Source organism: Lyngbya confervoides BDU141951 (assembly GCF_000817775.3).
GTDB classification, from domain to species: domain Bacteria; phylum Cyanobacteriota; class Cyanobacteriia; order Thermosynechococcales; family Thermosynechococcaceae; genus Lyngbya; species Lyngbya confervoides.
Window position 1 is genome coordinate 57,672 of the sequence record NZ_JTHE03000044.1, and the last position, 213,691, is coordinate 271,362.

Sequence of the window (213,691 nt, forward strand, 5' to 3'; positions counted from 1 at the left end):
TTGATCTGATCGTAGATGTTGGCATCCTCTACAATCGTGCGCACCCCCAGGGCCTGTCTGGCTTCTGTTTTGGTGCTGAACTCCCCGCGCAGCCAGCGAATGGCATGGGACTTTAGTCCATCGTCTCCGGTATCGTGCCCCCGCCAGTAGGCTTCAACCACCTGAGCAAAGTCGTATCCCCCCACCCACTCAGAAAGGTAGGCTAAGCGATCCTGAATGATGGCTGCAGGAGTGGTTTCCTGGGCTTTCGCTTCGGTCATTGCCGAAGTGACAAATCGCTCAACCACGCTGGCGATCGCCCCGCCCTCGGGTTTTGCCCGCGTGGAAAGATTACGCATCAGTTCGCAATAGAGCGATCGCGCCTGTCCGCCACTGGCCTGGAGGCGACGCTCCGGGGTGAGATCGCCATGGGCCGTCACCATTTTTTTCTGGAGTGCAATGGCGCGAATCAGGGTCAAAAAGAAGGTCTTTCCCGATCCATATTCTCCAATGATGAAGCGCATGCTGGATCCGCCTGCTTCAATCCGCTCCAGGTCCGTTAGCAGGGCTTCAATCTCCCGCGATCGCCCCACCTGGATATGCTGGAGTCCCATCCGGGGAACAACCCCAGCCCGCAACGACTGGAGAATGGCATCTCGCTCCTTTGGTTTAATGGGGGGGGCGTTGGCCATACCGCGCACTCCGGTAAAATTGATCGGTTTAAAATTAAGCGTTTTTAAGTGTAGCGTGATTTACCGCCTCCCTTGCCGGCGCGAGGCCGGGACCCCCACTCTTTGCCCCGGCCCGATCTGGACCTCCCTCTTGAACCCAGGGTCCCTGGCGGACAACCTAGGCAGCCTGCAAGGATTGATAGACCCAGTCGTTCACCGCAATGGGATCTTCTCCTTCGGTGAGGGGTTCATCGCAGTGATCAAAGGCCACATCATTGAGGTTTTCCAGCGCTCCATCCAGCATCAATCCCTGCTCCGCCGCAAGGGCTTCTAGCTCCGATCGTTGCCACAGAATCTGCTGCCCCATGGACTGCAGCAGTTGATGATGGAAGACGTCCAGGCCAAGGGCGCTGTTGATCTGGGGGAGGGCGCCCAAGGAAGAACCATCCCCTGGGGATTCCGTGTCCTCGGTGAAAATCTCTGCCAGTAGTTGGGCCGCTCCATGGGAGTCCTGGTGACGGGCCTGGAGAAGCCTGGCATCTAAGGCCAGGGCTGGGGAACTGGCTGGGGGCAAGTCGATTCCTGGCGGCGCGTCAGGGGTCGAGTCCGTCTTCGCGCTGAGATCAGCGAGATCTGGGGCAGGTGCGGTGGGCTCAGCAGTTGCCAGACCAAGCCGGATCTGGTGCTGCAGATCCTCCCATCTTGCTGCCTGGGGCGGGGGAGTTGGCAATTGATCCAGCAGGGAAATTAACCGCTGCTGCTCGTCCAGGGTCAGCTTTTTGAGTTTGGCAATGGCCCGACGCCAGGGGAGGGCACGATGCTGCCGGGCAATCCAGAGTGCCTCTAGCCGGACTTTCTCCTCAGATCGCAGCTTGAGGGTCTGAAACAGGGGCAAATTCTCCCCCAGGGGCTTGGAGGTCTCGGTCTGGGGCCGCTGCATCTCCAGGGCCGCCAGGAACTCCACCGCCGCGATCGCCACGTCCCAATCCGCTGAGGGGGCGGAAGAGTGGCTGACCTGGGAATCCAGCCTGAACAGGACCACCGTATGCCGGGCCTGAAACACCGTTCCGGTGGAGGCCAGATCTGGCTCAAACCCCACCCCAAAACCTGCCAGCAGTTGACGGAGCAGATCCGCCTCCTTTTTTTTCAGTTTGTCCACCCCGGCTCCGGCCCAGGGATGGATCAACTCCCGACCGGGCACCAGGGCCCAGGGCTGTTCTGCCAACCGCTGCTGAAGCCAGGTCTGCAGCGTCCGCACGGTCTCGTTCCCAAAGGCGGTCATAATTTCGGGGGGAAGCCAGGCCACCGCCGCCGGTGACCCGCGCCGGTCAGGGTTGCGGCCCAGGAATCGGCTGTAGGGATCTAGGGCATGGGTGACCCTCTCTAGCCAGGGCTGGAGAGGATCCCAGGTCTTGAGTAGGATCTCTACCTCCAGGGTGCGAACCACCTCCAGGGCAGGCGGCGGGGTCCATGGTTCAGATCTCGACGGTCCCAGAGAGTAGGGACTGCGATAGGTCAAAATCAAGGGGGGCAGCACCGGGCGGTCCGGGGGAAGGCGAAAGGAGGCCGGCGCGTGGATCATCAGCAGGGCTTCAAATTCTTGAGGGCACCGTTTGGCCGGCGTCCTGAGACTCGTGGTGGCGCCGCTGCTGCCATACCAGGCCCACAGTAAGCACAGGGGCAAGGTCTGATTTTGCTGGACCCGCAAGCCCAGAGCAACCCGCAGGGCCAGGGGCAACTCGTTTTGGGGCAACAGCGCCACCAGCGTCTCTGGTTGACAGGAACGCGCCAGCTGTACCTGACACAGTTCAAGGAGCTGATGGCACCAGGTGCTAACGGCTTCTATCCCTAAGTAGCAATGGTAGAGGCGCTCCAGTTCCAAAAGGAGGGTTAGCAGTTCCTCCACCGGATTGGACAGATCCGGGGGCTGGGCGAGCAGATGGAGAATCCGCGTCTCTAGACCGGCGATAAACGTCAAAATATAGCCCACGGGAATATGGGGGGCCTGTCGGCCCTGGGCCAGCCACTCTAGAAAACATCGTCGCTGCTGCGGGGAAAGGTCCGCATAGGCTTGGGGGGCCGCCGTCGAGAGCGGGACGGGACCCTCAATGGCAGCAGCCAGGGGAAGGCTGGGGTCAAGAAGAAAGGGGGAGCAGGCCGATCTAGATCTAGGGGCAAGTCCCTGGTAAATCAAGCCATCGGCCAGGGAGATTCCCTGCACCTGGCAAGCCTCTCCTGCCCGATACCAGCGGGCCGTCGGGGCCTTTTCCTCCGGCGGGGCGGCAGCGGTCAAGGGAGCAATCTCCCGAGGATCTATCTCGGCCAGAGGGGGGCGAGAGGGACGGGGGCGGTAGGTTTGGTCAAGCGTCCATAACCATTGCAGCCCTCGAATCAGTTGCAGCAGTCGATGCCAAAAACCTTTCAAAACGTTCATGAACCAGGGTTTTTACGGTTTCGTCCCTGCATTAAACCACGCTTATTGAGCTTCCGCGACCTTGCAGGCAGGGGAGGGAAATGAACCTTGGAAAAATCCAGGACTTCTATGGGCTGTAAAGGCGATCCGGCAAGCAGGCCAGCGATCGCCAGGCTTCCCTTCTCATTGCGATATTCTCAGTCCGGCTGCGTTTAGAAGGCTGCTTCTGCCGCAGCGGTTCAGAAGGTCCTCTTGCTGGATTGATTTGCTAGATTTTAGAGCGCAGATCGTTTAACGTCGGATTAATCACTGTCCCGCTTTGCTGTTCCTTCGTCGGTTCATCCGGTAACAAAATTGTGAATCCTACCGATACGACCCCCCAGCATCACTATCGTCATCTGCTGATTATTGACGATCTAGATGGGAGACGCACCATCATTTTAGATGCGGCGACCTATTCCATTGGTCGAGACAAGACCAACTCCATCGTGCTGAATTCAAAGATGGTGTCGCGACAGCATGCGATTCTTCTGCGGGTGACCTCCCCAGAAAACTCCACCCACTTTTTTCGACTCATTGACGGTGATCTTCAGGGAAAACGCAGCACCAACGGGCTATTGGTCAACGGTCGCAAGCTCTTTTCCCACGATCTCAAGCATGGTGACACCATTTTGTTTGGGAATGATGTTAAGGCAAAGTATTTCCTCACAAACGTCACAGATTCTGATTTTGAGCAGTTTTCCGAAGATCCCAACTGGTCCACCTTTCTGTCGGCCTCCCAAAGTCCCTTCGAAACCTTAATTCCCAGCAGTGACGAGCAAATGGAGGTGGCGAGTGAAGCCTCCATGGTCCGTCTGGCGTCCTTTCCCGAGCTAACGCCCAATCCAATCATGGAAATTGACCTCTCGGGCATGGTGACCTATCTCAATCCAGCGGCGGTGATGCAGTTTCCGCAAATCTCCAAGGAGGGGACCGATCACCCCATTCTGTCCGATCTGCTGCCGGCCACCCTCGAAACAGCGGGGCGCTCCACCCACTCTAATTTTTTTGTTCGTGAGGTGGCCATTGGCGACAAGGTGTTTGAGCAGTCGGTCCACTACATTGCCGAAAGCGATTTAATTCGGAGCTATGTGTCCGATATTACAGAGCGCAAGCGAGCCGAGGAGCAGCTCAGGCATCAGGCTCAGCGCGAAGCCATCATCAACCGCATTGTGCAGGCCATGCGCGGCACCATGGTGACCGCCGAGGTGCTGCATATTACGGTGGGGCTGCTTTTGGAGGCGCTAGATGCCAGCCACTGCATGATTGTGCAAACGGACTTAGAGGGAGGCCTGGGCAATCACTTCGTCAGCGTCACAGCAGAGCATCGAGAAGATTTAGTTCTGGCCAACGATTTATTTCTCCAGCACTTTCAGGATCGGCTGCAGGCTGGACAGCAGATCATGCTCACGCACTCGGAAGCTTCCCTGGGCTTAGAGCTGATCGCCGTCACACAACAGTGCCACATTCAGCTCATGCTGATTACGCCCCTGCTCTACCTGGGGCAGTATCTGGGCTCCATTAGTCTGCTGCAGTGCTCCGATACGCCCCATCCCACGGATCTCATCCAAAAGCGCTGGAATGCTGACGACCTAGGATTGGTTAAAACCATCGCGGATCAGTGCGCAATTGCCATTCACCAGGCGCAACTCTATCAGCAGGTGCAAGATCTCAATACCGATCTTGAGCAGCAGGTGCAAGATCGCACCGCTCAGCTCGAGCAAAAAATGCTGGAGCTAGAGCGGCTCAATACCCTCAAAGATGACTTTCTCAGTACGGTATCCCACGAATTGCGCACGCCGATGTCCAACATCAAAATGTGCATTCACATGCTGAATCAATTTCCTCTGGAGGACCGTCAGAAGCGCTATCTCGGCATTCTTGAGCAGGAATGTCAGCGAGAAACAGAACTCATCAACGATTTGCTGGATCTCCAGCGCCTGGAGGCTGGGGCTAATCCAGCCGCCATGGAGCCGATTGATATCACCCAGTGGTTGCCGAAGGTTCTGGAACCCTTTAAATCCCGCACCAGGGAACGACAGCAGATTTTGCGGGTTGACTGTGCGCCGGAACTGTCGGGGTTTCAAAGCGATCGCGTGGGACTGGAGCGCATTCTCGCGGAGCTGCTGAACAATGCCTGCAAATATACCCCTCAAGATCACGAAATTTGCTTAAAAATAGACTGTCTGGATATGGAAACGGCCACCATCCGGTTTCAGGTCACCAACGAGGCTGAAATCCCGCCCGCCGAGCTGCCGCGCGTCTTTGATAAGTTTTACCGGGTGCCCAATGCCGATCCCTGGAAGCAGGGGGGCACTGGCTTAGGCTTGGCACTGGTCAAGCGGTTGGTGGAGCAGCTTGAGGGCACCATTGCGGTGGATAGCCAAAGCGGTCTGACCACCTTTACGGTGGAACTGCCCTGTCAACCCGTGATGAAGGCCTCCTGAGGTCTCCCTACCGTTCCATAAACATGAGCCTGGATCAATTTTTATCCCCCCACTCCCAAGCCCGGCAGGGGTTATCCCGTCTTGACCAGCGCCTGCAGGCCTGGCGATCCCAGGGAACCCTGTTTCCCAATCCTCCCGCTGTGGTCCAAACCTGCCCCACCAACCTGGGCCGCCCCGATCTCGATGGCGTCATTTGTGGCGGCACCCTCGGGATTTTACTGGGGGCGGCCCTGGCGAAACGGGGATGGCGTATAGCGGTGGTGGAGCGGGGCATCCTCCAAGGCCGCGCCCAGGAGTGGAATATCTCTCGCCGCGAACTACAGGTTCTGCTCCATCTGGATCTCCTGAGCGAGGCGGATCTGGAGGCGGCGATCGCCACCGAGTTTAACCCCAACCGTATCCAGTTCCTCGGCGGCGATCCCCTTTGGGTGCGAGATATTCTCAATGTGGGCCTCAGCCCTCGTCGGCTTCTTGATCAAATCAAACAAACCTTTCTAGCCGCTGGGGGGCAGATCTACGAGCACCATACCCTCACGGGGGTACGCCTCCACCCCGATGGCGTCACCGCCCAAACCTCAACCCCCAACGGGGACCAGACCTTGACCACTCGCTGTTTGATGGATGCCATGGGACATTTTTCGCCCCTGGTGCCCCAGGCTCGGGCTCAGCAGTGCCCTGATGGTCTGTGTCTGGTGGTGGGAAGCTGTGCTCGGGGACTGCCCCCGATTGATTCCGGCGATCTCATGGTGTCCTTCACGCCGATTCAAAATCACTGTCAATATTTCTGGGAGGCCTTTCCAGCCCAGGAAGGGCGCACCACCTACCTGTTTACCTACGCCGACCTTCACCCCCAGCGCCCCAGCCTACAGCAGCTCTTTGAGGACTATTTTCGGCTCCTGCCCACCTACCAGGACTGTGATTTAACCCAATTTCAGCTGGTTCGGCCCATGTTTGGCGTCTTTCCCAGCTACCGAGATAGTCCACTCCAGCTTCCTTGGTCGCGCTTACTGGCTGTGGGTGATAGCAGTGGGCAGCAGTCCCCCCTAAGCTTTGGTGGGTTTGGGGCGATGCTGCGCCACCTCCAGCGATTGACCCAGGGAATTCACGAAGCTCTGGCGGCGGATGCGCTCCAGGCGGAAGATTTAAGGTTGCTCCAACCCTATCAGCCCAACCTGTCTGCCGCCTGGATGTTCCAGCAATCCATGAGTCCCCCGGTGAACCAGAATGTGCCCCCCCAGCAGATTAACCAGCTTCTGAACCAAGTCTTTCAAACCATGACGCAGCTTGGAGACCCGGTTTTAGAGCCATTTTTGCAGGACGTGGTTCAGTTTGGGGGATTGACCCAGACGCTGCTGACCTTAACGGCGCGATCGCCCCTGGCGGTGCCTCCAATTCTGCATCAGGTGGGACTGGCGAATTTACTGGCCTGGCTCCCCCACTACGGCCGGCTGGGGGGCTACAGTCTCCTGGCCCAATGGGCGCCAGCCGTGCAAGCCTGGAGTCGTCGTCTGCCGCCAACTGCTCGCTACCGCTGGCATCGTCGGGCAGAGGCGTGGGTTTACGGGGCAGGGCTAGAGGGGGATCTTGGCAGCCCAGAAGAGGCTTCCCAGTCCCAAAGCGGGGAACATTAAGCTAAGGTAGAGTCCACGGGAAATTCACTGGAAAGAACAGAATTTATAGCGTCGGCAGTGGTTTTCCCTCCCCCCGAGGCTGCTTCTAGGCCGAGGATTAGATGTTCTGGAATTGGAGTGTTCGCGATTGTGGTTGCTTTTGCGCTGTTGTCAAGGTTTCAATCCCCGCTACCGACCAGGATGACCCTCAACTTTGCCCTGGGCGGTTCGGTGCTCCTCTCCCTCCTGGCCCCTGCCTTTACCCGAGCAGCCGTGGCCCAGACTCCCCTGAACCCGACCCTGAAGATCGGTGTGGTGCAGCGGTTTGGAGAGAAGAAAACAGATAAGCTCATGATTCAAGCCATGCCAGGGGATCAACTCACCCTTGAGTTTCCCTCCCAGGGCAAGGCCCAAACCATTACGGCAAACCAGGTGGAATTTGATATTCAAATGAAGCCGTTTTCGGAGCCCCAGACGACTCGTCAGGTGGTGATTAGTACCCATCGCAGTTTTGAAAGTGCCGAAGCTAAGGGGAATGAACTGCGGACCCTGGGACTTCAGGTTGAATTGGCCCAGCCTGACCAATGGCAGGTGTGGGGCAAGCGCAGCTTTTACGTCACGGAGCAAAATCAGCTGTGGCTCCTCAATCAGGTGAAGGCTAGGGGGTTTCCCAATGCCTTTATTGCCCAAAAAACACGCACAGAGAAACCCCAGCTCAGCTGGACGAGCAACGGCTTTCGCTATCACCGTGATGCCGTCAAAATTAAATCCGGTACGGGCCAGTTTAAGGTCAACAGCGATCGCTTTGCGGGGACACTGAACTTCCAGAAAAATGCCTATGGCACCTATACCCTGGTGAATCAGGTGCCCATTGAAACCTACCTGCGCGGGGTGGTGCCCTACGAGATTGGTCCCCAGGCTCCCGACGCGGCCATTCAGGCCCAGTCCATCATTGCCCGCACCTACGCCCTCCGCAACCTGCGCCGCTTTAAGATTGATGACTACGAGCTCTGCGCCACGACCCAATGCCAGGTGTATAAGGGGTTAGACGCCGCCACCCCCCGAGTTGACCGGGCGATCGCCGCCACCCAGGGTCAGGTGCTCACCTATAACAATGAACTGGTGGATGCCCTTTACTCCTCCACCACCGGGGGGGTCACGGCCCGCTTTGAGGACGTATGGGAAGGGCAAACGCGTCCCTATCTTCAGGCCAAAATTGACGCAGTTCCCAATCAAGTTTGGGATTTAACCACCCGGCCGCTCTCCGAAGAAGCCAATTTTCGCAGTTTCATCAATCTTAAAAAGGGCTTTAACGAGGAAACCTGGAACCACTTTCGCTGGAGCCGCGACAGTTCGCTGGCACAGGTCAACCAAGAGCTCAAGCAATTCCTCACCTCCGAAAAACATCCCCTGGCCAACTTCAATCAGGTGAGCGATATCCAGGTCACCCAGCGATCGCCGGGGGGGCGAGTGCAGCAGTTGAGCGTTACCACGGACTTGGGAACGGTGCAGTTGACTAAGGATGAAATCCTGCGGGCGTTGGAGGGGCCGAACAGCTTACTGTTTTATGTGCAGCGGCAAACGGAGCCCGCTGCCCCCCCGGAAGCCGCTGCCGATCCACGCGAAACAGGGGATTTGCCCCCTACCTTAAAGGGGTTCACCTTTATCGGAGGCGGGCTGGGACATGCGGTGGGCCTCAGCCAGACGGGATCCTACCGTCTGAGCGATCTGGGATATTCCGCTGAACAAATCCTCAAGTTTTACTATCCGGGCACCCAGGTTCAGCCCTTGACCACCTCCGTGGTTTACTGGAGAGATCCCCTGCCTAGCGCGGCCATTGCGGCGCAGCCGCCTGCAGCCGATCCGATCCCGGCCCAGCCGATTCCCACGGCCCCCGTTGCCTCACCGGCGTCGAAGCCCGCCAGTACTCCCGAAAAGCCCGCGGAAAAGCCTGCGGCGGAGTTTTTAGGCATTAAGCTTCCCACGCTGGACTTTAGTGTGCTTTGGGAGTGGATTCCATTTTTTTAACCGCTGTAAGGCTGCCCCAGAGTGGTAACGTAGAGAACCGCTTCCTCTACGGGAATGCCCAGTAAATCGTTGACTTGATCATCGAAAAATCCCCCGATGCCGCTGACCCCCAGCTGGAGCTGCGTCGCAGCCAGGTTTAGTCGCTGGCCCAGGTGACCGGCATCTAAATGCAGGTAGCGGTAGGCGCGATCGCCATAGGCAGCAATGGCCGCGTGCAAATCAGCGGTGTGAAACACCACCACGGCTGCATCGCGTCCTAGTTCCTGCTGTAGACAGAGATAGTGCAGTTCCTGGCGAAAGTTTTTGAAGCGAATTTGCCGCAGCTCTTGGGCCTGGACAGCATAGTAATAGCAGCCAGACTCTAGGCCGCGCACATCGATGACCGCCAAAAAGGTTTCCACCAGACTGAGATCAAAGTAGTCTGGGGACTCCTCTAAAAGCTGATCTCGATAGTCTTCCGGATGGTAGGTAAAGTTGAGGAGGGCCGCTAACTCATCCAGGTGAATGGAGGCGCCTGAATAGCGGCGGGTTGAGCGCCGCCGTAGCAGGGTTTGGGTCAGATCCCTTAAGCCTTCCCCCCAGTCCAGGGGTGGGGAGGCCACCGATATTTTCAAGCCAAAGGGGAAGTTGTATTTATCCCCCCAGGCTGAGGGATTGCGCTCGGGTTGGGCCGGGTTGGCGTAGGTGACCTCCCTGGACCGGATGGCCGTGGCCCGATGACAGTAGCGCAACAGTTCTCCATCCGGGATGTCTGGATAGTCATAAAAACTCAGGGAGGGGAGCGCTGTTGGGGCCAGGGCCAGGTTTTGTTGAATGTCGAGCAGATCAGCCAGAGCTGCTACGGTAACGGCACCCTCCTGGGCTTCATCTAAATAAAGCAGATCATTGAGACGTTCATCCTCGAAGCCCCCAATTAAATGCACCCGATAGTCCTGGAGATTGGCAGCTAGTTCCAGATTTCCCAACAGATGACCACTGTCCAGGAAAATTCTGCGGTAGGCGCGATCGCGGTAGCGCCAAGCGGAACGTTCAAAGACAGCGGTGATGACCAGGGCCAGGCCACAATGGGGGAGAACCGGATGCCAGAGGCAGGCGGCTTCTAGATCCGACCAAAGGTAGCTATCCCAAAACCGACACAGACCGTGATCTTGGACTTGATAGTTGTACAGTCCCGCCGGTAAAAAGTCATGATTGCGCACCAGCAGATAGATCTCCGCCGGATACAGTCCCCCCGCTGAAGGAGCCGATCGCAGGTAGAAGGGATTATCGGGAAAAGGCACCACGCCGGTGATCCCGTAGCTGAGATAGAGCAGTCGCGAAAGCCGATACAGCTGAGCCTGTTGGGGATCCTCGGGCGCCTCCATGGATTCCAGGTAGGGGCGCAGGTCAACTTGGACGCCAATGGGGTAGTGCTTAGCAGGCGTTGGCTGCTGACTAAAGTCTAGGGGATGGGAAGCCTTGGCGAGGGTGTCAGGATGGTACTTGGTGCGCTGGTGATAGTGCTGACTGATGGACTGAGAATGGGAGGTGGGCTGTTGGGGCATCAGGGTCGACGAAGAAACTCAACACGGTCGCGCTTTAAAATCACATCATACTGCTGGAGGAAATCCTGACCCAAGAGCCCCATTCTTAACTCTTGACCGGCAATGGCCACCGGAACCTGGCGCAGGACCAGGCCCCCCACATCTACGGATTGGAGATAAACAATCGGTAGCCTTGTGTAGCCGTTGGCAGTGGAGAATGTGGCCGTTTGCACCACATTTTCGGCCCGAATCCCTAGATCGCGAGCCATATCTTGAGTAATTACCGTGACGCTGGCCCCCGAATCTAGCAGCATGTCGTAGGACTGTCGACCATTAAAGGTGGCATCAATCACAATCACTCCATTCTCCCGGCGTTTAATGGGCACCTGTCCATGGGGACGATTCACCCTGGCCTGGGGAGAGGGGGGGCTATCCACTTGCTCAAGCCTCTGCAGCCGGGATCGGTAGTCCTCCAGCGCAGTGCGCTGCTGGGGGACTCGGGGGATTAGCTGGTCAATGATGCCGAGGGCGCCAGACCAATTTTCCGCCGCCACAGCCTCCTGTAACTGCTGGTTGAGGGCTGCGATGGAGGGTTGCCCCCAGGCCTTGGGCGTCAGGATCAGGCCCCAAAGCCCCAGTACAATAGCAAACTTCCCCAGCGCTGGGTGCCAACGCGACGAGGGGGCTGATCCCTGAACTTGATCCATGGTCTAACGGGAGGTTGGCGGAAATACACACGATTAAACGGCAAGCCCTTTGGGACCCACTTCTCCTCAACATTATAGGAATCTGGTCCAGGACTGCGCTGCGTGAAAGTACCAGATTGAGGGGAAATACCCCTACCGAAGGGGGGAAGTCCGACCTCGGTGGACGGACCGTCAATTCTTACAATAAGAATGTCGAGTAGCTGGGCTGCAGATGAATCCCCCAGGAGGACGACAACGATGCAACCATCCAATCCCAATCAGTTTACCGAGCGAGCCTGGGAAGCGATCGCTAAAACTCCCGACCTTGTTAAGCAAGCTCACCAGCAGAATCTGGAAAGCGAGCATTTACTCCAGGCACTCCTCGATCAAGACGGTTTAGCCACCAGTATCTTTAACAAGGCCGAGGTGAATGTGCAGCGAGTGCGGGAGCGCATCGCTGAATTTATCAATCGTCAGGGCAAATTAGCGCAGCCCACGGATTCGGTGTACCTGGGCAAAAGCCTCGATCAGCTCTTAGATCGCGCCGAGGAGTTTCGCAAAGAGTTTGGAGATGAATATATCTCCATTGAGCATTTAATCTTAAGCTATGCCAGGGATGAGCGCTTTGGTAAGGCCCTGTTTACCGAACTAGGGCTGCAAGAATCTACCCTCAAGGCTGTCATTGAACAAATTCGTGGAAGTCAAAAAGTGACCGATCAAAATCCTGAAGGCAAGTATGAATCCTTAGAGAAATATGGACGGGACCTGACCCAGCTTGCTCGCGAAGGCAAGCTTGACCCGGTGATTGGTCGGGACGACGAAATTCGCCGCACAATTCAGATTCTCTCCCGGCGCACAAAGAACAATCCGGTGCTCATTGGTGAGCCGGGGGTGGGAAAAACCGCCATTGCCGAGGGGCTTGCCCAGCGAATTCTGGCCCGCGATGTACCTGAGTCCCTGCGCGATCGCCGCCTGATCACCCTGGATATGGGTGCCCTGATCGCCGGTGCGAAATATCGCGGTGAGTTTGAAGAGCGCCTTAAAGCGGTGCTTAAGGAGGTCACAGACTCCCAGGGGCAGATCATCCTATTTATTGATGAAATTCACACGGTGGTGGGGGCTGGGGCCTCCCAAGGATCCATGGACGCAGGGAATTTGCTCAAGCCGATGCTGGCGCGCGGCGAATTGCGCTGCATTGGGGCCACCACCCTGGATGAGTATCGCAAGTACATTGAAAAAGACGCCGCCTTAGAGCGCCGTTTCCAGCAGGTCTACGTGGACCAGCCCAATATTGCCGATACCATCTCCATTTTACGCGGGCTCAAGGAGCGTTACGAAGTTCACCACGGGGTCAAAATTGCCGATAATGCCCTGGTAGCCGCCGCCACCTTGTCCACCCGCTATATTAGCGATCGCTTCTTGCCGGACAAGGCCATTGATCTGGTGGATGAGGCCGCCGCCAAGCTCAAGATGGAGATCACCTCCAAGCCGGAGGAACTCGATGAAGTGGATCGTAAAATTCTGCAGCTTGAGATGGAGCGTCTGTCCTTAGAGAAGGAAAGCGATCGCGCCTCCCTTGAGCGCCTTGAGCGCCTTGAGCGTGAGCTAGCCGATCTCAAGGAACAGCAGTCTTCCCTCAACGCTCAGTGGCAGGCTGAAAAGTCTAGCATTGACAAAATTCAGCGTGTTAAAGAGGCCATCGAGCAGGTGAATTTTGAAATTCAAGAGGCCGAGCGTAACTATGATTACAATAAAGCCGCAGAGCTCAAGTATGACAAGCTGACCCAGCTGCAGCGAGAATTGACCCAGTTAGAAGACCATTTAGCCCAGGCGCAAACTAGCGGCGTCACCATGCTGCGCGAAGAGGTGACCGAGGCAGACATTGCTGAGATCATTTCCAAATGGACTGGCATTCCGGTCAGTAAGCTGGTGGAATCCGAGATGGAGAAGCTGCTGCATTTAGAGGATGAGCTGCATAAGCGCGTGGTGGGTCAGGACGAGGCCGTCACCGCCGTGGCCGATTCCATTCAGCGATCGCGGGCCGGCTTAGCCGATCCGAACCGCCCCATTGCCAGCTTTATCTTTTTGGGGCCCACGGGGGTGGGGAAAACCGAGCTCGCCAAAACCCTGGCCATGTATCTCTTTGATACAGAGGAGGCCATGGTGCGCATTGACATGTCCGAGTACATGGAAAAGCACACAGTATCTCGTCTGATTGGCGCTCCGCCGGGATACGTGGGCTACGACGAAGGCGGACAGCTCACGGAGGCCATTCGCCGTCGCCCCTTTGCCGTGATCCTCTTTGACGAAATTGAAAAAGCCCATCCGGATGTGTTCAATGTTCTGCTCCAAATTCTCGATGATGGTCGCGTTACCGATTCCCAGGGGCGAACCGTGGACTTTAAGAACACCATCATCATTATGACGAGCAATATCGGATCTCAGTACATTCTTGATCTGGCGGGCGATGACGATCGCTATCAGGAAATGCAGAGTCGGGTGATGGAGGCGATGCGTCAGCACTTTAGACCAGAGTTCCTGAACCGAATTGACGAGCTGATTATCTTCCATAGCCTGCGGCCAGAGCAGCTCCGGGTGATTGTGAAGCTTCAGGTGCAGCGGCTACAAAAGCGGCTGGAGGATCGCAAGATGACCCTGAAGCTCTCTGATACCGCCTTGGACTTCCTGGCGGAGGTGGGCTTTGACCCAGTCTATGGGGCGCGGCCCCTGAAGCGGGCCATTCAGCGGGAGCTGGAAACCCAGATTGCGAAGTCCATCTTGCGGGGAGAATTTGGAGAAAATGACACCATTTTCGTGGACATTGAAAACGAGCGTCTCCGCTTTAATCGCCTCACGGAAGACATGGTGAGCGTCAGTTAGATGCCAGGTGTTAATTGCGGCAGTCTAGGGGCTGCCCTCTCCTCTGATCCCAGGATTGGTTTAGATCCCCCCTGCGATCACCGCCCTCTCTGCCCCCCGCGCCCCGAAATCTGGGTGAGGGGGGCATTAGTCAGCCTGTCTGGGGAAGTTAACGCCTGGGACCATTTTTTTAAGGAATTTGGTTAAAGAATTTGATTGAGGAACTGCTGCGATCGCGCTTCCTGTGGATGGGTAAAAAACTGGTCGGGGCGGGCAACTTCGATCACTTGCCCTGCATCCATGAACACCACCCGATCCGCCACTTCCCGCGCAAATCCCACCTCATGGGTCACCACCACCATGGTCATTCCCGACTCTGCCAGGCTGCGCATCACGTCTAGAACCTCTTTAATCATTTCCGGATCCAGGGCCGAGGTGGGTTCATCAAAGAGCATGATCTTAGGCTGCATAGCCAGAGCGCGGGCGATGGCCACTCGCTGCTGCTGCCCGCCGGATAGCTGAGCGGGATACTTTTGAGCCTGCTCTAAAATTCCAACCCGCTCCAGAAGCTGGTAGGCCACCTCTTCAGCCTTCTGCTTTGGCCATTTACGCACCCACATGGGCGCCAGGGTAATATTTTTGAGCACCGACAGATGGGGAAACAAATTAAATTGCTGAAACACCATTCCCATCTCGCGACGAATGGCATCCACATTGCGCGTGTTTCGGTCTAGGGTGATACCATCTACCACAATTTGCCCTTGCTGATAATCTTCCAGGGCATTGAGGGTACGGATAAAGGTGGACTTTCCTGACCCGGAGGGCCCCATCAGCACCACCACTTCCTGAGGGAAAACCTCCAGGTTAATTCCCTGGAGTACGTGAAATGCATCAAACCACTTGTGGATGTCGGTGGCCTGAATAATTGGCGGTCGCGATTCCATATCCCTCTCAAGTTGAGTCTAGCTTCCCGCAGCAATTGGCTCTGGCTCGGTAGCCTCTTCCACCGCTGATGGCGCCAGTCGTTTAAAGACAAGGCCGTGGTCGGTGCAGGCTACCTGGATCGTATCGCCTTCTTGAAAGGCATCTTCTAGAATTTTAATGGCCAGCGGATTTTCCACTTCGCGCTGGATGGCTCGCTTGAGCGGCCGCGCCCCATAGACCGGGTCGTATCCCGCTTCAACAATATGGTCCAGGGCAGCCTCTGAAAACTGAATTCCAATCTTTTGGTCCGCTAGCAATCGGGCCACCCGCTTCAGCTGAATCGTAACAATATCGCGCAGCTGGCTTCGCTGTAAGGGATGGAACAAAATTAAATCGTCCACCCGGTTGAGAAACTCCGGTTTAAAGTGCGATCGCAACGCCTTCAACACGCGATCGCGCATTTCATCGTAGCGGGACTCATCCGCCGCCACATCCAGAATGTGATCGCTACCAATATTGCTCGTCATCACAATGACCGTATTGCGAAAATCCACCAGCCGCCCCTGGGAATCGGTGACGCGACCATCGTCTAAAACCTGCAGCAGGACATTGAATACATCGGCATGGGCCTTCTCTACCTCATCTAAAAGCACCACCGAATAGGGCTTGCGCCGGATCACCTCCGTGAGTTGCCCCCCCTCTTCATAACCCACGTATCCCGGCGGAGCACCCACCAGTCGCGCCACATTGTGCTTCTCCATATACTCGGACATATCAATGCGCACCAGAGCATCCTCCGAGTCAAACAGCAGTTTAGCCAGAGCCCTGGCCAGCTCAGTTTTCCCCACCCCCGTGGGTCCCATAAACAAAAATGAGCCAATGGGACGCGCGGGATCCTTCATGCCAGCGCGGGCCCGTCGAATCGCCGCTGATACGGCTGACACGGCCTCCTGTTGTCCAATCACCTGTTGATGCAGATGCGTTTCGAGCTGTAACAGCTTTTCCCGTTCCGATTCTAAGAGGCGCGTCACGGGAATTCCCGTCCATTTGGCTACAATTTCCGCAATATCCGATTCCGTCACCTGGTCGCGCAGCAGGGCAAACCCATCACTGTGCATCTCTAGCAGCAGGGCCTCTTGGGTTTCGAGCTCTCGGTGCAGCTGGGTCAGCTTGTCATACTTGAGCATGGAGGCCTTGGTGAGGTCAATATCCCGTTCGGCTTGGGCAATTTGGCGATCCACCTCCGCCTTTTCCTCATTGAGATGATTGATTCGCTCTAGAATCTGTTTTTCTGAGCGCCATTGCCCCTCCAAGGCTTCTTTCTTAGGCGTCAGCTCCTTAATCTCCTGCAAGACGCGATTGAGGCGATCCTTAGACTGGTAGACTCCGCCAAGGCGAGGCTCCTCCTGCTCCAGGGAGAGCTTTTCCATCTCTAGCTGCATCAGGCGACGCTCCACCGCCTCCAGTTCGCTGGGCTTGGAGGTGATCTCCATCTTGAGCTTCGCCGCGGCCTCATCCACCAGATCAATGGCCTTATCGGGTAAAAAGCGATCGCTAATGTAGCGATCCGAGAGCACCGCCGCCGCCACCAGCGCTGAATCTGTGATCTTGACATTGTGGTGAATTTCGTAGCGATCCTTAAGCCCACGCAAAATGGAAATGGTGTTATCCACGGAGGGCTGCTCCACCAGAACCTGCTGAAAACGGCGCTCCAGGGCGGCATCTTTTTCAATGTGCTTGCGATACTCATCCAGGGTGGTCGCCCCAATGCAGCGCAATTCGCCGCGCGCCAGCATTGGCTTGAGCAAATTTCCCGCATCCATGGTGCCTTGGCTGGTGCCAGCCCCCACCACGGTGTGCAGCTCATCGATAAACAGCACTACCTGTCCTTCGGAATGGGTCACCTCTCGCAGCACACTTTTGAGCCGCTCCTCGAATTCCCCCCGGTATTTGGCTCCTGCCACCAGACTGCCCATATCCAGGGTAATGAGCTGGCGATTTTTGAGGGACTCAGGCACATCCCCATTGATAATGCGTTGGGCTAACCCCTCGGCAATGGCGGTTTTCCCCACCCCCGGCTCGCCAATGAGCACTGGATTATTCTTCATGCGCCGGGAGAGTACCTGAATGACCCGACGAATTTCCTCATCCCGACCAATCACCGGGTCAAGCTTCCCGGCTTTAGCTTGGGCCGTTAAATCTCGACCAAATTTCTCCAGGGCAGATTGCGGAGCCTCTGGCTCGGACTTTTGCGTCTCAATCGCCTGCTGTTGGGCTTTCATGTGGGATTGCTGAATAGCTGCTTCTAGATCTTCAATCGCTACGCCCTGCTCTTGCAGCAGCGTCTGGCCAATGCGCTCATCGGTGGCAAAGGCTAGCAAAAAATGCTCCGCAGAAATCAGGGCCGCCCCTCGATCGGATCGGAGGCTTTCAGCCCCATCCATGAGCCGATCTAGCCCTCGCCCCCAAAACAGCTGGGATCCTGGCGGAGCCTCCGGCTGCTGATTGGCAAAGTCGCTCAAATCCTTGGCGAGCCGATCCACATCCAGCTTACTGCGGGTCAGAATTTTTACCGTCTGGGGATCTTCTTCGATCAAGGTGATGATGAGATGCTCCACCTCCAAGTGTTGATTACGATGGCCACGGGCAACATCTTGAGATTTAACAATCGCATCCCATGCGGAATCGGTAAATTGGCCGGGGTCGGTCGGCTGCATCGGAAATTTCTGAGTAGGGTAAAGCTCAACGGTACTATTAGGACTCAGTATAGTCTGCCCTCTCCACGGCAAACCAGAGAAGCCCGATGATTCTTAGGACAGGCAACGATTAGAAAACTGAATCAATCCCCCTGGAATTGATTGGGATTCATGGAGCTCCATGATTTACTAGGTGGAACATAAAGACTTTGTTAAAATAAATACCAAATCCAGGGATCTTCCGCGCGATCGCGGACTGGACCTGCCGCACTAGAGAGTTGAAATCATGACCCTACGAACCTCGCCGAAATCTACGGTGATCTCGCCGTCTATCCTATCCGCGGACTTCAGCCGACTTGGTGACGAAGTGCGAGCCGTGGATGAAGCAGGTGCCGACTGGATCCATGTTGATGTCATGGATGGTCGCTTTGTCCCTAACATTACCATTGGCCCACTGATCGTCGATGCCCTACGTCCTGTGACGCAAAAGCCCTTAGATGTTCATCTGATGATCGTCGAACCAGAGCGATATGTAGCTGATTTTGCTAAGGCGGGCGCAGACATTATTTCAGTCCATGCGGAAGCCACGGCCACCACGCACCTCCATCGTACCCTGGGACAGATTAAGGAACTAGACAAATTGGCCGGGGTTGTACTCAATCCCGGCAGCTCCCTGGATCAAATTGAATATGTTCTGGATCTGTGCGATTTAATTTTAATCATGAGTGTCAACCCCGGTTTCGGGGGGCAAAGCTTTATCCCTGAGGTACTGCCCAAGATTCGTAAGCTGCGTCAGATGTGCAACGAGCGTGGTCTCGATCCCTGGATTGAAGTCGATGGCGGTCTCAAGGCCAACAACACCTGGCAGGTACTGGAAGCCGGTGCCAATGCCATTGTGGCTGGATCTGCTGTCTTTAATGCCGAGGACTACGCACAGGCCATTGACGGCATTCGCAACAGCAAAAAGCCGGAACCTGAACTGGCCTCTGTCTGAGGATTGCGGCGCTACTTTTGATCCTCCCGATCCGCGCCTGTCCTCCTACCGCGCCCTATCTCCACCCGTTGGACTGCAGATGAGCGGTACGTCCCTTGGGGCGTGCCGCTTATCTGCTGCAATCCCTACCCTACAACCTTTGTCCGTTGACTTGAGTACCATGGCCTCCGATCGCCCCGCTGCCCAAAGCCAGTCCACCCTTGCCGAGATTCGTGCGGCTCGTCTGGAGAAAATCGAGCAAATTAAGGACCTCGGTCTAACCCCCTACGCCTACCGCTGGGAATCTACCCACCGTGCCCAGGAGCTTCAAGAGACATACGCCACCCTAGAGAAGGGCGCAGAGGTGGAGGTGCAAGTGGCGATCGCCGGACGCATTCTGGCCCGGCGCGTATTTGGCAAGCTAGCCTTCTTCAGCCTTCAAGACGAAACCGGGACCATTCAGCTTTACCTGGATAAAAAGCACCTCAGCACTGCCATGGGTGATGGCGATCCCCAGACGTTTAACCACCTCAAGCAGCTTACCGACGTCGGAGATTTTATCGGCGTTCGCGGCACCCTCAAACGCACTGAAAAAGGGGAGCTATCGGTGCTTGTACAGGATTATCAATTTTTGACCAAGTCCTTGTTGCCCCTGCCTGATAAATGGCATGGCCTAACGGATGTTGAAAAGCGATATCGCCAGCGATACCTGGACCTCATTGTGAATCCCCAGGCGCGTGACACCTTTCGCAAGCGAGCGAAGGTGACTGCTGCCATTCGGCAGTATCTGGACCGCCAGGGCTTTATTGAAATTGAAACCCCTGTCCTGCAGAGTGAAGCGGGCGGCGCAGAGGCACGCCCCTTCATCACCTACCACAACACGCTGGATCGCGAGCTTTATCTGCGCATTGCCACAGAACTCCATCTGAAGCGGCTGATTGTGGGGGGATTTGAAAAGGTCTTTGAACTGGGGCGAATTTTTCGAAATGAGGGAATCTCCACCCGCCATAACCCGGAATTTACCACCATTGAAATTTACCAGGCCTATGCGGACTACTACGACATGATGGACTTGACCGAAGCGCTGGTGGTGGAATCGGCCAACTCGGTTCTGGAGAGTCTTGTGGTGCCTTATCAGGGAGAGACCATTGATCTGACACCGCCCTGGCGTCGCGTCACCATGCACGATCTGGTCCAGGAAAAAACCGGACTAGACTTCCAACGCTTTACCCATCTCCAAGAGGCGATCGCGGCCGCAGAGTCGGCGGGGATCACCGAGATTGCCGATTGTCAAAGCATTGGCCAGCTATTGAATGAGGTCTTTGAGCAAAAGGTCGAAGCCACCTTGATCCAGCCTACCTTTGTGATGGACTACCCCGTGGAAATCTCGCCCTTGGCGAAACCCCATCGGGATCAACCCTCGCTAGTCGAGCGTTTTGAGCTGTTTATTGTGGGCCGCGAAACCGCCAATAGTTTTTCAGAGCTGACCGATCCCCTCGACCAGCGTCAACGACTGGAAGCACAGGCGGCCAAAAAGGTAGCCGGCGACCTAGAAGCCCATGGCGTTGACGAAGACTTTCTCACCGCGCTGGAATATGGTATGCCCCCCACCGGTGGATTAGGGATCGGCATCGATCGCCTGGTTATGTTGTTAACCGATGCCCCCAGTATTCGAGATGTAATTGCCTTTCCCCTCCTCAAAACCGTGACTCACGAGGGGAAAGACCCTCCCCTTCTCTAGGGCGAAAAACCTCATTCCAGACCTTTTTCCCGCCACGCCAGCAAGAATTTTGACAAGAAATTCTTTAGGGTAGTTACGAAATCAGATTCATGGACTATAATCTCGTGCATGAGAATGCGAACCTATGATTGCGATTTATCCAGGAAGCTTCGATCCCATTACCCTGGGACACCTCGATATTATTGAACGAGGCTGTCAGCTTTTTGAGCACGTTATCGTGGCAATTTCCCGCAATCCTAGCAAACAGCCGTTATTCTCGGTTCCACAGCGTATCGCCCAAATTAAGGCCTGTACGCAGCATCTGAATAACGTTGAAATCGATCATTTCGAGTCTTTGACCGTAACCTATGCCCAGCGAAAGCAGGCAAAGGTTCTACTGCGGGGCCTCCGAGTTCTTTCAGATTTCGAATATGAACTACAAATGGCCCACACCAATAAGAGCTTAGCCGACTCCATTGAAACTGTCTTTTTGGCCACCTCCAATGAGCACAGTTTTCTGAGCAGTAGCCTTGTCAAAGAAATTGCCAAGTTTGGCGGTTCAATTTCTCATCTAGTTCCCAGTAACGTTGCCACTGAGTTAGAAAAATGTTACGACAAGACTCCTCCACCACCAGCGTGCCCAAGAAATCTTCTGTGAAAGGTAAAACTCAAACGACTCACCAACAAGGCTTGGAGTTACAGCAGCAGCTACAGCGGCTTGAGGAGATTATTGTCCTCGAGGGATTCAAGCTGCCGATGACCAGTCGCACCATCATTGATGATGACCAGCTACTGACTCAGTTGTTGACCATTGAACGCAGCATTCCAGACTGCATTAAGGATGCCGAGACCCTACTGGAGCGGCGCGAGGATATTCTCAATGATGCCCGGCAAAAGGCCCAGGAGATTATTCAGCAGGCAGAACGCCGGGCTGCCCAGATTGCCGATGAGCTGACCATCATTAAACAGGCAGAAATTGAGGCGCAGGAGCTTCGGAAACAGGTCCAGGACGAGGTTGATCAGATCCGTCGTCAGAACTTCTCGGAAATTGAGAGAGTGCGCCGCCAAACTCAGCAGGAAGTCGACTCACTCCGCAAATCGGCCCGGATGGAATGTGAGCAAATTCACCGCGAGTCCGATCGCTATGCCGATAGTGTCCTGGGCGAACTTGAGCACAACCTGAGCGCCATGATTAAGGTGATCCAAAATGGTCGCCGCCATATTAACACCCATTCGGCGGCCGCAGTTCCCCAGCAAAATCTCTCTGAGGGGCAGGTAGTTTCCGCGAAGGGGCGCCCCCAGGGATCCTAGGAGTCACAAAGTCGATGTCAGAGGGTGAATACATTCAATCGATTCAGTTGCCCCCTTGCCAATCTCCGCAGCAGGAGTCAGCTTGGCTTTGTCAACAGTTAAGGGAGTGGCTGGATCAAGAATATTTGCCGGAGCCCGTCAATGCAACGATTGCACAGCGAGCCGCGCAGGTTTATTTTCGCCAGCGCCTAGAGGGAGAAAATGATATTGGCTCTTTGGTGATCGCCATTGTGAGCGAAATGCAGGCGTTTGACTTCTCTAAAAGCTTTTACAGCGAGTTTGCGGTCGCCAATGCCGTTAGCGATCTTTTGCTCTCTAGCCTGGGCATTGATACCTGCTGCGGAATGGGCTAGGAACCCTACGAACCCGGCACGGATCCTCAGGGTATAGATTCTCAGGATCAGTTGGGCAAGTCCTCGCTGGAGGGCTTGCCCAACATTGCATTTTTGCAATTCTCCGCTGGGCAATTACCCGATGAGCAATTACCAGCTGGATTTGGTGACGCCAGGAAGCAGACCCTCATGGGCCATTTCTCGCAGCACATGTCGCGACAGACCAAAGTCTCGAAAATAGCCGCGAGATCGACCTGTAACCCAGCAGCGATTGCGAAGACGAGTCGGGGCACTGTTGCGGGGGAGCTGTTGCAACTTTCGATGTAGCTCCATTTTTTCCTGTTGAGAGGTGGCCTGAGCAATTTGTTGTTTAATTGCCTGACGTTTCTCAGCGTATTTCTCCACAAGCTTTTCTCGCTTGCGTTCACGCTGAATCATGCTAACCTTAGCCATGGATGGGATAAAAAGCCTAATTTGACAGCATTCCCTATCCTACTAAACTTTTGCTGATTTCGGTGACTTTTTTCTGGGACGCTGGCGCCCGGTCACTGCCGTTGACACCACTTTTCCCGCCGACGCACAGACATCAGCCAAGCAACAGCTTTCACAGCGGGGACGACGGGCTGGACAAACTGCGCGGCCGTGATAAATAAGGCGAATAGACCAATTTTCCCACTCTGGTTGTGGAAGCAAAGGCATTAAGTCTTGCTCCACCTTGACTGGATCCTCATGCCGGGTCAGCCCCAAGCGCTTGGATAAGCGTTTGACATGGGTGTCAACGGTAACGCCCCTGTTGATCCCGAAGGCATTAGCCAGCACCACATTGGCAGTCTTTCTGGCAACGCCTGGCAGTGTCAATAAGGCGTCCATGGTGTGGGGCACCTGGCCCCCAAAATCCTGCACAATTTTTTGACAAGCGCCCTGGATATGCTTGGCCTTATTTCTGTAGAAGCCCGTTGACTGAATTAAGCGCTCAATTTCCTCCCGTTCAGCGGCGGCTAAGGAGGGGGCGTCCGGGAAGCGGGAAAACAGGGGCGGCGTCACCAGATTCACGCGATCATCGGTGCATTGGGCAGACAAAATCGTGGCCACCAGCAACTGTACTGGAGTCTCGTAATTCAGAGTACAAGTTGCATCGGGGTAAGCGATGTGCAGCCGCCGTAAGATTTCTAAGGCACGTTTCCGCTGGGGAGCCAGGCGTGTTTGGGACATGGTCAACTACCGCGCTCCTTTGAGGCGCTACTGCATGAGCTGTTGGACCCAACTCAAGTTAGCAGTATCGCGCACAATTAAAAGTACCCCCAGCCCCATAATTAAAAATAGACCCGTTTGCATGACCCCTTGTTGGAACTGCACCGGCAGCGGTTTGCCGCGAATGCCTTCGAAGGCTAGAAAGAGAAGTTGCCCTCCGTCCAGGGCTGGGAGGGGCAAGATGTTGATAAAGGCCAGATTAATGCTGATCAGTGCGGCAAATTGTAAGAGATTCCCGGCGTTTGATTTGGCAATGTCGGCACCCATGGCCACAATCGCCACGGGTCCCGAAAGCTGTGAGGCAGCCTCTTGAAAGTTTGAAATGAGATGGGCAAACCCAAGAACCGTCAGCCGAGAAATCCGCTCAAATTCTTGATTGGACTGATTGATGAGCTGAGTGAGATGGGTAGCCTTGTGAAAGATAAACTGTCCATTGGGGGCAAGCTGCACCCCAATTCTGGGAATGCCGTCTTCATCGATCTGGGGTGCAACGCTGAATTCAAGCTGTTCTTGATCTCTGAGGACCAAAAGCTCCAGGCGACTCCCCTGACTGCTAAGGATGGCCTCTTGCATCCGGTCAATTCCCACCGATCCAGGGGGCAAAGGTTGACCATTCACCTGGATAACAACATCCATCGCCTGCAGACCGGCCTCCCCGGCCGCGGAACTCATGGTACTGACTAGCTGGGGAATTTGGACGCCAGGCTGAGGTTGAAACTCAGGGATGCCCACTGTTCCCAACTGGGTCATCAGCAGTAAATAGGCAAAAATTAAGTTGGCGAGCACTCCAGCCACCATGACGATGGCTCGATCTAAAATGGGGCGATTCTTTAACAGGCCTGGATCACTGGAGTTTAGATCTTCCTCTAGTTCATCGTCTGGAAACGCCACGTAGCCACCCAGAGGAATTGCGCGGAGGGAATATTCAGTCACCCTTCCCTGGTAGCGCCAGAGAACGGGGCCAAATCCAATTGCAAATCGGGTGACGATAATACCTTGAAGACGAGCTGCCAGGAAATGCCCTAGTTCATGGACAACAATGAGAATACCAACCACAGCGATCGCAGCAAGAACAGGCATAGGGGTTCTGAGGACTCTTCCAGTTACAGTTTGCATATCATGCCATCCCTGACAAAGCAGGAATTGGGGCTTGATGTATCTTAATCGTAACGGACGACGGGATAGGGCTGACCAGGGAACCCGGCTTAGAGGGTTCGGATAAAACCCTATTCAAACGCCCGTCCGAGTCGCTAAGGTTTGATTAGACCTGCACACTTCAAGAATTCCAATGCGTTTCCTGCCGATCCAAAACGCATTTACGACCTGTGAACCTGGCTTAGCAGGAACCTCCTACCGGAGTCGTGAAGAAGCCCACCGTGCCTGGCGCTGTGCCATCGCAGCCATGGGACGATTCCTGTCCCCTTGGCTGCACGATTACGCCTCGGCGCGGGCAAGTGAGGTTTCTAGCTCGGTGGATAATTTCCGCGGACTGGTTTTGTCCGGCCCTACGCCGGTTTTGCACCACCCAGCCATTCTTGCCCACGTTCAAACCTGTCTATGGCTGCCCAAACAGTGGTCATTGCACCGTCCCTTGCTGCCCACAAGCACCCTGGAGATGCCAGTGGATGCGGCCCTGGATTACACTGTGCCCCTGGACAGTGGGGACCGGTTGCTTTTAGAACAGTTTTGCATGGTTCTTACGGCGGATTTTGTTTGGACCGCCACCCTTAGCCCTAGCCCGGACGGTAGAACTTATTTTTGTGCTTTTTCCTTTGCACCGGAAACGGCCCATCAAGTTCTGGCGGTGTTGCTCAGCCGGGTCAGTGCCCATCGCCCCAATTTGCTGCACCCGTTACAGCAGTGGTTGGAACGGTTTCCCCCCCAGGCGCCCGACTACCGCATTCCCATGCAATTTAGCCAATGGATTTTAAAGCAGGCAACGCTCACTCAAGAGCCTTCGATGGTGGTTGATCTAGAGGGGCGCGCCGCTGTTTTACCCCTGAGGCGGCAGGGGCGGGGCGGGGAGATGGACCCCGCGCGCGCGAGGAGTCCCAAGGACCTTGCCTCTGGATCGGTTGCCCCCGGCCAGTGGCCTGGAAGAACGGGATCGCAGAGATCTTTGCCCAAATCCCCAGGCGATCCCGGATCGGTGGATTTGGAGCTCTTGCAGGCGATCGCCCATGAAGTGCGCACGCCTCTGGCCACCATTCAGACCCTGACTCGGTTGCTGCTGCGCCGCAAAGATTTGCCCCCGGAGGTGATCAAGCGCTTGGAAGCCATTCGGCGCGAATGCGTCGATCAAATTGATCGCTTTAGCCTGTTTTTTCGGGCGATTGAGTTAACCACTTCACCGGCCGCCTCCCTGGATACCTCCCTTACCTCCATCTCTTTGCAGCAGATCCTGGAGGAAAAAATAGATCGCTGGAAAACACTGTTAGAAAATCGATCCCTAAATTTTCAAGTGGATATTCCAGAGGACCTACCTGCCATTGCCATTCGAGATCCCAATATGCTGGATCAGGTCTTAACGGGCTTGATTGAGCGTCTTAGCCATACCTTACCCCTGGGGAGCCAAATTTATCTGCTCGTGAGCTTGGCGGGGGATCAGCTTAAATTACAGCTGCGGTCCTGTTTACCCCCTGACGCTTCCCCCTGTGGTTCAGCGCATCAAGGCAAGTCTCTGCTCAAGGCCGTGGGGCAACTTTTGATGTTTCAGCCTGAGACGGGGGGGTTGAGTCTGAGTCTTCCGGCCACAAAGCAAATTTTTAATTTTCTGGGGGGTAAGCTGACCGTCCGCCAATCCTTACCCCAGGGAGAAATTATGACGATGTTTCTGCCGTTGGATCCCTGGGAAAGCCAGGTAGCCTCGTCAATTTAAGCTGGGGGGCAATCCCCGTTACATTGGAAGGGATGGATCCAGCGCTATTGGAAGGTGGCATAAGCTCAATGACCGTTTCTCTGCAAGACCTCGCCTATCTCCCTTACATTGATGATCAGGGTTACTTGCCCCAGGCCCTGGATCAAAAAATTGGAGCCTATGTCATTTTTGACCAGCATCAATCCCCTCAGCATCTGGGCTATTCTCGCAATGTACGGGTCAGTCTGAAACAACATTTAGTCCGTCAGCCACTGGCCTGCCACTGGGTGAAGGCAACAATGATTGATCGTCCTAGCAAGCGGGATCTAGAGGCTCAAGTCCAAGCCTGGTTGGAGGAGATAGGGCGATCGCCCTATTCCCAGAGCAATCCCCAATCTGGTTGGATTGAGGCCATTCAGGTGAAGGAACGCCTGACCTCTGCAGAGCAGGCAATCCTGGAGGTGTCGCATTTGGACGAGCGCGGCAAGATAAGAGCGACTAAGCAGATTGCTCGCCGCATTGAGGCTGACATTTTAGGGCAGCTGAGCGATCGCGGCCTCCGGGAGAAACTTCGGTTCAATCCTAAGCTCAAGGAGTTGGGCATCCTTGATATTCAGTAAATTAAAGCAAGCAGCCCGCCTGATTGAGTCATAATCAGGCCCCAGCGATCGCCCCTGTTTACGTCAGCGTTTTTATCATCCATGTCCCAAGACCAACAAATTGACCTGTTCAATCTGCAGGGGGTCACCCAGGCTCCTGCCCCCGAGGTCAAGATCAATCGGGATCTGATTCCCGTGAGTGCTTCTACCCCTATCCCTGTGGGAACCTATGCGTCCCTGGCAGACATGGCCGTGCACTGTAACCAGTGTCAGCGCTGCGATCTGGCGGCAACGCGCACCAACGTGGTGATTAGCCGCGGCAATCCCCAGGCTCCAATTATGATTATTGGGGAAGGTCCGGGTCAAACTGAGGACGAAACTGGACTTCCCTTTGTGGGGCGAGCGGGGCAACTGCTAGAGAAAATTCTGGCCGCGGTCCATTTAGAGGCAGAGCGAGATGTCTACATTTGCAACATTGTGAAGTGCCGTCCCCCCGGAAACCGAACGCCTACCCCGGACGAAAGCGCCGCCTGTCGACCCTACGTGCTGGAGCAAATTCGCTTGGTCAGCCCCAAGATTATTCTCCTGACGGGAGCCACGGCCGTGCGCGGCATTACAGGAATCAAGAAGGGCATCACAAAAATCCGGGGGGAATGGCTAACCTGGGAAGGCTACCTTTGCATGCCTATTCTGCATCCCGCCTATCTACTGCGCAATCCGTCCAAGGCAGTGGGAAGTCCCAAATGGCAGATGTGGCAAGATATTCAGCAGGTCCGGCAAAAGCTAGAGGAACTGCAGGCGGCAGAGGGGTCCTAGTCTTGATTGCGCGGCGGGATGCGCCGACCCTGGAAGAACTTCGACTCTAGCGCAGTTAATCCCCCAGCCATCGCGCCCAGGAAGATCGTGCTCAGGGTTATACATGAGCCCGAAAGTACCGTCAACTGTCCTGTTGCCGCGATTAGTGGTGTCAGGGCCAAACTGATCAATCCCGCAGCTAAGGCAACCTGCTTGAGGGTCCGAATCCGCCCCAGAGCTGTTCGACAGCTTGCGCAGTGTTCTGTGTGAGAGTGGTAGCGGTCCAGCAGCTGCTCCTGCGACTGCACAGGCGGCAAACTCTGACCTGGAAAGGGATCGGCGGCAAAGCCATCGACCCATTGGTGCAGAGCCAGGACAAACCGATCTGCCTTTGTTGGCAGGAAAAAGGCCTTTGCCGCATGCTTTCCACCCCCACCCACGGCCTCCAGATAGCGTTCTTGGTAATGCAGAAAGAGTTGATCGTCTTCCAGCACCGCATTTTGGCCCAGATGGGAGTACCAGCGGGGCGTTACCCTCAGGAAGAAGCGAGGCAGTTTTGCCTTAAATCGGAAGGGAAAGCGAGCAAATAAGCGACATTCACCCTTGCGTATGGGCGTGGCATAGACCACCGTCATGGTGCGGCCAAATTGTTCTGAGGTCAGATCATGCCACATCAGGTTCGGCGCGATAAACCGGGTATCCTGCTGTCCCAGCTTGCCCCGGCGCGGTCCTTCCTTCCAGGTTCCCGTAAATCCCTGGCGGTCGGCCTGCAGCAGCTCGAGTTCCACCGGCCCAGCGTTGCTGCGATTGCCCACGGACCGATGATGGGTGAACGGCACGTGGCTGGCATCTAATACATTCTCCAAGAGGGTGAGAGCATCGTAGGGCAGATCTCGAAAGGTATTGAGGCAGACCCAGTCCTCTGAATCGGCCGCAAGGGGTTCAACCGTAGGCACCGCAACTTGAGGGGCATGCTCTGGGGATCCGGGGTAAACAAATAACAGGCCCTGCGCCACGGACACCGGTAGCGATCGCACACAGGCTCGGGGAGAATCCGCCCCCCGTTGCCCTTCCGTTTGCTGGGGAATTTGCTCGCAGTGGCCAGATCCATTAAAGGCCCAACCGTGGTAGGGACATTCCAAATGCCCCGACTCATTGACTCGTCCCTGGGACAGCGGTGCTAGCCGATGGGGGCATTGATCTCGAAAGACTCGCCACTGACCCCCATGGGTGTCCCACCAAATCACCAAATCCTCTTCCAAAAGCGTGAAGGACGTCAGTTGGGAGGAATCTAAATCTTCGATGTAGGCGACGGGATACCAGACCTCCTTCCAGTCAAACCGGGCTGGATCCGCGCCCCCGGCTGGCACCTCACGGGTTGTTCGATCCAGGGTTGAGGTGGATGGCCCGATTGAGGATGGCTCGATTGAGACAGAAGCAGCTGAAACCATAACAGTGAAACGTCTAGGGGGACTGAAACGATCAAAATGATCAGCGAAAAATCAGCGGATTCAAAGTCAACGAATTTAAACCGTGACAGTAGTAGATTTGTAAATATTTATAACAATTCTACCGTGCTTTTCCTGAGAAGGTGGTTTGCTGAGACGACCTCAATGTGAGTTCAGTGCGTCAGTTGTGCCTTCTCTAGTGATCGATCGCCATGGATGACTCTACTCCTTCAGCGCTGGTGCGTCAGCCCCTGATTGAACTCAAAGGAATTCGTAAAGCCTTTGGCGAAAATGTGGTCCTAGATGGGATAGACCTAGCCATCTATCAGGGGGAATCGCTCATTATTTTGGGGCCATCCGGCACTGGAAAATCGACTATTCTGCGCATTATTGCAGGGCTACTCAAGCCCGATGATGGCGAAATTTGGATTCGGGGAGATCGCTGGGAAGGTGCGGAAGATGAAGTCACTCGCCCTATCCGAATGAGTATGGTTTTTCAACAGGCAGCGCTGTTCGACTCCCTAACCGTGGCTGAGAATGTTGGTTTTTTTCTACTTCAGCACTCCCGGCTCTCCCGGAAAAGAATCTATGAACTGGTGGAAGAAAAACTAGACTTGGTTGGACTGCCTGGCATTGGTCATCTTTATCCCGATGCCCTCTCGGGGGGAATGCGCAAGCGGGTTAGCTTTGCACGAGCCATCCTTGATGATCCTGAGGATGCCGATGATGATCCCCAAATTCTGCTCTACGATGAGCCCACCGCCGGCTTAGACCCCGTGGCATCCACGGTTATCGAAGATTTGATTGTTGAACTACAAAAGTCCTCTGGCTGCGAAACCTATGCCATTGTGACCCATCAGCACAGCACTATCCGGCGAACGGGTCAGCGGCTGGTGCTGTTTTACCAGGGGAAGGTTCATTGGCGCGGTACCGTGGCGGACTTAGAAACTACCGATAATCCCTACGTGGTGCAATTTCTACAAGGGGCTATCCAGGGACCGATGGAAGCATTGGGCAAACACCAGTAGGCCAGCCAGGGCTGTCAGTCTGCTCCTAAACCGTAGATGCACGGATTCCGGTGGCCCAAGGACCCCATCCCCTGTCACGGTGCCAACCCTTGGAGGCAAAATCTTCCCTTCATCCCCTGGAAAATCATATCAGTTCCTCCTAAAGTCATAATTTTTTCTAATCTATACAGTTCTCTCTCCTTGGTGCTTGAGCGAACAACTGGACTGGAATTTATTTTTTTTGCTCAAAAATTATTTTTCTTAAAAACTGGGATCCAGTTAGGAAAAGGGGATCCACTAGGTAGAAATACTGTGCTGTCCACAGGGAGAGCGTGATAGTTTGTTGAAGATTTGAAACCAGGGTGTTGTCAGCTTCATTTCCATCTGGTGAGGATGTGTCCTGAAATCTTGAAATTTTTGATCGTCGCGTTCAAAGCGATTTTTTTATGAACAAAATTGTTTTGCCTAGCCTAGCCAGTGCCCTGATCGTGTCTGTCATTGGAGGGTTGTCCGTCGGTCATACCGCTCCTGAGTCGATCTCCCCCGCTGAAGCCCGAAGCCAAGCAGAGGCATTATTCAGCCCTTCAAAGGATGCCAGTGCGCAACCGGCTGTCACCAAGGTGGGCAGAATCCGGTCTGAGGACAATCCTGCGGCGGCAGTCGAGGCTGCTGCCGCGATCCAGCTCAATCCCGTGGCCACCGTATTTGCCCATGAACTAGAGGGGAAGGCTGCGGTTACGGTGTATGTCTCTAAGATTCCGGTCGCCACCTTCCTCGGTCAAGGTGGGTCAAAGGCCAGCCAGTCAACCAATGACGCCGACGCGCCCATGGCCCGGGCCACTCAGTTTGCGAACTTGGTGAACCAAATGAGCCAATCGGAGTTTGATGCGGGTCAAATTGGGGTTAAGTGGGATAAAGATCAGCAAACCTACGTGATTCACGCCCAGAATCAGCCGATTCTAGCCCTGTCGGATCAAGTGACTCTGCCTAAGGCTACTGGAGATCGGGGTGAAGATGCGCTTCAGATGACCAACTTGCTCCGTCGTCAGCTGGGAGAGGCTTCCCCCTTGCGTGAGATTACGGGTCGTCCTGTGCCCCCTAAACCAGCGGCTGTGCAAGCGGTCAATGCCGCTCAATATCAAAGTGGCTGGGCCTCGTGGTATGGTCCTGGATTCCACGGCAATCTCACGGCCAGCGGAGCGCGGTTCAACCAGTATGCTCTAACGGCAGCTCACCGAACATTGCCGTTTGGGACCCAGGTGCGCGTGACCAATCTCAACAACGGTCGAGCAGTCACCGTGACGGTTAACGATCGAGGCCCCTTTATTCATGACCGCGTGATTGATTTATCCATGGGAGCGGCTCAGGCCCTTGGCGTTGTCAGCAGTGGTGTAGCACCAGTGCGGCTTGACATTGTTCGTTAGTGGGGCATCCGTTCAGCCGGAGCCGATGGGCCCATCAAACCGCTGATTTAGCGCCAAAAGGCTCAATGCAATCGGCTAAATCAGCGGTAATTCATGCCCTATGGGAGCTGATAATATTGGTGTCTACCGAGATATCAAGGACTCAATGAATCAATGGGGGCAACACTGGAGCAGATTGCGACCTACTTGGATCACCGCCAGCTCTCCTACGATCTGCGTCCTGAACGCTTTCTGGTTGTCGTTCGCGTTCCCACCGACGATCCGCAACCCTTGACCGTAGTGGTCAAGCTAGAGGAAGAGGGACAATTTTTTAAGGTCTTTGTGCCCCAGGTGGTGGGGGGAGTTCAAACCCATCCCCATAAGATGGCCATCTTACAAACGATGCTGATCATCTCCTGGGAAACCAAAATGCTGCAGTGGGAATACGATCCGTCCGATGGCGAAATCCGGGCCATTATCGAATTTCCCCTGGAGGATTCAACCCTCACGGAGCAGCAGTTTGATCGCTGTTTTGATGGCCTAGTGGAGATGGTGGCTGACTGGGCCTTGCCTCGGCTACAAGAAGTCATGGCCACGGGGTACGATCCGGGAGATGCAGATCTGCTCCTGGGAGAACAGCTCTTGCTCACCATCCAAGAGGAGTCGCCAGGGATGTTAACCCTCTTGGAGCGAGCCATGGAGGCCCGCAAGCATCGCGGCAATTTTCATTCAAAGCGAGACTGATCAGCTTCAGGAAACGAGTCGAATCAAGGGAATATATTCTCGGACAAAAATGCACTCAATCTATCCCGGATTTAGAGTGGGGCCGCGGCAACATGGGGGTAACACATGCCGATTATCCTAGGCCACAATGGGAGGGTTTTACCGCGAGGTTCAAAGCCGCATGAATGTTCTCATTGTGGGGGGGACCAGCGGAATTGGTCTGGGCTTTGTCCACCACTGCCTCTCCCATCCCCAAGTCAAAACTCTCTATGCCACCTATCGCCATCTAGACACGGCCCAGGACTTATTACAGCTGCAAGCGATACATCCTGCACGCCTGCAAGTGTTGCCTCTAGATGTGCTTGAGGAATCTTCCCTGGGGCAGGCACTCGGCACAATCCAGGCCCAAACCCCCCATCTACACCTAATTCTTTACTGTGTGGGCATTTTGCATGGCCCTCACCTCTCCCCCGAAAAAAGCCTTCAGCAGGTTAATGCACAGGCGTTACAGGCTTATTTTCAGATCAACAGCATTGGCGGCATCCTCCTGGCAAAATACGCGCTGCCGTTACTCCGTCACCGCGATCGCAGCATTCTCGGCTTTATTTCTGCGCGGGTCGGCAGCATAGAAGATAACCATCTGGGAGGGTGGTATGGCTATCGAGCCTCCAAGGCCGCCCTAAATATGTTCGTGCGCAGCGCCGCCATTGAATATGGGCGCAAAAGTCCCCAAACCATTGTGGTCAGCCTGCACCCAGGCACCACCGACACCAAACTCTCCCAACCGTTTCAGCGCAATGTCCCCCCGGAAAAACTCTTCAGCGTTGATCGCACCGTCCGTCAGCTTTGGCAGGTATTGGAGCGATTAGATGGAACCCATAGCGGTCAGTTCTTTGCTTGGGACGGCAGTCCGATTCCCTGGTAGCAAGAGCAGAGGGCCAGGGCCCTGTTGGACCGCGATTGCCAGGGCAATCTGTGTTTTAATAAACATCGCGATTGAATTTAGCTCTCTATACTATTGGGGGCTAAGATTCTCTGATTTATGCTGCTCTACCTTCCTTGCGCGAGACGGGTATAGTTCCGACGCTGCCCACCGCGGGGATTCAACGCCCTCGAGTGATCATGCCCCCTTTTTCTGCCGTCCTGCAAAACCAAACGAGTCGGGTCCTGGTCGTGGATGATCTGCCAGATAACTCCTTCCTCATTCAGGCCATTTTGATTGACGAGGGATACGAAATCCAAGTGGAGGACAATGGGTTTACTGCCTTGGAGCAGATCAAGCAAAATCCGCCAGACTTGCTGATTTTGGACGTGATGATGCCCCATATGGATGGCTACGAAATCACCCAGAAAATTCGCCAAGATTCTGAATTGCCCATTTTCCCCATTCTGTTGATCACGGCCCATGACACGCCAAGCGCTGTGATGGGCTTAGATGTGGGAGCTGACGATTTTATTCGAAAGCCTGTGGAGGTGGCAGAACTTCTCGCTCGGGTCCGCTCGCTCCTGCGGCTTAAACACACCATGGATGAGCGCGATCGCATTGCTCGCCAGCGGGAAGACTTTGTCTCCCGTCTCACCCACGATCTGCGCACACCGCTAGTGGCAGCCGATCGCATGCTGGAGCTGATCCTGGAGGAGGGGTTTGGTCCCCTATCCCCCGATTTACAAGAAATTCTGGCCACCATGGCTTCAAGCAACCAAAATCTGCTTGATCTGGTGAATAATCTGCTCCAGGTGTATCGGTTTGAATCCGGACTGTATCCCCTGGAGTTTACCTCTCTCGATCTGGGGCAGGTGATCCGCGGCGTCATGCAAGAACTGACGCCGCTATGTGAACGCAAGGGCTTGGAAATTTCCTGCAGCATACAGTCCGAACCCCTTAAATTGACTGGCGATCGCTTAGAAATCCGGCGATTGCTTACCAACTTACTGGGCAATGCCATTAAGTTCACCTCTCAGGGAGAGATTAGGGTTCAGGTGCTGCGGCATCCCCAAGGGGCCCAATATCCTGATGCTCCAGCGGTTGAAATTCAGGTGGCGGATACCGGCATTGGAATTCCTCAGCCAATCCAGGCAGACCTATTTGAGCGCTTTAAAACTGGAGGACACAGTGCCTGTGGGAGTGGCCTAGGCCTCCATGTCTCCAGGTATATTGTGGAGGCCCATCAGGGTACCATTCAGGTGATCTCCACCCCCGGAGTCGGCAGCACCTTCACCGTGATGCTCCCTCAGGTTCAGCAGTCCCTTGCTCTCCCGTAACCTATCCCTGCCCTACAGCCAGCGAGACGGGGGCCCTAGGACTTCTTCGGAGAGAGAAACATAATCATATTTCTGCCCTCCCGCTTGGGAGCCTGCTGGATCTCTGCATACTCATCTAGATCCTCGGCCATGCGCCGGAGGAGCTTCTCGGCTAGGTGAGAGTGCTGTATTTCTCGGCCTCGAAAGTTAACTGTTGCCTTGACCTTGTCGCCTGATTTTAGAAATCGGGCGGCGTGATTGACGCGCACATTGTAGTCGTGATCGTCAATCTTGTAGCGCATCTTTACTTCTTTGACGTCAGCGGTATGCTGCTTTTTCTTGGCCTCGCGGGCCTTTTTTTCCTGTTCAAACTTATACTTGCCGTAGTCCATCACGCGACAGACCGGTGGATCGGCTTTATCGCTCACTAGAACCAAGTCCAGCCCCTTGTCCTCGGCAATTCCCCTTGCTTCCTGGGGAGACATAATGCCTAACTGGGTTCCATCCGCATCAATCACTCGAACTTTGGGAAAGCGAATCCGCTCATTGATATTCGGTAGATCTTGTTTATACTTTTTATTTGGAGCCACAGACCTTTTATTCAGTTGATGTTGAGAATCTATATGCTAGCGCAATAGATTCTACCCCGGAATTTCGGTTCAAACTGCATCCTCACAACATATTTTTATTAAGTCTCTGCAGGTAAAGTCATGGGTTTACCCATTGTTGCGATTGTCGGCCGTCCCAATGTCGGCAAGTCCACCCTTGTGAATCGCTTAACGGGACTCACCGATGCCATTGTGCATGATGCGCCTGGGGTTACCCGCGATCGCACCTATCGACCGGCTTTTTGGGAAGATCGCGAGTTCTTGGTCGTGGATACGGGAGGGCTAGTATTTGACGATGATTCTGAATTTCTGCCCCACATTCGTCAGCAGGTAATGTCGGCTTTATCCGAGGCTAGCCTGGCCATTCTGGTGGTGGACGGCCAAACAGGCCCTACCCCCGCAGATCGAGAGGTGGCCCAGTGGTTGCGCAAAAACGAAACCCCCATCTTGCTGGCGGTGAATAAATGCGAATCTCCAGAGCAGGGGCTGACTCTCTCCACCCAATTTTGGGAGTTGGGAATGGGGCAACCCTACCCCGTATCTGGCATTCACGGTTCAGGCACCGGAGAACTCCTCGATGAGGTGATCACCTATCTCCCGCCAGCCGATGACCACGAGCCGGATCAGGAAACACGAGTTGCCATTGTGGGTCGCCCAAACGTGGGGAAATCTAGCTTGCTCAATGCGTTTGTAGGAAGCGATCGCTCCATTGTGAGTCCCATCTCTGGCACCACCCGCGATTCCATTGATATGGTGGTGACGCGCAATGGCAATCGCTACCGCTTAATTGACACTGCTGGAATCCGCAAGAAAAAGCATGTGGACTACGGCCCGGAATTTTTTGGAATTAACCGCGCGTTCAAGGCCATTCGCCGTGCCGACGTGGTGCTTTTGGTCGTGGACGTTTGCGACGGGGTAACGGAGCAAGATCAAAAGCTGGCGGGGCGCATTGCCGAGGAAGGTCGCGCCTGCGTGGTGGTGGCCAACAAATGGGACGCGATCGAAAAAGATAACTACACCATCTATGAGGTGGAGCAGGAGCTGATGGCGCGCCTGCAGTTCATTGACTGGGCACAAATTATTTTTACGAGCGCCAAAACGGGTCAGCGGGTTCAAAAAATCATTGATTTAGTGGATATGGCAGTCACCCAGCATCAGCGGCGCGTGTCCACCTCCGTCATCAACGAAGTGCTAGAAGATGCCGTCAGTTGGCACACACCGCCCACCACCCGCCAGGGACGCCAGGGCAAAATTTACTACGGGACGCAAGTGAGCAGCCAGCCCCCGTCGATTGCCCTATTTGTCAACGACCCAGCCTTGTTTAAGGACAACTATCGTCGCTACATTGAGCGTCAGTTTCGCAAGTCCCTAGGTTTTATCGGCACTCCCCTACGATTCTTTTGGCGAGGCAAGCGAGCCAGGGACGTGGAGCGCCAAAGCACCAATCGCGCCACCCGCTAAGGATCCGCGGGAGTTCGGGATCTAGCAGTTCCCTGTTCTGTGGGTGCCACAGTTCCCTGCGTCTCCCTATCCTCGGAGAACGGGGCGGGCTGACCAGAGTGGCAACCCGGAGTCCAGGGATCAGCAGCGCTGTCCCTGGGGCCACTGTGGTAGGCGTAAACCTGCAGCGCTAGAGCATTTGAGAAGCCGGTCAGGTCGAATCCGTGCAAGTCAACCTGGCCCATCGACTTTTAGTAAAGCCGTCCTGTAAAGTGATTGCTATGTATGATGAAGACGAATTAAGTTTACTCGATTCAGACGAGGCGCTCGAAAGCCCGTTGGACAAGCTGCCTCCGGTCACGGACCCCCCTGAGGAAGAGGCCGGACCGGATGTCGAGGAGCTATTAGGGTTGCTGGCGTCATCCGATAAAACCCAGCGGATGATTGCAATCCGCGCTTTTTGTGAGGTCAAGGACCCCCGCGCCACGGCGCCCTTGATTGAGCTCTTGAGCAACGAATGTCCTCTTGTGCGGGTTAGTGCAGCCTATGCCCTGGGTCGGAACCCTGGCCCAAGGGCGGTGCAACCCTTGATTGATCAACTGAACCAGGACTGGAATGGCTACGTGCGCAAGGGAGTGGTGTGGGCTTTGGGGAACTGTAGCGATCCCCAGGCAATTCGGCCCCTGATTGCAGCACTGATGACTGATATTACAGCCGTGAGGTTGTGGGCGGCCAGTTCCCTGGGACAGGTGGGGTTGGTGGAAGCAGAAGCTTATTCCTGCGTCACTGTTCCAGCTCTGGCCAGTTCCCTGGAGCAAGACCCCATGGCTGCTGTCCGGAGCAATTGCGCCTGGTCCTTAGGGCAGCTTTGCCAGGCCATTCCTGTCAGTGACACCTACCAGCTAGGTTTGAAAGTCCTCATTGCAGCCCTCAAGGATCGAGATCTGGGGGTGCAAGAAGATGCTAAGGCAGCCCTGCTTAAACTAGGAGATCCTCGCGGCCTGCAAGCCCTTGAAGATCTAGAGCCAGAAAGCTCTTTGTGATCTACACGCTGGCCCGCTTTCCGAGCTTGTTTCCGCAGGGTATAAAACCTGATAGTCCGGCCCAAACTGCAAAACCGCTGCCTTTTTAAGGCAGCGGCAAATGGGCTGTTATGGCGCTATGGATGCAACCAGAAGAGGAACAGCAGGGGGCAGCGGCGGCTATGCCGGGACATAAACCCGCTCGATTTTCGCCCCCAATCCCCGCAGCTTGGCCTCAATGTTGGCATACCCCCGATCCAAATGGTGAAGACCCTGGACCACGGTTTTACCCTCTGCCGCCAGGGCAGCCACAACCATGGCCGCACTAGCGCGCAAATCGGTGCCCGTGACGGGTGCTGCTGAGAGAAAGGGGACGCCCTGAATGGCGGCATGGTTGCCCTTGACCTTAATGTTGGCGCCCATTCGCACCAACTCCGGCACATGGCCCAGGCGGTTTTCATAGACTGTTTCTGTCACCAGGCTGCTGCCCTCGCAAAGGGTCAACAGGGCCATAAATAGTGCCTGCATATCAGTGGGGAAGCCTGGGTGGGGGAGGGTTTCAATCTCAGTGCCGCGATGGATCATTCCCGGAATCAGTCGCAGGCGATCGGGAGCATCTTGAACCACTTGAGCCCCGATATCGCGCAGCTTGGCAATCACCGCAGTCATATCGTCCGGAACCACAGGAAAGACCGAGAGTTCCGAATGGGTAATCGCTCCAGCCACCAGAAAAGTTCCTGCCTCAATGCGATCTGGAACAATGGAATAGTCGGTTCCATGGAGAGATTGAACCCCCTGAATGATAATCTTATTGGTGCCTGCGCCAGAAATGCGGGCGCCCATGGATCGACAGAAATTGGCCAGATCCACCACCTCCGGCTCCTGAGCGGCATTTTCCAGGATCGTCTCGCCTTCGGCAAGGGTTGCCGCCATCATCAAGGTTTCCGTAGCGCCCACGCTCGGATAGTCCAGATAAATCTTAGCCCCCTTTAACTGGCGTGCATAGGCGTTAACGACGCCATGCTCAATCAGAATATCAGCTCCCATCTGCTGAAGACCCCGAACATGTAGGTCCACTGGTCTTGCCCCAATGGCACACCCCCCCGGTAGCGGCATTTTAGCCACCCCGGTACGAGCTAACAGGGGACCGAGTGCAAAAAAGCTGGCGCGCAGTTGGCTCACCAGCTCATAGGGGGCTTCTGTTTCCGTAATGTGGGTGGCATCAATTTCCAATGACTCTCCCTGAATTTTGAGCTTGACTCCCAAGGCCTCCAAAATCTGTCCCATGGCCTCAATGTCAGCCAGTTCTGGAACATTGGTTAACCGACAGGTATCTGCGGCTAACAGGGCTCCCGTCATGAGGACAAGGGCGGAATTCTTGGCGCCGCTCACCTTAACTTGCCCCTCCAAGGAGGCACGCCCCCAAATGTGGAGAACAGGCTTTTTTTGGGCATTCTGAAAGGATTTTGAGAGCTTTTCAGGAGAAAGTTGGGTAGTCATGGAAGTTTTCGGGGGCTCCTACACTTTAGCGTCCACACAAAAAATATTCTGTCAGATTGTACCTGAAATCTGTTAGATGACAAGTTCTCGGGGTTGATCTGGGAATGTTTCCTGCTTGTTAGCCTATCTACAGCTTAAGATGCACAAAAACTGCCAATCGGGTTAATTTTGAGGCTAAACAAAATATTTTTTTGCTATCCGTTAATAATCGTAAAGCTTATCATAGGCGGGTTAATTCCCTGGTGATCCCGGCCTCTCACTGCGATCAGGTTCGATCACCGGGGTTGGATTCTCCTAGCGCTGCAATCTGGCGGTCCCTGCTGCCATGAACTGTACTCAAGGTCTCGAGGGGGCAAGGGCAGGAGTACCCATGGGGAGTTTTTGATGGAATAATCAGGGAGTTTAGATTGCCCTGGATGCCTGATCACAGCCCCCATGACCTCTTCCTCTTTGCCCAGCGTTCGTGTTTTCAAGTTCTGGCAGCGGTCCAGTTTGTCGTTGAGACTGACCTTCATTGGTTTAGTGATTACGCTGTTTTATATCGCGATCGCCTGTCTTGCTCCGCTTTTTGCCCAGTGGGGGTGGTTGCAAGATCCCCAAAATGCGAGCCTGCGCCTTGACAATCCCCTGAGCACTCCGCCCTCGTGGGAGCATTGGTTTGGCACCGACGATGAAGGCTACGACGTCCTCAGCCGCACGGTTTTTGGCACCCAGGTTGCTCTCCAGGTGGTGGTGATTGCCACGCTGTTCAGCCTGTTGATTGGGGTGCCCTTGGGAATGCTGAGTGGCTATTTTGGGGGACCCACCGATCGGGTGTTGCTGTTCGTCATGGACACCACCTACACGCTGCCGGGCCTGCTGCTGGCCATTGCAATTGCCTATATTCTCAAGGGACAAACCCTCTCAGGCCTGAGCTTGATCATCAGCGATCCTGGCATTCTCAACGCCGCAATTGCCTTGAGCGTGGCCTATATTCCCCAGTATTACCGCGTCGTGCGCAATCACACCGTCAGTGTCAAAACCGAAGTGTTTATTGAAGCGGCCCAGGCCCTGGGGGCATCCCCCTGGCGAGTGTTAACTCGCTACTTATTCGGAAATGTGGTGCAGAGCGTTCCGGTGCTGTTTACCTTAAATGCAGCCGATGCAATCTTGACCCTGGCCGGACTCGGCTTTTTGGGACTTGGCTTGCCCCAGGAAGTTCCGGAATGGGGCTTTGACCTGAGTGAGGCCCTCAAGGAGCTACCCACGGGCATCTGGTGGACCGCTTTTTTCCCTGGAATGGCCATGACCCTTATGGTTGTGGGGCTTTCCTTACTGGGCGAAGGTCTCAATGAATTTGTAAATCCCCTACTGAAAAAGGGCGAACTGCCAGACAACTAGCCGACTGCACTGGCCTCCTGTTGGGGCTTGGCCACGGAGGGCTTGATCTCCCTGCATTGGAGGCCGCAGACAATATTCTGGGAGCCACTTGCAGGATTCGGATTCCCCCTCCTCTTCCTGGCGCTACTGCGGAGCTGCCGTCGGATCTAGCCGCTGGGCGTGTCCCCAGAAAGCCTCTAAGTTATAAAACTCACGCTGTTCAGGAAGCATAATATGGGCAATGACATCGCCGTAATCCAGCACAATCCAGCTTCCGTCCGTCTCTCCTTCCTTCCGAAGCGGTCGCACATTCAGCCGACCTAAGACATGGGCCTCCATGGCATCGGCAATTGCCTTGACCTGAGTGCGGGAGAACCCGGTCACAATCACAAAATAGTCTGTAATGTAGGTGACCTCTCCCATTTTGAACAGCACAATATCCGCTGCTTTACGGTCATCAGCGGCTTCAGCTAATGCATAGGCTAGGGCTTGAGTCGTATCCGTCTCTGGTTCAATCAATTGCATTCCACAGTCAGGTTTAGCGTGGTTCATCAGGACCTAGGCTCCACCTCTGGCAAGCGAGACAGGCGCAAGAGCGCGCACCCCTCCTGACCTCTCGTTTCAGGGTCACCCTAGAGTCGATCCAGTGACTCTAGCTTATCGTCTTTTTTTAGCTTTGCCTGAGCCATGGCCCAGTTCCGCGTCTCTAGCATCTGCGGATGAATCATTTGACCTGCCTTAAGGAGCTGCTTAAGGGTATGGTCGCAGGTTTTCCAAACCGCTTTATGCCAGTTTTGCTGACTCCAGGCCCGGATCTGATTCAGCTTGGCCCCCTCTCCACGACCAGGCTCGAGGGCATCTGCCAGAAAAATGATGCCACTGAGGGCATCCATCCCTGGACAGCCTAGGGTGTGATTACGAATGGCGGCCAGAATCTCGGGACTCTCAACCCCGAAAAGTCGGTTGGCCTCCACCGCACTCACCCAGGCATGGAGCAGATGGGGATGGGCCTGCTCTACTGGATGGATTCGATGACCCTGTTGGCGGGCCGTGGACAGAAGTGTATCCGGCGGATAGAATTTAGCCAAATCGTGGAGTAAGCCAGCTTGTCGAGATTTTTCGGGGTCAACACCATGGACAAGGGCAAGATCCTCCGCCACTTGTTCAACCCGCAGAATATGATCAACGCGCCGCTGGGGCAGATGGTCGTAGAGCCAGGTCAAAACGCGATCGCGGTCTAGAAAATTCATTGCTTAAATAAATTTAAGTGTTTACACAGTGATAGCCTCGCTGAAAAAACGTCAATCCTAAGGAGTATCAGGGATCTTCCCACGCTATTTCCGTTCATGCTGATGTCCATGGATGAAGCATTGTTTGATCATGACTGGCACCCTATCTATCCGGTCTGGGATTTCCCCCCACTGGTTTGCTCCTGACGTCTGGATCAGTCGCATGGGAACTCCAAAATATCCGGTGAAATAGCTTTTTCCTTAGTTATTTCTGGCAAATGACCTACAGCTTAACTCCGCATTTCTGGCAAATGACTTACACCTTGAACCCAACTGCCGCCCAATCTGCTTCATCCCCCATTGCCTCGCCTGCGAAGGTCATTAAGAAAGTTACCGATGAGCAGCGTTCTGGCCGAGTGACGGTCATCGATCCCAGTGATCCGTCCATTGGATGGCGCGTTTATTTTGGAAATGGCCAAGTCCATTTTGCCCAGAGCATTGAGGGTCAGATGGAGCGGTTGAACTATCTGATTGGTCAGCATTTTCCCCAGCTGAATCAGCTCAAAAGCCCTCACATTGACTCTGACTACGATTGGATCTGCGAATGCTGGCAAAGCCATCGTCTACCTTTAAATCTGGTCCGCCAGGTCTTGAGCGTTTTGACCTCAGAAGCACTGGTTCATTTGCTGGCCATGCCCCAAGCTCAGGTGGACTATTCCTCTTCCATCGGCCTTGATCCCCTGCTGCTTTCTGTTCCCTTTCGACAACTCATTTTACCCCTGCGGGAAGATATCAATCAGTGGGTGGTGCTGCAAACCTCAGTCAAGTCGCCTTTTCAGCGCTACACTATCCGTCAACCGGAGGACTTTCAGAGCTGGGTCCAGCGCACGGCTCCAGATCATTTTTCTCCCCAAGTTTTGGTCCCCCTGCTGGAGCAGGAGCAATGCCTGTACGAAATGGCGATGCAGTTGAACCTGCGCATTGAGGACCTAGCCAAGGCCCTAGAGACGTTGCTGAGCAATGGCATCGTGGGAGCGCTTCCCTATCGGGCCATTCAACCCACTCTCAAGCCCGTCATTGCTTGCGTTGACGACAGTCGCACCATTCAACAATTTGTGAAGCTGGCTCTGGAGCCGTCGGGCTATGAGGTGGTTTCCCTCCTCGACCCCAGCGAAGCGCTCCAAGAGTTGGTGAACCACCAGCCGGAACTGATTTTAATGGACATCGAAATGCCCAAAATTGACGGATACGAGCTGTGTAAAATGGTGCGACAGATCGAGTCGCTCCGTAAGACTCCGGTGGTGATGCTAACTGGCCGGGAAGGTCTGTTTGATCGGGTGCGGGCTAAAATGCTGGGCTGCTCAGCTTACCTGACAAAGCCCTTTAATCCCGCTGAAATGGTAGCGCTGGTTCAGAAATTGACCCATACCGCTCCCACCCAGGCTTAGAATCCAGCCTTAAAGATTTAGCGCTAAACCCCAAAATCCCCATAGAATGATCTTGTCTCTGCCTGGTCTTTCTATGCACTCGACCCTGACTCTCTCCCCCTCTCAATCACAGCCCTTATCTCTCGCGGTTGTTTTGTTCCAGCACCGCCTTGTGGATATTGAAGAACTCCTGGATGAGGTGCTGCTGCAAGAATGTGGTCAGCAGCTGGTGGATCTGCTGCGTCAGCTCCGAGAGATGTGTTCCGCCGAGGGGAAGGTGGCTTCGATTCCCAAACGGGATGTGATCAAAGTGGTTGAGGGCTTAAACTTTGAGGATTCAATTCGGGCTACCCGCGCCTTTGCGCTTTATTTTCAGCTCATCAATATCGTAGAGCAGCACTACGAACAAAAGACAAGCTTAGTGCGCACCCACGGGAGCCTGGAGGAGGGCGAAGAGGCTTTTAATCAGAGCACGCTCGGGGTGCTGTTTCCCACCCTCAAACAGCTCAATGTGCCGCCGCGCCATATTCAAGAACTCATTGACGCCCTCGATATCAAGCTGGTGTTTACCGCACACCCTACGGAAATTGTGCGCCAGACCATTCGCGATCGCCAGCGACGGATTGCCGGGATTCTGGATGCGCTCGATCAGTTTGATCCGCAAATTACCCCCTCCAATCAGTCCCTTTTGGAATTTGAATCGCTACGGTCCCATCTAACGGAGGAAATTCGCTTCTGGTGGCACACCGACGAACTGCACCAGCTCAATCCTACGGTTATGGATGAGGTGGAATATAGCCTGCACTACTTTAAGGCGGTTCTGTTTGAAACTATTCCCGATCTGCACCTGCGGTTTCGTCAATGCTTGCAGCAAAGCTTCCCCCATTTGCGTCCGCCCCGGTTTGACTTTTGCAAATTTGGATCTTGGGTGGGGTCAGACCGTGATGGTAATCCTTCCGTCACGCCAGAGATTACCTGGAAGACAGCCTGCTATCAGCGCAACCTCGTACTCGAGAAATACATTGACTCCATTGAGCAGTTAATCCGTCTTTTGAGCCTCTCTATGCACTGGGGTGAAGTTCCCATGGGGCTACTCGATTCCCTTGAGGTTGACCAGCAGCGGATGCCGGAACTATACGAGGTTCTGGCCATTCGCTACCGCCAGGAACCCTATCGATTAAAGCTCTCCTATATTCTTCAACGCCTCCAAAACACCCGCGATCGCAATCAACAGCTCACCACGGCCCTGGATCAGACCCAGAAAGATAGCTTTGACAAGGTGAATTTGTATCTTTCCCGTGAGGGACTCTTGGAGGATTTGCGAATTATTCAGTCCGCCCTCAAGGAAAACAAGCTGGAATGTCGCCTGCTAGATCGGCTCATCTGTCAGGTTTCTGTTTTTGGATTTAATCTTGCCCAACTGGACATTCGCCAGGAGAGTTCCTGCCACTCCGATGCCCTTCACGAAATCATCCAACATTTAGATTTGCTGCCAGAGGCCTACAATGGCCTGAGCGAAGCCGACAAAACGGCCTGGCTCCTGGCTGAGCTTAAGACAAAGCGGCCCTTGATCCCCGCGGAGCTGCCCTTTAGCCCGAAGACCTGCGAACTGATTGAAACCTTTCGGGTGGTCCGTCGCCTCCATGAGGAGTTTGGCCCCGAAATTTGCAGCACGTACATTATCAGCATGAGTCACCACGCCAGCGACTTGCTAGAGGTCTTGCTGTTTGCCAAGGAAGCTGGACTGTACGATCCGGCCACCGGGCGCGGGAAGCTGCATGTGGTTCCGCTCTTTGAAACCGTTGAGGATCTCAAGCGGGCACCGGAGGTGATGCAGGGGCTGTTTGAGTTGGAGATGTATCGAGACTACCTGCAGGTGGTGTGGCAAGAGCGGGATGATTGTCAAGCTTCTTCGGCAAGCCAATTTCCGCCTGTGCAAGCTCTCCAGGAGGTGATGCTGGGTTATTCCGATAGCAATAAAGATTCCGGATTTCTCAGCAGCAATTGGGAAATTTACAAGGCCCAGCAGGCGCTGCAGTCGGTGGCTGAGCAATACAATATCTCGCTGCGGATTTTCCACGGTCGGGGCGGGTCGGTCGGTCGAGGCGGTGGCCCTGCCTATGAGGCCATTCTGGCCCAGCCGGGGGACACGGTCAATGGCCGCATTAAGATTACGGAGCAGGGAGAGGTGGTGGCCTCTAAATATTCTTTGCCTGACTTGGCCTCATATAACCTGGAAACAATTACCACCGCTGTGATCCAGGCCAGTTTGCTGCGATCCACCATGGATAACATTGAGGCCTGGCATGAGGTGATGGAGGATCTCTCCCAGCGATCGCGGCGTCAGTACCGCGCCCTCATCTATGAGCAGCCAGACTTTATTGATTTTTACAATGAGGTCACTCCCATTGCCGAAATTGGCAAGCTCCAGATTACCTCCCGTCCCACCCGTCGCAAGGGGGACAAAACCACCCTGGACGGTTTGCGGGCGATTCCCTGGGTCTTTAGCTGGACCCAAAGCCGCTTTTTGCTTCCCGCCTGGTATGGGGTGGGGACAGCCCTGAAGGCCTATCTAGAGGAGCACACAGAGGAGCATCTCTCTCTACTCCAGTTTCTCTACCGCCGTTGGCCCTTTTTTAAGATGGTGATTGCCAAGGTGGAAATGACCCTGGCCAAGGCTGATTTACAGATTTCCCATCACTACGTTCAGGAGCTTTCGCCAGAGGCTGATCGAGATCGCTTTGAGCGACTCTTTGAGCAGATCCGCCAGGAATATGAACTCACTCAAGAAATGGTGCTGCGCATCACGGAACATGAGCGTCTCCTCGATGACGATCGCGATCTGCAGCGGTCCGTGACCCTGCGCAGTGGCAGCATTGTTCCCCTCGGTTTTCTCCAGGTGTCGCTGCTGAAGCGGTTACGTCAGCACCAGCAGCAGATGGAAGCCAGTGAGCTGATTCACTCTGGCTATAGTAAAAGTGAACTCCTGCGTGGAGCACTCCTGACCATTAACGGCATTGCGGCTGGCATGAGAAATACCGGCTGATGCGCTAAGGGCGAAGGGGCAGAGGCGAGGAGACCAGAGGCGAGGGGACCAGAGGATGTCAGCCCCTCCGCGAAAAAGCTTGGGTCCCTTCGCCCCCTCCTGGAGCCTCATGTTTGCTCGGCAGGGTTGCTTCCTTCTCCCAGGATCACTACTGTCCTTGATACCAGTAGTAGGTCACCATGGGAATCACCGTGGCCAAAATCAGCAATACCACCACAATTAGGGTGGCACTTTTGGTGTCAGTTTCTTCAGCGGATTTGAACGTGCTTTCCACCTCAGCCACTTCAATCACCGGAGGACCGGGATCGGGCTCTCCCGACAGCACGGCACCCAGGCGATCGCCAGCATCCAATAGGCCCTGGTTATAGCTCCCCTTGCGAATGGGAATTAAGGCCGTTTCTTGGGCAATGCTCTGGGCGGTGGCCTCGGGGAGGGCCGGTGTCACATCCTCCGCGGCAACCAGGGCGATGGTGTTGGTTTTAGTATCGAGCACCATGACGGCCTGCTGGGATTTATCTGCCTCGGTGGGATACCACTGATCGAACAGCTTGTGAGCAAATTCGTCAATGGTGACTCCGTAGTCCAGCCAGCGAATGGTCACAAAGCGAGTCTCAATCCCCGTTGACTGGGCGAGATTTTCCAGCTTGCGGTTGAGGGACCCTTGGGTGGAACGGCTGAGAACCTCCCCTTGATCAATGACCCAGGGGGCTTGGCCAGAGGTCACCGGGGGAATTTCGTACACTCCGGTGGCCAGCGCCTCCTGCCCCCAGGACACCAGGGTGATCAACACCAGGGCCATTGCCAAACAGCCGGATTGCAGGGAGCGAATCCACGGATGCCCGTTGAGTGGTGGTCTATTCATGCAATTTCCTAAATCAAATCCTACAGACTTGTTCTTTTCATGTTCTCAAGTTCTGACCAGAAAAACTAGCGGGATCCTCGGGAAGACACCGGGGCACGATCCCGGGAGCAAAGACACAATCCCTAATATTCGTAGGGGTTTTTAGGTTCTGGAATGGGGGTGATATTCTGCGCCTGAACCACCAGCGATCGCTGATTATTAAGCATTTCGGTTTGCATCTTGCCCTGAACGCGGAACCACTGATCCTGGGGATAGCGTTGACGACTCTCAGAGAGCTTAACCGGTAGTCCAATGGGATACACATCCGCAGCACAGCAGGTAATCACAAAGCGCGTTAGGGTCAGGTATTGATCTTGCAAGTTCTCTGGATGCACCGCAAAGCCTTCAATATTCACAGGCTGCCCCTGATAGGCCTCCGGTTCTGGATAAACATCCACGGTACGGATCCAGTCAATCAGGGACCGGTCCTGGGGCGGCTTGCCGGCACTGAAGGATTGGGGCTTAACCCGCGTCACAATGCTAGCGTCCTGCAAGCCTCGCTGAATGGCCGTTTCACTAGCAAAGGGGCGAGGGGTGATGCCCAAACCCACAAGCGCGGAAACAATCAAGACAATGGCCATCATTCGGGGGGGGAATAGGGTGATATGGCGCACCGTGGGGCCCGGCTTGCCCCGCAGCAGCCGCCAGCTATTGAGCCCGGCAATCCCTAACAACACCACCCCAGCGGCAATGCTCAGGCCAAAATAATTAGGATGGATTAACAGCCCCAGCCTTCCCGAGATCCAATAGCGCAGAAACAAAATCCCCCAGGCCGTAAAGGCGATCGTATCCAACCAGTCTGGCCACTGCTGTCGAAAGAGAGTTCGCAGAGATTTCATCACAGAATTTAGAAGGAACAACAGGTACGGAGTGCTAGCTCACCCAGAGATTAATCACCAGGGTAAAAAAGAGCGTCAATAGCATGACTAATCCAAAGATATAGGCTACAGCTCGCGCTTTGAAGACCGTGAGCATCAGGCCCATACTTTTGAGATCAAACATGGGACCAAAGACGAGAAAGGCCAGAATAGCCCCGGTGGTGAAGGTGGAGGCAAAGGAAAGGGCGAAGAAGGAATCTACGGTGGAGCAAATCGAAATGACGCCGCCCAGGGTCATCATCGCGACGACGGAGCTAATGGGACCCTGACCTAAGCCTAAAATAATTTCTCGAGGGACCGCCACCTGAATGACGGTGGCAATCAGGCTTCCCAGCACGAGCACCCCCCCGAGTTCCCGCAGTTCCTGGAGCGTATTATCCAGCAGCAACTGCAGCCGATTCATAACTCCTTGGGGCTTGGACTGGGGTGGATTCAGAACCGACTGAAAATTATTGGCATCTAGGCGTACCGGCTTGCCCGGCTGGTCTAGCAAGAAAGATCCCGACTGCAATAGGGTGGGTCGCTCTACCGCTTGATCCGACGTGGATCTAGCCTCGGGCACCATCATCGCAATTGCCGGTTGTAGGAAAGGCTTGAGATCGCTCTGGACGCTGAAGATCCAGCCAATCAAGGTGGCAATGACCAGAGAAAAAACCATGCGCAGCACCACAATCTCTGGCTGATCTCGAAACGCGGTCCAGGTGGCCCAAACCACTACCGGGTTAATGGTGGGAGCGGCTAACAAAAAGCCGATGGCCACTGGAGTGGAAACCCCCTTACTGAGGAGTCGCCGAGCCACGGGAACGTTACCACATTCACAGACCGGAAACAAAAATCCAATCAAGCTCCCTGCTAGGGCACCCAGAAAGGGATGCTGGGGCAAGAGGTTAATCAGTTTTTGCTCATCCACGAAGAAAAGCAATAACCCGGAGACCAGTACCCCAAGGATCAAAAAAGGAATCGCTTCAACGAGTAGGCCTAAGAACAGCGTTAAGCTGCTGCGAAATGTTTCCATTATGTTGACATTGCTGGGAACAGCCCTACAAAACCACAAGCAGGAACTGCAAATAACCCATGAAATTTGTAGAACTTCACTATCATAGGCGGTAACACAAGTTACAGGAGCGAAACTCGTGATGAATTGGAGCGCGGCTGTTCCCACCTTTATGATCACGTTGCGCGAGGGATTAGAAGCCGCGCTCGTGGTGGGCATTGTGTTGTCTTTGCTCCAGCAAACCCAGCAGTCAGCCCTGAGGCGCTGGGTGTTTGCTGGGGTTGGCCTTGGAATTTTAAGCAGTCTTTTACTGGGACTGGGATTTCGAGCGGTGTTCCTGGGGCTGGCCCAGAGCGATCGCCCCCTGGCTCAACTGTTAGAGCCGAGTCTGCTTCTGGGCTTTACTCTCACGGCGATCGCCCTGTTAAGCTGGATGCTGGTGTGGATGACCCAGCAGGCCCGATCTCTCAAGGGAAACCTCCAGGGGAATGTTCAGACCCTTTTGGCCCAGGGAGACCGGGCCGGATGGGGGCTTTTAGGCCTGGTTTTCATTGCTGTAGCCCGTGAAGGCTTTGAAACGGTGGTTTTTCTGATATCTCAGCTGCAATCGGGCTGGCCAGGAGTGATGGGTGCCATGGCAGGTGGATGCGGGGCTATCCTTCTGGGCTGGATGCTGTTCGCCCTGGGCCTGAATCTCAATCTCAGGCTGTTTTTCCAGGTCATGGGAGGCTGCTTAATTTTAATTATTTCGGGGCTGGTTCTATCTGCTGGCAAGGGCCTAGATACCGTTGTCCTGCGCCTTGAAGCATTGACCCACGGGGCCATCACCCTGTGCCTATTTTCGCCTGGTCCCCAGCAATCCTGCATGCTTGGCCCGTTGGTGTGGGATAGTCATCAAATTCTCTCAGACCAAGCCTTTCCAGGAGTTTTTCTCAAAGCCCTTTTGGGCTATCGGGACCACATTTTCCTGATCCAGGGCTGTGCCTATCTGGTGTTTTTGGTCTCCCTAATCTGGGCCTACTCCAGAAGCTTACCCCCCGCCTCTGCCAAAGCCAGCACAACGACAGAAAAACCCCTGGCCTAATGCCAGGGGCAAGTGTGGCTTATCAACACCCTAAGGATTCCCGGACACAGAAATATTTTGCCAAAAAATAAAATTTCCCTCAGGCTCTCAAAGGCGGTGGGGCCTTGAATCCATCGAAGAGATTCTGACCGGTGCTGCAATCTGGGATAAGTTTTTACCCTTACGCCTCATCCAGGGCGGCAATACCTGGTAAAACTTTGCCCTCGAGCAGTTCCAGGCTAGCACCGCCGCCAGTGGAGATGTGGCTCATTTGATTGGCAACGCCAACTTTTTCCACCGCCGCCACGGAATCACCCCCGCCAATGATGGTGCAGGCACCTTTCCCCGTGAGATCGGCTAGACTCCGGGCGATCGCCTCTGTGCCCACCGCAAACTTATCAAACTCAAAGACCCCCATGGGTCCATTCCAAATCACGGTCTTACAGGACGAGAGCGCTTCTTGAAACACCTTGACTGAATCTGGACCAATGTCTAAGCCCATCCAGCCGTCAGGAATATTTTCAATGCTCACGGTTTGCGCATTTGCATCGGGGGCAAAGTTATCGGCAACCACCACATCCGTAGGCAGCAGCAGATCCACTCCCTTCTCCTTAGCTTTTACCTCCAAGCTCTTGGCCAATTCCAGCTTGTCCTCTTCAACCAGCGACTTGCCCACGTTCAAGCCACGGGCCTTATAGAAGGTAAAAATCATGCCGCCGCCAATGAGCAGCTTATCCACCCTATCGAGAAGGGTTTCGATCACGCCAATTTTGCTAGAGACCTTAGACCCCCCCACAATGGCAGCGAGGGGACGATCGGGGTTTTCTACCGCGTTTTGGAGATACTTCAGTTCTTTGTCGATCAAAAAACCAGCCACCGAGGGGCGCAGGTATCGAGTCACCCCTTCCGTGGAGGCATGGGCCCGATGCGCCGTTCCAAAGGCATCATTGACGTAGAGATCCGCGATGGAGGCCAGCTTTTGAGCAAAGGCCGGATCGTTTTTTTCTTCCTCGGCGTAAAATCGTACATTTTCTAGCAGTGCAACCTGTCCGGGCTGCATCTGGCCCACCTTAGCAGACACCTCATCGCCAATGCAGTCGTCACATTTAATGACAGGTTGACCTAGCAATTCAGAAAGTCGCTGGGCCACAGGAGTCAGACGCATCTCCTCCTTAACTTCTCCCTTAGGACGACCAAAGTGTGAGCAAAGAATCACCTTGGCCCCTTTCCCCGTTAAGGCTTGAATGGTGGGAAGTGCCGCTCGAATTCGAGTGTCGTCCGTAATATTTAAATCGCCATCAAGGGGAACATTAAAGTCTGCACGAACTAATACTCGCTTGCCGTTTAGGTCTGATGCGGACAAATTTGCTACAGTTTTCTTAGACAAAACAACAACTCCTTTTATCAAAACACGGTTCCCGAGTCGTCCATATTTTACCGGAGTCCAGCCCCCCAGAGCTGTTTTCTATGTTCAAGACAGTGTTATTCCCCATCGATCATTCCCGTACATCTCAAGACGTTGCTGACAAGGTCGCGGAATTGGTGAAATTCTGCCAGGGGCGTCTAGTGGTGATGACGGTTTCTAAGTCCGCCGAGGATTCAGCAAACGAGAACGCCGTCCCCGAGGCGATCGCTGAGCAGCTTCTAGCCTCAGCTAGCGAAATCTTTGCCAAATGGGATTTAGAAATTGAAACTATCCATCGACACGGCAAGCCAGCCTTTTGCATTTGCGACGTAGCAGATGAGCTGGCGGTGGATTTAATTATCATGGGATGCCGTGGCGTGGGCCTTTCCGAAGATCACGGCGAAAAGAGCGTCAGCACACGCGTCATCAACCTTGCGCCCTGCCCTGTACTCGTCATTCCCTAAAAACGACTAACAAACCGATAAAAAAAGTGAGACTCCTGGAGTCTCACTCTTTCTTTGACCTTAGGAATAAGGCATCGCGGTGGTCTCTGGCCTGCAGCAGAGGAACATTCCCTGGTTTCACTCGTGCATCAACTGGACTTGACGCTCTCCAGTGGTCGAGGTAAGGACTGCCCCACATACTGAGACCACAACCGGGACAAACTGCTTGCCTGCTCTAGTTTATCGGGCAAAATCTGATACATTCGACGCGGACGCCCTCGCCCTTCAACTTTTTGCCAATAGCCCTGAATTACGTTTTCCTCCTCCAGGAAATTGAGCGCGCTGTAAAGCACCGTATCCGAGAGCCGGTACTGGGGGTTATAGGTTCCCACGGACTGAATCAGTGCGGTCCCGTAGGAATTGCCCTCATTTAAAAGCACTGAAAGAATGTAGCAAACCGCGACTTCCTTACTTATGTAGATAGGGGGGGGGTCACTGAAATACTGATGAATATCTTGGAAATTCATAATCAAAAGCTTGAACTTAGAACTTAACGCTGATGTGAGTGAAAAGAATGCCTCTCTCCCATTGAAGGCCGAAGCGTTGGAGAGGGAAAGTCAAAAAGTACAGACTTAGATCTCCTGCAGTGGAGCAGCTTTGAGAAAAAAGCTTAAACCCTGATGTCATTAATGACCTTTTAAGTATTTTCCCGAACAAGTGCCCCTTCGGTGTCAGATATAAATATTAGTCGACAAGAACATAATAGAAGGTTTGGAAAAAATTCACTCTCTATCCCAGGGCAGAAGATAGAAGAACGGTTGGAGTTGCCAGGTTTTGCCCGTATATATACTTAAATAGATCCTCCACAGATCCTCCGATCTCGCCTGACATATTGGATGGGTGTTATCTCCTGAGGATCTTGGGTCACACTAAGCTATGTTCATGGGCCAGCTTTCCGGCCACCGTTTGGGATCCCGTCGCCTTACCCAGGAACGGATTAAGGAACGGGGGCCGGAGGAGAGAACGTTACACCGGAAGCCGAAGAGAGCAAATACCAATGGCGAGTGAAAAAACGGATCCTTACATTGGACAAACCCTGGTTAATCGCTACCGTTTGACCCAGCTCATTGGCCAAGGCGCGATGGGACGAGTCTATAGCGCCGAGGATCAGCTGCTAGGGGGGGTCATTGTCGCGGTTAAGTTTTTGGCCCAGACCTTGCTGAACGCCAAGATGAAGGAGCGGTTTGCCTCAGAGGCGCAAACGGGTGCTCAGTTGGGTCAGCGAAGTATCCATATTGTTAGGGTATTGGACTACGGGGTTCACAGTAATTCTGTGCCCTTCTACGTCATGGAATATATGGAGGGGCAGAATCTCAGCGACATCATTCAACCAGTCCCCCTGACCATTGATCGCTTTCTGGTATTGATGCGCCACATCTGTGAAGGCCTCAAATGCGCCCATGCAGGCATTGTTCGCAATGGACAGCGAGCCAGTATCGTGCACCGGGACATCAAACCAAGCAACGTATTTGTGATTCAAGACCCCAGCTTGGGAGAGTTGGGGAAGGTGCTGGACTTCGGCATTGCTAAATTTTTGACCGATCAGGTGGAATCGAGCCAGAGTCGCTCATTCATGGGAACCCTGGCCTATTGTTCTCCCGAGCAAATTGAGGGGAAGGATTTAGATGGCCGCTCTGATATTTACAGCCTCGGGGTTACCATGTTTGAGGTGCTGACCAATCAGATGCCCATTGAGCCTGAAACCCATTCCATTGGAAGCTGGTATCAAGCGCATAGAAGGCTGCCACCCAAGCGCTTAGCTGCGGCAAATCCCCATGTTGAAATCCCCAGGGCTCTCGAGGATCTGGTGATGAGCTGCTTGGAAAAGAGTCGGGACAACCGTCCCCAGTCGATGCAGGTCATTATTGATCGACTCGAAGAAATTCGTCAGGCGGAGCGTCCCTCTCCTCTCCCCTCAGCAGATCCAGCCAGCGCTGCGCCAAAGGCTCCCCCTTCCTCCGAAGCGGACGAAGTTGCCCAGGCCAGTCATGAAACCCTCCAAGAGTCAGAAGAGTCCCTATCCCCTATCCGAGAGGACTCAAAGGCCTCCACTCCTCCCGATCAATTCAAACTTAATCTCAGTACCAGTGGAGATAAAAAAAACACCCGGCCTCGTCTTCCCGATGTGCAGCGGCGCTTTTTGGCCATTGAGGATGCCGGGTGGACCGTTTCCTGGCCTGCGGACAAACCCCAGGCTCAAATTGTATTCCCAGGGGTGATTACCACCGAACATCAGCAGGCTGCGGCCCTCTGGGTCATGTTAGAGAGTGAAGAAATTGAACGGCGACTGCTCAGTGCTCGCTACAATCACTTTTTGTTCATGCCAGAACCTCATCCCATGGTCCTCTGGATCACGACAATTTACGACTCTACCCTGGGGGCTCGATGGCTCCCTTGCTATCTCAATCTGAAAACGACTCAAGGACAGCGAACGGCTATGCTCCTGGCTAAGACGGGATATTACCCGCTGATTTATTTTGCCCTAGAGCATCCTGAGGAACCTGCCAACGTCCGTACCAACGCCATTTCTCCAGAGCAATGTCAAAATTTTCCGCGCTGGGTGCGCCATGCTCAGCAAATCCCAGATCGCGGGGCTGCACAGCTGAGCAAGGACTATTTAAAGCGAGCCTATGAACAGGAAAAGCCGAAAATTTTGATGAAGTTAAATGCAGCCACTCCCCTGAAATTTTTTGATTAAGATTTTGATTAAGCGCGCGATCGCTCCCTGGAATGCGCTGGGAACAGCTTCCCCAACGATGAAGGGGCTAGGGGGCCAAGTATGTATAGCTTCTCAGGGATTGCTCATAGTTTTTTAAAAGCCGCTTGGACTCTTCTAGGGTGATGCGCTGGTGACGCAAGGCCTGTTCCGATTGACGGCGAAGATTTTCCAGCAGATCGTCCGCGTCGTACTGAACATAACCCAGTACCTCTTGCATGGTGTCTCCGCGGACCACCTGTTCAATCTGGTATCCGTTGGGCATCAGGCGAATGTGCACGGTATTGGTATCTCCAAAGAGATTGTGCAGATTCCCCATAATTTCCTGGTAGGCTCCATTTAAAAACATGCCGAGATAGTAGGGGCAATTGGGTTGGAGTTGATGCAGTTCTAAAACGCGCTTGACGTTCTTAGCGTTAATGAACTGGTCGATTTTGCCGTCGCTGTCACAGGTGAGGTCGGCTAGGGTTACCTTTTGCTTAGGCTGTTCCTGCAGCCGATGAATCGGCATGATGGGAAAGAGCTGTTTAATGGCCCAAGTGTCGGGAGCTGACTGAAATACAGATAGATTGGCATAATAAATTGAAGCCAGGTGATCTTCCAGGGCGGCCAGCTCGTCAGGAATATCAGCCTCGGTTTCCAGAAGCGTGAGAATCTTGTGGCAGCAGGCCCAGAAAAGCCGCTCAGCTTTGGCGCGCTCCGTCAGGCTGAGCTTGCCAAAGCTAAAGAGAATGAGGGACTCGTCTTTGAACTGAATGGCGTCGTTATAAACTTCCTGGAGATGATTGGCCTGAATGTTTTGAAAGGTTTCGTATAGGTTGCGAATTACTAAGGGTTCGTCCGGGGAGGGAGGACTCGGAGGCGCCACCGTAACATCGCTGCTGCCTAAAATATCAAAAATGAGTACAGACTGATGGGACGCGATCGCCCGACCGCTTTCGCTCACCAGAGTTGGCACGGCGATGTCCGCCTCATCGCAGGCATCTTTGACAGCGGCCACTACATCATTGGCATAATTTTGCATGTTGTAGTTTTTCGAGGCGTGAAACGTGCTCTTGGACCCGTCGTAATCGACCCCTAGGCCGCCGCCAACGTCTAAATAGCCCATGGGTGCACCCAGGCGGGCCAGGGAGACGTAGATTTGGCCGGCTTCGCGTAGGGCATCCTTGATGACGCTAATGGAAGAGATTTGGGAGCCGATGTGAAAATGCAGCAGCTTCAAAGACTCTAGCAGGTGAGCCGCCGTCAGCTTTTCCACAGCCTCTAAAATCTCGGAGATGGTCAAGCCAAATTTGGCCCGATCCCCAGCGCTAGTCCCCCAGCGACCAATTCCTTTAGCATTTAGCTTGGCGCGAATGCCAACCCTGGGTTCAAGCCCCAAGCGGCGGCTCACCTCAATGACTCGATCCACCTCATCTACCTGCTCCAGGACGATGATCGTGTTATGGCCAAGGCGCTGGGCCAGAATGGCCGTTTCAATATAGGCATGGTCCTTGTATCCATTGCAGATGAGCAGGGAGTCCTTGGGCTCAAGGGTTGCAATGGCAATTAGAAGTTCTGGCTTAGAGCCTGCCTCAAGACCAAACTGATAGGGCGCCCCGAAACGCACCAAGTCCTCCACTAAATGACGCTGCTGGTTACACTTGATGGGAAACACGCCCCGGTAGGTACCGGCGTAGTTGTAGCGGGCGATGGCCTTGGCAAAGCTGGCGTTGAGCCGTTCGATGCGGTCTTTCAAAATATCGGAAAAGCGAATGAGCAAGGGGAGGGCAATGTCTCGCTCCTGGAGGGCCTCCACCAGATCATACAAATCCAGCGACCCACCGCGATCGCCCTGGGGGGCCACCATCACGTGGCCGACTTCGTTGACCGAAAAGTAAGGCTCTCCCCACCCCTTGATGCGATAGAGTTTTTCACTGTCTTCCACGCTCCAGCCGGGATGAGATCCTGCCTCGGAACTAGGCGCAAGCGTGGAGGTAGGATCCTCTGAGTCTTTTAGGTTCTGGCAATCGGTAACCGAGGGGTGATCAGGGGGCTGTTGCAGGATCTTGACAGGGGGCTGAGTCATCGTGGGGCGAAAAAAGCGGAGGCAAACAGACAGTCCCCGTCAGTGTAGCGTAAGCGCTGACCTGGAGCCAGAGTGGGCTGATCTCAAGGCCAGCAACAGTCGCAGCCAATCCAGGCAGATTCCTGCAGGACGGAGCCGCAATCTAGAAAAATTCTAAGCAAATCCCACCCGGCCCGATTCTTGTTTCATAGTGACCACTACCGCGACAATCCCCGAACTTCTAACTTCTATAAGTCGGGGTATCGGGAAGGCGTGCCGCCTCTAAGCCTTCCGACCTTTGATCGTTCCGCTGCCTCGTGAGGGGTTCTGGATATATTGCTCAAGGACTTCTATGGGTGCGCCACCTGTTGAGGTATAAAAGCTTTGGTCGCCCCATAGACCTTTATTCCAGTTCTTAAAATGCGGCCTTAGCTCTGACTCAAACTCTTTTCTGAGAACGCGACTCACTGCACTTTTGGTATGACCTAGCACAACCGAAGGGGCAACCGAAGGATGTAGGTCTATTAACAAGTGGATGTGGTCGGGCTCCCCGCCGCAGTTTAACAGGATGCACTGATTCTTTACGAGGACTCTGGCTTCCGGTCGGGATTGATGTCGGGCTGGCGCATCCCCTCTGCGACGGTGCAGGGATGATTTTCGGGGAAGACCTGGACTTCCGGATTATGGCCAAAGGAATGCTGGGTCAGCATCCGCTAGATGCAGGATGGGGGCAGTTCACCCATCAAATCCTGCCTGGGGTGTGCTTCAAGCGAGAGGTGTATTACGGCAAGGTTGACCCAAGAGGGACGAGTCAGGACTGTCCTGATTGGGGTGCCGCAGTCAAACAAGACTTGAGTGTCAGAATCTCTCACTGTCTTGAATGTGGGTCAATCAAGCCAAGAGACATGGCTGCGGCTCAAGTGGTTTGTACCCGTGGGCAACGGGGAATAGAAAATGCCTGTGGAGTCGGGGTGACGGGGAGTTCAGTCATGCATTCTAGTCAACTGGCACTGAAGCAGGACATCTTTGGGGCGACCCCAGGAATCTCTCTCTGTAACTGAAAGGTCAGAGGGAGAGGATGTCAAGAGTCACGTCTAGAGCGGGGACGGCGAGAGGCCATCCTACGCATGCAGGCAGAGGCCATCGCCTGGGGGCCACTCAAATTCTCAATGTCCGTCTGGAAACCTCCCGCATCGGCCAAACGGCCAGCCGATCAGGACTGGTAGCCATTGAGGTCATTGCCTGCGGCACCGGAATCCGCTAGGGCACAATCCCTTAGGGCATCCAGGGATAAATCCTCACCTAGGAGGGCGCGCATACCGCGGTATCTTGCAGAACCTGCCGTCCCTCTGTCAACAGATATTCATAGAACGTATTGGCAACGATAGACAGCTGCTTCCCCCTGGGATACACCAAATTCCAGTGGCGACGAATGGGGAACTGCTCAACATTGAGGACCACGATCTGACCGGTTTCACCCTCCAGGGCCAAGCAGTGATGGGACAGCACAGAAACCCCTAACCCCCCGGCTACCGCTTGCTTGATGGCCTCATTGCTGCCCAACTCCAGACGTACGCGAATCTCAATTCCGTGCTCCTCCAATAGTTTTTCCACCGCTTGTCGGGTGCCGGATCCGACCTCTCGCATAATAAAATCTTGGCCATTGAGCTGTTCAAGCCGCACCTGCTTTATCTTGGCAAGGGGATGGTTACGCGATGCTAAAACCACCAGAGGGTTTTCTAAAAAGGTTCGACAGGTTACGTCCAGCCCCTCTGGGATCTGGCTGGGAATGTAAAGATCGTCCAGGTTGTGTCGAAGGCGCTCCACAACTTTTTCATGATTGGTTACGGTTAGGGAGACGTCGATGCCGGGGTAGCGCTGACAAAAGGGACCCAGCAGCCTGGGAATAATGTATTTTGCCGTTGAAATGACCGCCAGGCGCAGTTTTCCCTGCTTCATGCCCTGCATATCCGCAACGGTCATCTCAAACTGCTCCAAGCGTTGGAAAATATCCTGGCAGGTGTCCAAGAGCTGCTGCCCCGCATCCGTCAAAAATAAACGCTTCCCCACCTGTTCAAACAGGGGAAGCCCCACGGCCTTGGAAAGCTGCTTCATTTGGATGGACACCGTCGGCTGCGTCAAGAACAGCTCCTCTGCTGCGCGGGTAAAGCTGCCTCGCCGGGCGGTGACTTCAAAAACTTTTAGCTGGTGAAAGGTAACTTGCTTCACGCCGCATCCTCAGGCTTACTGGGTGTAAGCATAGATAATAATCAAAGCTAAAGTCTAACATGCTTATTTTTTTCAATCTCAGTTCTCGTCAAGGTCTCAGGATCGATGGGGAGGGATCCTCTAGGCCTTGCCATCCAGCCTAGGCGCCGACCCGCTGGGTTTTGACCCACTTTAAGCGCTTAGGGCGAACCGCCATCCGGAGAGTCACGCTGGACACGACCACAAACCAGTGGCATAGATAAACCGTAGCCTGGAGCGATTGAGCGATCAGAGAAAAGCGACGGGCCTCACGGCGTTCGCGTTCGTAGGTTTGTTGCAGCCCCACCCAGGTACCAAAGAAGGACAGCGCGATCGCTAAGCTCGTGACCGGCATTAGCAGGGGGAGCTGATTGCGGCTCCAGGACAGAATCATATCGGGAATGGCTGCGGTGGGAAGGAGGTACTGGGTCAGATAAAACATGAGCATATCAAAGGTCTTAGCTCGACCTAGCTCATTGCGGGCCAGCATAGGCCAATAGTCCAAATAGCGTTGATATCCCCCTTCTGCCCAGCGGTTGCGCTGATGCCACAGGGCTAGGGGACGGGTTACCCCCTCCTCCTGCACAGCGGGAACCTGTAAAAGATCGATATCCCAGCGATTGAGATGCAGTCGAAACGTCAGATCCAGGTCATCGGTAATCGTCAGCTCGTTCCAGCCTCCACAGGCCATGAGGGCCTGACGTCGCACAAACTGCCCATTTCCCCGCAGTTCGCCCAGACCGCCTGTGGCAATTCTCTGTTGCTGCATAAAGGCATCAAGGACCATTTCCGCCTGCTGTCCCTGGGTGAGAACATTACAATCTGCGTTGGTAATGGATTTTCTCACTTGCACCGCCCCCACAGCGGATCGATTAAACAGGGGCACGACGGCCCTTAGCAGGGTGGCCGGGATCTGCGCATCGGCGTCAAACACGCCCAGCAGTTCTCCCCGTGTGAGGGGCAACACATCATTGAGGGCCCCTGACTTGCCCCCTTGGGCACCCAGGGGCCGTGAGTGAACGTGCAGCTGGGGATAGGCAGAGCTCAAGGCTTTGAGCATCGATAGCGTCCGATCCTCGCTATTGTCATCAACCACCCACAACTCCAGGCGATCGCTGGGATAATCTAAGGCATCTAAATTTCTAACCAGCGAAGTAATGACGGACTCTTCATTTTTGGCCGCCACAACCAGAGAAATCAACGGATATCCCATGGCCGGGGTATCCTCTGACAGCGGGGGCGGCGCCTCCGGCGCAGGGGCGAAGAGCAACCGCACCGTATGTAAACCAAAGACCGCCGCCAGACCAAACCCGGCCCAAATTCCCCAGGACACTCCATGCAAAATCCAGGTACTCAGCCACACGGCAGCCACCACCGTGGCAGCACGGCGACGGCGGCTGCCCGTAGCGGGGTAGTCGAAGTCAAGTTCAAAGTTGTCCTCCAACCCACCGGAGGCGTGATTTCGATTGGCGACCAATTTAGACACGTTGTAAGAATCGCTTCCGTGCTAGGAATTCACCCGCATAGGAGACCTGATTGAGGAGCCAGTATTTATCAAACCCCTTAAAGAAGCTGGGAATGAGGTAGCACCATACGGTACATCCTTCACATACCGATAGGGTACCCTGACTTTGGCGATAGGATTCCACTACCTCAGACTCACGGTATAGCTCATACAGTCGTCCCTGAATGGGGACGCCCTGCTGAGCAAAGTGATAGCAAGGGAGCAGCAGCTCATCATTGGGCGAAATGGCGATGACCGCATCCACTGCTTTACAACGCGGTGCGTGAGTGTGATTGCCCCCATCCTTAATGAACTCTAGGGCGGCCTTGTTGTACCCTAGGTTGCGAAACGTCCTGGCACTGCTTTCAATCGCCTCCACCATGGCTGGGGTCGGATTTTTTTTGTCGTTGTACTGACCGTGGGCCGTGAAGGCAGGGTTTAGCCAAACCCGCACGTTCAGCTCTTCTCCCAGGGCCGCCACCTCCCCAAGCTGATGATAATTTTGGGCGGTCACCGTATGATTTAGAACCGGATATTCCCCCAGGGACAGGGCTAGCTGCACCGATTCGACTAGGGTATCAAAAATTTTTACGCCTCGAGATTGGTCATGGGTGTCAGAATCGGGACCATCGAGGGAAAAATTTAAAAAGTCGACCAGGCCTTGCATGGACCGAGCTTTCTTCGGATAGAGGATGGTGTTCGTGGTCATGCTGGTCATAAAGCCAAGGGATTTCGCCTCCTGGAAAATGGCCTGCACATCTGCTCGCAGCAGAGGTTCACCCCCCGTAAAGTCGACATACCTGACCCCCAAGCGCTTCAAGTCGCGGAGGTTGCGGGCGATCGCCTCAAAACTCGCTTCTTGTCCAGGTTCAAGGGTCCAAATGTCACAAAAATGACATCTTGCATTACACCGATACGTCAGATAGTAATTTGCAACGAGAGGAGCCATGGCTACCGTTTTCTATGATTGAACCTGCAGATCATCCCTCACGTATACCATAAAAAACACTGACCTTGAGTTAACCCCAGTTTGGATCCCATTTCTGTATGTCCTCAATCCTAGATGATCTCAAGCCTGTCCATCAGCGCGAAGTCAACGTCTACCTTCCCTATTATCAGGATGCGCAACGGACGATGCTGCCACTGGGGATTGCGCTGTATCAGCAGGGAAATCTTGAAGGGGCCAGACGCATCGAAGATGGTGAAGATATCCCGTTTCTGGCGACCTGGAATATCTCGCTGCTGCCCGCCGATTTAACGCGCTGCCGGGTGAAATTTGAGAATGACTCCGATCTCACCTATGAGATGACCCTGACCAATTTTGAGTATATTGGCTTCCTCATTGAACTGCTGACCCAGTTTCGGCGCACCAGGGTTGCTGATTTTCCCAAAGGTTTTTATCGTAAGCTGTTAAAGCTTGACGAATAGGATTAGCCGCAAGGAGTTTGGGGTGCCAGACGCAGCAAAGTCACTTCTGATTGGTGCAGTCGAAGCCTTTAGTGGGAAATCAACCGTGCTGCTGGGTTTGGCCCAACTGCTCAAGCAGCAAGGTTTAAATCTTGTGGTGGGGAAACCTGTGGTGACCTCGACCGGATCTGGGGATCACCAGGAATCCGATGAAGATATCCGCCTGCTACAGCATTGTCTTGAACTGTCGCCCGAGGCAGCCTATTCCCCCATCGTGAGTCTAGATGATGCCTCAATTAGTGCCCGGGTGCTTCAGCAGGACAAGATAGACTATGTCCAAGGCTTAAAGGCCCGATATCAACTGCCACAATCAGCTGATATCGGGCTGTTTGAAGGGCCTGCAACCTTTGATGAGGGGCGATTATTTGGGATGTCTCTTTATCAGATTGCCGAGGCCATAAAAACCCCGGTCTTGTTGGTGGTGCGGTTCCATGCCCTGGAGGTCGTCGATACCATTCTCTCGGCCCGCAGTCGTCTGGGACCTCGTCTCCTGGGAGTGGTTATCAATGATGTTCCTTTGGCCCAAGCGGACCTGGTACAGCAGACCATGGCTCCTTTTCTAGAGTCCCAGGGTATCCCGGTACTGGGGGTGCTGCCCCATCGAGATCTGCTGCGAAGCGTGAGTGTTGCAGAACTGGTCCGCGCCTTGAAAGCTGAGGTGATTTGCTGTCCAAATCGACTCAATCTGATGGTGGGGCAGCTGAGCATTGGGGCCATGAATGCAAACTCAGCCCTGAAATATTTTCGCAAAGGCAACAACATGGCTGTGGTCACCGGGGGAGCGCGAACCGATATTCAGCTGGCAGCTCTGGAGGCTGCGACCCACTGTCTGATTCTGACCGGACATGTTCTCCCCAATGAGATTATGATTGGCCGAGCTGAAAACCTGGAAGTTCCGGTACTGTCGGTGTCCCTTGACACCCTCAGCACCGTGGATATCATTGAAAACTCATTTCGCCATGCTCGCTTCTATGAAACAGTGAAGGTGGATTGCATTCGCACTACGGTGCAGGATGGAGTCAACCTGCCCCGATTAGTTGATCTGCTGAACCAGTCAGCCCAGGAATCGAGGGGATGAGGAGGGTGGGCATTCTCAAGCGTTTTCAGGGTTGCCCGAAGTGATATGGCCTCGAAAAAGTTTCCCCACCTGGTGGGGTCAAAATGGACTGCAAAGCAGCGAACCTTTGGCTGGAGACACTTTCAAGTGGTCAATCGTAAACAGCAAGGCAAACTAGTCTTTGCCGAGCTTGTGGCGGCCTGCGATGACTCTGTGCGATTTTGGGTGAATGCGTCCTCCCTAAAGGATCGTCAACTGTGGCAAGCTGGTTGGCAACCCCTTAACCAGATGAACGTAAATCCTCATGACGGCCCCTCTTAAATCCTTGATGATCTCCCTGGTCTTGGTGTTGTGCTGCTGGCTGCCAGGACCGTCAGCTTGGGCCCTTGGGGGCGCACTGCCAGCACTGAATCAGCCTGCGCCTGGCTTTAGCCTCCCAGCCCAAACTGGAGAGGGCACCCTTGCGCTCTCGGACTATTTAGGTCAATGGGTGGTGCTCTACTTTTATCCTCAGGACTTTACCCCCGGCTGCACCCTGGAAGCCCAGCGATTTCAGAAAGACCTGGAAAGCTACAGAGCCCGAAACGCTCAAATCCTTGGCGTCAGTGCTGATTCTGCCGATGTCCATGCGGAATTTTGTGATAGCGAACAACTCACCTTCCCCCTGCTCGCCGATGAAGAGGGCACCGTCAGCCGAGCCTACGGATCCTGGCTGGGCAACCAGTCGTTACGACATACTTTCCTCATTGATCCCCAAGGGAAGATTCGCGATCGCTTTGTCAAGGTTCAACCGGCCGTTCACAGTCAAGAGGTGCTAGAAGCCCTGGATCAGCTTCTGTCAGACATCTCCTGAGATCCCTGGTGATCAAACCAACAGCGATACACGGGCTTTCCCTGGTCCAAGGTTACCCGTTCCCGTTCCGTCATTACCTGAAAGGGATTGGTGGGTAACCAGGATTGGCTGTCGGCGCGGCGCGTGAAGTGTGGATGGGCATCAATTCGCTCCACCATCTCTTGGGCAACCGCCAGCACATCAGACTGGACAAATAAAAAGCCATCCCCTTGCAGACATCTGGAAAGCTGGTCTAGAAACTGGGGCTGGACCACTCGCCGCTTTTGATGGCGGCGTTTAAACCAGGGGTCGGGAAATTGCACGGTGGCACCGGCAATGGCGCCTGGCGCCAAGATTGATGCCAGGGAAGTATTGACATTACAAAATAAGAAATGCAGGTTAGTTAAACCCAGCTGTTGACATTTCAAATTGGCTTGATCCACTAAGGGCTGGCGAATTTCCATCCCTAAATAATTCCAGGTCGGGTTCTGCTGCGCCATAGCCAGAAGAAAATGGCCCTTGGCGCAGCCGATGTCCACATGGAGGGGCTGGAGAGGATGCTGAAAAACCCGATCCCATGCTGGGGCTGGAGTGGCCACTTGATAGCGTTGGCTGAGAGGATTGACGTGTTGACGAACTCGTACAAGGGTCATTTTGATTGGCTGGGCTAGAGGATCTGGGCTCTCAACGAAGACTTCCCCTGATCCAGAATTGTTGGGGGAGGATTACATCTAACCTAGCAAACTCTGGAACCTTGCTCTATGTCCCAAGCAGCCCTCAAAAAGCAGCTGCGGCAACAATACCTGCAGCAGCGTCAGGCCATGCCGGAGACAGTATGGCAGCATAAAAGTGCGCAAATTTGCCAGCATTTAAGTCAATGGCCGATCTTTCGCTCAGCGCGATGGGTGTATGCCTACCGGAGCTTTCGTCGAGAACCCTCGCTCGATGCTTTATTGATACAACGGCCTCAGGAATGGGGATTTCCGCGCTGCGACGGACAGCAGATCCGGTGGCACCACTCTCCGCAGGGGACGAATCCCGCCTTTGTCATCAATCGGTGGGGCCTTGAGGAACCGGGGAGCGACTGGCCCCTAGCTGGCCGACCGGATCTCATTCTTGTGCCCCTAGTCGCCTGCGATCGCCGTGGGTATCGTCTCGGCTATGGAGGCGGTTATTACGACCGATTTTTGACCCAGAAATTAGCTCCCGCCATTGGCATCGGCTTTGATGCCTGTGTGGTCAATACCCTGCCTGTTGACCCGTGGGATCAGCCCCTCGACGGCATTTGCACCGAGTCTGGGATCTATCGAAATCTTTCGCAGTACACCAGCCATCACTGAAAGCTTGGCTGGGGGTGTAGCGGAGCGCGACCACAGGGAGAAATCTACACAGTTTTGTTATATAGCGTAGGCATGCTAAACATGACCTGGGAATTCAAATTAGAGCCAACTGCCGAGCCGGTTTCAGAGATTGAGCACATTCTGGATGGGTGCCGCAATATCTGGAACTTTGCGCTGCGGGAGCGCAAAGACTGGCTAAATTCTCGCAAGTCACCCCTGTGAATGCTTGTTCGATTCAGCAAGCGTTTATCTTGCCAGCGGATGCGCCCTTCCCTGATTACCACGTTCAGGCCAAAAGCTTGACTGTGGCCAAGGCTAACTTCCCTGGGCTCAAGAGCGTGAATGCTCAGGTGCTTCAGCAAGTTCTCAGGAAGCTCGATGGCGCGTGGAGGAGATGAGGCGGGGACTGGGGTTCCTCAGTCTATCGGTCACCTGTTGAAGCAGGACATCTTTGGGGCGACCCCAGGAATCTCTCTCTGTACCTGAAAGTTCAACCTGAAAGGTCAGAGGGAGAGGATGTCAACCCAACAGCTGATAGACAAATTTCAACATGCCCCACTGATCCATAGCCAGCTGCCAGGCAGATTCATCCATCAAACCGGCCACCTGGGCTGAAGGCCGACTGAGGGTGTCGAGATCGGTTAGGAGGGCATCTCGCAGTTGTGCTGGATCGGCGAGCTTCACCTGCTTGGGCTGAGCGCTTTTGTTCACCGTTTTAGTCGCCCCATCAAGGGCTCTGTCCGTTAGGGGAAGACGCTGCTTGGTAAATAAAATGTAGAAACTGCTGATGCCTGCAGGGCCATAAAAACTAAACAGATCCTCTGGAGTGGGTAGGGTCAGGGACTGGTTTGCCTCCACCTTGAAGGGAGTAAACCCAAGATGTTCACTGGGATTGTCTGTGGGGGGAACAGAACTCAATACCAGAATCGCATTGGGCTGAGCATCGAAGCCAAACACGTAGGTATACAGGGGAACCCTGTCGTAATTCTGAAGCTGAATCTGAAAGCGAGTTGTGGCGCGAGGGGTCAAAATCTGACCTTCAGATCCCAGGGCCGGGGCAAGGTTCAAGCCCTTGGCAACGGTACTTTTGGCCAGTAGGGAAACCGAATTGCCAGCCTCATTCTGGGTCATCAAGCTGACCCCCGCCATAACTTCGGAGGCGTGGGGATTCACCAGCTGTTCCAGGCATTGATTCCAGGCTAGAACGCTAAAGGTATCCTGAAAGGCCTCGGGCCTATTTTTAATGGCCTCCGGCTTGTCACTAACGGTTGCTGGCAGCACGTCCCCCGCCACCGTGCAAAGGCAATAGCAAATCTGCAGGGAACGTTCCGCCGTCCCTTCACTGTCAGCGGCGGGTGGGTCTTTGATTAAGCGCTCCAGTTTCGTGAGTACTACATCCGCCGATTGGTCGGCCTTGACCACTTTGATGGCCGAACCTAGCCCAGAAAATACGCTTGTTGCATCCACCTGCTCGACATGATCAAGGCGACTGCTCAGTGCCAGTCGCAGGGGTTGGGATCGATCCAGGATGCGAAACTTTTCCTTAAACTGCTGATCTGGGATCAAGGCCTCACCCTGTAGAACGTGAACAGTGCCCCACAGTCCTTTGCGGCTATTGAGACGCATCAGAGCGGACCCAGTGGTCTCTGCTGAGTGGGGCATGGTGCTAAACACAAAGCAGGCGTGGTCGGTTTTGAGAAGGCTAGGAGAGATTCCCCCCAGCCAGCAGTCTCCATGTCGACCCTTCATTTCAGTGCGCAGGACAATGCCATCCCCAGCCGGTCCTCCTGGTAATCCCAACAGATCTCGCGTCAAGGCAACTTTTTTTTGCCCACCTAGCTCCGGCTGCTGCGTGAGGCTAAACTCCTCTGCAAGGGCTTCTGAGGCGCGACTCACCTGGGTGGCGAGGCCGGCGTTGGGGGCAGTATGCCAAAGCTCTTGCGTCAGATTGTAGGTCAGGGCGCCCGCAGAAAACCCGGACCAATCTGCCTCAATGCCAAACTGCTGGAGAGAGGCGGCGGTAACCACTACGCCGCGAGCAGGGGTGCTCAGGCGCTTCTCGGTGAGCTGCGATCGCTTGAGCTTATTCCGACTCATTAGGGACGTTTGCACTGCCCATGCCTCAGGAGTTACCTCCCTTAACAACCCCGCTGGCAGCGCCCGAATTCTGGAATGCTCCAGCCGAGGGCTGCCGGGGTAGTGGAACCCTGTATCGAGGAGCGTGAACACCCGATCCGTCCTCAGGGACTGCAGCAGTAGGTAGAGCGTTTCTTGTAAAATTGCGTTGATCTGGGGGGGGCCAGCGCTAGCTTCCGCCTCTGGACAGGCGTCGTAGGGCATCAGCGCATATTGGGCCGGGCTTTGATAGACAGCTTGGGTTCCTGAAGGTTCAGACTGGGGCAAGAGGTATCGACCAAACCCGCTAAAGTGAAAGACAACCACATCGGAGGCTTGGGCGCGTTCGATCAGGTGGTTTTGAAACAGCAGCTCAATCCCATGGCGAGTGGCATCCTCATTGCGCAGAACAATGATGTTCTGGGGCTGAAATCCAAACCGATAAATCAGCAGATGCTGCATCAGGTCCACATCGCTCAGACAACCTCGTAGGTCAGGAAATCGAGCGCGGTTCTGGTATTGGTTAATCCCCACCAGTAGGGCCAGCTTCTGCGGCGACGGCTGGGCCTGGGCAGTGGGCGCTTCCAGCAGGGCAAAAATCGTATCTAATACCCCTACACCAGCAACAACATGGCCAGCGCCTTGCAGAAATTTTCGCCGATTCATCTGCATTCCGTTATCCTTCCTCAGCCCGCCTGGGTTCAATTGGGCAATTGCGCCATGCAGGCAGTTTACCGTTTGCCTAACCACTCGGTTCGATCCAAACCATTTGCCTGACTTCCAAGGAAGCAGGAGCGAGACTCGTCTGCCAAAGCCCCCGAAGTCAGGGATAAAGCCGGGAAAAAACGCCACGATCCCTGGGGACGTGGCGCTGCGGCGAAACAATACAGGGGCTGAAATTTGGCACCGAAGGGCTGTCTTCAGCTCACGAACAACCTAGAGAAGCTGGTGAGAATTTTTCACCGTTTCAAAGAAGAAGGCCGCATTTTCCTCCGGTGTTCCCGGCAAAATTCCATGGCCTAAATTCATGATATGGCCCTTTTTCCCCGCTTTGCGGATGACGTCTAAAATGCGATCGCGAATAAAATCTTGCGACCCAAACAGCACACCCGGATCCATATTGCCTTGCACCATTCTCTCTGGCCCCAACATTTGGCGGGCTTCGGCCATGTCCACCGTCCAGTCCAGGCTAATGATATCGACGCCGGATTGGGGCATGCGGGAGAGAATCCCGGCACTACCGCTAATGTATAAAATTAAGGGCGTCTCTGGATGGGTTTGTTTAACCTGTTGAACAATTTGCTGCTGATAGGGAAGCGCGAAGGTTTCGTAATCCTGCGGACTCAATTGACCGGCCCAGGAATCAAAGAGCTGCACAACCTGGGCGCCCGACTCAATTTGGTAGCGCACGTAGGTGGCAATGGAGTCTGCCAGGTGAGAAAGCAGCTGATGCAAAAGCTGAGGTTCGGAGAAGGCCATGCCCTTAATAATGCTGTAGCTTTTAGAGCTTTTGCCCTCCACCGCGTAGGCCGCCAGGGTCCAGGGAGATCCAACAAAGCCCAGAACAGTGGCCTGGTTTCCCACCTCCTGCCGCAGCGTTTTTAATGCCTGGCCCACAAAGGGAACCGAAGCCTCCGGATCAAGGGGCTTGAGGTTGCGAATTTGTTCCGGAGTTCGAATGGGCGGGTCAATGATGGGACCGCGCCCTTCGTGGATGTCAAAATCGATGCCCATGCCGGGGAGGGGTGTCAGAATATCCGAAAATAAGATGACTCCGTCCGGCTGGAAAGCATGGTATGGCTGAAGAGAGATTTCTACCGCAAGATCTGCATTTTCAGATCGCTCGCGAAAGGACGGGTACTTTTCACGCAGGTCTCGATACACTTTCATATAGCGTCCAGCCTGACGCATCATCCAAACAGGGGGACGATCTAACTCTTCTCCGCGAACAGCTCGGAGGATGCGCGGTAAAGTCGCGGTCATTTCAGCCATATAAAATGCGGTCTCCCAACAAATACTAAACCAGTGGACGCAATGTCTAGTTTAGGATTGAATGGCCCTCCCTGAACTGCCCTGGGATTACCCAGCCCAGGCAATCTAGACCTGTGGGCTGCTTGGAAAATGTAAATTTTTTGTGAACAGTTCGGATTGGTCTAGGGTGATCAGCGTGTGGCCCTGGCCCAGTGATGGGCCCAGTGATGGGCCCAGTGATGGACCCAGTGATGGACTACGGGCTAGGGAGCAGTCCGATGAGCTGTTCTGCCTCATGTCCCAGGAAGATGCCTGAGGTTTTGCAGGGAATCCACAGGAGAATTGGATGAAATCCGTTAATGGAGTCGCACAAGTTCATGATTTTTAGAAACTTGCGCTCTGGCACACTTTCAATCCAGAAGGGACCGCTTTTGTAATGCCGACGGTCTGACAGATCGGATTGGAGGGGTAAGAACGGAAAGGTTTGGATGACAAACTCGGCCTGGGCAAAGGAAATAGCGCCCCCTGCACTGGGACAAGAGGAGGGTGATCTAGGCGGTGCCTGCTGAGGACGGGAGTGACGGCGGCCTGGTCTTGCGGAACGGGGAGGCGATCGCCGATCTTGTCCACCATGGGGCTGACTAGGATCTGCCCCTTGATTGGAAGGGGCAGACCTCTGAGCAAGGCGGTGAGACTCGCTCAGCTTTTGGTAGGCCAAATTAATGAGCTTGAGCTTTTCCTCCGCCTTGCGCTGTAGACGCGGATGACCACAGAACCGGTCGGGATGCCAGACCAACACCAAATCCTTATAGGCTTGCTTGAGCTGATCCCACGACGTACTGGCGGTCACGTCTAGGATTCGATATTGTTCCAGAAGCTCGTCCATGGCTCATTTCCCTCGGAAACATGCACCATTACCTCAGGACACTGAGAAGGTTGGAGTTTTTGTATGCTTATGATCCTATCGGGTTGGTTATTCCTCCACGATGGATATGTCCTGAACGATAAATTACGTTTAATTTATTCACGTTTTGAAAAAGAACATTACCAACGCCGCTGAGTCATGCAAATTTTGAATCTGGCGCTGAAAAACTTTAAGGGACATGCAGACAGCTTCTTTGAGTTTGCTCAGGGAACCAACGCCATCTGCGGTGAAAACGGTGCCGGAAAGACCAGCCTCATTGAAGCGATTGCCTGGGTCTTGTTTGATCACTGCGACTATCAAAAAAAAGAGCTGGTGCGCATGGGGTCTAAAACCGCTCAGGCTAGTGTGGAATTTTTATCTAGCTTGGATGATCGCTGCTATCGAGTTTCTCGATCCACGCGGGGCTATGACTATGAAATTTACGATCCGCAATTAAATACCAAGCTCAACATCCGCAAGCGTGAAGATGTCCACTGCTGGCTGTGCGAACATCTAGGCGTCCCCCCGGCAACGGATCTCAGTCGTCTGTTTGCAGAAACCATTGGGATTCCCCAGGGAACCTTCACCGCCGATTTTCTCAAGCGTCCTGCCGACCGTAAGCGCATTTTTGATCCAATTCTGAAGGTTGAGGAATACAAACAGGCCTACGAGCAGTCCCGAACCTTAGAGGCCTACGCGCGAGGCCAGGTTGAACAGCTCACCCAGCACCTTGCAATCCAGACATCTCAGCTCGCCGACTGGGACCAGATTAAAACCCAGATTGCCCAACTGACCACGGAGATTTCGGCGGACCAGGCTGCGATCGCCCAGTCCACCACCAGCTTCAATCAGCAGCAGGCGGAGCTTCAGAGAATGCAGGAGACCGTCAATCAGATCCATCAGCTAGAGGCAAAAGCGCAAGCACTGCAGCAGGATCGGGTGCGCCAGGACACGCACCATCAGCAGATCCAGAATTCTCTCCAGCAGGCCCAGTCCGCAGATCACCTTTGCCAAACTCACCAGGCCGATTACGACTGCTATTTGCGGATCCAGCAGCAATGGCAGCAGATCCAGCAGCAGCAGCAGACCCAGCAGCGTCTGATCAAGCAGCGAGAGAAGATCACAGCCGTCAGGCAGTCCTTAGCCATCCAGCACTCTACCTTGGAAACCCGGCTGGATACCCTGGCCCAGCGTGCTGTGGAATTGCAAGCTCTCCAGCCCCTGGTGGTCGAACAGGAACAGCTAGAGGAACAGCAACAGGCCCTGCGATCGCGGCTGCAGGATTTAGCTATCCAACAGTCCCAAATTCAGCAGTGGCAAGCTCAGCTGACCCAGAACCAGGCCAGACAGGCGGAACTGGTGGCTCAGATTGAGGCAGTGGAAGCCCACCAGGATCAGCTTCAGAGGCTGCCGACCCTGGAGCAGGACCATCAGCAAACCTTGAAGGCCTTGGGGCATTGCGAACTCTCCCAAGACTGGTTAACCAAGATTCAAGCCATTTTTCAGCGGGGAAAACAGGACCGCGATCGCCATCGTGCCGCGGTCCAGGAGATCTTGTCACAGCTTGCAGCGCAACCCGGAACTACCAAAATTGCTGAGGTCCTCAAGGAGGGCGCTATTCTCAATACCGGATTGCTCAAATCTCTGCATCAGCTTCTGGTGGAGCTAGACGAGGCTGCGTCTCCGGATCGACTCAATCTGAAGCTCAAGGATTTAAACCAGCAAATTCAATCCCTGCAATCTCTGAAAAGTCAGGTCCAGGCGCTAAGGTTACAGCGGCAGCAGCTCCAGACTCTTGTGCAGGAGCAAAGTGCCTGTCAGGGGAAAATTGACCAAAATTTGGCGGCCCTCCAAGATCAGCCCACCCTCCAGGATCAGCTATATCGCTGTGAACAGCATCTGGCCCAGCTTAATAATCCCAAACAGCAAATCCAGATGCTACAGCAACAGCTTCAAGAACGAGCCACGCTTCACCAGCAGGTGGAGCAGCTGGCCGATCAGCTCGATCAGCAACAGAAACAAATTGATGCCGTAACGGCGAAACTCTCGGACTTTGAGGAACTGGAAGACGCCATGAACCAGGCACAGGCCATCCTAAGGCAGTGTCAGCCAGGCTACCAGATCTACCTACAGCATCAGCAGATCGCTGCCCAGGTTCGGCCGCTAACCACTGCCCTCGCAGAATCCGAAACCCATCGACAACGCCTGCAGTCCGCCCATGAGGATCTGCAAGGGAACATTCAGGCCCTGGCAGCGACGGTGGATCAATCCCAACTGCAAGCGATCCAGCAGCAGGTCAAGCAAACCCTCATTCAATTGAGCCAGCTTCAGGGGGGCCTGGCGCCAAAGCAGCAGCGGCTTCAGGCCTTGGAAGCGGACGAGAAACAGCGACAGGAAATTGAGGCGGCCTGCCAACGCGATCGCCAGCTTTTGCAGCAAAGGCAGCAAACCTGCGATTTCATCCAGGAGGCGCGGCGCATCTACCAGCACAGTGGTCCCAGAATTAGCGAACTTTACTTACAGGGCATTACCTTTGAAGCCGATCGCCTGTTTCGGGAACTGCTCAATCGTCCCGATGTGGCCCTGCGCTGGACTGAGGACTACGATATTCAGGTTCAGGAAAATGGCCATTGGCGCACCTTTAAAAGCCTATCTGGGGGCGAACAGATGTGCGCGGCTTTAGCGGTGCGGTTGGCGCTCCTGAAAACCCTGGCCGACATTGACGTGGCTTTTTTCGATGAGCCCACCACCAATATGGACAAACTGCGGCGATCGCAGTTAGCCGAAGCCATTGGCAATCTCCGCTCATTTCAGCAGCTCTTTGTGATCAGCCACGATGACACCTTTGAAAACATCACGGAGCATATCATTCGCGTTAACTCCCCCCAGCGTTAGCTCCTCCATTGGGCTCCTACATTGAAAGGAGAAGGCGATCGCCTTCTCCTTTCAATGCCCTCTCTATTAAAAAGGTTGATAGATTTTAGTGTGTTGACAGGGTTGATCCTGAAGAATTAGTCAGCCCATTTCGAGGAGTGATGAGTATCGCCTTCGTAGGGTAAAGCTCCAGTAGCGGGATAGTGATCCGTAATCGGCGAAAAAATCCGCCCCACAGCCTCTGAAATGTAGCTAAAGATGCGGCTTAACCGTTCCATCATGCTCATAGCGACCTTCCTTACAAACAAAGAGTAATCAGAAGGGTAGTGACGTCCGTCAATACTTCCTACACCTTAGATCTTAGCCTGACCCATGAGCTGGGCCAATCGTTTCAGGATTAAAAATTATAAATAATTATAGAATTATCTTGAGTGCTATCGGGGTCTGAGTTGTAGAATAAAGCTTAGTTAAGGGGTTATAGCTCAGTTGGTAGAGCACCTGCATGGCATGCAGGGGGTCAGCGGTTCGAGTCCGCTTAGCTCCATTTTGCTGGAAAGGCTGTTTGGTAGGGCTTTTGGATTATTTCGGTCGTGCCCCAAGCGCTGAGCTTCGGCGTCTTTGTGGAAGTCAAGCGGTGAACTATGCCATTGGGTGAGGTGTTGTCTTGAGGGCGATCGCTTTATATGAAAACCCTAGCGCTGTTTGGTTCCACCGCCCACAACCAAGCCACCGCAACCAGCGACCTCGATTTTCTCGTCGAATTTCGTACCGCAACCACATTAAATCAGTACATGACCCTTAAGTTTTTCCTGGAAGACCTGTTCGATACCTCCGTGGATTTAGTCACCTGAAAATCCTTAAAAGAGGTGATCCGCGACCAAATATTAGCCGAAGCAAAATATGTCTAGAAGCCTCAAGCTTTATTCGAACGATATTAAAACAAGCATTGATAAAATCCAAAGCTATACCCAAGGATTGGGAAAAGATGACTTTCTCAATAATCCACTGATCCTTGATGCCGTCACCCTCAACTTGCAGATTATTGGTGAAGCCCGCAAAAACATTCCCCAAAACATCCCAAAAAAAATACCCGCAAGTCCCCTAGCTTAACATCACTGGCCTCAGAAATATCATCGCGCACACCTACTTCTATCTGGATGCAGATATTCTCTGGGATGTCGTTCAAAATGAATTCCCAAGGACTCCCAGACCCACAAATGATCTGCTTCCGGCAGCGCGTGTCGTGCTTACCCGGATGACTCGACTGGGTTGACAACCTTACGACTTGAGGATTTGGTGGCGTTGGGGTTCTCCGAAAGCGGGCGATAGGTATAGCTGGTTCGCGATGCCTTGCGAATGTCGTCCTTGATATGCTCAAGATCAATGTATCGGTCGGCAACATTGATTAAACTGTCGCTGGTCATGGACCGCAGGCTAACCACCTCAACCCGGATCCCACGATAGCTAACCGCATCCACCGCATAGGCTAAATCACCATCTCCGCTGACGAGAATCGCGGTATCGTAAGCTCCCGTTAGCGCCAGCATGTCGACGGCAATTTCAACATCTAAGTTTGCCTTTTTAGATCCGTCTGGTAGCTGAACCAAATCCTTGGTAATCACTCGATATCCGTTGCGACTCATCCAAAGCAGAAACCCTTGCTGCTTTTCATTACTGGGATCAACCCCAGTATAAAAAAACGATCGCAACAGTCTAGACCCACAGGTCAAACGTAACAGTAACTTGGTGTAATCAATTTCAATTCCAAGCTGGAGAGCTGCATAAAACAAATTTGACCCATCTATGAAAATTGCGACTCGACCGCGATTTTCCAATACCTGACTGGGAGAAAAAAGAGTCTCCTGCACCTCTAAGTTTTCAATTGTCTCTGGGACGCTGGACATTTAATATTAAAGCCTCTTTCATAAAAAATGAAAATTAACAAGACAATCAAGCAACGATAAACTCTGGATGTCCATCGACATCGCCCTAAAAATTGCTAAAGCTGTTTACTAAAAGGGGATGAAGCCGCTCGGCTACTGAATTTTCAGAAAAACAGGCGTGGGTTCAGAGAACACCTGATTAGGGGGTAATCCTCCCCACAAGCCTTGAGTCTTAAAGAAATTACGAGGGTCCCCATTTACCACCTTATCTGGAAATGCTGACGAAAGTCCTAATTGTTGATAAATTTTAGAACTAATGTTGGGAATGACTGGGCTTAGGATAAAAGCACTTAAGCGCACGGATTCAAGCACCGCGTAAAGAATCTCCTGCACTGCTTCCAAATCCCCCTGTTTATAGCGGCTCCAGGGAGCCTGCTCATCAATATACTTGTTGCCTGCCCGCACCAGGGAGAGTGCAGCTTCACAAGCTCGGGAGAAGTTTAGATCACTGTAAGCTTCGCAAGCGATGGCGCCCAGGTCAGATCCCATTTGTTTCAGAGGATTACTGGGATCAATATCCTCAGGACCCACGTTCGGTAACACACCTCCAAAATACTTAAACACCATCTTTAAAGTTCGGTTGAGCAAATTTCCCAGATCGTTGGCTAAATCCGCATTGATAATATTGATAAACCGTTCTTCATTAAAGTCTCCATCTCGCCCAAACTCAATTTCCTTTAGGAAATAATAACGAACTGCATCGGGACCGTAACTCTCAACCAGGGCGAGAGGATCCAGGGTATTTCCCAGGCTCTTGCCCATTTTCTGACCGTCTTTAGTCAAAAAGCCATGGCCAAACACTCGATCGGGCAGGGGGAGACCTGCTGACATCAACATTGCAGGCCAATAAATTGCATGAAATCGGAGAATATCCTTCCCAATCAGGTGCAGGTTCATCGGCCACCATTTTTTCAGGGCATTCTCCAGTGTCGGCTCTGCTTCAGGATCCACCAGGGCCGTAATGTAGCCCAGCAACGCATCAAACCAAACGTATAGAGTATGTTTGGAATCCCCAGGGACGGGGAACCCCCAAGCCAGATTCACGCGGGAAATTGAAAAGTCCTGTAGACCCCGGCCAATAAAGCTCATCACTTCGTTGCGCCGAATTTCTGGCTGAACGAAGTTAGGGTGATCCTGTAGAAAATTGCGGAGGGCGTCTTCATACTTAGAAAGACGAAAAAAGTAATTTTCTTCGTCGCGCCACTCGGTTGCTTGATTGCGATGGAGCGGGCAGAGGTGACCGTCTAACAAATCACGCTCTTCCTTGAATTCTTCACACCCAACGCAGTACCAGCCCTGCTGGCGACCTAGATAGATATCCCCCTGATTCCACACCCGCTCGAAAAATGCTTCGACAATCGCCTGATGGCGGGGACTGGTGGTGCGACTAAAGCGGTCGTATTGAATGTCTAATTTCTGCCACAGCTGATGAAACCCCTGCACAATCAGATCGCAGTGTTCTTGAGGCGATCGCTCTAGGGCCTGGGCAGTGCGCTGAATTTTTTGGCCATGCTCATCGGTCCCGGTAACAAAAAGAACCTCCTTCCCCAAAAGTCGGTGGAACCGGCTCAGGGCATCAGCAGCCATGGTGGTGTAGGCGCTCCCCATGTGCGGTAACCCGTTGACATAGTAAAGCGGAGTGGTGAGGGCAAACGTGGAACGTTCAAGAGAATTCATAAACAGCAATCATAAGCGGGCATGCAGGCATCTCCACCGTAAAACCCATCATAAACTGGATGCCCAGAGCAACAAAAGTTTTATAAACTGAGGCGGCTTCCGTGCTCGCGGCAAAAAAGCGGACAATCCTTGAATCAGGTGAATTGATCAGGACAACCAGGCCATTCAATCGGTCAGATACTTGGTCAGCCGCAGCTCTTTGCCCTCGTTAAACCAGGCCACTTCATCAAACACCTGAAACAGAATGAAAATTCCTCGTCCGCATTCCTGGCGATGCTCAGGACAGGGGGATGGCTGGGCTGGCCAATGACAACTCACCGGGGGGCAAAATCCCTGCCCTTGGTCAGCGATCATCCAGACGTAGGTCTGACGCTGCTTCGCAAACTTCACTTCAATAAGCTTGCTGGGATCAAGGGAATTTCCATGTTTAGCTGCATTAACCAGAGCTTCTTGCAGCCCTAAGCGCATATCCCAGTAAAGATGGCTTGGAACCTCTTGCAGAAGAAGATCAAGAATTGGGAATAAATAAAGGGTAGAAGGGAAGGTGATGGTTTGCCATCGACGTTGTGAAGGGCGCAACGATAACGCAATCACAGAATAGCTCCATGCTTCGTAAGGATTGATTCCCCTGCTTGACCTGATTACTCAGACCATTCCCCACGCAACCAGCCGCATCAACGTGGACTTGGCCTAGCTGATCACAGTGCAACGCAACATCGGAAGCAGCTATGAATTTACTCTCACTATAGCCAATAACCCCGCCTTCTTCCAAGCCCCCGCGGTGGGATAGGGGGGGTCAGTAAGCCAGGCTTTCTCGCTGCGGAGCCTCTAGCATAATAGACGTGGGGTCTTCGGAGGTCAGAAAAACAGGGCGTCGACAGAAAACACGAGTCATGGCCTCAATGCTGTCACGCGTTTGGGCATTGATGGCCTTAGCCCCTGAAATAATGGAAATATATTGATTCAGCTTATCGTCGTGGATTTTAACCTTTAAATAGATTCCTTTGATCACATTGCTAAAGCTAATGAGATCTCCATGGTTGAGAAGGTGAAGGTAACATCGCTTGCCATTGACGGCGATACCGTTGCGACTAGCTTGATTTTGTTTCGGTTCTCCATCAATTAGGCGATAGTCAAACTCCTGGGAGTTGGGGGAAGGCACCCTCAAAAAAGTGGCATGCTTACGAGAGATCACATCACAGTCAATCACAATGTCATTGGATGGATGCCGACCCACATGCACAAAATTCGACGACAGTTGAATGACGCGAGTTGTGTCAACGTGAAGCAGAAATAAATGACGCTCTTGAACTGGGGATCCATCAGAGGATGACATGTCAATTACTTGATTGATAGGGGAAAGCTTCTTCCTCTAAGGTTCCCGCAATGAGTCTCTAAAACAACAGGACCGACAGGGGAGGGGCTGGAATCATCTCACCTCTAAAATCTAAAAACTGCACCAGCAGCAGATAGGCAACCCCCAGAATCAGGGAAATCGCACCGGTCAAAATGGGGATCAGTTTGGACTTTTTCTCAGACATATCAATCTCTCTTCTCAGGAGTAACTCGTGGGGCTGGCGCCTCTTCTACGAAGGCAGTGGGTGCCACAGGCTGCTGCACAGCATTATATTGTTTCTCAAGATCCCGAGTCGAGGAGAGCAGTTTACTCAGACCGTTAATCAAACGAATCAAATTTTCGCGGAACTCGGCATTTCCGGTCACCTGCTCGAGATCCGTTGTGATTTTTTGTGTATTTTGAAAGGTCACGCGAGCGGCATCCAGGGTCTTGGCCAGGCCCACCAGCACTAGGGGACTGTTGGCGGTAGCTGTGACGCTTTTGAGATTTTGACTGACTTGGGCTCCATTCGCTGTGAGCGTTTCTAAGTTTTCAATAATCTGACTTTGCTCCACCTTGCTGAGGATGGGCGTCAGGCCATTGATGGCAAGGTTGAGCTCCTGGCTGGCCTCATTGAGATTATCAAGGGTGGTCAGGAGCGTCCCCCGGTTATCTTGGATTAGGCTGCTTACGCCTGTGGCTGCGGTATCAATGCGATCGGCTGTTTGAATAAAGCGGTTTCCTAAATTGCCCAATTGATCGGCGGATCGAGTGACGGAGGTTGCCGCTTGGACCACTGAGGCTTGAATTTGATCGACTCGGCCTAGTTCGCGGCGAGCCTCTCGACTCAACAAACTCAACTCTCCCAGAGTGCGGTTAGCATTGCGGCTGAGATCTCGAAAGCTCAGGGCGGCCAGGGATAAATTTTTGAGTGTGGTATTGGTGGTGCTGAGGAGGTCGCCGTCCCCCAACAGCTTGGCGATGCGGGTGGTGGAACGAATGAGTTCATCAAAAGTGGCCCCAGATTGACCAATGAGGCGATCGCCATCACATAGGATCAGGGCGGAATCACAACTGTCACCAAAGGGAGTCAGACCAGGGGTACTGGGAATCTGGGCACTGTCTGCTGGCGGAGTAACATTGAGGGTAACCTGCCCCACAAAGCCGGACTGACTGGTTTCCACCAGACTGTCGCGCGGAATCAGGAGCGTGGCGGGCCGCACTTGGAACTCCACTAAGACCCCGTTGGTCCCAGGTTGCACCCGATTCACCTGCCCCACCTTGACGCCGCGATAGCGCACGGGACTGCCAGCATCCAGGCCCAGGGCATCGGGCAGTTCTGCCTGCAGCTGATAACTCTGCCCCTGAAAGTTCAAGCCTCTCATCCAAAAAATTCCACCGCCTAGAAGCAAGGCTCCCCCTAGCAGCAGCAGTCCAACGGATCCCTCCTTAATCGCACGTGATTGCATTGTTATCCTCCTGCATCAGGTGAGCGTTGACCCTGGGGAACTTCACAGACAGGTCAAAAGTGGGCTAGGCAATTATAGGGGGGCATCCGACTCTAGAATAGTGGGGTGAGTTCAATCAAAGCGGTATGGATTACAAAGAGGCGGGCGTCAATTTAGAAGCAGGACGAGAATTTGTCCGCAGCATTCAGTTAACCGTGCAGCAAACCTACCGTCCGGGTGTTTTGGGGGGCCTGGGGGGGTTTGGGGGGGCCTTTGAAATTCCCGCTGGCTATCGCCATCCTGTCCTGATTTCAGGCACTGACGGCGTCGGAACAAAGCTAAAACTGGCCCATGCCCTTCATCAACACCATACCGTAGGGATTGACCTAGTGGCGATGTGCGTCAACGATATTCTGACCAGCGGTGCCGAACCCTTGTTTTTTCTAGATTATTTAGCCACAGGTATCCTTGATCCCAAGGATTTGCAGGCTGTGGTTTCCGGAATTGCCCAGGGGTGCATCCAGGCTGGGTGCGCGCTGCTGGGGGGGGAAACCGCGGAGATGCCAGGGTTTTACCAACCCCAGGAGTACGATCTTGCTGGCTTTTGCGTCGGCATTGTGGAGCGAGATCGGCTCTTAGATCGCACCCAGGTGCAGATCGGAGATATCGCCATCGGGCTGGCCAGTCACGGGGTCCACAGCAATGGCTTTAGCCTGGTCCGAAAAGTTGTTGAAACTCAGCAGTTAAGCTGGGGCGATCGCCCTGAGGACCTTGGCGGCCCCACCCTGGGAGAAATTCTGCTAGAACCCACAGCTATTTACGTTCAGGCGATTCAAGCGGCCTTTAAGGCCGGGATGAATATCCACGGGATGGCCCACATTACCGGAGGGGGACTGCCAGAAAATCTGCCCCGCTGTCACGGTGAAGGCCAGTCTATTGAGCTAGATTCCACTAGCTGGCCCAGACTCCCCATCTTTGAATGGATTGCTCAGCAAGGATCCATCACGGAGGCCAACATGTTCGATACCTTTAACATGGGGATTGGCTATGTTGTTTTAGTGCCCCCAGAGCAAGCCACGGCAGCACGGGACTTCTTCCATGACCACACTCGCGGCGCTTACATCATCGGCCAGGTTGTCAACGGCGATGGCCGGTTAAAGGGGATTCCCCTTGTGGAATCTTAGGGATTGCACTTGGAGATCCTATTGAAGGCAAAAGGCCCGGAGTCCACGCCTATCTCAAGCATCCCGTATTGCTGCTACCTTCCGGTCCTGACAAGATTTGGGCGTTGGGATCGCGTGGGTCCGAGCCACCAAAGATCCTAGCATCTCCTGGTGTCAATCCCCAGGAAGTCAAAAAAAATAGGCCCCATCCTAGGCAAGGAATCAATGGACGATGACGTCCTTGCTGGCTTGGGGCTGCGGGGCTGGAACCTGAACCACGCTGGGTCTTTGTCCCGTTAGTTGAAAGGTCTGATCGGCAAACCGTTCTGGACAACCGCTGACAAAATAAGCAACTTTACTCTTTTTCTTCCGTTCTGTAGCGCTGGTCTGGAGCCGCAGCAGATGCAGTTCCTGGGCAGCGGCCTGGGCAATGTGCAAGGCCGGGTCAATTAAGCTGACGCCTTCAGGAAGAGCAGCTTGAATGACCCGAGATAAATGCGGATAGTGAGTGCAGCCGTAAATTAAGGTATCAATCCGAGCCTCAATCAGGGGCTGAAGTCTAGCCTGCACAATTTCTCTCGTTTCCTGGCACTCTAGCTTCCCCTGCTCAATTAAGGGCACAAACTCCGGGCAGGCCACTTGGAAAACCGCGAGATCGCCCTTAATTTCCTGAAGGGCCCGGAGGTAGCACTGACTATCTACGGTTGCTTGGGTCGCAATCAGGCCAATCCGTGTTCCCTGTCGGGCAGCGGCTTTAGCTGCCGGTAGAATCAGGCCCAAAATAGGAAAGGAATAGGCGTGTCGGACCTGCTCTAGGGTGACTGCTGAGCTGGTGTTACAGGCCATGACCGCCATCTTGACGGGCAAAGCCTGCATCCAGTCGAGAATCCGCTGGGTAAACCCGAGAAGCTCGGCTCCACTGCGCCCCCCATAGGGCACATTGGCCGTATCGCCAAAATACACGAAGGATTCCTGGGGAAGCTGACGCTGGAGCTGCTTGAGTACCGTCAAGCCTCCCACCCCACTGTCGAAAACACCGATGGGTAAGGCATTTCCCCTTGCCTCTGTCTGACTGGCTGCACCAAGGGCTAAGGTCAGACCAGAAAAAGAAACCGCTTTGCGATGGTTCACCCAATTGTCCTCACAACCATCCACATTGAACAGGTAAAAATACGGATTCGTCAACGGATTGAGAGGCTTTAATTTCCATGGGATGTTGAGCAGGACCGCGGTTACGGTTGAAAAATAGGCGGTCCTGCCGCCAGATCACCAGGGAGGTGCTAGGTACGGAGGTGAACCAACCTCAGGCGTTCCCATGGGGCTCTTTCCCTCACCTTTGGCCCTCCCCAGGGAGGTCCCTAGTCGTCGCTGGTTTTGGCGAGAACCCGCTCCGCAATTTTGTCGGGCACCACATCCAGGTGGTCATCTTGCCAGTGGAAAAAGCCGACGCCCTGGGTGAGCGATCGCAACTCAATGATCAGATCCTGCATCTCAGAGAGGGGCAGATGGGCCGACACCTCATCCCAGCCCGTCCAGTTTTTCTTGGCCTCGTAGCCGAGAATTTGACCGCGCCGATTGGTAATAAGGCGCAATACGTTGGACGTAAAGTCCGTGGGAGTCGAAATCGTCACGCTTTCAATCGGCTCTAGCAAGATCGGTTCACAGTCCGGAATGCCCTGCTGCATGGCAACCCTCGCGGCTTGCTTAAAGGCCTGCTCCGAACTGTCCACTGAATGGTAGGACCCATCGGTGAGCACCACCGAGACGTCCACAATCGGGAAGCCGTGAATTCCCTGGGCGAGATATTCCCGAACCCCCGTTTCCACGCCGGGAATATACTGCTTGGGCACAACGCCGCCCACAATTTTTTGCTCAAACTGCACCCCTTCGCCCCGGCCCTGGGGATGAATTTCCAGATAAACATCTCCATACTGGCCATGCCCACCGGTCTGATGCTTGTATTTTCCATGGCTTTTCGTGGATTTACGAATGGTTTCCTGGTAGGGCACATGGGGCCGATGGGTATTTACAGGCAGGTTGTACTTGCGATTGAGGCGATCGATGGCTACCTGAAGATGAATGTCCCCCTGACCCCACAGCAAAATTTCGTGGGTGCTGTCGCGGTGTTCCCAGGCCAGGGAGGGATCTTCTTCGACAATTTTGGCCAGAGCGGTGCTGATTTTGACCTCGTCTTTGCGATGGACTGCCGTGATGGCCTGGCAGAACACTGGCTCTAGACGCTCTGCCTGAAGCCCATTGGTGGCCATCGCCTCCCCTGGAGGCGAGAGCACATCGCCAGTTTTTGCCGTTTCCAGACGACTAATGGCAACAATATCTCCCGCTTCGACTCGCCCCAAACTCTTGGTGCTTTGACCCAGCATGCGGTAAATGCCTCCGACCCGATCTGCCTTGAGACTCATGGAATCGTCAATGCAACCCTGCCAAATTCGGACCAGGGACTGCTTGCCTCCTTGGGGAAGCAGGTAAGTTTTGAGCACTTGGGCGACGGGGACATCGGAGGTGGCTTTAAAGCCGCGGCGCGCCGCTGTTTCCTGAGCATCGGGCACATCTTCCCTCAGGGCGGTCAACAGAGGCAGAACCCCAAAGGACTGGCTGGCCATGCCAATCAGCACCGGCACAATTAAATCAGCCCCTAGCTCCATCTTAAAATCGGCCCGGACCTCTTCCTCCGAAGGATGAATGTCTTCAATGATCTCCTCTAACAGGTGGTCGTCAAAGTCTGCCAAAGCCTCCAGCATGTGGCGATGGGCATCGGTTTCTAAATCCTGGAGGGAATCGGGTAGGGGAATTAAATCCGCTGGGGCGTTCTCGTGGTACTGGTAGGCCTTCTCGGTAATCAGGTCAATAAAGCCGGTAATCTGTTCCTTCTGATAGATAGGGTATTGGCGCAACACCAGTGGACGACTGGACACTTGCTGGAGCGCATTCAATACGTCCGGGAAGTTATCCAGGGCATTGTCCATTTTATTGAGAAAGATAAGGTGAGGGATTTCCCATTCATCTAGCTTTTGAAAGATGGGAGCGAGATTAAGCACCTTTTGGCTGTCCGGTTCGCACACCACAACAGCTGCGTCCACCCCCACCAGAGCGCTTAGGGTTTCTTGCAAAAATTCAATGGATCCGGGGCAGTCTAAAAAGGTAAAAGAAAGGCCGCCATGTTCAATACTGGCAGCCGTCACTTCGGTACTCATCTGGCGATCGCGAGCCTCAGGACTGGCATCACCCACGGTATTTTGATCTCGCACCGAGCCTTTTCGGGTTGTTGCGCCGCTCAGGTGGAGCAAGCTCTCTAGCAGCGTGGTTTTACCACTTGAGTAAGGCCCCACCAAGGCCACATTACGGAAATGACTCATCATCGCCTCCCTGTTCTGATAAATTGGGTGCTCATCATTCAAGAGTGCGGAAACTTCCACTGCGGAAACTTCCAGCACAGCAGTTCAGTCAGAGCAGTTCAGTCCGATCGGGCATATTGTGGTCTGGATTGGGGCTTCGCGATACATGTCCTAGAGCCATTACATCTCACTTAGGCTAGAACGGTAGACATGCCTATGCTGATTTCTCCCTGAAACAGTTAAACTGAGGTCTATCTAAGACTGAACCACCTTCCTTTGGGTATAACTCAACCCCGTCAGCATTGATTAAAAATCCCATAAATCTTAAGGACAGGTTAAAGGGGGTAAATTTTTTAGTTCATTTGTAAACGACCAATGATGATCGTCACTTCTCCACTTAACGTGCCTTGCCTCAACCGCCGTCGAGTCAGTCTCCGGGGCAAAAGGCCAATCCGGGGCTATGGTTTGGCTCTCTCCGCAAGTTTGGCGGCAATTTTTCTGACGGCTCCTACCCTTGCGAATTTGCCCACGATAGGGGCAGCCTCAGCCCAGGCGCAGATCAATGAAAACACTAAGGCGGAGCAGCTGTATCGACTGTTTAAGCAAGGAAAATCGCTGGTGCAAGCCCAACGTTGGGACGAAGCCCTGAGCACGTACGTCTATGCCGCCCAGCTGGATGATAAAAATCCCAAAATTCAATCAGCCATCGGCTACATCCAGGCCCGTCAGCGAAAATTTGCCGAGGCTGCCCGAGCCTACCAAAAGGCCATTGCCCTGGATGCTAAGGACAGTAACTTTCACTATGCCCTGGCCTATAGCCTGGCTAACTTGGGCGATAACCTCGGGGCCGAGCGGGCTTACCGGCAAGCAGCACAGCTCGATCCCAAAAATATGGAAGCCCTTGAAGGCTTGGGCGTCGTTCTCAGTCGCCAGCAGAAATATCTAGATGCCCTCAACACCTATCAGTCCATTATTCAGCTTAACCCTCAAAATGATTCGGCCCAAGAGGCTTTAGGACTGCTGGCGCTCAAGGCCAATCAGCTAGATGAGGCGATCGCGGCCTTTCAAAAAGCGGTCACTATCAATCCGAAACGGGGCTCCGCCTGGGTTAATTTGGGGCTGGCCCATTCCCTGCGCGGTAATCTAGCCCAGTCTAACCAAGCCTTTGAACAGGCCGCCCAGGTTGATCCCAGCAATCCGGTGGTGAATGTTCGCTTGGGTGATTTGCTGCGAGATCAAGGCAAGCTTGAGGAGGCCATGCTGGCCTATCGGCGAGCCCTCCGGGGCGATCGCAACTATCCCGAGGCCCACAACGGGATCGGAGATGTTAAGCGAGCCCAGGGAGATTCGCTCGGGGCCCTAGTTTCCTACCGTGAGGCTTTAAAGGGGGATGCGCGGCGGCCCGAAACCCACTATCGGCTGGCCCTAGCGCTCATTGATCGCGCCCGCAATCGCGAGGCAATTGAGGCATTGCAGATAGCACAACGGCTCTACGGGGAGCAGAAAAACAGTGAAGGCGTCGCCCAAGTGCAGCGGCTGCTGGCTACGATTCGGTAAGGAGTTTGAGCTTGCAGCCTGAGCTTGCAGCCTGAGGTTGCGGTCAACCCCTTGATCTCAGTACAGCGGTGCCGGCTGCTGGCGAATCCGCTGGGCAATGGGCCGAACGCGCTTGACAACGCGAATCAGATAATCGTAGTTGGGGGGGGCGGCATTGGGCGCAAAGCCCACATCTTCAAGGACCTGCAGCGGTGATTTTTCCAGGCTTTTCACGAGTAACTGACGAGTTTCCTCGGAGAGGTTGGGGCTGACCAGAATCGACCCCGCTGGCACCGGGTGGGAATCTCGGAAGAGTATCCGAAAGCGATCGCGGTCAAACTCTTGCTTGTAGAGATCAAACTCTTGCAGCGATAGTGCCCCGGCCTCTGCTTCTCCCTTGTCGACCCACTCTAGAACCTGTTTAGGGGTGGCGGCAAACTTCACCTGGGAGAGCGTGAGGCCGTAGAGGTTATAGATGGGAAAATAGTACCCGGTTGCCGACCCTTCCTGCCCCAGTGCCACCACCTGATTTCCTAAATTATCCAGGGTTTTAGCGGGGCTCTCTTGACGCACTACCAGAATCGATCGCTGCTCTTGATTGGCTCCCACCCGCGGCATGACCGGGGAATACTGGGCCTGGGAAATGGCAATTGCCGCCAACCCTGGGGGCGCAATCACCACATCCCAGGATTTTTGTGAAATTTGTTGAATGGCTTGAACCTCGTTTAGGGCGGGTTCCAATTGCACGATACTTTTCAAAGACTGGGCTAGATGGGCCTTTAAACCGTCATGCTTTTCGAGGGACGTTGCGCCCTCGCCATAGCTCAAAACCCCAACGACCAACTGACTGGGAGATTTAGCCTGATTCCCACAGGCTGTACTCACGAGGGCTAAAGCGCCTAAAACTAAAAATCGTCGTCTGATCATGCTGGAAACGGATCAACAGTGCTCACCTCAGAATACTCTGAGAATCCCCACGGCTTTCGCCGCTGCTTCTGGGGTGTGAGAAGGATTGAAAACTGGGGTGCCTGAAAAACCGGCAAAATTAACCCAGGCTTCAGGGTTTTGTAATTTTCATGACAGTCATAGACACGCTGAAAAGAGTCGTTAATAATTGAAACAGGCCCCATCCTGGTGTGAACTAATCAGGGAATTGCTTGTCGCGATCGCCCAAAAGAATTAAGGCTCAGTCAATGCTAAATAATTTAAAGCTTGGTGCAAAATTAAACGTCATTTTGCTAACGGTTTTCCTCATCATTATCGCCATTAGCGGTTTATTTTTATCCCAACTGCTCCAGCGCAACGCAGAGCAAGAAATCACCTCCGAGGCGCAGCTGCTCATGGAAACCATGCAGTCGGTTCGCACCTACACCAGCCAGGAGGTCAATCCAGAACTCGCCGCCCGTTTAGAAACGGAAACTGATTTTATTGAGGAAACAGTGCCAGGATATTCTGCTCGCCAAGTGTTTGAGTATCTTAGAAAGCGTGAAAGCGCAGACAACGGCGAAAAGCCCTATGAGTATTTCTACTATAAAGAAGCCACTTTAAACCCGACAAACGTTCGCGACCAGGCCAACCCATTTGAGGCCAGGATCGTTGAAAAGTTTCGGAAGAATGAGGCCACTGGACAGGTCACAGGATTTCGAGACGACCTGGGTGTGCGACTATTTTACGTGGCCAATCCCATCAAAATTGAAAAGGAAAGCTGCCTTCGCTGCCACAGCACACCGGAAGCAGCGCCCAAGAGCCAGCTCATTAGCTATGGCGACCAAAATGGCTTCGGCTGGAAGCTGAACGAGATCGTGGGGGCGCAGATGGTTTCGGTCCCGGCCAGTCAGGTGTTTAATCAGGCGCGTCAGCTACAGCTGTCGGTGCTGGGCATTTTACTGGTGGGGTTTCTGGTGGCACTGGGCATTTTGAACCTATTCTTGAACCGGTCAATTATTTCGCCCCTGCAAAAGATGTCGACCTGGGCTCAGAGAGTGAGTACAGGGGAAGCGGCCTCGGAATATAAGCACCAGTCTAAGGATGAAATTGGCATTTTAGCCTCCTCCCTGAACCGCCTCAAAGTCAGTTTAGATATGGCAATGAACATGTTGAATTCGCCCCAAAATCCCCCCAATCCTCCCCAGTAATGGCTGTTTCCCCCACCGATCCCGCTATTCCCACCCCGGATTCATCGGAGACTCCCCCTGGGGCAACCCTCAACCCTTCACCGGAGGCGATCGCTTTCTGTCAGGCCCTGGCCTCAATTCATCAGCAGGGCTGGACCCAGGGAACTGGCGGAAATTTTAGCTACCTGGCCACTCGCCACCCCTTGCTGCTAGTCATGGCCCCCAGTGGAGTCGATAAGGGCCGGGTGGATCCCCAGTGTCTCATTGGCGTCAATGAACACCAGCAGGTGGTCTGGGGCAAGGGAAAATCGTCTGCGGAAACGGCACTTCATCTTTGTATTGCCCAGCGAACGCAGGCAAGGGCCATCTTCCACACCCATTCCCTCTTTGCCACTCTGGTGAGCGATCACTTTTCCTCCCAGGGCTATGTGACCTTAGGCTCCTACGAAATGCTAAAGGGCCTGGCGGGTATTACCACCCACGATTGTCACGTTCAGATTCCCATCTTTGCCAATTCCCAGGATATGCAGGAATTAAGCCAGAAGGTGGGGGCCTGGCTGGAGACGGCACAGCCCGCCTACGGTTTTTTACTGGCCGGGCACGGTCTTTACACCTGGGGCGATTCAATTTTTAGTGCCCAGCGACACCTGGAGATACTAGAATTTCTATTCGAGCTAACCTACCGGAAGCTGTTAATCCAGCCTTAGCCCCTAGGCGCCTTGCCCATTGCCCAGATTAATGTTTAGCCCAGACGCACTATGGCCACGCTTTCCATTCCTGATGAGCATCGCACCTTAACCGATCCCGTAGCGATCAAGGACTATCTGCATCGGATTCACATTGGGTACGATCAATGGTTCCCAACTGTTGAGGTTGCCCAAACCGCGACGGCGGACGAAATCTTGGCGGCCTACGCGGCTGACCTTGCCCCCCTAAAAGAGCGCGGGGGGTATGTTCATGCGGATGTGGTGAATATCAGCCGTGAGACTCCGAACCTGGAGCAGATGCTGAATCGGTTTAATCGGGAGCACACCCACGATGAAGACGAGGTTCGCTTTACCCTCGCCGGTCACGGCTTATTTCACATCCATCCTGTGGATGCACCGGTTGTGGCGGTGGAAGTGGCGGCAGGGGATTTGCTGGTGGTGCCCAAGGGCACGCGGCATTGGTTTAACCTCTGTCGCGATCGCCAAATCAAGGCCATTCGACTGTTTCAAGACAGTGCAGGCTGGACGCCCTGCTATACCCAAAGCCAGGTTGAGGAGCAATATCAACCCCTGTGTCTGGGACCAAACTGGGTGGAGGCCATGGTGTGAACAGGCACTTTCAAGACCCTGGAGTTCAGGCAATTTTGCTCGATATTGAGGGCACCGTGGCCCCGGTGGAGTTTGTCTATGGGGTTTTGTTTCCCTTTGCCCGTGAGCATCTGCGATCCTATCTCCAGGACGCTGCCCAGGCGGCGGCAGTTCGGTCAGATCTCCAGGATCTATACCAAGAGTACAGGGCCGAACAGCCCCAAAATCCCAGGTTGCCAGATTGGTCGGGCGACACTCTGGAGGGGGCAATCGCCTACGTGGAGTTTCTCATGGACTGCGATCGCAAATCCCCAGGACTCAAGTCCCTCCAGGGCAAAATTTGGACCCAGGGCTACCAAGCTGGGACCCTTCAATCCCAACTGTTCCCCGATGTGGTTCCCGCGCTCTTTCGATGGCGTGAGCAGGGTAAACAAATTTTTATTTTTTCCTCCGGCAGTGTGCAGGCTCAGCAGCTCATTTTCCGATATGCCGAGCAAGGCGACCTCACCGCTCACATCCGTGGCTATTTTGACACCAAAACCGGCCCCAAAAAGGAGGCCTCTAGCTATAGGGCGATCGCTGCGGCCATCGGCAATCCTCCCGAAACCCTGCTCTTTATCTCTGATGTTGAAGCTGAGCTTGAGGCTGCACAAGCGGCTGGCCTGAAGGTCTTACTTTCCGTGCGACCCGGCAACGAGCCGATCCTCAACCCCACCTTCCGAACCTTGACTTCGCTTGATCAGGTGTTCTAACTGATGAACCGCAGCTTCTTGGTGCAGGTCTCTATCTGGAGAGGGATCCGCTTCCTGGCTCACCGGTGAGGCCAGATCGGCCTGGGGATCTTTCGGGGCACCATGGGGGCGGATTCCAATAAACAGGTCATAGAGAAAGCTGCCGAAATTCCTGCGCTCGAAGATGCCCAGGGTTTGGTGACTGCCCTTTTGATCCAGCAGGGGCTTGACGGCGTAGTAGGCAGGCTGACACTTATACCAGGGAATCGAGGGCCAAAGGTGATGGATGAGGTGGTAATTTTGGCCCAGAATCAAGAGGTTTAGGATGGGGCTGGGGTAAACCCGCGCATTTTTCCAGCGATTTCGCTCTTGAAAGGGGCGATGGGGTAAATAATCAAAAAATAGCCCCAGGGCAATGCCCACCACGAGGGCCGGGCAAAACCAATAGTGCATCACGTAATTTAAAAACCCCTGGGTTGCCGCCACCCACACCAGGAGGGCCACTGCGAGGCGACTTAAAAACCACTCCAGCAGCTCAAACTTTCGCCACAGACGTCTTTGGAAGAAGAAGAACTCGTGATAGAAAAAACGCGGTGCAATTAGCCAGAGCGGACCAAAGGTTGACACAAAATGATCGGGATCGTTTTTGGGATCATTCACATTGGCATGGTGCTGCATGTGAACCCGCGTGAATACCGGAAAGGCGAACCCCAGGAGCAGCGCGCTGCCGTGACCTAGCACAGCGTTTACCCGTCGATCCCGATGGGCGACGTTGTGCGAGGCATCATGAATCACCGTCCCCGCCAAATGTAGCGCCAAGACATTGGCTGCAAAGGTTAACCAATGGGGCCAGTGCCCATAAAAATATCCGATTGTAGAAATAGCGACTAAAGCAACGGCTGCCAAAAACATCAGCAGGGTTGGATTAAAGCCCTCAGGTGCACCAAGAAATTCGTAGGGTACAGTCTGAGGTTGCACGTCCGCTGGCATCAACTGCAAATCCTTACTCTGTGGGCATTCTTCTCAGGTAGTATACGATACAAGTCTCAATAATTTAAAGTTTTGTGACAAGCAATCGTTCCGCTGGGGGAACTTAGGGCGCCAGAGAAGGTCAGTGGAATTGGCGCTTCCGGACTTTTTTAGACCCAGAGGAAATCCATATGTCTAGGATTAATTTTCTTCCCCCACTCTTACTTCAATCCAGCGTAAAGGCAACGCTCCTGTCAGGCTGTATTGCCTCTCTATTATTCCCCCTGATGACCCCTGAGCAGAGCCTTGCGGCAACCCCCGCCTTTGACGAGATTGAGTCCAGTGTGGTTGAAAGCTCGATTCCAGAGGAAGACTTTGGGGCTTCGCCCCAGGAAGATCCCGGCACCTTTGAGGGTGGAACTGGAAGCTTTGAGGAGGATGTGCGCTTTTCCTGCGCCAATCGCGGCGGCCAGTATACGGTTATGTACCAGCCGGAAAGCCGACCTGGAGAGGCATTTCCCTGGGCGGTGCCCCAGGCGATGGGGGGAGGATGGAGTCCTGAAGCCCGCTGCTTTGAAATTGCGCGCCGGCTAGAGGAATACCGCCCCGATGGACTGGTGGAGCTACAAAATGGTCGTGAAAACGGGTATAACATCCTCTGCGTCACCACGGAAGATAACCCCGCCTGCCGAATTGTTCTCACCGTACCCCCCGGTCAAAATCCTACAGCAACTCGCGATGCCGTGTTTGAAAACTTGCTGGTGGCAGATACCGGTGAAATGACCACAGGAGTCACCACCTACACCGGCGCTCGGGAGAGCGGCTTATTTGGGGACTTGATGCAGGTTGGCTCACGGTTGTTTGGGAGGCGATCTTCCCAGGCGGTGGCTAGACAGCGCAGTATTAACCTCAAGCCCTATTTGGATGGTGCCGATCGGGGCACCGGCACCGCCCTGAACAATGGTGTCAGCCTGCAGCAAACGGGGGGTCGCACCCGCCTCAATCCCAACCGCTTTCGCAATTAATTTTGGCTCATTCTGAATTCTGCCTAATGTTGACTGTTTGAGGGCCTGACTGGCCTGATGTTGGCATTCCTTGGGTAAAACCGCCTGTGTAAAGCCGCCCTGAGAGGGGCGGCCTTGGTGGAGTTTCAATCCAGCGCTTACTGGCTCATGGCCTCAATGAGAATGGCGGCCACTTCGGGGCGAGAGAACTGCGGTGGGGGCATCTCTCCGCGACGCAGCATTTCACGCACCTTGGTTCCTGAAAGGTGAATTCTTTCTTCGGGGCTGCTAGGACTGGTTTTTGCAGTGGCCATTCCTTCTGTGCGTGTGCAGTAAAAGGCGTGCTCAAACTTCAGCGGCGTAATGCCCAGGGCAGACGGCTCAAACTCATCGAAAATGTGCTGAGCATCGTAGGTTCCGTAATAATCCCCCACGCCAGCGTGATCGCGTCCGACGATGAAATGGGTGCAGCCGTAGTTCTTCCGCACCAAGGCATGGAAAATGGCCTCGCGGGGACCGGCGTAGCGCATGGCGGCGGGATTGATGGCCAGAATAGCGCGATTTTGCGGGAAGTATTGATCCATCAAGACTTCGTAGCAGCGCATCCGGACGTCAGCGGGGATGTCATCACTCTTGGTGGCCCCCACGAGGGGATGGAGAAATAAACCATCGACAATTTCTAGGGCGCATTTTTGAATGTATTCGTGGGCCCGGTGAATGGGATTGCGGGTTTGAAAGCCCACAATGGTTTTCCATCCCTTTTCTCGGAACAGGGCGCGGGACTGGGCAGGGTCAATTTGGTAATTCGGGAACAGAGGATGGGCCTGGCGCTCCAGTAGCCAGATGCCTCCTGCCAGGTTGATATTGCCCTGATCGTAGACCACCTTAACCCCAGGATGCTGATCTTCCTGGGTGCGGTAAACCTGCAGGGCTTCGTTTTGCTTATCGTAGGTATATTTTTGGGTCAGTTCGAGCACCCCAATAAACTCCCCCTCGGGATTGTCCAGACGCACCAGGCTATCGAGCTTGAGCGGATCGGCAACTGCCTCCGTTACCGAGAGGGTAATGGGCACAGACCAGGGAAGCCCGTTCTCCAGATGCATATGGTTAACCACCTGGTTGTAGTCGGATTGATCCATGAACCCGGTCAAGGGGCTAAACCCACCGATGGCAATCAGTTCAAGATCGGAGACGGCTCTGGCGTCAAGGGTGACCCGAGGCAGGGTTTCTGCCTGGGCTAAAAACTCTTGACGCTGGGCCTCACTTGCGATTCGGTGGATGAGCGTTCCGCCATGGGGAGCGATCGCATCTTTATGTTCAGGCACTGCATTACCTCTGAATGATACAAACGTGACATCCTCCCGAAGCTGACCCTGGGGGAACAGCGCGGGCTTCCCAACCTCACGATCAGGCATTCCTGCCCCACGCCACTTGTCTAGGTCGTAGACCTCCGACAGACCGACGATTTGACAGGCACTTTCGTTTCGCCAGAGTCTCTGGCTACTGACTTGATCTCAGCGGCGAGACTCCATGTGTCCCGATGCTGATGCTGAGCATACAGCGCGGAACTGATGGTCTGGCGCCCGTGCGGAGTTCAATCGAGGGAGCTCAATCGATCGGCAACCCTTCAGGGGGCGATCGATTGAGCTCAGCCTCGGACTTTCCAGGAATGGTGAGAGTGAACCCCTCTGGGTCACTCAAATCATATGTCCTGGTTGCAACAGATCTTCACATTTTATTGAGTAAAGCTTAACATTCAGAGGGCTGTGTGACTCAGTAGAATTTCTCATCGTTTCCCATAGATCGATGAGCTGAGATAATCTGGGTTTGAAATTGGCTGGGGTATAGCCTTAGCTCCTCAACGTCTCCACTGGCGAGTTTATTGTTATGAATTGCGTTACCGATCCGGGCTATGTTCGTCCGCTGCTGCAGCCGATTCAATTCGGCACCGATGGCTGGCGGGGCATTATTGCCCAGGAGTTTACCTTTGAGCGGTTGGCTTGGGTGGCTCCCATCGCCGCCCAGATCTTGGAGCGAGTTTACGGGGCGAGTGTCCCGACCCGCACCGTGATTGTGGGCTATGATCGCCGCTTTTTATCGGAGGACTTTGCCCAAGCCGTGGCCGTTGCGGTGCAGCAGGCGGGATATGACGTGTTGCTTTCAGACACCTATGCTCCCACGCCAGCCTTGAGCTGGGCGGTGAAGCATCGGGAAGCCCTGGGTGCGCTGGTGATTACGGCCAGCCATAATCCGGGCACCTATTCGGGCCTTAAGGTGAAGGGCGCCTTCGGCGGGTCAGTTCCAGAGGAGGTGACGCAGCTCATTCAGGCAGAACTGGCCACGATTACAGTGCCGATCCAGGCGGCTGTGCCCGGTCGACTAGAATTCTTTAATCCCTGGCCAGAGTACTGCGAGGTTTTGCGCACCAAGGTTAAGGTCAGCCAGATTTGTCGCGCGGTGGAATCGGGCAAGCTTGCAATTTTTGTAGACGCGATGCATGGAGCCACCGGGAGCGGTATGGCTCAGGTTCTAGGATGTGAGGTACACGAACTTCGGGGCGATCGCGACCCGCTGTTTGGGGGCAGTCCACCGGAGCCCCTGGCGAAATATATTGGTGGCTTGATGGAGGCGGTGCGAAGGCACCGAGAGAAGACGGGGGCGCTAACGGTGGGAGTTGTGTTTGATGGCGATGGCGATCGCATTGCTGCGGTGGACGGCAACGGCAAGTATCTAAGCTCCCAAATTTTGATTCCGATTTTGATTGATCACTTTGCGGCCAATCGGGGGCTAAGGGGCGAAGTGATTAAAACCGTCAGCGGGTCTGACCTGATGCCGCGGGTGGCGCAGATGCACCATTTGCCCGTGTTTGAGACGCCAATTGGCTACAAGTACATTGCCGATCGGATGCTACAGGTGGATTCGGTGCTGCTGGGGGGCGAAGAGTCGGGCGGAATTGGGTTTGGTACCCATATTCCGGAACGAGACGGGCTCCTCTCGGCGCTATACCTTCTGGAGGCGATCGCTGAGCGGGAAGCAGACCTGAGCGAACTGTTTGCCCAGCTTCAGGATAAAACCCAGTACTACTGCCACTATGACCGTATTGATCTGCATCTATCCGGGGATGAAGCTAAGGATCAGTTAATTCATCAGCTGGAGCACCAGCCCTTTTCAGAAATTCTGGGCCAGTCTGTGCAGGATGTGTCCAAAGCCGACGGGTTCAAGTTTCGCTTGGCGGACCAAAGCTGGCTGCTCGTGCGCTTTAGCGGCACCGAACCGGTGTTGCGGCTCTACTGTGAGGCGGCAACCCTAGAGCGGGTCCATGAGATTCTGAATTGGGCCAAGGCCTGGGCTTTGGGCACTGACACTCCCTAAAGCGTTCCCCCTATCCATCCTCACTGGCCGACGGGCTGGATGGTCGCGATCGCGGCGGTGTTGCCGTTCGTGGACAGCGGCGAGCTACCGCGCAATTTAAACTGACGGCAGACTGCCGCTGCCCTTTCCAGGGGTCAGGGGGCTCCTCTTGCGGGTCATTGCCATGTTCAGGTTTTCGTTGCGCTATAGTCTCAAAAAACAGACCTGATCCCTCTCCCCGTGGAATTGCGCAACGCCACCCTCGCTGATCTCCCGGCTATCGTTGAGATTTATAACCAATCGATTCCCAGTCGCCAGGCCACTGCGGATACGGAGGCCGTTTCGGTGGACAGCCGATTGGATTGGTTTGCGGCCCACAACTCTCCCCAGCGGCCACTGTGGGTCTGTGCTCTCAGCCGCAGGCCCGAGGGTCCCCCGTTGGAACTGGGTATACCTGAAACTGGAACCCTTGAAACCGGGATCATCGCAGGCTGGATTAGCCTCAACTCCTTTTACGGTCGTCCGGCCTACCGGGATACGGTGGAGGTGAGTTTGTACGTCCACAGCGCTTATCAGCGACAGGGCATGGGCCGGTATATGCTCAGCGAGATGGTTCAATACAGTCAACAGCAGGGTTTAAGGGCGCTGTTGGGATTTATTTTTGCCCATAATCAACCCAGTCTGGCGCTGTTTCGTGGATTGCAATTCCAGAACTGGGGCTATTTGCCCCAGGTGGCGGTGTTGGATGGGGCTTGCCGGGATCTGGTAATCTTGGGGCGATCGCTTTGTCCTTGAGGGATCGCCCTATAATTGGGAAGGCCAATGCTTGCACCTGACACTGTGTCTTCTTCCGTCGCGCTCCCCAAAATCAAGTTTCTCAAACAGCCCACCCAGCAAGCCTGGATCGACCAGGCTATTGCCCATATCGATACGGTGCTCCTGGATCATTCCCACTGTGAGCGCAAGGCGGCTGGCATGGCCCTAAAACTCATGTTTCGCTACCCCTCCTACGAGTGCATGGTGCGATCGCTTACCGCCCTGGCCCAGGAGGAGTTGGAACATTTTGAGCTATGTAACCAGTGGTTAGAGCGGCGCGGCATTGCGATGGCCCCGTTGGCGGCGCCGCCCTACGGCGCAACCCTGAATGCCCAGATTCGCCGCCATGAACCCGACCGGTTTTTAGACCTCATGCTGGTGTCTGCTTTGATTGAGGCACGCAGTCACGAACGTCTGGGCTTGTTAGCGGCTCATTTGCCCGACCCGGATCTGGCTCAATTTTATCGGGGACTGATGGCCTCTGAAGCCCGGCATTACGGCATTTACTGGATGCTGGCCCACACCTACTGTGATCAAGCACAGATTGTCCCTCGACTCGCAGAACTGGCGGAGGTTGAGTCTCAGGTTCTGGCTACCCTGCATCCCGAGCCACGGATTCATAGCTAGCCCGCTTGTAGAGTGACAAGTCCAGCGACGGTCTCAATCAAGGTGTTTTGGGGCGATCGCAGGGGAAGTGAGGCGTCCTGATCTTGATGCTTCATGCGAAAGGACCGCAGGAGATCCGAAGGGGGAAGGCGACAACGCAATCGCTGGCTCTCGACCCGTCGGGGTGTACCTTGCCCCCCTGGTGAGCCGGACGCTGTGCCCTAAGCCTGCCACGTGAGCGAAGGGTTATGCCACATGTTCTCGTAACTGAAAGACATTGCCCTCTGGATCCATGGCATTGCAAGCGACAAACCCAGAACCACGCCAGTTCTCGTTAAAGACCTCTCCCCCAAGACGCGCTGCATCGGCCCGTGCCACGCTCAAGCTAGGAACAACAATCCGGCTTTTGCGGATCCTGGCATAGGCTATCTCACGGCTCAAGCAATACCCCCTGACTTACTATACGTGTGCCACCGATCACCTCGGCTAATCGACACAAACCTGTAAGCGTCTGACGCCGGATGGTTTTTCTGTTTTTTAGCTAGTCGGCGGCAAACCTCGTGCTCTCTCGAAGGGAAGGGTCGGGATGAGAGCCAGGGGGGCTCAGGGGGGGCGACGCCCCCTCAGTGCCCGCATCAGAGGAATCTTGCTGCCCAATGTAGCGTTTCAACCTGGACGCTGTGACCCCTCCACAACTGGCGATGAAGTAAGACTCATTCTCTACGCGAAGCGTAAGGGTCGGGAGTCTGTCACAGCTTAAGTTTGTATGCCACCACCCGATCCACCTCCATTTTCTAGGCTAGAAAATTCAGCTATCCCCCTAGCGAAACTGACGGCGCAGCAGCAGCGAGTTGCTAATCACGCTGACTGAACTACAGGCCATCAGCGCCGCCGCCGCAGAGGGACTCAAGGCTTGATGAAACACTGGTAACAGGAGTCCAGCGGCGATCGGAATCCCCAGCGTGTTGTAGGAAAACGCCCAAAACAGGTTTTGCTTAATTTTCTGAAAGGTCATTCGCCCTAGTTGGATTGCCTGCACCACATCGCCTAGATCAATCTCTCCAGCCTTCAGCTGACTGCGCATCAGGACAATCTGAGCCGTTTCAATGGCCGCATCGGTGCCGGAACTCAGGGCAATGCCCACATCAGCCTGGGCCAGGGCCGGCGCATCGTTAATGCCATCGCCAATCATCGCCACCCGCTGCCCCTGAGCCTGAAGCGCTGCAATTTTTTCCGCCTTCTGCGCCGGAGACAGCTCCGCCAGAATTGCGGTTTCAGGTAGGGCTAACTCCTGCAGCAATGCTTGAGTGTTGACCCGTCGATCGCCCGTTAGCACCAGCGTCTGTAATCCCATATCCTGCAGTTTATCCAGCGTCGCCTGCACATCCTCCCGGACCCGATCTCGGAGGGCGATCGCCCCCACACAGGTCTGATCCTGGACGCAAAAAATCACTGAGCAACCCTCGTCCATCAAGGCCTGTGCCCGTTGGTGATCGCAGTCCGTGAGCAAAATGCCTGCTTCGCTCAGCCAACGCCAGGATCCGATCCCAATCGCCTGACCCTGAAACTGGCCTTCTAGTCCCAGGCCCGTTTTAATCTCCAGTGAGTCGAGGTCTGGAATCGCCATGGCACAGGATTGGGCATAGGTCAAAATTGCCGTCGCAAAGGGATGCCGACTGCTTTGCTCCAGGGCCGCCACCCAAGCAAGCATCTGGGTTTCATCCTCAATCGCAGACCCCTCCGTCAGCCAAATCTGCTGAATCTGAGGCTGACCGTAGGTGAGGGTGCCAGTTTTATCAAAGGCCACCACATCCAGCTGATGGGTGCGCTCCAGCACATCGCCTCCCCGTAGCAGCAGTCCCTGTTCCGCTCCCAGGCTGGTGCCCACCAGAATCGCCGTCGGGGTCGCCAATCCCAGAGCGCAGGGGCAGGCAATCACCAGCACCGCGATCGCCAGCTTCACCCCCAGCAGGAGCGCTGAGGAAGAGGGCTGCGCGGCTAAATGACCCAGGGTGCCATGCAGGGTTTCCGCCTCGGAGGGGAGGACTGCGGGCCAGAGCCTTGCCCCCACCAGGCTCCAAAACAGGAAAGTGGCCGTGGCGATCGCCATCACCCCATAGGTAAAGTAGCCCGCCACGGTATCGGCCAGCCGCTGAATCGGTGCTTTCCGCGTTTGGGCCGTTTCCACCAGCTGGATAATCTTGGCTAGGGTGGTTTCGGCCCCGGTGCGACGGGCCTCAATCTGAACGCGATCGCCCTGATTGAGCGTCCCCGCCGTGACTTCATCGCCAGGGCGCTTCAGCTGTGGCACACTTTCCCCGGTGAGCATGGATTCATCCACCACCGTTTCGCCCGCCCTCAGCACTCCATCCACCGGAAACAGGTCCCCCGGCAACACCTGGAGGCGATCGCCCGGTTGGACCTGTTCCACCGAAATCAACTCTGGCGGATGGGAGGAGACCTGCGCATCACCCGCCTCAGCGGTCACTCGGTAGGCCATGGGCGTTTGCAGCGACAGCAACGATCGAAAGCTCCGATTGGCCTTGATTCGGGCCTGCTCCTCCAGGGTGCGCCCCAATAAAATCAGCCCCACAATCATCACGGGAGCATCAAAGAAGCATTCCCAGCCGAACTGAGGCCAAACCAGCGCCACAACGCTAGCGCCATAGGAGGTCAGACAGCCCAAGCCCACCAAGGTGTTCATATTAGGAGCATTGCGCCGTAGCCCCTGCCAGCCGTCCCAGAGCATCAATCGCCCCGGCCCCAGCAGTGCTAAGGTGGCCAGTCCCCAATGAAATCCCATGGAGGTAATCCCCGGAATAGGAATTGGCAGCCAGCTTTCTACATGCCCCAGGGCCGATCCCAGCACTAACAGGACCGCAAACAGCAGCTGGCGCAGGGTTAGATCCTGTATCAGCGTGGCGAGGGAAAAGGCTGACGACTCCGGCCCTGGGGATCGGCCCTGGGTTTCTGGAACAACCTGCGTGTCAAAGCCAGAGTCGGTCAGCTTTTGAGCCAGGGATGCCGGAGGACTCTGGCTACAGTCCATCACCACCGTGGCCTTTTGTGTTACCAAATTCACCGTGGCATCTGTTACCCCCGGATATTGCTTGAGCTGATTTTCCACGGCCCGGACGCAGCCCGCGCACTTCATGCCAGAAACAAGCAGGGTAACCGCCTGTAGTTGCTGCGTATCGCCCTGGGCGGTGCTGGAAGGAGGGGTCATGGGTAGAATTGCTGGAGGGTCTGTTTGCAATATAGCGCTCCCCTGTGGCGATAGCGGTAGATCGACCCACTGCCATTATCCACGGGCATAAAAAAGGCCCCTCGTTGACAAGGGGCCGAACCTGAGACTGGTCCTGCCCGCGATCTAGACCCTCGACAAGGGACAGGTGACAAGGGACAGGGAGCCACGGGGCAGAGAGGTTAATGGGACAGTGTTCGCCGCTTCGAGACGAGCTGATAGGCTTCAATAATGTCGCCTTCCGTCCAGGCATTGAAGTCATCCACGCCCACACCGCATTCATAGCCGGTATTCACTTCACGGGCGTCTTCCCGCATTCGTTTGAGAGAATCTAAGACCCCCTCGTAGACCTTCTCAGATCCCCGGTGAACGCGAATCCGACAGTTGCGCTGAAGCTTGCCGGACTGCACGTAGCAACCCGCCACGGCTCCCCGACCCACTGCGAAAACGGCGCGAACTTCTGCCTGGCCTAGGGGTTCTTCAACCATTTCTGGATCCAGCAGACCTTCCATTGCCCCCTCAATGTCTTCCAGGAGCTTATAGATCACGGAGTAGTCTCGGATGTCGATGCCAGCTTCATCCGCAGCCTGGCGAGCACCGCTGGCCAAGCTGGTATTAAAGCCCAGGATGACCGCGTTACTGGCTGAGGCAAGATCCACATCGGTTTCCGTAATCTCTCCTGGCGCAGCCAGCAAGGTCCGCAACTGCACCTCCCGCTGCGGAAGCTGACCCAGGGCAGATAGGATGGCTTCGACCGATCCCTGAACATCGGTTTTTAGAATGATATTCAGCTCCTTCAGGTCTCCTTCTAGGGCCTGCTCGGAGAGGGCACCCAGGGAAACTCGGCGGGCTCCCATCGACTGGGTGAGTCGCGCCTGCCGTTGCTTGTCGGAACGAGTTTCCGCCACGTTGCGGGCCTCTTTTTCATCAGCATAGACGTCAAATTCGTCACCCGCTGCGGGCACATCGTTCATCCCCAGGATTTCTACAGCAAAGGAGGGAGAAGCACTCTCAACTCGTTCGCCGCGATCGTCCACCATGGCGCGAACTTTTCCAAAGACGGAGCCTGCTACCACAATATCCCCAACGCGCAGGGTGCCATTTTGCACCAAAAGGGTGGCAACGGGTCCCTTCGCCTTATCCAGGTGAGCTTCAATCACGGTTCCCTTGGCAAGGCGATCGGGGTTGGCATGGAGATCTTCAACCTCAGCCACCAGCAAAATCATCTCCAAGAGGCTATCCAGATTTTCTCCCTTGAGGGCACTCACCGGAACCATGATGGCATCGCCACCCCATTCCTCGGCCACCAGGTTGTGCTCTGCCAGTTCCTGTTTAACGCGATCTGGCTGGGCTCCTTCCTTATCCATCTTGTTGATGGCCACAATGATGGGGACCTCCGCTGCCTGGGCATGGCGCATGGCTTCCAGGGTTTGGGGGCGCACGCCGTCATCGGCCGCCACCACCAGAATGGCAATATCAGTGACCCGCGCTCCGCGAGCCCGCATGGCTGTGAAGGCCTCGTGACCCGGTGTATCCAGGAAGACGACCTGCTGGGGCTCACCGTTGTGGTCAAGGTCAACGTGGTAGGCGCCAATGTGCTGGGTAATGCCGCCGGCTTCGCCCTGGGCTACTTTGGTTTCCCTGATAGCGTCCAAAAGGGTCGTTTTGCCATGGTCTACGTGCCCCATAATCGTCACTACGGGCGGACGGCGCACCAGATTGTCCAGATCGGCAACGTCTAACATTTCTGTTAACTTCTTCGCCTTCGACTCGGTTTCGGGTGTTTCCACCTCAACCTCGAATTCCTCAGCCACCGTCGTAGCGGTCTTAAGATCAAGAGTCTGGTTAATGTTGGCGGCAATTCCCTTCAAGAAGAGATTTTTAATAATCTCAATTTCAGACACCGTCAGCAGATTGGCCAGCTCCTTCACCGTCAGGTCATCGGTGATAGCGATTACGCTAGGACGCTCTACGGTCTCTGCCTTTTGCTGGCGATCGCGACGTCGACTCCGGCTCCCGCCCCCGCGGCTGCTGCTGGCCTTCACCGCTGGCTGACTGCTGGGTTTACTCGTTTTCCCTGAGGAGGGCTTCGGAGGACGCACCAGGGACTGGCTCACATCCACTGCTGTGGACTGGGCCGCCAGATTACTATCGGCTGCAAACAGATCGTCATCCTCGTCCTCGGTCTTCGGTCCACGGCGCTTCTGCTTGGTCGGACTTTTGAGCTTCAGCTCCTCCATCTCATCCTCTTCCTTGGAGCCGCGCTTGCTTGACCGCTTCGGCTTATGCTGCAGCTTCGGGAGAACGGCGTCTGACCCCGCCTCTTCCTCCACAGTGGCGCGAGGTCGCACTGCTACTAGCTCCACCTCTGAGCCGCCGGCCTCGGATTTCTTGCGGACAGGGCGCACCGGCTTCGGTTGAGGACGGGGCTTGTCCTGGAGGATAGGGGTTTCCGGAGAGGACTCAAGCTTCTCCTCGCGGCTGCTTTCAGGAGAGCGAGGTTTGTCAACGGCGATCGCCTCTTGCTTGGGCTGTACACTCACCAGAGACTCGGCTGTCACCTTTGGGCGACTGAGTTTCGGTTTGCCCAAAAGCGTTGGGGCCGGCTCCGGCCTCTGCCGAACGGTCTTCGCCGCAGAAGCGGGGGCTGCTTCCTGAGGTCTAGATTGTTTGACCTCCTCAGCAGACGTTGGGCTCTTGCGTTTTGGTTTCGTGGGTTTCACAGGAGGAGTTTGAGCAGTCGCAGAGGCTTTCTCATGGCCAGGGACAGGCTTGCTCTTAAGTTGGGGTGGAGGAGAGAGTTTCTTCTCCGGTTCAGAAGGAGCTGAACTCGCGCTGGGCTTTGTTCCCGCTTCGGACCGTGCGGGTTTAGCAACGGGAGGCTTGACCAGTTCTGGCGCCGCATTGGGACGACTGGGCTTGGAGGGACCAGAGGGCTTGACAATTTCGGGTTTCGCCAGTGGGGGCGTGGGGCTTTCCCCTTCCTCATCGGGCTGCTTACGAATTTCTAGAATCTGCTGTCCTTTCTTCTGAGGCTTGGATCTCGCTGGCTTTGTCTCTGCGCCAGCATCAAAGCTAGGAGCAGCACTGCGAATGGCCGCTGCCTCTGCTTCTGTAATGGTGCTGCTGTGGCTTTTAACCGCAATATTGAGTTGCTCACAGAGATGCAAAATCTCTTTATTCTCCAGTTCTAGCTCCTTTGAGAGTTCGTAAATCCTGACTCGCGTAGTCGTACTCATTCAGTGTTTCCTTGTCCCTCTTCTTAAATTAAGGTTTTCACATAATGCGACCGTCCTAATTTTTCCTAGGTTCATCACGTGATTTGGCCTGGACCAGAATCCTCCAGTCAAATCCCATGTTAAACGAAATCTACGTTGAACTGATGGGTGGGTTTTGCAGTTGATTCTCTAAAGCCTCGTAAATCTGGGGAGGAACCGTCACCCGTAGCGATCGCTCCAGCCGCCTTTTTTTTCGGGCCACCTGTAAGCAATCCAGCGTAGGACAGAGATAGGCAGAGCGTCCCATCCCCATCCCGATAACGACCTGGCCACTGCAGGATAAACGCACAACCTTCAGGAATTGCTCCCGATGGGCTAGCCTACGGCAACTGATGCAACGTCGGACGCCAACTTGAACCATAGATTCGAATGTCCCAATTTTGTTACACCCTATTGAGAACTAGATTTTAGTCCGCCTCCGACTCAGCCATCCCCTCTGGGGACTCATCCGGACTATCAGCTTGGACCACATCGAAATCTGTGCCCTCAGTCGCAGCCGACTCTGAAATGGACTCAGCCTCCCTAGATTCCGCTTCCATGGCCGCTAGCTCAGCCTCTCGTCTAAAGGCTCGGCTAGCTTCACGTTCGGAAATATCCTCTGCGATCCTGGCATCCTCGGCAGCAGCATCATACTTGGCGCTGTCCTTAATATCAATCTTCCATCCTGTTAACCGAGCTGCCAGACGAACATTTTGGCCCTCTTTACCAATGGCCAAACTGAGCTGATCCTCCGCCACCAAAACGTGCACCTGACGCTCGTCAGGATCCACCAGGCGCACCTCATCCACCCGCGCCGGGCTCAGAGAATTGGCAATATAGGTGGCCGGATCGGGCGACCAGCGAATCACATCAATTTTTTCGCCCCTCAACTCATTGACCACCGCTTGAATGCGTGACCCACGGGCGCCTATGCAAGCCCCCACGGGATCCACATCTCGATCAAGGGTGTCCACCGCAATTTTGGTGCGCGGGCCAACATACCGGGAGGGCGGATTGGCCTCCCGCGCCACCGCCACAATGCGGACTACCTCATCTTCAATCTCAGGAACCTCGTTGGCAAACAAATAAACCACAAGCCCTGCATCGGCCCGCGAGACAATCAATTGTGGCCCTCGATGCGGACCATCAGCCACCCGCTGGAGAAACACCTTGAAGGTAGCGTTAGCGCGATAGTTGTCGTTGGGTAACTGCTCACGCTTGGGTAGCTCGGCTTCCACCTCGGGCTGACCAAATCCACTGCTGACCGCCAAAATAACAGACCGACGCTCAAATCGCAGCACACGGGCCTGGAGAACCGTTCGCTCAAGATCTTGAAACTCTTCTTGAATGAGCTTGCGTTGATGATCTCGGAGCTTTTGGGAGAGAACCTGTTTGGTCTGAATCGCAGCCATCCGGCCAAAGTCCCCCTGCTCCGGAGTGACATCCAAAACCACGGTGTCCCCTTCCTGCACATCGGGGGCAACCTCACGCACCTCATTTAGGGCAATTTGGTGATCGGGATTTTCAACTTCCTGAACAATGAGCTTGGTGGAGAGCACCCGGAAGCCCTCTTCCTCTAAGTCTAGGGCTACTTCAAAATTGTCAAAATACCCTTCTTCATAATGCTCTGCTTGATCCAGGTTCAAGGTCCGACGATAGCGCTCATACCCTTTCAGCAGTGCCTCTTGCAACGCCGCTTCCACGGCCTGCTTGGGTAAATTGCGTTCACTACTGATAGTGTTGATCATCTCCTCTAGGTGAGGGAGGCGAACCATGGACATAATTTTCTGTTCTCCGTAATTATTTAATTGTGTCGGATGTGCATCATCAGTTGGGGGTTAGGCGGGATTGTGCAGCTGTACACTTTCAATCAGGTCAATGGGAATGATCACGATCCTTCCTTTTAAGTTAAGTTTCACACCCTCCCCAGCCTTTTCAATGAGCAGCCCTGCCCATTCCCGCTGCTTCTTGTAGGGGTCTCGGGTGCGGACCAGCACCGGAAACCCTTTGAAGGTCACAAAGTCGCGATCTGTCGATAGAAAATCAGAAAGTCCGGGGCTCGAAATCTCCAGAACGTAGGCATCGGGAAAAATCTCAGCTTGATCTAGAATCTCTTCAACAGCCCGACTCATCTGTTCGCAGTCATTCAGACCGGTCTCCTCGCGAAGATTGCGCACGTCAACTCGTAACACGGGCGGGGAGTGATTGGTCTGAAAGGTGACGTTGACAATTTCTAACCCCAAGCCATGAGCGACAGGCCGAATCAGTGGCAAAACTTGTTCAATGACAGGATGCGACATTACAGCACCGAAACTCTAGCCATAAAAAAAGCGGGGGATGACCACCCACTCTAGATGAATTCTCAAATTGCATGAGAAAGAGAGTCACCTCTCTTCTTAGCTAGTCTAGCTCATATTCGACAGTTCGCTGACTATTTTGGGGTCGACGACAAAACCTGAACCGGGCTGGTGCGCGGGGCACTCTGCTGGGCCTGGCGAAGTTGTACCACCTCAGTCACGGTTTGCTCAAGGTCTTGGGACTCAAGATTTTTAATCAGCGTTAGCTTCACCTCCTCAATCATGTCGGTGATCAAAAGCTGAAGCTCCCGCATGAGGGTTTCATCTAGCAGTTCCTCCCGCACTGAGGCCATGAAGACCTCCGCTAGGTGGTTGGCTAGATCCTGTCCCTTTTGGTCCTTTAAGGTCTGCTCTAGGGTCTGCAAACTTCCCTGCGTGATCTGATGGACCACCTGCGCTGTCACTGCTTGGGGCACCATATTCAATCCTGGGATGCCTTGAACCGTCCCGTACAGGGGAACCTGGGCCAGCCCCTGTTGAAGGGCATGGCGCAAAACCGCCTCCATCTCTGGCTGCACCCGCGGTAAGACCTTGGAAACTATCATCCTCATCAGACGCTCGATAATCTCCTGACTTTCGTTGACATCGTTGATCTCCACAATCTCCCCTGGGGTAGCCAGCCACCGGCGCAAGACCCCCTGACCGATGGCCGATTGGGCAAGATTGAGGGTGCGCACGACCACCAGTTGAGACATATCCTCCAGGAGATTTTCAGCCAGGTAATGGTTAACCTGTGCCTGAATCCTATCGAGGTGGATCCAGCAGACTTGATGACAGCGTAGTAAAACCGGAAGAATGCGTAAAACCCGCCAGAAGGGCAACAGCAGGAATAGGTCGTACCATCGCCACAGCAGTGCATCAATCCAGCCTACGTCCGGTCGCCGCCGCCGAATGACGTAGGTACGCACCAGCAGATCAAGGGCAAACAGTCCCGTAAACCAAATATCAATCAGGATGAAGTAATCGACGAAGGTTCCACTTTCGCCAATGGGCCGAAAATAGTTGGTGGCAATCAGGGGCGCAATTTTGCGCTCAAACCAGTCCAACTCTCGATCGGTGGGTGTGGCTTGCAGGTAGCTGAGGCTCCAAAACTGGCGAAAGGAGTCCTTGGAAGACTCCAGACCCAGATGGTCTCGCATGCGATTCTTGATTTTCTCCAGTGTTCCCGACTTGTCTGCCAGCTCAAAGGGATTTTCGTCCACCATCGCTACGCTCTGTTCTCGCAGCGCAGCCAGCAGATCTTGGGCTTGGGAACTCTCTAGCCCCGCAGTGCGACGCACCTGCTGAAAGGCTTCAAAGGTCTTGAGATATTGATCAGTATCTCGATAAGGTTCAATGCCTTTTACCTTGTCATAGGCCTGTGCAATCCAGGGCAGATGGGACAGGTAGAAATCGCGCAGGGAAAGGTAGCTCAGGTCAAACAGCACCAGGCCATAGTTCACGATAGCGGTCAGGGCCATGATCCGGGCCAGGCCAATTGCGATGGGATGACCTTTCGGCTTGCGCTTGGGTTTACGGTACCGTTGGGTGGAGTAAACAGGCTGGGTAGTCATGGGCCTTTTGCGATCAGCAGCGGTTGCCCCTTAGGGGCAGGGAAGCATTGATGGTTCGTGGGTGAGGATCTCTGAGTGCGTTTTTCATTCTGACTCATGCTCCGCTGGGGAAGCCCATGGGCAATCGGATCAGGTTGTTGCCCATGGCCCCTGGGGAGAAGGCACAGCTTAGGCCTGCGCTAAGACGGTCTGAAGTCGCTGCCGAAATTCACCTTTGGGGTGCCCCCCTTTCACTTCCCCCACAATCGTAAAGTCCCCTTCTGGGTTGTCACAGACAATATAGGTGGGCCATCCCATTTCTGATTTATCGGGATATTGAGCCAGCAGAATTTTGCGGTACTGACGATAGGTCGCGGTGTCTTGCATCTTGACGTCAATAAAATCTAGCCCCAGTTCTTGCGCTACTTTTTGATCGTAAAATGCCATCTTGTGGCAAATCCCACAGTCTTCGGAGGAAAACTTGATCACGGAACGTCCCATCGGCCTCTCCTTCGCCAGATACAGTTCTTACGCACGCCACGACCTGAGGGCCGTAACGGTGACGAGTCCACCCTTCAGTGTACAAATAAACGATGTCGCCCTCAGCCGATTTCCTGTTTCAAGTGCCGGTGAACGGCTTCAGTTGGTCCTATTGTTCTCTTCTCTGGCTCAGTTCGGGAACCCGTACAGTGCAACGCATTGATATTGGTAAATCAACTCGGATACATTAGCACTCGTGAGTTGAGAGTGCTAATTTCCTACGGCGCTCTTGATTTAATCTATCTGTCGTTCTCATTTAATCGGAAGTTCGGAGAATTCAATATGGCTGCTGTATCCTTAAGTGTCTCTACAGTAAAGCCTCTGGGCGATCGCGTATTTGTTAAAGTTAGCGCCTCTGAGGAGAGAACTGCCGGAGGAATTTTGCTCCCGGATAACGCACAGGAAAAGCCTCAGGTGGGCGAAATTACCGCCGTTGGTCCTGGGAAGCGCAATGACGATGGCACTCGTCAGGAACTAGAAGTCAATATTGGCGACAAGGTGCTCTACTCCAAGTATGCCGGCACCGACATCAAGCTAGGCGGTGAGGAGTATGTTCTGCTCTCTGAGAAGGATATTCTCGCAGTCGTTTCCTAGACAGCTCGACCGATAGAGGGGAACTCCTCTCGGTGCTTTCCCGCGGAAAGCAGTTCGCAATGCATACCTTTCAAGTCATCTTGTTTACGAGAGTTAGAGTATAGCTATGGCTAAGCGCATTATTTACAACGAGGATGCTCGTCGTGCCCTGGAAAAGGGAATGGATATTCTGGCAGAATCCGTTGCGGTTACCCTGGGTCCCAAGGGTCGCAATGTAGTGCTGGAGAAAAAGTTTGGTTCCCCCCAAATCATCAATGACGGGGTCACCATTGCCAAGGAAATCGAGCTAGAAGACCACATTGAAAATACTGGGGTGGCGCTCATTCGCCAAGCTGCCTCCAAGACGAATGATGCTGCGGGGGATGGTACCACCACTGCAACAGTGTTGGCCCACGCCATGGTGAAGGAGGGGTTGCGCAACGTTGCGGCCGGTGCGAATGCCATCGCCCTCAAGCGTGGAATGGACAAAGCCACTGCCTTTTTGGTGGACCGGATTGCTGAAAAGTCTCGTTCCGTTGAAGACTCCAAGGGGATTGCTCAGGTGGGAACAATTTCCGCCGGCAACGATCCCGAGGTGGGTCAGATGATTGCTGCTGCCATGGATAAGGTCGGCAAAGAGGGCGTTATCTCTCTGGAAGAGGGTAAGTCCATGAGCACGGAACTGGAAGTCACCGAGGGGATGCGCTTTGACAAAGGCTATATTTCTCCTTACTTTGCCACCGACACCGAACGGATGGAGGCCATTTTAGATGAGCCGATGATCCTCATTACTGACAAAAAGATCACGCTGGTTCAAGATCTAGTTCCTGTACTTGAGCAGGTTGCCCGTTCTGGCAAGCCCCTCTTGATCATTGCAGAGGACATTGAAAAAGAGGCCCTAGCGACCCTGGTGGTCAACCGCCTCCGAGGGGTACTAAACGTTGCCGCTGTGAAGGCTCCTGGCTTCGGCGATCGCCGTAAGGCCATGCTGGAAGATATTGCTGTGCTCACCGGTGGCCAGGTCATCACGGAAGATGCAGGGCTGAAGCTAGAGAACGCCAAGCTGGAGATGATGGGGCAGGCTCGTCGCATCACCATCACTAAGGACAACACCACTCTCGTTGCCGAAGGCAACGAAGCTGCCGTGAAGGCGCGCTGTGAGCAAATCCGTCGTCAAATGGATGAAAGCGACTCTTCCTATGACAAGGAGAAGCTGCAAGAGCGTCTGGCGAAGCTGGCTGGTGGTGTGGCCGTCATTAAAGTGGGTGCGGCCACCGAAACTGAAATGAAGGACCGCAAGCTGCGCCTGGAAGATGCGATCAACTCAACCAAAGCTGCCGTGGAAGAGGGCATCGTGCCTGGGGGCGGAACCACCCTGGCGCACCTCGGACCACAGCTAGCAGAGTGGGCCAGTGCGAACCTTTCTGGCGAAGAGCTGGTGGGCGCCACAATTGTGGAGCGTGCCCTCACTGCTCCTGTGAAGCGCATTGCCCAAAATGCCGGTCAGAATGGTGCCGTCGTGGCTGAGCGCGTCAAGGAAAAGGACTTCAACGTAGGTTACGATGCCTCCGTGGGCGAGTACGTTGACATGTTTGAAGCTGGTATTGTTGATCCAGCGAAGGTGACCCGGTCCGCCCTCCAAAACGCAGCTTCAATTGCGGCGATGGTCTTGACCACCGAGTGCATTATTGCCGACAAGCCTGAGCCGAAGGATGCAGCTCCAGCCGGTGCGGGTGGCATGGGCGGAGACTTTGACTACTAGTCCTTAAGCCCAGATTCCCAGTGAGCGAGGGTTCATTGGGAATTGCATTCTCCCGAATTCCCCGCCATTCCTCCCTAAGGATGGCGGGGAATTAATTTTTACCCAGGCCTGAATTCTGGCTAGCACCTGGAGATTGTCAGGAGCAGCCCGAGGGTTATGCCAGTGCCGCGCTTGTTCTGGAAGACAGCACTGCTAGGGAGACGATCCATGCAGGGACTCGCAGTTGGCAATACTGACCCAACTGCTAGATCCATCGCCCCAGTGCTCTTTTTTCCAGATCGGCGCTTCGTGCTTTAGGGTATCAATGGCATATTGGCCCGCCGCAAATGCCTCTGCGCGGTGTGGTGCGCCTATGGCCACCAGAACGCTAATATCTCCGACCTCCAGGTATCCAATGCGATGGTGAATTGCCACATGCTGGATGCTTGGCCAGCGCTGGCGAATCTGGTCGGCAATCCCTTGAAAAACTCGGATGGCCATAGGTTCATAGGCCTGGTATTCCAGTGCAACCACGGGGCGATGGTCTGTCTGATTGCGGACCATCCCACTCATGATAACGATTGCCCCATGGGCCGGCGCGTCCACGGCTTGGTAAACCTCATTGAGCAGCAGGGGGGCCAAGGTAATTCGAAACGGCTCTAGATGAGGGGGTGAAGTCCTGGACTCCCCCAATTCACGGGAGGTTCGGATGGGGGGGCTCTGGAGGTCGCTCATGAAATGCTCCTATCCTGCCTCTTAATCTTAGCTTTGAGGGTCTACGGCTGCCTCAATTTAAACGCTAAACCCCCTGGGGGGTGTCGTCGGAGCATCGATCCCAGGGAACTTAGCAGGTCCCTGCCCGGTCAGAGCCCATGACGGGGAGTCCGGGGGCAACCGTCTCCTCGCCAACTCCGCGTCAGGAGACGGCATCCTGGGGCTATGGATTGTCAAATTCAACCGGGTATGCCAGATTAGTGTCTAATTGTAAATTTCTAGTTTAAATCCTATAGTCCAACCCTCAATTAACGGTCCTAAAGCCGGACAAAGTGGATTGCTAGACTATATCCTGAATCTTTACCCATCCTTTCGCCTCTGTATTTCTAGATAACCTAAGCCAGTTTTTATCCCATGGTTTCCTCTCGCATTGTGTCCTCCCGAAATAGCAATCTGTGGGTCGTCAACGCACCCAGGGTCGCAGGTTTAAGTGCGCTGACCCTGATGCTGCTAGGGGCTGAAATCCTGCGGCCTAATCCCACCCTGGCTCAGATTTCGGCACCTGAAACAGCAAGAACGTCGACGGGGTCGGCGCCACTGGTGGAATATGTTCTGGGGCCAGGGGATGAGATTAAGCTGGACATGTACGGTCAGGACAATTTGTTTACCACCTCCTACATTGTTTTGGTAGACGGCACCATTAGCCTTCCTTTTATCGGCCGAGTGGGGGTAGGGGGTAGCACAATTAGTCAGGCCCAGCAGCTCATTGCACAACGGTATACACAGTTTTTTAAGCGTCCCTACGTCACCGTGGTTCTCCTCAAACCTCGGGATATCAAGGTGAATATCGCCGGTGAGGTGCTTCGCCCTGGCCCCTATCCCATTCCCCAAACTGAGCAAAACCCGACCGTCTCTTCGTTAATTAAATTGGCGGGAGGACATTCTCAATCTGCGGATTTGCAAAATGTGGAGGTGCGTCGTCCCCGTAAAGATGGTACGGAAGAGGTGCTTAAGGCGGACATTTTGAGGTTAATTCGAGATGGGGACGGATCTCAAAATCTATTTCTGCGCGACGGCGATACCGTGATTGTCCGACCCGCCCTAACCACTGACTTGGCGGACACTGACCTTCTGGGGAACAATAGCCTGACGCCCAGTAGCTCTGAACCTTTGAACGTGGCTGTGGTGGGGGAAGTATATCGGCCAGGCCCCTACGTGATTAGTTCTGCCAACGCAATTATTCGAGAGGCTGGGGATCAAGGGACGCAGTCCGGGGCGAATAGCCTGGGCCAGCCTCGCCTCACCCAAGCGATTCAGCGGGCCGGAGGGATTAAGCCAGAGGCGGATGTGCGAAAAATTCAAATTAGGCGCATCACTCGATTTGGAGATGAAAAAATCCTGGAGGTGGATCTTTGGAAACTTCTACAAGAGGGTGACCTGAAGCAAGATATTGCGCTGCAAAACCGGGACACCATCATCATTCCCACCGCAACCGATATCGCAACGAGTGAAAAAATCGAGCTCTCAGAATCCACCCTCTCGCCGGAGACGATTGATGTGAATATTGTGGGTGAAGTTCGCCAACCAGGCCTGGTGAAAATTCGCCCCAATACTCCCCTCTCCCAGGCTGTCTTGGCGGCCGGCGGATTTGATAACAAGCGAGCTAACAAAAAGTCGGTGGATCTGATCCGTCTAGAACCAGATGGCACCGTCAATCAGCGTCGCATTACCCTGTCCTTTGACGGTGAAATTAACGAACAAACCAATCCGGCGCTGAAAAACAATGATGTGGTGGTGATTCGCCGATCCGGCTTGACTCAATTTTCCGATAACTTTGGATCAGTGGTTTCCCCCTTTACTGGGGTCTTTAGCTTTATTCGGCTGTTGCCAGGACTTTAGGACCTTAGACCCCAATGGGCTGCTTTTCCTGATGGCCATCAGCCCCTAAGATAAGAGAATGCGTATTCTTTTTGTTGCGGCTGAGGCAGCGCCAATCGCCAAGGTTGGTGGCATGGGAGATGTGGTGGGCTCCCTACCTAAAATGCTTCAGAAAATGGGGCATGATGTCCGGATTTTCCTGCCCTACTATGGATTCTTGCCCCACAAGGTGACAGTTCCGGACCATCCCGTTTGGACGGGGGCAGCCATGTTCCAGGAGTTTGCGGTCTTTGAGACTCTGCTACCGGGAACGGAACTGCCACTGTATTTGTTTGGCCATCCAGCGTTTGCCAAATCTGGCATTTATGGAGGCGAGGACGAAGCTTGGCGCTTTACCCTGTTTGCAAACGGCGCGGCGGAATTTTGCTGGAATTTTTGGAAGCCTGAGATTATCCATTGCCATGATTGGCATACTGGCATGATTCCGGTGTGGATGCATCAATCCCCAGATATCAAGACGGTGTTTACAATCCATAACCTGGCGTATCAGGGGCCGAGCCGCAGCCAGCTAGAAGCCATGACCTGGTGTCCCTGGTACATGCAGGGAGATAACACCATGGCAGCAGCTTTGCTATACGCAGATCGCGTGAATACGGTGTCGCCCACCTATGCCCAGCAGATTCAAACTCCAGAGTACGGGGAATCCCTCCACGGTCTTTTGTCCTATGTCCAGGAGAAAAGCAGCGGGATTCTAAATGGGATTGATCTGGACCTGTTCAATCCTGCCACTGATGATGCTCTGCAGCAGCGGTTTGACGTTGAGTCCTTAGATCAGCGCCAGGTTAATAAATTGGCGCTGCAAGAGGACCTGGGTCTAACCCTATCGGACCAAACCTTTCTGTTGGGGATGGTCAGTCGCATCGTGGAGCAGAAGGGGTTAGATCTGATTTTGCGGGTGATTGATAAGTTCTTGACCTTTACAGACTCCCAATTTGTGGTGGTGGGAACAGGCGATCGCGCCTATGAGACCCAGCTCTGGCAACTGGCGTCTCGACATCTCGGGCGCATGTCTGTGCAGCTGCTTCACAGCGATCGCATTGCGCGCCGCGTGTATGCGGGCATTGATGCCTTTTTAATGCCGAGCCGGTTTGAACCCTGCGGCATTTCCCAGATGATTGCCATGCGCTACGGATCGGTGCCCATCGTGCGACGCACCGGTGGCCTGGTGGACACCGTCGAACATCATCATCCCCAGCGGCAAGAGGGGACAGGCTACTGCTTTGATCGCTACGACCCTCTGGACCTTTACACCTGCATGGTGCGAGCTTCAGAGGCTTTTCGGTTTCAAGACCACTGGCGATCGCTGCAAAAGCGCGGAATGTCCATGGACTTTAGCTGGCAGAAGTCGGCCCTTCAGTACAACCAGCTCTATCATGCTCTGTTGGGCCGGCCCCTCGCCCCCGAACTAGTCCCTGCGGTGCCGCCAGCCGATTCCCGGGTTCCCTCGGTAGATTCTGCCATTTCCAGCTAGGATAGTCAGGGTCCAGAACGTTTTGGATGGTTTATTGTGTTAGTAAAGATTGGGCAATTTTATGACTATCTACGTTGGTAATCTTTCCTACAACGCCTCCGAAGGAGATATTCGGGAGGTTTTTGGAGAATATGGGTCAGTGAGTCGCGTGGTGGTGCCCACCGATCGAGAAACCGGCAAAATGAGGGGGTTTGCCTTTGTGGAAATGTCAACCGATGAAGAGGAAGATACCGCCATCGAGGACCTGAACGGAGCCGAATGGATGGGGCGTAGTCTCCGCGTGAATAAAGCCAAGCCCCGCGACAATAACCGCCGTTAGTGTACCAGGGGGACTCCCCTCCGTTCCCCCAACTCAGCCCTATGCCCCTTCGTGATCTCTACGCCCCTTCATGGTCTGGTGGGCATGATCTGATGGGGCGGTTCTCTTTGAGGCCCTAGACTCTGGCTTGCAAGGATTTTAAATATTCGGTGTTTACTCCTGACTCGCGGGTCAGGGCGATTTTACCGGTGCGGGCAATTTCCGTGATGCCAAACTTGGTGAGCATCTGAACAATGGCAACCATTTTGCCTGGATCCCCGGACACTTCAATTACCAGGGAATTAGAGGACATATCCACTACCTTGGCCCGGAAAACATGGGCAATTTCAATGATTTCTGAGCGGGTTGACGGCTCTGCATTGACCTTGAGCAGCATCAGCTCTCGTTCAACGCAGGGAATTTCGGTAATATCTTGCACCTTCAACACGTTAATCAGTTTGTAGAGGTGCTTGGTGAGCTGCTCAATGACGCGATCGTCCCCTGCCACGACCATGGTAATTCGAGACACCCCAAGTCGCTCCGCTGGTCCAACGGCCAGGCTTTCGATATTAAACCCACGCCTGGCAAATAACCCGGAGATTCGACTGAGAACTCCCGTTTCATCCTCAACTAAAACAGACAGCGTGTGTTTCATAACCTACCTAAGTTAACGCGGTAATGATTCAATTCGGCAATTAAAAGCCAGGCTTTTTATTTTAACGAATGATCAGGTGTGGGGATCGACTTTCGTCCTGAACTCTACCGGGTATTAGGGGGCGCAGCGGGAGGAGGCCACCGCGCCAAGCCCCTGTTTGTCCATCCAATCTGCGAGGATGGCATTGACCTGCTCAGGCCGCTCGTCCTGGGGACAATGCCCCGCTTGCTCTAGCTGCACATGGGTAATTTGGGGGTTGCAGCGGGCAAACTGATGGCCAAAGTGGGGCATCACCATGCGATCTTGCTGGCCCCAGAGCAGCAGAATGGGAGCCTGAATACGGGGCAGGGTCAGTTTTGCGCTGGGGCCAAAGCTGGCCTTTGGCATAGATTGGAACAGGCAAACAAAGGTTTGCGCTGCGCCGCGATCGCGGGTGGGTAGGGCCAGAATTTCCATCAGCTCTTCGGTCACCGCCGCTCCGTCGTGATAGGCCAACCTTGCCCACCGCTTCAGCAGAGCTGGGGAGCGCAGCAGATAAAACAGGGGTTTCAGGATTAACGGCGTGGTGAACAGCTGTTCAATGCGCGTCACCCAGGGGCGCACCCAAGTCGGAATCATCTCCTCCCTCAAGGTGGTATCTGGTAAGTTCAACAGCACCACCCCTCGACAGAGGTCTGGGTATTGGGCCGCGATCGCCATACAGACCAGGGACCCAATGGAATTGCCCACCAGAATCACGGGCGTCTGAATGAGGGTGTGCCAAAAATCATGCACCTGCTGCACCCAGAAATCCACATTGAACGCCTGCTCAATTTTCTCCGAGGCTCCAAACCCAACCAGGTCCAGAGCGTAAACCGGATGATGTTGGGCAAAGTAGGGGATATTTTGCCGCCAATGACCAATGGATGCTCCAAATCCATGGATGAACAAAAGAGGGGGGCGATCCTCGCTGGCGATTTCAGGGGGCAAAAAACTATAGCGGGCTTGCCAGCCTCGCCAGGACCAGTCGCGCTGTATCCCGATGGGAGGTCTCAGTGGACTATACATTGGGCACATTGGGCGCGATATCCTTATTTAAAGCAGAGCTTGAAATCAAGCCTTAAAGGACGGAGGAGATCGACCGGGAGACTACTGAAGTTCCCAATAAACGTTCCCCTCATCGTCTTTGGCCTCCACCTGAACCCTTTGTTCATTGCCTTGCACATCGGTGACGGTGCATTCAAAGGTTTCTCCCGTCAAAGCAATTCTAAACTTTCCCCCGCAGTCAGCGCTGGTTTCCACCTGTAATTGCTCAGAAATACCCTGGGCAATTTGCTCCTCCAGTGCCGCATTGGAAATCAGGCCATTCAGGCTTTCCAGCCCCTTTTGTGCATCCCAGCGAATGTTGCCCTCATCGTCTGTCTGGGTCACCTCTGCATCGAAGGACTGCCCGCCCTCCAGGGTGACCTTACAGGTAAAGGTGTTCCCCTCTTCAATCTTCTGGTCCTCAGGGCAAATGACGGTGTTGGCTACCAACCCTGTTTGGGTTTGAATGCCTTCTGAAATAGCCGTTTCCACCTTTGCGTCGTCAATGGTGGTGTTGCAGGCTGCCAGGGTCAGCGCCAGCAGGGGCAGGGCCAACCCGCGAGATATCCTTGGCCTTGGAAGACTGGTCCCCGTTGGGATCAGGTCTGTGATCATGTCTCTACCCTCTTAACGAATGTCAAGCCAAAGCAGTGCAGCGACGTTAGCGTTTAGGATCGCCTTATTCTAGTTTTCCCATGTCCCATTCCCCAACCCATCGAAATTTTATAATGATTTATGGGTCATGAAAAAAGCGGCGGTCAGCTGCCTGTGCATCCTAACAGCTCAGGGCCATAGCATTAGACTCCACAGCCTGGGCCAGGGTTTGCAGCATTTGACGGGTTGTTGCAAAGTCTACACAGGCATCCGTCACGCTCTGGCCATAAACGAGCTGATTGACAGGAGTGGACAGGGACTGGTTGCCTGCCACCAGATGACTTTCAATCATCACCCCCATGATGGCCGGAGATCCCATGCGAACCTGCTGGGCCACATTGTTTAGAACATGAACTTGCTGCTGGTGATCCTTATTGGCATTGGCATGGCTACAGTCCACCATCAGCCGCTGGTTGAGACCAGGAACTTGAAGTTTTTCCTGGGCCTGCTGAATAAAGGGCGCTTCATAGTTCGGTCCCGATTTGCCACCGCGCAAAACCAGATGGGTATCCAGATTGCCCGTGGTGGTCACAATGCTGGCAACGCCGTCGTGATTGATGCCCAGAAAGTGATGGGGCTGCTGCGCAGCAAGCATGGCATTCACCGCAGCCTGGAGACTGCCGTCCGTATTGTTCTTAAACCCAATGGGCATGGAGAGTCCAGAGGCCATCTCCCGATGGGTTTGGCTCTCGGTGGTGCGAGCCCCAATGGCGGTCCAGGCAATCACATCGGCAATGTATTGGGGCGTGATGGGGTCTAATAACTCGGTGGCGGCAGGAAGTCCTAAGCTAGCTAAATCCAGCAGCAGCTTCCGCGCCATGCGCAGACCGCTGTTGATGTTGTAGCTGCCATCAAGATGGGGATCATTAATTAACCCCTTCCACCCAATGCTGGTTCTGGGCTTTTCGAAGTAGACCCGCATCACAATTTCCAGCTGGTCTGCCAATTCAGCGCGCAGAGAGGCTAATTGGGTGCCGTACTCATAGGCTGCTTCCACATCATGAATGGAGCAGGGACCCACAATGACCAGCAGGCGATGATCTTGGTGACTGAGAATTTGACGAATGCGATCGCGCGTTTTGACAACCAAGGCTGCGGCCTGCTCCGTTATGGGCAACTCATAGTGCAGCATTGCCGGACTCAGTAATGGACGGTTTTCAACCACATGCAGATCGGCAGTTTTATCCATGAAATTCCCCAAGAGAAAAAACAACTTGACGCAGGCCCAACCCCCATTCTAAGGGAACTGCGTTCCTGTGACATGGGTAAGCAGTCAGCAGCAAGTTCGCCAGAACAGTCCCTAGAATTTTTTTCAGGGTTGGAAAGTCAGGGTATGATCAGCACGCCCCACCTGTGGCATGAATGGGGGAAACCTGTGATGAACATGAGAAATAGCCTGAATTCAGCCCTTCTATCGGTGCTGATTGGTGGCGGAACCGCCTTGCTGGTCACGCAGGTTTATTTTAGTTTTCTCCTCAATCCCTCCATTTCCCAGCCTCGCTTGAAACAATCTGACTCCCCAGGGTCTTCTGTCATCCGTCAGCCCAGGGAACCCGGTTCCTCAACCCTGCCGCCAGACCCCCTTGCCCCTGCGGGAAAAGATTGGTCGGGAGATCTGCGGGTGTTTAACCAGACCCTCCAACCGATCCGCCTGGTCTTGCGGCGCTCCCCAAGGACTCCCGCCGATCAGTCGGCAGAACTGCCCCCTGTGGAGTGGGACTTTACAGGTCAAGAAGGTGCCGATTGGGGAGTGACGGTTTCGTTGCCCAACCAATCCCCCATGGATCTCAAGCCCGGCGATGTTTTGTTCGCCTACGCCCTCGACTCATCCCATCGCTATTGGGGGCCGTTTGTTGTGGGACAGACCGAGGCTCCTGTCCATGACCCGGCCAAACGGGAATGGCGGCTGCGGATTCAGGAACGCCGCAGCCCGTCGCCCTAGCCAGGGGCAAGTCCTGCAGGAGGGGTTAGGTCCAGGCCGGATGATTCAACAGCGCATTGAAGGATTGGACGCCCCTGAGCTGATTGGAAAGGGGTAGGTGTCCCCGCGGTGCTTGGTCGAGATCCCAGATAAATCCATCGGGATACCGAGTCCAGGTGCGGCCGGTTTTCCAGGCGATTTTGGGCCAAAAACTCTCCCAATTTTGGCCGACACTCAGCCAAAGTTGACGCTGGACGGTGAAGCCGAATTTCCCCTCAGAATGGACCAGCCAGAGCTGATTTAGGGTTTGCAGATCCTCAATGGGCATTTGCTCCACTTCGGTAAAGTAAAGCCATTTGCGCCGCATTGCCACCTCTCCAGCCAGTTCACATAGTTTTTCCAGGGTGAGGCGGTCGGCCTCCTGAAAATCCTGGGCCAGCAACAGTGCCTGCAGGGGCTGATAGTCGATGTTCCGGGCTGAACGGAGGGGAACAATGCCAGTGGGAAAATGCTGCTGGAGAAACTGTTGACAGGTTTCGTCGGGGGCTGACCAGAGATACTCGTAGCACCGTCCTTCGATAAAGGTGGGTGGGGTGTTGCGTTGCTTGAAATCCAACAGAAAGCGCTGCATCACTGAATATCCCACGGTTTGATATGCGGATATTTCGGCCAAGAGCCGCAGTTGCTTCGCCGGGGAACTCGTTCCGAAGGCCGTTTCGAGCTGGGTTAGGGCATCGGTATCACTGGGCGGTGGAGCTAAGGCTTCATTGTCGGACGCCATCATAGGAATGACTCAAATCAGAGAACGGGGTCGGGTATAAATTTACGCTACGCCTTTAACCCTATCAAAAAGCTGTGGCGGCCCGACAGATTGCAAGGCTTTGTTGCGAGTCTTCCCCTGGCTGGGAAAATAAACGAAATGTTTCCAAGCGTATAGAGTCCGAAATTTCGCCCTAGGCTTTGCCTAGGATACAGGTAAAGACCCACCCTACTGCTGGAGATGCACCATGGCTGAAAAAATTTTGGTTGCCCTAGATCACTCGCCCATGAGTGATCGCGTGTTTCAAGACTCTCTCAAGCTAGCCCAGGCCCTGGGGGCTGAACTGCTGCTGGTGCATGTTCTCTCTAGTGGCTCCGCAGACAGCCCCAAACTCCCCACCATGCCTATTCTCGACTATTATCCCAGCTATAACGCCTCTGCCATGGAAGTCTTTGAACAAGCCTGGCAAGCTTATGAACAGAAGGGCCAGGCCATGCTAGATCGTTTGCAAGCAACGGCTGCAGCGGCGGGTCTAACGGTGCAGGCTCGGCAGGTCCAGGGGGCAGCAGGCGCAATTCTATGTCGGGAGGCCAAAGACTTTGGGGCCACCCTGATTGTGATGGGTCGACGGGGGCATTCTGGCTTAAGTGAGCTGCTGCTGGGAAGTGTTAGCAACTATGTGCTGCACCATGCTCCCTGCTCTATCTACGTCATCAATGCTGTTCCAGAGGCCCAACCCCTTCCACCCCTCAAGGATGAGTTGTGATCTGCTGATTGTAGCGATTCATGGCTTTGGGGACGCCCTGCTGGAGCGCGCATTCCACGGCGTCGGCTGCCCGCGCCAGAATCTCGGTGACGATCCCTTGCTCTGCGGCGGTAAACCGTCCCAGTACGTAGGACACTGTATCGGCATCTGTCACTCGAGGGCACTTGGGACTATCAATTCCCAGCCGTAAGCGTGGAAAGTCCTGGGTTCCTAGGCAGGAAATTAGCGATCGCATGCCGTTGTGCCCTCCCGCTGAGCCGGAGAGGCGCAGCCGCAAGCGTCCCAGTGGTAAATCCATATCGTCGTAAACTGCCAGCACCGACTGGGCTGGCCATTTGTACCAATCCAGAACAGCCCGCACCGCTGCGCCGGAACGATTCATATAGGTGGTGGGCTTTAGGAGCGCTAACGGCTGACCCGCAGGTCCCTGCCCCTGTCCCCACTGCCCCTTCAACCGTCGCTCTTCGCGCAGCGCAATCCCCCAACGTTGAGCCAGGAGGTCAACGACTTCAAACCCAACATTGTGACGAGTCTTCTCGTATTTCTGCCCTGGATTCCCTAATCCCACCACCAGCAGAGGCGTTTGTTGTTCCATCCTAATTTAGGCAGGATGCCCTGCGCTGCCGTTCTCCTCCGAATCCCCCTCGGAACTCACGATGCCGGGGTCAGATGGGGCCATCTCCCCCTGGACCAATTGCGGCGGATCTCGCTCTTCGAGTCTAGCTTCCATGGGCCGGGCGTCGGCATCGGAGGTTGAAGATCGTTCGACTTCCCGCTTGATTTCAGCCTCAAATTCCTTCGAGGCATCTTGAAAACTCCGAAGGGTTTTACCCAAGCTCCGACCAATTTCCGGCAGCTTCTTCGGCCCAAAGATGAGCAGAGCCACGATAAAAATCAGGACCATCTCCGGAAGCCCGATCCCAAAAATGTTCATGTTTAAGGTCTTCCTCACTCGCGCACAATTGATTTGACGGCTGTTTCGACTAGAGTCTCCTTCACCTAGAGTCTTCTTCACCTAGAGTCTTCTTCACCTAGAGGCCCTTGAGCCACGACTCCTCTGTGGATCCACAAAGCAGCGACGCCCGCCACTGTGACAGACGTCGCTAAACAGCGGCCGGTAGTGTGAACCGTCAACCGCTCAGGCCAATCCTAAGGACCATCCTTCCCTCCAGATGAGGACGGATTTTCCTAGCCGAATTTCCCTAGCCGCCCAGGTTGGTCCAGCTCATATTGACGCCATCTAAAATCAGCGTTGAGTTGTAAATTTCCAGAATGATGACCAGAAAAACTAGAAATAGTCCCATGAATAGCGCCATCAGCGGTGTAGTCCCCCAACCAGGAACAACCTTTCCATACTCAGAGTTTAGAGGACGGAGAATATCACCCAATCGAGTCTGTTTTGCCATAATTTACCTGTCACAGTTACCAACAGTCCGAAAAAATCGCTTAATGCCGTAGGTTAGCAGTTGCTAGGGCGGGCACCAAGATTTGAAAACTTTTTATTAATTTTACTTAATAATATAAGAGAAAGAGTTTGATCAACAAAATGTTTACTGCCAATCCTGCCTCGATTATTAGCCTCAGCATCGTTGCTGTGGTGGTGGCCTTCACCGGCTATGCCATCTATATTGCCTTTGGCCCACCGAGTAAAGAGCTGGCTGATCCCTTTGAAGATCACGAAGATTAGCCCCTGAGCCAGTTTTTTGTCTGGAATGCATTATCTCTGCGCCAGCCCGCTTTGACGTACACTGAAGGCTGGCATTTTAAATTCAGCCATTTCTTCTAGACGTGTGACGGATAGCGCCAACATACAGATCCAAAATATTAGCCGCAAGGAACTGCGAGAGCTGGTGCGATCGCAGCTGGAGATGCTGTTGGAGCAGAGCAATTTCCCCGGTGCCAAAGCCTTACTGGTGCCGGTGCAGCCTGCGGATATTGCCGATGCCATCGAAGGATTGCCAGAGCCGATGCAGGCTCTAGCCTTTCGCTTACTGTCGAAGGATGAGGCCATTGAGGTCTACGAACATCTCAGCTCCGCCGTACAGCAGTCCTTGATTGAGGATTTCAAGCGGCAAGACGTGCTGGAAGTGGTGGATCAAATGTCTCCTGATGACCGCGCCCGGCTGTTTGACGAACTACCAGCTAAGGTGGTGACCCGGCTTCTAGGGCAGCTCAGTCCCATGGAGCGGCAAGCCACTGCCTTACTCCTGGGCTACGAAGCAGGAACTGCGGGGCGGATCATGACCCCGGAGTATGTGTCTCTTAAGGAGAAACTCACGGTTTTTGAAGCCATTGAGCGCATTCGCAGCCTGGCTAAGTTTACCGAGACTATTTACTACCTGTACGTCATTGATGCGGCTCGTCACCTGACGGGAATCATTTCCCTGCGCGATTTGGTGGTGGCCCAGCCCTCTGAGACCATTGGCAGCATCATGACCCGAGATGTGGTGTTCGTGCAAACGGACATGGACCAAGAGGAGGTGGCTCGCCTCATTCAGCGCTACGATTTTTTAGCCCTGCCGGTGGTGGACCGCGAGCAGCGTCTTGTGGGGATTGTGACGGTGGACGATGTCCTCGACATTCTGGAGGAGGAAGCCACTGAGGATATTTACACCATGGGGGGGGTGCAGTCTGGCACCGATGATTATTTTCAGTCGGATCTGCTGACGGTGGCGCGGCGGCGCGTGCTCTGGCTGCTGGTGCTACTGATCACCAATACCGGCACCTCAGCCGTTATCCACAGCCAGGAAGATATTCTCAAAGAGGTGGTGTCCCTGGCCACCTTTATCCCGCTGCTAATTGGAACCGGCGGAAATGTGGGGGCGCAGTCATCAACGGTGGTTATTCGCAGCCTCAATGTCGATGCAGCCAATCCCAATAAACCCTTTTGGGTCATTCAACGGGAAGCGATGGCTGGAGCGCTGTTGGGCATGATGCTGGGTGTCATTGTGATTGTTTGGGCCTACGTGCTTCAGGGCAGCTGGTCCGTGGCGGTAGCGGTGGGCTTTAGCTTGGTGGCCATCTCTACCTTGGCTTCGGTGGCAGGGTCTGCCCTGCCCTATTTGTTCAAGACCCTGAAGTTTGACCCGGCCTTAATGTCTGCCCCTTTCATTACAACGGCTGTAGATGTTCTGGGTGTTTTAATTTACTTTGCGATCGCGCGCTTGATTATCAGCCGATTTTAGACCCAGGCCCGCCTCCCGCGATCGCAGGGCCGAGGGCTTCACAATAGGTGACGAAGCTTCAGAATTTGTAATAAAAATCGAGCCGCAAAGCGTCTAATGTTACAGACTAGGTGCCTATGGCACTTAACTTTTTAACATGGATCTTTTCCAGTCAACGCAGTGCGTTTGTACTCCAGAAGATTAGCCTTAGGAATGGAACGTTAGGATGAGCAGTAACTTAGCCGTTAAACTCCGCGAAGGGACAAAAAAGTCTCATACGATGGCAGAAAACGTCGGATTTATTAAATGTTTTCTCAAGGGGACCGTGGAGAAAAGCTCCTACCGCAAGCTGGTTGCAGATCTTTATTTTGTCTACCAGGCTATGGAAGCGGAGATGGATCGCCTGAAGGATCATCCCATCGTCTCGCAGATTTATTTTCCTGAGTTGAACCGGGAGCAGAGTCTAGAGCGGGACTTGCACTATTATTACGGTGCCAACTGGCGAGAGACCATTCAGCCTTCGGAGGCTGCTCAGCAATATGTCCAGCGCATCCACGAGGTTGGACAAACGCAGCCAGAGCTGTTGGTCGCCCATTCCTACACGCGCTATCTAGGCGATCTGTCCGGCGGGCAAATCCTCAAGGGCATCGCGGAGCGTGGGATGAACCTGAGTGAGGGAGAGGGTACGGCCTTCTATACCTTTGAGGCCATTTCAGATGAAAAGGCTTTCAAAAATCAATACCGCGCTGCCATGGATGGCCTGCCGGTGGACGAAGCGACGGCGAACCAGATTGTGGATGAAGCCAACGATGCCTTTCACCGCAATATGCTGATGTTTCAGGAGCTAGAGGGGAACCTCATCCGCGCCATTGGCAAAATGCTCTTCAACACGCTGACCCGTAGGCGTGTCCGCGGCAGTACGGAACTGGCAACTGCCGACTAGTTCCTCGGCTACGCCAATCAGTTTTGATCACATCAACCTCAACAACTCCCCGATATGACCCTTCGGGGATTTTTTTTGCCTCTGGGGACTTCTCAGGATTGCCCGGATTGTGGAGCAGAGGCTTGTAAAGACCTGTCAAGCAGAATCCAGCATGGCTCTCACTGTGGTTCAATCAAACCTCGTGATGGGGCAGCCGGACAAGTAATTTGGGCCTGGGGCCTGGGCTTACTCCGTCTAGCCAAGTGTCTTTGACGCAGGAAATCTTTGGGGCGACCCCAGGAATCTCCCTGCATAATCCTTAGGGTTGCGGGGAGAGGATGTCAACAATTCACCCCCCGTCATCTCAAGGGATTGCTCTTCCAGGATGCGAGATCAGTTTTCCCGAGGAACACCCCCCTTTACGGGAGATCGTCTTGAGCATTTAGCGTTTGGAGAACCTGGGCTACGGCTGTGGCGATCGCCTGCTTTTGAGGGACATCGTAGCCCCAGCGATCCAAAAACGCAGCGTAGGCTTGAGAAGGCTGCAACATATCCTGGAGATGCTGCTGAATTTCAACCGTTTTAAGGGCCAGCAGCAGGGTCTGCGATCGCCGCTGCACCTGCGCCGATCCCTGCACCAGATCAGTCTTGCCCTGGCGCTGGTGTTGCACCCGCATGGCTGTGGACATGGCCAGATTTTTAACCAGTAGATCGGCCACCGTCTCAGGATGAGATCCCAGAGCCGCCAGCAAGGCCGCAGGCGGGGCCTCTGCCACGGGGCCATCGCTAGTGAGCAAGGTAGCAAAAAAGCCCCGGGGTCCAGCAGGCAGAGAGAGCAGGTGGACTACTCCTGCCTGGATGTCAGCATCGCCCAGGGACTGTGCTTCCAAGGCGTGCAGGAATTGCTGAGTGGCCTCAAGAACCGTCTCAAAACTAGCGTGGGGAGGGAGGGCTAAGAGGGATGAAGTCATGAATCCTGAGACTGGGCATGGGTTTGCAGCTGCTCAAGCAGCCAGGGATCTACAGGCTGTCCGTCTTTGCGGGTGAGATGAATGTCCACCACGAACACCAGGCCAGATTCGGGCGGAGCGGGACGCTTCTCGAAGCCGATGTCGTAGGCCGCTGGATCCTCCTGACGCTCCTTGAGCCAGTCTTGAACCTTGATCTTGGCAAAGAAGGACTGTCCTTCGGCAAACATGCGGGTAATTTGCAGTTGGAGATCGTAGGGGGTAAAGCGAGCCACCGTGAATTTCCTTAAATGCTGAGTTGAAAAATTCTGGGTTGAACTGATCCTATTGCAATCATCATAGAAGATGCGTTCGGAACCATGGACCGGAAACGGAATCGAACCCCTCCTTTGACCTCAAGGGTTGGGTTTGTCCTGGATGGGCTCACGCTTAGGGTGGAGTAGTTTCCAGCTAATGCCGGCAATCCAGTTGGTCACAATGTGGGCCACCACTGGAATGAATAGATTTTCGCTGGTTAAGGCCGTCCAGCCGAGCACCCCGCCAACACTGCTGGCCCAAATTACATAGGGCCATTGCTGAAGACTGCCCATATGCAGCACTCCAAAGCAGAGACTAGAAAGCACCAGCGCAATGATATTTAACCCCAGGGCAGAGAGCATCACGCCCCGAAACAGCAGTTCTTCACTGAGCCCTGGGAGAAGACCTAACCACACAATATCGGCCCAGAGAAGGGGCGTTAGCACCAGCGATAAATATTGGTCGGCGGCGTGGCGATAGCTCGGCCAAAGCTGGTAGATGCCAGCACTGGCAAGGGCGATCGCGCCGCCTAACCCTACCCCTATGATCAGGCCTGGCCAATCAAAGCGCACGGGCAACAAGGTTACTTGATCAAAATGAATCCACACCCGCGCCACAACAAATAACACGATGCCCGTAATGGCCATGGCCACAAGTACCTGGGATCGGCTCAGGCGATCTGGACTGGGAGAGGGAGAAGACGTGTTTGGCACAGTCAATAGGGACAAGAAGAGGGCAAAGGCATAGGGATGATCACAGCGCCATGGAAGGGGATTCGGATGACGCCATCCCCTCTTCCAAGGTAGCGGCTAGACTAGGATTCGTATAGCAAGTCAGACAACCGGGCTCGACCCCTGACTTCAACGCCGCCACAATGCCCACCGCCTCCAAGTACGATTGGGCCACCAGGGCCTGAATTCCCAGGGCCTCCGGAAATGCGTCCATGGCTGTGGAGTTTTCAGTCACAGCAATAATGGGCGTTCCCTGCTGGGCTAAGCTCAGCACCGCGCTGCCGCCACAGCAAGAGGCCGGAACGATCACTGCACTCACCTGATCACCGGAGATGGCGGCTCGATGATGCTCAGACGCCAGGATAAACTGGGGAGCTCGACTTAAGCCCACCAGCACGGAAGGCAAAAAGGTATAGCCGAGTTCCTCGGCGGCGGATCGCGGACTCAGGGTTCGATCCAGGGGGAGAGGGGAGAGGGCCGGGGCGTGGGCGCAGGGCCGCTGAAACTCCCGCACCACCAGGTGGCTGATCACCGCTTCGGCACCGGCTAGAGGGTCAACGCCTTTTCCCTGGCGGTAATCGGCTAGGGCCTGATCGTCTAGGGTCTCCGGAAATTGGACAATGACCGCGATCGCGTCCACCGATTGGGTCCGAAGTAAGTGGTCCGCCGCGCGTAGCAGGCTATCGGGATGTTCAAGGGTGCCCCAGGCCGCCCCAGACTGAGCCCTGTGTAATCGGACATTGAGGGGACGATCGGTTTGGGCTACGCCGGTGATAGAGAGGCCCAGGGTTGCCTGTGCCGCATCGGCTGCCTGTAACTGTCGCACCTTCAGATCAGACCTCATGCCCCGATCGAGGACAAGGCCAATGCGATTACGCCGAACCGGCACTAGCTGCCACCGGCCCGCTGCAAACTGATCGAGGCCATAGCCTTCCACGTAAAGCGCGTTGGGAATCGGCCAGTACAGCTGCGCGCCATTCATGACGTTGGGATGGGTAATGAGGCGATCGCTGAGGGAGGCCAGAGTGCGGGCAACGGGAATGGCGTCCCCCGCAAATCCCCCAATCTGGGCTGCAACGCCTGTGGGGATGATCAAGAGCGTGGTGAAGGGCAGGCAATCTGGGGCAGACATGACCAGGGTAGAGGCAAAAGTAACGACTAACGGTGCCAGTCAGCACCGACATCACGGGGCGGCATCCGCAGTGGCGCTATGTCCTGTGGTGACGGTTGCCTCAATGGTGCAGCGATTTCCCTGAACCTGGGTGATTGCCCATCGCAGCGGCTGGCCCCACCGGGACAGGTGAGACTCAATCTGGGAAGACCTGGGCGGACAGGCATCCTCAAACTCCAGGCGAGTTTCAATAAACTGAATCTGCATCGGTTACTGGAACTGGCCAAACTGCAGATGATACACCACATCCTCCTGCTCAGATTCAATCTGAAGATCTGAGCGTGGATAGGCCACGCACAGCAGGGCGTAACCCTGCTCCATAATTTCTGGTCCTAGCCCCATGGCATCGGGTTGTTCCACTGTTCCAGCATGAATCCTGGCAGCACAGGTGGTGCAGACTCCAGCGCAGCAAGATCTAGGAAGATCGATTCCCGCAGCCAGTGCTGCCTCTAGAAGCGTTTGATCCTCGGCTGCCGATATGGTTTGAGTGGTGCCTTGATGCTGAATTTCGACGGTATAGGTACTGGCCATATCTAAGCTGGAATCCCAGAGCTGGAAGAACGATTTCCATTTTTCCACACTCTTTCCACAATTTTGAACCCCTTTAAGTTTGGCCCATCTTTTAAGCTTGGCCCATTCCGAGGCGCGGCGCCATCTGGGGACTCAAGGTTGCCGACTTAAACAGGGAACCACCGATGAGCTCTTTCGTTGACCTCTTCTCGGCAAACTCTATTTCCGTGACATTGCCCAGGTCAATACAGAATTTTTTTGTCAATTATAAGGATAGCCCTAGGGTTGACATCAAATGCTTGTGAATTCCTAATTCACTCAGAGTTCATGACTGAGGCACCCATAACCTGCGTTTGTCCATACCCCCATCCCCTTCTCAATCCGCTGGGGGTGAACATTCCTAATCCTTGTTACTTTTATGGAAAATCCTAATAGCCAAGAGCGTCACGTCATCATTGTTAACGCCGGGGAACAGAAAGCCTATGCTTTGGAAGCTGCGGCCTATTCCATCGGGCGGGATCAGACCAATGCCATTGTTCTAGAGTTTGAAACCATCTCACGTCAACATGCTCTGCTGTTAAGGGTTCCAAAGCCCAATACGCACTCCTATCAATATCGCCTCATTGATGGCAACGCCGAGGGAAAGGCCAGCGCCAATGGGGTCTTCGTGAATGGAGAGCAGGTTAAATCCCAAGAGCTTAAAAATGGCGATTCCATTTCCTTTGGACAGCATGTGAAAGCGGCCTACCTGACGCTGTCCATGGGCGATGCCGAGTTTGTTAATTACCTGGAGTCTATTTCCTATCAAAGTCTCAAATCCGAGTTGGTGGATACCAAGGCAACCATGGTGGGAATGGGATTTGATGAAATGTTTGCAGATTCACCCACCTCAGTAACTACGGTGGCAAAGGCTCCTCCCCCGTCCATTGGAAAACTTCCCCAGTGGCAGGCCACCTTAAGTGATACCCCTTCCCCAGCAATTGCTGACCTTCATGCCAATCTCTCCTCCCCGCAGCCCGACCCTTCTCCCTCCACCTCCACACCCACCTCATCCCGTCTGTGGATGGGCTTGATGGCGGGCTTGGTGCTTCTTGGATTCATTGGAGCGGGAATTTTTTATCATCAGGCCAGCCTTCCCAAGCGACCCGCCCCAGAAGCAACCCGTTGAGGCTTTAGTTTCTCCAGGAGGTGGATCCGAAACTGGCTAACAGACATCGTGCGGCGGTGAAATGGTGAAATCTGCACAATGAAGTGCTTCCAGCTTCTGTGGCACAATGAGAGATCTAGTGCAAGGAATGACCCATGTTTGACGCCCTCTCAGAGAGACTAGAATCAGCCTGGAAGAAACTTCGTGGCCAAAATAAGATCTCCGAATCCAACGTTCAGGATGCCCTGAAGGAGGTGCGGCGGGCACTGTTGGAGGCCGACGTCAACCTCCAGGTCACCAAAAAGTTTATTGAAGAGGTGCGCAGCAAGGCCCTTGGCGCAGAGGTGGTTGCTGGCGTCAGTCCCGATCAACAGTTCATCAAAATTGTGCACGAGGAACTGGTCGTGCTGATGGGAGAAACCGATGCTCCCCTGGCCCACCGAGAGAATCCTCCGACGATCATTTTAATGGCGGGTCTGCAAGGAACCGGAAAAACCACCGCCTGTGCCAAGTTGGCCCTTCACCTGCAAAAGCAAGATCGCACGGTTCTGCTGGTGGCCACCGATGTTTATCGGCCAGCCGCCGTTGATCAGCTCATCACCCTGGGAAAACAAATTAACGTTCCCGTTTTTGAGAAAGGAACCCAGGCTGACCCGGTGGATATTGCCCGTGAGGGATTAGCCCAGGCCCAGGCTGATCAGATAGATACGGTCATTATTGATACGGCAGGACGACTGCAAATTGATCAAGACATGATGGGGGAGCTAGCGGCGGTAAAGGCCGCTGTGCAGCCAGACGAAACCCTGCTGGTGGTGGATGCCATGACCGGACAGGAAGCGGCGAATTTAACCCGCTCGTTTCATGAGCAAATTGGGATTACTGGGGCAATCCTGACCAAAATGGATGGCGATACAAGGGGCGGCGCGGCCCTGTCCATTCGCCAGGTGTCGGGCCAACCGATTAAATTTGTGGGGATTGGAGAAAAGGTTGAGGCCCTGCAACCCTTTTATCCTGACCGCATGGCCTCTCGCATTTTGGGCATGGGGGATATTCTCACCCTGGTGGAAAAGGCGCAGGAGGAGGTGGACCTCGCCGATGCAGCCAAAATGCAGCAGAAAATCCTAGAGGCGAGCTTCGACTTTACAGACTTTCTAAAGCAGATGCGGCTGCTGAAAAATATGGGGTCCCTGGGTGGGGTCATGAAGCTCATTCCTGGGATGAATAAGCTATCGACGGATCAGCTCCAGCAGGGAGAGCAGCAGCTGAAGCGGGTTGAGGCGATGATTAATTCCATGACCCAGGAAGAGCGGCGCAACCCGGATTTGCTCTCTAGCAATCCCAGCCGTCGCCAGCGCATTGCCACGGGCTCAGGCTTAAAGGTTGCCGATGTCAGTAAGCTCATTGCTGACTTTACGCGCATGCGGTCCATGATGCAGCAGTTTGGGATGGGCGGCGGCCTACCTGGTATGGGGGGGAATCCTCTGGCGGGGGCCAATCCGTTTGCCGGCATGATGGGAAACGGACCCCAGCCTGGTTGGCGAGGGTATGGCGGTTCCCAGAAGAAAAAGAAAAAAGTGAAAAAGAAGAAAGGGTTTGGTACACTGTAATCTTTGGGGATATGGAGGCTACTGATCTGTCCCCAAGAATGGCGGTGGCATCATGCCCGTCATCATGCCCTTAGAGGCTACATGTAGCCAGCATTTTCAGCTATTGGATGGGAGCGTCTCTTCTCAACATGATCAAACTTCGACTTAAGCGCTTTGGAAAAAAGCGAGCTGCAAGCTACCGCATTGTAGCCATGACCTCTCAAACGCGACGCGATGGTCGGCCCCTTGAAGAGCTAGGGTTTTATAATCCGATTACCGATGAAGTTAAGCTTGATGTGGAAGGCATTGTGCGTCGTCTTCAGCAAGGTGCTATACCCACAGATACCGTGCGCCGCCTCTTGGAGAAAAATAGCGTGTTTGATCAAGTTAAAGCCTAGTTGCTGAGTCTGAACCGTTTAATTTCTAATGGCGTCATCTTTTTCTCCAGATAAATACGTTGACCTGGTAAGGTTTCTGACCGGGCCGCTCTTGAATGCCCCGGAAGCCCTCAGTGTCGACTGCGAAACCTACTCAGATCAGGGAAAAATATGGATTCGTCTTGCCTGTGACAGCGGAGATCAAGAGCGCCTGGTGGGGTACAAAGGGCGGACCCTACAGGCAATTCGCCGGGTTGTGGATATTGCGGCAAAATTAGCGGGGCAAAAAGTACAGATTGAGGTGTATGGTGCGCCGAGGGAGTCCCCTCGATCCGGCGCAGGCTCTTCCCCTCGATCCGGGGGGGCACCTCGACGAACCCCTTCCCGGCGACCACGGCGTCGAGACTAGCAGGGACCTGAGAACTTACTTTGTCGGGAAGACTAAGCGCCTCTGGGTCTTGGTTTTAATTGCTTGGTTTTAATTAAGGGAAAGCATGCTCCGTCGTGGACGGCACTGATTCCTCCCTCAGTCCCGCCCTTTTTCCCCTCTCTAGTTTTTGTTCTTTCGGGTCTTCGTGCTCTGCCCCTGACAGGACTCCTACGATTTTGACGCACAATGTCAGCATCCACTACGATTCATTTTGATGCCATGGAGCAGGCGATCGCCCTGGCAGGAGAGCATGAGGAAAATCTTAAGGTATTTCGGCAGCAGACTGGAGCAGCCTATGTCCTCCGCGGTCAATCTCTCCAGGTTAGCGGCACCGAACAACAGGTGCAGTTAGCAAAAACGCTGATTCAGGCTCTGGAGTCTCTGTGGATCGATGGACAGCGCCTGAGTTCTGTAGATATTTTGGCGGCCCGTCATGCCATCAACAGTCATCAGGAAGGGGAATGGGAGGCCTTAACCTCAGATAAGCTGGCGAAAACTAGAAATGGGACCATTATTCGCCCGAAGACCCTCCGCCAGCGTCGCTATGTTCAGGCTATTCGCAAGCATGCCCTGACCTTTGGGATTGGTCCGGCGGGAACCGGAAAAACCTATCTGGCGGCAGTGTTGGCGATTCAAGCTCTGCTAAATCAGGACTGTGAGCGACTCATTCTAACCCGACCAGCCGTGGAAGCTGGAGAACGCTTAGGGTTTTTGCCGGGGGACTTGCAGGAAAAGGTGAATCCTTATCTGCGTCCTCTCTACGACGCTCTGTACGAAATTGCAGAGCCGGATCGGATTAAGGTGCTGATGGAAAAGGGGGTAATTGAGATCGCGCCACTGGCCTACATGCGGGGGCGAACTTTAAATAACGCCTTCATTATCCTTGACGAAGCCCAAAATACGACGCCAGCCCAAATGAAGATGATGTTGACCCGTCTTGGTCAGCGATCGCAGCTGGTGGTCACCGGAGATGTGACCCAGACTGACTTGCCACCGCAACAGGTATCGGGACTGGCGATCGCCCAAAAAATTTTAAGCCCGATCGCAGAGATTTGCTTTTGCTACCTCACCAAAGCGGATGTGGTGCGTCACCCCCTGGTTGAGCAAATTTTAGGGGCCTATGAGCGCTACGAAGCCAAGTCTAGCCCTTCAGGGCGCGGATAAAGTTGCCGCGATAGTTACGGTTAAAGATCAAGACCGGCCACATCAAGGATAAAAACAGCTTGTTCTGGCTAAAGTTGGTTTGGGCAAAGCCTGACCAGAACTTAATGCCGCCGCCCGCATAGACTAGTAAAACCAGAATGGTAACCAGGGTAGACATGGAGGACTCCTTCTCGCTTGCTGATTTGAATAACTTGCATGCATAGCTTTGTCCCATGATCCTATCGCTTTTGCGGCGTCTCGAGGCTAGGGCTCTAGGAGGAGGAGCGATAGGACTGCAGCCGTCTCTCTACTTCGTTCAGGGTTTGGGGTTTCTCCTGGGCGATGGCAATGGCTTTAGCCGCCTCAAGGTCCGCTAAAGCCTCAGACCGCCGACCTTGATGGTAATAGGCTGTGGCTCGGCCCAACAGCGCATTGGTATTGTCTACATCCAGGCTCAGAGCCTGCGAGAAGTCCGATACGGCTGGCTGGAGTTGCTGGAGCTGATAGTAGGCTAAGCCTCGCTGCACGAGGATTTCAACACCCTTGGGTTGCTGGACCAAGGCGCGATCATAGTTGTCGATGGCAGCCAGAAGTCTGCCTTGGGTCGCATAGGCTACGCCCTGTCTGAGCAGCAACTGGGCATGGTCGGGGCGGCGTGCTAGCCCCGACTCAAAGTCGCGAATGGCACCCTTGAGATCGCCGCGGGCCATTTTGGTATTTCCCAACTGCAGCAATTCCTCGGCAGTGGAGGCCCCAGACGCTGGGACCTCAGACGCTGGGACCTCAGGCGAGGCCTGGCACCCCCCCAGAATAAACACCAGAAGCAGCAATAAAGCGAGTCGCATGGATTGGGAGATGGGGTCAGCCTAGAGAACAAGTCGCCGTTGGGATGGGTTGCCTCAGCGTCCTTCGAGCCTCAGCGCGGGCACCTAAACCTTGGTAGGGTGAATTTCAACCGCTATCATTTTTTGCGGCTGGTCGGGATGACAGGGCTCTAGATCGAACCAGAACGTCGTGCCGACGCCCACTTCACTCACTAGATGGATTTGGGAATGGTGCTTCTCCACGATATTGCGGACGATGGAGAGCCCAAGGCCCGTTCCTTCCAAGGTATGGACGCGGTTTTCGACCCGGAAGAAGCGATCGAAAATAGCGGTTTGGTCCTCTGGGGCAATGCCAATGCCGGTATCGGCCACTTCGACGCGCACCTGAGGAGGTTCAAGGGATCCCTCTGCGGAGAGGGAGTAAGCCCTGAGAACGACTTTGCCTCCGCTGAGGGTGAACTTTAAGGCATTGCCCACCAGATTCATAAAGACTTGTAGCAGGAGATCGTAATTTCCCAAAATGGGGGGCAGATCTGCCTCAACTTCCTGGGACAGCTCAATCCCCTTATCACGAGCGTTGAGCTGGTAGGTGCGCAGGGTTTGCTCAATAGGCTGGGCCAGATCAACAGCCTCAAAGCGATATTGTTTACCAGATTCCAGTCGGGACAAGTCTAGGACATCGTTCACTAGACGAGTTAGACGGTCCGTCTCACGATTGGCTGTATCCAAAAAGTCCTGCCGGTCTTCTGGACTTAAACTATCCCCAAACTCGTGCAGGGTTTCAATGAAGGATTTGATATTAAACAGAGGCGTTCGCAGCTCATGGGAGACATTGCTGATGAACTGGCTTTTGGCCTCATTTAATTCGGCTTCTCGCGTAATGTCCTGCACCGTAATGGCAATTCCCTTGGGATTCATCCGTGCCTGGTCTAAAACCGTCGTTAACAAAATGCGAATTGTGCACGGGACCGGATCCTGCAGCGCCACTCGAAATTCCTCCCCTTCAAACTCTCCTTGGGCGGTTTCGACTAGGGGGCGATTAAGTTCGGCACTCAGGGTCACTGGAAAATGCTCCAAAATATTTTCTCCCAGCACATCCTTGCCTTCCCAGCCAAAGAGATGGCGCGCCGTGGCATTGGCTAACACGATGTTCATGTCGGTATCGAGCAAAATCGCTCCATCGGCAATGGTGGAGACCAGGGTTTCCAGCTTTGCCTTCTCGGCAGTGAGCTCCTCGATGTTTTGCTCCTCATAGGACTCCAGGCGTTCGGCCATCACATTAAAGCTGGCAATCAGCTCACCGAGCTCTCCGCCCAGGGGCAAATTCACCCGCTGCTTGAAGTCACCTGCGGCAATATTGGTGACCCCCACCACCAGTTCCTTAATTGGCTTAGTGATAATAAAGGCGTTAAAAACGGCACCTAAAACAAAAATGACCCAAATTGAGATGAATACCGCCACCGTCACATTCCGAGTGAGGTGGGAGGAGGTGACGACGGTGGGATTGGGATTAATCCCCAGGGCGAGTACGCCAAGGTATTGATCTTGATGGAGCAGCGGAATGAAAACATCCGTTACTTCGCCATCTGGGGTGGGATGCTGACGCACCATCACGGTGCCTGAGGTGGGAGCAAAATTATCGGGGAGCTGAATTTTTCGGCGCAGGGTGAGGGCACTGTCAATCTGCGACTCTGAAAAGGGAATGCCGTAGTAAATGCGCCCCGCTTCGTCGGCATAGAACACATACCGAATACTGGAGGTGCGGTTATAAAAGGATCGCGACACTTGGGCTAGATCGCTGTAGCGATGGTCCGCCACCAGCGAGGTAACATTGGCCGCTAGCAGTAACCCCAGATCCTTGCCAAAGCGGGTATCTTGCAGCCGAGCATCGAGCTGAATGCTGTTAACAGACCAGAACGTGAGTGCGGTCATCAGCAGAGAAACCACCAGCGTTGCCGCCGCCATCAGCCGAGTTTGAATATTAAACTCTGTCCAGATGCTGGCAAGGACTGATCCCAAATTGTTGAACCAGTTGTTCAAAGCGTTTTTTGAGGGGGATATTGAAGATTGCTGCTGTTGACGATATTAACAGGGATTAATTTGATATTTCATGATCCTTTGCATGGGCCGTATCCTGAATATCATTTTCTCCGGCGTGATAGGAACTTCGCACCAAGGGGCCAGAGCGTACATGGACAAACCCCATCTGGCGAGCCATTTGCCCTAGGCGTTCAAACTCCTCGGGGTGCCAGTAGCGATGGACGGGCAAGTGATGCAGGGAAGGGCGCAAATATTGTCCCAGGGTCAGGCGATCGCAGCCTACAGCCCTGAGGTCTTCCAGCGTCTCCAGGACTTCAGCTTCCGTTTCCCCAAGCCCCAGCATCAGGCCTGATTTGGTGGCTAGACGGGGATTGATGGCCTTGACGGTTTGCAGCACAAACAGCGATCGCTCGTATTTTGCTCCCCGCCGCACGGGTCCTTGAAGGCGGCGAACCGTCTCTAGATTGTGGTTATAGCAGACGGGTCGGGCTGCTACCACCTGCTCAATCCAGCGGCGATCGCCGCGAAAGTCAGGAGTTAACACCTCAATCTGAGTCCTGGGTTGACGGTGCTCAATGGCAGCCATGGTTTTCACAAACACGCTGGCCCCTTGGTCGGGGAGATCATCTCGGGCCACAGAGGTCAACACAACATACTTAAGGCCTAGTAAAGACACAGACTCCGCAATTTTATGCGGTTCGTCTGGATCTAAGGCCAGGGGAGCCTGTCCCTTCTCCACCTGACAGAAGGCGCAGGAGCGTGTGCAAACTGCCCCCATCAGTAAAAAAGTTGCCGTGTGATTGGCGTAGCACTCGCCTCGGTTAGGGCAGCGCCCCTCTTCACAAATGGTGTGAATCTGACGTTGGCGCACAATCCGTTGCACTGTGGAAATCTGACTGGCCCGCCCGATTGGCTTGCGTAGCCAGGGGGGTAAGCGCGTCAAATCATCAGAAAAAGAGAGGTTTACCATGAAAATTGCGGAAAATATTCACAAGAAAAACAACTTGAGTTATGGTGTAGGCTATTCTACGTTTCCGATTTGCCCTTTAATCCCAGACCCCCATCGATTGGCTCCATCTTAGAATATCTGGCTGCGTTGTTCCGTCGTTTGGTAAGTTCTGTTGTTTGGTAGGCCCCGTTGTTTTAACCATGCCTCAATCTGATCAGTTGGTGTAAAATCCGTTTGCAAGGAGGGGAAACCTAGAGCAGGGCGCGGTTCCATCTCAAAGCTCAGTCCTTCGGGCTATGTTTGTTGTCTACCCCAGTGAAAAACGCTGTAGCCTGTGGAGATCATGATTCATTGTTGTTCAATACTGACCGTTCAGTGGACGTAGGAGTTATACGTGACAAGTCATAAAATCCTGGTTATTGACGATAGCAAAGTAATCCGGATGCGAGTTCGTGAAATGCTTCCTGAGGGAGACTTCGAGGTTCTAGAAGCAAAGGATGGCCTAGAGGGATTGAACCTGATTCGGGAGCAGCGTCCTAATTTAATCATGCTTGATTTCCTCCTACCTCGCTTGAGTGGTTGGGACGTTTACCAAGAGCTACAGCAGGATCAAGATCTGCAAAAAATTCCGCTGGTCATCATGTCCGGGCGAAAGGAAGAGGTCACCGATAAGATCAGCGAACCCTTTGCCTACTTTGAATTTATTGAAAAGCCCTTTGAAAAATACCAGCTACAAACCTCCATTAAGGCAGCTATTTCCAAGTCCAAGCTGCCTCGTCTGCGCAAAGAGCCAGCAACCGTGGGTACCGGAGTTTTAGGGTTTGATCCTGCGGAAATTGAGGGTCTCAAGGAGCAAATTGAGAAAATGCAGGCTGAAATCAATGCTCTGAAGCGTGCCATGACTCAGCTGGTGGGGATTGTCAAAGAAAAACTCTAGCCCCAACTTCCTCCTCCACAAGGGAGGACTTCACTGAACCCGCTGCCGCCCTTCTAGGGCTCGTGCCAGGGTGACTTCATCGGCATACTCCAGATCGCCTCCCATGGGGAGGCCAAAGGCAATCCGCGTGACGTTGACGAAAGGATTGAGCAAGTGGGCCAGGTACAGGGTGGTGGTTTCCCCCTCAACGCTGGGGTTAATGGCCAAAATGACTTCTTGAACGGTGGCTTGGCTGGCACGATGGATCAGGGGTTGGATCTGAAGCTGATCTGGGGTAATGCCGTCCATGGGGGAAATAAGCCCCCCTAAAACGTGATACTTGCCGCGATACTCTCGGGTTTTCTCGATGGCGATGACATCTCTGGAATCGGCAACCACACAGATGAGGGATTCATCTCGGCTTGGTGTGCGACAGATATCGCAGATGGGATCGGCGGAGAGGTGAAAACAAATGGAGCATAGCCCCACCTGCTGCTTTGCATCTAAGAGAGCCTGAGCCAGGGCTTTGACTTCTGATTCTGGGCGTTTAATTACATGCAGGGCTAAGCGCTGAGCCGTCTTTGGCCCAATCCCAGGAAGGCGCTGAAACTGTTCGACCAAGCGAGCGAGGGGTCGGGTGTAGACGGTGCTCACTAAACAATCCTCTAGATGTTGAAAGTGGAGACAAGGCCATGGCGTGAGGCCATAGTCTAGGGAAGGGCGCAGTGGCTAGGCGGCCTTTAGCGCCGCGATAATTTGCTGATTGGCCTTGGGAAACGGATAGTCCTCTAGCTGATCGGGAAAGACCCAGCGGATTTCGTCACAGGCAACCGGCTGCGGATCTCCCTTGAGGTAGGTGCAGTGATGGACAATGAGCCTCACCTTGAAGTGGGTGTAGGCGTGATCCACGGTGATGAGATGATCGCCCACGGCCACCTCAATCCCAATTTCTTCCTGAATCTCCCGCGCAATGCAGGCTTCCACGGACTCCTGGGCTTCAATTTTACCGCCGGGAAATTCCCAGAGGCCCCCCAGCAGTCCCGCCGCGGGGCGTCGGTCGATCAGAATCTGACCCTGAGGGTTCCAGATGACGGCAACGCCGATATGCTTGTGGGGGAGGGGAGTTCGTTCTTCTGTCATGGGTAGATCGGCTTGTTGTTGGTGCATCGAGGCAAAGCATAATTCTACCCAAGGACAGCGGTGGCAGTCAGGCCGCCGGGGGGTACAAACCGTGGCCCCCAGATCCATCAATGCCTGATTAAAGTCCCGTGGATGCTCCGGATCGAGCAAATCCTCCGAGAGGGACCACAGATCCTTGAGGGCTCGGCTAGGTGGAACCTTTAGTCCCACCACTCTGGCCAGAACCCGCTTGACGTTTCCGTCTAAGATTGCTGCAGGCTGATTGTAGGCTGCACTGGCAATCCCACCGGCGGTGGTGCGGCCGATGCCCGGTAGAGATTCAAGGTCGCTCGTGGTAAGGGGCACCTGCCCCTGAAAGCGATCGCAGATGACCTGGGCAGCGCGATGCAAGTGTCGCGCCCGCGCATAGTAGCCCAACCCTTCCCAAGCCTTCAGGACTGTCTGTAAGTTCGCCTGGGCCAGGGATTGCACCGTTGGAAAGCGCCGAATCCAGGTTTGATAGTAGGGCAATACGGTTTTGACCTGGGTTTGCTGGAGCATGATCTCCGAAATCCAGATGGCGTAGGGATCCTGGGTTTGACGCCAGGGTAAGGTCCGTCCGTTTCGGCCGTACCAGATTAACAGTGTGCGGCGATATTCCTGGTGTTCGCAAGGATCAATGGGACGGGAAACGCAAGGGTAGGAAGACTGGCTTGCGGGGATCTTCTGAGAATTCTGGCAAGGGTTTAGCATGGTTGAGGCCGAAAGCAAATCCGGCCCTCTACGATTACAGAAAATCCCGGCTGCTGTCAAAAAAGACTTGGTGAAAACTGACTGTTCTCAACGGGGGGATTTAAAGTCTCTCTAGACCCTACAGTTGACTCTTTACAGTTGCCTCTCTGCCCCTTGATGCCGCAGGCCCGACTTCTAAGTCCACCCGATCTGGGGGATTGGGGAGGCGAGTGTTTTCGATTTAAGAGATTTAAAACGTCTTAAACACCCTGTCATGAAATATCCTCTAAGACTTGTTCGTTCTAGACGGCCTACGGCTGGAGCGAGTGAACAGCGGTTTCGCGAATAGAGCCAAGGGGGTGGAGACCCAGGACTAATAGGCTAAACCTAACAAGCTAGACTTAGGAGGAACTGGCTTCGCCAGCCTCCAGGTCTCCAGACTCCAAATCTGCCGATCCGATCTGGTTTTCCAGGGCCATGCGCTGCTCAACCGTCTTAAGGAAATATCCGTTGAGCATGGCCGAGGCCAGGAGCTGACCCAACTGCTCTCGGTTAGTGGTAATGACTACCTCAAAATGCTCAGAGGGCAAAATCCCCAGGATGGATTGAATATTGCGCTCCATCAGCTGCAAAACTTCCGGCGAGGCAGGCTGAGAGAGACGAGCAATGGTGGAATCCTCTAGCGTCTGAACGTACTGCCACAGCTCATTGGCGCCAATTTTATTTTGGGGGGAAGGTGTCGTTTGATTCATCTTATCCACGGGTGAACCTCCATTCTGAAGCTCGCTGTTCTGAATTGCATCTACCCTAACAAAGCCTTGGAAAGTCCGACATTCGTTGGAACCGAACCCGGATCACCGGATTCTTCGACTCTTCTGAGCCAAGGAGCCAGCGTAAGGGGGGAGGTCCCTTGGGTATAATGGGAGGCTAGTTGATTCGCCCAAAGCAATCCCCACCATGGCCGCAGACTTAAAGACGGAAATTGCCCAGGCGGTGCAAGCCCGACGCAATTTTGCCATTATTTCCCACCCTGATGCTGGGAAAACCACCCTGACGGAAAAGCTGTTGCTCTATGGAGGGGCGATTCACGAAGCCGGTGCCGTCAAGGCTCGTCGCAGTCAGCGCCATGCCACCTCAGACTGGATGGAAATGGAGCAGCAGCGGGGAATTTCAATCACCTCAACGGTGCTGCAGTTTGACTATGACGGCTACCAGATTAATCTTTTGGATACGCCAGGGCACCAGGATTTTAGTGAAGACACCTATCGCACCTTGGCGGCGGCGGACAATGCGGTCATGCTCATTGATGCGGCCAAGGGGCTAGAACCTCAGACGCGCAAGCTGTTTGAAGTGTGTCAGATGCGATCGCTGCCCATCTTTACCTTTGTCAATAAGCTGGATCGTCCGGGGCGCGAGGCACTGGAGCTAATGGACGAGATTGAGCAGGAATTGGGATTGCAAACCTACGCGGTGAACTGGCCCATTGGCATGGGCGATCGCTTTCAGGGGGTTTATGATCGTCGCCGTCAGGAAATTCATCTCTTTGAGCGCAGTGAGCATGGCAAGCGAGCGGCCCGCGAAACCGTGTGGAAGATCGATGATCCCGCGGTTCAAGACCTGATTGATCCGGCACTCTATGCCCAACTGCTGGAGGAATTAGAGCTCCTGGAGGAATTGGGGGCCGATCTAGATCTCGCTCAGGTCCACAGGGGAAAAATGACGCCGATCTTCTTTGGAAGTGCGATGACCAATTTTGGCGTTGAACTGTTCCTGGAGGCATTTTTAGACTACGCCCTCAAGCCGAATGCCTACCACAGCAATTTGGGAGATATTGATCCCACCTACGAGTCCTTTACAGGATTTGTCTTCAAGCTTCAGGCCAACATGGATCCAAAGCACCGCGATCGCGTGGCCTTTATCCGCGTGTGCTCTGGCAAGTTTGAAAAAGATATGACGGTGCAGCACACCCGCACGGGCAAAACGATCCGCCTTTCCCGTCCCCAAAAGCTCTTTGCCCAGGGACGAGAGTCCATTGTGGATGCCTATCCTGGGGATATCATTGGCTTAAATAACCCAGGGATGTTTGCAATTGGGGACACGATTTTTCAGGGCAAAAAAGTGGAATTTGACGGTATTCCCTGCTTTTCGCCGGAACTATTTGCCTACCTGCGCAATCCCAACCCCTCAAAGTTCAAGCAGTTTCAAAAGGGGATGACCGAACTGCGGGAAGAGGGGGCCGTCCAGGTGATGTATTCCCTGGATGAATCTAAGCGGGAGCCGATTTTGGCTGCCGTGGGGCAGCTCCAGCTCGATGTGGTCCAGTTTCGGCTCCAGAACGAGTACGGTGTTGAAACCCGACTGGAGATCTTGCCCTACACCGTGGCTCGCTGGGTGCAGGAAGGCTGGTCTGCCTTAGAGGCGGTGGGGCGAATTTTTAGTGCCCTCACGGTGAAAGATTCCTGGGGGCGCCCGGTTTTACTGTTTAAAAATACCTGGAATGTCCAGCAGCTTCTGGGCGATCACCCCGATCTAGCGCTGGCGGCCATTGCCCCGGTTGCTTCGGGTCTCCAGCCTGTTTCTGTCTAGGAAGACGATTGGGTACCTTTGGCGGATCGCCGACTGGGCGACGGAGGCCGACCCACAAACCGTTGAAGCGCGATCAACTCATCCTCAGACAGTGGCCGAGACTGGCCAGGCCTCAGTCCGTCTAGGCGAAGGGGACCGATGGCCACCCTAACCAAGCGCAGGGTGGGAAACCCCACGGCCGCGGTCATGCGACGTACCTGACGGTTTTTGCCTTCCCTCAGGGTTAGCGCGATCCAGGCGGTGGGCACCTGCTTGCGAAATCGAATGGGAGGCTGCCGGGGAGGCAGGCTAGGTGCTGGGTCCAGAAACTCTACCTGAGCTGGCCGCGTCTGCCCTCCCTTAATCACAATGCCCTGGCGGAGAGCGGTGAGGGCTTCAGGGGTGGGGATGCGTTCCACCTGCGCCCAGTAGGTGCGCGGATGTCTAAATTTAGGATCGCAAATGCGGTGCTGCATCCAGCCGTGGTTGGTGAGAAGCATCAGTCCTTCGCTGTCGCGATCGAGCCGACCCACCGGATAAACGCCTGGAGTGTCGATGTAGTGCCTCAGGGTTTGGCAGGAGGCAAGCTGGGAGTCGCTAAATTGACTCAGCACATTGTAGGGCTTATAGAACAACAGATAGGTCCAGGGAGTTTGGGTAGGGCGCACTTTCACGGCGGGGACGGGCTCTAAAGACCTTAGAATAGAGGGCGAGATAAACGGGCGCTGACACTATTATTCATGGATCTGCTGAGATCGCTTCCCCTTGGGCTGTATTTAGAGGCCCCGGTTACCTGGCTCCATCAACTAGATTCTCGTGTCAAGCTCGCCTGGCTGATGACGTTTCTAGTCTCCCCCATTTGGGCCAACTCCCTGTGGCGTTTTTTATTGGTGGGCCTGTTAATTGTGTTTACGCTGACGGCACTCATTCCCCTGCGTGTTTGGAGACAGCAAATGGGGTGGTTGCTGGCCCTATGCCTGGTGGTGCTCTTGGTCACAGCGGTCATGCCGGATGGCTATAACTTGCAGTATGCGCCGCGCTTGCCCCAGGATGAGCTGCGTTTTCAGGACCATCCTCCCGCTGCGCCCCAGCCAGAACCCTGGTATCAGTTTTTGCGCTTTTGGGATGCGCCTCAAGATCCTGACCGCGCCAATCGTTCCCCTGACAGAGTCTCCCTGGACAAATTCCAGCCCTACCACTATGTGCTTTGGAATTGGGGGCCGTTTACCGTCACGCGGAAATCTGTTCAGTTAGCGGTGCGCATCAGCACCTGGCTGTTTACCTTAATTTACGGCACCAATTTGTTTTTGCTGACCACGCCCCCCGAGGCGATCGCGGCAACGCTGCAAATTCTGCTCAATCCGCTGCGTCAATTGAACCTGCCCGTGGTGGAGGTGGGGCTGACCTTGACCCTTTCCCTGCGCTTTATTCCCCTGGTCTTGGAGGAGGTGCAAAATCTCATTCGATCCGTCCGCACCCGCGCCATTCGGTGGCGGAAAGTGGGCGTAAAGGGCACCATTCAGCTGGTACTGCTCCTGATCGATCGCCTGGTGGAAAATCTGTTCCTTCGCGCCGAGCAAATTGCCAGCGCGATGACGGTGCGCGGCTTTACCCACCCCAATCAGCATCAGGTGCTGTGGCATGCCTTTCAGCTCCGTCGCGTTGACTGGTTCGCCATCGGCTTGCTAGTGGTTCTGTGGGGGGTTCGATTCTGGCAGGGACAGGCCGATTAAGATCCCATGCGATTTGTGTTTCGCATTGTGCTTCGCATTGTGCTTCGCAAGTTGAGGCCCGACCCATTTATTGTCAACATTTGAGGGGGATTTCTTTACCATTGCTGAGGACAGATCAAGGCTTGGGCAATACCGTATGGCCGTGGGTTTGGACCCACTTACCGCTGGATGGACGCAGCGGCTCGGAAATTTTTGCATCCCTCTTTTTAGACGACGGGATTGCCACTCTGCTAGAAAGTCCACAGAATTCGACCTTGAGCCACAGTCGATATTCCCTCTGCGCCGGTCGGCCTCGCCAGAGGGACGGAGACTGGCAGATCTGGACGCCCCCGGTGGGTGAGGTTTTTCCCTGTCTGCAGTCCCTGAGCGATCGCCCCCTTTCCTCCTCTCTCGCTTCGGAGCGATCGCTAGAGCCTCCCCCCCATCTGCCCTTCTGGGGCGGTTGGCTGGGCTGGTTGGGATATGGGGTGAGCTGGGAGATTGAAACCTTACCAAGGATCAATCCTGATCCTTTGCCCTTTCCGGATGCCTACTGGTATGAGCCAGCCCAGTTTGCCATTTTGGACCATTGGACAGATCAGCTCTGGTTAGCTGCTGCGAACCTCTCGGAATTGCAGCAGCTAAAGATGCGACTGCAACAAGATCCTGGCCCAGAGATCACCAGTCGGAGATCTGGGAAATCCTCAGCCATTGAGTGGATCACCTCCCAGAAGGAGTACGAAGCGATGGTACAACGGGCCCAGCGCTACATTGCCCGTGGAGATATTTTCCAGGCCAATCTGTCGCTGCGCTTTCAAAGCAAAAGTCAACTGGATCCCTGGGACCTCTATCGAAACTTGCAGACCTTAAATCCTTCTCCCTTTGCCAGCTTTTGGAAAACCCCCTGGGGTGGGTTGATTAGCTGCTCTCCTGAACGCTTGGTGGACCTCCGGGGGCGGCAAGCCCAAACCCGTCCAATTGCTGGGACGCGTCCGCGCGGAGAATCGGCAGTGCAAAATCAGCGCTGGCAACAGGATCTGATTCAAAATCAAAAGGAGCGGGCAGAACACATTATGCTGGTGGACCTAGAGCGCAACGACCTGGGGCGAGTGTGTGCCTGGGGCAGTGTGCAGGTGAATGAGCTGTTGGCCATTGAATCTTACAGCCATGTGATGCATTTGGTGAGCAACGTGACCGGACAGCTGCGTCCCCAATGTAGTCCCATTGATCTCATTCGCGCCCTCTTTCCAGGAGGCACCATTACCGGATGTCCGAAGGTTCGCTGCATGGAAATTATTGAGGAATTAGAGCCGGTGCACCGGAGTTTGTTCTATGGGTCGTGTGGCTATCTGGATATTCGCGGTCAGCTGGATTTGAATATTTTGATCCGAACTCTGCTCTACAGCTTGCCCAACTCGCTGAATCCAGCCCACGGCTCAGATTTGCAGGAGCGCACCATTTGGGGCCAAGTGGGTGCAGGAATTGTTGCCGATAGTCATCCAGAGCGAGAATGGCACGAATCTATTCAAAAGGCCCAGGCGCAGCTTGCCGCTCTAGGCTAGGCTTGCCTTTAGGGCTGCAAGGTCGAGAACGGCCCTAGGCCGCCAGGGTAATCCCAAAAATCCAAATTACCAATAGGGGGGTTAAGAATGTGAAGGTAATTGTCATGGGGAGGCCAACCCGCATAAAGTCTAAGAATTTGTATCCCCCCGGCCCATAGATCATGGTGTTGGTTTGATACCCAATGGGAGTAACGTAGCTATTGGAGGCGGCAAAGGTTACCGTAATCATAAAGCTGAGGGGACTGAGACTGAGGATCTCGGCAACCTTTGCCGCAATGGGCAGCATGAGGAGCACCGTGGCGTTATTGGAGAGCAGCTCAGTGAGAATCGCGGTGACCAGATAGAAGAACCAAAGCTTCCAATAGCCGGAAAAATGACCGCCAACGCTCACCACCTGATTGGCCAGCCAATCCGTTGCTCCAGAGTTGCGCATGGCGGTTCCTAAGGGAATGAGTCCAGCCAGTAAAAAAATCACATCCCAGCGAACGGCTCCATACAGCTCTCCCGGCTTCAGGCATTTGGTGACTACCATGGAGATCACGCCCAGCAGTGCCGCCACCATGATGGGCAAAATTTTGAGGGCCGCAATCACGATCACGCCGGCGACAATCCCGATGGCTAATCCAGCTTTGCTAACGCGCAAGTTTTCCGCATCGCGAGGTTCAAGCACTAACAGTTCTCGCGTGGTTTGCATCCCCTTCAGGCTGTCTCGGGGGCCTTGAACCAGGAGCAGATCGCCAAACCGCAGGGGTACCTGCCCGAGGCGATCGCGGACCACCTCTTCGCCGCGACGAATCGCCAGCACCGTCGCGTTATACCGCTGGCGAAAGCGAATTTCCTTCAGGGTTGTCCCCACCAAACGGGAATTGGACAAGATGAGCACTTCAGAAATTTCCTCTTCCCCAGAGCTGAGTTCGTGCTCGAGGGATTCCTGATTAGATTCCTCGGCAAACTTGACCTGGGGCAGTAGGTCTAATCCCGCCTGGTCTCGAATATTCAGAAGTTCCTCAGTGCTACTGCGCACCAGTAATACATCCCCGGCGCGCAGAATCTTGTCCGAAAGCGGTTGCGGAAAATGGTTGCCATTGCGAATAATTTCCAGAACGTCCAGGTCAAACTGACGCTGAAGCCCGCTTTGTCGTAGCGTTTGATTAATGAGAGCCGATCGCGGCGCAATCACCACCTCACTCACGTATTCCCGCACATTGAAGGTTTCTAAGTCGGCGGAAATAGACCGACGACTGGGAATGAGCCGAGGGGCCACGAAGGTGAGGTACATCAGGCCAATGGCAAATACCGTCAGGCCTAATTTGGAGAACTGAAACAAAGAAAACTCTCCATAGCCCAAATCCTTAGACAAACCGCTGGCGAGAATATTGGTCGTGGTTCCAATCACGGTGATCGTTCCCCCCAAGATGGTGAGGTAGGATAAGGGAATCAAGAGTTTGGACGGAGAAATCCGGCTTTTCTGGCACCAGCTTTCGATGATGGGCATAAAAATTGCCACAACCGCCGTATTATTTACAAAGGCCGTAATGGGGCCAATGAGCAATCCCAGCACAAAGATTTGACGTCGAGGCCTTGCCCCACCCCAGCGCAATAGCCAATTTCTCAGGCTTTGGGTCACGCCAGTTTTCACCACCCCGGCACTGAGGATAAACATCATCAGCACGGTGATGGTTGCACTATTCCCAAATCCCGCAATGCCTTCGTCGGGGGTTACCAGGCCCAGGATCATGAGAACACTGGTCACCAGCAGTGCCGTAATGTCAACGGGCAACCATTCTGCGATAAATGCAATCAGGGCGAGCACAATGACCAGCAGGGTTTGGAATTTTGGATCCAGAATAAAATCCATGACTTAAATGGGCGGGCTTGGATCAGCACATCTTAAGGGGTGATCTGCGATAGGGTCTAGCCCGTAAGCTTTTTGAAGCTGATGGCGAAGGGGTTCGGCTAGGGCTGCCCTGAGGCTCAGAAAACTCAGTGCTATCCGAGGACGCTTTCGGACTAAGATGTAAAGAATGGCCAAAATCTTCAGCGACCTTACTTTGCTGTGATTTTCACTGGGCATAGGGTCTCGCGGTTTTAGTTTTGGGATTCAATGGTCCTGAATACTGAAGATTTTGAGCGATTTTGATTCAGAAAGCTCTATCAATCCTCTGGACTCTGATCTAGATGGGTGCGCGGATCTGGCTGAATTTTCACTGTAGGAACGGACATTACAAAAACATCCATGAACGAAGAAATTTTTGAGAAGGTAAAATCCATTGTTGCCGAGCAGCTCAGCGTTGAAGAATCTCAGGTGACGCCCGAGGCTAATTTTCAAAATGACTTAAATGCTGACTCGCTTGACGTTGTGGAGATGGTCATGGCCCTAGAGGAGTCCTTCGATATTGAAATTCCCGATGAGGCCGCCGAAGAAATTAAAACCGTTCAAGATGCTGTAACGTATATCAGTGGTAAGGTTTCCGGTTAACTCACCGCCAATGGATGCATTTTTTAGCGCCCAGGGGGCTAAGCCCCCTGAAGTGTAGGAGCGTAGGATCCGCGCTTGCTAGATCTAATTGTTTAACGGACATCATGACTCACTCTGAACTTAAACGCGTTGTTGTGACGGGCATGGGGGCGATTACCCCCATTGGTAATACTCTGTCAGATTACTGGGAGAGCTTGATGGCCGGTCGGAGTGGGATTGCTCCGATTACTCATTTCGATGCCTCTGCACACAACTGTAGAATTGCGGGTGAAGTCAAAGGCTTTGATCCAGAATCCTACATGAATCGGAAGGATGCGAAGCGCATGGATCGCTTTGCTCAGTTTGCCGTGGCGGCAAGCAAGCAGGCGATCGCCGATGCTGGCCTGGAAATTAATGACCGCAACGCTGCGGATATCGGCATTATTATCGGAACCGGCATTGGGGGCTTGAAGGTTCTAGAAGATCAGCAAGAGATCTACCTCACCCGCGGCCCGGATCGCTGCAGTCCCTTTATGATTCCCATGATGATCGCCAACATGGCGGCGGGGTTGACCGCAATCCATGTGGGGGCAAAGGGTCCAAATAGCTGCTCCGTAACAGCCTGCGCGGCGGGGTCCAATGCCATTGGAGATGCCTTTCGGTTTGTGCAGCGGGGCTATGCCAAGGCCATGATCTGTGGCGGGACGGAGGCTGCGGTGACGCCCTTGTCGGTGGCAGGCTTTGCGGCCGCTCGCGCCTTGACCTCTCGCAATGATGAGCCGGAAAAGGCCAGCCGTCCCTTCGATGCAAACCGGGATGGGTTTGTGCTAGGCGAAGGGGTCGGTATTTTGATTTTGGAGGATCGAGAGTGGGCGATCGCCCGAGGGGCCAACATTTATGCCGAGATGGTGGGCTATGGGTTAACCTGTGACGCTTACCACATGACCTCGCCCTCTCCCGGTGGGGTGGGTGCCGCTCGCGCCATTGAGCTGTGTTTAAAAGATGCGGGCTTAAGTCCAGATCAAGTGAGCTATATTAATGCCCACGGTACTAGCACCCCTGCAAACGATACCACTGAAACCGCTGCCATCAAGAAGGCCTTGGGCGACAATGCCTATAAAATCGCCGTGAGTTCCACTAAATCCATGACGGGGCACCTGCTCGGGGGATCTGGGGGGATTGAGGCTGTGGCTTCCGTTATGGCGATTGCCCGTGATAGATTGCCCCCCACCCTCAACCTGGATCAGCCCGATGAAGGGTGTGATCTAGACTACGTCCCCCACACCAGCCGCGATCATAAGGTGGACGTGGTTCTGTCCAATTCCTTTGGGTTTGGAGGGCATAACGTCACGCTAGCCTTCCAAAAATATTCTGACTAAATCTTGCTTCCTGCCGCGCTGGTCTGAGCCCTTTTCTCCGGCATCAGACTTCGCTGCGCCCGGAGCTTTCCCGTTCACCTGCGCCGCTGGCCGTGTTTGTTTTGCCAGTTCCCTCTGTTCCATACCTATCCATACCTAAAATAAGAGACATCATGGTTGTTGCAACCCAATCCCTGGATCAACTCTGTATTAATTCCATTCGTTTTCTAGCCATTGATGCGGTTGAAAAGGCAAAGTCGGGTCACCCTGGGCTGCCCATGGGGGCTGCGCCCATGGCCTACGTTCTGTGGAATCGCCTCATGCGGTTTAATCCCAAGAATCCCCAGTGGTTTAATCGCGATCGCTTTGTTCTTTCTGCGGGCCACGGCTGTATGCTGCAGTATGCTCTGCTCTATCTGACGGGCTATGACAGCGTTTCCCTGGAGGATATTAAAAGTTTTCGGCAGTGGGGTTCGCGCACTCCGGGGCACCCTGAGAACTTTGAGACTCCAGGCGTTGAGGTTACCACAGGTCCTCTGGGTCAGGGGATTGCCAACGCTGTGGGACTGGCGATGGCCGAGGCTCATCTTGCGGCAAAATTCAACAAGCCAGACTGTCAGATCGTGGATCATTACACCTACGTGATTCTAGGGGATGGCTGTAACATGGAAGGCGTCTCCGGTGAAGCCTGCTCCCTGGCCGGGCACCTAGGGCTTGGCAAACTCATTGCCCTCTACGACGACAACCATATCTCCATTGATGGATCTACGGATATTGCCTTCACTGAGGATGTGGGTAAGCGCTTTGAAGCCTACGGCTGGCACGTCCAGCATGTGGAAGATGGAAATACGGATTTAGCGGGGATTCAACGGGCGATTGAAGCGGCCAAAGCCGTTCAGGATCGACCTTCGTTGATTAAGGTGACAACCACCATTGGCTACGGATCACCAAACAAAGCCAACACGGCAGGAGTGCATGGGGCTGCCCTTGGGGAAGACGAAATTACGTTGACGCGCGAGAATTTGGGCTGGACCCATCCCCCCTTTGAAATTCCTGAAGAGGTGCTCAATCATTTCCGCAAAGCCGTAGACCAAGGAGCAAGCGCTCAGGCAGAGTGGGAAGAAACCCTGGCCACCTACCGCACTCAGTATGCCGCTGAAGCTGCTGAGTTTGAGCGGATGCTGCGGGGGGATCGACCGGAGCACTGGGCAGATGCGCTGCCCACTTACACCAGTGCGGACAAGGCTCTGGCCACTCGCAAACATTCAGAAATCTGCCTTAATGCCTTGGCCAGCGTCATTCCGGAGTTGGTGGGCGGATCGGCGGACTTAACCCATTCCAACCTGACTGAAATTAAAGGTGGGGGGGATTTTCAAAAAGGGAGCTATCAAAACCGCAACCTGCGCTTTGGGGTGCGCGAGCATGGCATGGGCGCCATCTGTAATGGGATTGCCTTGCATAATTCGGGACTGATTCCCTACTGCGCCACCTTTTTAGTGTTTGCAGACTATATGCGAGCCGCCATGAGGCTTTCAGCTCTCTCCGAAGTCGGCGTTATCTATGTCATGACCCACGATTCCATTGGTCTGGGTGAAGATGGTCCGACTCACCAGCCCGTTGAAACGGTTGCCTCCCTGCGGGTGATTCCCAATCTTCTGGTTTTCCGTCCCTGCGACGGCACAGAGGCTTCAGGGGCCTACAAGGTGGCCATTGAAAATCGTCAGCGTCCCTCGGTTATGGCCATGTCTCGCCAGGGACTGCCAAACTTTGATGAAACCTCCATTGAAGGGGTGAGCAAGGGCGCCTACGTGCTGACGGATAGCGAAGGAACTCCGGATCTGATTTTGATTGGGACAGGCAGCGAAGTTCAGCTTTGCGTGAGTGCGGCGGAAGCCTTACGTTCTGAAGGGAAGAAGGTGCGAGTGGTTTCCATGCCCTGTTGGGATCTGTTTTCCGAGCAAGATGCCGCCTATCGAGAATCTGTATTGCCTGCAGCCGTGAAAAAGCGACTATCGGTGGAAGCTGGGACGACCTTTGGCTGGCAGGAAATTGTGGGTGATGCCGGGGACAGTATTGGCATTAACCGCTTTGGAGCCTCAGCTCCTGGCGGCACCTGCCTAAAGGAATTTGGTTTTACCGTTGAGAACGTCATCGCTAGGGCTAAGGCGCTGCTGAGCTAAGTTCCCTCCGGACGCTAACCCCCTGCTGGGCCTGAGGATCAAAAGCCCACCGCCTTAGTGGGGGGCTTTTGATCTTCCTTAGCTGGCGGCGCGAGCCTGCTTGACCATTGCAATAAGCACTTGGTGAGCCTCTTCCGAGTCTGCCAGGGGTCGTTCAAAGGGAATCCGAATCGTCTGGGCTTGATCTTGCTGTTGAACTAAGATATCCATGCCCTCGGCATCAATGCGCTCAAGGATCGCACCTGTGCTCGACTCAACTGCGCCAAAGTGTTTGGCATAGAGCGCAATCGCGTCGGCGTGATCTTCATTCATGTGCTTGCAGATGCGATCGCTTACGGCGGGGGTCAAGGGGTCAGCCATGGTCATAATCCTCAGTGCTCAACTCGATTCAAATTCTGATCATAGGAGAATCCGCACAGACTGGATCGCTAGATTCACGTCATTGGCTGGAAAGAGAATTCAGATTTGGCGATCAGCCCCCGGCTGCGGCGAGAATCCACCCTAGAATAGATCTTGATTGTCATGACTTGTTACATTAAAGGCTGAATCCACCATCGAGATGACTATGACTCCGTCCTCTTCTTCGGCTTCCCAGAGCATTCTCAATCCCGTGGCCAAACCTGAAATTCCTCAGGAGCTGGCAGAAAACATTATTTTATCTTCCCTAAGTGATATGTATGACTGGGCCAGACTCTCCAGTCTTTGGCCCTTGATGTACGGCACAGCCTGCTGCTTTATTGAAGTTGCAGCGATGATTGGATCGCGCTTTGACTTTGATCGCTTTGGTCTGGTGCCTCGATCGAGTCCGCGGCAGGCAGATTTGCTGATTACTGCTGGGACGGTGACGATGAAAATGGCTCCGGCTCTGGTGCGGCTGTACGAGCAAATGCCTGAACCTAAGTATGTGATTGCAATGGGGGCCTGCACCATTACAGGTGGCATGTTTAGTACAGACTCCTATTCCGCAGTGCGCGGTGTGGACAAACTCATTCCTGTGGATGTTTATCTGCCGGGGTGTCCCCCTCGCCCGGAGGCCATTATGGATGCGGTGGTGAAGCTGAGAAAAAAAATTGCCAACGAAGATGTGCGGGAGCGGGGAATGCTTCAGCAAACCCATCGCTATTACAGCACCACCCACCAAATGAAGGTGGTGCCCCCCCTGATGACGGGGCAGTATTTGGAGCTAGAAACGCGAAAGCAACCGCCCGCGGCTCTGGCTGAGGCGCTGGGAATGCCCGTCGCCCCTGCCCTGGTGCCAGAAACTGAAGAGGCCTAGGGGATTGCCATTAGCTTCCTTGACCATTAGCCTATTTGAAATGAATGATGACCCCCCCGGTAAGTGACCTTGAGCAGCAGCTTCTCCAGCTGCGTGAGAGTGCAATTGACGCCATTCAAGATGCCGCGACCTCCGACCAAGTTGAGCAACTGCGAATTGCCTATCTGGGGAAGAAAGGAGCGTTATCGACTATTTTGAAGGGGATGGGCCGTTTAGGTCCGCAGGAGAGACCTAGGATTGGTGCCATTGCCAATGAAGTCAAAGACGCGCTCCAGAGTGCCATTGGCCACAAGCGACAGGATCTGGATGCAGCCCGCATTCAAGCTCAGATTGAATCAGAAACCCTGGATGTGACTATGCCAGGGACCTATTACCCCTTGGGTCGGGTTCATCCCCTCCATAGCACCCTCGACCAAGCCCTCGATATCTTTGTTGGGCTGGGATACAGCGTCGCCCAGGGGCCAGAAATGGAGACGGACTACTATAACTTCGGCGCCCTCAATACCCCAGCCGATCACCCCGCGCGAGACATGCAGGATACGTTTTATCTCCCGGATGGTAACCTGCTGCGCACCCATACCTCATCGGTGCAAATTCGCTACATGGAAAACAACGAACCGCCCGTGCGAATTGTGGCCCCAGGGCGTTGCTATCGTCGCGACACCGAAGATGCTACCCATGCTGCTGTGTTTCATCAAATTGAGATTTTAGCCATTGATGAGGGGCTGACCTTTACAGATCTCAAAGGCACTATTAAGGTTTTTTTAGAAAACATGTTTGGTCCTGTGCCCATTCGCTTTCGAGCCAGCTATTTTCCATTCACCGAGCCCTCTGCGGAGGTGGACGTGCAGTGGAAGGGCCGCTGGCTGGAGGTCCTCGGTTGCGGGATGGTGGACCCCAACGTGCTTAAAACTGTGGGCTATGACCCAGAGGTTTACAGCGGCTTTGCTGCCGGGTTCGGCGTGGAGCGCTTTGCGATGGTGCTCCATCAAATTGACGATATTCGTCGCCTTTACACCAGCGATCTCAGATTTCTGCGCCAGTTCTAGACCGTGGATCTAGGGGCCAGGCTTGATCCGCCGCCAAGGGCTCCGTCAAGAATTTGCAAATTATTACAACTGCCCCGGCAACTTGACTCCCAAAGACTCATCGTAGACACTAAACTGTTAAAGAAGCTTTCTTGAGTTTTACAAACTTCCGTTAAGGAAAGCGGTCAGTCCCTCAGCGATTGCAGCCCTAATCCCATTCCTATGGAAACCTTAGAGTTCATCATTCGCCCCGATGGTCGAGTTGAAGAGACAGTAACTGGTATAGTCGGTTGTTCCTGTGCGGAAGTGACTGCCGCAATTGAATCTCAGCTTGGGATTGTGGTGCATTATCAGCCGACGTCCGACTATTTTGCTCAGTCTAATCAGATGGATGATACGGTTCAGTCTTCTCAAGAAAATTGGACTCAGTGGTCCTAATTCCCCTGAAGACGCGATCGCAAAAATCTGTGTCCCCTTTTAACATTGGTTTAATAAACTCCCATGTCACACTTTAGCCAAATCAAAACTCAGATTCGTAACCTTCCTGCCTTAGAGTCTGCCCTGTCCGATTTGGGATTGGATTGGCAGTCTGGCCCTGGCCCCGTGCGTGGATATCAGGGGCAAACTGAGACAGCGGAAGTGGTTATTCCCCAATCCAATGGGTATGACATTGGGTTTCGCTGGAATGGTGAGCAGTACGATCTTGTGGCCGACGTGGAGCTGTGGAACCAGGAGCTAACCGTTGAGCGCTTTTTGAGTAAGGTGACCCAGCATTACGCCCTTCATACGGTTTTAAGCACCACCGCAGACCAAGGCTTTCAGGTGGCCAAGCAAGAACAGGATGCTGAAGGAAATATTCGTCTGGTGGTGCAACGCTGGCAAGGGTAGTTTTTCCTTGCTGGCCCCTTTGAATCAGGACAGGGTTGGTGAATCAAGAGGCAGAGTTCAGGCGGTCCGGGTTTGAGCCAGAGCTGGGTAGCCCGCTTCAGGGGCAAGCGCAGCGATCTGGTTTGGAGCCAGAGTTGGGTGGCTTGTTTCGCCAGCGGGGCGTGTATGTGGATGAGCCCACCTGTATTGGTTGTCAGAACTGTGCCCATGTGGCGCGGAATACCTTCTACATTGAGGATCGCAACGGTCGGGCTCGCGTCTTTCGCCAGGATGGAGACCCGGAGGACAAAATTCAGGAAGCGATTGATACTTGCCCCGTGAACTGTATTCACTGGGTGGATTATCCCCAGCTTAGGTCTCTGGAGGCACAGCGCCGAGATCAGGAGATTTCCCTGCCGGGGGATCCTATCCGCGTCCGCCGTCGTCGGGGATAATTGCTTAGCTTTGCGTCTGATACTTTGACTGTCTCTAACGCTACCATTACCCAGATTCTCGAAAAATACGAGCGCTTCGGAGTGGATTTAAGCCTCGTCCGCATTCGCGCCGTTCTAAAGCGCATGGGGAACCCCCAGCATCGCGTTCCCATGGTGCATGTAACCGGGACAAACGGTAAGGGGTCGGTCTGTGCCTATCTTTCCTCTGTGCTCTCGGCGGCTGGTTATAAAACGGGGCGTTTTACCTCTCCCCACCTGGTTGCTTGGACCGAGCGGATTTGCCTGAATAATCAACCAATTGCGGCGGACTCCTTACTGCGATCGCTGCGGCGCGTAGAGGCCGTCAGTACAGACATTGCCCTGACCCAATTTGAGGTGATCACCGCTGCCGCCTGGGATATTTTTGCCCAAGAGGCCGTCGATATTGCCGTCATTGAAGTGGGATTAGGGGGACGCCTGGATGCCACGAATGTATGTGAAGCCCCCCTCGTGACAGTCATTACCTCCTTGAGTCTGGAGCATTGGCAGCGATTAGGGCCAACCTTGGCGGATATTGCCGGCGAGAAGGCCGGAATTCTCAAGACTGGTCGTCCCGCTGTCCTTGGATCGCTGCCTGAGGATGCCATGGCGGTCATTCTTCATCGAGCCAAGTTACTCCATTGTCCATTAATTCAACCGGCCGCGGCCCAGGCTTTACCAACTCGGGAGGGTGTCGCCTGGGCCACCGCCGCGGGGGTAGACTATCCTCTCCCGCTGCGGGGAAGGATTCAGCTGCATAACTCAGCCCTGGCGATCGCGACCCTGCAATGTTTACAGCAGCAGGGTTGGATCATTAGTGACGCGGCGATTCAAGCTGGTATGGGAAGTACCCACTGGGCGGGACGAATTCAATGGACCCGGTGGCGCAATCAGCCCCTGCTGATAGATGGAGCGCACAATCCCGCCGCGGCTGAGATCTTGAGAAATTACATGGACGAGTGGTGCTCCGCTCAGGGGCCTAGGGCCAGAGTTCACTGGATCGTGGGAATGCTCAAGACGAAGGACCATCGCGGCATTTTTACCCAATTGCTACGACCGGGCGATCGCCTTTCGCTTGTCCCCGTAGCGGGTCATGCCAGCGCTTCGCCTTCGGATCTCTTGCGCCTTGTCCAAACCCTCTGTCTGGAATTGGACCGCTGTGAGACCTTTACCGCCTTACCTCCTGCCCTTGAGTCCGCATTGTCAGATCCTGAACCGGAAGAGGGGGTGGTTCTGTGCGGGTCGCTATACCTGCTGGGAGAGTTTTTGCAGCTTCAAACTGCCCAAACCTCAAGCCTGGGATGAACTCCCCTCCTCGGATGGAGAGATCGATCGCTGGGCCTGAACCTCTAAAAGAACTTCCTTTAAAATTGCCTTGGTCTGACGCTGGTGATCCTGGCTGGCCTGGAAGAGGGCTGTCCCCATCTGGATCATCAGCAGCGGAATTCGACTCAACAGAAATCCCAACACCAGCAGCGCCACCACCGCAAACCAGCGGGCCGGTCCCTCGCTGGGGTCTAAAATGTTGGTTTCTCCTCCAGGCGTGGCATCCACTAACAAGGCAGCCCAGTCATCGACCAGGGACTCTAATTGAGCGGGGTGGAGCGTAAAGCGCAGTAAATAGACAAAAATTACCACTGCCAATAACAGCCCCAGCGCCACCGTCACGGCGGCCAGTCCCAGGAAAACAAACCGCAGCCGGAGCTGAGAGCTTTCTAAACGAGCGCTGAGCCGTTGAAATTTGTTCGCACCCATGCTGGTAGCTGCCCCGTATTCCTTTAAAATGCTAGGGATTAAAACGCTAGGGATTGCCCCGGCATCCCATTCTTGCAGGTTCACCAGGGTTCGACAATCACTTGGGGGTACTTTGCAACAAATATCGTTTGACCTTTATTAACTTGGAGAACGTAACAGAGTGGATTTATCGTTGATTCCCGCCCAGCCAAAGCCCGGATTGGTCAATGTCTTAATTGAAATTCCGGCTGGAAGCAAAAATAAGTATGAATTCGATAAGGATCTCCAGGCCTTTGCCCTTGACCGCGTCCTGTACGCCTCGGTGCAATATCCCTTTGACTATGGTTTTATCCCGAATACCCTGGCCGATGATGGTGATCCCTTAGATGGCATGGTCATCATGGATCAGCCCACCTTTCCAGGCTGTGTGATTGCAGCGCGGCCCATTGGCATGTTGGAGATGATTGATGGGGGCGATCGCGATGAAAAGCTGCTCTGCGTCCCAGATGCGGACCCGCGATATGCCGACGTTAAAACCTTGAGCGATGTGGCCTTCCACCGTCTAGAGGAGGTGGCCGAGTTTTTCCGCACCTATAAAAACCTGGAGAAAAAGGTTACCGAAATTTTGGGCTGGCAGGATGCCGATAAGGTGGCGGCGCTGGTGGAAACCTGCGTGAAAGCTTACCAATAGACTTCGATGTAACTGTCTGCAGCAGATGTTCTTGCAGGGGACATTTGCTGCGAGTTTTGAATTGCTTTAAAACAAAGGGTAGCGGTCGAAGCTGTGTTGGAGCCATTTCCCATCATTCAAGTAGCCAAGGAAGCGGCTGAAGCCTATGAAGAAGTAGGAACAAAAGCAAAGTTTTGGTTTTACGATGAGCAACGCGGACGCTGTTTGTTTAAGAAAGCTCGTCCCAACACCGGGGAAGATTGGTCAGAGAAAGTCGCTGCTGAATTAGCCAAGATGCTGGGGTTGCCCCATGCCTCCTATGAACTTGCGACCTCTGATGGTGAACGGGGAACAGTTTCTCCTTCATTTATCCCCGCAGGAGGGGAGCTATCACTGGGAAATGAGCTGTTATCTCCAACGATTCCAGGTTATCCTCAGACAGAAGACTCTCCTTCGCAGCATACCGTTGCGCAAGTCTTTTCCATTCTGAAAGACTCTACATTAGAACTGCCTTATGGTTGGGATGTACTGGCAAATATTACAGAAGCTCCTCATGTTTTCGTCGGCTATTTACTTTTGGATGCGTGGATTGGGAATACGGATCGACACCATGAAAACTGGGGTGTCATCAAGCTAGAGTCTTTAACCTACCTGGCACCAACCTACGATCATGCGTCAAGCCTTGGGCGAAATTTGCCGGATAGTGAACGGTACGGGCGTTTTAAAACCACGGATCAAGGATTTACAGTTCAAGCCTTTGTGATGAAAGGCAAGTCTTGTTTGTATCGTCGAACTACAGACAATCGACCGCTGAAAGTTCATGCAGCATTTTTAGAAGCGGCAGCTGAATCTTGCTAGCGAGACGGATGATCCAACTGTGATTCTGGCCCGAAGTGGGGAAAAAAGTGACTGATAATTTTGAGGTCTTTCCTTGCCCGGAGCTAGACAGCAGCGGACTTTACCACGTCCATTTTTTTCTGCATGGCTTGCGCCATCGACCAGAATCAGCAATCGATCGCGTGAATACCCTGAACCCGCGAGATCTAGTATTGTTAATGCGCGATTGTCAGAACAAATATGATCCTCAAGCGCTGGCTTTACGTACCCAAGAGGATCATTTGATTGGGTATCTCCCCAGATATATAACAAATGATGTCCACAAACTCCTTGACGAAAATCCTCAAGCGGTTAGTGTTCAAGTAGAACGAGTCAATTCTGCCCCTGCACCCATCCAGCTCAGATTACTATGCAGTGTGACGGCTCCATGGCCTGAAGACTTTCAACCCTTCAGCGATCGGCAATATCAACCACTTCCGGAATTTTCGGAAATGAATGCTTGAGAATCAGAAAATTCCCAACTTTGCCAACTTATCGACATCATAATCATATAGAATCCAGGCTTTCATGCAAAACGTACGCAATCACATCATCCTGATTTCTGGAGCCAGTAGCGGTATCGGTGCGGCCTGTGCTCAGGTATTTGCAGAAGCCGGGGCCAGGCTGATTCTGGCAGCTCGTCGGCGCGATCGCCTCGAATCGCTCGCAGCCCAGCTCCAGGATAGCCACAGTACCCGCTGCCATCTCATCCCCCTGGATGTCCGCGATCGCGCTCAGGTGGCGCAGGCTTTATCCCAACTCCCTGCGGACTGGCAGGCGATCGATGTTCTGGTGAACAATGCAGGACTCAGCCGCGGCTTGGATAAACTCCATGAGGGCAACCTCCAGGATTGGGAGGAAATGATTGATACCAACATTAAGGGGCTGCTCTATCTTACGCGAGCCTTAGTTCCGGGCATGGTTGAGCGCCAGCGCGGACATGTGATTAACATTGGCTCGATTGCCGGACATCAAACCTATCCGCGTGGGAATGTCTATTGCGCGACGAAGGCCGCAGTCCGGGCAATTTCCGAAGGTTTAAAGCAAGATTTATTAGGCACACCCATTCGAGTCAGCACCGTTGATCCGGGGCTGGTGGAAACTGAATTTAGTGAGGTGCGCTTCCATGGCGATCGCGATCGCGCCCAGCGTGTCTACTCCGATACCGTCCCCCTGCAGGGGCGGGATGTGGCTGAGGTGGTGCTCTTTTGCGCCACCCGTCCGGCCCACGTCAACCTGAGCGAAATGTTAGTTCTGCCCACTGCTCAGGCTGGAGCAACACTGGTCCATCGGGCCTGAACCTCAGCTAAGGCGGATCGTGCTGTGTCCGATCCCTTGCCATGATTCTGGGGTAGATGCCCACAAAAAAAATCATCCAAGCAGCCACCGGAACGGCGAGCAAGCTTGCCAGCCACAGCCAGGGGAGAAAGTATAGCAGGGCTGTAATCACACTACAGCCCGTTAAAAGAATGGACCAGGGTTGGCACCACCAGGGCTTATAACTCCAGACGCTGTTGGGTTTAAGATGGCCCATAATTAGTTCTGGAAATCCTGAGGCCCTTCATAGCCCGAGACCTTTGCCAGTTCGCTCAAGGGTCGAGCCCCGGAGTAAAAGCGCCCATTAATTTCCCAGGTGGGAAAGCCCACCTCTGTTTTGAGTTGCTCCTTAGCCAGATCAAACTTTTGCTGACACAGATCCGGTTGGGCCGCTTTCCCCCTGGGATCGCATTCCACATAGGGCATAATAGAGAGCGCCTCCACACCGAACAAATTTTTCTGGTCATAGCAGTGGGGACACCAGAAGGCCCCGTACATTACGGCTCCGGTATCTTTCAAATGCTGAGCAAGGGCAATCTCAGAGGCCGTAGATTCCTGGGTGACGCTAAAGACAACCTTGCCCGTATTGTCAGTAATATTGTAGGCATCGGCCACATCCGGAATGGGAGCGAAAATAATCAGCGTAGACAGAAGAGTAATCACGCCTAAAATAATGCCAGAAAAAAAGAGCTGGCCCAGATCCTCCCAGGCCCGACCAATCAGGGTGAGAATGAACATTGCGGTTGCCAGAATTGCCGAGGCAACGCAATAAAAGCACAGCGCCTTGAGACCGTTGGGAATGACAAACTCGGTCGCCATGATGTACATCAGATAGCCACTAAAGAGCATCATGGCAGTGGATCCTAGAAAAAGCAGAAACCAAGTGCGCTTTTCCCAAACCAGCCTTTGATCCTTGTGGGTATCGGAGTTGAGGGCTAGGGGCCCCAGGGCCAGCCCGGCCATGACGACATAGGCCAGCAGTCCAAAGAAGGCCAAAGGAATGCCGTCGCCAAAGGCCACGGCATTGCCTGGCCCAAACACGGTGGCGTATCGACTGGAGAGCACCTGCTCACAGCCGTCGGTGGGACAGACGGTGGAGCTGCCTAGAAAACGGACAACTGTCAGGTAGAGGGTATTGATTGCACCTAGGATAGCAATCGCGCCAATGATAGGCCTTGACCAGCGGTGAATCCAAGGTGAACGACGACGGCGACTCATAATCTGCTTGTTTGCCTCACGAGTTTCAATACACAATGATGACGCAGGCGGTGACCTTGAAGGTCCGAGACCGGTAGCGTTTTGACCGATAGCGTTTCGGTAAGGGCTGGTTCGGTTTCTATCTTAAATCAATCAGGCTGTCGCCATGGGATTCATCCTCCCTCAGAAAGAGGGGTCTCTCCGGGGACTTGAGCGCCAACCCCTGCGATATTGTTCCCTTTACCTCCTACATGACCCATGCTACCCGTTGACTCAATTTTTTCTGGTGCCAATCTTTTTGTGCTGCCGTTTTGGACCCTGATGATTTTCTTTCCCCGCTGGGATTGGACCAAACGGATTATGGGTTCTTTCATTCCCTTTGCCCTGCTATCGCTGGTTTATCTGGTACTCTTTGTCGCGTCCCTTACCCCAGAGACGGCGCAAATGCTGGCTAATCCCACCTTGAAAGATGTGGCAGCCGTCTTCGCCAAGCCTCCGGTAGCCGCCACCGGATGGGTCCATTTTCTGGTGATGGATTTATTCGTGGGACGCTGGATTTACTGGGAAGGACAACGAACTGATACCTGGACTGTCCACTCCCTGGCGCTCTGTCTATTCGCGGGGCCGATGGGATTGTTTAGCCATATCTTGACTGCGGCGATCGCCGCCCGAAGGGAGGCCAATGCCGCCTCCGACCCCCCAGGTCCCCCGCCGACTGCTTCCGAGGGATAGAACCTGAACACAATGGTAGTCTTTTTATAACTGTTCATGACTAGCCACTATCCCGTGCCATGCCTGAGTTCATTGATACCCAACCCTGGAGCCAGACTCTTCAGCAATTGTTGGATCGCGAGTCACTGACGCAGTCCCAGGCTGCAGCACTCATGCAGGGCTGGCTCAATGAGCAAATTCCCGATGTGATCTCTGGGGCAATCTTGGCAGCGATTCAAGCGAAGGGCGTCTCGGCCCCGGAACTGGTCGGGATGGCTTCGGTCCTGCTGGCTCAGTCTTGCGGAGAAGCCGACCCCACGCCTTGGGACTATCCAGTGATTGATACCTGTGGGACCGGAGGAGATGGGGCTTCGACCTTTAATATTTCCACTGCTGTGGCTTTCGTTGCAGCAGCGGCGGGTTTAAAAGTTGCCAAGCATGGAAATCGTTCTGCCTCCAGTAAAGTGGGATCGGCGGATGTGTTAGAGGCCTTGGGCATTCCCCTAAACCTGTCGCCCGAGCAAACCAGAACTGCACTCACTGAAGTTGGGGTGACCTTCTTATTTGCACCGGGTTGGCATCCGGCCATGAAGGCGGTTGCCCCCCTGCGGAAGGCCTTGAGAGTCCGAACCATCTTTAATTTGCTTGGCCCGCTGGTCAATCCCCTGCGACCCACCGGGCAGGTGATTGGTGTCTTTGATCGCCAACTTTTAGCACCCATGGCCAGTGCCCTGGCCCAGATGGGTCTCCAGCGCGCGATTGTGCTGCATGGGCGCGAGCAGATTGATGAAGCGGGACTCGGAGACTGGACCGATTTAGAGGTGGTGAATCAGGGGGATCACCACTCGGAAATTCTCAAGCCGGAAGAACTGGGGATTTCGACCGCACCCCTGAGCGCACTGCAGGGCGGTGGGGTTGAGGAAAATGCTGACATCTTACGAGGCGTTCTCCAGGGACGAGGCACTCCGGCTCAAACCCAGGTTGTGGCCCTCAATGCCGCCTTGGCTCTGTTTGTGGGCCAGCAAGTGAACTCCTATGCCAATGGTGTTAAGATCGCCCAAGCTGTCTTGCAGGGGGGAGCCGCGTGGGAAAAATTAGAGCGTCTCGCCGAATTTTGTCGATCGGCGTCCTAGGAACCCATGCTGTCTGACCTGAACGGTATGATCCTCCTTATGCTCCTCCTGGCATCCCAAACGTGCGCTGATCCATCCCCCACCCCCCATGTCCCACATTGCGATTGTTCTAATCGAAGACCACGACTTAACCCGCATGGCAATGCAGGCAACTCTGGAGCGGTATCCCGATTTTGAGGTATCTGGCGTTGCGGCTAACGGCATTGATGGCGTTCGGCTTGTCCATAAGATGGCACCCGATGTGGCGGTGATTGACGTTGGGCTTCCTGATATTGATGGGGTGGAGGTGACACGACGCATCAAGGAACGGCAGCAGGGGCGATCGCACACGAAAATTCTAATTCTGACCCTGCGCAATAACGAAGAGGTCGTGCTGGCAGCCTTTGGTGCAGGAGCGGATTCTTACTGTATGAAGGATGCGGCCTCGACCACCCTCATTGAAGCTGTAAAGCTAACGGCAGAAGGACAGTCTTGGATTGACCCGGCGATCGCGGGGATTGTTCTACGTCAAGCGCGTCACGACTCCTTCCCACAACCTGCCGGGGATTCGTCAGGACCTCCCCGGCGCCCCGGCCAGTTTATTGAAAATTCCCCCTTAACGGAGCGGGAGCTAGAGGTGCTGCAACTCATTGTAGATGGGTACAGTAACGCCATGATAGCCGAGCAGTTGTTTATCACCGTCGGCACGGTCAAAACCCATGTTCGAAATATCCTCAACAAGCTCTGTGCCGACGACCGCACCCAAGCTGCAGTGAGAGCGCTGCGGTCTGGTTTAGTCAACTAGGGATAGGGATACGGATGAACCATGGGGGCAATGTGATTGAGGCACAGGTGCATCAACAGCTTTATGCCTTTCTCAAGCATCAAGGCGAGGCCCATTGGCCCCATCACCTCACGATTGCGCGACTGGTGGCCAGAGCCCTCCGCCTAGAGCGCAGTGCCCTTTTGCAGGTGAGTCCCCTGGCCGCCTACCAGGGACGCTACCGCCTCAGCTACTTGGCATCCCTCCTGTTTTCCCCCCAGTCTGCTGTGGTGGTGGCTCCCCTGCCTATTCTCCAGCAAATTTTACTGGTGGAAATGCAGCGATTTCGCACCTGGACCCAGACCCACAAGCCCCTGTACCGGGCCCAGGATTGGCCAGGACCCTCGGCGGGGGGAATTCTGTTGCTCTCGCCCCAGGAGTGGCTCGCTGATCTCCAAGCGGCCGTACCCCGTTTCCCCAGCGATTGGCCCCTTATTTTAGATGGCGCCGACCAGATTGAAACCTGGACGCGACAGGCCCTAACCCGGCGTCTCACGGGCCAGGATTGGCAGCAGTTGCTGTGGGCGTTTCCAGGAAAAACAGCGGCCATTCGCGACATTCAGGTGGCCTTAACCCATCATATTTTTCAGCATCCTCCCAATCCCTATCAGGCCGTTGTGTTAGATGGGGCCAAGCAATCCCTCCTGCGCCAGCTACAGCTGCAGCTGCAGCCCATGATGGATCAATCTCCGCTGCCCTGGCGCCGCTTTTGGGAGGACTTAGCCGATCAGAACCACCATGGCTGGGTGGAGATCAATCGGGAGCAGGGACAATTTACCCTTTATCTGGCTCCCACAGCAGTCTGGCCCCAGGCGGCTGCACTGCTACAGCATCGGACAGCTGTTTTGCTCGGCAGTTCCTTTGGAGAGGCCGATGATGCGCTGCGCTTTCGGCAGGAGATGAACCTTGAGGATGTTACCTACGTGCGGTTTGCAGCAGAACGTCAGGGAGAAGAAATTCAGCTGTTTCTGCCCGATCGCATTCCCATGCCGAATACTGCTCAATTCCAGTCGGCCCTCCTCCACCAGGTTCAGCGGTTCTTGTTGAAAGACCTGGCCTTCTCTGCTCAGGAAGATCCCAATCCGCTTGTCCTGATTGTTGACGACACCCCAATGAAGGCTCAGGTTGCGTCTCAGTTGGCGGCATCCCTCGGATCGCGGGTGGTGATGGAAACCACTCCTGTGCCTCCCCATGGGCTACTCATCTGCGGCTGGGAATTCTGGTTGAGTCACCATCAGGTGCTCCCGTGGCCTCGGTGCTTTATGGTGGCCACCTTGCCCATTCCCTCTCCAGAACAACCGCGAGTGGCGGCTCGCATTGCTTATTACAAACTGCAGCGTCTAGACTGGTTCCGGCTCTATCTGCTCCCCCACACCATTCAAACTCTGCAGCGGGCGATCGCCCCGGTGCGCAATCGCGAAAACGGACGGGTGATCATTTTTGATAATCGACTGTTGCATCGAAGTTACGGTCAGCAAATTTTGGCCGCCCTGAGTCCCTATGCGCGGGTGGAGTCCCCGGATCTGAGCTACTGATGGGATCGACCCCTGACAGTCGCGGGATTTGCTGCGATCCATTACAAATCTCTCAGCTTCGCCTGGGGAGCATGATAGGGTGAAATGGCCAAGATTACGGGGGCAAGGATCATGGGAGAGGCAAAGCGTCGCAAGCAACAGCTTGGGGATCAATACGGGAAAGAAGACCCCATCCTCCCCTGGGTTCCCATTACTAAAACCCAGGCCCAGCGGTTTGTCGAGTTAACCAGTCGGGGCGCTTGGATCGGGATTGGATTGCTAGTGTTGACCTGGGTGACAGTCCGCTTCATTGGCCCGAGCTTAGGGTGGTGGCAGGTCAACTGACGTGCTATTATGGACCCTTGTGCACAAGATCATGGGTGCACAGTCATGCGTTCACAGTCTAGGCGGCATAGCCAAGTGGTAAGGCAGGGGCCTGCAAAGCCTTTATCCCCAGTTCGAATCTGGGTGCCGCCTTTGAAGCACAGAGTCTTTTTAGGATTAGTCCTTAGATCCTATCCTCTTCAATGACGGCAGCGCGATCAAGGAGCAGCAGGCTGCGGAGTTGGTCGGTGTCGAGTTTGGCCAGCCAGTTTTCCCCAGCGCCCACCACCTGTTCGGCCAAGGCCTGTTTACTTTCAATTTGCTCGTGAATTTTCTCTTCCAGGGTGCCCATGCACACAAATTTATGCACCTGTACGTTGCGCGTTTGACCAATGCGAAAGACCCGGTCTGTGGCCTGGTTTTCCACGGCCGGATTCCACCAGCGATCGTAGTGGAACACATGGTTGGCTCGGGTCAGATTCAGGCCCACTCCTCCTGCCTTTAAGGACAGAATAAACAGGCGTGGACCCTGGGGGTCATGCTGAAAGCGATCGACCATGGCCTCCCGTGCCTTTTTGGGCGTGCCGCCGTAGAGCAGAAGAACGTCCTGCTTAAATTGTGCGGTTAAATGCTGCTGCAAGAGCTTGCCCCATTCAGCAAATTGGGTAAAAATTAGGGCGCGATCGCCTTCCTCCATCAGTTCCTCTAGCATTTCCTGGAGCCGTTGGAGTTTTCCAGAACGGGGTTTGTCGCTGTTTAAGCTTGACTGCTGGAGATAGTGAGCGGGATGATTGCAAATTTGCTTGAGCTTGGTCAGCGTTGCCAGGATAACCCCTTTTCGCTGGATGCCCGTGCTGGCTTCCACCGCTTCTAAAGCGGTTTGCACGGTGTTCTCGTAAAGGGCCGCTTGCTCGGGCGTCAGACCGCAGAACACCGGCATTTCCTGCTTCTCCGGCAAATCCTGAATGATGGTGCGATCGCTCTTGGTGCGGCGCAGGATGAAGGGTTGCACCAGCGCACGCAGGGTTTTGAGGGAGGCGGAATCTCCGTAGCGCTCAATGGGGGTGGCAAAACGACGCTGGAAAAAGTTCTGCGCACCCAGATAGCCTGGGTTTAAAAATTCCAGAATTGACCAGAGCTCCGTGAGGCGATTTTCCAGGGGCGTCCCCGTGAGCGCAACGCGAAACCTAGACTCCAGGTTACGAATAGCCTGGGTTTGCTTGGTCTCGGGATTTTTAATATTTTGAGCCTCGTCCAGGACAACGCCCTCCCAATGCAGGGCTGTCAGGTGTTTTTGGTCTCGGGGGGCCAGAGCATAGCTGGTAATCACAAGGTCGAGGGATTTGACCCGTTGGAGAAACGCTTTTCCCTGCAGGCGCTGGGGACCGTGGTGAACCGTAACCCGCAGATCTGGCGCAAATCGCTTCACCTCCCGCTCCCAATTGCCCAAGACGGAAGTGGGGCAAATGAGGAGGGTGGGGCCATGCAGACGACCCTCGTTTTTAAGCAGGAGCAAAAAGGCAATCATTTGAATGGTTTTGCCCAGACCCATGTCATCGGCTAGGCAGGCTCCAATGCCCCATTGCTCTAACATCTTCAGCCAGCCGACTCCCCGCGCTTGGTAGGGCCGCAGGGTACCTCGAAAGTTGGGGGGGGCTGGGACTGCTTCAAAGCTTTGATTCCCGGAGAGGGTTGAGAGCAATTGATCAAGAATCCCGCTGGCTTCAAAATTAACGATGGGCAGTTTCTCAAAAGCCAGCGTGTCTCCGGCCTGAATGCGAAGGGCATCCTGGAGGGACAGTTCCGTGTGCTGCCGCCGTTGCGCAAAAAATGTCTGGGCGGCCTTAATATCTTGCGATCGCAGCTCCACCCATTCCCCATTGATGTCCACCAGCGGTGAGTCAAGCTGAACCAGCCTTTCAAATTCTGCCTTTGAGAGGGTCTGTCCTCCAATGGAAAGTTCCCACTTAAACTGAAGCAAGCTTTCTAAACCCAGGGACTTGGCCTTGCTGAGATCTAGGCTTTCAGCCCGTACATGCAGGCCCAAGCGACTGGCCAGTCCCTCGCGATTGGCCAGACTGGGCGGCATGATGACCCCAAACCCGCTGTCTTCGAGGCGCCAAGCGGTGGTCTTAATAAAGTCGTAGGCTTGCTTGGCGTTTAGGGTGTGGCCCGTGGGCCTGGCTTGCTGCAAACTCTCCTCTAGCTGGGGATAAAGGCGCGATGCCAGTCCGAGTCCCTCTAGCAACAGCTCCTGGGGATTCTCTAAGGTTCGGCCCAGGTAGGGGAGAACGTCTGAGGGGGTGTTCCAGATCAGATCGGCGCTGACAAGCAGCTGGGCATCGTCACTAGCCTGGAGAAAGTAGGCCAGCTCCCAGTCGCCTTGACCCGATCTGGGGGGGATGAGCTGAAAGCAAGGGCGATAGGCATTGTCCTGCTCTAGGACATGACGAAGGGGATGGATCCACTCTTGCAGGGGGGGGATCAAGGTCTGGGCCGCAGCTCGATCCAGCTGGACCTGCTTTTGTCCCAAGGTTGCCATCCAGGTTTCGACGACCTCGCCCGCTCCCAGTTTCCGCACAAGTTGCAGGGTTTCCTCCTCAATGCAGGGGCGAATTTGCTCATCGAGCATGGCCTGTAAACTGCTCAGCAAGAGCTGGGGCACCTCCATGGGACGACTGTTACTGGGGTGGGCGGTGGGCGGGGCACAGGGGTAGCAGCGACAAATGGGCGGCATGCGCTGCAGAAAATCTTGAAACAGTTGATGATCGTGGGCACTGTCCAATAGCGGTAGCCACTGCCCGCGCAGGGGAGAGGCTGCCTCCGTGAGATAGGGCACAAATTTGCCTCGGGCCATGAGATCCAGACTCCAGCGGCTAACGTGGCACCAGTAGCGCAGATCGTCCCCAAGCATGCCCGCCTGTTCCCCTGGCAAATGTAGCGGGAGAGACTGAAGGAGCGCTAGCGCCTCTGGAAGTCCATAGAGAATGCCGGTGACCTGGCTGGGATAGAGGGCGACCTCCTCCGCTTCGGAAGTCATTTCAAAGGTCCTTGAGGAGTGCAAGACAGTGGCCTGGGTTCCCTGGAGGCGAGCGGGCAGATTCAAGGGGAGATCAACCCAGCCCACAGCTGAGGCGGTCAGATCCTTCAGTTCCTTGGGGTCGAGTTCAGTGGCACTGCGAAGGGCCTGCTGTTGATCCGCTGAGATATGGAGCAGATGATCTTGGGTGAGCTGAAGCATAAACGCTTCTAAATCGAGACGATTCAGACAGAAGGGATGGGGGGTGACCTTGGGCGCTGGGGTTTTGCGACGGCTAGGCGTCAGCGATCGCCAGGTTTCTCCCCAGAGAAAAAAATAGGGAATGACCGATCCCCAGGGGGCCATCGATTGAGGTGGAGCAAGCGTTCCAGCCGTCGTAAATATCCAGCTTCCATGCAAGATAGCCATCAAGTCTGCTCCCTTGTGCAGCATACCTGGGGATAAACGCGGCATTGATCTGAAGTCAATCCCCCCATGGCTTCAGATCGATGCTGCCTTGCACCCCGATCTTTCTCTATGCTACGGCACCAATTGCGGCTCCGTTCGCCCTAATCAGGTACCGGTGCGATCCCCCATAGCCCCTCTGCACCACCGTATCCATCCCAGGGACGTTGAAGTTTTGAATCTTGAGACAGCGACGAATTAACAATGTTAGGATCGGCCAATCAGGAAAAAAAGAAGGATAAACAAACTGAATGACAGAAATTGTAAAGTCAATATCCTTTGACGGACGGGATATTCGACTCACGATTGGCCGATTTGCGCCCCAGTCAGGCGGCGCGGTCCTCATTGAATCTGGAGAAACGGCTGTCCTCGTTACCGCTACAAAGTCGACGGCTCGTGAAGGGATAGATTTTTTACCCTTGCTGGTGGATTACGAAGAACGACTCTACGCGGCAGGGAGAATTCCAGGGGGCTTTCTACGTCGGGAAGGTCGCCCGCCTGAAAAGGCGACCTTGACCAGTCGTCTGATCGATCGCCCGTTGCGACCGCTATTCCCGAGCTGGCTCCGGGACGACATTCAGGTGGTGGCTACCACTTTGTCCATGGACGATCAGGTGCCGCCAGATGTCCTGGCCGTGACCGGTGCATCGGTGGCGGTGCAGCTGGCCCAGATTCCTTTTTACGGACCGTTAGCTGCGGTTCGGGTCGGCCTGCTCGGGGACGATTTTGTGATCAATCCCACCTACAGCGAAATTGCCGAAGGGGATTTGGATCTGGTGGTGGCCGGATCCCCCGATGGGGTCATCATGGTTGAAGCGGGAGCAAATCAGGTTCCTGAAGAGGATGTCATTGAAGCCATCGACTTTGGCTACGAGGTGGTGACCGATTTGATTCAGGCCCAGCGCGAGTTGCTGGCGGAACTGGGTATTGAACCGGTATCCGCGACTCCTCCAGAGGATGATCCCCGACTGGAAACCTTCATGCGCGATCGGGTCACCCAGCCCATACAGGAAATTCTGTCTCGCTTTGATCGAGATAAGCATGTGCGGGATGACTCCCTAGACGCCGTTAAGGAGTCTGTATTAGAAGAAATTGCGCAGCTACCGGAAGATGATCCCCTTCAAAAGGTGGTTGCAGAGGATCCGAAGGCCGTTGGCAAGTTGTTCAAATCCCTCACCAAGCAACTCATGCGCGCCCAGATTATTGAAGAGGGCGTGCGGGTGGATGGTCGCAAACTCGATGAGGTGCGCTCCATTAGCTGCAAGGTGGGCGTGCTGCCCAAACGGGTCCATGGTACAGGATTGTTTAATCGCGGCCTGACTCAGGTTCTTTCCATTGCCACCCTGGGAACTCCAGATGATGCGCAGGATATGGATGATCTCCATCCAGATAAGACCAAACGCTACCTCCACCACTACAACTTCCCCCCCTATTCTGTCGGAGAGACCCGCCCCATGCGATCGCCCGGACGTCGGGAGATTGGCCATGGAGCCCTGGCCGAGCGAGCGATTATACCGGTGCTGCCCTCGGAGGAAGAATTTCCCTATGTGCTGCGAGTGGTGTCAGAGGTGCTTTCCTCCAACGGTTCCACCTCCATGGGATCGGTTTGTGGGTCCACGCTAGCCCTGATGGATGCCGGTGTCCCCATTAAAAAGCCGGTGAGCGGAGCTGCCATGGGCTTGATTCGCGAAGGCGAAGAAGTCAGGATTCTCACTGATATTCAGGGAATTGAGGACTTTTTGGGTGATATGGACTTCAAGGTTGCCGGCACCGACACTGGGATTACGGCCCTGCAGATGGACATGAAGATTACCGGCCTATCGATGGATATTGTGGCCCAGGCCATTCACCAAGCCAAGCCTGCTCGCCTGCATATCCTAGAAAAGATGCTGGCCACCATTGATCAGCCCCGGTCGACGATGTCCCCCTATGCACCGCGACTATTGACCATCCAGATTGACCCCGATCAAATTGGCATGATTATTGGGCCTGGCGGGAAAACCATTAAGGGCATTACGGAACAGACGGGGGCCAAAATAGACATCAAAGATGACGGAGTGGTGACGATTTCATCAATTGAGGAGGCCAATGCCGCCCGTGCCCTCCAGATTATTGAAGGGATGACCCGTAAACTGACTGCCGGGGACGTGTACCTGGGCAAGGTAACGCGTATCATTCCCATTGGCGCCTTCGTTGAAATTCTGCCGGGGAAAGAGGGGATGATTCACATTTCTCAGTTGGCGGACTACCGTGTTGGCCAAGTGGAAGATGAGGTTTCCGTTGGCGATGATGTGGTGGTGAAGGTCCGAGAAATTGATAGTCGGGGGCGCATTAACCTGACGCGCTTGGGCATTCACCCCGATGAGGCCGCCGCTGCTCGGGCTGGGGCCTCCAGTTAAGGATCCCTTCTCCACCTCCTTGGGGTAAAGGCGTCTACTGTTTTCTGGCAGCAGACAACTGCCCCAAGGCGGAGAGGGCGTCAACCTTGGTCCCTTGAGCAAGCGGCGCCTTCAAAGCGCTTGCCTTTTTTTGATGCTTTCCCTGTTTGAACCGTGAACTCCTGTAGCGAAGTACCTGGCTAACTTGACGACTATGAATATCCAATCAATTGATATCCCCTTGACGCAATGGTCTGGCGATTGCCTGGTGATCGGCTTTCTTGAAGATCAAGTGACCCTGGATGGACTTGTTGGCGATCTCAATCAGTCCCTGTCTGGTTTGGTGGCGGACTTGATTGAGGAGGCAAGCTTTAAGGGCAAATCTGGAGAACAGGTGGCGGCGCGGTTAGCCCCTGCCCAGGGGATTCGTCATCTGGTGCTGCTGGGATTAGGAAAGGCTGAAAAGTTGAGTTTAGAGGATCTGCGCAAGGCCAGCGCTGCGGGGGCACGCTATGGTAAAAAGCATCGCTGCACCGCCTTGGGATTCCAGCTCCCTGCCTGGAAAGGGGAGGCCGTTCAGTCCGTACAGGCCATTGCTGAAGGGGCAGAACTGGCCCTGCACCAAGATCAGCGATTTAAGTCTGAGCCAAATGGTGATAAGCCCGAAGCCGAACTTGAGCGCCTTGATATTTTGGGTTTAGGCCAGCAGGTGGCTGCCATTGAGCGAGCCAAGCAAGTTTGCCAGGGGGTGATTTTGGCCCGCGAGCTAGTGAATGCCCCGGCCAATGTAGTCACCCCCGTCGCCCTAGCTCAGACGGCCCGCGCCATTGCCGAGGAGATGGGGATGAGCTTGACGGTCCTTGACCGCGCAGCCTGTGAAGACCTGAAGATGGGGGCTTATCTGGGAGTGGCCCAAGCTTCGGACATGCCACCCCAGTTTATTCACCTGACCTATAGTCCTCCTGGCACGCCGCGCCGTAAACTAGCCATCATTGGCAAGGGACTCACCTTTGATTCAGGGGGGCTCAACCTGAAGCCCACAGGCAGTGGGATTGAAACCATGAAGATGGATATGGCTGGATCCGCTGCCACTCTAGGCGCCGCCCAGGTGATTGGCTTCCTCCAGCCAGAGGTGGAGGTCCATTTTATCGTGGCTGCCACGGAAAATATGATCAGTGGAAAGGCACTCCATCCGGGAGATATCCTGACGGCCTCGAACGGCAAAACCATTGAAATTAACAATACCGATGCAGAGGGACGCTTGACGCTGGCCGACGCCCTAGTCTATGCCGAAAAGCTCGGGGTTGACGCCATCGTCGATCTGGCTACCTTAACGGGAGCTTGCATCATTGCCCTGGGCAATGACATTGCTGGACTTTGGTCTCCCAAGGATGATCTGGCCGCAGAACTTCAGCTGGCGGGGGATCAAGCTGGCGAGAAGTTCTGGCGTATGCCCCTTGAGGAATCCTACTTTGAAGGGATGAAATCGGCGATCGCCGACATGAAAAATACCGGACCTCGGGGAGGCGGATCGATTACAGCGGCACTATTTCTGCAGCAGTTTGTCAAGGAAACACCCTGGGCGCACCTAGATGTTGCGGGGCCTGTCTGGGCGGAGAAAGAGTCCGGCTATCAGAATGTAGGGGGAACAGGGTTTGCGGTGCGCACGCTGGTGAACTGGGTTTTGAATGCCTAGGATGCTTTTGGGGAGGGCAACGGCTGTTTCCTCTGGGAAAGGCAAACCCCTTCTCTTTTCTGGGTTCTCGCGATTGCTCTGTGAAACAGTTTGGCTTGAGGATGACCATCCGCTTTTATAAAGTTGAAGATCCCTACGGATGTTTTTCTAATTTTTCTCCCCATCCCATTGTGGTGGAGGGGGTTCACTGGCCGACCTCAGAACATTATTACCAAGCACAGAAGTTTGTGGGAACCCCCCATGCCGACCGCTGTGAGATAATTCGGCAGGCTGCTACCCCCGAAGAAGCCGCCGCTCTGGGGCGAGACCCACAGGTTTCGGTGCGACCGGATTGGGACGAGGTTAAGCGCGATGTGATGTATCGGGCCGTTCAGACTAAGTTTTCAGAACATGCTCAGATCCGATCCGTTCTACTGGACACAGGGGATGAACAGATTGTGGAAGACTCTCCACGGGACTGGTTTTGGGGATGGGGCGCTGATCACCAGGGGGAAAATCACCTGGGAAAAATCTTAATGGAGGTGCGCGATGCCTGTCGACGGCATCTCTCCTCCTGAGCCTTTCCTTAGATCCTGTACGCATCCTTTGCAAGTCTTTCGGCAACCTGTGCTCCTTTCCGTAGCCGTTTTTACTGCAAGTTCTGGGAAAGTGATGGACACTAGAAGCATCATGCTTAGCCAAGTCGTTGCTTAGATCTCCTACATTTTAGATTTTGCCCCAGTTCCATCCTCTGGGGCATTTTTGTGCTTGGAGGGACCCTGGTTTTTTGAGCCTGTCGGGCATTCTCAGATTTAAAATTGAGGTGGAGCGTTTTTTGAGATGGCGAACTGGACGCCGCGATATGGAATCACAAACTAATCGCTAAACGGGTCTGCATGGGGGGAGGCGAAGTTGGGTTGGGAGTTTGGGATATCGATGCTCAAGATTTTCAGAGTCAATCATCTCAGCACCGTTGAGTGAGTCGAGTCTTGATGGGGACACCCAGACTAAGGATCATCGCTTGGGCCGGATTGCGATTGAGGGGCGGCGATCTCCTCCCTGCCAGCCTGAACCATGCGGGGGCATGAGTAGCTTGAAGGAGGGTCATCCAATGGGTAGCAATAATCGTGACTATCGGGCACAGGAAGCTCAGCTGATCATGAGCCTTAAATTTCATCATGCAAAAACCTTGAGCGAAATTCCCCTAGATGTGGCGGTCAATGCTTTGACCAAGGTCTGGCGATCTTGCCAGCCTCATCTGCAGAACTCAGGGGATGAGGACGTTATTCACCTTTAGGGTGATCTCACCCCCCGCAAGGATGCTTCTGATTTGCAGATCCCAGGGCGCCCGCCGCGGCAGCCCCAGAAATAGATTAGTCAGCAGCACAGGCCCAGAAATTAGCGGAAGAACTCTTCCAAGTTGTTGGACAGCTCAATCTTGACCGGGTCGACGTGCCAGATCTCATCGCAGTAGTCTTGAATGGAGCGATCCGAGGAGAATTTGCCCATGCGAGCCACATTCAGAATGGCCATGCGCGTCCAGGCGGACTGATCTTGATAGAGCTGAGAGACGCGCTCCTGGGCCTCAATGTAGGACTGGTAGTCAGCCAGTAGGAAAAAGGGATCATGATAGATCAAGGAATCGGTCAAGGGCTTGAATAGATCGGTGTCTCCATGGGAGAAAAATCCAGAGTTGATGCGATCGAGGGCCAGTTTCAGTTCGGGATTAGAGTCGTAATAGTCCCGTGGACAATAGCCCTGCCCTCGTAAATCGTAGACTTCCTGAGCCGTCAGGCCAAACAAGAAGAAGTTTTCAGCTCCCACTTCTTCCCGAATCTCGATATTGGCTCCATCCAGGGTCCCAATGGTCAGCGCGCCATTAAGCGCAAACTTCATGTTGCCGGTTCCGGAGGCTTCCTTACCGGCAGTGGAAATTTGCTCCGATAGATCTGCGGCAGGATAAACGCGCTGGGCAAGCTTAACGTTATAGTCCTTCAGAAAGACCACCTTCAGGCGATCGCGGACTTCAGGATCGCGGTTGACCACTTCGCCGACGGAGTTGATGAGCTTGATCATTAACTTGGCCATGAAATAGCCCGGCGCTGCCTTGCCGCCAAAGAGAAAGGTGCGCGGGGTGATGTCTAGGTCAGGATTGGCCTTGAGACGATTGTAGAGGGTGATGATATAGAGAACGTTTAGGTGCTGCCGTTTATATTCATGGATTCGCTTGGCCTGAATGCCAAACATGGAGTCCGGATTGACGCTGATGCCATTTTGTTTGTAGATGTAAGCCGCTAAGCTGGCCTTGGTGGCGCGCTTAATGCTTTGCCACTGGTGCTGAAACTCTAGATCCTCTGCGTAGGGTTCCAGCTGCCGCAGATCCTCAAGCTGCGTTAGCCAGCGATCGCCAATTTTATCGGTAATCAGTTGCGTGAGCGGCGGATTACTCAGGGCAATAAAGCGTCGGGGCGTAACGCCGTTGGTCTTATTGCTGAACTTGTGAGGATACATCTCGGCAAAATCCCGCAGCACGTCCTGCTTGAGGAGCTGGGTGTGTAGCTCTGCAACCCCGTTAATGGCGTGGCTTCCCACACAGGCCAGGTGGGCCATCCGCACATATCTCTCGCCTGATTCGTCAATTAAGGAAAGGCGGGAAATCCGGTCTTCGTCATCGGGAAACTTAATGCGGACTTCATCCAAGAAGCGATGATTAATTTCGTAGATGATCTCCAGGTGACGCGGCAGCAGATTTCCAAATAAATCAATGGGCCAGCGTTCCAAAGCCTCTGGTAAGAGAGTGTGGTTTGTATAGGACAAGGTTCGTTGGGTAATGCCCCAAGCTTCATCCCAATCCATGCTGTGCTCATCGATCAGTAGCCGCATCAGCTCTGCCACTGCAATAGCGGGATGCGTATCGTTGAGCTGAATGGCAAACTTGTCGGCAAACTGATGCAGGGGAATCTCTTGCGCCTTCATGATGCGGAACATATCCTGCAGCGAGCAAGAGACAAAGAAGATTTGCTGGGTGAGCCGCAGGCGTTTCCCCTGGGAGACATCGTCGTTGGGGTAGAGTACCTTGGACACGTTTTCCGAGGCCATTTTCTCGTAAACAGCCCCCAGATAATCCCCAGAGTTAAAGGCATCAAAGTCGAAGGATTCGGAGGCTTGGGCCGTCCATAGACGTAGAGTATTGGCGGTGTTGGTTCGGTAGCCCAGGATAGGGGTGTCGAAGGGGATACCCTGGACGACCTCATAGGGAATCCAGTTAACGCGCCCTCGTCCAGTTTGATCCACATAATGCTCGGTGTGTCCGCCTAGCTTGACCTCCACGGACCACTCCGGCCGCTCAACTTCCCAAGGATTTCCATAGCGCAACCACTTGTCCGTCCGTTCCACCTGCCAGCCATCGCGAATGTCCTGGTCAAAAATGCCAAATTCATAGCGAATGCCATAGCCAATGGAGGCAAGGCCGAGGGTGGCCATGGAATCGAGATAGCAAGCCGCCAGACGCCCTAAACCGCCATTCCCCAGGCCTGGCTCCTCCTCTTGCTCTAACAAATCCTCCAGGTTAAACCCTAGCTCTGACATGGCTTGATTAACCTGGTCGTAGATGCCCAGGTTAATCAGGTTATTGCCGAGCTGGGGCCCCATGAGAAATTCCGCCGATAGATAGGCAACGGTGCGGGTTTGCTGCTTGGTGTAGGTGGCCGCAGTGCCAATCCAGCGATGCAGAAGGCGATCGCGCACCATGTAGGCCAGGGCCATGTAGTAATCGTTTTGGGTGGCAATGCCGGGAAATTTCCCCTGGACGTAGAACAAATTGTTCAGAAATGAGCGTTTGAGAGTTTCGACTAAGACGCCAGTCCGGGTATCTTCGGAGCAAACTTGACCCATTAATGTTACAGAATTACTTTGCATAGCGTAGGCTTTCCTGATGCTAAATCAATGCGAGGGGACGGTTAAGACGGTTAAGGCTGGAAAAAACTAGAAGTTTCTCGCCTATGTGCGAAGGTGGCAGGGGGTTGACGAAAGGAGGGCGACCGGAGAATCATTCCGGACAGGGGTGAGGCTTGAAAGGGGACTTGGACATTGGTGGTCCTGGGTAGGCGGTTCTTGATCGAAATCGTGGGTCATGACAACAGGGGGTCTTGAAATCTTAACCCTACTTTCATCTTTAGCATCTAAATTGTAGCGGCAGCTTCCTTTTCTGCTCTTGGAGCAATGACGCCCCCGATTCGGCCTGGAAAAAAAGCCAGCAGGGCTTGCCTTGGGCGATCCTGTTTTTTTTGTGAAGAATGTCTTTTGGAGAGGACGGGTTTGGATTTAGGGATGATTCGGGCCTCCCAGCCGCCGGATCTGGAACCAGGCCTGAAGCTGCTGGCGACAGTCGCCCTCCAAAATTCCGCCCCACACCCTCAAGCGATGGAAGGAAATGGGGTGATCAGGCAGGTTGAGAACCGTCCGTGCTGCGCCGGTTTTGGGATCGTCGGCCCCAAACACCAGGGTGCCGACTCGAGCCTGGAGAATCGCCCCCATGCACATTGGGCAGGGCTCCAGGGTGACGTAGATCGTACATTGATTGAGGTGCCAGGTTTGGATCGCCTGACCTGCCTGCCGAAGGGCCAAAATTTCGGCATGGGCTGTGGGATCGCAGTCGCGCTCGCGTCGATTTTGGGCTGCGGCAATGCGCTCACCTTGGGCCGTGACCACCACGGCTCCCACCGGCACTTCCCCGGCCTCGCCAGCGCCTTGAGCCAGGTCAAGGGCCTGGCGCATCCATTGCTGATGCTGCTGATAGTCTGACCAGTCCATGCATTCTCGGCGAAAGTTTCACAGGTCCCCAGGGTAAATTAAATAGGAAAGATTGCCCAACCGGCCTGCCCTCATCTGTTTTTCCCAAGAGGTTCTGCCTTGGATTCTAAAACCGATCCCTTCCAATCTGAAGATCTGGTGCGTCTCCAGCTGTTTTTGTCCCTGATCCCCGTCTTTGGGCTGATTCCTGCCCTCTGGAGCCTTTCGCGCCGGGACAGCCCTCGCCAGGTGCGCCAGGTCAGTCGACTGGCCGTGACCCTGGGGCTCTTGTGGGGCCTGGGAGTGTTGATGCTGCAAGCCGGGGTGGGAGATCCAGCTATGGGGTTGGCCTCTTCGGTGGGAATGGTGCTGCAGGTGGGAAACACCCTCTGGTCTTCTGGATATTTTGTGATGCTGCTGTGGCTGATGACTCGAGTTTGGCAACGCAAGGCGGTTCAGGTTCCGGGCCTCAGTCGTGTGGCTCAGTATTTGCCCTAGGCTTGATTTTCCCTAACCCTGGCTAGGTTCCCCTTAGAATAGAGGGATGCGAAGCGCCCGTCTATGGCTGTTACTGCTGGGGCTGGCGGTGGTCTTACTGCTGACGCTGTGGCTGGCATTATCCCTGGCTCAGCTTTATCAGACCATTGCGGCCCTGAGTTCTCCAACCCTGGCAACCCTTATGGTGGTTGGGGTGCTGATGATTTTTGGCGTGCTGATTGCCGGGCTGCTGTTTATTCTGCTAAACCTCTGGCGGGGACGGCAGAAAAAAGTTCGCCCCCCGGTCATTCCAGAGAGCAAATCCGAAGCTGTCTCCGAGAACCTGCGATCTATTCGTCGTCAGGTGTCTCAAATCCAAGACGAGGTGGCCCGGCAGTCGCTGCTGGCCAAGTCCCAATCCCTGGAGTCAAGTGCTACCCGACAATATCTAAAGATTGTGGTCTTTGGGGCCGGATCGGCGGGAAAAACCTCCCTGGTTAATGCTCTGATAGGACGGATGGCGGGGAGGGTAAGCCCCACCATTGGCACGACGACGGTGGGGGAAACCTATCAGTTTTCGCTGCCGGAGGTGGCGCAGGATCTATGGATTACTGACACCCCCGGACTGCTGGAGGTCGGTGTTGCCGGCACCGCGCGTGAGCAAGCCGCGCGCCAACTGGCAACGGAGGCGGATTTGCTGCTGTTCCTGGTGGAGGGAGACTTGACCCAGTCGGAATACCGGGTGCTGCGATCGCTGTTGGAGATTGGGAAACGGCTGCTGCTGGTGTTTAACAAAACCGATCGCTACCCGCCGCCCGATCGAACCGCAGTGTTGGACCAGATCGCCGATCGGGTGCGTGGACAGCTCGATCCGGACGATATTGTGGCCATTGCAGCCCATCCCCAGCCTGTGCAGCTGGCCTCAGGGGAATGGCTGCAACCGGATCCAGATTTACAGGCCCTGCTAAAACCCATGGCTCAAATTTTGGTGGCGGAGGGAGCCGATCTGCTGGCCGATAATTTACTACTCCAGTCAATGCGGCTGGGGGACGAAGCTCGCCAGATGCTGGAGCGCCAGCGGCTGCGCAATGCGGAAAAAATTGTGGAGCGATTTCAGTGGATTGGGGCTGGGGTGATCTGGGTGACGCCGATTCCGGTGGTGGATTTGCTGGCGGCGGCGGCGGTGAATGCCCAAATGGTTGTGGAGATCGGCCAGGTCTATGGCTGTGAACTGACCTTTGAACGCGGCCGCGAGCTGGCGCTCTCGCTGATTAAGACCCTGGCTGGCCTAGGCATTGTGCGGGGCGTCATTGAAATTGTCACCCTTTCCCTGGAGCTGAGCATCGGTGGTTATCTGATTGGCAAATCCATTCACAGCATTAGCGCGGCCTACCTGACCCGGATTGCGGGCAAAAGCTTTATTGAGTATTTTCGCCAAGATCAAGATTGGGGCGACGGTGGCATCAGCGAAGTGGTGCAGCGGCAGTACGAGCTGAACCGCCGTGAGGAATTTATTAAAGCCTTTGTGCAAGAGGCGATCGCGAAGCTCCCGGAACATTTTAGCCAGCTGATGCACAAACCTGAGACCCAGGAGTCCTCGCAAGATTGACCAGCCTTAAAACCGGCAAGATGTTTCTGGGGGAGTCAGCATTTCTGATTTAAGCAAGCCTGGCTTAAGCTCCCATGAAGTCTGAGGGCAATGCGGAGAATCCTTGGCATGATGGGGTAGGAGAGTCAGAAAGAACTTGAATTGCCAGGAGTGACGGATTTGGAGAGCGGTTTCCCAGAAGATCTCATCCAGGCTGCCCAACGCCTGATTGTCCCCCTAGATGTGCCCACCCAGGCCGAGGCGCTGGCGCTGGTGGATCGCCTGCCCCAGGTGCAATTTTGGAAGGTGGGTTTAGAGCTGTTTGTGGGGAGCGGCCCGGCCATTTTAGATCAGCTCAAGCAGCGTCAAAAGCGGATTTTTTTAGATCTCAAGTTTCACGATATTCCCAACACCGTGGCAGGAGCCTGCCGCAGCGCGGCCCGCTATGGCGTCGATCTGCTCACCCTCCACGCCACGGCGGGCCCTGAAGCCATGGCTGCTGGTGTAGAGGCAGCCCAGGCTGGCGCGGCGCAGGCCCAGGTTGATCCACCGCAGATTCTGGCCATTACGGTTCTCACGAGTTTATCCCCGCGAACGCTGGCCCTGGACCTCAAGGTTCCGCTGGATCTGCCGGACTATGCCTTGAAAATGGCGCTCATGGCCCAGAAATCCGGTACCCAGGGAGCCGTTTGTTCTCCCCAGGAAGCCATGCAGCTGCGCCAGGTCTGTGGACCGGAGTTTGTGCTGGTGTGCCCTGGCGTGCGTCCTGCCTGGTCCCAGCGGGGGGATCAGCAGCGGGCCATGACGCCTAAATCTGCCCTGCACTCCGGTGCTTCCTTCCTGGTCATGGGCCGTCCCATTACCCAGGCGGCCGATCCCGCTGGAGCCTTTTTGAGAGTTTGTGAAGAAATGGCGAGCAATGGCTAGGCGGCGGGGGGCCTACCTGATGAGTCTGGGCGTGAGTCTGCTGCTGGGACAGACTCTTCCAGGAAACCGGGCGATCGCCGCTGTGTCCTCCTGCCCCCGTCCCTTTGAGGAGATGGTCACCCAGCTGTTAGCCGATCTGCCCGCCTACGCCAACCGCGTCAATACCCGCACGCATCGACCCCAGACCTACGTGATGCTGGCCACAAATCCGGACTTTCAGCCCCTGTCCTGGGGCCAGAGACTGTCGGATCCAGAGGATTCCGCGGCGGATCCCGCCGAGCCTCCCCAGGATTCCTCCCTGCGCCAGGTCTTTTTTACCACCGTGTTGCGACGCTATTCGGGCAACCAGATCAGTCACCACCAAGAACACCACTGGTTATTTGTGGCCTCCAGTTCTCGTGGGTGGGAGTTTGTGCAGATCTACTCCATTTTGGATGCCTATCCCTCGGCTCAGGCACCGAGCCCCCCGCGCAACAGCAGCCGTGGCAGCCTGGCAATCGCGATTCAAGACTGGCTGAAGTTTTGTCGTCTTTCCTGGAGGAGCCATGGGTGAGTCTCTGCGTGTATTGGATCTGCCTGAGAGCGATCGCCCTCGGGAGCGACTGCTGGCCCAAGGGGCTGCGACGCTAACGCCAGCAGAACTGCTGGCAATTTTACTGGGCACCGGTCAGGGGGCCGGAAAGCTCTCGGCCCTTGGATTGGGCCAGCTCATGTGGACAGAACTGGCCCAGATGAACCGAGATCCCCTGCGGGTGTTGCGGGAGATTTCAGCGCCCGAACTGATGGAGATTCCGGGGATTGGTCCGGCGAAGGCGGCCACCATTCTGGCGGCGCTAGAACTGGGGAAGCGAGTTCACCATGCCCTGCCGCCCTCCAAAACCCTCGTGGACGATCCGGCCGTGGCGGCCGCAGCCCTGGCGGAGGATCTCATGTGGCAGCCTCGCGAACGGTTTGCGGTACTGTTCCTGGATATCAAGCACCGCATTATGGGCAAAAAAGTGGTCAGCATTGGCACTGCCACGGAGACTCTGGCCAATCCCCGCGAGATTTTTCGAGAGGTAATTCGACAGGGAGCCACCCGGATGATTGTGGCCCATAATCATCCCTCCGGGAGTCTGGAAGCGAGTGTTGAAGATCTAGATCTCACCCGGCAGTTGCTCCAGGGATCTAAACTCTTAGAGATTCCCCTGCTTGATCATTTGATCCTGGGCCAGGGGGAGTTTGTCAGTTTGCGCCAAACCACCAGTCTGTGGGATAGCGACAGGGTTCTATGATGTGGTCCGATTCAGGTCGACTGGGGGCTTGACAGGACAAAGTTCACATCTCGCCGTCGATTTTCCAGGATTTCGCCTAGAAGTTGGGCGAATTTTGGCGATCGCGCCAGCATGATATGAATGACTTTGGTTTCAAACACCAACACCTCAGAATCCGATGTGGCTTTGGCCCCATTGACGCTGGGCTCATTGCTCAGCAGGGCCATGGTGCCAAACAAATCTCCGCGCTCAAGCTGAGCCACCGTCTGTTCGCGGCCGGTGGTTTCCTTAAGAAACAGACGCACCTGACCTGACAGAATCAGGTGCAACTGCACATTGCGATCGCCAATTTCCAGAATGGGTTCATTCTCACCGTAGGTTTTATGGGTTGCCCCCTGCACCAAGTCCTGAAGGCTATCCTGGTCTAAGGTGCTGAACAAGGGGATCGATTGTAAATTTTCCAGAAGCGCTTGCAAATGATCCGCCTTAGGTTGGGGCACAAGGGGCTGATGCAAAACTGTTCGGATCGGAAAGGGAATTTCGAGCTGGTGCCGCTGGGCGGCATACCAAATTCGCGTCATGAATTCATCTCGAATCTTGGGCACTTTGGAGTAGTCTGCCAAGAATAGCCGCACGCGATAGTCAATGGATGAATCGTTGTAGTTAATGGTCTGAACCTCAGGTTTTGGACGATCCAGGACTCCCTGAGTGGCCAGAGCCGTCTCTACCAACACCCGCTTCACCTGGTTCGGTGGGTCTGCATAGGAAAATCCCACCTCCACCGTTTCCACATGGAGACGGGTGGGCTGGTTGAAGTTGGTAAAAATTTCCTTCGCTAGCACAGAGTTGGGAACAATGAGCTGTTCCTGATCTCGGGTGGTTAGGTGAACGGCTCGCCAGTTGATTTCATTGACCTTGCCCACAGTGTCGTTAATCTTAATCCAATCGCCAATACGCAAGGGCCTCCCCACCAGCAGCGCAATCCCTGAAAAAAGATTCCCCAGGGTATCTTGCAGGGCTAGACCAATCACAATGGAACTCACCCCCAGCGCCGTGATTAAATTGCCCAGGTCAAGCTTCCAAACAATGGAGAGCACGACGGCGGTCCCCACCAAGATTAAAAAGAAGCGAACTAAATCTCGCAGCAGCTTGGGAACCCGGGCCTGCCAGGTGCCCTCTAGAGCCTCCACAAAAAAGAACAGATTGACCAGGGCAAGGGAGAGGTGAATCGTGGATAGGAGTAACAGCGATTGCAGCAGACGAATGGGTTCGCTGTCTTGATCAACGCCCAGAATTTGGGTGAGGGCCAAAAAGACCACCAGCGTGGGCAAAATGAGATTGCGAATGATCTTTAAAGAATTCGCCAGGGCTGGGTTTGGACCCTGAAGCTTTAAAATCGACTCGCTCAAGGTCAGCATGACCAAGGGGAAAAAAACCATTAAGCCAAAGCTCCAGAGGATCCAGGGCTGTTGAAGCATCGAAAATTCCATAGCGATCTTGGATTCAGGGAGGAGGGGGGTTAATTCTCGGCTTGCAGGAGCCAGCTGGAGATCACGTGGTCCGCTTCCACCTCCATCGGGTGGTGGGGAATAAACGGATAGAAGTCCTTCAGTTGCTGATAAATGGTATCTGTCAGATGAATGGAGTTTTTGCTGCCTAATTCGCGCATCTTAAAGGCAATATTGACGGTATCGCCCCAAAGGTCGTAAATAAATTTGCTCTTTCCCACGATTCCCGCCACCACGGCCCCAGAATGAACGCCAATTTGAATCTCGAGCTGCGTCTGATGGGTGCGGTTGAAGACCTGGACTACGCGAATCATATCCAGCCCAAAATCAAGGACGCGTTTCATGTGATCGATGCGGGGGATAGAGAGCCCGCCCACGGCCATGTAGCCACTGCCAATGGTCTTGACTTTTTCAATGCCGTAGCGGTCAATGGCCTCATCAAAGGTGGTCACCAGCTGATTGAGCATCGCGACGCTGTCTTCGGCTGAGCGGCAGTCACACAAATGGGCAAACCCAACCAGGTCGGCGAATAAAACGGTAACGTTAGGATGGTGGTCGGCAATCTGGACTTCTCCCTGCTTGAGACGCTTGGCGATGGGGCTAGGCAAGATACTCAAGAGTAGAGTTTCATTTTCCTGGCTTTTTTGGTTAAGAAGTTGGGTTTTCTGGCGTAAATGTCCCACCATTTCATTGAAGGCGGTGGCTAAATCCTTGAATTCATCCTGCGTCTCCAGATGAATTTGCGTATCGAGCTGTCCCTTCTCCAGCTTTTTAAAGCCCTCCTGTAAGGTTTTAATGGGGCGGACAATCAGGTGAGAGAGCATGAGCGCCAAAATCGTAATGGCCAGCACAATAATGGCTGTGGAGATAAAGACCTGTTTTTGAAACTGGCGAATGGGCGCAAAGACCTCATCTTCGTTGATTTCAGCAATGACTCCCCAGTTCAACCCTGGAAGATCAAGGGGAGAAAAGGAGCTCAGCACCGACACATTGCGGTAGTCACGGATAATCTGGGTGCCCTGCTTTCCGGCTAAGGCTAGGCTGGCTGAATCGGTGTTGACCTGTTGTTGGAGAATGGTGGTGTTCAGGCGTTTGATTTTGTCAATCTGGCTGGGAGGGGTTCCAATGGCCTGCAGGGATTGGAAATACTGATCCGCTGATTCCAGAAAAAACCGCGAGTCCGATCGCATCAGGGAGTCTGGACCCACCAGGTAGGTTTCTCCGGTTTTTCCCAGTCCAGCATTGTTCCATTGTTGCCGGTAAGTCATCACCTGGTTAATGGGGGCCGATGAAATTTGAATGGCCAGCACGCCGATAAAAGTTCCCTCAAAAAAAATGGGAGTGGCAATGATCGCTGCCGGCTCATTAAAGGAAGGTCGATAGGGCTGATAGTCAGCCACTGCAATGTAGCCCGGTGTACGCTCTTGTAACGCTGCGTTGAAGGCCTGGGCCAGAACGCTATTCTCCAGAGGGCCAGATTTTAAATTGGTGGCAAAGTCGACTCCCTTGTACACCGTGTACAGGACATTTCCCTCTGGATCAATCAAGAATAAATCTTCATGCTCAAATTCATCATTGAAGTTGCGCAGAAAGGGATGAAAGGTGCGATGGACTTGACTGTAAAGGCTGCCATCCCCTGGGTCTACAATCTTTGCTTTTTCATCAAAGTCATTGGATTGAATGGTGTAGTGGTATTGCAAATACTGTTGCGTTGAAGTCAGGGGTTCGTAGGTTTTGGCGATCGGCTCCCCTTGGACATTGGGTTTGAGCTTGGGAATAAATTGCCCCTGATAGTATTGGCTAATGGCTGTGGCATAGGTTGAATTGGGCGATCGCTCCTTGAGCGCTGCATAGGACTGGTTGAATCGGGTGAGGGCCGTGACGGTGGTGGGATTTTCCGCAAATGAGAGGACCTGTCGATTGACCTCTTGGAAATAGTTTTCAATCGACTGACTGGTGGTGAATCGCAAGCTGGCAAGCTGATTGTGAATGCTGTTGCTCAGGGCCTGCTTGCCGCTACGATATCCAATGAAGGCGATGACCAAAATGGAGCTAATGCTGACCGCAAGCAAAACCAGCGTCAACTTGGATTGAATACTGAGCTTCTTGAGCAAATTCATGGTCCCTGGGCTAGGATCTGATCAACTATGGCACAGATTACTGCCCGAGGATAGTCTGCCAAGGAGACGGTCTAGCTCTGGATCGGCAATGATCCTGCGTCTCCAAATCGTTCGATCTTGCATCCATGGAACCATGATCTCATGATCTGGCAGGTGATGGATGCAGTGTGTGGATAGTGATTCAGGGAGTGTGCAGAGCGCTGAAGCGAGAGGATGGAGAGGGCAGAGGGCGAAGTTTGATAGGATAGGCCATGCGGTGTTACAGGGTTTGAGACAAAATGATCCAAGTTTCCTTTGTCTTGGTGGAACCTCAGGATGAGAGAAATGTTGGATCCGTCGCTCGGGCGATGAAAACCATGGGCTATGAGGATTTAAGGTTGGTTCGCCCCCACTGTGATCCCCTGGGCGAGAAAGCTCGGGTACTCGCCCACGGATCGGTGGAGATCTTGCAATCTGCCCAAATCTATCGCACGCTGCCCGAGGCGCTCAGCCAGGTTGATTTTGCCTGCGCCACCACAGCCAGGCATCGGCTGACCAAGTATCACTACACGTCGGTGCGTGAGCTGCCGCAGCGACTTCAGGAAAAACAAGCCTGGATCTCCAGGGTGGCCCTGGTGTTTGGGTCTGAGCGATCAGGCTTGAGCAATCAAGATATCGCCCTGTGTGATTTGGTGACCACCATTCCCCAGGCCACTCTATCGCCCTCGCTTAATTTAGCTCAGGCGGTGATGGTTTGCGCCTTTGTGTTGTCTGAGTCGCACACCGCAGTTCAAATTAAAGATCAGCGGATCAATGGTCAATCCATGCCGATGAATCAATATGCAGCCCTAAGATCCTCCACCCTCCGCCTAATGCATCGCATTGGCCTGGCAGATCGCTATCAAAGCTGGGTCATTAAGGGCTTGGGTCGTCTTGGCTATGAGGATTTATATCTGCTGCACCGGATTCGCTCGTTTATGGAGCGAAAGCTAGATGAGCTTGAGGGAAAAGCGGCCTCCTTTCCTCCTGAAGACGGCAAGGGGCATCGAGGATCTTGAGGGGGCTGGAATGCAGGTTGATCCCATTGCCTATATTCGTTCCTGTTACCCGGATCGCTTTGGAATTCCTCGCCAAGCAGGGCTGGTGCCCATGGCTGAAGCAGAAATTGTATTTGCGGCAACGGAGGAGAACAAACTGGCGCTGCGTGGCCTTGAGGAGTTTTCCCATGTGTGGGTGTTATTTTGGTTTCATCAGCAGCGCTATCGGCAATGGAAGCCCCTGGTCAAGCCGCCGCGCTTGGGGGGAAAGGTGGGGGTCGGGGTTTACGCCACGCGCAGCCCCAATCGTCCAAATCCGTTGGGGATGAGCGTGGTCCGCCTGGTGGGCCTATCGCTTCGGCCTCAGGAAATTGTTCTGGAGATCCGGGGCGGGGACTTTCTCGATCAAACGCCGGTGATTGATCTCAAACCCTACGTTGCCTATGCCGATCGCATTGAGGCTGCTCAGAGTGCCTGGGCCACGCCCCCTGCCCCTGCCATGGCAGTTCAATGGCGACCTGAGGCCCTGGCCCAGCTGCAGCGCTGTGGGCGATGGGGCTATCTTCAGGCTCTCATTGAGGCCACGGTAGGCCAAGATCCGCGACCTGCATACGAGCGAGGGAAAGATGGCACGCCAGGTCAACAGTGGCATATGCAGATTGCCACGGTGGAGATTGCCTGGATGGTGGAGCAGGGGCAAGCCACCATTGTTGATTTACATCCTGCCCCTGGGTCAGAGGCTACTGTGGAATAAACAGACGCCGGGCCGCCCGCGTAACGGCTACGTAGTAGAGCTGGTTGCGTTCAGTGACCCGGCGGTTCAGCCGCAGGTTTGGCCAATCAATAAATACATCTTGAAAGGTGGATCCTTGGCTTTTGTGCACGGTTAGGCAGTAGGAATAGTGTACTTCGTGGAAGCGTTGCTTCAGGCTCCAGAATAAACGCCATTCCCGAGCCGCCGCTAGGTGTTGAAGCTGGGTTTTCAATCGCGGCGCTTCCGCCTCGTGCAGCACCTGAAGCTGCCGCATCTGGCCTGTTTCGGTTTCCACCTCCAAATGCCAAACTTGCCATTGATCCACCTGTCCAGGGGTAATGTCTAGCACCTGGCATTCCTCGGAGGTTTGTAAAATGATGCTCTCATCCTGGAGGCAGGGGGAGTGGGCAATGAGTCGCTCTCCGACCACAAACCGCGCCAGGGTCGACCCATAGATGGCCTGACGGATTTGCTGGTTGAGGTTTTGGACACGGTGATTGGTGTAGGCCAGGACTCTAACCTGATCTGGGTTTTCGGCATAGGTGGCACTTGTAAAGGCGCGTTGCAAAAGCTGTTCCCAGGTTGCCCGAGGCACCACAAACACCCCTTCGGTGTGGTTGGGGTTGGACTGGCTGACGGGGGACGGCAGTATCGGCTGGTCCAGCCGTTGGCGCACCGAGTCGGCCAGCAGGCCAATGGCCCCACCGTAGCGGACAACATCGGTCAGATCGAAGCGAGCATAGATCTGGTCAAAGCAAAGCGATCGCGTTTCGTGAACCGGCGGCAGCTGAGCCGGATCGCCCACAAACAGCAGTTGGGTGGTGCAGGACAGATCTGAGATGGCCTGCACCAGCAGCAGCCACATTTCCTGGTTGATCATGGAGCATTCATCCACCACCACCAGTCGGTAGTAGTGGATCAAGGCCTTGCGCTGTGAATCTGCTGTGAAGTTTTGCTGACCGGTGTCCTTATCAATCACCGGACGTAGGCCCAAGAGCCGACAGCAGGTCATACAGTCCACCGCCAGATCCCAGCGATCGGCCATGGCGGCCAGCACCTTGGTGGCCTTGTTGCTCAGGGCTGTGAAGGCCACCCGACGGCGATCGCCCTGATGGCGCAGTCGAGTGAGCAAAGCCTGAAGCAGCGTGGTTTTCCCGGTGCCTGCGTACCCGGTCAGTAAAAAGATCCGCTCCTCGCTCTGGACAAAGGCCTCTAGGGCGGCTAACCCCGCCTGTTGCTGATCGCTGAGCACAAGGCCCGGAAGAATATCTGCGGATGCAGCCTGGGTGCAGGACATGGCATGAACCGGTGATTAGCCCCATGACAGGGCCGATTATACCCTGCTGAAGCCAAAAACCACGATGGCAGCGATGCCGCTCAGGGTGAGTGAGATGAGGAGGATGGACGCGCACCATCGCGCCAGCCGCCAGCCGCCAATAAACGTAGCCATCAGGGCCTTAACCACGGTGTTCACCATGGCGGCAATCAAGATTCCCCCTGCTCCCACCTTGAGTGAGAGGCTCCCCTGGGTTGATTGCGCCAGGGAAAGGCTCACGGCGTCCACATCGGTGATGCCGGAGATGGCCGAGAGCAGATAAATACCGGCTTCGCCAAACCAGTCTTCCACCGCCCGCACCAGCAAAAATAAGAGGGCTAGTACGCCTCCAAAAAAGATGGCGGACCCCAGCTCAATGGGATTGCGCAGATCCATGGGGGCTGCTGATTCCTTGTGCCGGGCGCCGAGGGCAATGAACACCGCCGCCACCAAGGGAACGAGCGCTAAACAGGCCAGGGACGGAACCACCAGGGGCAATAGGGCGGTATTCACCACGCTCACCTCTAGGAGCACCCGCACTGCCATGATGGCAGCAGCCAGAGAGATGCCAGCCCCCAGCACCGATACGGTACCCTGGCGCTTGCGGGCCATGCGCGCAAAGGACAGGGTTACAGCCGTGGAGGAAACCAGCCCTCCGATGGCGCTGGTGGCCAGAAGTCCAACGCGATCGCCAAGGATGCGCATGGCAAAATAGCCGATGTAGGAAATGCCAGCAATCAGTAAGATCAGATAGCCAATGGTGCGGGGATTGAGGGCCTCCCACGGCCCCATATTCTGATTGGGAAGCAGGGGAAGGGCCACCGCCGCGATGACCAAAAGCTGCAGCGTCGCAACCCATTCCCGTCGCTCTAGCTTCAGCAGGGAGTGATGGATTTCCTGCTTAAAGCCCAGCAGCCCGGTGGTCACCACCGCAGAGGCGATGGCTTCGGCAATTAAGCCACTGCCCGCCATGGCGCCCAGACCGCAGGTGAGCAGCAGCGCCAACTCCGTGGTGATGCCAAACTCTCCCGTTGGCGAAAGCGTTAATCCGTAGGATACAACCACCATTGCAACGACTCCTAGAAAGGTTACGCCGAGAATCCAAGCGCCTAAACTGCCAGATAAGACTGCGCCGAGGCTCCCGATCACCGCGACAAGGGCAAAGCTCCGGACCCCGGCGACTTGTAAATCTTCTGGTTCGTCTTGATGATGCAGTTCCCGCTCCAGGCCGATAATTAACCCGATACACAGTCCCACAGCCAGACGAATCATAATGGCTTGATTCATGGCGGTTTTTCCCAAGCTACTGGCGTTAGCTTCATTGTTGCATCTTTCCACAGCGGGGCTGTTGGGGTCTGTCAAAGGGTAGAGTCTGGGATTTTTTTTCCTCAGTGCCTGCCCAGGGTGGGGTGGTAAACCAGTCCTGGAGAAAGGCGATCAGGCACTGAATTTTGCGCGAAAGCTGACGATTGGGCGGATAGCACAGGGAGGCGGTCAGGGGGGGAGGCCGATGGTCTGCCAACAGTTCCACCAGGGCACCGGTGCGGAGGGCATCCCCCAGCAAAAAGGTGGGCAGGAAGGCAATGCCCAATCCTGCCAGCGCAGCCTCTCGGAGCAGTTCCCCATTGTTGGCTGCATAGCGGCAGGGCACTTTGAGGGCGCTGGGATGGCGATCGCCAAAGGTCCAAAGCTGGGGGGTGGTGAAATGGCCATAGTGCAGGCCCTGATGCTGACGCAGATCCTGCGGATGGAGGGGAGTGCCCTGGGCTTCCAGATAGTGAGGAGAGGCGCAGAAGATCCGGTGAATGGGCACCAGCGGCTGGGTCACCAGGGCTGAATCGTGGGGGGGGGACGAAATGCGCAGGGTGAGGTCAAACCCTTCCTCAATGAGATCCACAAAGCGATCGCTCAGGGTCAGCTCCAAGGTCAGGTTCGGGTACTGTGCCAGAAAGGCCGCAACTGCAGGAGCGAGGTGTAAGGTTCCAAAGGACATGGGCGCATTCAGCCGCAGTCTGCCCTTCGGTTCGGACTGGACCTGGGCAACGGCGAGATCCGCCGCCTCCACCTCCGCTAGTAGGGCCAGACAGCGTTCATGGTAGGCGCGGCCCACATCGGTGGGGCTAACGCGGCGAGTAGTGCGCTGCAAAAGCTGCACCCCCAACTGGGCCTCAAGCTGCAACACCAGTTTGTTGACCACAGATCGCGACAGCCCGAGATGGCGTCCTGCCGCAGCAAAGCCTTGATGATTCACAACTTCGGTAAAAACGCGCATGGCTTCTAGTTTGTCCATCTTGCTGCCTATGAATTGACATTGAGGGGGCAATTGAGGGGGGTGAGAGGGGGAGAGAGGGGATTCTCCGCGCCGGATCTCAAGGTTGCCCTATCTCTAGGACCCCGCCACCCCCAGCGGCGCCGAACCAATTAGTTGTTTTACGGCGACAATCTGTATACTTTTTAGCTTATTGTATTTTATGTGAGGTCAATTCATAATGAAGTCAAGTTCAACTTCCTTGAACTCATCGGAACTGACCGGTGCTTTTATTGTGAATCTCAGGAGGCTATCCATGTTTAGGATTCGGCGATCGCAGGATCGGGGAATGACCCATTTCCACTGGTTAGAGAGTCACCATACCTTCTCCTTCGGCCACTACTTTGACCCCCAATTCATGGGGTTTGGACCGCTGCGGGTGATTAATGAAGATCGCGTGCTTCCGGGCGAGGGCTTTGCGACCCACAGTCACCAGAACATGGAAATCATCACCTATGTGCTTTCGGGCCAGTTGGAACATCGAGATAGTCTTGGCAACGGCTCGGTGATGGTGCCGGGAGAGGTGCAGCGAATGTCGGCGGGGACCGGGATTTCCCACAGTGAATACAATCCTTCCCCAACCGAAGGCGTGCATTTGCTGCAGATTTGGATCGTGCCCGACCGCCAGGGACTCCCCCCTAGCTATGAACAGCGGCATTTTGATATTCAGCAGCAGCCCGGCACCCTGCATCTGGTGGGATCTCCGGATGGGCGAGGTGGATCGCTGACCATTCATCAGAATGTCCATCTCTATGCCGGACGCCTGAGGGCCCAGCAGTCAGTGGTGCATCAACCCGCAGGCGATCGCCAGATCTGGATTCAGGTGACGCAGGGATCGGTGCAAATCCCTGGCGCGCACTTGGAAGCAGGCGATGGGGTGGCCCTCATCCCTACCGAAGCGATCACGCTGCAAAGCCAGAGTGACGAGAGTGAAGTGTTGCTGTTTGATCTCGCTGGCAGCGCCGCCTGAAGTTGGCTTCGCTTGAAGTTGGCTCCGCCTGGAAGATGCCTGCCGCCCTACCCTCTTTCCACCAGGGTTTTCAAGCTGAGCAGTCCAGTTTCATACTGTTGGCCAATCATGGACTTCACCAACAGTCCCAGGTAGTTGGTGATGGGCTTGAGCGGGGGCGCTGTGCCTCCGCTCACGTCCGTATCCAGGGACCAGATCACCCGCGTGTAACCTCGCTCAGGAATTAAGTCAAAGCTGGCCTCCGCAAAGCCCTGACCGGCAAATTCCAGATGGGTAGCCATGTGACGAGGAGCCTCAAATTCTGTTACCTCCTGGGATCCGTGGCCCACATTGGCATTGTCGCTATCCCAGACCATGGTTTGCCCGACTCCTTGTCCCGATAGGGTCATGGCTACCTTAGGATCCATGGTGGCCCAAGGCGACCAGCGTTGCCAGGCCCGAAAGTCACCGATGTAGGCAAAGACCTCCGCAGGTTGGGCCTCAATCACCATTTGGCGCTCCACATGCACCTGGCCGGGAATCCCAAACCCAAGGCTATACAGAACGCCCAGGGCGGCCAGCAGCCCCCCCAGGACCTTCAAGAGTTTTTCCATGACCGATGCTCCACGTTACAAATTCTTGGGCTTAGAATACCGGCGCTGTTTCCCGCGCCTGATGATTTAATCAAAAATTAAGGATGAACTGCCTTGGGACGGCGATGGCGCCACTGCTTCAGCACAACGTTGCAGTTTGTAAAAAAAAATTTACGCTTCACGATAGAGTCAGGGTTTCAGCCATCGAAAAAGACGAGTATCGCTCAAAAGCCTTATGGTGCAATGCTTTTGTCAACATCAAAAAAAACAAATGTTTTTGGGAAGGGAAAAAAAAGAGGTGAATTTGAGAAAAATTTCTGAAATCCTCACATAATTATCAGCTTTGTAGATAGCATCTTAAGCGAATACCCATTAGAATAAACCATTGAAAATTCCTGGTTGCAAGCGTTTCAGCCCGTCAAGCCTATCCTAGGGCGAAATGAATTGTTCCAGGAATTTCCTGCTCTAACTATTTTAATCCAGGAGAAACCCATGAATAAAGGGGAACTAGTCGATAAAATCGCTGAAAAGGCAAACGTGACCAAGAAGCAGGCGGATCAGGTCCTCACTGCGGCCCTTGACTCCATCGTTGACGCCGTTTCTTCCGGTGAGAAAGTCACCCTCGTCGGGTTTGGTGCCTTTGAACCCCGTGAGCGGAAGGCGCGGGAAGGTCGCAATCCCAAGACAGGTGACAAGATGCAGATCCCAGCTACCACCGTCCCCGCCTTTTCGGCCGGCAAGCTGTTTAAAGAGAAAGTGGCCGGTTAGGTCCACTGCTGCAAACCATGGCAGGATGGAGAGGGCCGCCGCCTCTCCTTTTTTTTCCAGTCCCCTCCGTTTGATGAATCCCCTTTTGATGAATCCCCTTTTGATGAATCCCTTTGATGAATCAACCTTGCACAATGCAGCGCCCGGCCCACGGAGGGAATCTGGAGTGGGCTGCTGGGGTGGCGCGGTGCCAGCCCCAGGAGATCCTGGATTTTTCCGCAAGCATCAACCCTCTCGGTCCGCCGGAGTCGGCGATCGCAGCGCTGCAAGCGGCGATTCCTAGCCTGCGTCACTACCCGGACCCCAGCTATCGAAGGCTGCGGCAAGCCCTAGCGGATCATCATCAGCTGTCTGCGGAGTGGATTTTGCCAGGCAATGGCGCGGCGGATCTCCTAACCTGGGCCGGGCGCGATCTGGCCACCCTTGATTGTGTCTACCTGTGCACGCCTGCCTTTGGAGACTATCGGCGTGCCCTTGCGGCCTTTGGATCACGGGTACAGCCCTGGCCTCTGGCCTGGAGCCGAAGCGGAGCACTCCAGGGCGAAGCGTTTGCGGTTCCGGTTGCCGCAACAGACCCCATCGAGGCCTGGGTGCAATCCTGGCCCCCTCAGGCCGGTTGCCTGCTCAATGACCCCCATAATCCTACGGGCCAGCGCCTTGATCCGAGGTTCCTGCAGGCCTGTTTAAATCACTTTGAACAGGTGGTGATTGATGAAGCCTTTCTAGATTTCCTGCCCCCGGCGGATCAGCACAGCGCCATTGATCGCATTGTTGATTATCCCAATCTAACGGTGATCCGATCCCTCACCAAGTTCTACAGTTTGCCGGGACTGAGGCTAGGCTATGCCGTTGCCCATCCGGATCACCTGCGGCGCTGGCAGCAATGGCGCGATCCCTGGGCTGTCAATAGTCTGGCGATCTCAGTGGGGGCGGCGGTCATGACCGATGGGGCGTTTCAACAGCGGACCTGGGACTGGCTCCCGCCAGCGCGGTGGCAGCTATTTCGATCCCTGCAGCAGATTCCTGTCCTCTCTCCAATACCGAGCGTGTCTAATTTTTTGCTCGTTGAATGTCAGGCTTCTGTCTCCCAGCTCCAGTTTTGGCTGCTGCAAGAGGCGCGAATTCTGGTGCGAGACTGTCTGAGCTTTCCCGAACTGGGGGATGGCTACTTCCGGGTGGCCGTCCTGCAAGCTGCGCAGCAACAGCAACTCCAAACGGCGCTTTCCGCCCGACTCGGACTACACTAAAAGCGCACCCCATGAAAGCGCAGTGCTATATCCCTGACCCTATGAGCATAGTTGATGATATGGAACGCTTCCTGGAGGAGCGCCTAGATGAGTTTCTCAAGGATCACCCCTATCTTGAGCTACAGATCTTAGAAGATAAGCTTCGGGATCAAGAGATGGGGACGCTGCGGCTGATTCAAGATCTTAAGCGTGAGGAAAAGCAGCATCAAGGGGCAATTTTGGCCACAGCTGAGGAGGTGCAGCGCTGGCATGGACGGGTCAGCAAGGCGAAACAGGCGGGCCGCCAGGATTTGATGCAAGCTGCCCAAGAGCGAGAAGCCGCTCTTTTGCGGCAGGGGAATCAGCAGTGGGGGCAGATGGAATTAACTCGCCAGCGTCTGCAGCAGACCCAGACCCTATTTCAACAGATTCAGCGTCGTCGGCAAGAGGTGAAGGCTAAGATCCAGGCCCAGAAGACGACGCCTCAGCCCGAGGGGAGTGCCGGCTGGTATCAACCGCGTCCCACGCCAGGGGCCGATCCCTTAGAAGATCAGTTCAGACAGTGGGAAATTGAAGCAGACCTTCAGGATTTAAAACGGCGCATGGGCCAATGAGGGAGGGGCGAATTGGCTGGGCCAATCAGAGACTCACTCAAGACTGACTTTATACTGACCTTGTGAAATGTTTTGATCACCCATGGCGAAGAAGAAAAGCAGCCGCGATCGCGTTGTCTACAGCGAGTTTGGCCTGGAGGCCGCCACGGATCGTCCGTCCCAGCCGGATTTGCCCCCCAATCAGCAAACCTTGAAGATAGAGGCCTCCCGCAAAGGTCGAGGGGGAAAAACCGTGACGGTCATTAGTGGCTTTCAGCAAGCCGCTGCGGTCACCCAGGCTCTGGCAAAACAGCTCAAGAACCACTGCGGATCAGGGGGCACCGTCAAGGACGGGGGGATTGAAATCCAGGGCGATCACCGTGCCAAGGTGAAGGCCTTTCTGGATAATCTTGGCTATCGATCTAAGTTTTCTGGGGGCTAGTCCCTCCCTTGTCTGAAATGAGGATTTCAAGGGTTGGAAGCGGGCCTAGCCTGTAAGCGAGGATCACAGTTCGGCTCAGAAAACCAGGGATTGGGGTCCCATTGCCGGAGAGCCCTTCCGTCCCCAGCCGCCGCGACGTCCCTGGTGCAGGTCGGCAAACTTTTGGCGCTGCTCTGGCGATAGAATTTCATAGGTCTGGAGCATGCGCTCAAAGCGATCCTCGCTCAGTCTTTCCCGGATGGCTTTAATTTGGTTGTGCTGATTGCGAAGCTGATCAACCGAGGCCCCCTGGCGGATCAGCGATCGCATTTGTTCCATCTCGGCCCGGAGACTTTCCCGATCACCTTGGGATTCCGTTTGGGCTTGCTCATGGATGGCCTTAATTTGATCGGCTTGGCCGTCGCTCAGGTTGAGTGCTTCAACCATGCGCTCAAAGCGTCGTCCCTGGTAGTTCTCCCTTTTTTCGCTTCCCGATGCCTGGGCCACTAATTGGGGAAGCGCGTCCCGGTTCTCGGCCAGGGCAAAGGGAACGGTCCCGGCCAGGAGAAGGGGAACTGCGGCCAGTACAGAGAATGTGCGAATATTCATGGTTGGGGGTCCTAATGAATGCAGTGATGGGGGTCACGAGAGCCAAACCTGATCATTTCAACGGGTTTACTCCTCGATAGCCCTAGCTTAGGGCGCACTTTGCCCCTGATTCTAGGATCAAAGCTCCCAAACTCAAGCGGTTTGGAGTACCAACTCACGCTAGAACTTTAGTACCAGGTTGACCTAACTTCTCCCAAAAAGACAGTCGGGACTGGGGGCAACATGTCACCATCAAAGAAAGGAGGCTGCTCTACTCTGTTTGCCCCCACCATCCCTTCAAAGGCAATGAACGCTCACCGCCTGCGCCAGCCCCATCCCTTTCCGCTGCTGCTCTACCTGGAGTGGATTGTGTTAGGAGGGGCCCTCCTCACGCTGCTGCTGCCCACCTCCACCCTGGGGTCGCTACGACCGAGATCTATGGGATCGCCCCTGTGGGGATCTGTGGGGATTGGATTGTGGGGGATTCTGGTGTTGGGCCTACCGCTGCGGCGATCGCCCTGGAAAAAGTGGCTCTACATCAGCCTTGGGTATGGCCTGAGCTGGTGGGTTGCCCTGAGCTCAAGCCCCCGATCGGCCATTCCCTTTGCCGCGATGCTGTTGGTCGTGGTCATGCGAACCTGTCTGCTGTTTCGCTGGCCGGGACGAATTGTCACCGCGATGGCCGCCTTTGGGTCCTTTCTACTCCGCCTTTGGATTGTGGTGGCCTGGTTCCAGGCCCGATTTGCAGCGCGGCAGCACCTCTCCCCTAAGGGAGAGTTTTCGGCGGGACGTTATCGGTTCGCGGAGGCAGATTTTCAGGGGATTTTGCTGCAGTTTACTGCGGGTTCGGCCCTGCTCTACGGTTTGGTGATTGTGTTTGTGCTGCTCATGGTGGGCACCTTGGTGAGTGAGCGCCAGAGCCGTCAGCAGCTGGATCAGGCCAACCATCGCCTGCGGCGCTATGCACTGCTGGTGGAAAATCAGGCCACTCTCCAGGAGCGAAATCGGATTGCCCGTGAAATTCACGATTCCATCGGTCACACCCTCACGGCCCAAAGCATTCAGCTGGAAAATGTAGATCTCTGGTTTGATCGAGATCCCCAAAAGGCGCGGGACCATTTGTACACTTCACGCACTCTCAGTAAAGAGGCACTGGGCAATATTCGCCAAGCCGTGGCGAGTCTGCGCCAGGATATTCTGCGGCAGCAATCGCTCCCTGAGGCCCTGACGGATCTGGTGAAAACCTTTGAGGCCCATTGCCAGATTCCGGTGATGTCCACCCTGCAGGTGACCCCGCCGCTGCCTCGGGATATTGCGATCGCCCTGTACCGCATTACTCAAGAGGCCCTCACCAATATTTCGAAACATGCCCAAGCAGAGCAGGTCACCCTGGTCCTGAGCGAAACGGACCTGCACTACTGGCTGGAAATTGGAGATGATGGCCAGGGGTTTGTGGTTACCGAAAACACCCGTGGGTTTGGCCTGACCAGTATGCGTGAGCGGGTCGAAGCCCTCAACGGTCGTTTTCACCTGAGCAGTGCCCCCCAGCAGGGCTGTAAGATTCAAGTTGAAATTCCGTATCCAGGAGGTGGCCTGTGATTCGTTTACTGCTAGTGGATGATCAACAGCTGGTGCGTGAAGGATTGAAAAGTCTGCTAGAAGCCCAGCCCGATCTGGCGGTGGTGGCGGAGGCGGAGAATGGTCAGGTGGCCGTGGATCAGGTCTCGCGCTGTCAGCCCGATGTGATCTTAATGGATGTGCGCATGCCGGTGATGGACGGTATTGCCGCCACCCAAGCCATCCATCAGGCAAACCCAGCTGCAAAGGTGCTGATTTTAACCACCTTTGACGATCAAGTTTTCATTGCCGACGCCATTCATGCCGGGGCTAAGGGCTATTTACTGAAGGATACTCCCTCCAATGAGCTGGCCGAGGCTATTCGAGCTGTGCAAAAGGGGTATAGCCAGATGGGACCGGGCATTTTAGAAAAGATCATCCAGCCCATGCCCGAGGCCTCTGCGCCCTCGCCCTCGGTGTTTGATCTGTTGACCCCGCGAGAGCAGGAGGTGCTGCATCTGATCGCGGCAGGAAAAAGCAACCGCGAAATCGCAGCGGAGCTTTATATCACGGAGCGGACGGTCAAAAATCATGTGAACAGTATCCTCCGCACCTTAGACGTGCGCGATCGCACTCAGGCGGCAATTCTGGTGCAACAGGCCGCCCTGTCCAGCGAGTGATCCAGCCATCATTCATCCCCCGTATTCACTTTGTGGGGATCTAAATTCTGTGGCGGGAAAAGCTGGTGACAGGAATCGAACCTGCAACCTACTGATTACGAAACAGTTGCTCTACCTTTGAGCTACACCAGCTTGAGCCAACCTTTAGTATAGCGGCCAAGTTACCCCAGGGGCGCCGCTAGGGTTAGCAGGCCCATGGCCAATCCCTGGGTGACCGATCTGAAAAAGCCCAGATCCAGGGTTTGAATGCGATCGCTGGGTTGATGGTAGTGGGGATTGCGCAGATCGGCGGTGTCGGTGACCATAATTGCCGAGGCTCCCAAGTCCCAGAAGGCGGCATGGTCGCTGCGCCGGGTTATGGGCAGGGGAAATCCGCGCAAGGGGACGGGTAACCATTGGCATGGTGCCCCGGCTTGGCGAAGGGCTCGGGCCAAGGTGCCCATGGCTGGAATTGCAGACAGGTTGCCCACCAGGGCGATAAAGTTGCCAGCGGTAGGATAAAAGGCTCCCAACCCTGGGGGATAGCCTTGGGAACCCGGCTGTGAGTTTTGATACCCCAGCATTTCTAGACTGAGCATGAGCTTAACCCGCTGGCCCTGCGCCCGCAGCTGCTTGACATAGGCCTGGCTTCCCAGGAGTCCGTATTCTTCTAAATCAAAGGCGATAAATATCCGCGTGCGTCGCGTGGGGTAAGGCTGCAGGACATGGGCGATTTCTAGTAGCGCGGCCAGACCTGTCGCATTGTCGTCGGCACCGGGGGACCCAGGCACCGCATCATAGTGGGCTGCCATAATCAGCGGCGATCGCTGGGGCTCGGTTCCCTTCTGGTGACAGATAAAATTCACCTGATCTCCAAAGGGGGAGGAAAAGGGTTGGACCTGAACCTGGCCTAGGGAATCTAAGGTTTGTTGGAGGTAGTGGCGAGCGTAAAAATAGCCCTCCGTATGGAGAAAGGGATCGCGCTGCCGCGCCAGGTGTTTGAGATGGGTTTGGAGTCGATCTAAAGAAACATTGGGGCTGGGAAACATGGACCACTAGAGCTTATAGCCAATCTGACGCAGAAAATCATGGCGATCGCGCTCATCTTGTTCAGTCTCTATGCCTTTAGGAGAAAAGCCGTCAATAACGCCTAAAATCCCGGATCCTTGCTCATTCCGAGCCACAATTACCTGGGTTGGATTGGCGGTGGCGCAGTAGATCCGGCAGACTTCAGGACATTGCTGAATTCCCTTGAGGACGCTGAGGGGAAAGGCCCCCTGCATCACAATGATGAAGCTATGACCGGCACCTATGGCCTGGGCGTTTTGAATGGCGACTTGTTTGAGGGAAGCATCATTGCCACTGGCGCGGATCAGGCAGGGGCCAGAGGCTTCACAAAAGGCGAGGCCAAATTTTGCGGGAGCCGCCGTGGTGACCATGACCTCATGGAGATCCTCCACGGTTTTAATAAAGTGGGATTGCCCCAAGATAAAGTTGCTTTCAGCGGGGATGTTCAGCGCAATCGTTTGAATCTCCATGGGGAGTGAGAACCTCCAAACAGGGGGGTAGAGTCTAGCCTAGGGCTGCTTCATTGACCGGGACACGGTTTGATATGAAGCAGAGATGAAGCAAGGGCGGGTCTATGAAGCAAGGCGGTCCTGCTGTGGATGTGGGATCAGCGGCGGGGATCAGCCGTATCATAAACGAGAGGAGCAGGCTGCCCCTGCAGATAGTTACGCTTCTTTACGGGACTCTCTCTTGACGACTCCCACTGGCCAGTTTTGACCCATCATGAGCGACGCTGACTCAGCATAGATATGATCCTCCTTATTTTACAGGGCCTTTTGGTAGCCCTTCTGGGATTGACGCTCCTGATTCTGTTGAGTCTCTATATTCGCGGGGCGTTTCAATCCTCAGTGCAATATCGGGTCAAACATGCGCCCTCTCCCTCAGATCCGACGCTGGCCGTTGCCCTCAGCAGTTTGTCCACCTCTTTTCTGTCCCAGGGAACGATGACGCACTTTTGGTCCTGCCCGGATCAAATTCAACAAGCCCGCCTGGAGGCGATCTTTCAAGCTCAGCAGCGGATCTATTTTGAAACGTTTTATATGACCCCTGGGCGTCGAGCCAGGGATTTTGCAGCCGCGGTGACCCAAAAAGCTGCCGAGGGCGTTGAAGTGCTGCTCCTCCTAGATAGCTATGGCACTTCCTCCCTCCCCCGCCGTTATTGGCAACGGCTGCGACGCGCGGGGGTGCAAGTGGTGTTTTTTAACTCGTTTAACTGGCGTGCCCCGGCTAATTTTGCAGGCCGGACCCACCGTAAGCTGTTGGTGGTGGACAGCAAAATTGCCCTTCTGGGCGGCGCCGGGATTTCTGATGATTGGGATGGGGATGAAAACGCGGCCCCCTGGCTAGATATCGAACTGCAGGTGGAAGGCGATCTGATTCCTTTTCTAGAGGGGCAGTTTCTTCAGCATTGGACCTACGGAGGAGGAGAGGTGAATCTGGCCCTCAGCCGCTTTGCCGGGGAAACTCAGGCCCCGCAAGCCCCCTTTATGATTACCCCAGGCAACAACCCCACCTATCGCTATTCGCCGATTAAATCTCTGAAGGAGAATCTCATTGGGGTAGCTCAAGAGCGGTTGTGGATTGCTAGCCCCTACCTGCTTCCCGATGACAATTTGCGATCGCTCCTGGTGGAAGCCAAACAGGCTGGGGTGGATGTGCGCCTGTTGACCGCCTGCGCCCAACAGATTGATAAACCCTATGTCTACTATGCTGCCTTTGAACTCTATGGAGAATTATTAGCCGCAGACATCGCAATTTACGAATATCAGCCCAGCATGATTCATGCCAAAATGATTCTCATGGATCGGCAATGGGTCAACACCGGCAGCGCCAATTTTGACTCCCGCAGTTTTTTCCATAACGATGAGCTGGATCTCACCGCCAACGCCCCTGAGCTGGTGAAGCAGATTGAGCAGGTGTTTCAACAGGCCTTTGCCTGCAGTCAACGAGTCACCCTGCAGAACTGGCAGAATCGCTCTTGGATTCGCCATCGACTCATGGGGCGAGTGATCGGATTTGTTCAATGGCAGCTCTAGTCAGCCAGAATCCCCTGAGCCAGAATCCTCTGAGCCAGAATCCTTATAAAAGCGGCCCACCCCCTGCAATGACTGGTTTCCATGGATATCCACGATCTCACCGTAGACCCCACCCAATCCCCCAGCGATCGCCTGGATCGTTGGATTACTGACCAGCTTGGTGACCTCTCTCGGTCCCAGGTACAGCGCCTGATCGAACAGGGGCAGGTGCAAATTAATCAGCAGGTCTGCCAATCTAAAAAAATTCACCTGGCCCCAGGCGATCGCGTGACGGTGAGAGTCCCCGACCCAGAACCCTTGCCTCTGGATCCGGAGGCTATCCCGCTAGATGTGCTCTACGAAGATGATCAGCTAATTCTTTTAAATAAGCCCGCGGGTATGGTGGTGCATCCAGCCCCAGGCCACAGCCGCGGCACCCTGGTGCATGCGCTGCTGGCTCATTGCCAAATCCAAACTCCTCAGGGAATTCGGACTACCCTCTCGGGCATCGGTGGCACCCAGCGCCCTGGAATTGTCCATCGTCTCGATAAGGATACCTCCGGGGCCATTGTCGTTGCCAAAAGCGATCGCGCTCATCAGCATCTCCAGGCTCAAATTGCTGCCAAAACTGCCCGCCGAGAATATCTGGGCTTAGTCTACGGAAATCCTTCAGCGGATTCTGGCACTCTGGATCATCCCCTGGGCCGCCATCCGGTTCACCGCGAAAAACAGGCCGTGGTTCCTGTGGAACAGGGCGGACGCCCGGCGCTGACCCATTGGCAAGTCCAGGAGCGCCTTGGCAACTATGCCCTGATCCACTTTCGTCTGGAAACGGGCCGCACCCACCAAATTCGGGTCCACTGTGCGGCCATGGGCCATCCGATTCTGGGCGATCCCCTCTATAGTCGGGGGCGATCGCTAAAAATGAACCTTACGGGGCAAGCCCTCCATGCCTGGAAACTCAGCTTGCGTCATCCGCTGACCGAGGCGTTAATCACCGTGGAGGCCCCGCCTCCCCTGGAATTCCAGCGACTCCTAGAAAAATTAGCCAAGAAAAAAGGTTCTTAAGCGTCTTTCCGTGTTTCGACCTCAAGAACCTTTTTATCTGAATCACTCCTCACTGGCAAAACTATATACCAGATTTCTGGGTGACCGACCAAACAGGTGCCAGTTACCCAATTGGCCCCATTCAAGCATCACGAAATTTTAAGTGAATTCGCCTCGGCACTGCGGGAGGCCCGCAGCTGTCCGCAGGCTGCATCCCGGTCTAGGCCGCGCGATCGCCGGATGCTGGCTGCAATATGGTGGCCCTGAAGCGCCTTTAAGAATTGTTGCAATGCCTGGGGGCTGGGGCGCTGATAGTCCACCTCGCTGATGGGGTTGTAGGGAATTAAATTGACGTGGCTTTGGAAGCCCCGTAAATGTTGGGCCAGCTCCACAGCATGCTCCGGGCGATCATTAACCCCCGCCAAAACAATATATTCAAACGTTACGCGCCGCCCTGTTTCCCTCACATAGGTTCGGCAGTCCTGGAGAAGCGATTCCAGGGGATAGTGGGCTGCACTGGGGACGAGTTGAGTGCGGACCTGCTGATTAGAGGCATGGAGGCTGACCGCCAGCGTAATCTGGAGATGCGCCTGGGCCAGCTTCAGGATTTGCTGGGGGATGCCAACGGTGGAAATTGTGATGGATCGCTGGCCAATTCCCACATCCTCATTGAGCGATCGCACCGCCGCCAGCACATTCTGCAAATTGAGCAGCGGTTCTCCCATGCCCATGAACACCAGGTTGCTCACCCGCTGTTGGAAATCCTCCTGCACCGTCAACACTTGATCGATGATCTCGTGGGTCGCCAGATGGCGCAAAAAGCCACCCTTGCCGGTGGCGCAAAAATCGCAGGCCATGGCACAGCCCACCTGGGACGAAACGCAAACTGTCAGGCGCTTTCCCGACGGTATTCCCACGGTTTCTATGATTTGCCCGTCCCCGAGCCTGAGCAAATATTTGACGGTGCCATCCTGGGCCGCAGCGCGGTGGTGCAGCTGCGATCGCCCCACCGGCACCGCCGCCAGTTCCGATCGCCACTGCTTGGGCAGAACCGTGATCTCAGTGAGGGATCGCGCCGACCTTTGATAAATCCACTGATAAATCTGTTGGCCGCGGTAGGCCGGTTGGTGATGTTCCTCTGCCCAGGTCATGAGCTGCGCCTTGGAGGCTCCCAGTAGGGGAGCCAGCGGGCGATCTAGGGGGTGAGATGGCTGCCGCGCAGCGGATGCGGATTGGGAAACAGGGTGAGCTGGAGAAGACATGCAGCGGTAGGGAGAAAGTTTTCAAGATTCATTGAGGAGTGCGCTGAAACCTGTTAAAGCTATCGGCCATCCCTTAAGATTTTCTATGAAGTTTGCAGCAGCGCAGGAGTTGACCTCGATAATACGGTCAACTTTAAGCCTCTTAATCGGGGGCTTTTGTGCCGTTGGCTCCAGTTGTGCTGGTTCCTATTGTATCTATCTTCTGGTTTCTGTCTGCACGCTATCTGCACGCTATCTCTATCACTTCACCTGACCAATCGGTCTGGCTACTCAGTCCCTATCGCCTTCCCATGCTCGATCCAGGCACCCCCTGCCGATGACCCAATCTAGACCCTCTCCTAATCTGATCGATGAGTCTCCCCCCGATGCTTCCGCCCTAGACTCGGCCATCTCAGGCTTTGACGAAAACCCTGTTTTCTCTGCCCACGCCCTGCAAGAGGCCGATCGCGTGGCAATTTTTATTGATGGGGCCAACCTCTTCTACGCCGCGGCTCACCTGCGCATTGAAGTGGACTACGTGCGGCTGTTGCAAAGTCTCACCAATGGTCGCCGCCTCCTGCGGGCCTATTACTACACCGGGGTCGATCCCAGCAATGAGAAACAACAGGGATTTTTGCTCTGGATGCGCCGCCATGGCTATCGCGTTGTGGCTAAGGATTTGGTGCAATTTCCCGATGGATCTCGCAAGGCTAATCTGCTGGTGGAAATGGCCGTGGATATGCTGCGCCTAGCGGAATATTGCGATACGCTGATTCTACTGAGTGGCGATGGTGAGCTGGCCTATGCCCTCAATAATCTCAGCTACCGTGGGGTTCAAATTGAGGTGGTGAGTTTGCGGATTATGACCAGCGAACGGCTCATTGACATTGCCGATCGCTACCGGGATCTTACCCATCTGCAACCCTCCATCCAACGCTAGGGGACCAATCTTGGAGCGCTTGGAGCGGTAGTAGTTGAATGTTGTCCCCTGGCCAGGGTATGATAAAAATTCTGGCTAATTTTATCTCATCAGAGAGGAAAGAATATGTCGCGATATCGAGGCCCTCGCCTCCGAGTTGTGCGTCGCCTAGGTGACTTGCCGGGACTGACCCGCAAGTCGGCGCGTCGGGCTTATCCCCCAGGTCAGCATGGTCAGGCCCGGAAAAAGCGTTCTGAATATGCGATTCAGCTCGAAGAGAAGCAAAAGCTTCGCTTTAATTATGGTGTGTCCGAGCGTCAGCTGGTGCGCTACGTCAAGAAAGCCCGTCGGGCAGGCGGTTCGACGGGGCAGATGCTGCTGCAGCTTTTGGAGATGCGTCTGGACAACACGATTTTTCGGTTGGGAATGGCCCCCACGATTCCGGCGGCCCGCCAGCTGGTCAACCATGGTCACGTGACGGTCAATGGCCGCGTTGTGTCCATTGCGAGCTACCAATGCCGTCCTGGAGATGAGGTGGGCGTGCGCGATCGCGATCGATCTCGGCAGCTTGTGGAAGAAAACATGAAGTTCCCAGGGCTGGCGAACGTCCCTTCTCACCTGGACTTTGATAAGAATAAGCTTACGGGCAAGGTGAACAGTACCGTAGAACGGGAATGGGTCGCCCTCCAAATTAACGAACTGCTAGTGGTGGAGTATTACTCACGCAAAGGGTAAGCTCGGCAGTTTGTCCGGCTTCATGTACCGCGGCAAAAAAATTTCTATTTCCTTTAACTATGAGGTTGGGCGCTTGAATCCGTCAGTTCAGCGCCTTTTTTTTGCGTAGCTTTAATTTTGCGTGAAATTGAATGGCCAGGGGACCTCAGTTGGGGGTGCGCGGGGTCTGACGTTCCTGCAAGATCAGTTCTGCTAGCTTCAGGTCTGCTGGCGTGGTGATCTTGATGTTGGTTTCTTCTCCTTCCACAATGTGAACCGGCAGGTGCAGCCGTTCGTAGAGGGCCGCATCGTCGGTGACCTGCCATCCCTGGGATCGCCCCTGTTCATGACAGTCCCTGAGCTGATCTGCATTAAATCCCTGGGGTGTTTGGGCGGCCCAGAGAGAGCTGCGATTGGGAGTTTTTTGAATTCGACCTTGGTCATCCACCACCTTGATGGTGTCCTTGACTGGAATGGCCGCCACAAATCCCTCATAGGTGTGAAGTGCCGCTGTGCAGCGGTTGAGTAAGGTGGGCGTGGCCAGACAGCGAGCGCCATCGTGGATTAAGACTCCCTCAGCCTCGGCTGGAAGCGCTTGCAAGCCGTTATAGACTGATTCTTGGCGAGTTCGGCCCCCTGCAATGAGTTCTACGGGCGTCCTGAGGGCTAGATCCCTTAAAATCTGCATCCAGGTGGGAAAATCGAGGGGCTGACCAATGAGGCCAATCCAGCCAATGCCCTCGGCGGCCTCGGCGGCCATTAGGGTCCAGGCCAGCAGGGGTTTGCCCAGCAGGTCCAGCCGCAGCTTATTTTGATCGCTCCCCATCCGCTTGCCAATGCCAGCAGCGGGGATCAGCAAATGGGTCATACATTGGGGTTCACGCAGCGGAATTTAGTGTAGCTCAATTTCAGAACCGTCGGGTCTAATGCCGCGTTCGGCCCTGTGGCATAATAGGTCGGCAAACGGTTCAAGAGGTTCCATGGTACAGGCGGTTCCGGTCAAGGTTGAGGTGGCTCAGTTGGGGCGTGAGAGCGTCTGGGATCTAGATTTCCAACTGCCCGATCCTGAGGATGAAACGATCTCGGAGCCAGATTTTCGCCAGCAGGTCGATTCTGCCTGGCTGATCTGCGATCGCTTTGATTTACAAACCGATATCTGGCGCGGACGGATTCTGCGAGCGGTTCGCGATCGCGAGAAAAAAACGGGCGAGGGTCGGGGGACGGGATTTTTGTACTGGCTCAATGACCGCGAAATCAGCAAGTCCCAGGCCTATCGCTGGATTGAGCTGGCCAACAGCGCAGATACCCTGCTGCAGTCGGGTCAGCTTGAGGCTGATGCCGTCGATCGCTTTAGTAAACGCGCCTTTGTGGAAACGGCCCAATCGCCACCGGAGGTGCAGCAGCTGGTCAGCGAGTCTGCCAATCGGGGCGATCGCATTACCCGCCGGGAGGTGCGGCAGGTGGCGGATGAATGGACGGCCATGAGTTCAGATCTGATTCCCGCCGAAATCAAGTCCAAGGCGGCGGATAGTTCTATTCCCACGGGATATTTAGCTCCCCTGGTCCGCGAGATGGAGAAGCTGCCGCCGGTACACCAGGAGGCCCTCAAGGAAGAACTGGTGGAAAATCCCGATCTCGATACCCTCAAGCAGGTGACCTCAGAGGCCAAGCAGCTGGCAAAATACCTCTCCAATGCCACCCATGTTCAAGCCATTGAGGCCCAAGGGGTGGATCTGGAACAGGCCTTGGAAGAGGCCTTGCGCCTGGGCTGTTTAAATTCTGCGGCCGATTTAGTCAATCAGGCTGCGCAGCTGGAACAAACCCTGGCAAAGCTGTATACCACCTGGAAACGGGTCGCTCGGGTGAGCGATCGCCTGTACGTGGATAGCGGTTCGAGCACCCCCAATTTGCGATCCCTGCTTCAAGCCGTGGCGCAGCTCACGGGTGAGGTGATCCAGGTGGAGTTGGGAAATTTGCAAAATTCTGACTCGGCCCAAACCATTCAGGTCTCGATCAAGGGGCTTTAGCGCCGCCCAAACTTTCGCAGGATCTGAATTTGATTGGACGCTGCCTGAACCATTTTACGGTCGCCAGTCTGGTTGGCAATTTGGGTCACCCGCTCATACTCTGCGATCGCGCCCGAGAGGTCTCCCATCTGCTGCTTGAGTACGGCTCGTCCCCAGTGGTAGGAAGCCACTGGGGTTTTGCTCAGTTCAATGGCGCGATTAATATCCGTGAGCGCCTGGGGATACTGGCCTAAGGAAAAGAGGGTAAAGCTGCGGCCATTGTAGAAGGACGGGTTTTTCGGACTCAGGGCCAGGGCGCGGTTGTAATCCGCCAGCGCCTCGGAATATTGCTGAAGGCTGACCCTGGCAATGGCCCGGTTGCTGTAGGCAAGGTCGTAGTCTGGGGCGAGGGCCAGGGCCTGACTGTAGTCTTCAATGGCCCCCTTCGGGTTGCCCAGGGCGGCCTTCACGTAGCCTCGATTATTAAAGCTATGGGCATCCTTCTCCTCCAGGGCCAGGGCGCGGTCAAGATCCGTTAGAGCCCCGGCGTAGTCCTTCAGTTGGGTCTTGGCGTTCCCGCGGCTCTTGTAGGCCATCACCAATTTTGGATTGAGGGCAATGGCCCGGTCAAAATCTGTAATGGCGGCTGAATAGTTCTGCAGGCGAAACTGGGTCAGTCCCCGTCCATGAAAGGCGTCCCCATTTTTGGGATCGATCGCGATCGCTTGGTTGTAGCTGAGCAGCGCCTGGGAATATTGCTGGGCATTAAACTGCTGCCAGGCCTGATGATACCAGTTGACGGGCTTGGACTGCTTGGGGGCGGCGGCAGGTGTTGAGGCGGCGGCAGGTGCGGGTGTAGCCGCAGGCTTTGGCGTAGCCGCAGATGCGGGTGTGGTTGCAGGGGCTGGCGTAGCCGCAGGTGTTGGAGACGGTGCTGTGGTGCGCAGATCCGAGGGGGGGGAAGGAACCGCCGCGCCGGTGGGAGGCGGGCTCACCTGAACCCTCGGATCCGGGTGGGTATTCGGCCCTCCGGTAGCCGGATTTGCCTGTCCTGGATCAGGCTGCAGGCCGAAGGTGATGGCACCGGTAAACAGGCTAATCCAGAGTTGATGGGCCAGTCGCATAAGGGATGGGTGCAGGTAAAAGAATGGGGATGGGTCGGGTTAAAACTCTTCTTCGTAGCGCCCCACGGCATTGGGATCGCTATCGCGCTTAGATCCCAGCAAATCCATGCGATCGACTCGAATCACAGGCTTGGATCGCTGGGTATTTGTGGCCTTATCTTGCCAGTGATCCAGCTTGAAGGCTCCTGAGATGCCAATCAAGCTGCCTTTGCGCACGTAGCTTGCGGCCACCTCCGCTGTTTTGCCCCAAATTTCCAGATTAAACCAGTCTGGCTGGTCTGAATTACGGCTGCGCCGGTCGACCGCCAGAGTCAAGTTACAGACGACGCTACCGGACTCAAAGTAGCGGACCTGGGGGTCTCCACCCACTCGACCAACAAGATTAACAACATTTAAACTCATGGCTGATTTTATCGGTTTTTTCTGTGATTTATATTCAATTTTAGCGAATTATACGCCAAAAGAGCAGTTGATTAAGATTCATTTTTTCTCAAGGTGAATCCACCCTGTTGGGTGGTCCAGTGATCGAGCACGTCTTTGACCAAGACTTCCTTGGCCCAGATTTGCCCCACAATGATCAGGGGTAAGGCCAGCAGCAATCCCAAAAAACCAAAGAAATAGGCAAAAATAATTTGGGAGAGGAGGGTGACGGCGGGGAGAAGGGACACCTGCTTGGCCATCACCAGGGGAACTAGTAAATATTGCTCAAGCTGCTGGATGAGGATGTAAAACAGCAGAACGCCCAGGGCCTTCCAGGGGGAATCAAGCAGAGCGATGGCCATGGGGGGAATGACGCTGAGGGTAGGGCCAATATTGGGAATTGCTTCCAGCAGGCCGGCAATTATGGCATTCGCCAGCACCAGCTTTACCCTCAGCACCCAAAGTCCCAGGCCGCTGCAAACCCCGATCACCATCATGTTAAACAAGATGCCCCCCATCCAGTTGTCCAGGGCGGTTTCACATTGTTGCAAGATGGCATCTGCCCGGCGGCGATAAAAGGAGGGAAAGAGCTTAATAAAAATTTGGCGGTATTTTTGGGGTTCGATTAAAAACATGATGGTCAGCACCAGGACCAGCAAGATGTTGAGAACCACCAGTAGCGAATTGGAAAAGAGGGAGAAGAAATTTTCAAACAGTTTGCCCGCCAAATTGGGTAGCTGCCGGGTGATATTGTCAACCATTTGGGAGTTGATGATTGAAGTGCCCTGAAACTGCTGTTTTTCCAGCCACTTGACGGATTCATCAATTCGCTGCACACTTTGGGGCACCAGTTCCAGCAGCTGCTGAGATTGGGCCACGAAGGGAGGAATAATCAACCAGGAGACAACTGTGGCGAAGGCGAATAGCCCCAGCACCGCAATGGCGATCGCCAGATGCCGCTTGATGCGAACCTTCGTTAGCTGGCGCACTACGCTGTTTAATGCGGAGGCCAGAACCACGGCCGTAAACCCCAGCAGCACCACCTGACGAATTTCCCAGAGAATGAATAGTGCAATGCACAGAACAATCAGTCCTACCCACTTTCCCAGACTCACTGTGCCATCCCTTTTGCGAACAACCTCCAAAATCATAGGCGCTTTTTACAGAAGCCACGCGTGATTCTAACGAAGCGTAACGACCCATGGATTTATTCCAGCATCACCAGCAGCACCTGAGCGAAGCAGAAGCCCCCCTTGCTGCCCGGATGCGACCGCGATCGCTAGAGGAGTTTGTGGGGCAATCGAGTATTGTGGGGCCAGGACGGCTGCTCAGACGGGCAATTCAGGCCGATCAGCTTTCTTCTCTCATCTTCTATGGTCCTCCTGGCACCGGAAAAACCACCCTGGCCCAGATTATTGCCAATACCACCCAGGCCTACTTCATTGCCATCAATGCGGTGCTGGCTGGGGTCAAGGACATTCGGGCAGCGGTGGACACGGCCCAAACTCGGCGGGGACACTACGGTCAAAAAACAATTTTATTTGTGGATGAGGTGCATCGATTTAGTAAATCCCAGCAGGATGCTCTGCTGCCCTGGGTAGAAAATGGCACCATTATTCTGATTGGGGCCACGACGGAGAATCCCTACTTTGAGGTGAATCAGGCTTTGGTGAGTCGATCTCGGCTCTTCCAGCTCAAGCCCTTGCAGGCCTCGGACTTGAAACAAATTCTGCACCACGCCTTAACGGAGACCAGTCGCGGCTATGGCCACAAATCGGTTCACCTCAGCGAAGCGGCGACGGATCACCTCGTTAATATTGCCAATGGCGATGCGCGCACATTGCTCAACGCCCTGGAGCTAGCCGTTGAAACCACGCCAGCGAACGAGGCTGGGGTGATCGAGATTGATCTGTCCATTGCGGAAGCCTCCATTCAGCGGCGGGCCATCCTCTATGACAAGGAAGGGGATGCTCACTTTGACACCATCAGCGCCTTTATCAAAAGCTTGCGCGGTTCGGACCCGGATGCGGCCTGCTACTGGCTGGCCCGGATGATCTACGGGGGGGAAGACCCAAAGTTTATCTTTCGCCGCATGATCATTGCAGCCAGTGAAGATATTGGATTGGCGGACCCTCAGGCGGTGGGGGTTGTGGTGGCCTGTGCCCAGGCCTTTGATCGCGTGGGGCTCCCGGAGGGGCAATATCCCCTTGCTCAAGCGGCCCTTTATCTGGCGACGGCTCCCAAGTCCAACAGTGTTTTAGGCTATTTCGATGCTCTGGCTGCCATTGAGAACGAGCGTGAGGCGGAGGTTCCCAGTCCCTTGAAAGATGGCAATCGCGATCGGCAGGGATGGGGGCATGGAGCGGGGTACCGATATCCCCATGCCTACCGAGATCATTGGGTGGCCCAGCAATATCTTCCGGCTGCGCTGCAGGGGCGAGTCTTTTATCAACCGTCGCATCAAGGTCATGAGGCCCAGATCCGCGATCAGATCTTGAGCCACCGCGAGGCCCAGATTGCGGCCATGATTGAGGGGAACGATCTGGGGCCATCGGAGATGATCAGCGTTGGCCCAGAGTCTAGAAGTCAAGAGCGCTGGCTAGAGCGAACCATCAGTCAGTCTGGATCTCAGCTGGCGGCTCTGCGCGATCGCCTGTTGGCCATGACCCATCTCCAGCGTCATCATGTGGTTCTGGATTTGCTGGCCAATAGTGGCCTGATGCTGTGGGAATGTTTGCGGCAGACGCCTGAAGGCGGGGTCTACGGTCGGGTCACCACGGATCAGGCGCTGCAGGGAATTCAACAGCAGGCTGAAGCTTTGCCCGAGATCCAGCGACCGATTTTGATCGCCTCTGCCCTGGATCAGCTATGCCCTCGGCTCTTGGCCCTGGCGCCGGGAATTCAATTTGACCGCATCTTTGGCCGCAATTTGCTCAGCCACCTTCGAGATCTCACCGGCACTCCCGCTGCCGTTGCTCAGGTGCTCTCAGTCTTCTTAGGTTCGACGGGAGAAGCGATCCTGGTGGAGCTGATTCCCCGGCAAAGCCAGCGGATTTATGATCTGTTATCGCCGCAGCATCTCAGCCCGAAGCTTTATCGGGCCTGGCAGGTTGCGGAGGACTCGTTTTATGAACCAGCCGGTGACCCCCGCTTGAACTGGGAGGCTTCTCAACTGGTGACTCTTCTTGAGGCGGCGGGGTTGAGCGTGGAGTTCCAACTCCTTTCAGAAACGCGACAGTGGCTGTTGAGTCCGTTGGTGTTGGATCGCTGGTTTAGTCCCGCAGAGGCACGACCCTCCTATGGCGATCGCCTGCGTCAATGCCTCAGTCAGCGTCAGGTGGATCAAATTCGCCAGGGATTGGAACTGGAGTGCCTCAATCAAACGATTCAGTGGCGCAGTACCAGTGCGCTGTTGAAGGTTGTGTGGAATCATGGCTCTTCCCAGCCCACCGGAATCGCTAATTGCTGACTCCTTTTTCCCCCTCTAGATTCGGGTATTTTAGACTAGGGCTTGTGGCCCTGTCTTTCGATCACCGAGGTTCTGGGCAACGCGTTGTCACTCCCCGATTTAAACTCAATCCTATGGTCAATATTCCCACACCCCCGGAACCCAATGGATTGCAGGCGATCCAGTGGATCCTCAATCCCCTGGGGTACATGCGGAAAAACTTTCAGCGCTACGGCGATCTTTTTCAGGCCCCGGTGCTTTGGGGGGGGACTGCGCCGCTGCTTATGGTGCAGTCCCCGAAGGCGCTTCAATATCTGTTGACCCACGATACGGGCAAAGAATTTTCGGCGCCGGGTGAAGTGAATGAAATCCTGGAGCCGGTGATTGGTCGGCAAAACGTTATGCTCCTGAGCGGCAGTGACCATCGAGATCGTCGGCAGTTGGTGATGCCTCCGTTCCACGGCGATCGCCTGAAAACCTACGCTACCCTCATTCAAGGCATTACCCAGGAGGTTATCCAGCAGTGGCCTCTGCACCAGCCGGTGAACACTCGCAGCGTTATGCAAAAAATTACAATGCGGGTCATTTTGCAGGTGGTGTTTGGCCTGTACACTGGCGATCGCTACGAACAGCTCGAACAGCTTTTGAGTCGTCGGCTGGACATGACCAGCACTCCGCTGGCCTCTGCCATTGTCTTTTTTCCCTGGATGCAGAAAGACTTGGGATCCTGGAGTCCTGGGGGGCGCTTGCGTAAACTCGCCCAAGCCACCGACGAACTCATCTTTGCGGAAATTCAGGAGCGTCGCCAGCATGCCAACTCCGATCGAACCGATATTTTGTCTTTGCTGATGGCGGCCACGGATGCCGAGGGACAGGGGCTTTCAGACCAAGCCCTGCGGGATGAACTGATGGCGTTGTTGGTTGCCGGACATGAAACCACGGCAACGGCATTGACCTGGGCACTCTACTGGATTCATGCCTTACCGGAGGTTCAGCGGCGGCTATTGGCAGAGTTGGCGGAACTCCCTGATCCGCTGGATCCTACTCAGTTTCTGCCGCTTCCCTATCTGAATGCGGTTTGCAATGAAACGCTACGGATCCATCCTGTGGCCATGTTGACCTTTCCCCGGCGGGTGGAACAGCCTTTGGATCTCTGTGGCTATCAGCTTGAACCCGGCATGTTGCTGATGGGCAGCATTTATCTGCTGCATCAGCGAGAGGATCTTTATCCTCATCCGCAGCAGTTTCGGCCCGAACGCTTCCTGGATCGGCAGTTTTCGCCCTACGAGTTTATGCCCTTTGGCGCAGGTGTGCGGCGCTGCGTGGGGGCGGCTCTGGCGCAATATGAAATGAAAATTGTGTTAGGTATGCTGCTGTCGCAACTTGAGTTGGAACTGATCAATCAAGATCCCGTACAACCTGCACGGCGGGGGGTGACCCTGGGGCAAAGAACCCCGGTGCGATTGCAGAAGGTGGGAACCCGAACCGCAACGGCCCAGCCTACGCCAGTGGTGGCCTAGGCTCTAAAGGGGCAGGAATGGAACCGTGAGCCTCTAGACCAGACCTTTGTGATCAATCCAGGGTTTTTAGAAGCGGTCTTCAAGATCAATCGGAAAGCGACTAGGCCGTTTTGTGAAGAGCATTCAGCCGAGTTGTGGGAGCATCACCCCTTTTAATGAAAGACACCTCGATTTGTCAGATTTGTTGATCGAGAGATAGGAGGGCACTCAAGGGCACGTTCTGAGTGGATGGAGCCTGATGGCCCGCTCAGTATGAAAAATGATCTTGAATTTCTAGGATGACGATTGCTCTGGGATGGCGCATGGGGGGAAATCGAATCAAGTCACGAATGTGATACAAGTAAGACTTTTCTGTCTTAACACTGAAATGCTTTAGCCTAGTCGTGATTTTTATTTGCTCAATTAATTTTGGAGGGTAGGAATTGCCGTGAGGAGGCTTGTATGATTAGAATGCGTGAGAAACTGCAATCTTCCATTTTAGGGATTAGGAATCCTCACTATTTATTGCACTCGTGTACTATATTTAAGTTGATATAACATCCTAAGGTACAACACTCCGGACAGATTTTAGAAGAGGTAGCAGGAAAGCTACCCACTGTTATAGAGTGCTAAGACAACTAAACTCA

201 protein-coding genes, 3 tRNA genes, 1 other RNA gene and 2 pseudogenes (1 of these 207 running past the window's edge) are annotated in these 213,691 nt (G+C 54.5%); 111 read left to right on the forward strand and 96 right to left on the reverse strand.

The window, feature by feature from the left end:
- Together QQ91_RS07305 and QQ91_RS07310 are read right to left on the reverse strand one after the other, a co-directional pair.
- Window positions 1-671: the 5' portion of an ATP-binding protein gene (locus QQ91_RS07305; protein WP_166274512.1), read on the reverse strand. It extends 649 nt beyond the left edge of the window; the window shows 671 of its 1,320 coding nt (coding positions 1-671); the start codon lies at window positions 669-671; its stop codon lies beyond the left edge, outside the window.
- Window positions 672-828: 157 nt separating this feature from the next.
- On the reverse strand, window positions 829-3,084 hold the full coding sequence (locus tag QQ91_RS07310) for a TerB N-terminal domain-containing protein (RefSeq protein WP_166274514.1): 2,256 nt from the start codon (window positions 3,082-3,084) through the stop codon (window positions 829-831).
- Between the two features lie 335 nt (window positions 3,085-3,419).
- Between QQ91_RS07310 and QQ91_RS07315 the strand changes: the two genes are divergently transcribed.
- From QQ91_RS07315 to QQ91_RS07325, 3 genes are all read left to right on the forward strand, one after another.
- Window positions 3,420-5,549, forward strand: a complete 2,130-nt coding sequence (locus QQ91_RS07315) for an ATP-binding protein (protein WP_166274516.1) — start codon at window positions 3,420-3,422, stop codon at window positions 5,547-5,549.
- A 23-nt stretch (window positions 5,550-5,572) separates the two neighbouring features.
- Window positions 5,573-7,180, forward strand: coding sequence for an NAD(P)/FAD-dependent oxidoreductase (locus QQ91_RS07320; RefSeq protein ID WP_166274518.1), 1,608 nt, complete (start codon window positions 5,573-5,575; stop codon window positions 7,178-7,180).
- A 129-nt stretch (window positions 7,181-7,309) separates the two neighbouring features.
- Window positions 7,310-9,187 (forward strand): SpoIID/LytB domain-containing protein, encoded by a 1,878-nt coding sequence (locus QQ91_RS07325; RefSeq protein ID WP_250833285.1) that lies wholly within the window; start codon window positions 7,310-7,312, stop codon window positions 9,185-9,187.
- On the opposite strand, the gene QQ91_RS07330 is transcribed toward QQ91_RS07325, so the two are convergent.
- Window positions 9,184-10,731 carry a SagB/ThcOx family dehydrogenase gene (locus QQ91_RS07330; protein ID WP_166274522.1) on the reverse strand — a complete coding sequence of 516 codons (1,548 nt, stop codon included), beginning with the start codon at window positions 10,729-10,731 and terminating at the stop codon, window positions 9,184-9,186. The two genes, QQ91_RS07325 and QQ91_RS07330, sit on opposite strands and share 4 nt — an antisense overlap.
- Complete coding sequence (locus QQ91_RS07335) at window positions 10,731-11,417, reverse strand: retropepsin-like aspartic protease family protein (protein WP_201277039.1); 687 nt, start codon at window positions 11,415-11,417, stop codon at window positions 10,731-10,733. Before QQ91_RS07335 ends, QQ91_RS07330 begins: the two co-directional genes overlap by 1 nt.
- 237 nt (window positions 11,418-11,654) lie before the next feature.
- Here QQ91_RS07335 and clpB (QQ91_RS07340) point away from each other — a divergent pair, with 237 nt between their 5' ends.
- Window positions 11,655-14,276 carry an ATP-dependent chaperone ClpB gene (gene clpB / locus QQ91_RS07340; protein ID WP_166274524.1) on the forward strand — a complete coding sequence of 874 codons (2,622 nt, stop codon included), beginning with the start codon at window positions 11,655-11,657 and terminating at the stop codon, window positions 14,274-14,276.
- Window positions 14,277-14,458: 182 nt separating this feature from the next.
- Here the strand turns inward: clpB (QQ91_RS07340) and QQ91_RS07345 are convergent, their stop codons facing one another.
- Together QQ91_RS07345 and clpB (QQ91_RS07350) are read right to left on the reverse strand one after the other, a co-directional pair.
- The gene (locus QQ91_RS07345) at window positions 14,459-15,199 is read right to left on the reverse strand and encodes an amino acid ABC transporter ATP-binding protein (RefSeq protein ID WP_166274526.1); all 741 of its coding nucleotides are present in this window, start codon (window positions 15,197-15,199) and stop codon (window positions 14,459-14,461) included.
- 18 nt (window positions 15,200-15,217) lie between these two features.
- Window positions 15,218-17,896, reverse strand: a complete 2,679-nt coding sequence (gene clpB, locus QQ91_RS07350) for an ATP-dependent chaperone ClpB (protein ID WP_166274528.1) — start codon at window positions 17,894-17,896, stop codon at window positions 15,218-15,220.
- Window positions 17,897-18,161: 265 nt separating this feature from the next.
- Between clpB (QQ91_RS07350) and rpe the strand changes: the two genes are divergently transcribed.
- The 5 genes from rpe to QQ91_RS07375 all read left to right on the forward strand — a co-directional run bounded on the left by rpe (window position 18,162) and on the right by QQ91_RS07375 (window position 22,232).
- A complete protein-coding gene (gene rpe / locus QQ91_RS07355; RefSeq protein WP_166274530.1) occupies window positions 18,162-18,869 on the forward strand; it encodes a ribulose-phosphate 3-epimerase in 708 nt (235 codons plus the stop codon).
- 160 nt (window positions 18,870-19,029) lie between these two features.
- A complete protein-coding gene (gene lysS, locus QQ91_RS07360) occupies window positions 19,030-20,589 on the forward strand; it encodes a lysine--tRNA ligase (RefSeq protein ID WP_166274858.1) in 1,560 nt (519 codons plus the stop codon).
- A 124-nt stretch (window positions 20,590-20,713) separates the two neighbouring features.
- Window positions 20,714-21,226, forward strand: a complete 513-nt coding sequence (coaD, locus tag QQ91_RS07365; protein ID WP_166274532.1) for a pantetheine-phosphate adenylyltransferase — start codon at window positions 20,714-20,716, stop codon at window positions 21,224-21,226.
- Window positions 21,175-21,879, forward strand: coding sequence for a F0F1 ATP synthase subunit B family protein (locus QQ91_RS07370; protein WP_201277040.1), 705 nt, complete (start codon window positions 21,175-21,177; stop codon window positions 21,877-21,879). Before coaD ends, QQ91_RS07370 begins: the two co-directional genes overlap by 52 nt.
- Window positions 21,880-21,893: 14 nt before the next feature.
- Window positions 21,894-22,232, forward strand: a complete 339-nt coding sequence (locus QQ91_RS07375; RefSeq protein ID WP_166274534.1) for a DUF8822 family protein — start codon at window positions 21,894-21,896, stop codon at window positions 22,230-22,232.
- 129 nt (window positions 22,233-22,361) lie between these two features.
- Here QQ91_RS07375 and rpsN read toward each other — a convergent pair whose 3' ends face one another.
- From rpsN to rseP, 3 genes are read right to left on the reverse strand one after another with little or no spacing between them, the layout of a single operon-like run.
- Entirely contained in the window at window positions 22,362-22,664 is a 303-nt protein-coding gene (gene rpsN / locus QQ91_RS07380; protein ID WP_166274536.1) for a 30S ribosomal protein S14, read from the reverse strand.
- A 42-nt stretch (window positions 22,665-22,706) separates the two neighbouring features.
- A complete protein-coding gene (gene nth / locus QQ91_RS07385) occupies window positions 22,707-23,423 on the reverse strand; it encodes an endonuclease III (protein WP_166274538.1) in 717 nt (238 codons plus the stop codon).
- Window positions 23,424-23,450: 27 nt separating this feature from the next.
- Window positions 23,451-24,542, reverse strand: a complete 1,092-nt coding sequence (gene rseP, locus QQ91_RS07390) for an RIP metalloprotease RseP (RefSeq protein ID WP_166274540.1) — start codon at window positions 24,540-24,542, stop codon at window positions 23,451-23,453.
- 208 nt (window positions 24,543-24,750) lie between these two features.
- On the opposite strand from rseP, the gene QQ91_RS07395 reads away from it, so the two are divergent.
- From QQ91_RS07395 to QQ91_RS07405, 3 genes are all read left to right on the forward strand, one after another.
- Window positions 24,751-26,340 carry a sensor histidine kinase gene (locus tag QQ91_RS07395; protein ID WP_166274542.1) on the forward strand — a complete coding sequence of 530 codons (1,590 nt, stop codon included), beginning with the start codon at window positions 24,751-24,753 and terminating at the stop codon, window positions 26,338-26,340.
- Window positions 26,341-26,408: 68 nt separating this feature from the next.
- Entirely contained in the window at window positions 26,409-26,939 is a 531-nt protein-coding gene (locus QQ91_RS07400; protein ID WP_166274544.1) for a GIY-YIG nuclease family protein, read from the forward strand.
- A gap of 81 nt (window positions 26,940-27,020) precedes the next feature.
- Entirely contained in the window at window positions 27,021-27,734 is a 714-nt protein-coding gene (locus QQ91_RS07405) for a uracil-DNA glycosylase (protein WP_166274546.1), read from the forward strand.
- On the opposite strand, the gene QQ91_RS07410 is transcribed toward QQ91_RS07405, so the two are convergent.
- A complete protein-coding gene (locus QQ91_RS07410) occupies window positions 27,731-29,164 on the reverse strand; it encodes an aromatic ring-hydroxylating dioxygenase subunit alpha (protein ID WP_166274548.1) in 1,434 nt (477 codons plus the stop codon). The two genes, QQ91_RS07405 and QQ91_RS07410, sit on opposite strands and share 4 nt — an antisense overlap.
- A gap of 236 nt (window positions 29,165-29,400) precedes the next feature.
- Here QQ91_RS07410 and QQ91_RS07415 point away from each other — a divergent pair, with 236 nt between their 5' ends.
- From QQ91_RS07415 to QQ91_RS07435, 5 genes are all read left to right on the forward strand, one after another.
- Window positions 29,401-30,189 (forward strand): ABC transporter ATP-binding protein, encoded by a 789-nt coding sequence (locus QQ91_RS07415; protein ID WP_166274860.1) that lies wholly within the window; start codon window positions 29,401-29,403, stop codon window positions 30,187-30,189.
- Between the two features lie 425 nt (window positions 30,190-30,614).
- Window positions 30,615-31,592, forward strand: coding sequence for a septal ring lytic transglycosylase RlpA family protein (locus QQ91_RS07420; protein WP_166274550.1), 978 nt, complete (start codon window positions 30,615-30,617; stop codon window positions 31,590-31,592).
- A 153-nt stretch (window positions 31,593-31,745) separates the two neighbouring features.
- Window positions 31,746-32,315: a hypothetical protein gene (locus tag QQ91_RS07425; protein WP_166274552.1), complete on the forward strand. Its 570-nt coding sequence runs from the start codon at window positions 31,746-31,748 to the stop codon at window positions 32,313-32,315.
- Window positions 32,316-32,475: 160 nt separating this feature from the next.
- The gene (locus QQ91_RS07430) at window positions 32,476-33,219 is read left to right on the forward strand and encodes an SDR family NAD(P)-dependent oxidoreductase (protein WP_166274554.1); all 744 of its coding nucleotides are present in this window, start codon (window positions 32,476-32,478) and stop codon (window positions 33,217-33,219) included.
- 197 nt (window positions 33,220-33,416) lie between these two features.
- Window positions 33,417-34,556: a hybrid sensor histidine kinase/response regulator gene (locus QQ91_RS07435; protein WP_166274556.1), complete on the forward strand. Its 1,140-nt coding sequence runs from the start codon at window positions 33,417-33,419 to the stop codon at window positions 34,554-34,556.
- 35 nt (window positions 34,557-34,591) lie between these two features.
- Here QQ91_RS07435 and infC read toward each other — a convergent pair whose 3' ends face one another.
- Window positions 34,592-35,125, reverse strand: a complete 534-nt coding sequence (infC, locus tag QQ91_RS07440) for a translation initiation factor IF-3 (RefSeq protein WP_166274558.1) — start codon at window positions 35,123-35,125, stop codon at window positions 34,592-34,594.
- A 120-nt stretch (window positions 35,126-35,245) separates the two neighbouring features.
- Here infC and der point away from each other — a divergent pair, with 120 nt between their 5' ends.
- Both der and QQ91_RS07450 read left to right on the forward strand, forming a co-directional pair.
- Window positions 35,246-36,604 carry a ribosome biogenesis GTPase Der gene (der, locus tag QQ91_RS07445; protein WP_166274560.1) on the forward strand — a complete coding sequence of 453 codons (1,359 nt, stop codon included), beginning with the start codon at window positions 35,246-35,248 and terminating at the stop codon, window positions 36,602-36,604.
- 260 nt (window positions 36,605-36,864) lie between these two features.
- Complete coding sequence (locus tag QQ91_RS07450; protein WP_166274562.1) at window positions 36,865-37,626, forward strand: HEAT repeat domain-containing protein; 762 nt, start codon at window positions 36,865-36,867, stop codon at window positions 37,624-37,626.
- 159 nt (window positions 37,627-37,785) lie between these two features.
- On the opposite strand, the gene murA is transcribed toward QQ91_RS07450, so the two are convergent.
- Complete coding sequence (murA, locus tag QQ91_RS07455) at window positions 37,786-39,105, reverse strand: UDP-N-acetylglucosamine 1-carboxyvinyltransferase (protein ID WP_166274564.1); 1,320 nt, start codon at window positions 39,103-39,105, stop codon at window positions 37,786-37,788.
- Window positions 39,106-39,540: 435 nt separating this feature from the next.
- Here murA and QQ91_RS07460 point away from each other — a divergent pair, with 435 nt between their 5' ends.
- Entirely contained in the window at window positions 39,541-40,485 is a 945-nt protein-coding gene (locus tag QQ91_RS07460) for an ABC transporter permease (protein WP_166274566.1), read from the forward strand.
- Between the two features lie 123 nt (window positions 40,486-40,608).
- Here QQ91_RS07460 and rsfS read toward each other — a convergent pair whose 3' ends face one another.
- Complete coding sequence (rsfS, locus tag QQ91_RS07465; RefSeq protein WP_166274568.1) at window positions 40,609-41,016, reverse strand: ribosome silencing factor; 408 nt, start codon at window positions 41,014-41,016, stop codon at window positions 40,609-40,611.
- An 80-nt stretch (window positions 41,017-41,096) separates the two neighbouring features.
- Window positions 41,097-41,714, reverse strand: coding sequence for a bis(5'-nucleosyl)-tetraphosphatase (symmetrical) YqeK (gene yqeK, locus QQ91_RS07470; RefSeq protein ID WP_166274570.1), 618 nt, complete (start codon window positions 41,712-41,714; stop codon window positions 41,097-41,099).
- A 290-nt stretch (window positions 41,715-42,004) separates the two neighbouring features.
- Here yqeK and QQ91_RS07475 point away from each other — a divergent pair, with 290 nt between their 5' ends.
- Complete coding sequence (locus QQ91_RS07475) at window positions 42,005-43,141, forward strand: response regulator (protein WP_166274572.1); 1,137 nt, start codon at window positions 42,005-42,007, stop codon at window positions 43,139-43,141.
- 73 nt (window positions 43,142-43,214) lie between these two features.
- Entirely contained in the window at window positions 43,215-46,166 is a 2,952-nt protein-coding gene (gene ppc / locus QQ91_RS07480) for a phosphoenolpyruvate carboxylase (protein WP_166274574.1), read from the forward strand.
- Between the two features lie 148 nt (window positions 46,167-46,314).
- On the opposite strand, the gene psb32 is transcribed toward ppc, so the two are convergent.
- From psb32 to QQ91_RS07495, 3 genes are all read right to left on the reverse strand, one after another.
- Entirely contained in the window at window positions 46,315-47,028 is a 714-nt protein-coding gene (gene psb32 / locus QQ91_RS07485; protein ID WP_166274576.1) for a photosystem II repair protein Psb32, read from the reverse strand.
- A gap of 122 nt (window positions 47,029-47,150) precedes the next feature.
- Entirely contained in the window at window positions 47,151-47,906 is a 756-nt protein-coding gene (locus QQ91_RS07490; protein WP_201277043.1) for a TIGR03943 family putative permease subunit, read from the reverse strand.
- Window positions 47,907-47,940: 34 nt separating this feature from the next.
- Window positions 47,941-48,960, reverse strand: coding sequence for a permease (locus QQ91_RS07495; protein ID WP_166274578.1), 1,020 nt, complete (start codon window positions 48,958-48,960; stop codon window positions 47,941-47,943).
- Between the two features lie 121 nt (window positions 48,961-49,081).
- On the opposite strand from QQ91_RS07495, the gene QQ91_RS07500 reads away from it, so the two are divergent.
- Window positions 49,082-50,023, forward strand: a complete 942-nt coding sequence (locus QQ91_RS07500; protein ID WP_166274864.1) for an FTR1 family iron permease — start codon at window positions 49,082-49,084, stop codon at window positions 50,021-50,023.
- 160 nt (window positions 50,024-50,183) lie between these two features.
- Here QQ91_RS07500 and QQ91_RS07505 read toward each other — a convergent pair whose 3' ends face one another.
- Window positions 50,184-51,389 carry a phosphoglycerate kinase gene (locus QQ91_RS07505; RefSeq protein ID WP_166274580.1) on the reverse strand — a complete coding sequence of 402 codons (1,206 nt, stop codon included), beginning with the start codon at window positions 51,387-51,389 and terminating at the stop codon, window positions 50,184-50,186.
- 80 nt (window positions 51,390-51,469) lie between these two features.
- Here QQ91_RS07505 and QQ91_RS07510 point away from each other — a divergent pair, with 80 nt between their 5' ends.
- A complete protein-coding gene (locus QQ91_RS07510; protein ID WP_166274582.1) occupies window positions 51,470-51,871 on the forward strand; it encodes a universal stress protein in 402 nt (133 codons plus the stop codon).
- A 128-nt stretch (window positions 51,872-51,999) separates the two neighbouring features.
- On the opposite strand, the gene QQ91_RS07515 is transcribed toward QQ91_RS07510, so the two are convergent.
- Window positions 52,000-52,377, reverse strand: coding sequence for a PadR family transcriptional regulator (locus QQ91_RS07515; RefSeq protein WP_166274584.1), 378 nt, complete (start codon window positions 52,375-52,377; stop codon window positions 52,000-52,002).
- Between the two features lie 530 nt (window positions 52,378-52,907).
- Between QQ91_RS07515 and QQ91_RS07520 the strand changes: the two genes are divergently transcribed.
- Window positions 52,908-54,608: a serine/threonine protein kinase gene (locus tag QQ91_RS07520; protein WP_166274586.1), complete on the forward strand. Its 1,701-nt coding sequence runs from the start codon at window positions 52,908-52,910 to the stop codon at window positions 54,606-54,608.
- 67 nt (window positions 54,609-54,675) lie between these two features.
- On the opposite strand, the gene speA is transcribed toward QQ91_RS07520, so the two are convergent.
- Window positions 54,676-56,694, reverse strand: coding sequence for a biosynthetic arginine decarboxylase (gene speA / locus QQ91_RS07525; RefSeq protein WP_166274588.1), 2,019 nt, complete (start codon window positions 56,692-56,694; stop codon window positions 54,676-54,678).
- Between the two features lie 261 nt (window positions 56,695-56,955).
- Window positions 56,956-57,321: an IS200/IS605 family transposase gene (gene tnpA, locus QQ91_RS21820; RefSeq protein ID WP_166274866.1), complete on the reverse strand. Its 366-nt coding sequence runs from the start codon at window positions 57,319-57,321 to the stop codon at window positions 56,956-56,958.
- 2 nt (window positions 57,322-57,323) lie between these two features.
- On the opposite strand from tnpA, the gene QQ91_RS07530 reads away from it, so the two are divergent.
- Together QQ91_RS07530 and QQ91_RS07535 are read left to right on the forward strand one after the other, a co-directional pair.
- A complete protein-coding gene (locus QQ91_RS07530) occupies window positions 57,324-57,734 on the forward strand; it encodes a zinc ribbon domain-containing protein (protein WP_236095851.1) in 411 nt (136 codons plus the stop codon).
- 17 nt (window positions 57,735-57,751) lie between these two features.
- Entirely contained in the window at window positions 57,752-57,937 is a 186-nt protein-coding gene (locus QQ91_RS07535) for a hypothetical protein (protein ID WP_201277044.1), read from the forward strand.
- A gap of 38 nt (window positions 57,938-57,975) precedes the next feature.
- Here QQ91_RS07535 and QQ91_RS07540 read toward each other — a convergent pair whose 3' ends face one another.
- The 3 genes from QQ91_RS07540 to QQ91_RS07550 form a co-directional block, all read right to left on the reverse strand.
- Window positions 57,976-58,902, reverse strand: a complete 927-nt coding sequence (locus tag QQ91_RS07540; RefSeq protein WP_166274590.1) for a LysR family transcriptional regulator — start codon at window positions 58,900-58,902, stop codon at window positions 57,976-57,978.
- 139 nt (window positions 58,903-59,041) lie between these two features.
- On the reverse strand, window positions 59,042-60,406 hold the full coding sequence (locus tag QQ91_RS07545; protein WP_250833286.1) for a glycosyltransferase family 2 protein: 1,365 nt from the start codon (window positions 60,404-60,406) through the stop codon (window positions 59,042-59,044).
- The gene (locus QQ91_RS07550; RefSeq protein WP_166274592.1) at window positions 60,399-61,373 is read right to left on the reverse strand and encodes a radical SAM protein; all 975 of its coding nucleotides are present in this window, start codon (window positions 61,371-61,373) and stop codon (window positions 60,399-60,401) included. Before QQ91_RS07550 ends, QQ91_RS07545 begins: the two co-directional genes overlap by 8 nt.
- Window positions 61,374-61,471: 98 nt before the next feature.
- On the opposite strand from QQ91_RS07550, the gene ebsA reads away from it, so the two are divergent.
- From ebsA to QQ91_RS07570, 4 genes are read left to right on the forward strand one after another with little or no spacing between them, the layout of a single operon-like run.
- Window positions 61,472-61,852, forward strand: coding sequence for a type IV pilus biogenesis protein EbsA (ebsA, locus tag QQ91_RS07555; protein WP_166274594.1), 381 nt, complete (start codon window positions 61,472-61,474; stop codon window positions 61,850-61,852).
- A gap of 22 nt (window positions 61,853-61,874) precedes the next feature.
- On the forward strand, window positions 61,875-62,969 hold the full coding sequence (locus tag QQ91_RS07560) for a phosphotransacetylase family protein (RefSeq protein ID WP_166274596.1): 1,095 nt from the start codon (window positions 61,875-61,877) through the stop codon (window positions 62,967-62,969).
- 45 nt (window positions 62,970-63,014) lie between these two features.
- Window positions 63,015-63,269: a TIGR02450 family Trp-rich protein gene (locus tag QQ91_RS07565; RefSeq protein ID WP_166274598.1), complete on the forward strand. Its 255-nt coding sequence runs from the start codon at window positions 63,015-63,017 to the stop codon at window positions 63,267-63,269.
- Window positions 63,270-63,276: 7 nt separating this feature from the next.
- Window positions 63,277-63,801 carry a peroxiredoxin gene (locus QQ91_RS07570; protein WP_236095860.1) on the forward strand — a complete coding sequence of 175 codons (525 nt, stop codon included), beginning with the start codon at window positions 63,277-63,279 and terminating at the stop codon, window positions 63,799-63,801.
- On the opposite strand, the gene trmB is transcribed toward QQ91_RS07570, so the two are convergent.
- Entirely contained in the window at window positions 63,777-64,433 is a 657-nt protein-coding gene (gene trmB / locus QQ91_RS07575) for a tRNA (guanosine(46)-N7)-methyltransferase TrmB (RefSeq protein WP_166274602.1), read from the reverse strand. The genes QQ91_RS07570 and trmB overlap by 25 nt on opposite strands.
- A gap of 108 nt (window positions 64,434-64,541) precedes the next feature.
- Between trmB and QQ91_RS07580 the strand changes: the two genes are divergently transcribed.
- Window positions 64,542-65,120: a 5-formyltetrahydrofolate cyclo-ligase gene (locus QQ91_RS07580; RefSeq protein ID WP_166274604.1), complete on the forward strand. Its 579-nt coding sequence runs from the start codon at window positions 64,542-64,544 to the stop codon at window positions 65,118-65,120.
- Window positions 65,121-65,192: 72 nt separating this feature from the next.
- Window positions 65,193-65,509, forward strand: a pseudogene (locus tag QQ91_RS07585) (helix-turn-helix domain-containing protein); the annotation flags it as partial.
- A gap of 130 nt (window positions 65,510-65,639) precedes the next feature.
- Here the strand turns inward: QQ91_RS07585 and QQ91_RS07590 are convergent.
- The 3 genes from QQ91_RS07590 to QQ91_RS07600 form a co-directional block, all read right to left on the reverse strand.
- Window positions 65,640-67,901 carry a caspase family protein gene (locus tag QQ91_RS07590; RefSeq protein ID WP_166274606.1) on the reverse strand — a complete coding sequence of 754 codons (2,262 nt, stop codon included), beginning with the start codon at window positions 67,899-67,901 and terminating at the stop codon, window positions 65,640-65,642.
- 270 nt (window positions 67,902-68,171) lie between these two features.
- A complete protein-coding gene (gene hemE / locus QQ91_RS07595) occupies window positions 68,172-69,227 on the reverse strand; it encodes a uroporphyrinogen decarboxylase (protein ID WP_236095852.1) in 1,056 nt (351 codons plus the stop codon).
- A 235-nt stretch (window positions 69,228-69,462) separates the two neighbouring features.
- The gene (locus tag QQ91_RS07600; protein ID WP_166274608.1) at window positions 69,463-70,092 is read right to left on the reverse strand and encodes a J domain-containing protein; all 630 of its coding nucleotides are present in this window, start codon (window positions 70,090-70,092) and stop codon (window positions 69,463-69,465) included.
- Window positions 70,093-70,269: 177 nt separating this feature from the next.
- Here QQ91_RS07600 and QQ91_RS07605 point away from each other — a divergent pair, with 177 nt between their 5' ends.
- Window positions 70,270-73,005: an AAA family ATPase gene (locus tag QQ91_RS07605; RefSeq protein ID WP_166274610.1), complete on the forward strand. Its 2,736-nt coding sequence runs from the start codon at window positions 70,270-70,272 to the stop codon at window positions 73,003-73,005.
- 116 nt (window positions 73,006-73,121) lie between these two features.
- On the opposite strand, the gene QQ91_RS07610 is transcribed toward QQ91_RS07605, so the two are convergent.
- Window positions 73,122-73,265: an isochorismate synthase gene (locus QQ91_RS07610; protein WP_250833287.1), complete on the reverse strand. Its 144-nt coding sequence runs from the start codon at window positions 73,263-73,265 to the stop codon at window positions 73,122-73,124.
- Window positions 73,266-73,455: 190 nt separating this feature from the next.
- Here QQ91_RS07610 and QQ91_RS07615 point away from each other — a divergent pair.
- The 4 genes from QQ91_RS07615 to QQ91_RS21825 all read left to right on the forward strand — a co-directional run bounded on the left by QQ91_RS07615 (window position 73,456) and on the right by QQ91_RS21825 (window position 74,257).
- Window positions 73,456-73,528: transfer RNA gene (locus QQ91_RS07615), tRNA-Ala, on the forward strand.
- 139 nt (window positions 73,529-73,667) lie between these two features.
- Window positions 73,668-73,835, forward strand: a complete 168-nt coding sequence (locus QQ91_RS07620; protein WP_201277048.1) for a nucleotidyltransferase family protein — start codon at window positions 73,668-73,670, stop codon at window positions 73,833-73,835.
- 49 nt (window positions 73,836-73,884) lie between these two features.
- Window positions 73,885-74,094 carry a HepT-like ribonuclease domain-containing protein gene (locus QQ91_RS07625; RefSeq protein ID WP_201277049.1) on the forward strand — a complete coding sequence of 70 codons (210 nt, stop codon included), beginning with the start codon at window positions 73,885-73,887 and terminating at the stop codon, window positions 74,092-74,094.
- 1 nt (window position 74,095) lies between these two features.
- Window positions 74,096-74,257: a HepT-like ribonuclease domain-containing protein gene (locus QQ91_RS21825; RefSeq protein ID WP_375340942.1), complete on the forward strand. Its 162-nt coding sequence runs from the start codon at window positions 74,096-74,098 to the stop codon at window positions 74,255-74,257.
- Here the strand turns inward: QQ91_RS21825 and QQ91_RS07630 are convergent.
- From QQ91_RS07630 to QQ91_RS07655, 6 genes are all read right to left on the reverse strand, one after another.
- A complete protein-coding gene (locus QQ91_RS07630) occupies window positions 74,232-74,888 on the reverse strand; it encodes a LabA-like NYN domain-containing protein (RefSeq protein WP_166274614.1) in 657 nt (218 codons plus the stop codon). The two genes, QQ91_RS21825 and QQ91_RS07630, sit on opposite strands and share 26 nt — an antisense overlap.
- A 132-nt stretch (window positions 74,889-75,020) precedes the next feature.
- Window positions 75,021-76,604 carry a methionine--tRNA ligase gene (gene metG / locus QQ91_RS07635; protein ID WP_166274616.1) on the reverse strand — a complete coding sequence of 528 codons (1,584 nt, stop codon included), beginning with the start codon at window positions 76,602-76,604 and terminating at the stop codon, window positions 75,021-75,023.
- A gap of 165 nt (window positions 76,605-76,769) precedes the next feature.
- Window positions 76,770-77,198: an ATP-binding protein gene (locus tag QQ91_RS07640; protein WP_166274618.1), complete on the reverse strand. Its 429-nt coding sequence runs from the start codon at window positions 77,196-77,198 to the stop codon at window positions 76,770-76,772.
- 202 nt (window positions 77,199-77,400) lie between these two features.
- On the reverse strand, window positions 77,401-77,940 hold the full coding sequence (locus tag QQ91_RS07645; RefSeq protein WP_166274620.1) for an FHA domain-containing protein: 540 nt from the start codon (window positions 77,938-77,940) through the stop codon (window positions 77,401-77,403).
- 58 nt (window positions 77,941-77,998) lie between these two features.
- Window positions 77,999-78,145 (reverse strand): hypothetical protein, encoded by a 147-nt coding sequence (locus QQ91_RS07650; RefSeq protein WP_166274622.1) that lies wholly within the window; start codon window positions 78,143-78,145, stop codon window positions 77,999-78,001.
- A gap of 1 nt (window position 78,146) precedes the next feature.
- On the reverse strand, window positions 78,147-79,409 hold the full coding sequence (locus QQ91_RS07655; RefSeq protein ID WP_166274624.1) for an MlaD family protein: 1,263 nt from the start codon (window positions 79,407-79,409) through the stop codon (window positions 78,147-78,149).
- A gap of 125 nt (window positions 79,410-79,534) precedes the next feature.
- On the opposite strand from QQ91_RS07655, the gene purM reads away from it, so the two are divergent.
- Complete coding sequence (gene purM, locus QQ91_RS07660) at window positions 79,535-80,572, forward strand: phosphoribosylformylglycinamidine cyclo-ligase (RefSeq protein WP_166274626.1); 1,038 nt, start codon at window positions 79,535-79,537, stop codon at window positions 80,570-80,572.
- Between the two features lie 30 nt (window positions 80,573-80,602).
- Here the strand turns inward: purM and ffs are convergent.
- From ffs to QQ91_RS07675, 3 genes are all read right to left on the reverse strand, one after another.
- Window positions 80,603-80,699: signal recognition particle sRNA small type (gene ffs / locus QQ91_RS07665), an RNA gene on the reverse strand.
- Window positions 80,700-80,773: 74 nt separating this feature from the next.
- Window positions 80,774-81,682 carry a glutamate racemase gene (gene murI, locus QQ91_RS07670; protein WP_250833288.1) on the reverse strand — a complete coding sequence of 303 codons (909 nt, stop codon included), beginning with the start codon at window positions 81,680-81,682 and terminating at the stop codon, window positions 80,774-80,776.
- Between the two features lie 227 nt (window positions 81,683-81,909).
- Window positions 81,910-83,928, reverse strand: coding sequence for an elongation factor G (locus QQ91_RS07675; protein ID WP_250833289.1), 2,019 nt, complete (start codon window positions 83,926-83,928; stop codon window positions 81,910-81,912).
- Between the two features lie 351 nt (window positions 83,929-84,279).
- On the opposite strand from QQ91_RS07675, the gene QQ91_RS07680 reads away from it, so the two are divergent.
- Window positions 84,280-85,461 carry a tetratricopeptide repeat protein gene (locus QQ91_RS07680; protein WP_166274628.1) on the forward strand — a complete coding sequence of 394 codons (1,182 nt, stop codon included), beginning with the start codon at window positions 84,280-84,282 and terminating at the stop codon, window positions 85,459-85,461.
- A 57-nt stretch (window positions 85,462-85,518) separates the two neighbouring features.
- On the opposite strand, the gene QQ91_RS07685 is transcribed toward QQ91_RS07680, so the two are convergent.
- Entirely contained in the window at window positions 85,519-86,367 is an 849-nt protein-coding gene (locus QQ91_RS07685; RefSeq protein ID WP_166274630.1) for a phosphate/phosphite/phosphonate ABC transporter substrate-binding protein, read from the reverse strand.
- 266 nt (window positions 86,368-86,633) lie between these two features.
- Here QQ91_RS07685 and QQ91_RS07690 point away from each other — a divergent pair, with 266 nt between their 5' ends.
- Genes QQ91_RS07690 through mtnC form a run of 4 tightly spaced genes read left to right on the forward strand, consistent with a single transcriptional unit; the run spans window position 86,634 to window position 89,601 of the window.
- Window positions 86,634-87,575, forward strand: a complete 942-nt coding sequence (locus QQ91_RS07690; RefSeq protein WP_166274632.1) for a c-type heme family protein — start codon at window positions 86,634-86,636, stop codon at window positions 87,573-87,575.
- Window positions 87,575-88,261, forward strand: coding sequence for a methylthioribulose 1-phosphate dehydratase (mtnB, locus tag QQ91_RS07695; protein ID WP_166274634.1), 687 nt, complete (start codon window positions 87,575-87,577; stop codon window positions 88,259-88,261). The genes QQ91_RS07690 and mtnB overlap by 1 nt, the downstream gene beginning before the upstream one ends.
- 51 nt (window positions 88,262-88,312) lie before the next feature.
- A complete protein-coding gene (locus QQ91_RS07700; RefSeq protein WP_166274636.1) occupies window positions 88,313-88,870 on the forward strand; it encodes a cupin domain-containing protein in 558 nt (185 codons plus the stop codon).
- Window positions 88,867-89,601 (forward strand): acireductone synthase, encoded by a 735-nt coding sequence (gene mtnC, locus QQ91_RS07705; protein ID WP_250833290.1) that lies wholly within the window; start codon window positions 88,867-88,869, stop codon window positions 89,599-89,601. Before QQ91_RS07700 ends, mtnC begins: the two co-directional genes overlap by 4 nt.
- A gap of 102 nt (window positions 89,602-89,703) precedes the next feature.
- Here mtnC and crtR read toward each other — a convergent pair.
- Window positions 89,704-90,570 (reverse strand): annotated as a pseudogene (gene crtR / locus QQ91_RS07710) (beta-carotene hydroxylase); the annotation flags it as partial.
- 170 nt (window positions 90,571-90,740) lie between these two features.
- On the opposite strand from crtR, the gene QQ91_RS07715 reads away from it, so the two are divergent.
- The gene (locus QQ91_RS07715) at window positions 90,741-91,574 is read left to right on the forward strand and encodes a COP23 domain-containing protein (protein ID WP_250833291.1); all 834 of its coding nucleotides are present in this window, start codon (window positions 90,741-90,743) and stop codon (window positions 91,572-91,574) included.
- Between the two features lie 137 nt (window positions 91,575-91,711).
- On the opposite strand, the gene sat is transcribed toward QQ91_RS07715, so the two are convergent.
- Window positions 91,712-92,878, reverse strand: a complete 1,167-nt coding sequence (gene sat / locus QQ91_RS07720; RefSeq protein WP_166274640.1) for a sulfate adenylyltransferase — start codon at window positions 92,876-92,878, stop codon at window positions 91,712-91,714.
- Window positions 92,879-93,440: 562 nt separating this feature from the next.
- On the opposite strand from sat, the gene QQ91_RS07725 reads away from it, so the two are divergent.
- The 3 genes from QQ91_RS07725 (at window position 93,441) to QQ91_RS07735 (ending at window position 96,347) form a co-directional block, all read left to right on the forward strand.
- Window positions 93,441-94,925, forward strand: coding sequence for a phosphoglucomutase/phosphomannomutase family protein (locus QQ91_RS07725; RefSeq protein ID WP_166274642.1), 1,485 nt, complete (start codon window positions 93,441-93,443; stop codon window positions 94,923-94,925).
- Window positions 94,926-95,144: 219 nt separating this feature from the next.
- Entirely contained in the window at window positions 95,145-95,699 is a 555-nt protein-coding gene (locus QQ91_RS07730) for a GNAT family N-acetyltransferase (RefSeq protein WP_166274644.1), read from the forward strand.
- A 45-nt stretch (window positions 95,700-95,744) separates the two neighbouring features.
- Window positions 95,745-96,347: a MiaE family protein gene (locus QQ91_RS07735; RefSeq protein WP_349306859.1), complete on the forward strand. Its 603-nt coding sequence runs from the start codon at window positions 95,745-95,747 to the stop codon at window positions 96,345-96,347.
- A gap of 225 nt (window positions 96,348-96,572) precedes the next feature.
- Here the strand turns inward: QQ91_RS07735 and QQ91_RS07740 are convergent, their stop codons facing one another.
- From QQ91_RS07740 to QQ91_RS07775, 8 genes are all read right to left on the reverse strand, one after another.
- The gene (locus QQ91_RS07740; protein ID WP_201277051.1) at window positions 96,573-96,767 is read right to left on the reverse strand and encodes a VOC family protein; all 195 of its coding nucleotides are present in this window, start codon (window positions 96,765-96,767) and stop codon (window positions 96,573-96,575) included.
- 379 nt (window positions 96,768-97,146) lie between these two features.
- Complete coding sequence (locus QQ91_RS07745; RefSeq protein WP_166274648.1) at window positions 97,147-99,552, reverse strand: heavy metal translocating P-type ATPase; 2,406 nt, start codon at window positions 99,550-99,552, stop codon at window positions 97,147-97,149.
- 200 nt (window positions 99,553-99,752) lie between these two features.
- A complete protein-coding gene (gene infB / locus QQ91_RS07750) occupies window positions 99,753-102,809 on the reverse strand; it encodes a translation initiation factor IF-2 (protein WP_166274650.1) in 3,057 nt (1,018 codons plus the stop codon).
- 130 nt (window positions 102,810-102,939) lie between these two features.
- A complete protein-coding gene (locus QQ91_RS07755) occupies window positions 102,940-103,209 on the reverse strand; it encodes a YlxR family protein (protein WP_166274652.1) in 270 nt (89 codons plus the stop codon).
- Window positions 103,210-103,255: 46 nt separating this feature from the next.
- Entirely contained in the window at window positions 103,256-104,608 is a 1,353-nt protein-coding gene (gene nusA / locus QQ91_RS07760; protein ID WP_166274654.1) for a transcription termination factor NusA, read from the reverse strand.
- Window positions 104,609-104,665: 57 nt separating this feature from the next.
- On the reverse strand, window positions 104,666-105,127 hold the full coding sequence (gene rimP, locus QQ91_RS07765; protein WP_166274656.1) for a ribosome maturation factor RimP: 462 nt from the start codon (window positions 105,125-105,127) through the stop codon (window positions 104,666-104,668).
- A gap of 131 nt (window positions 105,128-105,258) precedes the next feature.
- Complete coding sequence (locus QQ91_RS07770; protein ID WP_166274658.1) at window positions 105,259-106,737, reverse strand: hypothetical protein; 1,479 nt, start codon at window positions 106,735-106,737, stop codon at window positions 105,259-105,261.
- Window positions 106,738-106,905: 168 nt separating this feature from the next.
- A complete protein-coding gene (locus QQ91_RS07775) occupies window positions 106,906-107,217 on the reverse strand; it encodes a thioredoxin domain-containing protein (protein ID WP_166274660.1) in 312 nt (103 codons plus the stop codon).
- A 321-nt stretch (window positions 107,218-107,538) separates the two neighbouring features.
- Between QQ91_RS07775 and groES the strand changes: the two genes are divergently transcribed.
- Window positions 107,539-107,850, forward strand: coding sequence for a co-chaperone GroES (gene groES / locus QQ91_RS07780; RefSeq protein ID WP_166274662.1), 312 nt, complete (start codon window positions 107,539-107,541; stop codon window positions 107,848-107,850).
- A gap of 106 nt (window positions 107,851-107,956) precedes the next feature.
- Entirely contained in the window at window positions 107,957-109,591 is a 1,635-nt protein-coding gene (groL, locus tag QQ91_RS07785; RefSeq protein ID WP_166274664.1) for a chaperonin GroEL, read from the forward strand.
- 192 nt (window positions 109,592-109,783) lie between these two features.
- Here the strand turns inward: groL and QQ91_RS07790 are convergent, their stop codons facing one another.
- Window positions 109,784-110,305, reverse strand: coding sequence for a molybdenum cofactor biosynthesis protein MoaE (locus QQ91_RS07790; protein WP_166274666.1), 522 nt, complete (start codon window positions 110,303-110,305; stop codon window positions 109,784-109,786).
- 393 nt (window positions 110,306-110,698) lie between these two features.
- On the opposite strand from QQ91_RS07790, the gene QQ91_RS07795 reads away from it, so the two are divergent.
- From QQ91_RS07795 to rbp, 3 genes are all read left to right on the forward strand, one after another.
- Complete coding sequence (locus QQ91_RS07795; RefSeq protein ID WP_166274668.1) at window positions 110,699-112,183, forward strand: polysaccharide biosynthesis/export family protein; 1,485 nt, start codon at window positions 110,699-110,701, stop codon at window positions 112,181-112,183.
- 58 nt (window positions 112,184-112,241) lie between these two features.
- Window positions 112,242-113,693: a glycogen synthase GlgA gene (gene glgA / locus QQ91_RS07800; RefSeq protein WP_166274670.1), complete on the forward strand. Its 1,452-nt coding sequence runs from the start codon at window positions 112,242-112,244 to the stop codon at window positions 113,691-113,693.
- 61 nt (window positions 113,694-113,754) lie between these two features.
- Window positions 113,755-114,012 (forward strand): RNA-binding regulator, encoded by a 258-nt coding sequence (rbp, locus tag QQ91_RS07805; RefSeq protein ID WP_166274672.1) that lies wholly within the window; start codon window positions 113,755-113,757, stop codon window positions 114,010-114,012.
- Window positions 114,013-114,127: 115 nt separating this feature from the next.
- On the opposite strand, the gene ilvN is transcribed toward rbp, so the two are convergent.
- From ilvN to QQ91_RS07825, 4 genes are all read right to left on the reverse strand, one after another.
- Window positions 114,128-114,646 (reverse strand): acetolactate synthase small subunit, encoded by a 519-nt coding sequence (gene ilvN / locus QQ91_RS07810; protein WP_166274674.1) that lies wholly within the window; start codon window positions 114,644-114,646, stop codon window positions 114,128-114,130.
- Between the two features lie 114 nt (window positions 114,647-114,760).
- Window positions 114,761-115,693, reverse strand: a complete 933-nt coding sequence (locus QQ91_RS07815; protein ID WP_166274676.1) for an alpha/beta fold hydrolase — start codon at window positions 115,691-115,693, stop codon at window positions 114,761-114,763.
- Between the two features lie 81 nt (window positions 115,694-115,774).
- Window positions 115,775-116,326 carry a DUF4333 domain-containing protein gene (locus tag QQ91_RS07820; protein WP_166274678.1) on the reverse strand — a complete coding sequence of 184 codons (552 nt, stop codon included), beginning with the start codon at window positions 116,324-116,326 and terminating at the stop codon, window positions 115,775-115,777.
- 160 nt (window positions 116,327-116,486) lie between these two features.
- Window positions 116,487-117,554 carry a 3-deoxy-7-phosphoheptulonate synthase gene (locus QQ91_RS07825; protein ID WP_166274680.1) on the reverse strand — a complete coding sequence of 356 codons (1,068 nt, stop codon included), beginning with the start codon at window positions 117,552-117,554 and terminating at the stop codon, window positions 116,487-116,489.
- 144 nt (window positions 117,555-117,698) lie between these two features.
- Between QQ91_RS07825 and QQ91_RS07830 the strand changes: the two genes are divergently transcribed.
- Window positions 117,699-118,307, forward strand: a complete 609-nt coding sequence (locus tag QQ91_RS07830; RefSeq protein WP_166274682.1) for a hypothetical protein — start codon at window positions 117,699-117,701, stop codon at window positions 118,305-118,307.
- A gap of 25 nt (window positions 118,308-118,332) precedes the next feature.
- On the opposite strand, the gene QQ91_RS07835 is transcribed toward QQ91_RS07830, so the two are convergent.
- Window positions 118,333-119,070 (reverse strand): GUN4 domain-containing protein, encoded by a 738-nt coding sequence (locus QQ91_RS07835; RefSeq protein ID WP_250833292.1) that lies wholly within the window; start codon window positions 119,068-119,070, stop codon window positions 118,333-118,335.
- A 223-nt stretch (window positions 119,071-119,293) separates the two neighbouring features.
- Here QQ91_RS07835 and QQ91_RS07840 point away from each other — a divergent pair, with 223 nt between their 5' ends.
- Entirely contained in the window at window positions 119,294-119,812 is a 519-nt protein-coding gene (locus QQ91_RS07840) for a universal stress protein (RefSeq protein ID WP_166274684.1), read from the forward strand.
- Here the strand turns inward: QQ91_RS07840 and pth are convergent.
- The 3 genes from pth to psbH form a co-directional block, all read right to left on the reverse strand.
- Window positions 119,796-120,407: an aminoacyl-tRNA hydrolase gene (gene pth / locus QQ91_RS07845; protein ID WP_166274686.1), complete on the reverse strand. Its 612-nt coding sequence runs from the start codon at window positions 120,405-120,407 to the stop codon at window positions 119,796-119,798. The genes QQ91_RS07840 and pth overlap by 17 nt on opposite strands.
- Window positions 120,408-120,413: 6 nt before the next feature.
- A complete protein-coding gene (locus tag QQ91_RS07850; protein ID WP_166274688.1) occupies window positions 120,414-120,746 on the reverse strand; it encodes a TatA/E family twin arginine-targeting protein translocase in 333 nt (110 codons plus the stop codon).
- Between the two features lie 268 nt (window positions 120,747-121,014).
- On the reverse strand, window positions 121,015-121,218 hold the full coding sequence (gene psbH, locus QQ91_RS07855) for a photosystem II reaction center phosphoprotein PsbH (protein ID WP_166274690.1): 204 nt from the start codon (window positions 121,216-121,218) through the stop codon (window positions 121,015-121,017).
- Between the two features lie 140 nt (window positions 121,219-121,358).
- Here psbH and psbN point away from each other — a divergent pair, with 140 nt between their 5' ends.
- The 3 genes from psbN (at window position 121,359) to QQ91_RS07870 (ending at window position 123,919) form a co-directional block, all read left to right on the forward strand.
- Window positions 121,359-121,499, forward strand: a complete 141-nt coding sequence (gene psbN, locus QQ91_RS07860) for a photosystem II reaction center protein PsbN (RefSeq protein WP_166274692.1) — start codon at window positions 121,359-121,361, stop codon at window positions 121,497-121,499.
- Between the two features lie 103 nt (window positions 121,500-121,602).
- Entirely contained in the window at window positions 121,603-122,997 is a 1,395-nt protein-coding gene (gene mgtE / locus QQ91_RS07865) for a magnesium transporter (RefSeq protein ID WP_166274694.1), read from the forward strand.
- A gap of 205 nt (window positions 122,998-123,202) precedes the next feature.
- Window positions 123,203-123,919, forward strand: a complete 717-nt coding sequence (locus QQ91_RS07870) for a biliverdin-producing heme oxygenase (protein ID WP_166274696.1) — start codon at window positions 123,203-123,205, stop codon at window positions 123,917-123,919.
- Window positions 123,920-124,317: 398 nt separating this feature from the next.
- Here the strand turns inward: QQ91_RS07870 and QQ91_RS07880 are convergent, their stop codons facing one another.
- The 6 genes from QQ91_RS07880 to QQ91_RS07905 all read right to left on the reverse strand — a co-directional run bounded on the left by QQ91_RS07880 (window position 124,318) and on the right by QQ91_RS07905 (window position 127,596).
- Window positions 124,318-124,869: a sll1618 family protein gene (locus tag QQ91_RS07880; protein WP_166274698.1), complete on the reverse strand. Its 552-nt coding sequence runs from the start codon at window positions 124,867-124,869 to the stop codon at window positions 124,318-124,320.
- Window positions 124,866-125,141, reverse strand: a complete 276-nt coding sequence (locus QQ91_RS07885) for a hypothetical protein (protein ID WP_166274700.1) — start codon at window positions 125,139-125,141, stop codon at window positions 124,866-124,868. Before QQ91_RS07885 ends, QQ91_RS07880 begins: the two co-directional genes overlap by 4 nt.
- A gap of 120 nt (window positions 125,142-125,261) precedes the next feature.
- Window positions 125,262-125,876 carry a CPBP family intramembrane glutamic endopeptidase gene (locus tag QQ91_RS07890; RefSeq protein ID WP_250833293.1) on the reverse strand — a complete coding sequence of 205 codons (615 nt, stop codon included), beginning with the start codon at window positions 125,874-125,876 and terminating at the stop codon, window positions 125,262-125,264.
- Between the two features lie 40 nt (window positions 125,877-125,916).
- Entirely contained in the window at window positions 125,917-127,026 is a 1,110-nt protein-coding gene (locus QQ91_RS07895) for a DUF3326 domain-containing protein (RefSeq protein WP_166274702.1), read from the reverse strand.
- A gap of 51 nt (window positions 127,027-127,077) precedes the next feature.
- The gene (locus tag QQ91_RS07900; RefSeq protein ID WP_166274704.1) at window positions 127,078-127,272 is read right to left on the reverse strand and encodes a DUF8621 family protein; all 195 of its coding nucleotides are present in this window, start codon (window positions 127,270-127,272) and stop codon (window positions 127,078-127,080) included.
- 3 nt (window positions 127,273-127,275) lie between these two features.
- Window positions 127,276-127,596: a 2Fe-2S iron-sulfur cluster-binding protein gene (locus QQ91_RS07905; RefSeq protein WP_166274706.1), complete on the reverse strand. Its 321-nt coding sequence runs from the start codon at window positions 127,594-127,596 to the stop codon at window positions 127,276-127,278.
- Between the two features lie 397 nt (window positions 127,597-127,993).
- Between QQ91_RS07905 and QQ91_RS07910 the strand changes: the two genes are divergently transcribed.
- From QQ91_RS07910 to QQ91_RS07930, 5 genes are all read left to right on the forward strand, one after another.
- Window positions 127,994-128,743: an FHA domain-containing protein gene (locus QQ91_RS07910; RefSeq protein WP_166274708.1), complete on the forward strand. Its 750-nt coding sequence runs from the start codon at window positions 127,994-127,996 to the stop codon at window positions 128,741-128,743.
- Window positions 128,744-128,877: 134 nt separating this feature from the next.
- The gene (ffh, locus tag QQ91_RS07915) at window positions 128,878-130,329 is read left to right on the forward strand and encodes a signal recognition particle protein (protein WP_166274710.1); all 1,452 of its coding nucleotides are present in this window, start codon (window positions 128,878-128,880) and stop codon (window positions 130,327-130,329) included.
- A 128-nt stretch (window positions 130,330-130,457) separates the two neighbouring features.
- Complete coding sequence (rpsP, locus tag QQ91_RS07920; RefSeq protein ID WP_166274712.1) at window positions 130,458-130,706, forward strand: 30S ribosomal protein S16; 249 nt, start codon at window positions 130,458-130,460, stop codon at window positions 130,704-130,706.
- Window positions 130,707-130,734: 28 nt separating this feature from the next.
- The gene (locus QQ91_RS07925; RefSeq protein ID WP_166274714.1) at window positions 130,735-131,094 is read left to right on the forward strand and encodes a KH domain-containing protein; all 360 of its coding nucleotides are present in this window, start codon (window positions 130,735-130,737) and stop codon (window positions 131,092-131,094) included.
- Window positions 131,095-131,301: 207 nt separating this feature from the next.
- On the forward strand, window positions 131,302-132,279 hold the full coding sequence (locus QQ91_RS07930; RefSeq protein ID WP_166274716.1) for a PhoH family protein: 978 nt from the start codon (window positions 131,302-131,304) through the stop codon (window positions 132,277-132,279).
- Here QQ91_RS07930 and QQ91_RS07935 read toward each other — a convergent pair.
- From QQ91_RS07935 to lipA, 4 genes are all read right to left on the reverse strand, one after another.
- The gene (locus tag QQ91_RS07935) at window positions 132,257-132,436 is read right to left on the reverse strand and encodes a hypothetical protein (protein WP_166274718.1); all 180 of its coding nucleotides are present in this window, start codon (window positions 132,434-132,436) and stop codon (window positions 132,257-132,259) included. The two genes, QQ91_RS07930 and QQ91_RS07935, sit on opposite strands and share 23 nt — an antisense overlap.
- Window positions 132,437-132,530: 94 nt before the next feature.
- Complete coding sequence (locus QQ91_RS07940) at window positions 132,531-133,103, reverse strand: tetratricopeptide repeat protein (RefSeq protein ID WP_166274720.1); 573 nt, start codon at window positions 133,101-133,103, stop codon at window positions 132,531-132,533.
- An 84-nt stretch (window positions 133,104-133,187) separates the two neighbouring features.
- Window positions 133,188-135,101 (reverse strand): two-component system sensor histidine kinase NblS, encoded by a 1,914-nt coding sequence (nblS, locus tag QQ91_RS07945; RefSeq protein ID WP_349306860.1) that lies wholly within the window; start codon window positions 135,099-135,101, stop codon window positions 133,188-133,190.
- Between the two features lie 76 nt (window positions 135,102-135,177).
- On the reverse strand, window positions 135,178-136,092 hold the full coding sequence (gene lipA / locus QQ91_RS07950) for a lipoyl synthase (RefSeq protein WP_166274722.1): 915 nt from the start codon (window positions 136,090-136,092) through the stop codon (window positions 135,178-135,180).
- A 373-nt stretch (window positions 136,093-136,465) separates the two neighbouring features.
- Between lipA and QQ91_RS07955 the strand changes: the two genes are divergently transcribed.
- Window positions 136,466-137,008 (forward strand): response regulator, encoded by a 543-nt coding sequence (locus QQ91_RS07955; protein ID WP_166274724.1) that lies wholly within the window; start codon window positions 136,466-136,468, stop codon window positions 137,006-137,008.
- 30 nt (window positions 137,009-137,038) lie between these two features.
- Here QQ91_RS07955 and recR read toward each other — a convergent pair whose 3' ends face one another.
- The 3 genes from recR to QQ91_RS07970 form a co-directional block, all read right to left on the reverse strand.
- Window positions 137,039-137,641 carry a recombination mediator RecR gene (gene recR, locus QQ91_RS07960; protein ID WP_166274726.1) on the reverse strand — a complete coding sequence of 201 codons (603 nt, stop codon included), beginning with the start codon at window positions 137,639-137,641 and terminating at the stop codon, window positions 137,039-137,041.
- Between the two features lie 75 nt (window positions 137,642-137,716).
- A complete protein-coding gene (gene mutY / locus QQ91_RS07965; protein WP_166274728.1) occupies window positions 137,717-138,859 on the reverse strand; it encodes an A/G-specific adenine glycosylase in 1,143 nt (380 codons plus the stop codon).
- Window positions 138,860-139,239: 380 nt separating this feature from the next.
- On the reverse strand, window positions 139,240-139,590 hold the full coding sequence (locus QQ91_RS07970; RefSeq protein WP_166274886.1) for a DUF760 domain-containing protein: 351 nt from the start codon (window positions 139,588-139,590) through the stop codon (window positions 139,240-139,242).
- 205 nt (window positions 139,591-139,795) lie between these two features.
- On the opposite strand from QQ91_RS07970, the gene prfC reads away from it, so the two are divergent.
- On the forward strand, window positions 139,796-141,424 hold the full coding sequence (gene prfC / locus QQ91_RS07975; RefSeq protein WP_166274730.1) for a peptide chain release factor 3: 1,629 nt from the start codon (window positions 139,796-139,798) through the stop codon (window positions 141,422-141,424).
- Here the strand turns inward: prfC and QQ91_RS07980 are convergent.
- Window positions 141,421-142,071, reverse strand: coding sequence for a pseudouridine synthase (locus tag QQ91_RS07980; RefSeq protein WP_349306861.1), 651 nt, complete (start codon window positions 142,069-142,071; stop codon window positions 141,421-141,423). The genes prfC and QQ91_RS07980 overlap by 4 nt on opposite strands.
- A gap of 72 nt (window positions 142,072-142,143) precedes the next feature.
- On the opposite strand from QQ91_RS07980, the gene QQ91_RS07985 reads away from it, so the two are divergent.
- Both QQ91_RS07985 and QQ91_RS07990 read left to right on the forward strand, forming a co-directional pair.
- On the forward strand, window positions 142,144-143,136 hold the full coding sequence (locus QQ91_RS07985; protein WP_166274732.1) for an energy-coupling factor transporter transmembrane component T family protein: 993 nt from the start codon (window positions 142,144-142,146) through the stop codon (window positions 143,134-143,136).
- 101 nt (window positions 143,137-143,237) lie between these two features.
- A complete protein-coding gene (locus QQ91_RS07990) occupies window positions 143,238-144,677 on the forward strand; it encodes an anthranilate synthase component I (protein ID WP_250833295.1) in 1,440 nt (479 codons plus the stop codon).
- 34 nt (window positions 144,678-144,711) lie between these two features.
- Here the strand turns inward: QQ91_RS07990 and QQ91_RS07995 are convergent, their stop codons facing one another.
- Window positions 144,712-146,535: an SLC13 family permease gene (locus QQ91_RS07995; RefSeq protein ID WP_166274736.1), complete on the reverse strand. Its 1,824-nt coding sequence runs from the start codon at window positions 146,533-146,535 to the stop codon at window positions 144,712-144,714.
- Window positions 146,536-146,913: 378 nt separating this feature from the next.
- On the opposite strand from QQ91_RS07995, the gene acpP reads away from it, so the two are divergent.
- The 3 genes from acpP to tkt all read left to right on the forward strand — a co-directional run bounded on the left by acpP (window position 146,914) and on the right by tkt (window position 150,673).
- Window positions 146,914-147,156, forward strand: coding sequence for an acyl carrier protein (gene acpP / locus QQ91_RS08000; RefSeq protein ID WP_166274738.1), 243 nt, complete (start codon window positions 146,914-146,916; stop codon window positions 147,154-147,156).
- 104 nt (window positions 147,157-147,260) lie between these two features.
- Window positions 147,261-148,514 (forward strand): beta-ketoacyl-ACP synthase II, encoded by a 1,254-nt coding sequence (fabF, locus tag QQ91_RS08005; RefSeq protein WP_166274740.1) that lies wholly within the window; start codon window positions 147,261-147,263, stop codon window positions 148,512-148,514.
- Window positions 148,515-148,666: 152 nt separating this feature from the next.
- Complete coding sequence (tkt, locus tag QQ91_RS08010; protein ID WP_166274742.1) at window positions 148,667-150,673, forward strand: transketolase; 2,007 nt, start codon at window positions 148,667-148,669, stop codon at window positions 150,671-150,673.
- Window positions 150,674-150,751: 78 nt separating this feature from the next.
- Here the strand turns inward: tkt and QQ91_RS08015 are convergent, their stop codons facing one another.
- Window positions 150,752-151,033: a DUF2470 domain-containing protein gene (locus tag QQ91_RS08015; RefSeq protein ID WP_166274744.1), complete on the reverse strand. Its 282-nt coding sequence runs from the start codon at window positions 151,031-151,033 to the stop codon at window positions 150,752-150,754.
- Between the two features lie 205 nt (window positions 151,034-151,238).
- On the opposite strand from QQ91_RS08015, the gene QQ91_RS08020 reads away from it, so the two are divergent.
- From QQ91_RS08020 to QQ91_RS08045, 6 genes are all read left to right on the forward strand, one after another.
- Complete coding sequence (locus QQ91_RS08020; protein WP_166274746.1) at window positions 151,239-151,949, forward strand: NADH dehydrogenase subunit K; 711 nt, start codon at window positions 151,239-151,241, stop codon at window positions 151,947-151,949.
- A 47-nt stretch (window positions 151,950-151,996) separates the two neighbouring features.
- Window positions 151,997-152,998 carry a phenylalanine--tRNA ligase subunit alpha gene (gene pheS / locus QQ91_RS08025; protein WP_166274890.1) on the forward strand — a complete coding sequence of 334 codons (1,002 nt, stop codon included), beginning with the start codon at window positions 151,997-151,999 and terminating at the stop codon, window positions 152,996-152,998.
- Window positions 152,999-153,199: 201 nt separating this feature from the next.
- Complete coding sequence (locus tag QQ91_RS08030; protein ID WP_166274748.1) at window positions 153,200-153,415, forward strand: DUF2997 domain-containing protein; 216 nt, start codon at window positions 153,200-153,202, stop codon at window positions 153,413-153,415.
- Between the two features lie 63 nt (window positions 153,416-153,478).
- Complete coding sequence (locus QQ91_RS08035) at window positions 153,479-153,865, forward strand: DUF1257 domain-containing protein (RefSeq protein WP_166274750.1); 387 nt, start codon at window positions 153,479-153,481, stop codon at window positions 153,863-153,865.
- A 38-nt stretch (window positions 153,866-153,903) separates the two neighbouring features.
- Window positions 153,904-154,299, forward strand: coding sequence for a ferredoxin (locus tag QQ91_RS08040; RefSeq protein WP_250833296.1), 396 nt, complete (start codon window positions 153,904-153,906; stop codon window positions 154,297-154,299).
- A gap of 24 nt (window positions 154,300-154,323) precedes the next feature.
- Window positions 154,324-155,622: a bifunctional folylpolyglutamate synthase/dihydrofolate synthase gene (locus QQ91_RS08045; RefSeq protein WP_166274752.1), complete on the forward strand. Its 1,299-nt coding sequence runs from the start codon at window positions 154,324-154,326 to the stop codon at window positions 155,620-155,622.
- On the opposite strand, the gene QQ91_RS08050 is transcribed toward QQ91_RS08045, so the two are convergent.
- On the reverse strand, window positions 155,608-156,072 hold the full coding sequence (locus tag QQ91_RS08050; RefSeq protein ID WP_201277055.1) for a hypothetical protein: 465 nt from the start codon (window positions 156,070-156,072) through the stop codon (window positions 155,608-155,610). The genes QQ91_RS08045 and QQ91_RS08050 overlap by 15 nt on opposite strands.
- Before the next feature lie 160 nt (window positions 156,073-156,232).
- Here QQ91_RS08050 and QQ91_RS08055 point away from each other — a divergent pair, with 160 nt between their 5' ends.
- The 4 genes from QQ91_RS08055 (at window position 156,233) to QQ91_RS08070 (ending at window position 158,896) form a co-directional block, all read left to right on the forward strand.
- Complete coding sequence (locus QQ91_RS08055; RefSeq protein WP_166274756.1) at window positions 156,233-156,742, forward strand: inorganic diphosphatase; 510 nt, start codon at window positions 156,233-156,235, stop codon at window positions 156,740-156,742.
- A gap of 93 nt (window positions 156,743-156,835) precedes the next feature.
- A complete protein-coding gene (locus QQ91_RS08060) occupies window positions 156,836-157,579 on the forward strand; it encodes a HipA domain-containing protein (RefSeq protein WP_166274758.1) in 744 nt (247 codons plus the stop codon).
- A gap of 47 nt (window positions 157,580-157,626) precedes the next feature.
- A complete protein-coding gene (locus tag QQ91_RS08065) occupies window positions 157,627-158,061 on the forward strand; it encodes an HIRAN domain-containing protein (protein WP_166274760.1) in 435 nt (144 codons plus the stop codon).
- 64 nt (window positions 158,062-158,125) lie between these two features.
- On the forward strand, window positions 158,126-158,896 hold the full coding sequence (locus QQ91_RS08070) for an SDR family oxidoreductase (protein WP_166274762.1): 771 nt from the start codon (window positions 158,126-158,128) through the stop codon (window positions 158,894-158,896).
- Between the two features lie 7 nt (window positions 158,897-158,903).
- Here QQ91_RS08070 and QQ91_RS08075 read toward each other — a convergent pair whose 3' ends face one another.
- Together QQ91_RS08075 and QQ91_RS08080 are read right to left on the reverse strand one after the other, a co-directional pair.
- Complete coding sequence (locus QQ91_RS08075; RefSeq protein WP_166274764.1) at window positions 158,904-159,131, reverse strand: DUF6737 family protein; 228 nt, start codon at window positions 159,129-159,131, stop codon at window positions 158,904-158,906.
- Between the two features lie 2 nt (window positions 159,132-159,133).
- Window positions 159,134-160,132, reverse strand: a complete 999-nt coding sequence (locus QQ91_RS08080; RefSeq protein ID WP_166274766.1) for a vitamin K epoxide reductase family protein — start codon at window positions 160,130-160,132, stop codon at window positions 159,134-159,136.
- 237 nt (window positions 160,133-160,369) lie between these two features.
- Here QQ91_RS08080 and QQ91_RS08085 point away from each other — a divergent pair, with 237 nt between their 5' ends.
- The 6 genes from QQ91_RS08085 to QQ91_RS08110 all read left to right on the forward strand — a co-directional run bounded on the left by QQ91_RS08085 (window position 160,370) and on the right by QQ91_RS08110 (window position 164,748).
- Window positions 160,370-160,843 (forward strand): ABA4-like family protein, encoded by a 474-nt coding sequence (locus tag QQ91_RS08085; protein ID WP_166274768.1) that lies wholly within the window; start codon window positions 160,370-160,372, stop codon window positions 160,841-160,843.
- Window positions 160,844-160,902: 59 nt separating this feature from the next.
- Window positions 160,903-161,955: an anthranilate phosphoribosyltransferase gene (trpD, locus tag QQ91_RS08090; RefSeq protein WP_166274770.1), complete on the forward strand. Its 1,053-nt coding sequence runs from the start codon at window positions 160,903-160,905 to the stop codon at window positions 161,953-161,955.
- 88 nt (window positions 161,956-162,043) lie between these two features.
- A complete protein-coding gene (locus tag QQ91_RS08095) occupies window positions 162,044-162,739 on the forward strand; it encodes a response regulator (RefSeq protein ID WP_166274772.1) in 696 nt (231 codons plus the stop codon).
- A gap of 14 nt (window positions 162,740-162,753) precedes the next feature.
- Window positions 162,754-164,292 (forward strand): helicase C-terminal domain-containing protein, encoded by a 1,539-nt coding sequence (locus QQ91_RS08100; protein WP_166274774.1) that lies wholly within the window; start codon window positions 162,754-162,756, stop codon window positions 164,290-164,292.
- Between the two features lie 111 nt (window positions 164,293-164,403).
- On the forward strand, window positions 164,404-164,616 hold the full coding sequence (locus QQ91_RS08105) for a DUF2839 domain-containing protein (protein WP_166274894.1): 213 nt from the start codon (window positions 164,404-164,406) through the stop codon (window positions 164,614-164,616).
- A 61-nt stretch (window positions 164,617-164,677) separates the two neighbouring features.
- Window positions 164,678-164,748, forward strand: a tRNA-Cys gene (locus QQ91_RS08110).
- Between the two features lie 31 nt (window positions 164,749-164,779).
- Here the strand turns inward: QQ91_RS08110 and QQ91_RS08115 are convergent.
- Window positions 164,780-168,043: a sll1366 family intein-prone helicase gene (locus QQ91_RS08115; RefSeq protein ID WP_166274776.1), complete on the reverse strand. Its 3,264-nt coding sequence runs from the start codon at window positions 168,041-168,043 to the stop codon at window positions 164,780-164,782.
- 287 nt (window positions 168,044-168,330) lie between these two features.
- Between QQ91_RS08115 and QQ91_RS08120 the strand changes: the two genes are divergently transcribed.
- The 4 genes from QQ91_RS08120 (at window position 168,331) to QQ91_RS08135 (ending at window position 173,429) form a co-directional block, all read left to right on the forward strand.
- Window positions 168,331-170,478, forward strand: coding sequence for a polyribonucleotide nucleotidyltransferase (locus QQ91_RS08120; RefSeq protein WP_166274778.1), 2,148 nt, complete (start codon window positions 168,331-168,333; stop codon window positions 170,476-170,478).
- Between the two features lie 193 nt (window positions 170,479-170,671).
- Window positions 170,672-172,153: a leucyl aminopeptidase gene (locus QQ91_RS08125; protein ID WP_166274780.1), complete on the forward strand. Its 1,482-nt coding sequence runs from the start codon at window positions 170,672-170,674 to the stop codon at window positions 172,151-172,153.
- Between the two features lie 101 nt (window positions 172,154-172,254).
- Window positions 172,255-172,710, forward strand: a complete 456-nt coding sequence (gene ybiA, locus QQ91_RS08130; protein WP_166274782.1) for a riboflavin biosynthesis intermediates N-glycosidase — start codon at window positions 172,255-172,257, stop codon at window positions 172,708-172,710.
- Between the two features lie 533 nt (window positions 172,711-173,243).
- Window positions 173,244-173,429: a hypothetical protein gene (locus tag QQ91_RS08135; RefSeq protein WP_166274784.1), complete on the forward strand. Its 186-nt coding sequence runs from the start codon at window positions 173,244-173,246 to the stop codon at window positions 173,427-173,429.
- 101 nt (window positions 173,430-173,530) lie between these two features.
- Here the strand turns inward: QQ91_RS08135 and QQ91_RS08140 are convergent, their stop codons facing one another.
- Entirely contained in the window at window positions 173,531-176,050 is a 2,520-nt protein-coding gene (locus tag QQ91_RS08140; RefSeq protein ID WP_166274786.1) for a glycogen/starch/alpha-glucan phosphorylase, read from the reverse strand.
- A 405-nt stretch (window positions 176,051-176,455) separates the two neighbouring features.
- Window positions 176,456-176,944 (reverse strand): tRNA adenosine(34) deaminase TadA, encoded by a 489-nt coding sequence (gene tadA, locus QQ91_RS08145; RefSeq protein ID WP_166274788.1) that lies wholly within the window; start codon window positions 176,942-176,944, stop codon window positions 176,456-176,458.
- 99 nt (window positions 176,945-177,043) lie between these two features.
- On the opposite strand from tadA, the gene QQ91_RS08150 reads away from it, so the two are divergent.
- From QQ91_RS08150 to radC, 5 genes are all read left to right on the forward strand, one after another.
- Window positions 177,044-177,421, forward strand: a complete 378-nt coding sequence (locus QQ91_RS08150; RefSeq protein ID WP_166274790.1) for a hypothetical protein — start codon at window positions 177,044-177,046, stop codon at window positions 177,419-177,421.
- A 46-nt stretch (window positions 177,422-177,467) separates the two neighbouring features.
- Entirely contained in the window at window positions 177,468-179,009 is a 1,542-nt protein-coding gene (locus QQ91_RS08155) for a YcjF family protein (protein WP_166274792.1), read from the forward strand.
- Between the two features lie 150 nt (window positions 179,010-179,159).
- Window positions 179,160-179,915: an orotidine-5'-phosphate decarboxylase gene (gene pyrF, locus QQ91_RS08160; RefSeq protein WP_445974541.1), complete on the forward strand. Its 756-nt coding sequence runs from the start codon at window positions 179,160-179,162 to the stop codon at window positions 179,913-179,915.
- A complete protein-coding gene (locus tag QQ91_RS08165) occupies window positions 179,908-180,468 on the forward strand; it encodes a hypothetical protein (RefSeq protein WP_166274794.1) in 561 nt (186 codons plus the stop codon). Before pyrF ends, QQ91_RS08165 begins: the two co-directional genes overlap by 8 nt.
- Entirely contained in the window at window positions 180,461-181,189 is a 729-nt protein-coding gene (gene radC, locus QQ91_RS08170; RefSeq protein ID WP_166274796.1) for a RadC family protein, read from the forward strand. The genes QQ91_RS08165 and radC overlap by 8 nt, the downstream gene beginning before the upstream one ends.
- 11 nt (window positions 181,190-181,200) lie before the next feature.
- Here radC and QQ91_RS08175 read toward each other — a convergent pair whose 3' ends face one another.
- Both QQ91_RS08175 and QQ91_RS08180 read right to left on the reverse strand, forming a co-directional pair.
- Window positions 181,201-182,646, reverse strand: coding sequence for a mechanosensitive ion channel family protein (locus QQ91_RS08175; RefSeq protein WP_236095854.1), 1,446 nt, complete (start codon window positions 182,644-182,646; stop codon window positions 181,201-181,203).
- A gap of 41 nt (window positions 182,647-182,687) precedes the next feature.
- A complete protein-coding gene (locus tag QQ91_RS08180) occupies window positions 182,688-184,796 on the reverse strand; it encodes an adenylate/guanylate cyclase domain-containing protein (RefSeq protein ID WP_236095855.1) in 2,109 nt (702 codons plus the stop codon).
- A gap of 278 nt (window positions 184,797-185,074) precedes the next feature.
- Between QQ91_RS08180 and QQ91_RS08185 the strand changes: the two genes are divergently transcribed.
- Window positions 185,075-185,833, forward strand: coding sequence for a TrmH family RNA methyltransferase (locus QQ91_RS08185; protein ID WP_201277056.1), 759 nt, complete (start codon window positions 185,075-185,077; stop codon window positions 185,831-185,833).
- A 10-nt stretch (window positions 185,834-185,843) separates the two neighbouring features.
- Complete coding sequence (tsaA, locus tag QQ91_RS08190; protein ID WP_166274800.1) at window positions 185,844-186,566, forward strand: tRNA (N6-threonylcarbamoyladenosine(37)-N6)-methyltransferase TrmO; 723 nt, start codon at window positions 185,844-185,846, stop codon at window positions 186,564-186,566.
- Here tsaA and QQ91_RS08195 read toward each other — a convergent pair.
- The 3 genes from QQ91_RS08195 to QQ91_RS08205 are packed head-to-tail and all read right to left on the reverse strand — an operon-like array spanning window position 186,553 to window position 190,171.
- Window positions 186,553-187,863 carry an ATP-dependent DNA helicase gene (locus QQ91_RS08195; protein ID WP_166274802.1) on the reverse strand — a complete coding sequence of 437 codons (1,311 nt, stop codon included), beginning with the start codon at window positions 187,861-187,863 and terminating at the stop codon, window positions 186,553-186,555. The two genes, tsaA and QQ91_RS08195, sit on opposite strands and share 14 nt — an antisense overlap.
- 36 nt (window positions 187,864-187,899) lie before the next feature.
- Complete coding sequence (locus QQ91_RS08200) at window positions 187,900-189,168, reverse strand: MgtC/SapB family protein (protein WP_166274804.1); 1,269 nt, start codon at window positions 189,166-189,168, stop codon at window positions 187,900-187,902.
- Window positions 189,169-189,199: 31 nt separating this feature from the next.
- Window positions 189,200-190,171 (reverse strand): LysR family transcriptional regulator, encoded by a 972-nt coding sequence (locus tag QQ91_RS08205; RefSeq protein WP_166274806.1) that lies wholly within the window; start codon window positions 190,169-190,171, stop codon window positions 189,200-189,202.
- Window positions 190,172-190,445: 274 nt separating this feature from the next.
- On the opposite strand from QQ91_RS08205, the gene QQ91_RS08210 reads away from it, so the two are divergent.
- A complete protein-coding gene (locus QQ91_RS08210) occupies window positions 190,446-191,159 on the forward strand; it encodes a pirin family protein (RefSeq protein ID WP_166274808.1) in 714 nt (237 codons plus the stop codon).
- 47 nt (window positions 191,160-191,206) lie between these two features.
- Here QQ91_RS08210 and QQ91_RS08215 read toward each other — a convergent pair whose 3' ends face one another.
- Complete coding sequence (locus tag QQ91_RS08215; RefSeq protein WP_166274810.1) at window positions 191,207-191,752, reverse strand: SRPBCC family protein; 546 nt, start codon at window positions 191,750-191,752, stop codon at window positions 191,207-191,209.
- A 456-nt stretch (window positions 191,753-192,208) separates the two neighbouring features.
- Between QQ91_RS08215 and hbs the strand changes: the two genes are divergently transcribed.
- The 4 genes from hbs to QQ91_RS08235 all read left to right on the forward strand — a co-directional run bounded on the left by hbs (window position 192,209) and on the right by QQ91_RS08235 (window position 194,760).
- A complete protein-coding gene (hbs, locus tag QQ91_RS08220; protein WP_284707164.1) occupies window positions 192,209-192,499 on the forward strand; it encodes a non-specific DNA-binding protein Hbs in 291 nt (96 codons plus the stop codon).
- A gap of 116 nt (window positions 192,500-192,615) precedes the next feature.
- A complete protein-coding gene (cobD, locus tag QQ91_RS08225; protein WP_236095856.1) occupies window positions 192,616-193,746 on the forward strand; it encodes a threonine-phosphate decarboxylase CobD in 1,131 nt (376 codons plus the stop codon).
- Between the two features lie 41 nt (window positions 193,747-193,787).
- Window positions 193,788-194,339: a TIGR04376 family protein gene (locus QQ91_RS08230; RefSeq protein ID WP_166274814.1), complete on the forward strand. Its 552-nt coding sequence runs from the start codon at window positions 193,788-193,790 to the stop codon at window positions 194,337-194,339.
- Window positions 194,340-194,421: 82 nt separating this feature from the next.
- Window positions 194,422-194,760 (forward strand): translation initiation factor, encoded by a 339-nt coding sequence (locus QQ91_RS08235; RefSeq protein ID WP_166274816.1) that lies wholly within the window; start codon window positions 194,422-194,424, stop codon window positions 194,758-194,760.
- Between the two features lie 75 nt (window positions 194,761-194,835).
- Here QQ91_RS08235 and QQ91_RS08240 read toward each other — a convergent pair whose 3' ends face one another.
- On the reverse strand, window positions 194,836-195,348 hold the full coding sequence (locus tag QQ91_RS08240; RefSeq protein WP_166274818.1) for a Spy/CpxP family protein refolding chaperone: 513 nt from the start codon (window positions 195,346-195,348) through the stop codon (window positions 194,836-194,838).
- Between the two features lie 285 nt (window positions 195,349-195,633).
- Here QQ91_RS08240 and QQ91_RS08245 point away from each other — a divergent pair, with 285 nt between their 5' ends.
- A complete protein-coding gene (locus tag QQ91_RS08245) occupies window positions 195,634-196,926 on the forward strand; it encodes a sensor histidine kinase (RefSeq protein WP_166274905.1) in 1,293 nt (430 codons plus the stop codon).
- Window positions 196,923-197,564 carry a response regulator transcription factor gene (locus tag QQ91_RS08250; RefSeq protein ID WP_166274820.1) on the forward strand — a complete coding sequence of 214 codons (642 nt, stop codon included), beginning with the start codon at window positions 196,923-196,925 and terminating at the stop codon, window positions 197,562-197,564. The genes QQ91_RS08245 and QQ91_RS08250 overlap by 4 nt, the downstream gene beginning before the upstream one ends.
- 60 nt (window positions 197,565-197,624) lie before the next feature.
- Here the strand turns inward: QQ91_RS08250 and QQ91_RS08255 are convergent.
- The 3 genes from QQ91_RS08255 to QQ91_RS08265 all read right to left on the reverse strand — a co-directional run bounded on the left by QQ91_RS08255 (window position 197,625) and on the right by QQ91_RS08265 (window position 199,081).
- Window positions 197,625-197,696: transfer RNA gene (locus tag QQ91_RS08255), tRNA-Thr, on the reverse strand.
- 29 nt (window positions 197,697-197,725) lie between these two features.
- Window positions 197,726-198,592 carry a M28 family peptidase gene (locus QQ91_RS08260; protein WP_166274822.1) on the reverse strand — a complete coding sequence of 289 codons (867 nt, stop codon included), beginning with the start codon at window positions 198,590-198,592 and terminating at the stop codon, window positions 197,726-197,728.
- 6 nt (window positions 198,593-198,598) lie between these two features.
- Window positions 198,599-199,081: an adenosine-specific kinase gene (locus QQ91_RS08265; RefSeq protein WP_166274824.1), complete on the reverse strand. Its 483-nt coding sequence runs from the start codon at window positions 199,079-199,081 to the stop codon at window positions 198,599-198,601.
- 279 nt (window positions 199,082-199,360) lie between these two features.
- On the opposite strand from QQ91_RS08265, the gene QQ91_RS08270 reads away from it, so the two are divergent.
- Window positions 199,361-200,647 carry a phospholipase D-like domain-containing protein gene (locus QQ91_RS08270; protein WP_166274826.1) on the forward strand — a complete coding sequence of 429 codons (1,287 nt, stop codon included), beginning with the start codon at window positions 199,361-199,363 and terminating at the stop codon, window positions 200,645-200,647.
- Window positions 200,648-200,728: 81 nt separating this feature from the next.
- A complete protein-coding gene (locus tag QQ91_RS08275) occupies window positions 200,729-201,694 on the forward strand; it encodes an RluA family pseudouridine synthase (RefSeq protein ID WP_166274828.1) in 966 nt (321 codons plus the stop codon).
- A 128-nt stretch (window positions 201,695-201,822) separates the two neighbouring features.
- Here QQ91_RS08275 and rlmN read toward each other — a convergent pair whose 3' ends face one another.
- A complete protein-coding gene (rlmN, locus tag QQ91_RS08280; RefSeq protein ID WP_166274830.1) occupies window positions 201,823-202,935 on the reverse strand; it encodes a dual-specificity RNA methyltransferase RlmN in 1,113 nt (370 codons plus the stop codon).
- A 316-nt stretch (window positions 202,936-203,251) separates the two neighbouring features.
- Here rlmN and QQ91_RS08285 point away from each other — a divergent pair, with 316 nt between their 5' ends.
- Together QQ91_RS08285 and rpsD are read left to right on the forward strand one after the other, a co-directional pair.
- Window positions 203,252-203,854: a LabA-like NYN domain-containing protein gene (locus QQ91_RS08285; protein ID WP_166274832.1), complete on the forward strand. Its 603-nt coding sequence runs from the start codon at window positions 203,252-203,254 to the stop codon at window positions 203,852-203,854.
- 105 nt (window positions 203,855-203,959) lie between these two features.
- Window positions 203,960-204,568: a 30S ribosomal protein S4 gene (rpsD, locus tag QQ91_RS08290; protein ID WP_166274834.1), complete on the forward strand. Its 609-nt coding sequence runs from the start codon at window positions 203,960-203,962 to the stop codon at window positions 204,566-204,568.
- A gap of 145 nt (window positions 204,569-204,713) precedes the next feature.
- Here rpsD and ispD read toward each other — a convergent pair whose 3' ends face one another.
- Window positions 204,714-205,415, reverse strand: coding sequence for a 2-C-methyl-D-erythritol 4-phosphate cytidylyltransferase (ispD, locus tag QQ91_RS08295; protein WP_166274836.1), 702 nt, complete (start codon window positions 205,413-205,415; stop codon window positions 204,714-204,716).
- Window positions 205,416-205,527: 112 nt separating this feature from the next.
- Between ispD and QQ91_RS08300 the strand changes: the two genes are divergently transcribed.
- The gene (locus QQ91_RS08300; RefSeq protein ID WP_166274838.1) at window positions 205,528-206,574 is read left to right on the forward strand and encodes a hypothetical protein; all 1,047 of its coding nucleotides are present in this window, start codon (window positions 205,528-205,530) and stop codon (window positions 206,572-206,574) included.
- On the opposite strand, the gene QQ91_RS08305 is transcribed toward QQ91_RS08300, so the two are convergent.
- From QQ91_RS08305 to QQ91_RS08315, 3 genes are all read right to left on the reverse strand, one after another.
- Window positions 206,571-207,677: a tetratricopeptide repeat protein gene (locus tag QQ91_RS08305; RefSeq protein ID WP_166274840.1), complete on the reverse strand. Its 1,107-nt coding sequence runs from the start codon at window positions 207,675-207,677 to the stop codon at window positions 206,571-206,573. The genes QQ91_RS08300 and QQ91_RS08305 overlap by 4 nt on opposite strands.
- 39 nt (window positions 207,678-207,716) lie before the next feature.
- Entirely contained in the window at window positions 207,717-208,079 is a 363-nt protein-coding gene (locus QQ91_RS08310; RefSeq protein ID WP_166274842.1) for a single-stranded DNA-binding protein, read from the reverse strand.
- Window positions 208,080-208,150: 71 nt separating this feature from the next.
- On the reverse strand, window positions 208,151-209,248 hold the full coding sequence (locus tag QQ91_RS08315; RefSeq protein ID WP_201277057.1) for an AI-2E family transporter: 1,098 nt from the start codon (window positions 209,246-209,248) through the stop codon (window positions 208,151-208,153).
- 50 nt (window positions 209,249-209,298) lie between these two features.
- On the opposite strand from QQ91_RS08315, the gene QQ91_RS08320 reads away from it, so the two are divergent.
- Together QQ91_RS08320 and QQ91_RS08325 are read left to right on the forward strand one after the other, a co-directional pair.
- Window positions 209,299-211,566 carry an AAA family ATPase gene (locus tag QQ91_RS08320; RefSeq protein ID WP_166274844.1) on the forward strand — a complete coding sequence of 756 codons (2,268 nt, stop codon included), beginning with the start codon at window positions 209,299-209,301 and terminating at the stop codon, window positions 211,564-211,566.
- Window positions 211,567-211,679: 113 nt separating this feature from the next.
- On the forward strand, window positions 211,680-213,065 hold the full coding sequence (locus QQ91_RS08325) for a cytochrome P450 (protein ID WP_166274846.1): 1,386 nt from the start codon (window positions 211,680-211,682) through the stop codon (window positions 213,063-213,065).
- A gap of 247 nt (window positions 213,066-213,312) precedes the next feature.
- Here QQ91_RS08325 and QQ91_RS21830 read toward each other — a convergent pair whose 3' ends face one another.
- Window positions 213,313-213,468 (reverse strand): phage integrase N-terminal SAM-like domain-containing protein, encoded by a 156-nt coding sequence (locus tag QQ91_RS21830; RefSeq protein ID WP_375340943.1) that lies wholly within the window; start codon window positions 213,466-213,468, stop codon window positions 213,313-213,315.
- Between the last annotated feature and the right edge of the window lie 223 nt (window positions 213,469-213,691).

Excerpts from the sequence above, each read along its gene's own strand:
- QQ91_RS07310 (WP_166274514.1), bottom strand. The coding sequence starts at position 3,084 with ATGAACGTTTTGAAAGGTTTTTGGCATCGACTGCTGCAACTGATTCGA.
- QQ91_RS07320 (WP_166274518.1), top strand. The coding sequence starts at position 5,573 with ATGAGCCTGGATCAATTTTTATCCCCCCACTCCCAAGCCCGGCAGGGG.
- QQ91_RS07330 (WP_166274522.1), bottom strand. The coding sequence starts at position 10,731 with ATGCCCCAACAGCCCACCTCCCATTCTCAGTCCATCAGTCAGCACTAT.
- QQ91_RS07335 (WP_201277039.1), bottom strand. The coding sequence starts at position 11,417 with ATGGATCAAGTTCAGGGATCAGCCCCCTCGTCGCGTTGGCACCCAGCG.
- clpB (WP_166274524.1), top strand. The coding sequence starts at position 11,655 with ATGCAACCATCCAATCCCAATCAGTTTACCGAGCGAGCCTGGGAAGCG.
- QQ91_RS07345 (WP_166274526.1), bottom strand. The coding sequence starts at position 15,199 with ATGGAATCGCGACCGCCAATTATTCAGGCCACCGACATCCACAAGTGG.
- clpB (WP_166274528.1), bottom strand. The coding sequence starts at position 17,896 with ATGCAGCCGACCGACCCCGGCCAATTTACCGATTCCGCATGGGATGCG.
- rpe (WP_166274530.1), top strand. The coding sequence starts at position 18,162 with ATGACCCTACGAACCTCGCCGAAATCTACGGTGATCTCGCCGTCTATC.
- lysS (WP_166274858.1), top strand. The coding sequence starts at position 19,030 with ATGGCCTCCGATCGCCCCGCTGCCCAAAGCCAGTCCACCCTTGCCGAG.
- coaD (WP_166274532.1), top strand. The coding sequence starts at position 20,714 with ATGATTGCGATTTATCCAGGAAGCTTCGATCCCATTACCCTGGGACAC.
- QQ91_RS07370 (WP_201277040.1), top strand. The coding sequence starts at position 21,175 with ATGTTACGACAAGACTCCTCCACCACCAGCGTGCCCAAGAAATCTTCT.
- QQ91_RS07375 (WP_166274534.1), top strand. The coding sequence starts at position 21,894 with ATGTCAGAGGGTGAATACATTCAATCGATTCAGTTGCCCCCTTGCCAA.
- rpsN (WP_166274536.1), bottom strand. The coding sequence starts at position 22,664 with ATGGCTAAGGTTAGCATGATTCAGCGTGAACGCAAGCGAGAAAAGCTT.
- nth (WP_166274538.1), bottom strand. The coding sequence starts at position 23,423 with ATGTCCCAAACACGCCTGGCTCCCCAGCGGAAACGTGCCTTAGAAATC.
- rseP (WP_166274540.1), bottom strand. The coding sequence starts at position 24,542 with ATGCCTGTTCTTGCTGCGATCGCTGTGGTTGGTATTCTCATTGTTGTC.
- QQ91_RS07395 (WP_166274542.1), top strand. The coding sequence starts at position 24,751 with ATGCGTTTCCTGCCGATCCAAAACGCATTTACGACCTGTGAACCTGGC.
- QQ91_RS07400 (WP_166274544.1), top strand. The coding sequence starts at position 26,409 with ATGACCGTTTCTCTGCAAGACCTCGCCTATCTCCCTTACATTGATGAT.
- QQ91_RS07405 (WP_166274546.1), top strand. The coding sequence starts at position 27,021 with ATGTCCCAAGACCAACAAATTGACCTGTTCAATCTGCAGGGGGTCACC.
- QQ91_RS07410 (WP_166274548.1), bottom strand. The coding sequence starts at position 29,164 with ATGGTTTCAGCTGCTTCTGTCTCAATCGAGCCATCCTCAATCGGGCCA.
- QQ91_RS07420 (WP_166274550.1), top strand. The coding sequence starts at position 30,615 with ATGAACAAAATTGTTTTGCCTAGCCTAGCCAGTGCCCTGATCGTGTCT.
- QQ91_RS07425 (WP_166274552.1), top strand. The coding sequence starts at position 31,746 with ATGGGGGCAACACTGGAGCAGATTGCGACCTACTTGGATCACCGCCAG.
- QQ91_RS07430 (WP_166274554.1), top strand. The coding sequence starts at position 32,476 with ATGAATGTTCTCATTGTGGGGGGGACCAGCGGAATTGGTCTGGGCTTT.
- QQ91_RS07435 (WP_166274556.1), top strand. The coding sequence starts at position 33,417 with ATGCCCCCTTTTTCTGCCGTCCTGCAAAACCAAACGAGTCGGGTCCTG.
- der (WP_166274560.1), top strand. The coding sequence starts at position 35,246 with ATGGGTTTACCCATTGTTGCGATTGTCGGCCGTCCCAATGTCGGCAAG.
- QQ91_RS07450 (WP_166274562.1), top strand. The coding sequence starts at position 36,865 with ATGTATGATGAAGACGAATTAAGTTTACTCGATTCAGACGAGGCGCTC.
- murA (WP_166274564.1), bottom strand. The coding sequence starts at position 39,105 with ATGACTACCCAACTTTCTCCTGAAAAGCTCTCAAAATCCTTTCAGAAT.
- QQ91_RS07460 (WP_166274566.1), top strand. The coding sequence starts at position 39,541 with ATGACCTCTTCCTCTTTGCCCAGCGTTCGTGTTTTCAAGTTCTGGCAG.
- rsfS (WP_166274568.1), bottom strand. The coding sequence starts at position 41,016 with ATGAACCACGCTAAACCTGACTGTGGAATGCAATTGATTGAACCAGAG.
- yqeK (WP_166274570.1), bottom strand. The coding sequence starts at position 41,714 with ATGAATTTTCTAGACCGCGATCGCGTTTTGACCTGGCTCTACGACCAT.
- QQ91_RS07475 (WP_166274572.1), top strand. The coding sequence starts at position 42,005 with ATGACTTACACCTTGAACCCAACTGCCGCCCAATCTGCTTCATCCCCC.
- ppc (WP_166274574.1), top strand. The coding sequence starts at position 43,215 with ATGCACTCGACCCTGACTCTCTCCCCCTCTCAATCACAGCCCTTATCT.
- psb32 (WP_166274576.1), bottom strand. The coding sequence starts at position 47,028 with ATGAATAGACCACCACTCAACGGGCATCCGTGGATTCGCTCCCTGCAA.
- QQ91_RS07490 (WP_201277043.1), bottom strand. The coding sequence starts at position 47,906 with ATGAAATCTCTGCGAACTCTCTTTCGACAGCAGTGGCCAGACTGGTTG.
- QQ91_RS07495 (WP_166274578.1), bottom strand. The coding sequence starts at position 48,960 with ATGGAAACATTTCGCAGCAGCTTAACGCTGTTCTTAGGCCTACTCGTT.
- QQ91_RS07500 (WP_166274864.1), top strand. The coding sequence starts at position 49,082 with ATGAATTGGAGCGCGGCTGTTCCCACCTTTATGATCACGTTGCGCGAG.
- QQ91_RS07510 (WP_166274582.1), top strand. The coding sequence starts at position 51,470 with ATGTTCAAGACAGTGTTATTCCCCATCGATCATTCCCGTACATCTCAA.
- QQ91_RS07515 (WP_166274584.1), bottom strand. The coding sequence starts at position 52,377 with ATGAATTTCCAAGATATTCATCAGTATTTCAGTGACCCCCCCCCTATC.
- QQ91_RS07520 (WP_166274586.1), top strand. The coding sequence starts at position 52,908 with ATGGCGAGTGAAAAAACGGATCCTTACATTGGACAAACCCTGGTTAAT.
- speA (WP_166274588.1), bottom strand. The coding sequence starts at position 56,694 with ATGACTCAGCCCCCTGTCAAGATCCTGCAACAGCCCCCTGATCACCCC.
- QQ91_RS07530 (WP_236095851.1), top strand. The coding sequence starts at position 57,324 with ATGATTTTCGGGGAAGACCTGGACTTCCGGATTATGGCCAAAGGAATG.
- QQ91_RS07535 (WP_201277044.1), top strand. The coding sequence starts at position 57,752 with ATGTCAAGAGTCACGTCTAGAGCGGGGACGGCGAGAGGCCATCCTACG.
- QQ91_RS07550 (WP_166274592.1), bottom strand. The coding sequence starts at position 61,373 with ATGGCTCCTCTCGTTGCAAATTACTATCTGACGTATCGGTGTAATGCA.
- ebsA (WP_166274594.1), top strand. The coding sequence starts at position 61,472 with ATGTCCTCAATCCTAGATGATCTCAAGCCTGTCCATCAGCGCGAAGTC.
- QQ91_RS07565 (WP_166274598.1), top strand. The coding sequence starts at position 63,015 with ATGGCCTCGAAAAAGTTTCCCCACCTGGTGGGGTCAAAATGGACTGCA.
- QQ91_RS07570 (WP_236095860.1), top strand. The coding sequence starts at position 63,277 with ATGATCTCCCTGGTCTTGGTGTTGTGCTGCTGGCTGCCAGGACCGTCA.
- trmB (WP_166274602.1), bottom strand. The coding sequence starts at position 64,433 with ATGACCCTTGTACGAGTTCGTCAACACGTCAATCCTCTCAGCCAACGC.
- QQ91_RS07580 (WP_166274604.1), top strand. The coding sequence starts at position 64,542 with ATGTCCCAAGCAGCCCTCAAAAAGCAGCTGCGGCAACAATACCTGCAG.
- QQ91_RS07590 (WP_166274606.1), bottom strand. The coding sequence starts at position 67,901 with ATGAATCGGCGAAAATTTCTGCAAGGCGCTGGCCATGTTGTTGCTGGT.
- hemE (WP_236095852.1), bottom strand. The coding sequence starts at position 69,227 with ATGGCTGAAATGACCGCGACTTTACCGCGCATCCTCCGAGCTGTTCGC.
- QQ91_RS07600 (WP_166274608.1), bottom strand. The coding sequence starts at position 70,092 with ATGGACGAGCTTCTGGAACAATATCGAATCCTAGACGTGACCGCCAGT.
- QQ91_RS07605 (WP_166274610.1), top strand. The coding sequence starts at position 70,270 with ATGCAAATTTTGAATCTGGCGCTGAAAAACTTTAAGGGACATGCAGAC.
- QQ91_RS07610 (WP_250833287.1), bottom strand. The coding sequence starts at position 73,265 with ATGATGGAACGGTTAAGCCGCATCTTTAGCTACATTTCAGAGGCTGTG.
- QQ91_RS07620 (WP_201277048.1), top strand. The coding sequence starts at position 73,668 with ATGAAAACCCTAGCGCTGTTTGGTTCCACCGCCCACAACCAAGCCACC.
- QQ91_RS07625 (WP_201277049.1), top strand. The coding sequence starts at position 73,885 with ATGTCTAGAAGCCTCAAGCTTTATTCGAACGATATTAAAACAAGCATT.
- QQ91_RS07630 (WP_166274614.1), bottom strand. The coding sequence starts at position 74,888 with ATGTCCAGCGTCCCAGAGACAATTGAAAACTTAGAGGTGCAGGAGACT.
- metG (WP_166274616.1), bottom strand. The coding sequence starts at position 76,604 with ATGAATTCTCTTGAACGTTCCACGTTTGCCCTCACCACTCCGCTTTAC.
- QQ91_RS07645 (WP_166274620.1), bottom strand. The coding sequence starts at position 77,940 with ATGTCATCCTCTGATGGATCCCCAGTTCAAGAGCGTCATTTATTTCTG.
- QQ91_RS07650 (WP_166274622.1), bottom strand. The coding sequence starts at position 78,145 with ATGTCTGAGAAAAAGTCCAAACTGATCCCCATTTTGACCGGTGCGATT.
- QQ91_RS07655 (WP_166274624.1), bottom strand. The coding sequence starts at position 79,409 with ATGCAATCACGTGCGATTAAGGAGGGATCCGTTGGACTGCTGCTGCTA.
- purM (WP_166274626.1), top strand. The coding sequence starts at position 79,535 with ATGGATTACAAAGAGGCGGGCGTCAATTTAGAAGCAGGACGAGAATTT.
- QQ91_RS07675 (WP_250833289.1), bottom strand. The coding sequence starts at position 83,928 with ATGATGAGTCATTTCCGTAATGTGGCCTTGGTGGGGCCTTACTCAAGT.
- QQ91_RS07680 (WP_166274628.1), top strand. The coding sequence starts at position 84,280 with ATGATGATCGTCACTTCTCCACTTAACGTGCCTTGCCTCAACCGCCGT.
- QQ91_RS07685 (WP_166274630.1), bottom strand. The coding sequence starts at position 86,367 with ATGATCAGACGACGATTTTTAGTTTTAGGCGCTTTAGCCCTCGTGAGT.
- QQ91_RS07690 (WP_166274632.1), top strand. The coding sequence starts at position 86,634 with ATGCTAAATAATTTAAAGCTTGGTGCAAAATTAAACGTCATTTTGCTA.
- mtnB (WP_166274634.1), top strand. The coding sequence starts at position 87,575 with ATGGCTGTTTCCCCCACCGATCCCGCTATTCCCACCCCGGATTCATCG.
- QQ91_RS07700 (WP_166274636.1), top strand. The coding sequence starts at position 88,313 with ATGGCCACGCTTTCCATTCCTGATGAGCATCGCACCTTAACCGATCCC.
- QQ91_RS07715 (WP_250833291.1), top strand. The coding sequence starts at position 90,741 with ATGTCTAGGATTAATTTTCTTCCCCCACTCTTACTTCAATCCAGCGTA.
- QQ91_RS07725 (WP_166274642.1), top strand. The coding sequence starts at position 93,441 with ATGAATTGCGTTACCGATCCGGGCTATGTTCGTCCGCTGCTGCAGCCG.
- QQ91_RS07745 (WP_166274648.1), bottom strand. The coding sequence starts at position 99,552 with ATGACCCCTCCTTCCAGCACCGCCCAGGGCGATACGCAGCAACTACAG.
- infB (WP_166274650.1), bottom strand. The coding sequence starts at position 102,809 with ATGAGTACGACTACGCGAGTCAGGATTTACGAACTCTCAAAGGAGCTA.
- QQ91_RS07755 (WP_166274652.1), bottom strand. The coding sequence starts at position 103,209 with ATGGTTCAAGTTGGCGTCCGACGTTGCATCAGTTGCCGTAGGCTAGCC.
- nusA (WP_166274654.1), bottom strand. The coding sequence starts at position 104,608 with ATGTCCATGGTTCGCCTCCCTCACCTAGAGGAGATGATCAACACTATC.
- rimP (WP_166274656.1), bottom strand. The coding sequence starts at position 105,127 with ATGTCGCATCCTGTCATTGAACAAGTTTTGCCACTGATTCGGCCTGTC.
- QQ91_RS07770 (WP_166274658.1), bottom strand. The coding sequence starts at position 106,737 with ATGACTACCCAGCCTGTTTACTCCACCCAACGGTACCGTAAACCCAAG.
- QQ91_RS07775 (WP_166274660.1), bottom strand. The coding sequence starts at position 107,217 with ATGGGACGTTCCGTGATCAAGTTTTCCTCCGAAGACTGTGGGATTTGC.
- groES (WP_166274662.1), top strand. The coding sequence starts at position 107,539 with ATGGCTGCTGTATCCTTAAGTGTCTCTACAGTAAAGCCTCTGGGCGAT.
- groL (WP_166274664.1), top strand. The coding sequence starts at position 107,957 with ATGGCTAAGCGCATTATTTACAACGAGGATGCTCGTCGTGCCCTGGAA.
- QQ91_RS07790 (WP_166274666.1), bottom strand. The coding sequence starts at position 110,305 with ATGAGCGACCTCCAGAGCCCCCCCATCCGAACCTCCCGTGAATTGGGG.
- QQ91_RS07795 (WP_166274668.1), top strand. The coding sequence starts at position 110,699 with ATGGTTTCCTCTCGCATTGTGTCCTCCCGAAATAGCAATCTGTGGGTC.
- glgA (WP_166274670.1), top strand. The coding sequence starts at position 112,242 with ATGCGTATTCTTTTTGTTGCGGCTGAGGCAGCGCCAATCGCCAAGGTT.
- rbp (WP_166274672.1), top strand. The coding sequence starts at position 113,755 with ATGACTATCTACGTTGGTAATCTTTCCTACAACGCCTCCGAAGGAGAT.
- ilvN (WP_166274674.1), bottom strand. The coding sequence starts at position 114,646 with ATGAAACACACGCTGTCTGTTTTAGTTGAGGATGAAACGGGAGTTCTC.
- QQ91_RS07815 (WP_166274676.1), bottom strand. The coding sequence starts at position 115,693 with ATGTATAGTCCACTGAGACCTCCCATCGGGATACAGCGCGACTGGTCC.
- QQ91_RS07820 (WP_166274678.1), bottom strand. The coding sequence starts at position 116,326 with ATGATCACAGACCTGATCCCAACGGGGACCAGTCTTCCAAGGCCAAGG.
- QQ91_RS07825 (WP_166274680.1), bottom strand. The coding sequence starts at position 117,554 with ATGGATAAAACTGCCGATCTGCATGTGGTTGAAAACCGTCCATTACTG.
- QQ91_RS07830 (WP_166274682.1), top strand. The coding sequence starts at position 117,699 with ATGATCAGCACGCCCCACCTGTGGCATGAATGGGGGAAACCTGTGATG.
- QQ91_RS07835 (WP_250833292.1), bottom strand. The coding sequence starts at position 119,070 with ATGATGGCGTCCGACAATGAAGCCTTAGCTCCACCGCCCAGTGATACC.
- QQ91_RS07840 (WP_166274684.1), top strand. The coding sequence starts at position 119,294 with ATGGCTGAAAAAATTTTGGTTGCCCTAGATCACTCGCCCATGAGTGAT.
- pth (WP_166274686.1), bottom strand. The coding sequence starts at position 120,407 with ATGGAACAACAAACGCCTCTGCTGGTGGTGGGATTAGGGAATCCAGGG.
- QQ91_RS07850 (WP_166274688.1), bottom strand. The coding sequence starts at position 120,746 with ATGAACATTTTTGGGATCGGGCTTCCGGAGATGGTCCTGATTTTTATC.
- psbH (WP_166274690.1), bottom strand. The coding sequence starts at position 121,218 with ATGGCAAAACAGACTCGATTGGGTGATATTCTCCGTCCTCTAAACTCT.
- psbN (WP_166274692.1), top strand. The coding sequence starts at position 121,359 with ATGTTTACTGCCAATCCTGCCTCGATTATTAGCCTCAGCATCGTTGCT.
- QQ91_RS07870 (WP_166274696.1), top strand. The coding sequence starts at position 123,203 with ATGAGCAGTAACTTAGCCGTTAAACTCCGCGAAGGGACAAAAAAGTCT.
- QQ91_RS07880 (WP_166274698.1), bottom strand. The coding sequence starts at position 124,869 with ATGACTTCATCCCTCTTAGCCCTCCCTCCCCACGCTAGTTTTGAGACG.
- QQ91_RS07895 (WP_166274702.1), bottom strand. The coding sequence starts at position 127,026 with ATGTCTGCCCCAGATTGCCTGCCCTTCACCACGCTCTTGATCATCCCC.
- QQ91_RS07900 (WP_166274704.1), bottom strand. The coding sequence starts at position 127,272 with ATGCAGATTCAGTTTATTGAAACTCGCCTGGAGTTTGAGGATGCCTGT.
- QQ91_RS07905 (WP_166274706.1), bottom strand. The coding sequence starts at position 127,596 with ATGGCCAGTACCTATACCGTCGAAATTCAGCATCAAGGCACCACTCAA.
- QQ91_RS07910 (WP_166274708.1), top strand. The coding sequence starts at position 127,994 with ATGGAAAATCCTAATAGCCAAGAGCGTCACGTCATCATTGTTAACGCC.
- ffh (WP_166274710.1), top strand. The coding sequence starts at position 128,878 with ATGTTTGACGCCCTCTCAGAGAGACTAGAATCAGCCTGGAAGAAACTT.
- rpsP (WP_166274712.1), top strand. The coding sequence starts at position 130,458 with ATGATCAAACTTCGACTTAAGCGCTTTGGAAAAAAGCGAGCTGCAAGC.
- QQ91_RS07925 (WP_166274714.1), top strand. The coding sequence starts at position 130,735 with ATGGCGTCATCTTTTTCTCCAGATAAATACGTTGACCTGGTAAGGTTT.
- QQ91_RS07930 (WP_166274716.1), top strand. The coding sequence starts at position 131,302 with ATGTCAGCATCCACTACGATTCATTTTGATGCCATGGAGCAGGCGATC.
- QQ91_RS07935 (WP_166274718.1), bottom strand. The coding sequence starts at position 132,436 with ATGTCTACCCTGGTTACCATTCTGGTTTTACTAGTCTATGCGGGCGGC.
- QQ91_RS07940 (WP_166274720.1), bottom strand. The coding sequence starts at position 133,103 with ATGCGACTCGCTTTATTGCTGCTTCTGGTGTTTATTCTGGGGGGGTGC.
- lipA (WP_166274722.1), bottom strand. The coding sequence starts at position 136,092 with ATGGTAAACCTCTCTTTTTCTGATGATTTGACGCGCTTACCCCCCTGG.
- mutY (WP_166274728.1), bottom strand. The coding sequence starts at position 138,859 with ATGCTAAACCCTTGCCAGAATTCTCAGAAGATCCCCGCAAGCCAGTCT.
- QQ91_RS07970 (WP_166274886.1), bottom strand. The coding sequence starts at position 139,590 with ATGAATCAAACGACACCTTCCCCCCAAAATAAAATTGGCGCCAATGAG.
- prfC (WP_166274730.1), top strand. The coding sequence starts at position 139,796 with ATGGCCGCAGACTTAAAGACGGAAATTGCCCAGGCGGTGCAAGCCCGA.
- QQ91_RS07985 (WP_166274732.1), top strand. The coding sequence starts at position 142,144 with ATGGATCTGCTGAGATCGCTTCCCCTTGGGCTGTATTTAGAGGCCCCG.
- QQ91_RS07995 (WP_166274736.1), bottom strand. The coding sequence starts at position 146,535 with ATGGATTTTATTCTGGATCCAAAATTCCAAACCCTGCTGGTCATTGTG.
- acpP (WP_166274738.1), top strand. The coding sequence starts at position 146,914 with ATGAACGAAGAAATTTTTGAGAAGGTAAAATCCATTGTTGCCGAGCAG.
- fabF (WP_166274740.1), top strand. The coding sequence starts at position 147,261 with ATGACTCACTCTGAACTTAAACGCGTTGTTGTGACGGGCATGGGGGCG.
- tkt (WP_166274742.1), top strand. The coding sequence starts at position 148,667 with ATGGTTGTTGCAACCCAATCCCTGGATCAACTCTGTATTAATTCCATT.
- QQ91_RS08015 (WP_166274744.1), bottom strand. The coding sequence starts at position 151,033 with ATGGCTGACCCCTTGACCCCCGCCGTAAGCGATCGCATCTGCAAGCAC.
- QQ91_RS08020 (WP_166274746.1), top strand. The coding sequence starts at position 151,239 with ATGACTCCGTCCTCTTCTTCGGCTTCCCAGAGCATTCTCAATCCCGTG.
- pheS (WP_166274890.1), top strand. The coding sequence starts at position 151,997 with ATGACCCCCCCGGTAAGTGACCTTGAGCAGCAGCTTCTCCAGCTGCGT.
- QQ91_RS08030 (WP_166274748.1), top strand. The coding sequence starts at position 153,200 with ATGGAAACCTTAGAGTTCATCATTCGCCCCGATGGTCGAGTTGAAGAG.
- QQ91_RS08035 (WP_166274750.1), top strand. The coding sequence starts at position 153,479 with ATGTCACACTTTAGCCAAATCAAAACTCAGATTCGTAACCTTCCTGCC.
- QQ91_RS08050 (WP_201277055.1), bottom strand. The coding sequence starts at position 156,072 with ATGGGTGCGAACAAATTTCAACGGCTCAGCGCTCGTTTAGAAAGCTCT.
- QQ91_RS08070 (WP_166274762.1), top strand. The coding sequence starts at position 158,126 with ATGCAAAACGTACGCAATCACATCATCCTGATTTCTGGAGCCAGTAGC.
- QQ91_RS08075 (WP_166274764.1), bottom strand. The coding sequence starts at position 159,131 with ATGGGCCATCTTAAACCCAACAGCGTCTGGAGTTATAAGCCCTGGTGG.
- QQ91_RS08080 (WP_166274766.1), bottom strand. The coding sequence starts at position 160,132 with ATGAGTCGCCGTCGTCGTTCACCTTGGATTCACCGCTGGTCAAGGCCT.
- QQ91_RS08085 (WP_166274768.1), top strand. The coding sequence starts at position 160,370 with ATGCTACCCGTTGACTCAATTTTTTCTGGTGCCAATCTTTTTGTGCTG.
- trpD (WP_166274770.1), top strand. The coding sequence starts at position 160,903 with ATGCCTGAGTTCATTGATACCCAACCCTGGAGCCAGACTCTTCAGCAA.
- QQ91_RS08095 (WP_166274772.1), top strand. The coding sequence starts at position 162,044 with ATGTCCCACATTGCGATTGTTCTAATCGAAGACCACGACTTAACCCGC.
- QQ91_RS08100 (WP_166274774.1), top strand. The coding sequence starts at position 162,754 with ATGAACCATGGGGGCAATGTGATTGAGGCACAGGTGCATCAACAGCTT.
- QQ91_RS08105 (WP_166274894.1), top strand. The coding sequence starts at position 164,404 with ATGGGAGAGGCAAAGCGTCGCAAGCAACAGCTTGGGGATCAATACGGG.
- QQ91_RS08115 (WP_166274776.1), bottom strand. The coding sequence starts at position 168,043 with ATGGCTATCTTGCATGGAAGCTGGATATTTACGACGGCTGGAACGCTT.
- QQ91_RS08120 (WP_166274778.1), top strand. The coding sequence starts at position 168,331 with ATGACAGAAATTGTAAAGTCAATATCCTTTGACGGACGGGATATTCGA.
- QQ91_RS08125 (WP_166274780.1), top strand. The coding sequence starts at position 170,672 with ATGAATATCCAATCAATTGATATCCCCTTGACGCAATGGTCTGGCGAT.
- ybiA (WP_166274782.1), top strand. The coding sequence starts at position 172,255 with ATGACCATCCGCTTTTATAAAGTTGAAGATCCCTACGGATGTTTTTCT.
- QQ91_RS08135 (WP_166274784.1), top strand. The coding sequence starts at position 173,244 with ATGGGTAGCAATAATCGTGACTATCGGGCACAGGAAGCTCAGCTGATC.
- QQ91_RS08140 (WP_166274786.1), bottom strand. The coding sequence starts at position 176,050 with ATGCAAAGTAATTCTGTAACATTAATGGGTCAAGTTTGCTCCGAAGAT.
- tadA (WP_166274788.1), bottom strand. The coding sequence starts at position 176,944 with ATGGACTGGTCAGACTATCAGCAGCATCAGCAATGGATGCGCCAGGCC.
- QQ91_RS08155 (WP_166274792.1), top strand. The coding sequence starts at position 177,468 with ATGCGAAGCGCCCGTCTATGGCTGTTACTGCTGGGGCTGGCGGTGGTC.
- QQ91_RS08165 (WP_166274794.1), top strand. The coding sequence starts at position 179,908 with ATGGCTAGGCGGCGGGGGGCCTACCTGATGAGTCTGGGCGTGAGTCTG.
- radC (WP_166274796.1), top strand. The coding sequence starts at position 180,461 with ATGGGTGAGTCTCTGCGTGTATTGGATCTGCCTGAGAGCGATCGCCCT.
- QQ91_RS08175 (WP_236095854.1), bottom strand. The coding sequence starts at position 182,646 with ATGCTTCAACAGCCCTGGATCCTCTGGAGCTTTGGCTTAATGGTTTTT.
- QQ91_RS08180 (WP_236095855.1), bottom strand. The coding sequence starts at position 184,796 with ATGAATTTGCTCAAGAAGCTCAGTATTCAATCCAAGTTGACGCTGGTT.
- QQ91_RS08185 (WP_201277056.1), top strand. The coding sequence starts at position 185,075 with ATGATCCAAGTTTCCTTTGTCTTGGTGGAACCTCAGGATGAGAGAAAT.
- tsaA (WP_166274800.1), top strand. The coding sequence starts at position 185,844 with ATGCAGGTTGATCCCATTGCCTATATTCGTTCCTGTTACCCGGATCGC.
- QQ91_RS08195 (WP_166274802.1), bottom strand. The coding sequence starts at position 187,863 with ATGTCCTGCACCCAGGCTGCATCCGCAGATATTCTTCCGGGCCTTGTG.
- QQ91_RS08200 (WP_166274804.1), bottom strand. The coding sequence starts at position 189,168 with ATGAATCAAGCCATTATGATTCGTCTGGCTGTGGGACTGTGTATCGGG.
- QQ91_RS08205 (WP_166274806.1), bottom strand. The coding sequence starts at position 190,171 with ATGGACAAACTAGAAGCCATGCGCGTTTTTACCGAAGTTGTGAATCAT.
- QQ91_RS08210 (WP_166274808.1), top strand. The coding sequence starts at position 190,446 with ATGTTTAGGATTCGGCGATCGCAGGATCGGGGAATGACCCATTTCCAC.
- QQ91_RS08215 (WP_166274810.1), bottom strand. The coding sequence starts at position 191,752 with ATGGAAAAACTCTTGAAGGTCCTGGGGGGGCTGCTGGCCGCCCTGGGC.
- cobD (WP_236095856.1), top strand. The coding sequence starts at position 192,616 with ATGAATCAACCTTGCACAATGCAGCGCCCGGCCCACGGAGGGAATCTG.
- QQ91_RS08230 (WP_166274814.1), top strand. The coding sequence starts at position 193,788 with ATGAGCATAGTTGATGATATGGAACGCTTCCTGGAGGAGCGCCTAGAT.
- QQ91_RS08235 (WP_166274816.1), top strand. The coding sequence starts at position 194,422 with ATGGCGAAGAAGAAAAGCAGCCGCGATCGCGTTGTCTACAGCGAGTTT.
- QQ91_RS08240 (WP_166274818.1), bottom strand. The coding sequence starts at position 195,348 with ATGAATATTCGCACATTCTCTGTACTGGCCGCAGTTCCCCTTCTCCTG.
- QQ91_RS08245 (WP_166274905.1), top strand. The coding sequence starts at position 195,634 with ATGAACGCTCACCGCCTGCGCCAGCCCCATCCCTTTCCGCTGCTGCTC.
- QQ91_RS08260 (WP_166274822.1), bottom strand. The coding sequence starts at position 198,592 with ATGTTTCCCAGCCCCAATGTTTCTTTAGATCGACTCCAAACCCATCTC.
- QQ91_RS08265 (WP_166274824.1), bottom strand. The coding sequence starts at position 199,081 with ATGGAGATTCAAACGATTGCGCTGAACATCCCCGCTGAAAGCAACTTT.
- QQ91_RS08270 (WP_166274826.1), top strand. The coding sequence starts at position 199,361 with ATGATCCTCCTTATTTTACAGGGCCTTTTGGTAGCCCTTCTGGGATTG.
- QQ91_RS08275 (WP_166274828.1), top strand. The coding sequence starts at position 200,729 with ATGGATATCCACGATCTCACCGTAGACCCCACCCAATCCCCCAGCGAT.
- rlmN (WP_166274830.1), bottom strand. The coding sequence starts at position 202,935 with ATGTCTTCTCCAGCTCACCCTGTTTCCCAATCCGCATCCGCTGCGCGG.
- QQ91_RS08285 (WP_166274832.1), top strand. The coding sequence starts at position 203,252 with ATGACCCAATCTAGACCCTCTCCTAATCTGATCGATGAGTCTCCCCCC.
- rpsD (WP_166274834.1), top strand. The coding sequence starts at position 203,960 with ATGTCGCGATATCGAGGCCCTCGCCTCCGAGTTGTGCGTCGCCTAGGT.
- ispD (WP_166274836.1), bottom strand. The coding sequence starts at position 205,415 with ATGACCCATTTGCTGATCCCCGCTGCTGGCATTGGCAAGCGGATGGGG.
- QQ91_RS08300 (WP_166274838.1), top strand. The coding sequence starts at position 205,528 with ATGGTACAGGCGGTTCCGGTCAAGGTTGAGGTGGCTCAGTTGGGGCGT.
- QQ91_RS08305 (WP_166274840.1), bottom strand. The coding sequence starts at position 207,677 with ATGCGACTGGCCCATCAACTCTGGATTAGCCTGTTTACCGGTGCCATC.
- QQ91_RS08310 (WP_166274842.1), bottom strand. The coding sequence starts at position 208,079 with ATGAGTTTAAATGTTGTTAATCTTGTTGGTCGAGTGGGTGGAGACCCC.
- QQ91_RS08315 (WP_201277057.1), bottom strand. The coding sequence starts at position 209,248 with ATGATTTTGGAGGTTGTTCGCAAAAGGGATGGCACAGTGAGTCTGGGA.
- QQ91_RS08320 (WP_166274844.1), top strand. The coding sequence starts at position 209,299 with ATGGATTTATTCCAGCATCACCAGCAGCACCTGAGCGAAGCAGAAGCC.
- QQ91_RS08325 (WP_166274846.1), top strand. The coding sequence starts at position 211,680 with ATGGTCAATATTCCCACACCCCCGGAACCCAATGGATTGCAGGCGATC.